The sequence below is a fragment of the Mesocryomonas lacus genome (assembly GCF_055730105.2).
In genome coordinates this window covers 167731-391769 of record NZ_JBUZWF020000003.1, presented here as the reverse complement: position 1 = coordinate 391769, position 224039 = coordinate 167731, and the positions used below count along the sequence as shown (strand labels likewise).

Genomic DNA, 224039 nt, shown 5'->3' with positions numbered 1-224039 from the left:
CCACGGCCTCGGGCCGCGCGACGTCCCCGGCCACCCCGCCGGTCAGTGCTGCAAGCGCTGCGAGCTCGCCGGGATTGCCGTCGCGGCCGATCGCGCTCTGCGCGGCCAGCGTGTCGATCCGGAAGCCGGCGTCGGCGATCCGCAAGGCCGCAGCCCGTGTCTCCTCACCGAAAGCGCCGCCGTCGGAGACCAGCAGGATGTCGCCCGCCACGACGCCGGACCGCCTGAGAAGGTCGAGCGCAAGATCCAGCGCCAGCCAGGGCCGCGATCCCTCGACCGGCACGGTCTTGGCGTCGAGACCGAAGATCGTGCGCGACAGCGCCGCGTGATCCGAGGTGAAGGGCGCGCCGATGAAGGCCTCGCCAGCATAGACAACGAGCGCCGCCTGCCGCGTGCCCGAGGCGGCCAGCGCCGCTTGCGCGGCGCTGCGGGCGTCCTCGAAACCCTTGGCGGTCGCGACCGACCGCGACAGGTCGACCACGACGACGGTGCCGTCGAGGTTGCGGAAACTCTCCGCTGCCGGCCGTTCGATCGCCGGGCCGATCAGCGCGAGGACGAGAAGCGTCGCGATAGCCGCCAGCGTCAGGTTGCGCCGTCCGCGGCCGGCGACCACCGCCCCGCGCCGGGCGAGCGCATCCATCAGCCCGGGATCGATGACCGACGACCAGCCGCCCAGCGCGGCCACCCGGCGGGTTGCGAGCCCCGCGAGCACCAGAACCACCGGCAGCGCTAGCAGGAACCAGGGCCGGAGCAGCCCGGCATGCTCGACCGCGATCATGCCGCCCTCCCCATATCCTGCCGTCCGGCACGGGTCGGTCCGCCGGCGCCGCTCCCGCCGCGGCGGTTTAGTCCGCCGCCGAGGCGCGCGAACGCAGCGAGCGACGGGCGCCGCCGGCCGAGCATCATCGCGGCCACCACGAGAAGCGCCAGCAGGCCGGGAACGGGCCAGAGGCTGGCATGGACGATGGTCGCGGGCGCAGCGCTCGGGCTGGTCTCGAGCGCGTCGATCGCGTCCATGACCGCGCGCAGCTGGTCAGTGTTGCGCACGCGGAACGTCTGCCCGCCCGCCTCGCTCGCCACCGCCGACAGCGTCGCCGTGTCGACCCCCTCGTCGCCGCGCTCGCCCTCGGCAAGGTCCAGCGGGCCCATGGCGATCGTATCCACTTTGATACCCAGTGCCTTTGCCAGCGCGGCCGCCGAATCCGGCTGCACCGTGCCGGCATTCTGCGCGCCGTCGGAGAGGAGGATCACCACCTTGGCCTTCGCGTCGCTGTCCGACAGCTTCTTCAGCGCCAGCCCGAGGCCCTCTCCGATCGCCGTCGAACGACCAGCGAGGCCGACGTCGATGCCGTCGACCACCTTCGCTACCGCCTCCACGTCGTAGCTCAGCGGCGAGGCGACGTAGGCGCGCTCGCCGAAGATCACCAGCCCCACCCGGTCTCCCGCTCGCCGCAGCACGAAGTCGCGCGCCAAGAGCTTCAGCACGTCCATCCGCCGCCGCTTGGCACCATCGAGCTCGAAGTCCGGCCGCTCCATCGAGCCCGACACGTCGAGCGAGAGGATGATGTCGCGGCCCGAAGCGGGCGCTGCCGGCACGGCCACCACCGTTCGCGGCCCGGCGATGGCCGTGACCAGCAGGATCCACAACAGCCAGGCGAGCAGCAGGCGCCGCTTTTCCGCCGAGAGCACGGCATCGCCAGCGGCAAAATCAGCCGTCAGCGTCGCCGGCACGCGCAGCGCGCCGCCTGCCTCGCCGACCGGCTTCAGCCAGCGCAGAGCGAGGAAGGGCAGCGGCAGGAGCAGGAAGGCGAGCGGAAAGGCGAAGTCGAAATTTCCCATCAGGCGCGAACCCCGCCGAAAAGGTCCTTCAGCTTCTGCCCCACCGCGTCTGCCTCGGCCCGGTCCGGCGTATCCGGCGCATAGAGGGCGATCAGCCGCCGCCCGGCGCCCGCGGTGAAGAAGTCGGTGCCGAAACGCTGGTCGAGATGGGCGGCATAGGCCTCGCCCTCAAGACGTGCTGCCGCCGCGCCATCACGCAGCGCGACGAAGCGCCGGATGAGGCGCGCCTCGGCTAGGATCGCGTCCGCCGGCGGCAGCGTCCGCGCTGCCTCGAGCTCGCTCAGAACCCGCAGCGACACCCGACGGCGTCCCTTGATCCGCCGCGGCCAGAGAAGCGCGACGAGAAGCGCCAGCAGGAGGCCAAGCGCCACCGGCAGCATGAGGTCGGCCCAGCCGAAGGCCGCCGCCGGCGGCAGATGGGCCGGGCGCAGGGCTTCCAGGATCTTCGCCGTCTCCGGCAGCTCAGCGGCGTCTGGCATCGAACCCCTCGATCAGGCCGGCCAGCGCCAACGGCTCCTCGGCCGCCGGCAGCACGATGACGCGGGCGCCGAGCCGTTCCAACTGCCGGACACGCCGGTCAAGGTCGCGCTCGGACGGCCGCCCCGAGACCTCGCCGGTCTCCCGCCGGCCGGACGGCGCGAGGTAGGGATAGCGCCCCGCCGGCATCGCCGCCTCGAAAGCGTCGGCGATGAGGAACACGTCGAGCGCCGACCGGTGCACCACGTCGCGCATCACGGCCTCGAAATCGGCACCGGGATGGTCGAGCGCGGTCGCGAGCAGCAGCGTGCCGTCATGCGGCAGCGCCCGCGACGCCGCCTCGAGGATACGGTCGAGCGGCGGATCCTCCACGGGCTTGGCATCGAGGGCTGCGGCATGCGCAGCCGACAGCCGCCCGGCCACCGCCTTCATCGCCCGGTCGCCGGCGCCCGGCCGCTGGAAGAAGGTTTCCGCAGCGGTCGCCGCAAAGACGCCGACGCGCCCGCCTTGCCCCGCCGTCCGCCAGCCGGCCAGCGCCAAAGCCTCGGCGGCCGCCACCGAACGGAACGCCCGCTGCGTGCCGAACAGCATGGACGGGCGGAGGTCGGCGACGAGCAGCACCGAGCGCTCGCGCTCGTCGCGGAAGGTGCGCACATGCAGCTTGCCGGTCCGCGCCGTCGTGTTGCGGTCGATGTGCCGGACGTCGTCGCCGTAGAGGAAGGGGCGGATGTCGTCGGTCTCGAGCCCGCGCCCGCGCCGCCGCGTGACGATGCCGCCCGGCAGCATCATGGTGCGCGCCCCTGCCCCCGCCTCGCCGGTGTCGATGAGGTGGCGCATCCACAAGAGCCGGTCGGTCGGGAGCGTGACGCCGTCGCTGATCGCCTCGTCGAGCATGTCTCGCCTCAGAGCGGCCGGACGCGGTCGAGCAGCATCTCGATCACCCCGCGCGGCGTCGCCCCGTCGGCGGTGGCGCGCCAGGTCAACAGCGTGCGGTGGGCGAGGATGTCGGGTGCGAGGTCCGCCACGTCCTCGGGCACCACGAAGTCCCGACCATAGAGATAGGCCCGGGCCTTGGCAGCCGCCGCCAGCGCCAGCGTGCCGCGCGGCGAGGCCGGGTGCTCGATGATCCGGCCGATCTCAGAATCCTTGGCGGCCTCGCGCGGCGCCGTCACCAGCCGCACGATGAAATCCTTCAGCGCCGGCGACAGGTGCACGCGCATCGCCGCATCACGAGCCGCCCGCACCTCGGCAAGGCTGAGCTTCATCGCCATCGCGCCGGAATGCGTCACTGTCTCGGCCTCGACCAGATCGAGGATCTTTCGCTCCGAGGCGGCATTCGGCAGGCCGACGACGACATGCATCAGGAAACGGTCGAGCTGCGCCTCGGGCAGCGGGAACGTGCCCTCCTGGTCGATCGGGTTCTGCGTCGCCACCACCATGAACGGGTCGGGCAGCACATGCGTCTCGCCGCCCGCCGTCACCTGGCGCTCGGCCATCGCCTCGAGCAGCGCCGACTGCACCTTCGGCGGCGCGCGGTTGATCTCGTCGACCAGCACCAGCGACGCGAAGACCGGCCCCGGCGCGAACTCGAAGCCGCCTTTGTCGGGCTGCCAGATCGGCGTTCCCGTAATGTCGGCGGGCATCAGGTCGGGCGTGCACTGGATGCGGTGCAAGGTGCTCTCCAACCCCTCGGCCAGGCGCTTGACGGCGCGCGTCTTGGCCAGCCCCGGCATGCCCTCGACCAAGAGATGCCCACCTGACAAAAGCCCGATCAACAGCCGCTCGACCAGCGCCTCGCAGCCGATCAGCCCGTCCTGCAGGCCTTCCTTCAGCTGAAAAATCCGCCCCCGGATCGCCGCGTCCGCGTCAGGCCTGCCGGCCGTCGCCGCGCCGCCCGCCATCTGGCCGGGATCCGTCAAAGGGGCACGCACCGAGGGTGAATCCACCACATCGCCTCCATCCGGGTGCCCAATCCGGACCTATGGCTTACGAAGGGATCAGCCGTAGGTCAACAGCCGGGAATGGGGATCGCGGCGAGTTGAGGGCGCGGGGGCGGTTGGAAGAGCGAGGCGCCCCATCCTCAACGGGGTTGCGACGATGGCGGATCACGCGACGGCGCGGGCGCCCGGCTTGAAGCCGTGATGGCGCGAGACGGTGACGAGGGCGAGCGCCGCGCCGACGAGGGCGAGCATGGTCCAGGGAAACGCCCCGGCGCCCCAGCGGTCGAGAAGGATGCCGCCGACAATGCCGCCCGCGGCGATCGCCGTGTTCCAGACCGTGGTGATCATCGCACTGGCGATATCGACGCCGTCTCCGGCCGCATCGGCGGAAGCCGTTTGGAGAAGCGTGGCGGCGCCGCCGAACGACAGGCCCCAGAGGATGATACCCGTGACGGCGACGGGCGCGATGTCCCCGGCGACCCCGAGGAGGAGCGTCACGCCCCCGAAAGCGGTGAGGCTGATCAGCACCAGTCCGCGCAGCATGCGGTCCACCAGGATGCCGGTGACCCAGATGCCGGCGAGCGCGGCGATCCCGAAAGCGAGCAGCAGGAGGTCCACCCGGTCCGCCAGGCCGCTGCGCGCGGCAAAGGGCGCGACATAGGTGTAGAGGATGTTGTGCGCCGTCATCCAGGCGAGGATGGTGAGGAGGATGGGCCGGATCCCCGGCGTCCTGAACACCTGCCCGACCGAAAGCCGCGCGCCGCGGGGCTGACCGGCAAAATCGGGGACCTTCCACATCACCCAGGCGACGAGGACGATGGTGGTCGCCGACATCACCAGGAAGGACGATCGCCAGCCGACTGCGGCCCCCAGGAAGGAGCCCGCGGGGACCCCGAGCGAGAGAGCGATGGGCGTTCCGACCATGGCGATCGCCAGCGCCTTGCCCTTCAGGCGATCGACGACCATCCGGCGCGCATAGCCCGCCAGAATGGCCCAGGCGAGGCCTGCGGCGACTCCGGCGATGAAGCGCGCCACCAGCGTCAGGGCATAGTCGCCGGACAGGGCGGTGACCGTGTTGAAGACGAGGAAGCCGACGATGGCGGCCAGCAGCGTCGGCTTGCGCCGCAGGCCCTGCGTCAGGAAGGTCAGGGGAATGGCGGCGATGAGAGATCCTGCCGCGTAGAGGGTGACGAGCTGTCCCGCGAGCGCCTGGGACACGTCCAGTCCCTCGGCGATCTGCGGTAGGAGACCCGCGGGCAGGGTTTCGGTGAGGATTGCGGTGAAGCCGGTCATGGCGAGCGCCAGCAGCGCTGCCATCGGCAGCCTCTCCTGTTCGGCATAGGGCTCGGGTGGGGACGTGACGGATGACATGAGGCAGAACCCTTGTGGATCGATTGATCCAGAAGTGGACGAAGGCCTCCCGCTTGTCAACGACTTCTGGAACGCTTAATTCAGAAGTCAACAATGGGAGGTTTCATGGCCCGGACCGGTCGCCCCAGAGGCTTTGATCGCGATGATGCGCTGACGAGCGCCCTGCATCTGTTCTGGCAGCATGGCTATGACGCGACCTCGCTGGACCAGCTGAAGCGGGCCATGGGAGGCATCTCGTCGGCGAGCTTCTACGCGGCGTTCGGTTCCAAGGAATTGCTCTACCGCGAAGTGCTGGCGCGCTACCTCGAAACGCACGGGCAGGTCACGGCGTCGCTAAGGGATGAGACCCTTTCGCCCCGCGCGGCGATCGAGCAGGCGCTGCGGCTCTCGGCGCGCATGCAGACGGATCCCTCGCATCCGACGGGATGCCTGATCGTCCTGTCGATGAGCGTTTCCGCTGGGGAGAGCGAGGCCCTCGGGGCGCTGTCCGCGGCCGAAAGGCTGGTGAACCGCACGGCGATCCACCGCTGCGTCGTGAGGGCGATCGCCTCCGGGGAATTGCGGGAGGAGACCGATCCCGTGGGCCTCGCGACTCTGGTCGAGGGCCTGCTCCTCGGCTTCTCGCTCCAGGCGCGCGACGGCATTGCGCCGGAGGCCCTCGACGCCGCGGTCAGCACCGTCCTCGCCGTCTGGGACGCCCAGCGGCCCGCCGCTCCCTGAGGCTCCCGCCACCGGCTGTCGACGATCGCCGCCGGCCCATCTCCCCGCCCGCCGTCATACCCCCGACAACACCCGGCGCTATTGCCCCGTCATCGCTGGATTCGAGGACATTGCCATGGGCCAGACCGCCTTCACCGCCGCCGGCACCTTCTGGCGCGGCAACATCCACACCCATTCCACCGCCTCGGACGGCGTGCTGTCGCCCGAAGCCGTCTGCCGGACCTATGCCGAGGCCGGCTACGACTTCCTCTGCCTCTCCGACCATTTTCTGGAGCGCTTCGGCTTCCCCGTGGTCGACACCACGCCGTTCCGCACGAAAACCTTCACGACCATTTTCGGCGCCGAGATCCATGCACCTCAGAACAGCCATGGCGAGATCTGGCACCTTCTCGCCTGTGGCCTGCCGCTGGACTTCGCCCCGCTTGGCGAGAATAAGGATGCCGTGGCGCTGGCCAAGCGAGCGGTGGCGGCCGGCGCCTTCCTCGGCATCGCGCATCCGCAATGGTCGCAGCTGACCATCGAGGACGGGCGGCAGATGGCCGGCATCGCCCATGCGGTGGAGATCTACAACACCGGCTGTCACCTCGAATGCGACCGGCCGGACGGCACCGCCCTCCTCGACGCGCTGCTCTCGGAAGGGTTCCGCCTCACCGGCTACGCCGCCGACGACGCGCATTTCAAGATCGACGACGCGCTCGGCGGCTGGATGATGGTGAAGGCGGAAGTGAACGAGCCGCAGGCGCTCCTCGCCGCCATCAAGGCCGGCGCCTTCTACTCCTCTCGCGGCCCTGTGATCACCGACATCGCGGTCGCCGGGAAGATGCTCTCGGTCGACTGCGAACCCGCCGCAGGCATTGCCCTCGTCGGCCGCGGTTCCCGCGCCGAATACCGCGGCGGCCCCGGCATCACCCATGCCGACCTGCCAATCGAACGCTTCGCCGGCGACTGGTGCCGCGTGGTGGTGATGGACGCGGCGGGAAAGCAGGCCTGGTCGAACCCGATCTGGCTTTAGAAACGCGCCGCTGCCGCGAATGTGATGGCCGTGCCGCGCCTGCCTGAAGGAGCCCTGCGAAGGGCATTTTGAAAGCTTCGGCTGGCGCGCCATCCGTTCGGAAAAGGCACGAAGGGTCCGCCCCCACCTTGATTTCAAAGCGTCTTTCCTCGATGGGGTGGACCTATTCAATCGCGAATGTTCTTCGGCAGAGCAGCGATCAGACGAGTGGCCAGGATGCTATCGACAAGCCTTCGAACGAACGAAATGGAAGCGGCCGGAAACGACTGGCAGACGCCAGCAAACGGGCTCCGCATCCATCAGGCCTTGCCCCGGCCGGTGCGACAGATCCAGATCTTCGGGCAGCGCTGTAGCGGAACGAATGTCCTCACCAAACTGCTCGCCGCCAACTTCGGCTGGGAGACCATCACCGATCGCTACGGCTTCAAGCATTGGTTCGTGCCGGATCAGATCCTGTTTCCGAGCGACGTCCTCGTCTGCGTCGTCGCACGTCATCCGGTCGACTGGATCCGCAGCCTCCACCGGCAGCCCTGGCACGCGCACGCCGATCTCAAGGCCATGCCCTTTTCCGACTTCATCCGCGCGGAATGGCACAGCTACTGGGATCACGAGGTCGGTGGCATCGATGAGCACCATCCGATGTACAACCGGGAAATGTTGCACGAGCGCGATCCCGCGACCGGCCGTCGGTTTGCCAATCCACTGCGCAAGCGGACTGCCAAGCTGCACGCATGGAGCGGGCTCTACGCGCGCAGCGCCAATCTGTGCCTGCTCGACCTGGCGCTCCTGACCTCGGCCCCCGACACCATCCTCTCGGTATTCGGCGATCTCCTGCAGCGCGTCCCGGCGGGAGATCTCGGCGCCCTCCAATCCTACAAGGGCAACGGGTTCAACCGCTTCGTCGAGCGGCAATACGAGCCCCTGTCGCCGGCGGATGAGGCTTTCGTGCGTTCGCAGCTCGATTCCGACGTCGAGCGGCAGTTCGGCTACGCCCTCGGCTGATCTGCCAGGACTGGCCGCCGCAAAGCTGGACCTGGGTTTTCGACAGCCGCAACGGGAGTCCAGCTTGCCCGGCAACCGCGAGTATCCGTCCACCGGCGCTGAGCTGCGACCGATGCCGCGTCGAAATTGCCGGGGTAGTGAATCGACAGCGCCTTGCCGTTGATGGTTCTCACGTCCGGAACACCAGCTCGATCCGCTCCGCCAGGAACCGCGCCCGCGACAGCTGGATCGGCGTGTCATCGGGATCGCAGTTCAGCGAATCGGTCACCAGCACCACCGCGTCGCGCGGGCAGCCGAGATGTTCGGCGTCGGCTGGGGTAACCCGCGATGCGATGACGCGAGTCTCCTGTCGGCGGTAGTCGGCGACGCCCTCGGCGGCGAGCGCCCGGGTGATCGAGCCGCTCTCGGCATAGGCCGCGACGATGCCGGGAAAGCGCTCGGCCGGAAACCAGGAGGTGGCCAGCGACATCGCCACGCCGTCGGCGACGCTCAGCGTCTCCAGCCGGTGCAGCGGGGCGCCGATCCGGACCTTCAGCGCCGCGGCGATCCGGGCATTTGCCGCCTCGCGTTTGGAGGCGATCAGCCGCCCGGCCGGCTGGCGCGATTGGCTGGTGATGTTCTCGGAGAAGCGCGTGCGGGCGCCGACGGGATAGGCGAGGCGCTCAGGCAGCCGGTCGACGAAGGTGCCGCGCCCGCGCTCGGCGCGCACCAGGCCCTCGGCCGACAACGCGGCGATCGCTCTTCGCACGGTGTGGCGGTTGACCTGGAAGCGCTCGGCCAGTTCCGCCTCCACCGGCAGCTTCTCCATCGCGCCGGCCGCATCAGTGATCATCGCGCGGATGCCGTCGGCAACGCTGCGCCAGCGCGCGATCCCCTCTTCGCCCCCGATCATGCCTCATCCTTTCTTGCGTCCGCCGACAAAACCATTCGGCGTCATTGTCCTGTCACGTCTCGGGGTGTAGATATCAGTAGATAGATATAGTTGTCTATACCAATAGACAACTGGTCGCAGAAGCAGGCGGCCGAAGACGCAGAGACAACCGAGGGCGAGATGATCGAAGAGAGCAACGCCATTCCCGAAACCGACGCGACGGCCGCCCGCCAGCGCGCCATCGGCGCCTTCGCCGCCGCCGCCACGCCGGTGCTGGCTGAAGGCTGGCAGGCCATTGGCGGCGGCATGGCGGCGCTGCCGGTGCGCGGGCCGGAGGCCGGGCTCGTCATGCTGCGCGGCCGCATCGGCGGCGGCGGCGCACCGTTCAACCTCGGCGAGGCCAGCGTCACCCGCGCGACCGTTCGCCTTCCCTCCGGCGAGGTCGGCCACGCGATGGTGCTCGGCCGCGACGCCGACAAGGCGCGCCTCGCCGCCACGCTCGATGCTGCTTGGCAGCGGCCGGACTGGCGCGCGGCGATTGAGGCCGAAATCGTCGGCCCGGTCCTCGCCGCGCAAGCCGAGGACGACCGCAAGGCCGCCGAGGAGACCCAGGCGACGCGGGTCGATTTCTTCACCGTCGTACGCGGAGACGATTGATGGGCAAGGATATGAACGGCATCGACGGGGGCTTCACCGACCCGGTCTTCGACAGCCAGGCGGTCTTCGCCGGGGTGATGCAGGCCCTGTCGCGGCCGGGCACGGCGGTCGAGCTCGGCGCGCGCGTCAAGGCGCCCGGCGCCCTCGCGCCGGCCGCCGCCAGCATCCTCGCGGCGCTCGCCGACTACGACACGCCGGTCTGGCTCGACGCCTCGCTGCGCCAAGCGCCGGACGTCGTCCAATGGATCGGCTTCCAGACCGGCGCGATCCAGGTGAAGGCGCCGGGCCAGGCGCGCTTCGCCGTCGCGAGCGCCGGCGCGGACCTTCCCAACCTCTCCGACTTCGCGCTCGGCACCGCCGACTATCCCGACCGCTCGACGACGCTGATCCTGGTGCTGGACGACCTCGCCACCGGCGCGCCGCTGACGCTCTCAGGTCCCGGCATCGAAGCCTCAGTGACGATCCGCCCGCGCGGGCTGACCCCGGCCTTCTTTGCCGACTGGGCCATCAACCAGGCGCTGTTTCCGCGCGGCATCGACGTGCTGCTCGTCGCCGGCAGCCAGGCAATCGGTTTTCCGCGCACCACCCGCATTCGGAGCGCCTGACATGTACGTCGCCGTGAAGGGTGGCGAAGCCGCCATCCAGAATGCCCACCGCCTCCTCGCCGACCGCCGCCGCGGCGCGCGCGACGTCCCCGCGCTGACGCTCGAGCAGATCGCCGGCCAGCTCGCGCTCGGCCTCGACCGGGTGATGGCCGAGGGCTCGCTCTACGACGTCGAGCTTGCCGCCATGGCGGTGCGCCAGTCGCGCGGCGACCTGATCGAGGCGATCTTCCTCCTGCGCGCCTACCGCACCACGCTGCCGCGTTTCGGCAACTCCGTGCCGGTCAATACGGGCAAGATGGCCATCGAGCGCCGGGTCTCGGCAACCTACAAGGACCTGCCGGGCGGGCAGTTGCTGGGGCCGACCTTCGACTACACCCACCGGCTGATCGATCCCGCCATGGCCGGCGACGAACCGGTCGAGACCGGGCTTCGCCGCGCGCTGTCCGGCGACGAGGGTTTTTGCCCACGTGTCACCGACCTTCTCGGCGACGAGGGGTTGATCGAGCCGGACCGACGCGCCGACGCGCCCGCGACCAATGTCAGTCCCGACGCTGGCGCCGGCGAGCACGAGAACGACACCGTTGGTCTTCGCACGACTGAAGACGCCGAGCCCGGCGACCTCACCCGCGAGCCCCTCTCTTTTCCCGCCGGCCGCGACCTCCGGCTGCAGGCACTCGCCCGCGGCGACGAGGGATTTCTCCTCTCGCTCGCCTATTCCACCCAGCGTGGCTTTGCCCGCACCCACCCCTTCGTCGGCGAGATCCGCATCGGCCTCGTCGACGTCGAGGTCGAGATGCCCGAGCTCGGCTTTCCCGTCACCATCGGCCGCGTCCGACTCACCGAATGCCAGATGGTCAACCAGTTCTCCGGCTCGGCCCAGGAGCCGCCGCAGTTCACGCGCGGCTACGGCCTGGTGTTCGGCCAGTCCGAGCGCAAGGCGATGGCGATGAGCCTCGTCGACCGCGCGCTGAGGGCCGACGAGTTCGGCGAGGAGCGCGTCGCTGTGGCGCAGGACGAGGAGTTCGTCATCGCCCATTCCGACAACGTCGCCGCCACCGGCTTCGTCGAGCACCTGAAGCTGCCGCACTACGTCGACTTCCAAGCCGAACTCGACCTCGTCCGCCGCCTGCGCGCCGAGCACACGGCGTCGGTGGTCGAGCTGAAGGACGCGGCGGAATGAGGCCCGCTTTAGTGCCCGCCGCGCCGCAAGAAATACCAGGCGGCGGCAAGGCCGATCAGGATCACCGTCAGCTCGCCGAGCACGATCCAGCCGCTCATTCCCGCTTCCTCCCCGACGCCTCCCAGCAAGGTCCGGCATCATGACCGCAGCCCTTCCCGTCTACAACTTTGCCTATCTCGACGAGCAGACGAAGCGGATGATCCGCCGGGCGATCCTGAAGGCGATCGCCATTCCCGGCTACCAGGTGCCGTTCGCCAGCCGCGAGATGCCGATGCCCTATGGCTGGGGCACCGGCGGCGTGCAGGTGACGGCGGCAATCCTCGGGCCGGACGACGTCCTGAAGGTCATCGACCAGGGCGCCGACGACACCACCAATGCCGTCTCGATCCGCGCCTTCTTCCAGAAGACCGCGGGCGTCGCCACCACGACGAAGACCGCGGAGGCGACGATCATCCAGACCCGGCACCGTGTCCCCGAGACCGCGCTGACGGAGAACCAGACACTCGTCTACCAGGTGCCGATCCCCGAGCCGCTGCGCTTCCTCGAGCCGCGCGAGACCGAGACGCGGGTGATGCACGCCCTTGAGGAATACGGCCTGATGCACGTCAAGCTCTACGAGGACATCGCCCGGCACGGTCACATCGCCACCACCTACGCCTACCCCGTCAAGGTCGAGGACCGCTACGTCATGGACCCCTCGCCGATCCCAAAATTCGACAACCCGAAGCTCCACCGCTCAGCCGCCCTGCAGCTCTTCGGCGCCGGCCGCGAGAAGCGGATCTACGCTCTGCCGCCCTTCACCGACGTCGTCAGCCTCGACTTCGAGGACCACCCTTTCGAGATCCAGCATTTTGCCAAACCCTGCGCGCTCTGCGGCGGCACCGGCGCCTATCTCGACGAGGTCATCACCGACGACCGCGGCGGGCGCATGTTCGTCTGCTCCGATACCGACCATTGCGAGACGCGCCGGGCCGAGGGGCACGTCGGCGACGGCGGGCCGAAGGGCTACGAGGAGGCGGCGGAATGAGGGCCGGATCGGTAAAGCCCGGCGCCCGCAACCGCCGATCTCCCCCCTTGAGGGGGAGATGTCCGGCAGGGCAGAGGGGGGTGAGTGCCGCATCCCCGCCGACGGGTTGGGTTACATCTTCACCGATCCTCCGCCTCGATCACTGCCAGGATGTGCCGGCAGACTCCCTCGATATCCTGCAGGACGTCGTCGTTCCAGAACCGAACAACCGTCCAGCTGGCCATCTCGAACCTCGCCGTGCGCGCGGCGTCGCGCACCACAATGGCCTCCCCTCCATGCTGCACGCCGTCGATTTCCACGATGAGGCGATGCGCGGGACAAGCGAAATCGACGATATGGCCCGCGATCGGCACCTGTCGGCGAAAGCCGAGGTTCATCAGGCGATGGGCGCGGACGGCCGTCCAGAAGCGCAGTTCGGCCTCGGTCATGGCGTGGCGCATCGTCTTGGCATGGGCACGGTGCTTCGTCGGAACGAGATGATGCGCCATGTCCCTCGCCCTGCCCGTGGGTCCGGCACCGAGCTTACACAGGTTCCCGCTGCGATCACCCCCCTCTGCCTGCCGGCATCTCCCCCTCAAGGGGGGAGATCGGCGGTGTCTTCAGCGCCGCGAAGGAGTTCCGTATGAGCGACGACACCCCCATCCTCGACGTCCGCGGCGTCACCAAGCGCTATGGCGGCAGGATCGGCTGCGAGGACGTCTCGTTCCAGGTCCATCCCGGCGAGGTGCTGGCGATCGTCGGCGAGAGCGGGTCGGGCAAGACCACGCTGCTCAACTGTATCTCCGCCCGCCTGCCGCGCACCTCGGGCGAAGTGCTCTACCGCATGCGCGACGGCGAGACGCGGGACCTCGAGGACCTCAGCGAGGCCGAGCGGCGATTCCTTGCCCGCACCGATTGGGGTTTTGTCCACCAGAACCCGGCGGATGGCCTGCGGATGCGCGTCTCGGCCGGCGCTAATGTCGGCGAGCGGTTGATGGCGGTCGGCGAGCGGCACTACGGCAACATCCGCGCGACGGCGACGGACTGGCTCGGCCGCGTCGAAATCGCCGGCGACCGGATCGACGACCAGCCGGTCGCCTTCTCCGGCGGCATGCGCCAGCGGCTGCAGATCGCCCGCAACCTCGTCACCCGCCCCCGCCTCGTGTTCATGGACGAGCCGACGGGTGGCCTCGACGTCTCGGTCCAGGCGCGCCTCCTGGATCTTCTTCGCCAGCTGGTCTTAGAGCTCGGCCTGTCGGTGGTGATCGTCACGCACGACCTCGCGGTCGCCCGCCTGCTGTCGCAGCGGATGATCGTGATGAAGGACGGCCACGTCATCGAGACCGGCCTCACCGACCGCGTCCTCGACGACCCGCAGCATCCCTATACCCAGCTGCTCGTCGCCTCGATCCCGGAGAGCTAGAATGTCCGCTCAGCCTATTCTCGTCGTCGAGAACGTCGCGAAATCCTTCACCGTGCACTTGCGCGGCGGCATCCGCTTGCCGGTGGTGGAGAACGTCTCCTTCCAGCTTGCACCCGGCGAATGCGCGGTGCTCGGCGGGCCGTCCGGGGTCGGCAAGTCGTCGATCCTGCGCATGGTCTACGGCAATTATGCCGTCGACGCCGGTCGCATCCTCGTCGGCGAGGCGGGCGAAGACCTTGCCGCCGGCGACCCGCGCCTCGTGATGCGGCTGCGGCGCGAGCGCATCGGCTATGTCAGCCAGTTCCTGCGCGCCGTGCCGCGGGTGCCGGCCGTCGACGTCGTCGCCGAGCCGCTGTTTGCGCGCGGCGTCAACGCGGAAGAGGCCCGCACCCGCGCGGCCGACCTGCTTCGCCGGTTGAACCTCCCCCGGGCCCTCTTCGACCTGCCGCCGGCGACTTTCTCGGGCGGCGAGAAGCAGCGGGTGAACATCGCCCGCGGCTTCATCACCGACCATCCGATCCTCCTCCTCGACGAGCCCACCGCCTCGCTCGACGGCGTCAACCGCGACACGGTGGCGGCGATGATCGAGGAGAAACTCGGCCTCGGCACCGCCATCCTCGGCATCTTCCACGACGAGGTGGTGCGGGCTCGGGTGGCGACGCGGGTCATCGACGTCACCGGTTTCTCCGCCCGAAAGGCCGCCTGAATGCCCCGCCTCTCCGAACACGTCCCGCTGATCCACGAGACCGCCATCGTCGAGACCACGCGCCTCGGCCGCTATGTCGAGGTCGACGAACGCTGCCGCGTCGCCGAGTCCGAGATCGGCGACTATTCCTACATGATGCGCGACTGCGGGGTCTGGGGCACCACGATCGGCAAGTTCGTCAACATCGCCGCGAGCGCCCGTCTGAACGCCACCAACCATCCGGTCGAGCGCGCGACCTTGCACCATTTCACCTACCGCGCGAACGACTATTTCGACGACGCCGAGGAGGAATTGCCGTTCTTCGCCGCCCGCCGAGCCCGCCGCGTGACCATCGGCCACGACGTCTGGATCGGGCACGGCGTCACGGTTCTGCCGGGCGTTTCCATCGGCAATGGCGCGGTGGTCGGCGCCGGGGCCGTCGTGTCGAAAGACGTCGCGCCCTACACCATCGTCGGCGGCGTTCCGGCGAAGAAAATTCGCGATCGCTTCGCCCCGGGCACCGGCGAACGCATGGACAAGCTCGCCTGGTGGGACTGGCCGCACGACCGTCTTCGGACCTGTCTCGACGATTTCCGGACCCTTGGCGCCGAAGCCTTTCTCAACCGCCACGAGCACTGATTCAGAAGGGCCTGGAACCCTTGCGGCGCAGGGCTTTCGGGCGTCACTGAACGGTCACCCTGGCGTCACGCGCAGTACATCGAAGGAGGCTAGGCCTAGCGGCAAGACAGCCGGAAGAGACCGGCGAAACGGCCAGACAGCGGATGAATTCGGACGGCGTTTCCGACCGGTTCGTCACCCGTGACGGGAGCGCAGTCCGGCCTGGTTTTCGCAAAAGGGACACCGCATGAACGCGATCCGCGTCAGCACACTCTCCAAGCGCTTCGGCAAGAAGCAGGCGCTGAAGAGCATCGATATCGAAATCTCAGCCGGCGAGATGGTGGCGCTGATCGGCGCCTCCGGCTCCGGCAAGTCGACCTTGATGCGGATCATCGCCGGGCTGGAATTTTGCGACAGCGACGGCGGCAAGATCGAGATCCTCGGCCGCACGCTGCAGCAAGGCGGCAAGCTCGATCCCAAGGCGCGGGAAATGCGACGAGAGATCGGCGTGATCTTCCAGCAGTTCAACCTCGTCGGCCGCCTGCCCGTGCTGACCAACGTCCTCACCGGCCTGCTCGGCCGCATTCCGCGCTGGCGGGGCACGCTCGGCCTGTTCAGCAAGGCGGAAAAGCTTCTCGCCCGCGATGCCCTCGGGCGCGTCGGCATTCCGGAAGTCGCCTGGCAGCGCGCCTCCACCCTTTCCGGTGGCCAGCAGCAGCGCGCCGCGATTGCCCGCACCTTGGTGCAGAAGTCGAAGATCCTCCTTGCCGACGAGCCGATCGCCTCGCTCGACCCGTCCTCCGCCCGCCGCGTGATGGACGTGATCGCCGACATCAACCGGACCGACAAGATCACCGCCGTCGTCTCGCTGCACCAGGTCGAATACGCCCGCCGCTACTGCCCGCGCACCATCGCGCTCCGGGACGGCATCGTGGTGTTCGACGGGCCCTCGCTGGCGCTGACCAACGATTTCCTGCGCGAGCTCTACGGCACCTCGTCGGAAGAGCTGATCCTGCCCGATGCGGCCGAGCCGCCACGCGAGCTGCGCCCGACCCAGGACCTCACCGCGGCCTTGCGCGCGCTCGCCTCGGCCTGACCCTTTCCACGCAGACCCAACCCGACCCACCCAGGAGCTTTCGATGAACCTCTTCGCCAAGGGCCTCGCCGCCCTCTCGCTGGCCGCCGTCTTCGCAACGCCGGTGATCGCCGAGCCGATCAATTTCGGCATCATCTCGACCGAGTCCCAGTCGAACCTCCGCCCGCTCTGGGAGCCCTTCCTCGCCGACATGGCCAAGGAGACCGGCCTCGAGATCAAGCCCTTCTTCGCCTCCGACTATGCCGGCGTCATCGAGGGCATGCGCTTCAACAAGGTGCAGGTCGCCTGGTACGGCAACAAGGCCGCGATGGAGGCGGTCGACCGCTCCGACGGCGAGGTCTTCGTGCAGACCGTCGCCGCGAACGGCGAAGCCGGCTATTACGGTCTCATCCTCGCCCCGGCCGACAGCAAGCTGAACTCTGTCGACGACCTCCTGACCTGCGACAAGTCGATGAATTTTGGCATCGGCGACCCGAACTCGACCTCGGGCTACCTCGTGCCGATGACCTTCATCTTCGCGGCCAAGGGCATTGACCCGAAGAACTGTTTCAAGAACGTCACCAACGCCAACCACGAGACCAATGCGATGGCCGTCGCCAACAAGCAAGTCGACGCCGCCGCCAACAACACCGAGAACCTCGCCAAGATCGAGATGAACCGTCCGGACGATTTCAAGAAGATCAAGGTGATCTGGAAGTCGCCGCTGATCGCCTCCGATCCGATCGTCTGGCGCAAGGACCTGTCCGCTGAGACCAAGGAGAAGCTGAAGACCTTCTTCCTCGACTACGGCACCGAGCGCTCGAAGGGCGATGCGACCGCGGAGAAGAAGACCCTCGAGGGCCTGCAGTGGGCGCCGTTCCGCGCTTCGACCGACGCCCAGCTGCTGCCGATCCGCGTGATGGAGTTCACCAAGAAGATCGCCGGCATCGAAGCCGACACGACGCTCGCCGCCGACGCCAAGAAGGCGCAGATCGACGAACTGACCGCTAAGAAGGCCAAGGTCGAGGCCGAGATCGCCAAGAACCCGCAAAGCTGAGGCTGGGTTTTTGAAACGGCACGCGGCCGGCGACGGCCGCGTGCACTGCTGCCGCCGTAGGGGACGCGCACCACGTCCCGCCAGGCGCAACGGCCACGCTGCTTCTTCTCCCCTCCGGGGAGAAGGTCGCGGCAGCGGGATGAGGGGCGTTTCGAGGCGAAGATAGTGCGTTGCGCGCTGATACGGCGCGTCTCATGAGAACGTCCGTCAACTTTTCAGAACGTCGCCCACCCTTTCAGATCGTCATCCCGGACTTGATCCGGGATCCATTCCTCTCCGCGTCAACCCCACTCCGGTGCGGAAGGGAATGTCCACCGTCCTCGACGGGGACGGCGATTTGGAATGGATCCCGGGTCAAGCCCGGGATGACGAAGCACCTAGTTCCCGCTCGTCGCGTCCGCCTGACTTACGCAAGCCCCCTCGCCATCACCGCCAGGAACCACCGCCATGTCCGACGCCGCCCACACCGCCCCCGCCAAGCCGATGATCGAGCGGAACTGGTCCGAGGCCGCCTGGGGCTACGTGATCTGGATCGCGCTCGTTGCCTTGCTCGTCTGGAGCTGGGGACCGGCCGAGATGGGGCGCTGGACCTATCTGTTCACCGATGCCGATAACATGGCGCAATACGCCTCCGGCTTCCTGTCGCCGGACTTCAAAGATTGGAACTATTACGTCCGCGAGATGATCGTCACCATCCAGATCGCCCTCTGGGGCACGGTGCTGGCGACGCTTCTCTCCATCCCCTTCGGGATCCTGTGCGCCCACAACATGGTGCCTTGGTACATCCTGCAGCCGACCCGACGGCTGATGGACGCGTTCCGGGCGATCCACGAGGTGGTGTTCGCCGTGCTGTTCGTCGTCGCCGTCGGCCTCGGTCCGTTCGCCGGCGTCATGGCGCTGTTCATCCACACCACCGGCATCCTCGCCAAACTGTTCTCCGAGGCGGTCGAGGCGATCGATCCGCGCCCGGTCGAGGCGATCCGCGCGACCGGGGCCTCGAAGCTGCAGGAGATCGTCTACGGCGTGATCCCGCAGGTGCTACCGCTGTGGATGTCGTACACGCTCTACCGCTTCGAATCGAACGTCCGCTCGGCGACGATCCTTGGCCTGATCGGCGCCGGCGGCATCGGCCAGGTGATGTTCGAATCGATCCGGGGGTTCTACTACGCGCAGGCAGCCGCCATCCTCCTGCTCGTGGTGATCAGCGTGACCTTGACCGACCTTCTCTCCCAGCAGCTGCGCAAGCGGGTGATGTAGCCCTTGCGCACTGCCATCTACTTCACGCCGCCGGCGGGTGCGCCGCTGACGCGCGCCGCCGCCCTCTGGCTCGGCCGCGACGCCTTCACCGGCGAGGCAACGCGCGAACCGGACGCCGAGATCGACCCGGTCGTCGCCGAGCCGGCGCGCTACGGCTTCCATGCGACGATGCGCGCGCCGTTCCGCATTGCCGAGGGTTTCGACCTCGCCGATGTCGACGAGCGGCTGGCACGCTTTGCCGCGTCGCGCCCGGTGGTGACGCTGCCGGAGATGGCGCTGCGCCGGCTCGGGCCGTTCTTCGCGCTGGTGCCGGCGACGCCGAGCGAGCCGCTCGCAGTGCTCGAGGCGGACCTCCTGGAAGCCTTCGACGGCCTCCGTGCGCCGCTGACCGAGGCTGAGATCGCCCGCCGCCGGCCGGACCGGCTGAGCGAACGCCAGCGCGCGCAGCTGGACCGCTGGGGCTATCCGCACGTGCTGGAGGATTTCCGCTTCCACATGACCTTGACCGGCCCGGTCGAGGCGGCGAGGATCGATGCCGTCGACGCCTTGCTGCGCGAGCGCTTCGCCGGCTTCGATGGCGCGCCGCTGGCCATCGACGGCCTCGCGGTCTTCATCGAGCCCTCCCCCGGCGACGCCTTCCGGGTGCATTCGCTTCACACCTTCGGCGGCGCCTGACCGCGCCGCGCCCGGGCTCTCCGCCGAGCGCCCCTCTTATGGCAGACCCCTCCCATGCCCCATGAAACCGTCCTGTCCAACGCCCGCATCGTCCTTGCCGATCAGGTCATCCACGGCCATGTCGTGCTGCGCGATGGGCTGATCACAGAGGTCGCCGAGGGCAACAGCGCCGTCGGCGAGGACCTCGGCGGCGAGACGCTGGTGCCGGGCTTCGTCGAGCTGCACACCGACCACATCGAAGGGCACTACCTGCCGCGGCCGAAAGTGCGCTGGAACAAGCTCGCCGCGATCCAGGCGCACGACGCGCAGATCGCCTCCTCCGGCATCACCACGGTGTTCGACGCGCTGCGCGTCGGCATGGACGAGAACGCCGACATCGGCGCCACCGACATGCGCGACATGGCCGACAGCATCGCCCGCTCCGTCACCGAGGGCCGGCTGCGGGCCGACCACTTCATCCATCTGCGCTGCGAGGTTTCGGCCGCCGACGTGATCGAGGGCTTCGAGGCGATGCTGGGCAACCCGCTGATCCGGCTAGCCTCGCTGATGGACCACGCGCCGGGGCAGCGCCAGTTCGTCAACATCGACACCTACCGCATGTACTACCAGGGCAAGATGAAGCTCACCGACGCCGAGTTCGACCGCTTCTGCCAGCGGCGGACCGAGGAGTCGGAGGCGAATGCGCCGAGAAGCCGCGACCACATCGCCGCCCGGGCCCATGAAGTCGGCATCGCCCTCGCCTCGCACGACGACGCGACGCTCGCCCATGTCGAGGAGGCCGTGAACTACGGCATCGCGCTCGCCGAGTTCCCGACAACGCTCGAGGCGGCCCGCGCCTCGCACGCCGCGGGGCTGAAGGTGCTGATGGGCGCGCCGAACGTCGTGCGCGGCGGCTCGCATTCCGGCAACATCTCAGCCGCCGAGTTGAAGGCGGCCGGGGTGCTCGACATCCTCTCCTCCGACTATGTGCCGTTCAGCCTGATGCAGGCGGTGTTCCAGCTCGGCGAGGAGAGCGACGCCGCGCTGGTCGACGCGATCCGACTGGTGACGCGCAACCCCGCCGAGGCCGTTGGCCTCGACGACCGCGGCGAGATCACCACCGGCAAGCGGGCCGACCTCGTGCGGGTGCGGGCGGTCGCGGGCGCACCGCCGGTGGTCGGCGCCGTCTACCGCGAAGGCCGGCGCGTTGCCTGATCAGCCCGGCGCCTTCATCGCCGTCGTCGGCCCGAGCGGCGCCGGCAAGGACACAATCCTCGGGCTGGCGCAGCAGTCCCTCTCGGAAGAGACCCGGCTGCGCTTCGCCCGGCGGGTGATAACCCGGGTGTCGCAGGTCGAGGCGGAGGACCACGACTGCCTCAGCGAGACCGAGTTCGTGGCGGCGGAGGCGGCGGGCGCCTTCTGCCTCACCTGGGGCGCCCATGGCCTGCGCTATGGCCTGCCGGCCGCCCTCGCCGACGATTGCATCGGCGGCACGACGGTGATCGCCAATGTCTCTCGCCGCGCCTTGGTGCCGGCGACGCTGCGCTTCGGAAATGTCCATGTCGTCGAGATCACCGCGCCGCGCGAACTCCTGGTGCAGCGCATCGCCGGGCGCGGGCGCGAGAGCGCCGAAGAGATCGAGGCGCGGCTGGCGCGGAGTGTCCAGCTGACGGTGCCAGCGTCCGCGCACGGCCCCCACCGCATCGACAATTCCGGCGCAGCCGAGGATGCCGCGGCGTCCTTCGTGGCGCTGGTGCGGCGGGTGATGGCGGGCTAATCTCAGATCATCAGGCGCGTCCCGAACGCCTCGGCGCGCCGAACTCCACTGCGGAAACCGCCGCTGCCGCCTCGACGGCGATCAGCCGCGATAGCTGGCGAATAGACTGTCGATCAACGGCGTCGCGGTCTCCAACAGGTCGAACTCACCTTCGAGCCGCAGCCATTCCGAAAACAGGCCGACCACGGCGCAGAGATAGGCGTTGGCCGCGGTCGAGGGCTGCCAGGGACGCGCCAGCTGACGCAACGCGCTGGCGCGGTCGAAGACGGCCAGGATCGTGTCCTTCATCTGGTGGTCGGCTTCGCGCCGCTTGAGCAGCGCATCCCCCATCTCGCCCACATATTCACAGCGGAATAAAATGATCGTGTAGACCCGCTGGGCGCGTGTGTCGGCTGCGAAGCTGCGCAGCGCTTCCAGCGTCGTCTCCTGAAGCAAGTCGAGACACCGGTCGGAGCGGGACATCTCCCGGCTCTGAAAGAACTCTTCCTGCGGCATGCGGACCCTGTCCTGCATGGCCTTGAACAGTTCGACCTTGTTGGCGAAGTGCCAGTAGATCGCGCCACGGGTGACGTCGGCGGCTGCGGCGATTTGGGCAAGGCTGGTCTGGCCGACGCCGCGCTCGTGGAACACGGCTTCCGCCGCGTCCAGGATCGCTGCTCGCGTTTCCATCGCTTCCTGCTTGGTTCTGCGCAACCCGAGGCTCCTTGCTTACATGCATCTATGAATGTAAGGATGCTGCATTGCAATAGGCCGCGTGCCGTATCGTCTGGACCCTTCCATGAGTTCGTTCCGTCTTCAGGCCCTCGGCACCGTCCTGGCTTCCCTCCTTGCAACTGCCGGCATCGCCGTGGCCCAGGCACCCGGTGGCGCCGCGCCGCCGCCGCCCGTGGTGAGCACCGAGACGGTCGAGGCGAAGACGTTGCCGATCTCCTATGAATATGCCGGGCGGGTCGCCGCCTCGCGCGAGGTCGAGGTGCGGGCGCGGGTCGCCGGCATCCTGCTCGACCGGACCTTCGAGGAAGGCGCGGTGGTGGCGCCTGGGCAGACCCTGTTCAAGATCGATGCGCGCGAGTTCGAGGCCCAAGTGGCGCTGGCCGAGGCGCAGCTGCGCCAGAGCCAGGCGACCCTCGGCCAGGCCCAGCGCACCGAGGACCGCCAGCGCTCGCTGACACGGAGCGGCGCGGTCTCGACCGCCCAGCTCGACGATGCGACCTCCAGCCGCGAACTGGCGGAAGCCCAGGTCTCCGCCGCGCAGGCAACACTGGAAACGGCCCGGCTGTCCTTGACCTATGCCACCGTCAACGCGCCGGCCGGCGGCATTACCAGCCTCGAGCAGGTGCCCGAGGGCAGCCTGCTCAGCGTCAACACGCTGCTGACCCGGATCAGCCAGCTCGACCCGATCTACGTCAACTTCTCGGCCGCCGACACGGAGGCGATCGCCATTCGCCGGCTGATCGAAAGCGGCGCAGCCGGCGGCGCCGCCGCCAACCTCTCGGTCGAGGTGCTGTTCGGCGATGGCAGCGTCTACGACAAGAAGGGCTCGATCGACTTTACCTCGGCCTCGATCGACGCCGAGACCGGCACCATCCTGTCGCGCGCCGTTCTCGCCAATCCCGAGAGCCAGCTGCTGCCGGGACAGTTCGTGCGGGTCAAGGTCGACGGCCTCGTCCTGCCGGATGCCATCACCATTCCAGATGCCGCGCTGATGCAAGGCGCGCAAGGCACCTTCGTCTACACCGTCGACGACAAGAGCGTCGCACAGGTCCGCCCCGTCGAGGTCGGTCGCCAGCTCGGCGACCGCATCGTCATCTCCAAGGGCCTAAAGACCGGTGACAAGGTGATCACCGTCGGCGTCATCAAGGCGCGGCCGAACGCCCCCGTCAACGTCGACAGCACGCCGGCCTCCGTCCCCGCCGCCGAGCCTGCGCCGGCCGCCGACGCGCCGACAGGCGACGCGCAGAAGCCGACCGCGACCGTCGCACCGGCCAAGACCGAGGGCTCTGCCCAATGAATTCCCGCTTCTTCGTCGACCGGCCGGTCTTTGCCGCCGTCATCTCGATCGTCATCGTGCTCGCCGGCGTCATGGGCCTGCGCGCGCTGCCGATCGAGCAGTACCCGCAGCTGGTCCCGCCGGAAGTGGTGGTGACCGCGACCTATCCCGGCGCCAGCGCCGAAACCCTCGCCCAGACCGTGTCCGCGCCGCTCGAAGAACAGATTAACGGCGTCGAGGACATGATCTACATGAAGTCGACGAACTCGTCGTCGGGTTCGGCCTCGGTGACCGTGACGTTCCAGAGCGGCACCGATCCCGACCAGGCGACGATCAACGTCAACAACCGCGTGCAGCAAGCGGTCTCCTCACTGCCGTCCGAAGTGCAGCGCCTCGGCGTCACCGTGGTCAAGCGCTCGTCGTCGATCCTCTCGGTGCTGACGATGACCTCGTCGGACGAGCGCTACGACGCGACCTACGTCTCCAACTACGCCCTTCTCTACGTGCTCGACGAGCTGAAGCGCCTGCCGGGCATCGGCGAGGCGCAGCTGTTCGGCCAGCGCGACTATTCCATGCGCATCTGGCTGCGGCCGGACCAGCTGGCGCAGTACAATTTGACGCCGACCGATGTCGCGACCGCCATCCGTGAGCAGAACGCGCAGTTCGCCGCTGGCCAGTTCGGCGCCGAGCCGAACCCGAACCCGCTCGCCTTCACCTATTCGGTGACCACCGGCGGGCGCCTGCCGGACGCCGCAGCGTTCGAAAACATCATCCTGAAGTCGGACGCCAACGCCGCATCGCTCCTCCTCAAGGACGTCGCGCGGGTCGAGCTCGGCGCCCAGGACTACGGCTTCAACGCCACCTATAACGGCCGCTCGACCGTCCCGATCGGCATCTACCTGCAGCCGGGCGCCAACGCGCTGGACACGCTGGCGGGCGTGCGCACCCGCATGGACGAGCTGACCAAGCAGTTCCCCGACGGCATCACCTACGCCATCCCCTACGACACCACGAAGTTCATCTCGGCCTCGATCGAGGAGGTGATCCACACCTTCATCGAGGCGATGGTGCTCGTCTTCATCGTCGTCTTCGTCTTCCTGCAAAGTTTCCGGGCGACGCTGATCCCGATGATCGCGGTGCCGGTGTCGATCATCGGCACTTTCGGGCTGCTCTTGGCCTTCGGCTTCTCGATCAACCTCCTCACCCTCTTCGCCCTGGTGCTGGCGATCGGCATCGTCGTCGACGACGCCATCGTGGTGCTGGAGAACGTCGAGCGGATCATGACGACGGAGAAGCTGCCGCCAAAGGAGGCGACAGCCAAGGCAATGAGCGAGGTGACGAGCCCGGTCATCGCGATCGTGCTGGTGCTCTGCGCCGTGTTCATTCCGGTCGCCTTCCTCGGCGGCCTCGCCGGCACCATGTACCGCCAGTTCGCCATCACCATCGCGGTCTCGGTGACGATCTCCGGCATCGTCGCTCTGACGCTGACCCCCGCGCTGTGCGGCCTGATCCTGCGCGAGACGCATTCAAAGCCCTGGGCGCCGTTCCGCTGGTTCAACGCGGGCTTCGACAAGGTGACCAACGGCTACGGCCACGGGGTCGCCTTCCTGATGCGCCATTCGATCATCGCGCTGGTCCTGTTCGCCGGCGTCTGCGGCGGGACCTACTACCTTTTCACCGCGCTGCCATCGTCGCTGGTGCCCGACGAGGACCAGGGCTCGAACTTTGTCGTCGCCATCCTGCCGCCGGCCGCCTCGCTGGCCCGCTCGACTGCTGCGATGGCGACCGTCAGCGAGAACCTGCGCGAGAACCCGGCCGTCGCCGACGTCGTCTCTTTCGCCGGCTTCGACCTTCTCGCCGGCACCCAGAAGACCTCGGCTGGCGTCGCCTTCGTGACGCTGAAGGACTGGGGCGAGCGCACCGATCCGGCCCAGGACGGCCGCAACCTGCCGGGCGCCTTCATCGGCGCCAATGCCGGGGTGCAGGACGCCATGGTGCTCGCCTTCAACCCGCCGCCGATCCAGGGTCTGTCGACCACCGGCGGCTTCGACCTGTACGTCCAGGACCGCACCGGCGGCGGCGCCGACAAGCTGATCGAGGCGACCAACGCGCTGGTGGCGGAAGCCGCCAAGCGGCCGGAACTTGCGGGCGTGCGCACCACCTTCACCGCCGCCGTCCCGCAGTACAAGATCGATGTCGACCGCGAGAAGGCGAAGGCGCTGGGCGTGCCGATCGAGCAGATCTTCACGACCATGCAGGCGACCTTCGGCAGCCTCTACGTCAACGACTTTACGCTGCTCGGTCGCAACTACCAGGTCAGCCTGCAGTCGGAAGCGCGCTTCCGCGAGCGGCCGGAGGACCTGAAATACACCTTCGTCCAGGCGACGTCGGGATCGATGATCCCGCTGGATTCGCTGCTCAAGGTCACCCGCATCGTCGGTCCCGACCTCATCGAGCGCTACAACGCCTTCACCGCGGCCAAGGTCAGCGGCGGCCCCGCCCCGGGCTTCTCGTCCGGACAGGCGCTGCAGGCGATGCAGGAGCTGTCGACCTCGATGCCGGAAGGCTACGAGATCGCCTGGACCGGCTCGGCCTATCAGGAGATCGAGACCAGCGGCACCGGCGCCATCGCCATCGGCTTCGGCATCTTCATGGTGTTCCTGATTCTCGCCGCGCAGTACGAGAAGTGGTCGCTGCCGATCGCCGTCATCCTGGCGGTGCCCTTCGCGATGCTGGGCGCCCTCGGCGCGATCTGGCTGCGCGGGCTCGAGAACGACGTCTACTTCCAGATCGGTCTGGTGACGCTGGTGGGCCTTGCGGCGAAGAACGCCATCCTGATCGTCGAGTTCGCGGTGCTGAAACGGGCCGAAGGCCTCAGCGCCTTCGACGCGGCGCTGGAAGGCGCGAAACTCCGCTTCCGGCCGATCGTGATGACCTCGCTCGCCTTCATCCTCGGCGTCGTGCCGCTGGCGATCTCGAGCGGTGCCGGCTCGGCCAGCCGTCACTCCATCGGCACCGGCGTGATCGGCGGCATGCTGTTCGCGACCTTCATCGCGATCTTCTTCATCCCGCTTTTCTACATGCTGCTGTCCGGCCGCGACAAAAAGCCGAAACCGACCGACACGGCCATCGAGAAGGGCCCGGCCACAGCGCCTGCCGCGTCCTGACAGGTACCCGACAGGCGCCATTTGTGTTGCAGTGCGGTATCGCGGGCTGGTCCCGGCGATACCGCCGGTTCGTATCACGGTTGCGATTCCCGGCGACTGCCGCTAGCAAGCTCGCCCAAGGTGGTGTCCCGGCCAATCGTTCAATGCGATGATGCCGCCCGGACCACGGGCCGCTCCCTCCGGAGCGCGGCGGAGAACAACGCTTGTCGGCTACACAAGAGACGATGCATCCGGCTGCGGTGCAGCACCAGACCAGCGGGTTCTGGACCTTGCTTCTCGGCTGCATCGGCGTCGTCTACGGCGACATCGGCACCAGCCCGCTCTACGCCCTGCGCGAGGCGCTGGTGCATTCCGCCTCCGACGGGCTGCTCAACTCGGAGATCGTCGGCGTCGTCTCGATGCTGCTCTGGGCGCTGACGCTGATCGTCACGATCAAATACGTGCTCTTGATCCTCAACGCCGACAACAACGGCGAAGGCGGCACGCTGTCGCTGCTGGCGCTGGCGCAGAAGGTGATGGGTCGGCGCAACTTCCTGATCATCGTCGGCATTCTCGGCGCCTCGCTGTTCTACGGCGACGCGGTGATCACCCCGGCGATCTCCGTCCTCTCCGCGGTCGAGGGCCTGAAGCTCGTCGCGCCGAGCCTCAGCGAGTGGGTGCTGCCGATCACCACGGTGATCCTGGTGGTGCTGTTCATGGTGCAGAGCCGCGGCACCGGCAAGATCGCCGCCTATTTCGGCCCGATCACCCTTGTCTGGTTCGTGGTGATGGGCATCCTCGGCATCATGAACATCGGCGACGAGCCGGCGATTCTCGCCGCGGTCAACCCGCTCAACGCCATCAGCTTCGTGATCGACCACGGCTGGATGGCACTGATCATCATCGGCTCGGTCTTCCTCGCCATCACTGGCGCCGAGGCGCTCTATGCCGACATGGGCCATTTCGGCCGCAAGCCGATCCAGCTCGCCTGGTTCTCGCTGGTCTTCCCCGCACTGGCGCTGAACTATCTCGGCCAAGGCGCGCTGATCATGGCGCGGCCTGAGACGCTGGAGAACCCCTTCTACCTCCTGGCCCCGGCCTGGGCGCTCCTGCCGCTGGTGATCCTCGCGACCATGGCCACCGTCATCGCCAGCCAGGCGGTGATCACCGGTGCCTTTTCGCTGACCCAGCAGGCGATCCAGCTCGGCTTCATCCCGCGGCTCGAGATCCGCCACACCTCCGAGGAGCAGTTCGGCCAGATCTACATCCCGAAGGTCAACTTCATCCTCTTCGTCGGCGTGATGGTCCTCGTCTGGACCTTCCAGTCCTCCGGCCGCCTCGCCAGCGCCTACGGCATCGCCGTCACCGGCAACATGGTGGTCACCTCGATCCTTGGCTTCGTCGTCTTCTGGAAGTGCTGGAAGTGGTCGCCCTGGCTGTCGGGCATCGTCGTGCTGCCGTTCATTCTCATCGAGTTCATCTTCCTCGGCTCGAACATGCTGAAGGTGCTGGACGGCGGCTATGCACCGCTCGGCCTCGCCGCCGTGCTCTCACTGATCATGTGGACCTGGATCCGCGGCACCCGCATCGCCTATTCCAAGGCACACCGCGAAAGCATTGCGCTCACCGACCTCACCCGCATGCTGGAGCGCTCCAAGCCGATGCGGGCGCGCGGCACGGCGGTGTTCCTGACGTCGGACACGACGCTTGCGCCGAGCGCACTGATGCACAACCTCAAACACAATGGCGTCATCCACGAGCGCAACATCATCATGACCATCAAGGTCGAGAACACGCCGCGGGTCGCCCTGGAGGACCGCGTGCAGATCGAAGAGGTCTCGGAACTCTTCACCCGCGTCTTCCTGACCTTCGGCTACATGGAGGAGCCGAACGTGCCGAAAGCGCTGACGCTCGCCAAGAAGAAGGGGCTGAAGTTCGAGATCATGTCGACCTCGTTCTTCCTGTCGCGGCGCGCCTTCCGGGCGACCTCGGCCAACGGCATGCCGCTCTGGCAGGACCGGCTCTACATTTCCATGGCACTCTCGGCCGCCGATACGTCCGGATTCTACTGCCTCCCGACAAACCGGGTGGTTGAGATGGGACAACAATTCACCATTTAGAGCGAGCATATCCCGGTCGACGGCGCGGGCGGCCGGGAGAAGATGATGGATGCAGCAGATCACGAACGGAAGCGACGTGCCGAGGAGGCGCCGGTGAACGCGGCAGCCCGCGACGCTTTGGCGTCGGACAGCGCTGCCGTCTTTCCCAGAGACCGGAATGCCGCAGACGGCACAGCAGACGTCGGTCCGCGAACGGCTTCGGCGATGCTCTCGGGGGAGGTCGCCGGTTCGACCGAACCTGATCCGTCGGCTTATCCCCCTTCCCCTCTTGCGGAAGCAGACTCGGCCCTAGCCGTCCCGTCGGATGCTGAAACCGTTCCGATCAAGCGGACGCTCGCGGCGATCCTCATCGCGCTGGCGGACGACACTTCGCGCGAGCGCGTCTCGGTCGCCGATCTTGTCGCCGTGATGAAGGACCGGGCCTTCGGGGCGCTGATGCTGATCTTCGCCATGCCCAACGCCTTGCCGACGCCGCCCGGCACCTCGGCCATCCTCGGCGCCCCGCTGGTCTTCCTGGCGGCGCAGCTGATGCTCGGCCGCAAGCCGTGGCTGCCGAAGATCATCGCCAACAGATCGATGGCCCGCGGCGACTTCGCCACAATGATCGGCAAGGCGGCGCCTTGGATCGCCTGGGCGGAAAAGCTGCTGAAGCCGCGCCTCGAGGGACTGGCGCTGCCGCCGGCCGAATATGTCGTCGGCGCTGTCTGCCTGCTGATGGCGACAATCCTGTTCCTGCCGATCCCACTCGGCAACATGCTGCCGGCGCTGGCGATCTGCCTCTTTTCGCTCGGCCTGCTCGAGCGGGACGGGGTCTGGGTGCTGGCGGGACTCGTGGCTTCCGTCGTTTCTTGTATCCTGGTGTCCGGCGTAGTCTTCGCCCTCGTCAAAGGCGGGCTCTTCCTGTTCTCCCAGGCCTTCGGCTGACGGACCGCCGCCAGGGCGACGTCGATCTGCCACCGACATTTCCGTTTTTGCCGAGAAAGACTGGCCGATGAACCGGCACACCTTGCCGTCAGACGGCGTGTGCGGCATGCATCGGGCCCGCCGTCTTCGGCGCTGCGAGATTGGGGAGCGCCCCTTGAGCAAGACCACTCCCCTCGGCACGAGCCATATGTTCGCCCGGCTGTCGAACATCTTCGACCTCTCGCCGGAGGACCAGGCGGCGATCGAGACGCTGCCGGTGACGGTGCGCGACTATGCCGCCGACCAGGACATCGTGCGCGACGGCGAGCGGCCGACGCATTGCTGCATCGTGCTCGATGGCTTCACCTGCCGCTACAAGGTCATCAGCGACGGTCGCCGGCAGATCCTCGCCTTCAACATTCCCGGCGATGTGCCGGACCTGCAGAGCCTGCATCTCGACGTCATGGACCACAGCCTCGCGACCGTGGTGGCGAGCCGTCTCGGCTTCGTCGCGCATTCCGACATGCGGACGCTCTGTGAGGCGCGCCCGGGGGTGGCGGCGGCGTTCTGGCGCGAGACGCTGATCGACGGGGCGGCGTTCCGCGCCTGGATCACCAATATCGGCCGGCTGTCGGCGCGCGCCCGGCTCGCCCATCTTCTCTGTGAACTGCTGCTAAGGCTCGACGCGGTCGGCCTTGCCGACGGTTTCCGCTACCGGCTGCCGCTGACCCAGGCCGAGATCGGCGATGCGCTCGGCCTCAGCGTCGTCCACGTCAACCGGCTGCTGCAGGACCTGAAGGCCGAAGGCCACATCGTCACGGAGAAGAAGACGGTGACGATCCAGAACTGGGAGACGTTCAGCGCGATCGCCCAGTTCGACCGTGACTATCTCCATCTGAAGCCGCGGGCGACATCGATCCGCTAAGCGGCCGGCGGGGGCAGGAGAACTGTGCCCAGCCAGAATTCACGGCATCCGGGCATCGGGTCTAAAGAGGACACACAGCCTCGTCCGTCGGGACAATCTTCTTGGCGGGGTCATTTCGCCCCCCCCTCGCGGATGCCTCAGGAGCCCGCCAGGGCCTTGTTTCCGGGCCGGTAGTTCTCGAGAAGAGCACTCAGCTCCGGCTCGGCCACCAGCCTTGCCGCCTCGCCGGGCGTGAACCACTGCCGCTCCCGCTCCAGGGCTTCCTTCCACCGCTTGTCGAGCGAGCGTACTTCCAGCGGAAAAACCGTCACGGTGCACCGGATCGACAATCCGTCATCCGTCAGCTTGTCGTACTGGTAGTCGCCGATCGGGCGCTTCTGCGGCTTGCCGACGACGCCAGCTTCCTCCAGCGCTTCCTGCGCGGCGGCCTGGTGCGGCCGGCGGAGCTTCATCGGCCAGCCTTTCGGGATGATCCAGCGACGGGTCGTCCGCGACGTCACGAGAAGGATGCGCAGCTCGCCATCCTTGCCGACAGCGTAAGGCAACGCGCCGTATTGAACGTTCCCTTTCTTCTGCGGCACGTGATGACTCCTTCGGCTTCCGGCGACTCGCCATGCGATCATATACTTAGCCGCATATGCCAAATGTCCGTTTACGACATTAAGCTTGCCTGGCACCTAATTTAAGGTTGCTGATTTTTGCAGCAGACGGCTCCCCGTTCTTCACGGAAAGCAAGCTCGTCACACTAATTAGGTGGATGGCTAGATATCACAAGAGCGCAAGCTGTGCGCTTTTTGCCGGTCTGCGATGCACAGAGTGCGCTTTCTCGGTTCACCACCGTCCAAACAAGGCGTTTCCGGCACGGAGCGGCCACCTGATCAAACAAAGATGATCCAGTTGCGAGAAAAAGGGATCGTCTGTGCGGGTCCGGACGCAAGCCGCGCTAGACTGGACCGAATGTCCGGCGGGCGCGCTCTACACCGACGTCGATGACATGCAGCATGGCCTGCCGCGTCGCTTCCTCGTCGCGTGAGGCGATCGCGTCGACAATTTTCAGGTGGTTGGCGGCGCATTCGGCGATCTTGTCGAGATCGGAGGCCGGCGAGCTCAGCTTGAACGAGATCGCCAACGCCGCCTCGATGAGGCTCGACACCGAGCGCATGAACGGGTTCTTCGAGACGTCGGCGATGGCGAGGTGAAACTCGAGGTCAACATTGGCGATGCTGACCCGGTCATGGCTGGGGTCCCCCAGCCGCCGGGCGATCTCGTAAAGTTTTTCGATGTCCTCCGGCGTCGCACGGCGGGCCGCCATCGCCGCGGCCGCCGGCTCGAAGGCAGCGCGCATTTCGGCGAGATCCCGCACCAGTTCCTCGTCCAGCCCCACCTCGAAGCGCCAGATCAGGATGTCGGAATCAAACAGGTTCCAGCGGTTGCGCTCCAGCACCCGCGTGCCGACGCGGGCTTTCGAGAGGATCAGGTTCTTGGCCGCCAGCGTCTTCATCGCCTCGCGCAGCACGGTGCGGGAAAAGCCAAAACGAGCGCAGAGCTCCTCGTCGCCCGGCAGGATAGAGCCTACCTCGAACACGCCGGAAACGATGTTGCGGCCGAGTTCGCCAACGACGTGCGCATGGCTGTTGCCGGGCCGTCCGCCGGTGATCGCCGTGTGCAGGAGGCCGCTCTCGCTCATCTCACAGCGCCTCCCGGCAAGGCAGCAGACTTCGGCAGGGCGCCGGCCGGCAAGGGATCGGCACGGGCGGGCACCGGCTGGCGGGCAGAGGCCCACAGCATCGCCCGCTGCAGGGCGATGAAGACGAAAAGGAGCACGCCGATGACGATCTTCGTCCACCAGCTCGAGAGCGTGCCGTCGAAGACGATGTAGGTCTGGATCAGCCCCTGGATCAAAACGCCGAGCAGCGTGCCCGCGACGAAGCCGGAGCCGCCGGTGAGCAAGGTCCCACCAATCACCACTGCAGCGATGGCGTCGAGCTCGACGCCGACGGCGGCGAGAGAGTAGCCAGCCGAGGTGTAAAGCGAGAAGACGATGCCGGAGAGACCAGCGAGAAAGCCCGACAGCGCGTAAATGCCGATCGTCGTGCGGGCGATCGGCACGCCCATCAGCTGCGCCGACTGTAAGTTGCCGCCGAGCGCGTAGACATTGGTGCCGAAGCGCGTGCGCTGGGCGATGAGCGCCCCGACGGCGAAGACCACCAGCATGGTGATGCCGACGAAGGTCAGCCGGCCGCCGCCGGGCAAGCGGATGTAGAGCTGCTGCAGCGTCTCGTAGAAGGGGTGCAGCACTGGCACGGAGTCGGTCGACAGCACAAAGGCCATGCCGCGGGCGAAGAACATGCCGGCAAGCGTGACGATGAAGGCCGGCATCTGGAGGTAGTGGATGATCGCCCCCATCAAGGCGCCGAAAGCGGTTGCGATCATCAATGCCAGAGCGAAGGCCAGCAGCGGGTGTATCGAGGTGTCGCGTAGCACGACGGCGAGGAAGACGCCGGTGAAGGCGATGACCGAGCCGATCGAGAGATCGATGCCGCCCGACAAGATGACAAAGGTCATGCCGACCGCGGCGATGCCGAGGAAGGCGTTGTCGGTGAGGAGGTTGCCGACCACCCGCGTCGACAGGATGTTCGGAAACTGCAGCGCGCAGGCGGCATAGGCGAAGACGAAGATCAGCGCCGTCGTCGCCAGCGGCAGATAGCGGGACTTCATCACGACGGCACCTGCTTCGTCTCGGCCGGCTTGCGGCGCTCGACCTTGAAATAACCGAAGAGCACGCGGCTCGCCGGCGACTGGATCACCAGGATGACGACGATGATCGCGGCCTTGATGATCAGGTTGAACTCCGGCGGGAAGCCCGACAAGAGGATGCCGGTATTGACCGACTGGATGATCAGCGCGCCGAGCAACGAGGCGATGATCGAGAAGCGGCCGCCGAACAGCGAGGTGCCGCCGATGACCACCGCAAGGATCGCGTCGAGCTCCAGCCAGAGGCCGGCATTGTTGGCGTCGGCGCCGCGGATGTCGGCGGTGGCGATGATGCCGGCGACCGCGGCGCAAAGGCCAGACGCGGCGTAGACGGCGAAGAGCAAGAGGCCGGCACTGACGCCGGCAAGGCTCGACGCCCGGCGGTTGACGCCGACGGCCTCGATCAGCAGGCCGAGCGCGGTCTTGCGCACCAAGAGCGTCACCAGCAGTGCCAGCGCCAGCGAGATCAGGACGGGGAGCGGGAAGCCGAGGAAGGCGCCGGAGCCGAGATAGATGAAGCTCGGCTCGTTGAAGGTGAGAATGACGCCCTCGGTGATTAGCTGCGCGATGCCGCGCCCCGCGACCATCAGGATGAGCGTCGCGATGATCGGCTGGATGTCGAGGAGCGCCACCAGCGCCGCGTTCCAGAGGCCGCAGACGAGGCCGACGCCGAGCGCGGCGGCGATGGTGATCGGTAGCGGATAGCCGGCGGCGACCAGCGAGGCGGCGACGGCGCCGGCAATCGCCATCACGGCGCCGACGGAGAGGTCGATGCCACGCGTGGCAATCACCAGCGTCATGCCGATCGACAGGATCGCCACCGGCGCGCCGCGGTTGAGCACGTCGATCACGCTGCCATAGAGCCGGCCGTTCTGCACGACGACGTCGAAGAAGCCGGGGAAGAGGAAGCCGTTGAGGGCGAGCACGACGGCGAGGACGACGAGCTGCGGGGCGAGGCGTTTCAGGGTGGTCATGGGTGCTCCGCGGTGGCGGGTGTCGTTGGGGCGTGGCGGCAGCTCACCCCCCTCTGGGCTGCCGCCCATCTCCCCCTCAAGGGGGGAGATCGATAGAAGCCGGCCTTTGCGCGCGTGATCTCCCCCCTTGAGGGGGAGATGCCCGGCAGGGCAGAGGGGGGTGTGCACCGCGTCGTGTCCGACATCGTCAGATCCGCCGTCATGCCGCCGCCCCCACAGGTGCCGCGATCGCCTGCATGATGCGGCCGGGCGTCACGGCCGCGCCGGTGAGCTCGGCGACGTGGACGCGGTCGGCCAGCACGACGATGCGGCGGGAATAGACGACGAGTTCTTCCAGTTCGGAGGAGATGACGAGGAGCGACATGCCGTCCGCGCAGAGGCTGTTGATCAGTCGGATGATCTCGGCATGGGCGCCAACGTCGATGCCGCGGGTCGGCTCGTCGAGGATCAGGAAACGCGGTTCGGTGGCGAGCCAGCGGGCGAGAATGACCTTCTGCTGGTTGCCGCCGGACAGGAATTTGATCGGCTGCTCCGGGCCCGAGGTGCGGATGTCGAGCGCTTTGATGTAGCGGTCGGCGAGTTCGCCTTGTTCGCGGCGCGAGAGCGGCTTTGCCCAGCCGCGGCGGGCCTGCAACGCGAGGATCAGGTTCTCGCGCACCGAGAGCTCGGCGATGATGCCGTCGGTCTTGCGCTCCTCCGGGCAGAAGCCGAAGGCGTGGCCGATGGCCTCGCGCGGCGAGGACAGCGTGACGGGCTTGCCGTCGATCTCGGCGGTGCCCGTGTCGGCGCGGTCGATGCCGAAAAGGAGGCGCGCCGTCTCGGTGCGGCCGGAGCCGAGGAGGCCGGCGACGCCCACCACCTCGCCGCGGGCGATGTCGAGGTCGAAGGGCTGGATGCTGGTGCGGCGGCCGTAGTTCCGGAAGCGGATGGCGGGCGTGCCGGTGGTCGCGCCGGAAGCGGGCGTCGTCGCGTCGTGCTCCTCGGTCAGCGCGCGGCCGAGCATCAGCTGGACGATGCCGAGCCGGTCGAGGCCGGCGACGGGATTGGTCGCAATCAGCCGGCCGTTGCGCAGCACGGTGACGGTGTCGGCGATCTCGAACACCTGGTCGAGGAAATGCGTGATGAAGACAACGGCAAGGCCCCGGGCGCGCAACCCGCGGACGACATCGAACAGCACCTTCACCTCGGCGGCGTCGAGGCTCGCCGTCGGCTCGTCGAGCACCAGCACCTTGCCGGACAGCTCGACCGCGCGGGCGATGGCGATGATCTGCTGGACGGCGACGGAATAGCGGCCGAGCGGCGCGCCGACATCGATGTCGAGGCCGTACTGGGCGAGGATTTTCCGCGACAGGCGGCGCATTTCGCCGTGGCGTGTCAGGCCGAAACGCGTCGGCTCGCGGCCGAGGAAGAGGTTCTCGGCGACGGTGAGGTTCGGCAGGAGGTTGACCTCCTGGTAGACGGTGCCGATGCCGAGATCCTGCGCGTCGGAAACGCTGCGCGGATCGATCGGCGCGCCGTCGAGGAAGACGTCGCCGGCATCGCGGCGGTAGGCGCCGGTGACGATCTTGATCAGCGTCGACTTCCCCGCCCCGTTCTCGCCGAGCAACGCATGCACCTCGCCCGCGCGGATGATAAGGTCGATGCCGGAGAGTGCGGGGATGCCAAGAAAGGATTTCGAGACGCCGGCGATGCGCAACAAGGGGATGTCTGACATGGGTCCTCGCGGAGATGGGACGCGCGTTGGCGGACAGGCGGACAGACGGCGGGCGGCACCCCCCTCTGTCCTGCCGGACATCTCCCCCTCAAGGGGGGAGATCGGCGGTGTCGACGCCAGCGATGATCGATCTCCCCCCCTTGAGGGGGAGATGGGCGGCAGCCCAGAGGGGGGTGTGCGGCACGGCGCTTCGGGGCGCCCGCCGCACAAATGCCTCCTAGTAGCCGAGACCCTTCTTGGACTCGTACACCGCCTTCGGGTCATCCGCCGGGGTGTAGAGCTTCGACTCCGTCTGGATCCACTTCGCCGGCAGAGTGCCGTCGGCCTTGAACTTCTCGATCACGTCGAAGGCGGGGCCCGCCATGTTCGGGGTCAGCTCGACGGTGGCGTTCGCCTCGCCGTCGACCATGGCCTGGAAGATGTCCGGCACGGCGTCGATCGAGACGACCTTGATGTCGGTGCCCGGCTTCAGGCCGGCTTCCTTGATCGCCTGGATGCCGCCGACGGCCATGTCGTCATTGTGCGCGTAGAGGGCGCAGATGTCCTTGCCGCCGTTGGAGGACTTGATGAAGCTCTCCATCACTTCCTTGCCCTTCGTGCGGGTGAAGTCGCCGGTCTGGCTCTTGACGATCTTGATGTTCGAGGCCGCGGCGATGCCCTCCTCGAAGCCCTTCTTGCGGTTGATGGCGGGCGAGGAGCCGGTGGTGCCTTGCAGCTCGACGACGTTGCACGGCTTGTCGCCGATGTCCTTGACCAGCCAGTCGCCGGCGACCTTGCCCTCGTGCACCTGGTCGGAGGTGACGGCGGTGAGGTAGAGCGAGTCCGGCGCGTCGATCTGGCGGTCGAGCAGAACGACAGGGATTTCGGCCTCCTGCGCTTCCTTCAGGACGGCGTCCCAGCCGGTGGCGACGACCGGCGCGATCAGGATGGCGTCGACGCCCTGAGCGATGAAGCCGCGGACGGCCTTGATCTGGTTTTCCTGCTTCTGCTGCGCATCGGCGAATTTCAGCGTGATGCCGCGCTTCTCGGCTTCCTGCTTGGTGACCGAGGTCTCGGCGGCGCGCCAGCCGGACTCCGAGCCGATCTGCGAAAAGCCGACGGTCAGGCCGGCGGCCATCGCGGTCGAGGCCATCAACGTCGCGGCCGTCAAGGTTGCGGCCACGAGCGTACCCGCCCGGAGTTTCCAGGTGTTCATGCGTGTTCCTCCCAAAACTGTTCTCTTTCGAGACCGATCCTCCAACCGGTGGCCATTGATAGTATTATATGACTTTTTACGTCCAGTGAAAAGAAATGCGACTTTGGGTGGAGGCTATGGGTTCCCTGCACGCGGGCCCCGGCGCTCTGCAAATGCCTCCGCGGCGAGGTTTTTGAGCGCCAGCGATGTTCCGTAACAAAACACCGGGATCCCGCCACAAAACGCTATCTGAAGGCCCGACTTTCGCCGCGCCCTCCGCCCAGTCTGGCTGCACCGGACGCGAAGGAGACGAGGATGAACAGGACGACATTCAGGCAAGGTCTCGGCGGCGTTGCAGGGCGCGCTTCGATCACCATCGCCGCTTCGGCGGTGCTGATGGCCGGGCTGCACTACGCTCCGCTGCGTGGCTTCTCCCCGGGCAAGATCCTGCTCGGGCACGAGAGCGAGACGGCAGCGGTCCAGAGGCCACAGCCGAACATCCGCTTCGTCGCCATTCCCGCCCGTGACGCGTTCCCGCCCGCGGCCGCGGCAGCCGCCGTGGCGCCGGCCGTCGAGAGCCCGTCGGCCGCGCTTCCCACCGAACCAGCCGCCGCCACCGTCATCCCGACGCCGCGGCCAGCCTTCGTTGCAGCGACGGTCCGGCCGAGAACGCCGGCAACGGCAACGCCGCCCACAACGCTCGCCCGGACGGCAACGCCTTCCACCGCCGTGCCGGACCGGCAGGCTGCCGTTCCTGGCGACGCCGCGACACCCTTGAGGCAGCACCGCCTGCCGGCGGACGACGCGCTGATGGCGTCGGCCGGTTCCGCGCCGGAACTCCAACGCACCGAAAACCCCGTCCCCTACCCCGCAGCACCGGAGGATCGTAGTTTTGAGCTCGCCGATCTCGTGCCGAGTGGTACCGGCGTCCTCAACGGCGTCGTCTCGGTCGGCCGGACCGTCGGCGACGGCGCGATGTTCGCGGTAAACGGCATCACCGACGGCGCGCTCGCCATCGTCGGGCACTGACGGCCTCGTCGGAACGCGCACCGAAAGACGGAGCGGGTGAGGCTGGTTGCTGTCGCGGGACCAACGTCGCGACGCTAGACGTCTCCGCCGCCGGCTGCCGCGACGGTTTACCTGCCGTGCCAGCCGTGAAACATTTCGCCGCCGCCGTTTGCGCGAATCCGGGCAAGCGGCGCGACGGACGCGCAGCGCGCGCAGGCATGGCAGAGGCGGAACATCATGAAGCTGGGTTTCATCGGCACGGGCGCGATCGTCGAGGCCATGGTCACCGGGCTGCTGACGGCCCCCTCCCCGGACCTTGCCGTCCTCCTGTCGCCGCGCAATGCCGAGACGGCGGCGCGGCTCGCCGCCCGCTTTCCCGACCAGGTCCGCGTCGCCGCCTCCAACCAAGCAGTGCTCGACGGCTGTAGCCTTGCTGTGATGGCGGTGCGCCCGCAGATTGCCGCCGACGTGCTGCCGAGCCTCAGCTTCCGGGCGGATCACCACGTTCTCAGCCTGATCGCCACCTTCTCGCTGGCGACCCTCTCCGGCATGGTCGCGCCGGCAACGCTGATCACCCGCGCGGTGCCCTTGCCCTCGATGGCGCTGGGCGCCGGACCGACGGTGCTGACCCCGCCGGATGCAACGATCAAGGCGCTGTTCGAGCGCGCTGGCGTGGCGATCGAGGTGCCGGACGAGCCGGCCTACGACGCACTCACCGCCTCCTCCGCAATCATGGCCGCGCATTTCACCGCGGGGCAGACGATCGTCGACTGGCTGGCCGGCCAGGGCATTCCCGCCGAGGACGGGCGCCGCTACATCGGCCAGGTGTTCTCCGGGCTTGCCAAGACCGCCGACCTCCACGCCGGCTTGAGCTTCCACGCGCTCTCGGTCGAACACCGGACGGTCGGCGGCATCAACGAGCAAGTCGAGCGCCACCTCGCCGAGCGTGGCGCCTATGCCGCGCTGACCGAAGCGCTCGACGGCGTGCTCGCACGGCTGCGGGGCACGCCGCGGGTGTCAACCTAACCCGGCCAGGCTTGCTCTGCGGGAGTCCGGGCGACGGGACGGATCCGCCCCCTCACCCCGCCATCTCCACCGTCTTCAGCCGAACCGTCTGGCGCAGGCCACCCTCGGGCCGGTTGGCGATGTCGATGGTGCCGCCGACCTGGTCGAGGATCTCCTTGGCGATGGCAAAGCCGAGGCCGGCGCCGGGAACGGTCTGGCGGCGGCCGGCATCGACGCGGAAGAACGGCTCGAACACGCGCTCGAGTAGGTTGTCCGGAATGCCGGGTCCAGAATCGTCGATCTCCAGCACCGTCGTCTCGCCGTTGAGGCGCAGCCGGACGCTCGCCCCTCCACCATGGGTCGCGGCGTTGTCGATGAGGTTGCGCAGCGCCCGCTTCAGCGCCAGCGGCCGGGCCTCGACGCAGGCCGGCTCGTCCGCGACCACGCTGACGCTCCGGCCGACTTCCGTCAGTTCGCGGCCGATTTCGGCCACCAGCCGGTCGAGCCGCACGCCCTCCTCGCCGGCCTGGTCGGCGACCTCCTCGCGCACAAGGCGAATGGCGCTGTCGGCGATCCGGTCGAGTTCCTCGAGATCCTTCAGCCAAGTCTCCTGCTCTTCCGGCGGCAGGAACTCCGCCCGCAGGCGCATCCGCGTCATCGGCGTGCGGAGGTCGTGGCCCGCCGCCGCGACGAGCCGCATGCGGCTGTCCATCGCCGACCGCAGCCGCGACGACAGCCGGTTCAGCGCCTGGGCGGTCGCCCGCACCTCGACCGGCCCCTTCTCGTCGATCCGCAGGAGATCGCCGTCCGGCCCGACCGAGGCGATCGCGTGCTCCAGCATCTTCAGCGGACTGACGATCTTGTTGGCGGCGAGGATCGCGACGGCGATTGAACCGATCACGACGATGGCGAGATAAGCAAAGAGCGGCGGGATCGGCGACGGCGGCAAGGTCGGGAACGCAAGGTAGATGAAGACGCCGGCCGACAGCGGCACCACGAGATAACCCGTCTCGGCGTCGCTTGGCAGACCGAGGACCACGCTGACTTCAAAGCCCGCACCGTCCTCGGCGAGCTGCCGGTTGACCCCCTCGGTCTGTTCCGCAACGATGCGCGCGGGGTCGGGCGGACCGCCGAGGGTCAGGCCAATCATCCGCGCCCGCTCGACCGAGCCGCCGAGCAGCGTCGTCGTCACCCGCGCCTCCTCGGCGAAGGCGCGGTCGAAGCTTTGGCGCAGCGGGCGGCCGATGATGTTGTAGGTGACGAGAGCGGCCAGCATCGCCACGGCGACGATAGCGACCATCAGCAGCAGGACCAGCCGGGCGCGGAGCGAGTTCACGTGTTGGCGTCCAGGCTGGCAGGGCTCACAGGGCCAGCCGGATCGATGCGCTCGACCCGGGCGGCGAACTGGTAGCCGCCGTTGCGCACGGTCTTGAACAGGCGGAAGACGCCGTTGTCGCCGAACTTGCGCCGGAGCCGGCTCATGGTGACGTCGATCGAGCGGTCGAACGGGTCAATGGCACGGCCATGCAGGAGGTCCAGCAGCACGTCGCGCGACAGGACGCGGCCCGGGCGTTCGAGGAAGATCTGCAGCAGATCGAACTCGGCCCCCGTCAGATCGACCTCGCTGCCATCGGCGGCCGAGACGCTGCGGCGCTCCGGATCGACGCCGTAGCCCTCGAACCGGTAGCCGGCAGCCGGCGGTGCGGCGGACTCGGTGCCGCCGCCGCTCCGGCGCAGCACGGCCTTGATGCGCGCCGAGAGCTCGCGCGGGTTGAAGGGCTTGCCGAGATAGTCGTCGGCGCCGAGCTCGAGGCCGACGATGCGGTCGACGTCTTCCTTCAGGGCGGTGAGGAGGATGATGGCAAGGTCCGGCCGGCGGTCGCGCAGCTCGCGGCAGATGTCGAGGCCGGAGCCGTCGGGCAGCATGACGTCGAGCACCACAAGGTCGATCTCGGCGTCGGCAAGCTTCTGCTCGCACTCTCGGCGGCTGCCGGCGAGCACGGTCTGGAAACCCTGGCCGTCGAGATACTTGCCGAGCAGGCGCCGGATTTCGAGATCGTCGTCGACGACCAGCACTTTGATCTTGGGGTCCATGGCAACGTCCTCGGCTTCACCACCCTCTATCCCGCATCGCCGGCGGAGGGGCGACCGGAAACTTGTTGCGAACTGTTTCGCCTGATTGGCTGCCGGGACAGGACTGAAGACCTTGGCCGCCGCCCTGATATCTTTCGTAACACATTGACATTGCCGGGCCATACTGCCGCCCGGCGGGACCGCTTATGTCAGGGCCACGAGATCGAGCGGAGCCGGGCCCTTGCCTGCCGCAGCACAGTTCGGCGTGTCGCCTGACCCCTCAAGGCACGCCGAAAAACGCCGGGACGTTCGCCACCGAGCGTCCCGGCACTCCTTTTCCGCGACCCTGGAAAGACCCTGATGTCGACACCCGCCGCGCTGCTGCTCGCATCCGCCCTGCTGCTTTCGCAAGGCCTTCCGGCTGCGGCACAGGGCAGCGCGGCCGCAGCCGCGCCGCCGGCACCCGCCAGCCTGACGGTGACGGTCGACCCGGTGCGGCGCGAGACGGTGGCGCAGGCGATCACCGGCACCGGGCTCGTCATCGCCTGGCAGGAATCCACGATTTCCGCGACCACCAGCGGCGTCGCGCTGACCGAGATGCTGGTGCGCGAGGGCGACCGGGTCGCCGCCGGTCAGGTGATCGCGCGCCTCGACGACGCGCTGATCCAGGCGGAGATCGCCGAGCAGCAAGCCGCCATCGAAAGCGCCGAGGCGAGCTTTGAGACCGCTGTTTCGTCCAACACGCGCGGCCAGCGTCTGTCGAAGACCGGCGCGCTGTCGGCCGAGACGGCGGAGGAGCGCGAGACGACGGTGAAGACCGCCGCCGCCACCGTCGCCAAGGCGAAGGCCGCGCTGAACACGCTTGCCGTGCAACAGGACCGCACCGTCATCCGCGCGCCGTTCGACGGGATCGTCTCGTCGCGTCCAGCAACGCTTGGCATCACCGTGCAGACCGGCACGGAAATCGCCAAGATCCAGCGCGACGGCGCACTCCGGGCCGCGATCGACGTGCCCGAGCACTATCTGCCGAAGCTGTCGGCGGGCGATGCCGCCGAGGTCTCCGGACCATCGGGAACCGCCATCCCCGGCGAGATCGCCGATATTGCCGAGACGGTGGATTCCACCACCCATCTCGGCCGGGTCGAGATCGCGCTGCCGGCAGGCTCGGGCCTGCGCGCCGGCATGTTCGTGCGCGCGACGATCTCGGCCCGCGGCGCCGAGGCGATGACCGTCGCCGACAGCGCGCTCACCTGGCGCGACGGCAAGACCGCGGTCTTCATCGTCACCGACGCCAACGCCGTCGCCATCCGGCCGGTCACCGCCAGCGAACGGCGCGACGGGCGCGTCGCCGTGACAGGCGACCTCGCCGAGGGCGAGCGCGTCGTCACCACCGGTGCCGGCTTCCTCAACGACGGCAACACGGTGCGCGTCGTCTCCGAGCAGGCCGCCGCGGGAGCCGCCCGATGAACGGCATCTCCGCCTGGTCGATCCGCAACCCGGTCCCGACCATCGTGATGTTCCTCGCGCTCGCTTTCGCCGGCTGCTGGGGCTTTACCCAGCTGCGCATCAACAACATGCCGGACATCGACTTTCCCATGGTGACGGTGACGGTGACGCAGACCGGTGCCGCGCCGACCGAGATCGAGACGCAGGTCACCGACATCGTCGAGAACGCGGTCAACACGCTGTCGAACGTCGAGAGCGTGACCTCGACGGTCAGCGAGGGCGCCTCGACGACCACCATCGAGTTCGCGCTGGGCAGCGACCTGACGCAGGCGACCGACGACGTGCGCAACGCCGTGACCTCGGTCGAGAGCGACTTGCCGCCCGCCGCCGACACGCCGCTGGTCGCCCGCGTCAACGCCGGCGACAATTCTGTGCTGACCTATGTCGTCGACGCCCCGTCGAAGAACCCCGACGATCTCTCCTGGTACATCGACAACGACATCTCGAAGGCGCTGCTGAAGGTCGACGGCGTCTCCAAGATCACCCGCTCGGGCGGCGTCAGCCGGGCGATCCTGGTCAAGCTCGACCCCGACCGGCTGACCGCCCTCGGCGTCACCGTTCAGGACATCTCGCAGGCGCTGGCCGCGCAGAATGCCAACCAGTCGGGCGGCCGCACCGTGGTCGGCCGGTCGGAGCAGTCGGTGCGCACGCTCGGCCGCGTCGACACCATTGCGGGCCTTGCCGATACGCCGATCGCGCTCGCCAACGGCAAGTCGATGCGGCTCGCCGACTTCGGCGAGATCGAGGACAGCTGGGAGGAGCCACGCAGCCGCGCCCGGCTCGACGGGCGCGAGGTGGTCGCCTTCTCCGTCTACTCCGCCAAGGGATCGAGCGAGATCGGCGTCACCCACGCCGTCCGCGACGCCATGCAGGCGATCGACGCCACCGATCCCGAGGCCAGCTTCACCGAGGTGACCTCGTCCTCGACGTTCGTCGAGGAGAGCTACGACGCCGCCATCGAGGCGCTCTGGCTCGGCGCGGTACTGGCGATCGTCGTCGTCTTCCTGTTCCTGCGCGACCTCCGCGCGACGCTGGTCGCCGCGACCGCGCTGCCGCTGTCGCTGATCCCGACCTTTGCCGTCATGGCCTGGCTCGACCTCTCGCTGAACAACATCACGCTGCTCGCGCTGTCGCTCGTCGTCGGCATCCTCGTCGACGATGCCATCGTCGAGATCGAGAACATCGTCCGCCACATGCGCGAGAGCGGCCGCACCGCCTACCAGGCGGCGATCGAGGCGGCCGACGAGATTGGCCTCGCGGTGGTCGCGACCACCATGACCATCGTCGCCGTGTTCGTGCCGGTGGCCTTCATGCCCGGCATTCCCGGCAAGCTGTTCACGAGCTTTGCGATCACCGTCTGCGTCTCCGTGCTGTTCTCGCTGCTCGTCGCGCGCACACTCACGCCCCTCCTCGGCGCCTTCTTCGTCAAGGCGAGCGATGCCAGCCACGACGACACACCGGCCTGGGTTTTTGGCTATCTCGCGGTGCTCCACCAGGCGATGCGCTTCCGCTGGCTGACGGTGCTCGCCGGCATCCTCTTTTTCGCCGGCTCGATCTTCCTCGCACTGCAGCTGCCGACCGAGTTCATGACCGCCGCCGACCGCGGCCGCTCGATCGTCTCGGTCGAGCTGCAGCCCGGCTCGACGCTCGCCGAGACCGACGCCGCGGCGATGGCGGTCTCGGCGAAGCTGAAGGCGCAGCCCGAGGTCGCCTCGGTGTTCACCGCCGTCGGCGCGACCACCGAAGGCGGCGGCGGGCCGGTGCGCGTCAGTACGGCGGCCTCGGTCACCGCCGCGACCGTTACCGCCAACCTCAAGCCGCGGGCGGAGCGCGACGTCAGCCAGCAGGCCTTCGAGAAGCGCGCCGCCCGCCTGTTCGACGATATTCCGGGCGCCCGCATGCAGTTCGGCGCCGACGGGCAATCGGGCGCGAAGGTCTCGATCACCCTCGTCGGCGCGGACAGCGCCCTCCTGGAGACGACGGCCGCCGCTCTGGCGACCGAGATGCGCGGCATCGAGGGGATCAGCAACCCGATCTCCTCGGCCGCTGCCGCCAAGCCGGAACTGGTGATCACCCCGGACAAGCAGCGCATGGCGAGCGCCGGCGTCACGTCGAGCCAGATCGCGACGCTCGTCAACGTCGCCACCATCGGCGACGCCGACCGGTCGTTGGCGAAATACAATCTCGGCGACCGGCAGATCTATGTCATCCCGACGCTGTCGGACGCGGCGCGCGGCGATCTCGCCCGTCTGAAATCGCTGATGGTCAAGGGCACGGCGGCGACCGTTCCGCTCGATGCGGTGGCGACGTTCTCCTTCGGCGCCGGGCCGACCAGCATCTCGCATGTCGACGGCGACCGGACGATCGCCGTCGAGGCCGAGCTCACCGGGCTGACGCTCGGCGAGGCGCGCGCGGCGGTGGCGGCGCTGCCGGTGATGCAGAACCTGCCGGCCGGCATTTCCGAGCGGGCCGAGGGCGATGCCAAGCGGATGGCCGAGCTGTTTTCCGGCTTCGTCATGGCGATCGCCGTCGGCATTCTCCTGATGTTCGCAACGCTGGTGCTCCTGTTCAATTCCTTCGTCCAGCCGATCACCATCCTCACCGCTTTGCCGCTCTCGATCGGCGGCGCCTTCGGCTTCCTCTACCTCACGGGGTCGACGGTGGCGGTCTCGGTGCTGATCGGCGTGCTACTGCTGATGGGCATCGCCGCGAAGAACTCGATCCTGCTGGTCGAATACGCCATCATCGCCCGGCGCGGCGGCATGGCGCGGACGCAGGCGCTGGTCGAGGCGGCGACCAAGCGAGCGCGGCCGATCGTGATGACCTCGATCGCCATGGCCGCCGGCATGGCTCCGATCGCGCTCGGCATCGGCGCCGACGCCGAAAGCCGCGCGCCGATGGCGATCGCGGTGATCGGCGGCCTCCTGTCCTCGACGGTGCTCAGCCTCGTCTACGTGCCGGTGGTCTACACGGTGATGGACGATTTCGAGCGCGTCCTCGGCCGACTCCTGTCGAAGCTGCTGCCGACGCCGGCGAAGGTGCAGCCGGCGGAGTAGCAGGGCCGGCGGCCGCGGCGGAAAGACGCGACGCAAGCGGTGGGACAGGCCACCCGGCAGCCTGACGAAAGCGTCAAAGGAATGTCAGCCGAACGGTGCGCGCGGCGCCTTTCCAGCCGTTGCGCAACGGCGCCGGCGTTCTCATCTCTTGCTCATCGGCACGCCAACGTGCCGCCCGATCAACGGTAGTGGGAGCGACAGACGATGGACAACAACGACCGCCAGGCGATCCAGGGCCTATTTTCCAAGCTCGGCGACGTCGAGCGCCAGGCCGGCCCGCGCGATGCCGAGGCCGAGCGTTTCATCGCCGACAGCCTGAACCAGCAGCCGGGCGCGCCCTACTACATGGCGCAGACCATCGTCATGCAGGACATGGCGCTCGCCAACCAGCAGAAGCGCATCGAGGAACTCGAGCGGGCGGCGCAGTCGGCAAGCCAGGCTTCGCAGGCCTCTTCCGCCCCGCAGTCCTCGGCCTTCACGCCGGCCGCCCCGGCGGCACAGGCGGCCGCAGCCCCCGAAAGCGGCGGCATGCTCTCGCGCATCTTCGGCGGCGGCGCATCGCGCTCGGTCCCCTCGGTCGGCGGTGCCCGCCCGGGTGAAGCCCGTCCCGGCGGCGCCTGGGGCAATGCCGGTGGCCAGCAGGACGCCCCGCAGACCACGCCCGCCGGCTACGCCCCGCAGGGACGCGGCTTCGGGGGCGGCATGGGCGGCGGCGGCTTCCTGGCCGGCGCGGCGCAGACCGCCATGGGCGTCGCCGGCGGCGTCCTCCTCGGCAATGCCATCGGCAACATGTTCGGCGGGCACGAGGCGAAGGCCGCAGAGCCCGCCGCCGATGCGACACCCGCGGCCGCCGATACCGCCGACGCCGACACGGCTAACAACAACACCGCGGATACGGGCCAGGACGCCGGCAACGAGCCGGAGGTGCAGAACGCCTCGGACGATGGCGGCTGGTTTGGTGGCGACGATGGCGGCAGCTTCGACGATGGCGGCTTCGACGACATCTGACCGGCATTGCCAGACCGGGGCCGTCCGCCGTAAGCCGTGGCGCAACGCCGCGCCCGCCGGGCGGCCCCATCTGGAGACTTCGCCATGGATCTCGGTCTGAACGGTCGCAACGCCATCGTCTGCGCGTCAAGCCGCGGCCTCGGCCGCGCCTGCGCCATGGAGTTGGCGCGGGCCGGCTGCCGCGTGGTGGTGAACGGACGCGACGCCGCGGTGCTGGGCGAAACCGCCGAGGCGATCCGCACTGAAACCGGCGCCGAGGTAATCGCCCTGGTCGCCGACGTCAGCACGCGGGACGGCCAGGACGCGCTGCTCGCCGCGCTTCCGCACGTCGACATCCTCGTCAACAACAATGGCGGCCCGCCGCTGCGTGACTTTCGCGAGATCGACCGGGCGGCGATGCTGGCCGGCGTCACCGCCAACATGGTGGCGCCGATCGAGCTAGTGCAGCGGGTGATCGACGGCATGGTCGAACGGAAATTTGGGCGGATCGTCAACATCACCTCCGCCTCGGTCAAGATGCCGCTCGCCGGCCTCGACCTGTCGAGCGGCGCGCGCATCGGCCTCACCGGCTTCCTCGCCGGCGTCGCTCGGACGGTGGCGCATGCCAACGTCACCATCAACTCGCTGCTGCCGGGCTCCTTCGACACGCGGCGGCTGCAGTCCGGCCAGCAGGCGGCGGCCGAGCGGACAGGTGTTAATATCGAGGTGATCCGCGACGAGTGGCGGTCGGAGATTCCGGCCAAACGCTTCGGCGACGCAGCCGAGTTCGGCACGGCCTGCGCGTTCCTCTGCTCGGCGCAGGCCGGGTATATTACCGGCCAAGCGCTGCTAATCGACGGCGGGGCCTATCCGGGGGTGCTGTAGGGAAGCGGCCTCGGAAAACCTCTGCGAAGAGCGACGTCGGACCGAACCGCCGCGACGACGACGCGCCTTCTTTCGCCCCTCCGGGGAGAAGTGCCCGGCAGGGCGATGAGGGGGCGCCACCGCGGATCGCCTCAAGCGCCGCCCCGCCGCTGCGCGCCGACCCCTCACCCGCCTCGCTGCGCTCGGCACCCTCTCCCCGTCGGGGCGAGGAAGGGCGCCATGTTCGGCAATGGAGCGCTGTTCGATCGGTTGTCCCGGGAGCGACCCGCCGCGTCGAAACACCGGCAACCCATCAGAACTTTCGTCATCCCGGTCTTGAACCGGGATCCATGCCAAGCCGTCGAACAAGCGGAGTAACGGTCGACATTCCCGAGTGTTCTGAACCGGAGGGCTATTGACGCGGAGAGGAATGGATCCCGGATCAAGTCCGGGATGACGAAGCTTTGGGTGTTGCGGCCTGTCCTTTAAGGTCGCCAGGCTTAACGCCGGGACGATGAGATTTCAGGTGTCGCGGCAGCTTTTTCGGGGCCTCTAGAGCAAGAGGGATGACGACGCGGTGGGAGCCGCGCCTTCTTTTGCAACCTTCCTACTCCGCTGCCTCCGCCACCGGCACGTAATTGAGGATCGGCCCGAGCCAGCGTTCCACCTCCGCCAACGGCATCTTCTTGCGCGCCGCATAATCCTCGACCTGGTCGCGCTCGACCTTTGCGACGCCGAAGTAGTGCGCGTCGGGGTGGGAGAGGTAGATGCCGGCGACGGAGGAGCCGGGCCACATGGCGTAGCTCTCGGTCAGCGTCACACCGATCGCCGCCTCGGCGTCGAGGAGGCCGAAAAGCGTGCGCTTTTCGGTGTGGTCGGGCTGGGCGGGGTAGCCGGGCGCCGGGCGGATGCCGCGGTAGGGCTCGCCGGCGAGCTCGTCCGGCTTGAACGTCTCGTCGGCGCCATAGCCCCAGAACTCGCGCCGGACTTTTTCGTGCATGGCTTCCGCAAAGGCTTCGGCGAAGCGGTCGGCGAGCGCCTTGACGAGGATGGAGGCGTAGTCGTCGTTGTTGCGGGCAAAGCGCTTGGAGATCTCCTCCTCCTCGATCCCTGCCGTCACCACGAAGCCGCCGACATAGTCCGCAGCGCCCGAACCCACAGGCGCGACGAAGTCGGAGAGCGCCATGTTGGGGCGGCCGTCGCGCTTGGAGAGCTGCTGGCGGAGGGTGTAGAAGGTCGCCTTCTCCGCCTCGCGCGTCTCGTCGGTGAACAGGCGGATGTCATCGCCGACCGCACCCGCCGGCCAGAAGCCCACCACGGCCTTGGGGTGGAACCACTTCTCCGCGATGATCTGCTTCAGCATGGCCTGCGCATCGGCAAAGAGGGCCCGCGCGGCCTCGCCTTGCTTCTCGTCCTCGAGGATCGCGGGATAGCGGCCCTTCAGCTCCCAGGTCTGGAAGAAGGGCGTCCAGTCGATGTAGTCGGCAAGCGCGGCAAGATCGTATTCCTCGAAGACGCGGGTGCCGAGGAAGCTCGGCTTGGGCGGAGCGTAGCCTGTCCAGTCTAGCTGCATGGCGTTCTCGCGGGCGCGCTCCAGCGGCAGGCGCTTCTTCTCGGATTCGCTGCGGGCGTGGTTGGCGGCGACCTTCACGTATTCGTCGCGGATGCCGGAGATGTAGGCGTCCTTGCCCTCGGGCGAGAGCAGGCTGGAGACGACGCCGACGGCGCGGCTGGCATCGGTGACGTATATGGTCTGGCCGGCATTGTAGCGCGGGTCGATCTTCACCGCCGTGTGGACGCGGCTGGTCGTTGCCCCGCCAATAAGGAGCGGGATGTTGAAACCCTCGCGCTCCATCTCGGCGGCGACATGCACCATCTCGTCGAGCGAGGGCGTGATCAGGCCGGAGAGGCCGATGACGTCGACATTGTGCTTCTTCGCCTCCTCGAGGATGCGCGTCGCCGGCACCATGACGCCGAGGTCGATGATCTCGTAATTGTTGCAGGCGAGGACGACGCCGACGATGTTCTTGCCGATGTCGTGCACGTCGCCCTTGACGGTCGCCATCAGCACCTTGCCGGCGGCCTGGCGCTCGGCGCCGCCATTGGCGAGCTTCTCCGCCTCCATGTGCGGAAGCAGGATCGCCACCGCCTGCTTCATCACGCGCGCCGACTTCACCACCTGCGGCAGGAACATCTTGCCGGCGCCGAAGAGGTCGCCGACGACGTTCATGCCAGCCATCAGCGGCCCTTCGATCACGTGCAGCGGGCGGGAGACGCCGAGCCGCGCCTCCTCGGTATCGACGTCAATGTATTCGGTGATGCCGTTGACCAGCGCGTGCGCCAGCCGCTTGTCGACCGGCCATTCGCGCCAGGCGAGATCCTGGACGCGGGCCTCCTTGCCGGCGGTGCCGCGATACTTCTCGGCCTGCTCCAAGAGGCGGTCGGTCGCGTTGCCCTCGCCTTTCGGCGTGCGGTTGAGGACGACGTCCTCGCAGGCTTCCCTCAGTTCTGCATCGATCGTCTCGTAGACGGCGAGCTGGCCGGCATTGACGATGCCCATGTCCATGCCCGCCTGGATGGCGTGGTAGAGGAAGACCGCATGCATCGCCTCGCGCACCGGCTCGTTGCCGCGGAACGAGAAGGAAAGGTTGGAGATGCCGCCGGAGATGTGGACATGCGGCAGCGTCTCGGTGATCCGCCGGGTCGCGCCGATGAAGTCGACGCCGTAGTTGTTGTGCTCCTCGATGCCGGTGGCCACCGCAAAGACGTTGGGATCGAAGATGATGTCCTCCGGCGGGAAGCCGATCTCCTCGGTCAGGAGCTTGTAGGCGCGGGTGCAGATCTCGACCTTGCGCGCCTCGGTATCGGCCTGCCCCTCCTCGTCGAAGGCCATGACGACGACGGCCGCGCCATAGGCGCGGACCAGTCGCGCCTGGCGCAGGAAGGCCTCCTCGCCCTCCTTCATCGAGATCGAATTGACCAGCGGCTTGCCCTGGACACATTTCAGGCCGGCCTCGATGATCGACCATTTGGAACTGTCGATCATCACGGGCACGCGGGCGATGTCCGGCTCGGCGGCGACGAGGTTGAGGAACTCGACCATCGCGCGTTCGGAGTCGATCAGGCCCTCGTCCATGTTGATGTCGATGATCTGGGCGCCGTTCTCGACCTGGTCGCGCGCGACGACGAGGGCGGCGTTGAAGTCGCCGGCGGTGATCAGCTTGCGGAATTTCGCCGAGCCGGTAACGTTGGTCCGCTCGCCGACGTTGACGAAGGGGATGTCCGAGGTCAGCGTGAACGGCTCAAGGCCGGACAGGCGCATCACCGGCACATGCTCGGGCACTGCGCGCGGCGGCTTGCCGGCGACGGCCGCGGCGATGGCGCGGATATGGTCGGGCGTCGAGCCGCAGCAGCCGCCGACGATGTTGAGGAGGCCCTCGTCGGCAAAACCCGCGATCTGCGCGGCCATCTCCTCCGGGCTCTCGTCGTACTGGCCGAACTCGTTCGGCAGGCCGGCATTCGGATAGGCGCAGACCAGCGTGTCGGCGACGCCGGAGATCTCGGCGAGGTGCTCGCGCATGGCGGCGGCACCCAGCGCGCAGTTGAGGCCGACGGTGAAGGGCCGAGCATGGCGCACCGAGTGCCAGAAGGCGGTCGGCGTCTGGCCGGACAGGGTACGACCGGACAAGTCCGTGATGGTGCCGGAGATCATCACCGGCAGGTCGACGCCCTTTTCGAGGAAAATCTCGTTGCAGGCGAAGATCGCGGCCTTGGCGTTCAAGGTGTCGAAGATCGTCTCGATCAGGATAAGGTCGGCGCCTCCGTCGATGAGGCCGCGCAGCTGCTCGCCATAGGCGAGGCGCAGCTCGTCGAAGGAAGTGGCGCGGAAACCGGGATTGTTGACGTCGGGCGAGATCGAGGCGGTGCGGTTGGTCGGCCCGAGCGCGCCGGCGACAAAGCGGCGCTTGCCATCCTCCTGTTCGGCGCGGATGCAGGCGCGCCGCACGAGGCGGGCGCCGTCGCGGTTGAGCTCATAGACCTGGTCCTCCATGCCGTAATCGGCCTGGGCGATCGAGGTTGAGGAGAAGGTGTTGGTCTCGATGATGTCGGCGCCGGCAATGGCGTAGGCGTAGTGGATCGCCTCGATCGACTTCGGCTGCGTCAGGATCAGGAGGTCGTTATTGCCTTGGAGATGGCAAGCGCAGCCCTCGAAGCGGTCGCCGCGGAAGTGGCTCTCCTCGTAGCCGAGCCCTTGGATCTGCGTGCCCATGGCCCCGTCGAGGATCAGGATGCGCTCCGACGCCGCCTTCATCAGCGCGGTCCGGGCGTCGTCGCGCGGCGCTTGGGCCGCGTCGAACAGATGATCGGTGATGTCGGTCATGGGTCACCTCGGCGCAATGCCACTTCACATAAACATATCCTTATATCACTATAAGGCCTATGGCGAGCCGTCTCGACGACGCTATCTCGCTGGCAACATTACGTCGGCGCGGCCGGGGGGAAAAGAGCGGGTGCTGGGACGGGACTTCTTCGATCGGCCGGCGGCCGTGGTGGCGGCCGACCTTATCGGTTGCACGCTGACGGTAGACGGCGTCGGCGGCGTGATCGTCGAGACCGAGGCCTATGACGGCACCGACCCCGCTTCGCACAGCGTCAACGGCATGACACCCCGCAATGCGGCGATGTTCGGTCCTCCGGGGCGCGCCTACGTCTACCGCTCCTACGGCATCCACTGGTGCCTCAATTTCGTGTGCGAGCCGGAGGGCGACGGGGCGGCGGTGCTGATCCGCGCGATCGAGCCGACGGTGGGGATCGACGAGATGCGCGCCAGGCGGCGGATGGAGGACATCCGCAAGCTAGGCGCCGGACCGGGGCGGTTGTGCCAAGCGCTGGCGGTCGACCGCGGGCATGACGGGATGGCGCTCGATGCGCCGCCTTTTGCGATCACAATGCCCGCCGCGGCGCCGCCGCTCGTCGCCGGCCCGCGCATCGGCATCACCCGCGGCGCGGAGACGGCCTGGCGTTTCGGCTGGGCGCAGTCACGCTTTCTCAGCCGCCGGTTCCAAAATTTAAGCGACGTCAAGAAATAGGCAGGAAATTGTTCCGGGAAGTTTTGCGGAGCCGCGGGCGGCAGTGCTAGGATCGCTCGATCGAAGCGTTGGAAAGCCCTGTCCCATGAAGCCGCTGCCGAATTCCATCTATGCCCGCGACGTCGAATACGTGCTGCATGCCGCCACCAATGCACGCAAGCACGAGGAGATCGGGCCGATTGTCATCGACCGCGGCGAGGGCATCCATGTCTTCGACGACCAGGGCAACAAGTATATCGAGGCGATGGCGGGCCTCTGGAGCGTCGGCGTCGGCTTCGGCGAGAAGCGGCTGGCGGATGCTGCCTACAAGCAGCTGCAGAAGCTGCCCTACTATCACTCGTTCAGCCACAAATCGAACGAGCCGGCGATCAACCTCGCCGAGCGCCTGGTGAAGATGAGCCCGGAGAAGCTCGCCAAGGTGTTCTTCACGAATTCTGGCTCGGAAGCCAACGACACCGTCGTCAAGCTGGTCTGGTACTACAACAATGCCCGCGGCAGGCCGGAGAAGAAGACCTTCATTTCCCGCGTCAACGCCTATCACGGCATCACCATGGCGTCGGCCTCGCTGACCGGCCTGCCGACCAACCACCGCGACTTCGACCTGCCGATCATTCCGGTCAAGCACGTCACCTGCCCGCATTTCTACCGCTACGGCCTTGCCGGCGAGACCGAGGCCGAGTTCACCGATCGCCTCGCGGCAGAACTTGAGCAGACGATCCTCGACGCCGGGCCGGAGACCATTGCCGCCTTCATCGGCGAGCCTTTGATGGGCGCGGGCGGCGTGCTGCCGCCGCCGGAAGGCTATTGGGCGAAGGTTCAGGGGATCTGCCGCAAGTACGACGTCCTTATCGTCGCCGACGAGGTGATCAACGGCTTTGGCCGCCTCGGCACCATGTTCGCCTGCGAGTATTACGGCATCGAGCCGGACATGCTGGTCTTGTCGAAGCAGATCACCTCGTCCTACCAGCCGCTCGCCGCGGTTCTCCTGTCGGATGAAATCTACCAGGGCATCGCCGACAACACGGCCAAGATCGGCACGCTCGGCCATGGCTACACCGCCGGCGCGCACCCGGTGGCGACGGCGGTCGGCCTCGAGAACCTCGACATCATCGAGGAGAAGGGTCTTGTCGCCAATGCCAAAGCGATGGGCGAAATCCTGCAGTCGGAGCTGCGCCGGCGTTTCACCGACCACCCGCTGGTCGGCGAGGTCCGCGGCGTCGGCCTGATCGCGGCGCTGGAGCTGGTCGCCGACAAGGCGAACAAGACCCGCTTCGACCCGGTCGGCAAGGCCGGCGGCTTCGTCTTCCAGAAGGCGCACGAGCACGGCCTGATCATCCGCGCCATCGGCGACCAGATCGCCTTTTGCCCGCCGCTGATCATTACCGAGACGGAAATCATGGACATGCTCGACCGGTTCGCCCTGACGCTGCAGGATACGGTAACGTTTCTGCGGGGCTGACGGCCACGATCCCGACGCAAGGCGACGGTAGTCCGGCGCCATCGGCCCGCACTGCGGGCCATCGGTTCGCGCTGCGGGCCATAGAGACCGGGTGCGCCTGGAGACAAGGACCTTTCGATGCAGGTGCGTGCCTGTCAGCTCGGTGCCGACATGGGCGATCCCGTCGCCCGTCTCGCCGCCATCCGGTGGATGATCATCGATGCCGCGTCGGATGGCGCCGACGTCATCGTCCTGCCCGAGCTCGCCTTGACCGGCTACGGCGCCGGCGACCCGATCCGCGACGCCGCCGGGACGATCGACGGCGAGACGGTCAGCGAGCTCAGCAAGCTGGCGGATGCGAACGGCATCACGGTGGTGACCGGCATTGCGCTCCGCGAAGGCGAGGGCGTGATCAACGCCGCGTTAATCGTCCGCCCGCGGCTGCCGCCGCTGGTCTATGCCAAGCAGCACCTCTTCGGACCCTACGAGAAAACGCTCTTCGTCGCCGGCAACCGGTCCTGCGAGGTGTTCGAGGTCGGCGGCCTGAAGGCGGCCGCGCTCGTCTGCTTCGACGTCGAGTTTCCCGAGCGGGTGCGCGAACTCGCCCAGGCCGGCGCGCAGGTGATCTTCGTGCCGACCGCCCTCCCCGCCGGCGGGTCGGGGCGGATGGTCGCGGAATACGTCGTGCCGACGCGGGCGTTCGAAAGCCAGGTCTTCATCGTCTACACCAACCATGTCGGACATGACGGCCGCTTCGTCTACCAGGGCCTCTCCTGCATCGCCGCCCCCGATGGCAGCCGAATCGTAGTGGCGCCCGACGACAAGCCGCAGCTGTTGAGCGCAACGCTCGATCCAGAGGACTTCGCCCAGAGCATCGCCGACAATCCCTACCTTGCCGAACTCGCGCTGCACCTTCGCCCCTGAAACGCCTGGAGAAAGTTGCCGGGCCCCGGCGCCCACCAGAGGCAGGACCGGTCGACAGGATGAGAGCATGAGAGAGATTTCCGGCGTGTTGTTCGACAAGGACGGCACGCTTCTCGACTTCGAGGCGACCTGGGGACCGGCGACGGCAGCGGTGCTCGGTGAACTCGCCGGCGGCGACGCCGCGTGCCTTGCCGACATGGCGGCGGCGGCCGGCTTCCTGCCGGCAACGCAGCGCTTCACCGCGACCTCGCCGATAATTGCGGGCGCGACGAGCGACTTCGCACCGCAATGGGCCGCAAGGCTGGGGTTCGCGCATGACGATGCCTTCGATGACCGCGTGAACACGCTCTACCGCAAGGCAAGTCTTGCCTCGCTCACCGGCTATGACGACAACGCCGAAGCGCTTGCCGCCCTCCAGCAGCGCGGCATCGCCATCGGCCTTGCCACCAATGACTCCGAGCAGAACGCCCGCGCGCATCTTTCCGCGCTGGGGATCGAGCAATGGTTCGGCTTCGTGGCAGGCTATGATTCAGGCCATGGCGCCAAGCCCGGCCCCGGCATGGTGACGGCCTTCGCCCGGCATGTTGGCGTCGCGCCGTCTGCGATCGCCCTGGTCGGCGACTCCACCCACGACATCGATGCCGCCCGGGCCGCCGGCGCGCTCGCCATCGGCATCGCGCGCACCGAGGCGGCTGCAGAGGCCCTCGGCACGCATGCCGATCACCGCGTGGACGATCTCAGCGCCTTGCTGGCTCTCCTCGGCACGCCGTCTGAGGACTGATCTTGGGATGCCTATGCCCGGCCAGATGTCCTGCGGGCATCACAGCTGCGGCGAAGAGTTTGCTTTTCAGCCGCGCCCGGCCCATGTGGAGGGCTCCCGACCGCACGACGGCCGCGGAAACTCCCACAGAAACCGGTTCCGTTTGCCTCTCCGCTCTTCCCTCGTAGCGCTCGGCCTGTCGGCAGCCTTGCTATTGGCGATCAGTGCCGACGCGTCCCGTGCCGGCGAGCGCGTCACGTTCGAGGATACCGGCATCGCCCGCGGCACCATCGTCATCCACACCACCGAACGCCGGCTGTTCTTGCTGCTGGGATCCGGCAAGGCGATGGCCTATCCGGTCGGCGTCGGACGGGCGGACCGGCAGTGGACGGGCCTGTCGTCGATCACCGGCAAGTATGTCCGTCCCAACTGGGCGCCGCCGGCCGCGGTGAAGCGCGACAGCCCGAACCTTCCCGACATGATCCCCGGCGGCGCGCCGAACAACCCGCTCGGCGTTGCCGCCCTGACGCTCGCCGGCGGCGAATACGCCATTCATGGTACGAACAAGCCGAACTCGGTTGGCGGATTTGTTTCCTACGGCTGCATCCGCATGACAAACGAGGACATCGTCGACCTCTACGACCGCGTCGCGTCGGCACGCCGGTGATGGTCCAGCGCTAGGGCGCTTGGCGGCGCGCCCGGATCAGAGTTCCAGGCTGCCCTCGGACGAGCGGTCGTAGAGGATCACGGTCAGCAGCGAGGGATGGACCTCCAGCGTCTCGCCATAGCTGATGAAGCCGAGCCGGCGGAACTTGTTCATGAAGAAGCTGACCCGCGAGCGGGTCGTGCCGATCATCTCGGCAAGCGTCTCCTGGCTGACCTTGGCGACCACCGCCGAGGAGTTGCCGTCAATGCCGAAGTTCGCCAGCATCATCAACGTGCGGGCCAGCCGCTTCTCGCTGGAATTGAACATCTGGTCGATCAGGCTCTCCTCCACCCGGATCGTCCGGCGCAGGAGATAGGCAACGAAGAACTCGGAAAACACCGGCTCGGTCTGAAGCAGGCGGGCGAACACGGCACGGTCAATCCGGATGAGATCGCAGTCGGTCATGCCAGCAGCGGTCGCCATCCGGTTGGGCTGACCCGCAAGACACCCCTCACCGCAAAACTCCCCGACGTTCAAGATAGCAACGACGGCATCCTTGCCTTGCTGCGAAACGACGGACAGCTTTACCTGTCCGCGCGAGATGAAAAAGATCGTGTCGGCGACCTCGCCCTGCACGAAAATTCTCTCGTTCTTTAAAAATTTTGCTGGATTCTTAGCCAGACCGGCTTGGACTAGAAAATTCTTCACATCAAAATCGTCCGGCAAAATATCTTGCACGTTACGACCTCCCGAAAATGTTAACCTAGACTCTCGGAAAATTATTTCGAGTGAGCAATTTTGCTCAGACGAATCTAAAAGGAAATTTAAAAAAGACAGGAATTACTACGTCTTGGAGCAGGGCATGCGCAGAAATTCAGTAAAAAAACTTGGTATGGCAGGATTGGTTCCACTTGCCGTGGCGGCAGGTTTTTCGAGTGTCGCGCAGGCGGAAGATCTAACGAGCTTTGCCATTCTCGCCGGATCAACGGTGACGAACACCGGTCCGAGCGTCATCACCGGCAATATCGGCCTCAGCCCCGGCACCGCCGTCACCGGCTTCTTCTCGCCGGGCATCGTCACCGCGCCCTACAGCATCTTCATCAATGACGGCGTCGCGGTGCAGGCGCAGATCGATCTTGTCGCCCAGTACACCGATCTCGCCAACCGGCCGGCGACCCGCAACCTGACCGGCCGCGACCTCGCCGGCCTGGTTCTGGCACCCGGTGTCTATTCCTACGACACCTCCGCCCAGCTGACCGGCACGCTGACGCTCGACGCCCAGAACAATCCCAATGCGGTCTTCGTGGTGAACATCGGCAGCACGCTGACCACCGGCAGCGCCTCGCGCGTCGCGCTGATCAATGGCGCGCAAGGCGCCAACGTCTTCTTCGTCGTCGGCAGCTCGGCAACGCTTGGCACCGGTTCGGTCCTGTCCGGCCAGGTCCTTGCGCTGACCAGCATCGCGCTGAACACCAGCGCCAGCATCAACTGCGGCGCGGCGCTCGCCCGCAACGGCGCCGTGACGCTCGACACCAACACGATCTCGGTCTGCACCGCGACGACGGCGCCGATCGCGCCGATCGTGTCGCCGACGACGCCCGTCGTGACCGTCCCGGCGGGAACGCCCGTCACCACCACCCCCGACGGCACGCCAGTGGTCACCTTGCCCGACGGCACCCCCGTCACCGTTCCCGCGGGCACACCCATCGTCACCGCGCCCGACGGCACACCGGTCGTCAGCACGCCGGTGGTCGTCCCCACACCCGTCGTCGTCACGCGGCGCGCTACGCGCAACGAGCTTGCCGTCGCCCGCGGCATCGACAATGCGGTCCGCCGTGGCGGCCGGCTGCCGCTGGTGTTCGCGCTCCTCACGCCCAACCAGCTGCTGGACGTGCTGGGCCAGTTGACCGGCGAGATCGGCACCTCTGTGGCACCCGCCGGCCGGGAGGCGATGAACTCGTTCCTGACCCAGATCTTCGACCGCCTCAACGGCGACCGCGGCCCGTTCGGCGATCGCCCCGGCGCCCCCGGCGGCCCTCGTGGCCCTGGCCCCGACGGCGGAAACGCACCGCCGGAGGACGATGGCCTCATCCCGGCCAACGAGCGCTTCAACAGCCAGCAGCCGACCGGACCGTCGCCGACGATCCGCGCGCTCGGCTACGGTCCTGGCGACGCCGCGCCGCTCGGCGCGATGGCGACGCTGCAGTCGCGCGAGCCGCTGCTGCCGCTGACACGGCCAGATCCCCGGCTCTGGAGCGCGTGGATTTCCGGCTATGGCGGCACGACGTCGACCGACGGCGACAACCGCATCGGCAGCCATGACCGCGACATCAACACGGCGGGCTTCGCCGGCGGTATCGATTACCTCATTGATCCCGACACGCTGGTCGGCTTCTCGATCGGCGGCTCGAACAGCCAGTTCGATCTTTCCGGCGGCAACGGCTATGGCAGCATCGATACGGTGAGTGCCGCACTCTACGGCCGCAGGAACTTCGATGCGGCCTACGTGTCGGCGGCTCTGGCGGCCAGCTACAACGACGTCTCGACCGAGCGGAGCGTCATCATCGGCGCCATCGACCGGTACAGCGCGGACTTCTCCGCCTACGACGTCGCCGCGCAGATCGAGGCGGGCTACCGGTTCGACCTGCCGGACTTGATCGCCTTGCCCGGCTCGGGTTGGGTCACGCCTTACGCCTCGCTGCAGGTGCAGACCTTCTTCACGCCCTCCTACAGCGAGACCACTTCGGCCAGCGGCGCGCTGTTCGCGCTCGACACCTCCTCCGATCAGACGACGTCCACCCGCACCGAACTCGGCGCGCGCTTCGGCCGGAGCATCGTGCTCGACGACACCGCGATGCTGGCGCTTCGGGGCCGGCTGGCCTGGGCGCACGACGAAGGCGAGGACGCTGAATCCGATGTCAGCTTCCGGGCGCTGCCAGGCTCGAAGTTCCGCGTCGAGGGCGCTGACGACAGTGGTGATGCGCTGCTCGCCTCGGCCGGGGCAGAGGTCCGCTTCACCAACGGCTTTGCCGTTGCTGGCTTCGTCGACAGCAAGCTGTCGGGGGACAGCCAGAGCTATTCCGGAACGGGACGGCTGAGCTACAGCTGGTAAATCGCCGGCAGCGAACCTTACACCGTCGGCGGCGAAGGCTGCCGGCGGCCTTCTGGCCGCATCAATCGGCGGCCATGGCCGGAGCCCGACGGGAATCGGCGTGCTCGCGCCAGATCAGCACGAGGCTGGAGGCGACGATGACCAGCGCGCCCGCCACCACCTGCAGCGTCGGCACATCGGCCCAGACGAGATAGCCGTAGAGAAAGGCCCAGACGAGGCCGGTATACTCGACCGGGGCCACCGCCGAGGCCGGCGCGAACCGGAAACCCTCGTACAGGAAATACTGGCCGAGCCCGCCGGCGAGCCCGAGCCCTGCCAGCATGGCGAGATCCGCTGCGCCCGGCGTGACCCAGACGAAGGGCAGCATGGCGAGGGTGGCGAGGACGAACAGGATGTTGCTGACGACCATCTGGTTGGTGGTCGACTCGGTGCGGCTGATCATCCGCACCAGGATGACGCTGAGCGCCCAGCAGCCAGCGGCGAACAGCGCCGACAGCGCGGGGTAGAGCACGAGATCGCCGCCCGGATCGGCCGCAAGCACCACGCCGGCGAAGCCGGCGAGGACGCAGACCCAGCGAACCGGCGTCACCTTTTCCTTGAGGATCAGCACCGACAGAACCACGACGACGATCGGCGCGGCAAAGTAGATCGTGGTGAGCTGGGCAAGACCGAGATCGCGGGCGGCTGAATAGAAGCACAGCCAGGCGACCAGCATCAGCCCGGCCCGCACCGCGAGGGCGCGCTTGTTGGGGCTGTGGGCGACGGCCCGAAGACCGGACCGGCCGCCGATGGCGAGCGCCATGGCGATGATGATGAGGCTGCGGAAGAACAGCACCTGCGGCACGGCATAGGTGGTGACGAGGAGCTTCACCAGCACGTCCTGCACCGAAAACAGGCTGTAGCCGAGGGCGCAGTAGCCGATCCCGCCGAGACGGCGGGCGGGGTCGTCTTGTATGGCGGCGGTCAAGCAAGGCTCCCTGCACCTTTCGGCGGGGGAGCCGGGCATGTCCGACCCCTTGCGTCCGATTCGGCGGGCCTCACGGCCAGCGTTCAGAGAGATGCCATTCCGATACCGGCAGGAGAAGGGGTCTTCTCGCCACGGTTGAGGCGGGCGCATGAAAAAGGCCGCCGTCATCCTCTGATGACGGCGGCCCGCATGTCGTTTCGGCGGCTTTACCGGCCGGCGATGATGCTGGCGATGACGCCGCTGGTGATGCCGACGAGGATGTAGGTGTTGTCGACCTTCACCCAGCGCTGGTTGCGGCCCGGCGCGCGCAGGCCGTAGCGCTTATAGTCGCTGACGCGGGTGCCGCCGCGCTGGTAACGGCCGCCCTGCTTCATCCAGGCCGGGCGACGCGACTGACGGACTTCCTTGCGGCTCTGACGAACCTCGCGCTTGCTGTCGCGGACGTCGCGCCGGTCCTCACGCAGCTCGCGCTTGTCCTGGCGCAGTTCCTGAACCTGCTGGCGGCTCTGGGCGGAGGCCTCGACTGCGGTCAGCACCGGCGCGGCAAAGAAGGAGAGGGCAAGGGCGACGATGAGCGATTTCTTCATGGGAGGTGGTTCCTGTGGGAGCGCCGGAAAGCTCGGCGCCGCTGTTTCGATGAGGGGACCATGGACCTCAGGAGATGAACGCGGGGTGAGGATGACATTACGATATCGTAAGTTTTGCTGACGAGTGCGGTGGAGTCGCGCATTGGTTGCCGGAGGCGGCTCACTGCCGGCTCGCCGATGCTGCGAAAGCGAGCCTCGCGGAGCCGGCAGGACAGTTTCAGGCAATGGTGTCGCGCGAAGGTTGTGCTTTCGAAGGGCATCCATGCGAGGGGGACCATGACCAGCAAGCCAGGCTCGACCGTGGTCGGCGTCGGCCGCAAGGGTGCGTGGGAGATTCTCGAGGCGCCGCCGCCTGCGCCGGTCCTGTCGCTGCCACGCCTGTCGAACGACGAGGTGGTCGCGATCTTCAGCCCGGACAGCCCGCCAATGTCGGCGATCAAGCTGGTCTGGGACAATCCGGAGAAGCTGGACCTCGAGAAAATGCGCCAGCGCCTGCAGGAACTGGCCCGCATCCTCCGCGCCAAGCCGCTCAACGACAGCATCGACGTGATGATCGCCGCCGTCGACGTCGCCATCGCGCAGATCGAACGTGATCCGGCCGGGCTGACGCTCGAACAGGCGCGCGCGCTGCGCACCGCTGCCGAACAGCTGCGCCATCTCATCGCCGGCGGCGCACCTTTCGCCAACAGCAACGGCTGACGGCAGCGGAACACAGGCGATGAGAATTGCCCCTCGCCGGCCGTGACAGAACGGCAAGCCTTTCCTCAGCCAGGGCGGCGCGAGATGCCGACCTTGCGGATGGTGAAGTTGGACTGGATGCGCGACACGCCCGGCAGCCGCGAGAGCACGTCGGTATGTATGCGCTCGTAGTCGCCAAGGCTGCGCGCCTCGACCTTCAGCAAATAGTCGGCGGACCCGGTCATCAGGTAGCATTCGAGGATCTCGCCGCATTTGCGCACGGCCGCCTCGAACTTGCGCAGAAACTCCTCGGTCTGCCGCTCCAGCGTGATCTGGATGATGATCACGGTGGCGTCCTCGGGACCCGGCAGATCGATCAACGCGGTATAGCCGCGGATGACGCCGCTGTTTTCCAGCGCACGCAGCCGGCGCAGGCAGGTCGAAGGCGACAAGCCAACGGCCTCGGCAAGCTTCGCATTGGTCATCCGCCCATCGACGCTCAGCTGGTCGAGGATCCGGCGGTCCGCTTCGTCGACGAGGGCCATGGCAGAATTCTCCAAACAGACGGTGTTTAACGCCAACGAGGCGCCAAGATTGGCAGAACCTGCGATTGTTCGGCGTGAAATGCCAGGATGGAGCCAATAGCGTAGGAGCTGGAATTCATCCAGGAGTGCGCGATGGCCGTCGACGACCAAGCTCTTGCCGAAACGGCCGGGAGCCTTGCCGGAAGCGGTGAGGATTGTCGCACCGCGGGCGGCGTTTTGCGCGTCGATGCCGATGCGGTGGCTGACAACTTCCGGCGTCTTGAGGCCAAGGTCGGTGCGGGTCGCTGTGCCGGCGTGGTGAAGGCGGACGCCTATGGTCTCGGCGTCGATGTCGTCGTGCCCGCCCTCGTCGATGCCGGTTGCCGCGACTTCTTCGTGGCGCAGCTGAACGAGGCGCTGGCAGTGCGGCAGATCCTGCCGCTGCCGGCGCGGATCTTCGTCCTCAACGGGCTGGTGCCCGGGGCGGAGGAGGCTTGCGCGGCCGCCGGCATCATCCCCGTCGCCAACCATTTCGGCCAGGTCGCCGCCTGGGCCGCCCTCAGCCGGCGTACCGGCCAGCGCCTGCCGATGGCGCTGCAGCTGGACAGCGGCATGTCGCGGCTCGGCCTGTCCTTCGACGAGGTCACGCGTCTTGCCGCCGAGCCCGGCCTGCTCGCGGCGGTCGACCTGCAACTGGTGATGAGCCACCTCGCCTGCGCCGACCAGCCGGACCATGCCGCCAGCCGCGAGCAGCTGGCCGCCTTCGATGCCGCCCGGGCGCTGCTGCCGGCGGCCCCGGCCTCGCTCGCCAACTCCGCCGGCATCTTCCTCGGCGACGAATTCCACCTCGACCTCTGCCGGCCGGGCGCGGCGCTCTACGGGATCAGCACCGGCCCCGCCTCCCCGCGCCTTCGCCCGACGGTCGCGCTCTCCGGCCGGGTCGCGCAGGTCCGGGAGATCGAGGCCGGCCGCCATGTCGGCTACGGCTACGCCTTTCATGCAACGAGACCGATGCGGCTCGCGACGATCGCGGTCGGCTATGCCGATGGCTGGCCGCGGCATCTCGGCGATGTCGGCGCGGCGTTCTGGGGCGATGCGCGGCTGCCGATCGTCGGGCGGGTGTCGATGGACAGTTTCGTCGTCGACCTCGCCGCCACTGGCAACGCGCCGCCGGTGCCGGGTGACTTCGTCGAACTGATCGGCGAACATCAGAGCGCCGACGACGTGGCCGAGGCCGCCGGCACCATCGGCTACGAGATCCTCACCCGCCTCGGACACCGTTTCCACCGCATCACCGCCTGATCCTCTCCCGGAGCGCCTGCCATGCAAGTCCTGATCCTCGGTGCCGGCGTCATCGGCGTGACCTCCGCCTACGAACTGGCGAAAGCCGGGCACGAGGTCACCGTCGTCGACCGCCAGCGGGCGCCGGCGCTGGAGACGAGCTTTGCCAATGCCGGCGAGATCTCGCCCGGCTACGCCTCGCCCTGGGCCGGGCCGGGCGTGCCGATGAAGGCGCTGAAATGGCTGTTCATGCGCCATGCACCGCTGGTGCTGCGGGCCAATCCCGACCCGAAGATGTGGCTCTGGATGGCGCAGATGCTGCGCAACTGCACGGCCGAGCGCTACGCGGTGAACAAGGGGCGCATGGTGCGCGTCGCCGAGTACAGCCGCGACCGGCTGATCGCGGTGCGCGCCGAGACGGGCATCGCCTATGACGAGCGCACGCGCGGCACGCTGCAGCTGTTCCGCACGCAAAAGCAGGTGGACGGCACCGCCGGCGACATCGCCGTGCTCCGGGACTACGGCGTGCCCTACGAGGTGCTCGACGCCGACGGCTGCATTGCCGCAGAGCCGGGCCTTGCGGGCGTGCGCTCCCTCGTTGCCGGCGGGTTGCGCCTGCCGAACGACGAGACCGGCGACTGCCACATCTTCACCCAGCGCCTCGCCGCCGAGTGCGAGCGGCTCGGCGTCACCTTCCGGTTCAACACCTCGATCGAGGCGATCGAGGCGTCCGGCGGCAGCGTGACGGGGGTGCGCACCGACAAGGGCATGATGACGGCGGACACCTACGTGCTGGCGCTCGGCAGCTATTCGCCGCTGCTGACGCGGGCGCTTGGCTTCGCGCCGCCGGTCTATCCGGTGAAGGGCTATTCGATCACCGTGCCGATCGCCGATGCTGCGACGGCGCCGGTCTCCACCATCATGGACGAGACCTTCAAGGTGGCGATCACCCGGCTTGGCGACCGGATCCGCGTCGGCGGCACGGCGGAGCTGTCGGGGTTCAACTCGGCGCTCTCGCCGGCGCGCAAGGCGACGCTGGTGCAGTCGCTGACCGACTTCTTCCCGACCGCGGGAAACGTCGAGGCCGCGACCTTCTGGACCGGCATGCGGCCGATGACGCCGGACGGCACGCCGGTGATCGGCCGCTCGCCGGTGGAGAACCTCTTCCTCAACACCGGCCACGGCACGCTCGGCTGGACCATGGCCTGCGGCTCGGCCCGGGTGCTCTCGGACATCGTCTCGCAGAAGAAGCCGGACATCCAGACCGACGATCTCGACCTGTCGCGCTACGGCTGACGCGCACGGCCCCCCTTTGGCCATACGGGACGACGGACAGATCGCTCTCCTCGCCTTGGCGGCAACGCTTCTCCAGCGTGAGATCCGGCGTGACCCGCCGTGCGATGCACAGCGCAAATATGCACGTCAAAAGACGCTGAATGCTGCGCGGCAACTTTCATTAGCAGATTATTCAAATTTGATCGTTAGCTTCCTACGTGAAGCAGCGCAACGACCGGAGACCCCGGCGGCGCAGGCATGAAGCCGATGTTTCAGACGGTTCGCCGTCATGTCCCACGTATCTCCTTACGGGACTAAACCTATGACCTCGATCAATTTTAACGTTGCCGCCACCACCGCTCTCCGTACCCTGCAGCAGACCAACAGCGCCCTCGAGACGTCGCAGAACCGCGTCGCCACCGGCCTGAAAATCGGCGAAGCCAAGGACAGCGCCGCCTACTGGTCGATCTCGACCACCCTGAAGTCCGACAACAAGTCGCTCTCGACCGTCAAGGACGCACTGAACCTCGGCGGCGCCACCGTCGACGTCGCCTACCAGGGCCTCAACAAGACCCTCGAAGTCGTCAACGAGATCAAGTCGAAGCTCACCGCCGCCACCCAGGACGGCGTCGACCGCGTTGCAATCCAGTCGGAAATCACTCAGCTGCAGAACCAGCTGAAGTCGATCGCGACCTCGTCGAGCTTCTCCGGCGAAAACTGGCTGTCGGTCAATTCCGGCGTCTCCGGCTACACCGCGCAGAAGACCGTCGTGTCCTCGATCAACCGCGACCTCGCCGGCAACTTCTCCATCGGCACCATCGACGTCGACACCAGCTCGTTCGCGCTGATCGACGGCTCGGCCAATGCCGAGGGCATCCTCGACGCCGGCAAGGTCGGCAACTCGCTCGTCGGCGGTCTGGCCTCGATGTCGGCGAAGGTTTCCGGCACAGCCACGAACGGCACGTCGACCCAGGCCGTGGCTTTTGCCTACACCGCTGGCTCGGGCGCCGGTTTCGACAAGACGGCTGAGACCTTGGCTCTGACGATCAGCGTCGACAGCTCGAACTTCGCGTTCACGATCACCGACTCCAACAGGTTCGACACGATCGGCGAACTCGCCAACGAGATCAACCAGCGTCTCGGCTCTGCCGGTACGGCGAGCGATGTCGGCGGTTTCCTGACGATCAAGAGCGCCACCACCGGTGCAACGTCGATCGTCGACGTCACCGCCGCAACTTTCACCGGCACGGGCGCGACTCTTTCGACCCTTGCTGGCGTTGCGACGAACACCGGTGTCGTCGGCACGGCGACAGCCGCGACCACGACCATGTCCGGTTCCTTCGGCACGACGCCGATCGTCCTCGACAATAATGACTCGCTCACCTTCCAGCTCGAGCTGAACGGCGCCGCGTCCAAGACCATCACGGTCAACCGCGACACCATCACGTCCGCCCTCGGCACTGCTTCCGCCGGCCGGATCACCACCGCTTCTGAATATGCTTCGGTTCTGAACAAGGCCATTCAGGGCGCTGGCTTCACGACGCTGACCGCCGACGTCGCCGGTAGCAACATCCGCCTGACCAGCACGGTTCTAGGTGCCAACTCGGACATCCGCATCAGCTCGGTGACCCCGAACAAGGGCACCAGCATCCTGAACCTCGACGTCACCAACGCCACCGACGTCGATCTCGCTAAGTACCTCAACGTCGTCAACGACGCCGCGATGTCGGTCACCACGGCCGCCTCGACCCTCGGTGCCGTCTCGGCGCGCGTCACGCTGCAGAATACCTTTGTCGACACCCTGATGGACACCATCGACAAGGGCGTCTCCGGCCTCATCGACGCCGACCTGTCGGAAGAGTCGACGAAGCTGCAGGCCCTGCAGACCAAGCAGCAGCTGGGCATCCAGGCGCTGTCGATCGCCAACTCCTCGACCCAGAACATCCTGGCGCTCTTCCGCAGCTAATCCCTGCGCGAAAGGCTCTGAGACCGCACCTCCCGACCGCTCACGCGGCCGGGGGGTGTTTTCGCTTGCGGTCCGGGCAGTGGTTCGCAGCAGCCCGGGCCTCGACAAGTCGGCCGGGAACGCTCACAGCAGCGGTACGACGCAATGCTTCCCTTGCCGCTTCCGCTCGAAGGCCTGCCGCCACGCTCGAGGCGGCGGCCCGGGAGTTTCATCCCGGAAGGTCCATGTCGGACAGCACCCTCCCCCGCATCGCCCTCCCCCGCATCGCCCGTGGCACGCCGGCTTTCTGGAAGGCCAACATCGCGCTCTTCCTCGGGGCCATGTCGGTCTTCGCTTTGCTCTACTCGGTCCAGCCGCTGCTGCCGCTGTTCAGCGAGGAGTTCGGGCTCAGCGCCGGTGCGAGCTCGCTGTCGCTCTCGGTGACGACGGCGGCACTGGCCGTGGCGCTGCTCCTCGCCAGCTGGGTCGCCGACCGGTTCGGCCGCAAAATCCTGATGGCGGCCTCGCTGGTGGCCGCGGCCCTCCTTGGCCTGCTCACGGCCGCGGCGCCGGACTGGTCGCTGGTGATCGCCGGCCGGCTGTTCACCGGCTTTGCACTCGGCGGCGTGCCGGCGGTGGCGATGGTCTATCTGTCGGAGGAGATGGAGCCGGAGGCGCTCGGCTTCAGCATGGGGCTCTATATCGGCGGCAACGCCCTTGGCGGGATGGCGGGCCGGCTGTTCGTCGGCATTCTGGCGGACCACACCTCCTGGCGGGTGGCGCTGACGGCACTGTCAGTCTTCGTCATCGCCAGCACCGTCGCCTTCTGGCTGCTGCTGCCGGCCCCCCGCCATTCCGTCAAGAACCGCTTTGGCCCAAGAACCTTCGCGCAGCTGATCACGGTGCAGTTCAAGGATTCGGCCTTGCCCTGGCTGTTCGCCGAGGCCTTCCTGATCATGGGCGCCTTCGTGACGCTTTATAACTACGCTGGCTTCCGGCTGGTCGCGCCGCCCTACGCCCTCAGCCACAGCGCGATCTCGGCGATCTTCGTGATCTACCTCATCGGCACGGCGAGCTCGACCTGGATCGGCGCGCTGGCGGGGCGGCTCGGGCGGCGCAAGGTGCTCTGGCTGATGGTGGTGGTGCTGCTCCTCGGCATCGCCATCACCTGCGCCGAACCGCTGCCCTGGATCATCATGGGCCTCGCGGTCGCGACCTTCGGCTTCTTCGGGGCGCATTCGGTGGCGAGCAGCTGGGTCGGACGGCGCGCACGGACCGGGCGAGCGCAGGCCGCAGCGCTCTATCTCCTAGGCTACTACCTCGGCTCGAGCACCATCGGCACGCTCGGCGGCTTTGCCTGGAATGCCTATGGCTGGGGCGGCGTCGTGGCGGTTGCCGGAATGTCGGCGGCAGGCGCGCTGGCCGTCTCGCTCCATCTCGCCCGGGTCATGCCGCTGGCGAAGCTGTCACCCTAACGTCGGCGCACGAAAAAGCCGCCTGGAGATGTCTCCGGCGGCTCCGCGTCTCTTTCGAGAATGTGCGACCCTCAACTCCAAACTCGCCAGTACATCCGTGGTCGGCTTGGAGCTAGAAGATCTCGGCGCATTCGACCGGTTTCCCGGGATGCCCTGCACCACCATTAGATGGATAGGCCTGTTGGCTTGCGCAAGGCTGTCCTCGCACAAATCGCACTGGGCGCGAGGCTCGGCCGTTCCTTAAATCCATCCAGGCTTTCAGCCTTTGGCGCTGCGGACGCCGTCGACCTTATCCATCTCGGCCGCACTCACGCCGCCCAGCTGGCTCTCGCGGCTCTCATCCTCCGGCCCGACTTTCACGCGTTTGCCGATAACCGGCTCCGGCGATGCCGGCGGCGTCCCCTCGATTTCACGAGACGCCTGCGCCCAGAACTCGTGCTCGCGGCCCATGGGGCGACCGGCGAGTTCCCAGAGGATATAGGCGCGATCGCGAACGGCGGCGTCGTTGTCGACAGGAGACATATCAAATTCCCACACTTGCAGAGTTCAAGTCGGCCAATAACGTTTGAGCACGCCCTTCGATCCTCGCATGTCGGCGTGCTCAGTGGATAATATTCGGACCATCGACTGTTTAGCCGGGAGAACCTTGCCATGAAAGCGCCCGATGCGATCGCCAAATGCGCGCCCGGATCAACAAGCAGAAGGAGAGATCCCCCATGCCCACCATCCGCTGGAATGACATCGGCTTTACCGAGAAGACGGGCGAGATCGCCTATAACGACATGATCCTGGCCGTCGAACCCAATCAGATCGCGCGCTGGAAAGATGATCCGGAGGGCCGCTTCGCGCTTTCCGTGCAGGCTGCAGCCGATGGTCGGAAGCGCGCGGCGCTGTCAAAGTTCTATCCTAGCCTCTGAGCTCATTCGCCCCGGCCTCCCCCGCCGAGGTAAACAAAAGCCCGCGCGAAGCGGGCTTTTGTCGTTCAGAGTCACAGCCGGTCGACGGGCCGGAGCAAGTTTAGTTCAGGCGGATCACGACCCCATTGCCGCGGTGATGGCGACGGTCGTAACGACGCTCGCGATCATAACGCGAATAGCGGCTGTGCCGACGGCCATCATAGTACCGATCGCGATAATAGCGGCGCTCGGCGCGGTGATGCCGGCGCTCCGCGCCGTGATATCTGCGCTCGGCGCGGTGATGACGACGCTCGGCCCGATCGCTGCGGTAACCGTCTCGGACCATGACTACATCCGACTGCGAAAAGCCCTGCGCCGTCGCAGGGGCGGCCGTGAAGCCGGCGGTGACGATGGCCACGGCCATCGCGACAGACTTGAATGACATACGCATGCAATCCTCCCAATGATGCCGAAGAACACGCCGGGTTTGCTAAGGTTCCCCCGAGCAGTGGGACTGGTGCACGCCGGACCCGAGGCTGTTGCCCACTGCTGCGGGATCAGCCGGCCGCGGGCGCCAAAGCGTTGCGGCAATCGTGACCCTTCGCTAGATCGGCGATAGACCCTGCAGGATCGACAGAGATAGAGCGCGCGTGTGCCTCCGTCAGGAGGGATAGCGCCTAGCGCTGTTCCTCCAGCCTTACGCGAAGACCATCGGCGAACAGCCGCAGCGCAGCCTGAACGTCGGCGAGATGCCGTTCCTCTCCCTCATAGCCCGCGCGCGGCGCCCGCTCGATCGAGGTGGCAAGGGCAATCACCTCCTCCTCCGCCTCGACGGGAAAGATTTCCCGCTGTGTCGCTCGCTCGGCATAGAGCGCTTTCAGGAGAAGATCCTGCGCCTGCGCCTGGCTCTGCAGCTTCATGATGGCGCCGGCCATGAACTTGAGGGCGGTCTCGCTGGCGGACATAACGATCTTTCCGGAAGAGGCTTGTCGGGTGCGGCCACGAACGGCCGTCGGAGGGCCTGAAATGGGCCGGCACACCGCGGGAAGCAAGCACCGATGCGGAAGCCGCGCTCCGTGCTGTGGTTGCGTCCGGCGACGCCGGTCTCCATCCTTGCGCGGAAGTGGACCTGAACCAACAAGCGAGACGGAATGATCGACGAGACCACAGCGGCCGGCCAGACCGGAGAAGCGGGCGAAGCGGACCTTGCCACCGGATCGAGCGCGCCGCGCACCGAGCACCGCAACCTCGAGCGGGCACTCGGCGCCCATGTCCGGCGACTGCGCCGGCAGAAGGACCTGTCGATCGCCGACCTGTCGGCGACCGCCGGCATCTCCAGTGGCATGCTGTCGAAGATCGAGAACGGCCAGATTTCGCCCTCGCTCTCGACACTGCAGTCGATCGCCTCGGCGCTCGCGGTGCAGATGTCGACCCTGTTCACCGAGTTCGAAGAGCAGCGCGACTGCTCCTACGTGAAGGCGAACCAAGGCGTCGTCATCGATCGCCGCGGCACCAAAGCCGGGCATGTCTATCGCCTGCTCGGACACGGGCTGCGCACCGATGTGGTGGTCGAGCCCTATCTCATCGAGCTGCACGAAGATGCGATGCCCTACACCAACTTCCAGCATGCGGGCACCGAGTTCATCTTCATGCTGACCGGACGGGTCGATTACCGGCACGGCGAGCGGACCTATGAACTTTCACCGGGCGACGCCATGCTCTTCGACTCCGCCTCCCTGCATGGACCGGAGAAGCTGATCGAGCTTCCGTCGACCTACTTGTCGATCATCGTCTACAGCCGCGAGCAGACCTAGCCGCGCCCGATGATGCACCCATTCGGCAAAGCTCGAACTGAGCAGCGCCGAAAACGCAAGAAATCCCGGCGGCTTTGCAGCCGCCGGGATCCATCAGGTTAGACGGGGGTCAGGGTGTCAGCGTGGTGCCGTCCTCAGTGCCCGGCACCGGCGGGGCCGGCGGCGCCATCCCGCCTGCAGGGGCCATCGGAGCTGGCGGTGCGGGGGGCATCGTGAGGTTCGGCAGCTTGTCGAGGATCGGCTTGGCTGCGTCGAGGCAAGCACGCAGCGCCTCGTCGCCGCACTCGATCCGGATGCCGGTATCGCGGCCCATGCGGATGTCGATACCCTTCATCATCGGCGGCGGCGCAGGCGGTCCACGGCGACCGTCGGGACGCGGGCCCTTGCCGGGAGGCGGCGGGGGCATGTCGCCTGGCATCGGTGCCATTTCGCCACCGGGAGGCGGCGGCGGAGCAGCCTGGTCCATGGGGGCATTCGCGCCGCCGGGAGCCGGGGGCGGCGCCGGCTGGGCGGCGGCAAACGATGTCAGGCCGACCGCGAAGGCGGTCGCAAGCAGGGCTTGTTTCATCATTAGTTTTAAGCCTTTAAGAGAATGAATTCCGGATTGGAGAAGAGCCGATCGGCCGTCACAGTTCCGGAACGATTGCGGAAAAAATTCTCGTCTTTGTCCGTCCGGGTGACGGCCTTGCGGCCGCCGTTCCGTCGAACCTCTGGGGAGGAAAACCGGCCGCTGGCTCAGTTGTCCTCGATGGGGCCGCCCTCGAGGGGCGCAGGATCACGCGGGCCATGCTTGTGACCGGGGCCATGGCCCGGGCCACGCGGCGGCGGAGTCAGTTCGTCGATGCGCTGGTCGGCATGGCGGATGGCATAGGCATGCAGCGACCCGTCGTCGAAGCGGCCCTGCACCGTGATGTTCTCGCCGACCTCAACGAGTTTGGCGCCCTCGCCGGCCGGACCGGTCTCGACCAAAGCGCGGGCGGCGCCGTCGGTGATGACGAACTTGTTGCCGTAGATCTCGGCGACCTTGCCCTCGATGCCGACGGCGGAAGTATCGGTGAGCGCGGCGATGGCGGTCGGGGCGAGAGCGGTGTCAAAGGATGCCTCCTGGCCGCGCACTGCGCTCCAGGCAGCGGCACCGCCGGCCGCACCGACGGCGAGGAGAACGAGGGCACTCACGCCGAGAAGCGCATTGCGCGAGCGGGAGCCGGCCAGGCGGGAGCGCTTTGCGGTCGCCTTCGTGCCGGCAGCAGTCGTGCCGTTGTGGGTGCCGGCAGGGGTCTGCGGGGTGGAGGGCTGGTCTTGGTCGGTCATGTCGTCACCTCTGTGATTGCGATGACCCTTTCTAGCGACCCCCTGCCCACGGCAGCCTGAACCGGCCCGTTCAGTTTCGGTTCAGCCCGCTCCGACAGCGCGTCTTGCGGGCGGGGCCTTTGCGGGCGATACGGCCCCGGCGTAGACTGGTGAACGGTAGATCTCGAAGGACATGACCGGCATGAAGGAACTCTGGGGGCGCGTCAGACAGCGTTATCTGTCGGTTCCGACCCTCCTTCGCCTGATCCCGATTAGCGTGGTCCTCGTCACCGGCATCGTCGCGACGGGCTGGACGCACCGCCTGCTGAACGACCAGCGGGACCTTGTCGTCCACACCCACGAGGTGATCGAGACCACCAAGGACGTCCTGATCGGACTGGACGACGCCGAGACGGGACAGCGCGGCTATCTCCTCAGCGGCGACCGGCGCTACCTGGATCCCTACGACAAGGCGCTGGAGAGGCTGACCGGCATGCGGGCGACGCTGGCGAGCCAGGTCTCCGACAATACCGACCAGGGCGCCCGGCTCACCCGCCTGGGGGTGCTGATCGACACCAAGCTCTCGGAACTGCAGGACTCGATCGCCTTGCACGACCGCGAAGGCTTCGACAGCGCCAGGGCGCGCGAGATCCAGATGATGGAACGCGCGACGATGGACCGGATTCGCCACGAGATCGGCCTGCTGACCGAAAGCGAGAAGGCGCTGCTGAAGGTGCGCGACGCCAATGTCGAGACGGACGAGAATCGCGTCCGCTGGGTAGCGATCCTCATCGCGATCGGCTCGTTCCTGACCCGTGCCGCAGTCGAAATGTACCTTACCCGCAAGGGTCTCGACGTCCGCACCGAGCCGCTCGACGGGGTATAGTCGGCAAGGGGTTTGCATTTCCGGCGCACCTTCGCTGGGACCTTGACGCGTTGCCGCCAATACCAAAAACGGTGGGCGGGCTAATAGCCAAGGTAGAATATTTAGGTTGTCCGGGCTTTCCGCAAACCCGCCGTTGGTGCTCCGGCGAGCAAACCCGCCCGTAACTTAGGAAACCGGCTGAAACGCGAAATGGCGGGCGGATATCACCCCAAGGTGCCCGGCAGCGCGAGACTGGCCGAGAAACCGCCGAGCGTCGCGCGGCCAACCGTCAGCGCGCCGCCGTAGAGCTCTGCCAGCTCGCGGGTGATCGGCAAGCCGAAGCCGTGGCCGGGCGTCAGCTCGTCGAGCCGCCGCCCCGGGCGCAGCGCCTCGGGCATTTCGTCGGGCTCAAGGCCCGGGCCGTCGTCTTCGACGAGAATGACGATAAGCGGCCCCGCGGCTTCGCAACGGACCGAGACAGATGCGCTTGCCCATTTGCAGGCATTGTCGAGGAGGTTGCCCAGCATCTCGTCGAGATCCTGTGGCTCGACGGCGGCGACGGCCGACGGCGGGATTGCCGTCTCGATCGCCAGCCGGCGTTCCGCGTGGATACGCTGTAGCACGTCGACGAGGTCCCCGACATGCGCGCCGACCGGCGTCGCGGCGCGTGCGGCACCGCCGATGGCGGCGACACGGGCCCGGGCGAGATGATGACGAATCCGCTGGTCCATCGCCTCGACAAGCGCGCTGGCCTCGCCGCCGGGATCGCGCCCGGGCGTGCGAAGCGTCATCGCGAGTTCGGCCAAAGGCGTCTTCAGCCCATGTGCCAGATTGGCGACGTGCCGGCGCGCGCGGGTGAGGCTTTCGGCGCCATCGTCGATCAGCCGGTTCAGCTCGGCCGCCAGCGGTGCCACCTCACGCGGCTGCGCTGACGGGACGTGCGCCCGCCGGCCGGAGCGCACATCTTCCAGCGACCGGCGCAGCCGCTCGAGCGGCGCGAGGCCGGTCCGGACCTGCACCACGGTCGCCAATAGAAGCACGAAACCGAGGAAGAGCATCGAGGCGAGCAATGGCAGCAGCGCGTCGCGCAGCGGATCGTAGATCGCCCGCATCGGTGCCGTCACCACAATGGTCAGTTCCTCGCCGGCGATGGTGACGGAAAAGCTCCTGACATGGAGCGAAGGAAGGCGGTCCGCCCGGTCTGGCCCGTGAGGCCGCGCGTTTGCGTCATCGTCCACGTCGTCCAGCGGCGGCGGCGGCGGCGCCGGCCCGTCGAGAGGGCGGAAATCCGAAACCGCCTCGCGGTCGGTTCGGCTGGAATCGGCGATCGGCCCACGCGGCCCCTCGACGCGCCAGGTCCATCCCGACCGTGGCCGATCGAAGGGCGGCGCGTCGAAGCGCGGCAGCATCGCGCCCGCCCCCGTCGGCGTGCCGTCGCTCGCCCGCAATGCGGCGGCGATGGCGAAGGCCTGCGCATCCAGTCGCTGGTCGATCTGGCCGACGACGAAGCGTGACAGGAGAATGCCCATCACCAGGCTGACGAGCGCGATGGCGCCGAGCGTCGAAACACCCGCCACCGCCAGCAGGCGCCCGGACAGCGAGGAGGGCAGCCGCAGCCTCATGCCGTGGGCTCGGCCAGGCGATAGCCGTGGCCGCGGACGGTCTCGATGAGGTCGGCGCCGATCTTGCGCCGCAGCCGCGCGACGATGACCTCGACAGAGTTGGAATCGACCTCGGCATCGCCGTCATAGACCCGTTCCATGAGGTCCGGCCGCGAGACGACGTGGCCCTTGCGCAGCGCCAGACACGACAGGACTCGCCATTCGAGGCCGGTCAGCCGCAGCGGCAGACCGTCGAGGTCGAAGCTGCCGAGCTGGGCATCGAAACCGAGCGGGCCGCATTCGATCCGGGTCTCGGCATGGCCGTTCGCCCGCCGCACCAGCGCGCGCAGGCGCATCACCAGTTCCTCGTTGCGGAATGGCTTCATCAGATAGTCGTCGGCGCCCGCCTTGAACCCCTCGACCTTTTCCGACCAGCCGTCGCGGGCGGTGAGGATCAGCACCGGATGACGGCGTCCCCGCTTTCGCCATTCCTTCAACACCTCGATTCCCGGCACCAGCGGCAGGCCGAGATCGAGCACCGCCACGTCATAGGCGCCGGTCTCGCCGAGATGCTGCCCGTCCTCACCATTGCCGGCGATGTCGACGGCAAAACCCTCGCGCCGCAGCATGTCGGCGAGCTTTTCCGCCAGCGAGGCGTCGTCTTCGACGAGGAGGACTTTCATGAGAGACGCGCCTTGGGGTTGAAAGCTGTGGTCAGCGGGTGAAACCAGCCGCAATGCTGTAGAACCAAAGGCGCTTACTAGGCCCGGCGGTTGAACCGAAACTGAACGAGACGGGACTGACTCGGTTGCTTGCGGTCTGAAGCAACCGCCTTCACCACCTTTAGCAGACATGGTCCGTTCGCCTGACAGTCGGCGGCGCCGAGAGGCGATCGGCCGCATGGCACCGGAATTACGCATTCGTATAGTTCCAGCAACGTGCTGCGGACCCCAACGCAGTAGAGCCTCGGCCACGGCGCCGCTCCCTTGCGTGACGACACCGGACAGGCCCGTTATTGGCAGGGATGCGCATGCTCTCCATCATCGTTCCCGCGTTCGACGAGGCCGAGAACATCGAGAGCCTGGTGACGGAGATCCTCGCCGCGGCAGAGAATGTTCCGATCACCGAGATCATCTACGTCGACGACGGCAGTACCGACGCCACCGTGGATATTCTGCGGCAGCAGCAGGCGCGCTGCCCTCACCTCCGCATCATCCGGCACGGGCGACGGATGGGCCAGTCGGCCGCCTTCCTCAGCGGAGCGCGGGCGGCGACCACCGAGCTTCTGGTGTTCATGGACGCCGATGGCCAGAACGATCCGCAGGACATCGCCAAGCTTCTGCGCGCGTTTCAGGGAAACCTGCCAGCCGCCGCCGCCGTCCTCGGCCAGCGGGTCGGACGGCGCGACGTCTGGAGCAAGCGCGTCTCGTCCAAGCTCGCCAATCGGCTGCGCCGCGCGATCCTCCACGACAACACCCGCGACACCGGGTGCAGCCTGAAGCTGATCCGGCGCGCCGACTATCTGGCGCTTCCCTATTTCGACCACATGCACCGCTTCCTGCCGGCCATGCTGATGCGCAACGGCGTCGAACTGCGCCATGTCGACGTGTCGCACCGCCCGCGCGCCCGCGGCGTCTCGAAATACGGCTTCCGCAACCGCGCCTTCGTCGGGGCGGTAGACCTCCTCGGCAGCGCCTGGCTGATCCAGCGCGGCCTTCCCCTCGACTATTCCGCGACCGAAATCGGCAAGGGCAGCCCGCTATGACCAAGGAGTATCTCTGGCTCGGCATCGGCCTTCTCGGCCAGAGCCTCTTCTTCATGCGCTTCCTGGTGCAGTGGATCGCCTCCGAGCGGCAGCGCATCAGCGTCGTGCCGCGGGCCTTCTGGTATTTCAGCCTGCTCGGCGGCACGACGCTGCTGGTCTACGCCATCCACCAGCGCGACTTCGTCTTCACCCTCGGCCAGGCGCTCGGCCTCCTGATCTACGGGCGCAACCTCTCCTTCGGGCGCAAGCCGACCGCGATGGCGGGCGACGCCGCGTGACGACGAAGACCGACCGCTTTCTGCCCTACGCCGTCCTCTTCCTGTTCTGCCTCGCCTCGCTCGCCTTCCGGCCGCTCCTGCCGCCTGACGAGACGCGCTATCTCACGGTCTCGTGGGAGATGTTCCTGTCGAGGGACTGGTTCGTCCCGACCCTCAACTTCGCGCCCTACCACCACAAGCCGCCGCTGCTGTTCTGGCTGATCAACGCCGCCTGGGCGCTGTTCGGCGTCGGGCGGCCGGCGGTGGCGGCGGTGATGTTCACCGTCGCGTCGCTGGCAATGCACCTTACCTGGCGGCTCGGCCGTGCGCTGTTCCCAGACCGGGCAGACATTGCCGCGCGCCTGCCCTGGCTGATGCTGGGCAGTGCGCCCTTCCTCATCTATGCCGGCCTGATCCTCTTCGACCTCCTCCTCACCTGCTGCATCCTTGCTGCCGTTCTCGCTTTCCTCGCCTTCGCGCGGGGGCAAGGCCTGCGCTACGCCATCCTCGCTGGCCTGTTCATCGGGCTCGGGGTGCTGGCGAAGGGACCGGTGGTGCTGATCCATCTGGCTTGGCCGGTCGGCTTCTACGCCTTCTGGCGATCGGACGGGGAAACCCTGACGACGGGCGCGTTCCTGCGCGGGGCGGGACTTGCCGTCCTCGCAAGCCTGATCCCCGTCGCCGTCTGGCTCGTTCCGGCGCTGGTGGCGACCGACGGATCCTTCGCCTATGCCCTGATCTGGGAGCAGTCGGCCGGGCGTATCTCCGGCAACATGGAGCAGTCGCACCCGCGGCCGTTCTACTTCTACCTTCTGCTGCTGCCTTTGCTCGGCATCCCCTGGATGCTCCTGCCGGATTTCTGGCGGGGTTTTGCCGCGGCGCGACGCACTCTTCGCAAACACCTCGCAAGCGGCGACCGGGACATCAGGGCGCTGCGGCTGCTGCTCGTCTGGTCGCTCGGCGTCGTCGCCACCTTCAGCCTGATCTCGGGAAAGCAGCCGCATTATCTCGTGCCGCTGCTGCCGCTGGTGGCGATCGCCCTCGCCTACGCCATGGCCAATGCCCCGCTGAAGGATATCCGCCGCGGTGCCGTGATCACCGCCGCCGTGCTCCTCGTCGCGCAAGGGGTCGCCGCCAGCCTGTTCTTCCCGAAATTCGACCTGTCAGCCGTCGCCGCCTTCATCGCCGACAGGCCGGAGGCGAGTTTTGGCTACAGCGGCACCTATTCCGGCGAGTTCGGCTATCTCGCGCGCCTGCACAGGCCGATAGAGGTGGTCGACCGCGCCGCCGCGCCCGGCTGGCTCGCCGCCCATCCCGGCGGCTTCCTCATCCACTACGACCGCCACTTGAGCCAGCCGGCGGACGGGGAGGTGCTGGCGATCCCCTACCGCGACGGACGGTTGACGATCGTCGCGGCCGGAGCGCCCTCCTCCGCCTTGCCAAGCACGAACGAGAACTGATCGCGCGCGGATTTCTTCGGCCGTCGTCCTTTGGCCGCCTTGTGCGCCCCTTCGGATGCACCACGCTCTTTGCTAAAATTCTGCTGCCGTCAGCGAACGGGTCGCGCCACGTCTTCATCACCCGGGCTGACGGTGAAGACATGGGTGAACAGGCCCCGTCGACGCTCCTCGAGCCGAGCCGCGGGCACTGCCGGCCAGAGTGCGGAAATCTCCCGCCCGCGAAAACCGGCGCGGACGCTCGCCGGCGCGTCGTTGCGCGTCACGTCGTTGGCGCCGACGACCCGCAGCATGCTCGAGGCGAGAAGCGGAAACCGCGCACGCAAAGGTTCGGTGGCGACGAAGACCGGCGCCCGCCGGGCCAGCCCGTGCAGCAGGCGAGAAAGCGGCGCATCCTCGAAATGATGCAGGAACAGATTGGTCGAGATGGCGTCGAAGGGTCCGCCCTCGGCGCCGTCGCCGCGCGGACGGTCGAGCCATTCAAAAATGTCGGCGGTGACGACCTTCAGGCGCCAGCCGAGCGCTTCAAAGCCGCGGTTGCACGCCTCGGCGACGAGGTCCTGACGGTCGAGCAGCGTCACCTCGACGCCCGGCCAGTCGCGCGCCAGCTTGCGCGCGACCCGCAGCATGAACGTGCCATCGCCCGAGCCGATCTCCAGCAGCCGTTTCGGCGGGTGCTGCACATTGGCCCGAAGGAGGCCGGCGGTGATGCCGGGCTGGCCCATCAGGATGTTCACCCGGCGAAGGTCGCCGCGCGAGGCGATGGCGCGGGGATCGTTCTCGGCGAGATGATCGAGGATCTCGTCCTCCACCTGCCGCGTCGCGAGACCCTTCTTTTCCCCGCTCATCCGACCGCCTCGAACAGCATCGTCTCGGCGGTCAGGCCCGGCCCGAAAGCCATGCCGCATCCCTTGCTGCCGGCGGACGCGCTCGCCAGCATCTTCTCCAAAACGAACATTACAGTCGCCGACGACATGTTGCCGTTGTCGCGCAGCACATTGCGGGAGGGGTCGAGCGCGGTAGCCGGCAGATCGAGGGCGCGCTCTACCGCATCCAGCACGGAGCGCCCGCCGGGATGCACGGCCCAGAGATCGATCTCGTCCGTCGGGACATCGCCGATGACCTCGGCGCGCTGATCGCCGAGCGTGCGCTGGATCGCCGTCGGAACCTGGCCCGACAGCACCATGTCGAAGCCGTCGTCGCGCACGCTCCACGTCATCAGGTCGCGGCTTTCGGCCGCGAGAAGCGCCCGGAAACTGTCGAGCCGGAAACCCGCGGGGTCGGCGCTGACAAGCGAGGCCGCGCAACCGTCGCCCCAGAGGCAGAAGGACAGGAGACGCTCGAGATCCGTGGTCTCCTTGAGATGCAGCGTGCAGAGCTCGATGTTGACGACGAGCACGCGGGCGGCAGGTTCGGACCGGACGATGTGGCGCGCCACCTTCAAGGCGTTGATCGCGGCGTAGCAGCCCATGAAGCCGATCATCGTCCGCTCGACGGAAGCGCTGAGGCCGCAGCGCGCGACGATCTCGAGATCGATGCCCGGCGCTGAGAAACCGGTGCAGCTGGTGACGACGAGGTGGGTGATGCCGGCGCGCTCCGAGGCCGGCAGCAACTTCTCCACCGCCTGCTGCGCCAGCGCCGGCGCATGCTGCTCGAAGAGGTCCATGCGCCGCCCGGTGCCCGGGAAGCTGCCGCGGGCATAGACGCCTTCCGCATCGACCGACGGGCCTTGCGGATCGTCGGTCGGAATGAGGCAGGAATAGCGGTGCTCGATGCCGCCCTTGTCGGCCATGCGCCGGAACACGGCTTGCCGGCGCGGATCGCCGTCGAGCTGAGCGGTGGCGAAATCGAGGAAATAGCGATGGACTTCATGGGCGGGAACGGCGGTCGCCGTCCGGTTCAGATAGGCGGTTTGCAAAGGCGTCTCGATCCGAATGAGTCTGCAGGGCCCAAACGTTGGAGATGACGCCCGGTCGCATGCCAATCGCTAAGTTACCGATATGTATAGCAGCGTCCACCAGGCGTTTAGAGGCATCGCCAGGCGACGGGCACGCGGCGCAGAACCGACGGCGCAATCAACGGAGGCACATACCCATCTCCCGGCAGTAAAGCGCCTTAGTTCCATCACGCTTTCGTTTGGCACTCACTGAATATCTTCCGGATTCTTTTAAGTCGGCCTTATGAATAGGGGGCTACTGGCTCTGGCCAACGGGGCGGCTGATCGCCCTTTTCCTTTATGGCGGTGGCAAAATGGCATTACGGGTCGGGCAGACACTTTACGCATTTTCTCTGGTGGTGAGTCTGGGCATCGGCGTCGCCGGCACGATCGGCGCCTATCAGCTGAACGAACTGAAAGTCGGTGGTCCCGTCTACGAACAGGTGGTCGACGGCAAGGATCTGCTCGCCGACATAATGCCGCCGCCGGCCTTCCTGATCGAAGCCTATCTCGACCTCGCCCTTAGCCATGAGGGCGCGACCTCTGTCGACGCGACCCAGGCAGAACTCGCCCGACTGAAGACGGCCTATGACGAGAGACTCGCCCATTGGCGGAACTCGGCGCTTCCCGCCGACATCAAGGCCGCGCTTGAAGAAGCGGGCCGCCCGGCCCAGCAATTCTGGTCGATGCTCGACACCGCCTACCTACCGGCAGCGCGCAGCGGGAACGCGGCGGCCGAGCAGAAGGTCTACGCCGACCTGCAAGGGCTCTACGCCGAGCACCGCAAGGGCATCGACGCGCTCGTCGCCGCGGCGGTGCAGCTGAACGGAACGCTGGAGGACGGTTCGCGGGCCCGCGCTTTCGGCGCCACCCTTTGGCAGCTGGGCTCGGTCGCGCTGGCGCTGACCGTGCTGCTTCTCGGCGTGCTCGCCCTCCGCCGCCGGGTCATCGCGCCGCTGGTGGCCGTGACGTCTGCGATGCGCGCACTCGCCGGCGGACGGCTCGAGGCCGAAATCCCCGCGACCGGCCGGGACGACGAGATCGGCGCGATGACGAATGCGCTGACGGTGTTCCGCACCGCCGAAACCGAGCGCCGGGCGCTCGCGGCACAGACCGAGACGCAGCGCGCCGAGGCAGACGCCGAGCGCGACCGGCGGGCCTTGGCCGACCAGGCGCGGACCGACGAGCTGAAGGCCTTCGTCCTCGACATCGACCAGGGCTTTGCCGCGCTGTCTTCCGGCGACTTGACCGCCCGGATGACGAAAGCCGTCGCGCCGGAATTCGAGCCGATCCGCGAGAAGTTCAACGGCACCGTCGAGACGCTCGACCAGACGATCGGCGCGGTGGTCAAGGCGTCCGGCACGATCCGCACCGGCCTGCACGAGATCTCCGTCGCCTCGAACGACCTCGCGACCCGCACCGAACAGCAAGCCGCGAGCCTCGAGGAGACGGTCGCCGCGCTCAGCGAAGTCACCGGCACCATCAACGAGACGGCTGCCGGCGCCCGCCATGCGCAGGCCGCCGCCGAAACGACGCAGAAGACCGCCGAGCGGGGCAGCGACGTCGTCGGCCGCGCCGTCATCGCCATGACCGACATCCAGAAGTCCTCCGACGAGATCGGCAAGATCATCGGCGTCATCGACGAGATCGCCTTCCAGACCAACCTCCTCGCGCTCAACGCCGGGGTCGAGGCGGCCCGGGCCGGCGAGGCAGGCCGCGGCTTTGCGGTGGTGGCGCAGGAAGTGCGCGGCCTTGCCCAGAGATCGGCCGAGGCGGCAAAGCAGATCAAGGAACTGATCTCGACCTCGAAAGGCCAGGTCGTCCAGGGCGTCTCCCTCGTCACGACCTCGGGCGAGTCGCTGTCGGAAATCATGGAACAGGTGGTGCGGATGAACGATCTCGTCTCGCAGATCGCGGCGCGCGCCGCCGAGCAGGCGGTCAGCCTGCGCGAGGTTTCGGTCGCCGCCGACCAGATGGACAAGGTGACCCAGCAGAACGCCGCCATGGTCGAGGAGACCACGGCCGCCGCGGAAAGCCTGACCAGCGAGACCGAGGAACTCGCCGGCCTCGTCGAGCGCTTCCGGACCGCCGGCGGCGGCACAAGGGCCGCCCGACCGACCGCCGTGCGCACCCCCGCCGCCCGCACCGTCACGCAGCTGCGCACCGTCGGCCAAGGCGGCGCCGCCCCGAAGCACAGCGCCGACGAATGGGCCGAGTTCTGAACCGCGACGCCCGCCCCTGATGCCGAGCCGGGCGAGCCGATAAACGGCGGGCAAGCTGATCCCTGCAGGGCGGGATGATACCCGCCGGACGGACCGGTGTCCGTCCCGCCCGGCCACCGCCAGCCGCCACGCTCCGCCGCCTTTCGCACTCCGACACCGGAATCCGGCGATCCCGCCGGCTCCCCTTGAGACCGCCTGAACTTTCCGCTACGCCACTGACAGGCGGGCCTGTAGCTCAATTGGTTAGAGCCGGCGGCTCATAACCGCTTGGTTGGGGGTTCGAGTCCCTCCGGGCCTACCAATTTTCAACGAGATCAAATTGCTAGCATACCCGGTTAGCCATCCATGTTCCGCTGATGTTCATGGTGCTTTGGCGAACCCTTCTCAGCTAAGGGAGTGGTTAGGTTCGCCTGTCGCTCGGGCATCTGGCCTACTCACCGACACGATTCGCGCAGGTGTGGTGCGGGTGGAGGATGTAATATCCTATATATTTTACAATGACTTGCATAAAAGTACGGGGAAACTAGCCCCGTTGAAACACATAAGCAATTTTGCGGCTGCCCCGCACCGAAAGTAGGGTTCGCTCAGGCGAAGCTGCATAGCGAAATGATCATAAGGGACTGTAGCGCGTTCAGGTCAGTAAGACCGTGGCAAGATACCCGAATGCAGTTGTGCCGATTGAACCCAAAGCCCAATAGAGCAATGTCCTCCGCGTTTGAAAGACCCGCTCCCCCTTCCCTATCGCTACCGTGAATCTGGGCATCAGCCAGTCTTTACATTTTTTACCAAGATACAGTATGGGCATGGATAGAGCCATCCCAGTTACGGCCATGTTAAACTTAGCCGTAATGGCCTCTGTGGGTGACAGTAAAGGCGAATGACTTACAACGAATGTTCCTAAAACATTCCACCCAATTAGACTTCCCATCGCCACAAATGTTGACGCCCACGCACCATCATATATCCGGTAAATGGGATCATATGCAGTTCGAGCAGATTTAAACTCTTGAGCAAGAGCCGCGCCAGTTCCGTGAACCTCAAGCCCCTCGCCGGTCACTTCGGCACTGAGCTTTCCTTCGTTCACAAAGTCACGGAGGTGGATACTGATGCGTCTCTTTTCTTGGGCGCCTATCTCGGACGAGGAGTAAATATGGATCCAAGTGGCTAGGTTAGACCTGAATATTGACAGGCTAAGGATTACATCTTCGCTTCGGTCTTCATAGATGGCGCCGTTATCGAAGGTGACGGAAATGCTGCAATAGCTCCCTGTGAAATCACGTGCGATCTTGACCACTTCTCGAAGCAGGAAGGCATCAACCCGAAATGCGCCTACATAATCGATCGGATGTGTATTTGTCGGCACACGCAACTCCATATTGATCGTGCCAGCTCTAGCTCCCAGCCGCCCGGAATACTAGCCAGTTAAATTTGCACCTTGTTCAGGCGGTAGCAGCACCGACGCTGTCCGGCCCTCCGGGCCTACCAGTTTCTATCGCGACTGAAGTTTTGAGCGCCGCCGGCAGAGGGTCATGCCCGCGGGCCTGGCTCGCTCCGCTGCCGGCGCGGTGGCACCGCCCAGCCCCTCCCCGATGCGCCAAGGTCTTAGAGACGCCGGAGCGCGGACCGTCCAGGATGTCGTCGGAAGGCTGATCTGCAGGAGCGTCGCAAGTTGCGGGTTGATCTCAGACGAGTATACGATCGCTGGTTCTGCGGTAGCTGAATCAGAACGTCTTGACCGCTGTAGCTTCGACACCCCTTGTGCGGCAACAGCATTAGAAGAACTCAATTCTACCGTAAAAATCATCACAAGTAGTTGAGTCGCTAAAGGAATTAATTCACTAAAAAGTATTAGACGGTTCTTTATTTTATCTCAAAATTATTCGCGTCGTTTAGTAATTTAATCTGGTTGGAATCCGCTGGAGAATTGATATATACTGCGCCGCCAGCCGTAGGGCGGCTCTTCATTCCACATGTGCGTGCCTTCAGAGTTGGCGCGGGAGACGCGGCATGCAGGTGACAGAAAATACAGCCAGCGTGGAGATGGGGTCGGTCGACCTCACTGCCTGCGATCGCGAACCCATACACCTCATCAGCGCCATCCAGCCAACCGGCTTCCTGGTTGCCGTCTCTACCGACTGGTTGATCTCGCGGGTATCGGCCAATGCGCCGCAGTTCCTGGGTCTGCCCGTCGAGCAGCTCTTGGGCTCGTCGCTCCGCGAACTGTTCGACCCGGAAGCCGTCCATACCTTGCGCAACCGGCTGGCACGGTTCAGGCACGACGATTCCGTCGAGCGCGCTTTCGGCGTGTCCTTGCTCCCGCAAGGCGACCGGTTCGACATCGCGGTCCACATGTCGAATGGCGAGGTGGTGATCGAGGCCGAGCCGAGCGAGGCCGCGGGCGAGATGAATCCCTCGGCCATGGTGCAGTCGATGCTCGGCCGGCTGAACGGCATCACCGACCTTAGCAAGCTTCTCGGCGAGGCGGCGCGGCAGGTGAAGGCGCTGACGGGGCACGACCGGGTGATGATCTACCGCTTCCATCCGGACGGCTCCGGCGAGGTGGTGGCCGAGCGGATACGCGCCGGTCTCGAGCCGTTTCTCGGGCTGCGCTATCCGGCATCGGACATTCCCCGGCAGGCCCGCGCGCTGATGGAGCGCAATCTGGTTCGCGTGGCCGCCGACATCTCGGCAGAACCGGCGGCGATCCTGCCCCGGCTGGGCGCGACCGGCGCCCCGCTCGACCTGTCCTTGAGCACGCTGCGCGCGCATTCCCCGATCCATGTCGAATACCTCAGGAACATGGGTGTCGAGGCGACGCTTACCATCTCGCTGCTGCGCCGCGGGCGGCTCTGGGGCCTCATCGCCTGTCACCATATGGCGGCACGGGCCGTCAGCTACGAACGCCGCACCACGGCCGAGCTGTTCGCCCAGTTCCTGTCCCTCTTGATCGAGAACCGCGAGCGCGACGAGATTTCCGACTACGAGCAGCGCACCCAGCGCCTGCACGAGGGGCTGATGGCGGCGATCGCGGAAAACGGCTCGACCGCCGCAAACCTTGCGGCGATGTCCGAGCGGATCAGCGAGATCGTTCCGTGCGACGGACTGGCGATCCGCATGGGCGACGAGACGGTCCTCGTCGGCCTGACACCGTCGGGCGACGAGGTCGTCGCTTTGACGCGCTTTCTCGACCAGGCCGGGGCGAGCCAGATCTTTTCCGCCAACTCGCTCGGCCTCGTGCACCCGCCCGCGGAGGCCTATGCGGAGACCGCGGCGGGCGTCCTAGCGATCCCGATCTCCCGCAACCCGCGCGACTACCTGATCTTCTTCCGCCGCGAGATTGCCCAGTCGGTGATCTGGGCCGGAGACCCGGCCAAGCCCGTCGAGGCAGGCCCCGGCGGCATGAGGCTGACGCCGCGCAAGAGCTTCGAGGCCTGGCGCGAGATCGTGCGCGGCCATTCGGCGCCCTGGACCGATCCCGAGCTGCGCGCCGCAGACGCGCTGCGGGTGACAATGCTGGAAGTCGTGCTGCGCATCACCGGCTTTGCCGAGAACGAGCGAAAGGCGGCAACGCAGCGCCAGGACCTGCTGATCGCCGAACTCAACCACCGCGTCCGCAACATTCTTGGCCTGATCCGGGGGCTGATTTCGCAGAGCAAATCCGGCGCGACGAATGTCGAGAGTTTTGCGGCGACCATCGGCGGCCGGGTTCAAGCGCTGGCCCGCGCCCATGACCAGATCACCGAAAGCGACTGGGGACCGGGATCGCTGCAGACCCTCATTGCCACCGAGGCCGCCGCCTATCTCAACGGCAATGCGCACCGGGTCCGGACGACAGGACCCGGCGTCCTGCTGCATCCGGAAGCCTTCGCCACCATGGCTCTGGTCATCCACGAGATGGTGACCAATGCCGCGAAATACGGCGCGCTGTGCGATCGGAACGGCGGTGTCGGCATCCACTGGGACGTCGATCCCCAAGGCGACCTCGTGATCGACTGGAGCGAGACGGGCGGCCCGCCCGTCCAGGCGCCGGCGAGACGCGGTTTCGGAACGACGATCATCGAGCGCTCCGTACCGCATGATCTCAACGGCAACGCGACCGTCGACTACCTGCTTCACGGGCTAAGGGCGCGCTTCGTCATTCCCTCGAAGTTCGTTCAGCCGGAAACCGAGATGACCCCGGTCCAGATCGTCGAGATCGTCCCGCCGGAGGCGTTCAGTCTTTCCGGCTGTGTTCTGCTGTTGGAGGACAGCATGATCATCGCGATGGATGCAGAGGAGATGCTGTATTCGCTCGGGGCCGAGCGGGTGCAGATCGGGAACGACGTGCGAGAGGCGCTGCGCCTCATTGCCCTTGATCCGCCTAGCTTTGCCGTGCTCGACGTCAATCTGGGAGACGAGACGAGCTTTGCGGTCGCCGACCGGTTGCGGGAGGCGGGAATCCCCTTCGTCTTCGCGACCGGTTACGGCGATGCGGCGGACCTGCCGCCGATCCACCGCGACCGCGTCGTCGTCAAGAAGCCCTATACGTCGGCATCGATCGCGGAAGGAGCCTCGAGGGCGACAGCGGGAGCGGACACGCCGAACTCGTCAGACGAGGCTGCCTCGAGCCGTCGCACAGAGGATGCGCTATCCTGAGCAGGGTGGGCAGTTGCCCCTGATCTCGGAATGCGACCGTCCTGTCACCATCCCCTAGCCGAGGATATCCCGCCGGGCGCGGGCTTTGCGCGTCGCCCGGGCGACCCGTGCGGCGACGGCCTCCTTCTGCTGAAGGCGCAAGGCTTTCAGGCGAGCGGTCTTGGCTGCGGTGGTTTCCGGGACCGGGGGCGGCGGTGTTGCGGTCTTCTCATCGTCCGGCATTGGTCTTTCCTCGAGCGGCCGCCTGTCGACCCATGGTTCGCCATAGAGGTGACGCCCGTCCCGGCGCAAGACCCGAACGCCGCGCGAGGACGCTGGCGATGGCCGGTCTCAGCCGAGCAGCATCCGGACGTGATCGTTGAGAAAGACCCCGTTCGGGTCGAGCCGGCGCCGCAGCGCGCGAAAATCGTCCGCGCGGGGGTAGAGCGCCGTCACGTCGTCGGTATCCAGAAAATGCAGCTTGCCCCAATGCGGGCGGGAGCCGAACGCGCGCAGGATCTGGTCGACGTCCTTCAGGAAGTCCCAGTAGTCGATGCCAGGCTGGCCGGAGACCGAGAGCGAGATCGAGTCACGCTCGTGGAACGGGCTCAGCCAGGCCCCGTCACCGGCGGTGAAACGGTACTCTATCGGGAAAATGCAGTTGGTGTGCCGCGTCAGCATGAGCGTGCGAACGGCGCGGACGGCGTCCTTTCCGTGCTGGACGGGGACGGCATATTCGAGTTCATGGAAGTTCGGCACGTATTCGATGGGATAGATGTCCGAGGAATAAGCGATCTTCTCGTAGCGCGACTTCATTTCCGGTCGCTCGGTCATGTCCATCACCTTCATCTCGCAGATGTCGGCGGACTTGGTCGTGGTTGACCACGGCGCCTCGGACGTGTCGTCAAGGCAGTAGAGATGGCGGCTCTCCGCAACGGGGCACCAGAAGAAGCCGAAATGCCGATGGTTGGCAGCCAGTTCATCATGCCGCGCCATGCAGGTTTCGAAATCATCGCGCCAGAGGTGTTCGTGCAGACGGTAGGCCGGCAAGGTATCGAGCGTCATCTCGGAGATCACGCCGAGCGTGCCGAGCGACACTCGCGCCGCAAGCAGCAGGTCACGGTCCGTCCCGTCGACGACGAGGATACTGCCGTCCGGCTGCACCAGGCGCAGCGCGGCGACCTGGGAGGCGAGGCAACCGAGCCGCGCGCCGGTCCCGTGCGTCCCGGTGGTGAAGGCGCCGGCCACCGCCTGCGTGTCGATGTCGCCCTGGTTGGCGAGCGACAAGCCGTGCTGCTTCAACGCCCTGCCGATATCGCCGATCCGCGTGCCCGCGGCCACCCGGACCTGGCTGCCGTCGACGCCGAGGACGCCGCTGAGGCCGGCCAGCGACAGCAGCAGGCCGCCGGTACCGACCACCGGAGTGAAGGAATGGCCGGAGCCGGCGACGCGGACGTTGAGGCCGCGCCCGGCGGCTTCGGTGACCATCTCGGCGAGCTGGTCCTCGCTCTCGGGTGCGGCCTTGTAGCGGGCGATGCAGGACTGGTTGCCCACCCAATTGCGCCAGAGACCACCCTTTTCGAAGGTCATGCAGCTCTCCCCGGTATAGCGGTCAGGCGGCGGTGAAGCCGTTGTCGACGAACAGATGCGTGCCGTTGACGAAGCTCGCCTCGTCGCTGAGCAGGAACAGCGCGGCGCTCGCCACCTCCTCCGGCCGGCACATCCGGCCCTGCGCCGCCGCGATCGCGGCATCGGACACGTCGACGCCGTAGCGCGTCAACTCCTCCACCTCGCGGCTGCCGTGCGCGGTCTGGATGAAGCCGGGGCAGACGGCGTTGCAGCGGATGTTGCGGTCACGGAACTCGACGGCGATGGCGCGGGCGAACATGTGCACCGCGCCCTTCGTCGCCCCGTAAAGCACTTCCATCGGCGTGCCGGCGACGGCGGAGATCGACGAGGTGCAGACGATGCGGCCGCCGCCCGCGGCCAGCATGCCCGGCAGAACGGCGCGCGTCATCAGGAACATCGAGCGCACGTTCACGTCCATCAGCCAGTCGTAATCCTCGTCGGTGGTCTCGAGGAACGGCTTCACGACGATCGAGCCGGCATGGTTGAAGAGAAGCGTCGGCGCGCCGAAGGCCTCGCCCGCCCGCGCCACCGCCGCCTCGACCTCGTTGCGGCGGGAGACATCGGCATGGCAGAAAATCGCTTCCCCGCCGCCAGCCCGGATGTTGTCCGCGAGTGCCTCGCCAGCCTCGCGCTGCCGGTCGACAATCGAAACCCTTGCGCCCTCGGCAGCAAACAGCGTAGCGGCCGCGCCGCCGCATCCCGTCGCGCCACCGGAGATCAGCGCGTGATAGCCTTGCAGACGTCCGGACATGTCAGCGCTCCCTATCCCGTACAGTAAACGACTTGACAAAAACTCGGCGCCTTGGCCGGCGCGCAGTTGCGCATCGCCGGCAAGATGAAGAGTGACAGGCAATTTTACGCAGCGAAAGCGGGAACCTCGACATTCGCCAATGAGTTTTGCCGCGAGAAAACCACAAAACAGCATTAGCCGGCGGACCGATACTGTAGTGCGGCTTCTTATTTAAACGGCAAACAACCCTACAGCGCCCGCTGCAAAAAGGGGCATCAGTCGATCGCTTGGCGCCTCAACCTTGTCGGCTAAAGCTTGGCCTTAGTAATTTTGCGATGCATCGGCATCATGATTCGGATCGGCAGAGATATGCTGATCCGCGGACAGGGTCGCAGCCTTCGGTATCAGGCGGCAAAGACCCAACATCCCCTGTTACGGCGCAGACATCGGATTATTTTGATTTGAGCACGAACTTTGGCGTGAAATAATTCAAGTATTGGATTGATCCGGCGTCAATCGATGATACATACGAGACATGTCCACCGGGACAACCTAGTCAAATTTTCCAGAAAGCATCCTTATGGACTACGAGATCGACAGCTCTACCAACACAGTCGAACTGGCAGCGAGTATCATTGCCGCATATGTCGCCAATAATCACGTAGCGGTTGCAGACCTACCTGCAGTGATTGCAAGCGTCTACAGCGCGTTGACGGCGATCGGCACGAGCACACCGGAGCCCGTCAAGGAAGCTGTGGCGTTGGTACCGGCCGTTCCGATCAAGAAGTCGATCACACCCGAATACATCATCTGCCTGGAAGATGGTAAGCACTTCAAGTCTATGAAGCGCCACCTTGCCACGAAGTTCGACATGAGCCCTGACGAATACCGCCGCAAGTGGGGCCTCCCGAACGATTATCCGATGGTTGCGGCCGGCTACGCCGCCAAGCGCTCGGAACTCGCCCTGAGCCTCGGCCTCGGCCGTAAGAAGACCGCCGATGTGGCGGAAGAGCCAGCGCCCGCAGCCAAGCCTGCCCGCGCAAAGAAGGCCAAGGCCCCGGACGCCGAAGCCGCCTGAGGCGACTGATCCCTGCGCCGCCGGCTGGAGCCGGCGGTTTGGGTTACGAGTGCCAAGCGACGAATGAATTGAAGTTTGGGTACCGGCGGGAGACTGCGCGCAGGCTCTCGCCTTTGGCCACAATCGCGTGACATCAGGGGCAATCCTCACTGGAGACCGCCCCATGATTCGTTCATCCCTTCTGGCCCTGACCGTACTGCCGCTCGGTCTCGCCGCCCTCCCCGCGCAGGCCGAACAGACGACGCCGCCGCGGCAGATCGTCGTCACCGGCGTCGGAGAAGCTTCGGCAAAGCCTGACATCGCCGTAACCAACCTCACGATCCTACGGGTCGGCGAGACGGCCCGCGCCGCACTGGACGACGCTAACAAGGCGATGAGCGAGGTCACCGAGGCGATCAAGAGCCTCAAGATCGAGAGCCGCGATCTGCAAACATCTGGCTTCGCAATCACCCCCCAATACCGCTACGACCAGACCCAGGACGGGACCCAAAAGCCGCCGGTTCTCGTCGGCTACGAGGTGCGCAACACGCTGTCGGTGCGGATCCGCGACATCGCCGCGGTCGGCGCCGTGCTCGACAAAGCAGTGAGCCTCGGCGTCAACCAGGGCGGCGACATCAGCTTCACCGTCTCCGATCCCGCGCCGCTGCGCACGGCGGCCCGGCAGGATGCGGTGAAGGATGCAACGGCGACGGCGACGGCGCTGGCCGAGGCAGCGGGTGTTCCGCTCGGCGCTGTCTTCTCGATCGACAGCGCGGATCAAGGCACCCCGCCGCAGCCGATGGAGATGGGCCGGATGGCTCTGGCAGCCGCGCCCATGGACAAGAGCGTGCCGGTCGAGGCGGGCGAGAATACGGTTCGCGCGACGGTGCGGATGGTGTTCGACATCGGTGCCCCCTCCGGAAACTGAACCCAAATCGCACAGCACCAAAGAGAAAAGGCCGCGTCTCTCAGGAGACGCGGCCTTTTGCTTGGACGCGGTGACTTTGAACTGTTCTCGCCAGGGGCAGAGCCCTCCCCAACGGAATGGCACCGCGACGGGAGGCCGCTCGCGATGCCCTTACCGGGACGCGGGTTAGCGGACGTTGATGACCGGGCAGCCGCGCTCCTGCGCGAACGACACGGAGATGTAACGACCGCGCTTGCGTCCGTCGACCACGACGGCCCGGCGGTTGTCGCGGACGATGCCGGCGCGGTTGATGCCCATGCGGGAGGCCTTGCGGAGCGCCTGGCGCGGCGAGCAGCCGCGCTCGTAACGGCGGTCGTCGCGGCGATCATAACGCTGCGCCAACAGGACGTTGCCACCCTGGGGAGCGATGACGGTCACGCCGGTCGGAGCAGCAAGGGCGGGCGCGGCGATGACGGCACCGCCGGAAAGCGTCGCGGCGACAAGGACGGTGCGGAAAAAGTGGCTGAACATGGTGGTTCTCCCGTTGCAATCGATCTGCCGGCCCATCGCCAGCGATGAGACGACCATCGGCTCTGGCACCTGAATGAAGCCGGAAAGCGGCGTTCATCAGCCATTCAGGCAAACCGCCAGGAGACAAACCCCGCCTGCCGGTCCGCAGGATGAGGCCGACGAGTTGCGGATGTCTCCGCGCTGACTTCGAATCGCTTCCTGAAAAGCCATCTTCAGGACGGTCTTCAGCTACCTAAATATTCGTGCCCGGCCCAAGAACGCACAGAGTGCTTCTATGTATAAGCATCTCACAATAGCAGGTTCCTATTAGTAATATTTTAGGGTGCGCTGCCGCAAAGACAGCACAAGATAGACCTTCCCAGCAGGTGACCGAGTGCCCAGCCTTGGACGACATCCCCGACAGGTGATGCGCTTCAGCTATTACGCCCTGATGATCTGCTTCATCACCGGCCTCTGCCTTTCGATGCTGGGCATGATGCATCCCGCCGGCGCCAAGGCGGCGCTGCCGGTCTCGGGCCTCTGCTTCGCGCTGGGGCTGGTCGGCCTGCTCTTGCTGCACCGCTTGCGCGCCCAGATCGTGGCGCTGTTCGTCGACGCCGAGCGCAGCAAGATCGCGCGGGACGCTTTCCTGACGGAAGATGAGATCACCGGCGCGATGACCCGGCGGGTCTTCCTGTCGGCCTCCGCGCAAGAACTGCAGCGTGTCGGGCCGGGGCGAACGTCGGCGCTGTTCGCTGTCGACATGGACTACTTGAAAACGCTGAACGACAGCCTTGGCCATACCGCAGGCGATTTCGCCTTGCGGCACCTCGCAAAAACCCTTCGCCGCAGCTTTCCGGATTCGATCGTGGGCAGGCTCGGCGGCGACGAATTCGGCGTCTTCGCGCCTGTCGCTGATGCCGCTGCCGCCGAAGCACTCTGCCGGATCTGCCTCGACGCCTTGCACCAGCCGGTCTTCTTCGACGGGCGGGCGATCACCTTGTCCGCCTCGATCGGCATCGCGCTGACGCCGCTGCACAGCGTCTTCTTCAACGAGCTGATGCAGTGTGCCGACCTCGCGCTCTACCAGGCCAAGCGCAAGGGCCGCGGCCAGGCGACGCTGTTCCACGATGACATGCTGCGCGACCGCCGCCACCACCGCTTCATCGAGCGCGAGCTGCGCGCCGCGATCCTCCTCGACGAGCTGCATCTCGTCTACCAGCCCATCACCGATCCCAGCGGCGCGGTACGCGGTTACGAGAGCCTGCTGCGCTGGAACCACCCGGTGCGCGGCGCGATCGCGCCCAGCGATTTCATTCCGGTGGCCGAGCGATCGCATGTTATCGACCTGCTCGGCGAATGGGTGTTCCGGCGTGCCCTCAGCGACGCCCGCGACTTCGGCGACCTCGGCGTCGCCGTGAACATCTCGCCTTGCCAGCTGAAACGCGACGACGTCGTCGACATGGTCGCGCGGACGCTTGCGGAGAGCGGCGTCTCGCCGTCGCGGATCACCCTCGAGGTGACGGAGTCCATGGCGATGAGCGCAAATTCAGACGTTCTGCGGCGCATCGAGGCCCTGCGGGCCCTCGGGCTGCGGATCTCGCTCGACGACTTTGGCACCGGCTATTGCGGCTTCGCCTACCTCAGAACGTTTCCGATACACACCATCAAGATCGACCGCAGCTTCATCGCCCGGCTCGGCGAAACCCTCGCCGACAACGTCCTCGTCAGCGCAATGGTCAACGTCGCCGCCGCCATGCAGCTTGGCGTGGTCGCCGAGGGCATCGAGACCGAGGCGCAGTTCGTCCTTGCCAAGGCCGCGGGCTGCACGCTTTTCCAAGGCTACTTCATCGCCCGCCCCATGCCGAAGGAAGCGCTGGTGGAGTGGCTCGCCCGGCGGGACGAGGCACCCGCCCGGGAGGTTCACACCACAGCTTCGGCCTCGATCTCCACCCTGTAGTCGCCGACGAGATTGCCGACGGCATAGAGCGTATTGGCCGGCCGGGCCTCGGCGAAGTAGCGGCCATGGACCCGCGAGACCGGCTCCCAGTCGTCGGCATCCCTCAGATAGACCCGCGTGCGCACGACATCTTCGAGGCTGCCGCCGAGGGCGGCGATGCTGGCGGCGATCTTGTCGAGGATGAAGACGGCCTGGCCCGCCGGATCGCCAGGGCAGACGACGCTGCCATCCGGAGCCGTCGCGGTGGTGCCGCTGACGAGGATGCGCTCGCCGACCCGCACCGCCCGGCTGAAGCCGCAGATTTCCTCCCAGATGCTGCCACTGTCGACGCGCAGGCGGTCCGGCCGGTTGGCGATCGGAACCGCCGTGTAGAACTTCGGCAGCGCGCCGAGATGGTGGCTGAGATCGCCGGATGCGGTGAGGAAGGGCGGCTTGCGGTACTCGTCGCCGCAGTCGCCGGGCAGCATCCGCGTCTCGGCAAACGCGGCGTCGAGCACCGCATGGTCCTCGGCGTCGAGCGCCAGGGCAAACACCGCAGCATTGTCCTCGCGGTGCTGGCGCTCGCCGAGCCGCGCACCGACGATGACGGCGGCGACCGCCTTACGGTCGAGGATCAGGCGTGTCGCGACGTTGGGGATCGAGGCGCCATGCCGATCGGCGACGGACTTCAGCGCCGCCAGCACCGACTGGAACACATCCCAGCCGCCGATCTCCTCGACGAAGCGCTTGTACTTCATCTTGCTCCAGTCGGAGAGCGCATCGGGCTCCGCGGCGCCGAGCCACCGCTCCGAGAGCAACCCGCCGGCCAGCGTGCCATAGGCGAGGAGGCGAATGCCGTTGGCGAGGCAGAACTCGCTCATGATCCCGCTCGCCCGCCGGTCGAGCACGGAGAACGACACCTGGTTGGAGACGACCGGAATGCCCTCGCCGACCAGCACGCGCAGATGGTCTATGTTGAAGTTGGTGACGCCGATGGCGCCGATCAGCCCCTCGTCGCGGAGTTTGGCGAGTTCCTTCATCGCGTCGATGTAGCCGGGGTGCTCGAAGGTCCACCAGTGGAACTGCATCAGGTCGATGCGGTCGAGCCGCATCCGGTCGAGGCTGCGCTTGACGCCTTCGCGCACCGTCTCGGCGGTCATCGGCCCCGGCGTCGGGCACCATTTGGTGAAGGCGGTCGAGACCGGGAGACCGTCGCGTCGCTGCTGCGCCAGCAGCTCGCCGGTGATCACCTCGGCGCTGCCGTAGTGATCGGCCATGTCGAACGTGTCGAAGCCGTCGGCCGCATACGCCGCCATGTCGGCGGCAGCCTTGACCGGGTCGAGCAGCGTGCCGCCCCGCTCCATGTCGGCCACCTGCCAGAGGCCGGTGACGATCCGGCTGATCTCGAGGCCGGGGGCGAGTTCGGTGCGCTGAAGGGTCATGTCTATTCCATTCCGGCGGGGCCGCGCGGCGCGCCGCTGTTGGGTCCGGGCGGGCGGCGCTGCCGTCCGTCCGGAAGGTTGGTACGATCCGGCGATCAGCCGCCGATCTTGGTCTTCAACGCGTTGACCTCGTCGGTCGAGATCTCGCCGGTGGTGGCGACAGCGCCGTCGGTGATCTTCCACAGCCGGAAAGGCCCGGTGATGTCACCGTACTGGTCGAAGGCGACCGGGCCGATGACGCCCTCGTAGCGGATCGGCTTGCCCTCGGAGAGAAGCTTCAGGCCCTTGGCGAACTCTTCCTTGCCGGCGTAGATCACCTCGCCCTTGGGGTCGACCACCTTCGCGATGGCGTCGCGAATCTCCAGCGGCTTCTCGGAGCCGGCGGCGGCGATGGCGAGGCCAAGGATCGCGCCGGCATCGTAGGAGCGGTCGGCGGCGGGGTTGCTCGCGGCGATGCCGCCGGAGAAAGCCTCGTAGTTCGCCGTGAAATACTCGGTCGACTTGGTCGGGCTGGTGCCGGACGAGGTGCCGTAGGCCTCGTTCAGATACTGCGCGCCGACGCTCTTGATGAAGTCCGGGCTGTTCATGCCGTCGTTCAAGAGGAACTTCGGGGTGCCGCCGCCGGAGATCCAGGCGCGGGCGATGGTGGCGCCGTCGACCGGCGTCGAGATGAGGTAGAGCCCGTCCGGCTCGCCCTCCATCGCGGCGGTCGCCTCCGACTGGTAGCTCGCCTGGTTCTCGTTGTAGGGCGTCGTCGAGACGATCTTGCCGCCGAGCGCCTCGTAGGCCTTTTTGAACTCGCCGAACATGTTGACGCCGAAGTCATTGTTGACGTGGACGACGGCGATTTTCTTGAAGCCCTGGTCCAGCGCATACTTCGCCGCCGCAGTGCCTTGCAGCGCATCCGAGGTGATGGTGCGGAAGAAGATGCCGCCGGTCTTGCCGTCGCGGCCGAGCGCCGTCAGCGTCGGCGAGGAGGAGGCCGGTGAGATCTGCACCACCTTGGCCGGTGCGGTCACCGAGGTGAGGATCGGGATGGTGACCGAGGAGATGATGCCGCCGATGATCGCCGGCACCTTGGCGATCTGAACGAGCTGGGTGGCGACGTCGACGGCGACGCTGCCGGTGCTCTGTGAGTCGCGGGTATCGGTGGCGAGCGTGCAGCCGCGGATGCCGCCGGCCTCGTTGAAGTCGCGGAAGGCCATCTCGACCGACTTCGCGCCGGCTTGGCCATATTCGCCGGCAGGTCCCGTCAGTTCCATCACCACGCCGACGGTGATCTTGCAATCGGCGGCAAGGGCCGGCGCCGATAAGGCGAGGCCGGCGGCGGTCGTCAGCAGCAGCAGTCTGTTCATTTCATCCCCCCGGTGACGGAAAAGCTGAGGTCCCCACGGCCTCAGGCTTTGGTGTTAAGCTCGTATTTCATGATCGAGCCGTGCCGCCCCGTGCGGTCGCGCTCGAGCGCATAGATGTCGCCCTCCGGCCCCTGCCGCTCGGCCAGCACAGCGTCGATCTCGGCGACGTCGGCGGCGGAAAGGGTCAAGCCGGAAACGGCGGCGTTGGCAGCGACATGGGCGCGGTTGCGCGCACCGACGATGATGGCGGCGACCCCAGGACGATCAAGTACATAGCGCCCGGCAACGGTCGCGATATCCGCGCCGTGCCGCGCGCCGACGCCGGCGAGCGCCCGCAGCAGGTGTTGGAACAGATCCCAACCGCCGAAATCGTCGATGATCAGCTTGTACTTGGTGAGCGAGCGGTTCTCCATCGGATGCTCCGGCTCCGCGACGCCCAGCCACCGCTCGGACAGGAAACCGCCGGCGACCGAGCCGTAGCAGAAGAGGGCAATGCCCTCGTCGCGCGCCAGCGGTACGAGATGGCTCTCCGGCCGCGCGTCGAGCACGGAATACTGCACCTGCATCGAGAACAGCGGGATGCCGGCCTCGCGCACCGCTTGGATGCGCGGCGCATCGAAATTCGTGCCGCCGACGTGCAGGATGCGCCCGTCCCGGCGGATCTCGTCGAGCCAGCCGAAGACGTCGAGCCAGAGCGGGGCGTCGTAATCCCACCAGTGGAACTGCACGAGGTCGAGCCGTTCCATGCCCAGCCGGGCGCGCGAGCGATCGACCTGCGCCTCGATGTCGCGCTTGGTGACGCGCGTCAGCAGCGACAGGTCCGGCACCATCTTCGTGTGGATGCGCACGCTTGCCAGCGCCTCGGTGCCGCGGGTTTCGGCGAGCTTCCGGCGAAAGACGCCGTAGATCTCCTCGACGCCGGTATAGATGTCGGCGCAGTCGAAGGTGGTGATCCCCGCATCAAACGCGGCGATCAGGTCGTCGACGGCCCGGTCGGTGTCGATCTCGCCGTGCCCGCCGGCGAGCTGCCAGCCGCCGCGGATGACGCGGGAGATCTCGTAGCCGGGGGCAAGGCTCAGCCGCTCGGGCGCGCTCACGTCGGCTCTCCCGACGGCAGCGGCACGGCCGTTGTCTCGCTGTGGCGGAAGCGGCGCATGCCGAGTCGGGTGATGCGCAGCCGGCTCGAACAGTGGGGGTCCGGACAGGCGATCTCGGCGTCGCTCGCCATCCAGTCATTGCCATGCAAGGCCCGCTGCTTGGCCGGCAGCAGCGGCAGCACCGCAGCGATCGAGTAGAGCGAGAAGCCCTGGCCGGCCGGCATCGACACCATCTCGCCGCGCACCTCGAAATGATCGCCGGCCCTGGCGCCGCAATACACCGCGCCGCCGGGCGGGATGATCGCCTCGACCCTCAGGTCGTAGAGCTCGAAGCTGTCGTCGCCGCCGTCGCCGGCCATTGTTTCCGTCACGCGATACGCCCTGTGAAGAAGTCCTGTGCGGCAGCGGCCGACACTGCCCGCGGGTTGCGAGACCCGGCGTTGCTGCCTAATGTGCCCGGAGTTTGATCACAGATAATCCGGCGGCACAATCATATGCAGGCCCAGATGCGCGCAGCCTGTGCGCTCTCGCTTCGGCGACCGAAAGAGGGCCGAGGCCTGTGGAAATGACGGCCTCCCCGCCCCCTCACCCAGCGCATGCCGCGGGCGTATCGCCGGCCCGCGCCGGGAGCCGCCTGTCGGCCCGCGCCGTGGTGAAGCGCTTCGGCGGGGTGGCCGCGGTCGACGGCGTCTCCTTCGATCTCGCCGCGGGCGAGATCCTCGGCCTGATCGGGCCGAACGGCGCCGGCAAGACCACGCTGTTCGACTGCCTCGCCGGCAGCCAGACCCCGACCGCCGGCACCATCTCGCTCGGCGACCGGCGGATCGACACGCTGGCCCCGCACCGGCGGATCGGCGCCGGGCTCGCCCGCACCTTCCAGATCCCCCGCCCCTTTCCCGAACTCAGCGTGCTCGACAACGTGCTGCTCGGCCGCCAGCACCAGGCCGGCGAGCGCATCCTGCCGAACTGGTTCGCGCCCGGTCGCGTCCGCCGGGAGGAACGCGAGGCGCGGGAGAAGGCCCGGGCGCTGATCGACTTCGTGACGCTGTCGCGGCTGGCGGACCAGCCAGCGCGCATGCTCTCCGGCGGCCAGCGCAAGCTCTTGGAACTGGCCCGCGTGCTGATGGCGGACCCATCGGTGATCCTCCTCGACGAGCCGGCGGCGGGCGTCAATCCGAGCCTCCTCGAGACGATCATCGAGCGCATCGCCGAGCTCAACCGCTCCGGCATGACTTTCCTCCTGATCGAGCACAACATGGACATGGTGGCGCGGCTGTGCGGCCGGGCGATCGTGATGGCCGCCGGCAAGGTGATCGCCGAGGGGACGCCCGACGCGGTGTCGCGCGACGCCGCGGTGATCGACGCCTATCTCGGCGGCGTCGCGGCATGACGATCCTCGAGATTTCCGGCCTCGTCGCCGGCTACGAGCCGGGCGTGCCGATCGTCAACGGCGCCAGCCTCAGCATCGAGAAGGGCGAGATTGTCGCCATCCTCGGGCCGAACGGTGCCGGCAAGTCGACGTTGATCAAAGCCGTCGCCGGCCTCGTCCCGATCAGCGCGGGCACCGTGCGGCTGCGCGGCGAGGACATCACCCGGCTGCCAGCGCACCAGATGGTCCGGCATGGCCTCGGCTTCGTGCCGCAGACCGAGAACGTGTTTCCCTCGATGTCGATCATCGACAATTTGAAGCTCGCTGCCGGCATCGTGCCGGCCGCCGAGCGCGCCGGTCGGATCGCCCGGGTCGAGGCGCTGTTCCCTGACCTTGCCGGCCGCCGCACACTCGCCGCCGGCCGGCTGTCGGGCGGGCAGCGGCAGATGCTCGCCGTCGCCCGCGCGCTGATCGTCGAGCCGGACGTCCTGATGCTCGACGAGCCCTCCGCCGGCTTGTCGCCGAAACTCGTCTCGCTGGTGTTCGCCAAGCTCGCCGAGATCCGCTCCGAGGGGGTGACTATCCTCCTCGTCGAGCAGAACGCCCGCGCCGCGCTCGCCATCGCCGACCGTGGCGTGATCCTCGCCGAAGGCCGCGAGCGGCACGGGGGACCCGCCGCCGCCTTGCTGGGAGATCCCGCGATCGCCGAGCTCTACCTCGGCGGCCGTCGCGCCGTGCTCGCGCCGGCCCCGTTGCCCGCGCCGATGGCGTCGCAAGGGGGCGCGGCATGAGCCTGCAATTCCTCGTCGACGGCCTCCTCACCGGCCTGATGATCGGCCTCGGCGCCATCGGCGTAACGCTGACCTACTCGATCCTGCGCTTTGCCAACTTCGCCCATGGCGAACTGATGACCTTCGGCGCCTATGCCGCCTGGAGCATCAGCTTCGCCCTCTCGGCGCTGCTGGGCGCGGCGCTGCCGCCGCTCGCGCCCTTCTCCTTCGCCTGGAGCGTGCTGGTCGCCGGCGCCCTCGCCATGGTGCTGACGGCGGGCCTTGCTGTGCTCCTCGACCTCGTCCTGTTCAAGCGGCTGCGCGAGAAGTCGACGACCATCGTCGTCGTGATGGCAAGCTTCGGCGCCTCGATCGCGCTGCGCAGCCTGATCGAATTCGCCTTCTCGTCGAGCCCGGTCTATTTCAGCCGCGACTTGCAGATCGCCACGCGCCTCGGGCTCGGGATGCGGGTGACGCCCGACCAGGGCGCGCTGATCGCCGTGACGCTGCTGCTGCTCGTCCTCGTCCACCTCTTCGTTACCCGCAGCCAGGCCGGCCGCTCGATGCGGGCCGTCGCCGAAAACCCGGCGCTGGCGAAGGTGGCGGGGATCGACGTCGACCGGGTCGTGCGCCTCACCTGGATCCTCGGCGGATCGCTCGCCGCCGCAGCCGGCACGATGACCGGCATTCTCGTCCAGATCCGTCCCTATATGGGCTTCGACCTCCTGCTGCCGCTGTTCTCGGCGGCGATCCTCGGCGGCATCGGCAGCGTGCCGGGCGCCATCCTTGGCGCGGTGATCATCGGCATTTCGGAAGCCGCGACGGTGCACTTCATCGGCGCCGAGTGGCGCGCGGCGGTGTCCTTCGTGCTCTTGATCCTGATGCTGCTGATCCGGCCGAGCGGCCTGTTCGGGGGACGCGCCTGATGCTCGCCTTTGCCGCCTATGGCGCCTTCTTCCTGACGACGGCGCTGGCCTTCGCGGTCGTCTGCATCGGGCTCAACCTGCAATGGGGCATGACCGGCCTGTTCAATGTCGGCATTGCCGGCTTCGTGGCGGTCGGCGCCTATACCTCGGCGATCCTGACGACGCCGGAGACCGCCGGCCATCTCGGCGGCTTCGCCCTGCCCATGCCGCTCGGCTGGCTCGGCGCGATGCTGGCGAGCGGGCTGATCGCGGCGGCCGTCGGCGGCATCACGCTCCGGCTGCGGTCGGACTATCTCGCCATCACCACGTTTGGGGTGGCGGTCGTCATCCACCTCGTCGCGCTGAACGCGCAGGCCCTGACCGGCGGCCCGTTCGGCATCGGCTTCATCCCACGCGGGTTCGAGAGCTTTGCCGACCGGCCGCTGCTCTTTGGCGCCGGCAACCTCGCGCTCGCCGCCATCACGACGCTTGCCGTCTATCTCGTGATGGAAAAGCTCGCGCGCAGCCCCTGGGGCCGGGTGCTGAGGGCCATCCGCGAGGACGAGACGGCCGCCGCCTCGCTCGGCAAGAGCCCGGTGCGCTACCGGCTGCAGGCCTTTGCCATCGGCGGGGCGATCATGGGGCTGGGCGGGGCGATGCAGGCGCATTTCATCGGCTTCATCGCGCCCAACAACTACTTGCCGAACTTCACCTTCCAGGTCTGGGCCATGCTGATCATCGGCGGCGCCGGCAGCAACCGCGGCGCCATCGCCGGCGCGATCCTCGTCTGGGGGATCTGGAGCCTGTCGAGCGCCGGCGTCTCGGCCTTCGTGCCGGCCGAGTACCAGGCGCGAGCGAGCGCGCTGCAGCTGGTGCTGATCGGCGTCATGCTCTGCACGATCCTTGCCGTCCGTCCGCGCGGCCTGTTCGGCGAAAAGCTGCGGCCGGCCCCCAAGGCTTAAGCTGCAGCCTGTCTCCGACGCTGATGGGCCTTCTTCCGCCTACGCCACGAGGTTCGGGGGCGTCTCGCCGCGCAGCACGGCATCGATGCCGTCAAGGGCGAGAAAACCCATGGCGTCCCGGGCGGTCGCGGTGGCGCTGCCGAGATGCGGCAGCAGCACGACGTTGTCGAGCGCGAGGTAGGCCGGGTTCACTTTCGGCTCGCCATCATAGACGTCGAGGCCCGCCGCGGTGATACGCCCCGACTTCAGCGCCGCGACGAGGGCGGCATCGTCGACCAGCGTGCCGCGCGCGGCGTTCACTACGATCGCACCCTTCGGCAGGCGCTCGATCCGCTCGGCGTTGAGCCAGCGATAGGTGTCCGGCGTCGATGGCGCGTTCAGCGAGAGCACGTCGGAGACGGCGAGCAGGCTGTCGTCGCTGTCGTGAAAGATGGCGCCGGCCTCGAGCTCGGGCGCAAGCCGCGTGCGGTTGCGGTAGTGCACCTCCATCGAGAAGCCGCGCGCCATGGCGGCGACCTCGCGGCCGATGCGGCCCATGCCGTAGATGCCGAGCCGGCGCCCCGAAATCTGCGTGCCGATCAGCTGCGTCGGCGCCCAGCCGGTCCACTCTCCGGCGCGCAGCAGGCGCTCGGCTTCGCCGGCGCGGCGGGCGGCCGCCAGAATCAGCAGCAAGGTGACTTCGGCGGTCGCGAGCGACAGCACGTCCGGCGTGTTGCAAAGGGCAATGCCCCGGGCGCGCAAGGCTTTCGCATCGACGTGATCGTAGCCGACCGAGAACGTGCCGACGACCTTGATCGTGTCGGGCAGCCGGGCGATCAGCGCGGCGTCGATCTTGTCGCCCGGCGCGCACAGGAGCGCATCGGCGCCGTCGGCCAACTGTAGCAGCGCATCGGCGCCGTAGACCGCGTCACTTTCGTTGAGAACGCCCTCATAGTCGCGTTGCCAGCGGGTTTCCACCGCCTCGGGCAGGCGGCGGGTGACGACGATTTTCGGGCGCATGCTCTGCCTTCTCAAGAGGAAGTTCCGGGTGACGGTGCCTGGACCGTTCCCCCATTTCTATACACTGGGCGGCGGCGGGAAAGCGCCAACCAGCGATTATTCCGATGCGGCATCCCTTCGCGCCTGCCGCCGGCCTGTACAAGCACCGCGGTGCAGTGCTGTCATGACCCGTCGCCGTTGCCGCGACTCCCACCCTTTGGAGCCCGCATGCAGAATGATCCCCGCTCGCACGGTCTGTGGGAGCGTACAGCGCCAAAAGCCCCGGAGACGGCACGCCTTGCCGGCGACGGCACAGCCGACGTCGTCATCATCGGCGCTGGTTATACCGGCCTTTCCGCGGCGCTGCATCTCGCCGAGGCCGGGGCGCGCGTCATCGTGCTGGAGGGCGCGGAGATCGGCTTCGGCGGGTCGGGCCGCAATGTCGGCCTCGTCAATGCGGGACTGTGGGTCATGCCGGACGACGTGCCGAAGGCGCTCGGCACGGAGCATGGCGAGCGGGTGCTCGAGCTTCTCGGGCAAGCGCCGCGGCTTGTCTTCGACCTTGTTGCCCAGCACGCCATCGCCTGCGAGCCCGAGACCAACGGCACGCTGCATTGCGGCGTCGGCGAGAAAGGCCGGACGGAACTTGCCGAGCGCGCACGGCAGTGGCAGGCCCGCGGGGCCGACGTAGAGCTTCTCGACGCGGCCCAGACCGCGTCCGTCGTCGGATCGAGCGCCTACTCGTCCGCCCTCCTCGACCGGCGCGCCGGCACGATCCAGCCGCTCGCCTATGTCCGCGGCCTCGCGGCCGCCGCGCTCGCCGCCGGCGCCGAGATCTTCACCGCAAGCCCGGTCGAGGGCTTCGATGAGAAGGGCACGGGCTGGCGGGTGAAGACGCCCGGCGGGTCGGTGTCGGCCGACTGGATCGTCGTCGCGACCAACGCCTATACCAGCGCGCCCTGGCCGGAGATCCGCGCCGAGATCGTGCATCTTCCCTATTTCAACATCGCCACCGTCCCGCTGTCGGACAATCTCAAGCGGTCGATCCTGCCGGGCCGGCAAGGCGCCTGGGATACCAAGGACGTGCTCTCCTCCTTCCGTTTCGACCGAGCGGGGCGGCTCGTCATCGGCAGCGTCGGCGCGCTGCGGGGCAGCGGCACGGCGATCCACCGGCGCTGGGCGAAGCGCAGCCTGCAGCGCCTGTTTCCGCAGATCGGCGACATCGCCTTCGAGGCCGAATGGTACGGCAAGATCGGCATGACCTCCGACTCGCTGCCGCGCTTCCACCGCCTCGCCCGCAACGTCGTCTCCTTCTCCGGCTATAACGGCCGCGGCATCGGGCCCGGCACCGCCTTCGGCAAGGTGCTGGCGAAGCACATCGGCGGCAAATGCCCCGAAGCGGCGCTGCCGCTGCCGGTGACGCCGGTGGTGCCGCAGCACCTGCGGGCCGCGCGCGAGGCCTATTACGAGGTCGGCGCGCAGATCGCACACCTCTCCTCCCGCCTCTGAACCTTCTGCCGCTTTCCGGGGCACACTGCCCAGGGAAGCGGCCGCGCACGGCGCGACATTGCCCGCGACGCGCCAGCGCCCTGCATCGGGCGAACTGGCACGGCATTTGCTCCAGTCCTCTCGAGTTGGCAGCTAGGGTTCCGGCTCTTCCCGCAGGAAGAGCGCTGGTCCGAGAGCTGCCGCTGCGGTGGGAGACATCCGCGCAGCGCACGGCGGGATAAAAACCCGGGAGACCTCACCAGCCCAGCGGACCGGCTTGCCCGGACGCGACTGCTTGTCAGGGATGCCGATGCCAAGACTCGAGACTGCGCCCCTCCTCCCTTCCGCCATGCCGCCCGGCCGCACCCCGACGGCCGTCGCGTCATTCGCCGCGCCCGCCGTCGCCGTCCCGCCGCGGGATCGTCGCGGCTGTTGCGCCGACCGCGCTCCCCTTTGCAAAACGCCAGCCTGAAGGATCACGCGATGGATCTTACGCCACAGGACCGCGCCGAAATGGACGCGCACCGCCGCCGCTACGACGCGCTGAAGGCGGCCGGAACCGGAGCATCGCCCCAAGCCTTGCCCGCGCCGACCGCCCTCGGGGCGGCGGCGATCGATCCGGCGGCGACCATCGTCACCGAGACCATTCCCGGCGGCTGGTACACGACACCGATCCTGAAGCGCGGCGAAACGCTGCGGCTGGTCGACGTCGAGGGCACCGGCGCGGCCGCGCTGCTCGCCTGGAATGCCGCCGATCCGTCGGAACGGCTGAACCACGCCGACACGCTGAAGATTCAGTGGACCGCGCGGCTGCAAAAGGGCCGCGTGATCTTCTCCGACATGGGCCGCGTGTTGCTGTCGATCGTCGAGGACACATCCGGCGCGCACGACGCGCTCATCGGCGGCTCGAACGCCGCCTCGACTCTCGCGCAGTACGGGCCCGGCGCCTTCCGCAACAGCCGCGACAACTTCATCCAGGGCGCGCTGAAGCTCGGCCTGTCGCGCCGCGACATCGCGCCTTGCATCAGCTTCTTCTCGCCGGTCTCGGTCACCGACTCGACGGGGGCCGTTGCCTGGAATGGCAGCGCGAAGACCGCCGGGGCGTTCGTCGATCTCCGCGCCGAGATGGATCTCGTCCTCGTCGTCTCGGCAGCGCCGCACCCGCTGGATCCCTCCCGCGCTTATGCGCCGGGCGCGGTCGATCTCGTCAGGTTCCGCGGGGCCGCGGTCGATTCCGCGACCGAACTTTGCCGCACCGCCTCCGCAGAAGCTGCCCGCGGTTTCGAGAACACCACCCGCTACCTCGCCGTCTGAAGGGATCGCCATGACCACGCTTTTCGACGGTTCGCCGGCGCATGCCGCCTCCCTCCCCCGGCTCGACCAGGTCGTCGCCGCCCGCGCCCCCTGGTCGGGGATCGTGCGGCGCGGCGAGACGCTGCGGCTGATCGATTCGGAGGGCCAGCAGGCGATCGATACGCTGTTCTACCGCGCCGACGACCATGCCGAGCGCTACAGCGCGCAGGACACGATCCGGACGCAAGGCGCGGCCTATCTCGGCACCGGCACCCGCCTCCTCTCCAATGAGGGCCGGGTGATGCTGACCATCACGGCCGACAGCTGCGGCCGGCACGACACCTCGGCGGGCGCCTGCTCCTGCGAGTCCAACACCGCCCGCTTCGGCCACGACACCAAGTTCCTGCACGCCTGTCGCGAGAACTTCATCCTCGAGGTCTCGCGCTACGGCATGACCAAGCGCGACGTGGTGCCGAACATCAACTTTTTCATGAACGTACCGATCTCGCCGGGCGGCGACCTCGTCATCGCCGACGGGATCTCGGAGCCGGGCGGCACGGTGGAGATGGTGGCGGCGATGGACGTCCTCTGCGTCATCTCGAACTGCCCGCAGGTCAACAATCCCTGCAACGGTTTCCACCCGACGCCGATCCGTGTTCAGATCCTGCGGGCGCCGGGGCTCTGAGCATGTTTCAGAAGGTCCTCATCGCCAACCGCGGCGAGATCGTCGGCCGCGTCGCCCGCACATTGCGGAAGATGGGCATCGCCTCGGTCGCCATCGCGTCGGAGGCCGACCGCTTCCACCGCGCCGTGCTGGAGGCCGACGAACATGTCGTCATCGGCCCGGCGTCGGCGGCGGAGAGCTATCTCCTCACCGAGCGCATCCTCGACGCTTGCCGCCGGACCGGCGCGGACGCGGTGCATCCCGGCTACGGCTTCCTGTCCGAGAATGCCGGCTTCGCCCGGGCGCTGGCCGCAGAGGGCATTGCCTTCATCGGCCCGCGGCCAGAGCATCTCGAGGCCTTCGGCCTGAAACACACCGCGCGCGCGCTGGCGGAAGCCTCCGGCGTGCCGCTGCTGCCGGGATCGGGCCTTCTCGGCGATGTCGGCACGGCCTTGGCCGCGGCTGAACTTGTGGGCTTTCCCGTGATGCTGAAATCAACCGCCGGCGGCGGCGGCATCGGCATGCAGCTTTGCTTCGATGCGGCCGAGCTGGCGGCGAAGTTCGAAGTCGTGCAGCGGATGGCGCGGCAGAGCTTTGGCGATGCCCGGGTCTATCTCGAACGCTACGTCGCCGAAGCGCGGCACATCGAGGTGCAGATCTTCGGCAATGGACGCGGCGATGTGATGGCGCTCGGCGAGCGTGACTGCTCGCTGCAGCGCCGGCACCAGAAGGTGGTGGAGGAGACGCCGGCGCCCGGCATATCCGATAAGGTGCGCCAGGCACTGGCCGACGCCGCCGTGGCGCTCGGCCGAAGCGTCTCCTACGAGTCCGCCGGCACGGTCGAGTTCGTCTACGACGTCTCGCGCGGCGACTTCGCCTTTCTCGAGGTGAACTCGCGGCTGCAGGTCGAGCACCCCGTGACTGAGGCGGTGACCGGGATCGACCTCGTCGAATGGATGATCCGCCAGGCCGCCGGCGAGGACATGCTGGCCGGGCGGCCGCAGGTCTTCCCGAGGGGTGCCGCGATCGAGGTGCGGCTCTATGCCGAGAGCGCGCTGCAGGGCTTCCGTCCGAGCGCCGGCCGGCTGACGGAGGTGGCGTTTCCGGACATGCCGGGGGTGCGGGTCGACGGCTGGATCGAGGCGGGCAGCGACGTGACGCCGTTCTACGATCCGATGCTGGCAAAACTCATCGCCAGCGGGCCCGACCGCGCCGGCGCGCTGACGACGCTGGAGGCAGCACTCGCAGCCACAAGGATCTCCGGCATCGAGACTAATCTCGGCTATCTCCGCGCCATCGTCGCCAGTGCGATGTTTGCAGATGGGGCGGTCGCCACCTCTGTGCTCGGACAGTTCCCCTACCGGCCGACGGCGGCCGAGGTGATCCTGCCGGGCGCCCAATCGAGCCTGCAGGAACTGCCGGGCCGCGCCGGCCTCTGGCATGTCGGCGTGCCGCCAAGCGGGCCGATGGACGGCGTCGCCTTCCGTCTTGCCAATCGCATCGTCGGCAATCACGAGGACGCCGCGGCGCTGGAGATGACCATCTCCGGCCCGACGCTGAAGTTCCACACCGATGCGGTGATCGCGCTGGCGGGGGCGGCCATGCCGGCCGATGTCGCTGGACGCGTCGCCCCCTATGGCGAACCGGTGTCGATCGCCGCGGGCGAGACGCTGACGCTGGGCGCCATCGCCGGGCCCGGCCAGCGGACCTATCTCGCGGTCCGCGGCGCCTTCGACGCGCCCGAGGTCTTCGGCTCCCGCGCCACTTTCGCGCTCGGCGGCTTCGGCGGCCATGCGACGGGGACGCTGACGCCCGGCGACATCCTGGCTTTCGGCAGCACGAAGCCGGTCACTGAGCCGGCGCCGCTCGACCTTCCAGCGCTCACCCATGCCTGGGATCTCGCGGTCGTCACCGGACCGCACGGCGCGCCCGACTTCTTCACCGACGCCGACATCGACACCCTCTTCACCGAGCCCTACGAGGTGCACTTCAACAGCGCCCGCACCGGCGTCCGGCTGATCGGACCCAAGCCCGAATGGGCGCGCGCGGACGGCGGCGAGGCCGGGCTGCATCCCTCTAACCTCCACGACAACGCCTATGCCATCGGCGCGATCGACTTCACCGGGGACACGCCGATCGTCCTCGGCCCCGACGGTCCGAGCCTTGGCGGCTTCGTCTGCCCGGCGGTGGTCGCGGCCGAGGACCTCTGGAAGATCGGTCAGCTGAAGCCCGGCGACCGCGTCCGCTTCCACCCGGTCGCCCGGCCGGACGATCCGATCGCAGGGCCGACGATTATCACTCGGCAGGATGCGGGCTCGCCGATCCTCGCGCGCGGGGAAGACGTCGTCTATCGCCGGCAAGGCGACGAAAACATCCTCGTCGAATACGGCGCCATGTCGCTCGACATCGGCCTGCGGCTGCGGGCGCACGGGCTGATGCAGGCGCTGCAGGAAATGCGCATGCCGGGCGTCGTCGACCTGACGCCGGGCATCCGCTCGCTGCAGGTCCACTACACCCCCGCCACGCTGTCGCGCGCAAAACTGCTCGGCGCACTGGCGGAAATCGAACAGGGCCTGCCCTCGGTCGAGGACGTCGTGGTGCCCAGCCGCATCGTCCACCTGCCGCTCTCTTGGAACGACCCGGAGATTCAGTTGGCGGCGCGAAAGTACCAGGAACTCGTGCGGCCGAACGCGCCATGGTGCCCGGACAACATCGAGTTCATCCGCCGCATCAACGGCCTCGACGACGAGGCCGCGGTGAAGCGCACGATCTTCGACGCCAGCTATCTCGTGATGGGGCTCGGCGACGTCTATCTCGGCGCGCCAGTGGCGACGCCGCTCGACCCGCGGCACCGGCTGGTGACGACGAAGTACAATCCGGCCCGGACCTGGACGCCGGAGAACGCCGTCGGCATCGGCGGCGCCTACATGTGCATCTACGGGATGGAGGGACCTGGCGGCTACCAGCTGTTCGGCCGTACGATCCAGATGTGGAACAGCTGGCGCCGCACCCCCGACTTCGAGAACCCTTGGCTTCTGCGCTTCTTCGACCAGATCCGCTTCCACCCGGTCGACGGGGCCGAGCTGGCGGAGGCACGCGCCGCCTTCCCGCACGGCGCCTATCCCATCCGCATCGAGGAGACGACCTTCCGCTACCGCAACCATCTCGCCATGCTGGCGGCGAACGATCTGGCGATCCGCGCTACCAAGACGCGCCAGCAGGAAGCGTTCGACGCCGAGCGGCAGCGGTGGAAAGAAAGCGGCATCGACGATTTCGCCGAGCCGGCCGACACTGCCGATGTCGACCACGCCGCCCTCCCCGCCGGCTGCGTCGCGCTGACGACGCATGTTCCTGGCAGCGTCTGGAAACTCACCGCCGCGCCCGGCGCGATCGTCGAGATCGGCGACACCATCGCGATCCTCGAATCGATGAAGATGGAGATCGCCATTCCCGCGCTCGCGCGCGGCAGGCTGGTCGACTACCGCGTGAAACCCGGCCGCCAGCTTCGGGCCGGCGACGTTCTGGCCGTTGTCGCGACGGTGCCGTGACGGGGCAGCCCGCCAGCCGCGGCCACTGATCGGTGCTCTGTGGCCCGCGAGGAGAGCGACATGACAACGAGAGCGAGAAGGACTTCGGCGCTCGCCCCGCAGAGCCGATGCGCGGGCGCCCGTAGATCATCAGCGGAGGATGGCGCGCAAGGTAAGCCTCGACGACGCCGTTGAGGACAATTTTCCAGGGTTAGATGCGGTTCATTCGAGCTGGATAAAATGGCACAAACAATCGAGACGAACCGTCGCAAAGGAAAGGCGCAGCCCTCTCCGCTTCGTCATCCCGGGCTTGACCCGGGATCCACTCCAAACCGGCGGGGACAGCGCCAAGGGTAGACATTCCGGAACAGGACTGCGGTTGAAACGCCGAGGAATGGATCTCGGATCAAGTCCGGGATGACGATGCGGCAAGGGCTGCGCCTCTATGATCGCCCGGCGCCCGGCGCCCCGCGTCCTGCGCTCCGCGTGCCGCCAGCGAGCGAACCGTGGGAAGCGCTGGAAACGGGGCCGCGCTCGAGGGGCAGCCGCGCGGGCTGACGCCCTCGACCTTGTGGATGCAAAGGGTCGAGCGTCCGAGTTTCTCGCGAATGATGCGGGGAGTTTCCGCCGTCCCTGCCGGTCTCCCCTTCCCGGCAAGCGTGCCCACGGCGCGTGCGTCCCTAAACAAACGCCGGCCCGCCCATTCTTGACAGGCATCGGGTTCGGCATGACCCTTCGGGCTCAACCGAGGGGGAAGCAGCATGCCCCAGTCCATTGCCCATTTGCTCGCCCAGCGCTGGTTCGCCGTCTTTGCCCGCATCGTCCTGACCTTTGCCTTCTGGGGCAGCGGCCTGTCGAAGCTCATCGACTTTCAGGGCGGCATGGCCGAGATGTCGTCCTTCGGCCTCGAACCCGCCATGGCCTTTAACATCGCCGTCATCATCGTCGAGATCGGCGGGTCGCTTCTGGTGATTCTCAATCGCTGGACATGGCTCGGTGCCGGCGCGCTCGCCGTCTTCACGGTCCTGACGATACCCCTGGTCCATCATTTCTGGACGATGCAGGGAGAGGAAGCGATGATCCATTTCTTCTTCGCCACCGAGCACGTCAGCCTGATCGGCGGCTTGATGGTGGTCTCGATCCTGTCGCGCCCGCAGACCATGGCAATGCTGGTTGGCAGCCCGCCGCGTTACGCCAAGGCCTGACCGCGCCGCCGCATGAAAAAGGGCGACCCTTGCGGGCCGCCCTTCTGAAACGTCTCGCCCGATGGAACGGGCAGCGCCGGCGTTTAGCTGTCGAGGAACGAGCGCAGCTTGCGGCTCCGGCTCGGGTGCTTCAGCTTGCGCAGCGCCTTGGCTTCGATCTGGCGGATGCGCTCGCGTGTCACCGAGAATTGCTGGCCGACTTCTTCCAGCGTGTGATCGGTGTTCATGCCGATGCCGAAGCGCATGCGCAGCACGCGCTCCTCGCGGGGCGTAAGGGAGGCGAGCACGCGCGTGGTGGTCTCGCGCAGGTTGGCCTGGATCGCCGCATCGATCGGCAGGATGGCGTTCTTGTCCTCGATGAAGTCGCCGAGATGCGAATCTTCCTCGTCGCCGACCGGGGTCTCGAGCGAGATCGGCTCCTTGGCGATCTTCAGGACCTTACGGACCTTTTCGAGCGGCATCGCGAGCTTTTCGGCCAGCTCTTCCGGAGTCGGCTCGCGGCCGATCTCGTGCAGCATTTGGCGCGAGGTGCGAACGATCTTGTTGATCGTCTCGATCATGTGCACCGGGATGCGGATCGTGCGCGCCTGGTCGGCGATCGAGCGGGTGATCGCCTGGCGGATCCACCAAGTGGCGTAGGTCGAAAACTTGTAGCCGCGGCGGTACTCGAATTTGTCGACGGCCTTCATCAGGCCGATATTGCCCTCCTGGATGAGATCCAGGAACTGCAAGCCGCGGTTGGTGTACTTCTTGGCGATGGAAATCACGAGGCGCAGGTTCGCCTCGACCATTTCCTTCTTCGCCTGACGGGCCTCGCGCTCGCCCTTCTGCACCATGTGGACGATGCGGCGGAACTCGGTGATCTCGAGGCCGGTCTCGGTCGCAAGGTTTTGGATGTCCTGCCGAAGGGTCTTAATTGAGTCCTTCTCGCTCTGGACGAACTTCAGCCAGCCCTTGCCGGCGAGGTTGGCGATGTGCCGGGTCCAGTTCGGGTCGAGCTCCGAGCCCTGATAGCTCTTCAGGAATTCCTCGCGCTTGACGCCATAGCTCTCGGCGAGGCGCAGCAGCTTGCCCTCGTTGCCGACCAGCCGCTTGTTGATGTCGTAGAGCTGGGCGACCAGGGCATCGATGCGGTTCTGGTTGAGCGACAGGCTCTTGACCGCGGTGATCAGCTCTTCCTTGAGCTTCTTGTAGCTGCGCTCCTGGGAGGGCGAGAGCGTGCCGGTCGCGGCCAGCCGGTTCTCGACCTGCTGGTCCTGCAGCTTGCGCAGACGCTTGTAGCTATCGGCGATCACGTCGAAGGTCTCGATGACCTGCGGGCGGATCTCGGCTTCCATCGCGGCGAGCGACAGCGAGTTCTCGAACTCGTCGTCGTCATCGTCGTCATCGTCGCCGCGCGGTGCGCCCGGCACCGGAACCGCTTCCGGTGCGGCATCCGCCTCGGGGATGGCGACGACCGGGAGCTTCGCCTCGGGGCCGGCATAGGTGGCCTCGAGGTCGATGACCTCGCGCAACATGATGTTGCCCTCGTTCAGCTCGTCGCGCCAGATGATGATGGCCTGGAAGGTCAGCGGGCTCTCGCAGAGCCCCGCGATCATCGTCTCGCGGCCGGCCTCGATGCGCTTGGCGATGGCGATTTCGCCCTCGCGGGACAAGAGCTCTACCGAGCCCATCTCGCGCAGGTACATGCGGACCGGATCGTCGGTACGATCGGTCGCTTCCTTCTTGGTGGTGGTGGCGACGGCGGAAGGACCGGCCTCGGCGACTTCCGTCGAGCCCTCTTCCTTCTCTTCCTTCTCCTCGGCGTCGTCGCTCTCTTCTTCCTCGACGACGTTGATGCCCATGTCGTTCAACATGGCCATCGTGTCCTCGATCTGCTCCGAGGTCACGTCTTCGGCGGTGAGCACCGAGTTCAGCTTGTCCATGGTCACAAAGCCGCGCTTCTTGGCGGCCTTGATCATCTTTTTGACGGCATCATCGGACAGGTCGAGCAGAGGGCCGTCCGGCGTCTCCGGACGCTCTTCGACGACCGCTTCGCTTTCTTTGACCTTAGTTGCCATGCGTCTTCTCTCCAGTTCGCGTGCCGTGCCCGCAAAGGTCGCTCCGGATCGCACGACTGCGCTCCCGTACCTTGCCTTAGGGGCCGACCGTAAACGTTCGCTTAACCCTACCGACAGGCAACCCTCAAATGTCTCGGGAAACCTGTTCACGCCCTGGTTAAAAGGCGCGTCTTCCATTCATTTCAAGCTCGAACGATGTAAAACCGTTACAAACCAGTCGTCTAGGCGGGCAGCTGGGCTGGAAATCCGGCATTTCAATGCCGACCCGCCTGCAAAACCACAGATTTTCCCCTGGTATGACAGGCCCCATAGCGCTTTTCGAATCAAATTGCGATTCTTTAGTAGGCCTTTGTCGCGCGACCCGACAGGATGCCGAAACCGTCGATCAGAGCCTCCGTGCCGCTGAGGGTGTCAATTTCCCGCTTCACCTCGACGACGTGGGCGTAGGCCGTCTCAGACGGCTGACGTCCCAGTGCTTCTTCTGCGCTGCGGAGCTCCTTATTTAGGGAGCGGAAGCGGTGATGCAAGTGAAGCGCCTGGCGCACCGCCTCGCGCGCATCCTCGGGCGCCGCCGTCTCCAGCACTGTCCACAGGCGGAGCTCGCGCAGCCGCTGCTGGTAGGCCTCGTAGATCGTGCCAACGCCCTTCGCCGGCAAGTGCGAGAGCAGCTCCTCGCGCGAGGTCGGATGGTGCTCGGCATAAATGTCGAGCACGGCCGAGCGCAGATGGGCGAGATCGCCCGCCGGCAGTTCCAGATCCGCGAAGTAGTCGAAGGCCTCGTGGAACAAGAGCGGATGGTTGACGAAGCCAATGACGATGGTGACCTCGCGCAGCGCCGCGTCCTGCAGCCCGGCGCGCTTCATCAGGCTCGACCGGGTCAGCCGGTCGGAGACCACGGACCGGCGCATGCCGCCGCCCGGCTTGCCCGGCCCGTTCTCCCCGCCTTGCCGCTGCCCCTTGGTGAACCGCTCGCCGCCATTCCCGCCGCCTTGCCCCTTGCCCGAAGAGCCGCGCCCGGAACCGAAGAAGCTGCGCAGCCGGTCTTCGACGTCCTGCAGGTAATGCCGGCGCACGCTCTCGTCGCCGACGACGCGGGCCAGCGCCTTCAGCCGGTGCTCGAGATCGGCGCGCCGCTCGGGCGTGTCGAAGCTGCCGCCCGCGGTCTCGCGCATCCAGAGGAGATCGGCGAGCGGCCGGGCCGCCGCCAGCACCTCGCGGAAAGCCTCTGGCCCGTTCTCGCGCACGAGGTCGTCGGGGTCCTTGCCGTCCGGCAACAGCGCGAAGCGCAGGGAGCGGCCGGGCTTCAGAAGCGGCAGCGCCAGCTCTGCGGCGCGGTGCGCGGCCTTGATGCCGGCGCTATCGCCGTCGAAGCAGAGGATCGGCTCGGCGGCGTTGCGCCAGAGGAGTTCCAGCTGACGGTCGGTCAGCGCCGTGCCGAGCGGCGCCACGACGTTCTCGAAACCCGCCTGGTGGAGCGCGATGGTGTCCATGTAGCCCTCGACCACCACCAGCGTGCCGGCAGCCTTGGCGGCGCGGCGGGCGCGCGCGATGTTGAACAGCGTCGCGCCCTTGTGGAAGACGTCGGTCTCCGGGGAGTTCAGATACTTCGCCGAGATCTCGGACGACAGCGCCCGCCCGCCGAAAGCGATGATCCGCTCCTGCGCGTCGGCTATGGGAAACATCACCCGGTCGCGGAACCGGTCGTAGGAAACGGCGATGCCCTCGCCGTGCACCACCATTCCGGACGCCTCGACCTCGGCCTTGCCGACGCCGCGCCCGGAGAGGAACTCCTTCAGACGGTTGCGGCTGTCGGGGGCGTAGCCGAGGCCGAACATCTTCTGCGTCGCCGGGTTGAGGCCGCGGTCGCGCAGATAGGCGCGCGCCTTGGCGCCGTCCGCCTCCTGCAGCACGCCGGCGAAGAATTCGGCCGAAAGTTTTAGCGCGTCAAGGATGTTCGAGCGCTGCTCGTCGCGCTTTTCGGCCGCGGCGTCTCTTTCGGGCAAGGCCAGCCCCGCCTCGCCGGCCATCCGCTCGACCGCCTCGGGAAAGGACATCCCCTCGGCTTCGACGAGGAAGCGGAAATGGTCGCCCGAGACGCCGCAGCCGAAGCAGTGATAGCGGCCCTTCTGGTCCTCGCAGTGGAAGGACGGAGACTTCTCGCTGTGGAAGGGGCAGCAAGCCCAGAAGTCCCCCTTGCCGGGCTGCGACTTCTTGCGGTCCCAGGTGACGCGCCGACCGATCACGTCGGAAATCGGCACCCGGTCGCGGATATCGTCGAGGAAGCTCGGGGAGAAGCGCATGGGTCTTTCGGAAGCTTGTGAGGCGCAGCCATACCACGCCGACCGTCAACATGTGGTGTCTGCCGGGGGTTGTCACCGCGATTCACAGGCGGCAGCACTGCAAAAGCATGGCGCTCCCCGCGCGCGGACAGCTAGGTAATGCCCCTACCCTGTTTGGATCCGCCATGCTTGCAGCCCTCACCGCCATCTTCGTCTGCCAGCTTGCCGGGGAGATGATCACCGTCGGGCTCGGCCTGCCGCTGCCGGGGCCGGTCATCGGCATGGCGCTGCTCTTCCTCTTCCTGGTGGTGAAGGGCTCGGTCCCCACCGCGATCGGCAAGGCCGGCGACGGACTGCTGCAGCATCTGTCGCTGCTCTTCGTGCCGGCGGGCGCCGGGATCATGATGCATGTCGGCCGGCTCGAGGAGAACGCGCTCGGGCTGGGGGCGGCCCTCCTGTTCTCGACGCTCGCGACGATCCTCGTGACCGCGCTCGTCATGCGGGCGATGACCGGGGGACGCCGCGATGCCGACTGAAACGCTGCACGACGTCTGGGTCTACCTCGCGGCCTCGCCGCTGCTCTCGCTGACCTTGACGCTGGTGCTCTACCAGCTCGCCTTCGCCGTCTATCGCCGCTCGGGCTTCGTCGCGCTGCTGAATCCGGTGCTCCTGACGGTGATCATGGTCGTCGCGCTGCTGGAGGCGACCGATACGCCCTACCAGACCTATTTCCAGGGCGCCCAGTTCATCCATTTCCTGCTGGGGCCGGCGACCGTCGCGCTGGCGATCCCGCTCTACCGCCAGTTCGAGCGCGTTCGGCAAAATGCGCTCGCGGTGGTCGCCAGCCTGCTGACGGGATCGCTCACCGCCATGGTCACCGCCGTCGGTATCGGCTGGGCTTTCGGCGTCGACCGGGTCAGCCTGATCGCGCTGGCACCAAAATCGGTCACCGCGCCGGTCGCCATGGGCATTGCCGAAAAGCTCGGCGGCGTGCCCTCGCTCACCGCCGTCTTCGTCATCGCCACCGGCATTCTCGGCGCCTCGCTCGGGCCGGTCGCGCTGGATCTCTGCGGCATCCGCAGCCCGATCGCCCGCGGCTTTGCCATGGGCACGGCGTCGCACGGCATCGGCACCGCCCGCGCCTTGCAGGAGAGCGAGATCGCCGGCGCATTCTCGGGACTCGCCATGGGGCTCAACGCCCTCGCCACCGGGATCCTGCTCCCGGTGCTCTGGTCGCTGCTGTTCTAAGAACCCTCAACACCTGGCACAGGCGATGCTGCCGGGGCGAACCGACCGGCAGCATCGACGGCGCGTGTCAGCTCAGCAGGCGCTTGACCACGCCGTTGGCCTTGCCGAAATCCATCTGCCCGGCATGGCGCTCCTTCAGCGCGGTCATCACCTTGCCCATGTCCTTCATGCCGGCGGCGCCGATGTCGGCGATCACCGCGGCGATCGCCGCCTCGGTATCGCTCTCGGCCATCTGCTGCGGCATGAAATCGGCGATGATGGCGATCTCCTCGCGCTCCTTGGCGGCAAGTTCCGGACGCGCGTTGTCCTCGTAGATCTTCGCCGACTCCTCGCGCTGCTTCGTCATCTTGCCGAGGATCTGAACGATCTCGTCCTCGCTCGCGGCGTCGCGGCCCGAGCCGCGGTTGGCGATGTCCTTGTCCTTGATCGCGGCGTTGACGAGCCGCAGCGTGCCGGTGCGGGTCTTGTCCCCGGCCTTCATCGCGTCCTTTAGGGCATTGGTGATCGTGTCGCGCATGGTGGCCTCCTCGGCTCTGTTCTTGTTCTTGGTTCTTGTTCTTGCTGCGGCCGCGGGCAAGCGCCGCCGCCTTGTCCGGCGGGCCGCAGAGCCCGGCCGGAGTGTCGCGCCCCGGCGCCTGCGGCCATGCCAGCGTGTCGGTCCGCGATGTAGAGTGACGGGGAAACCCGCGCAAGAGACTTGCAGTTCGCACGGGGAAGGTTGATATCCCGCAGGATGCACATTCTTCCTGCGCCCGACCGCGCGTGTCTGCCTGGCTTTCCCGCCCCGGCAGGGACGCCCTTCCCCGCAGGACTATACACCGAGAGGGCACCGCGATGACCGAAGGCTGGACGAAACGCAAACCGACCGCGCTGCTGGTCCTCGCCGACGGCACCGTCATCGAGGGGGACGGCCTCGGGGCGATCGGCGCGACCGAGGGCGAGGTCTGCTTCAACACCGCGCTCACCGGCTACCAGGAGATTCTGACCGATCCCTCCTACGCCAAGCAGATCGTCACCTTCACCTTCCCGCACATCGGCAATGTCGGCGCGAACGACGAGGACACCGAGGACATGGTGCCGGCGAACGCGCATGGCGCGGTCGGCTGCATCCTGCGCGCCGAGGTCTCCGAGCCCTCGAACTATCGGTCGGCCGGTCATCTGGATGCCTGGCTGAAGAAGCGCGGCGTCATAGCGCTGTCGGGCATCGACACCCGCGCTCTTACTGCCCACATCCGCGACAACGGCATGCCGAACGCGGTGATCGCCCATGATCCCGACGGCAATTTCGACGTCGAAGCGCTGAAGGCGCGGGCGAAGGCCTGGTCTGGCCTCGTCGGCCTAGACCTCGCCAAGGATGTGGCCACCGGCCAGTCCGTGGTCTGGGAGGAGAAGCCCTGGGAGTGGAACGTCGGCTATGCCAGCGAGGCAGAGCCGCGCTACACCGTCGTCGCCATCGACTACGGCACCAAGCGCAACATCCTGCGCCTGATGACCGGCCGCGGCGCGCGGGTGATCCTGATGCCGCCGACCGCGACGGTGGAAGAGGTCATGGCGCACAAGCCCGACGGCGTCTTCCTGTCCAACGGTCCTGGCGATCCGGCGGCGACCGGCGTCTACGCCGTCCCGACCATCCAGGGGCTGATCGACACCGGCGTGCCGATGTTCGGCATCTGCCTCGGCCACCAGATGCTGGCGCTGGCGCTCGGCGGCCAGACCTCCAAGATGCACCAGGGCCATCACGGCGCGAACCATCCGGTGAAGGACTTCACCACCGGCAAGGTCGAGATCGTCTCGATGAACCATGGCTTCGCGGTCGAGTCCGGTTCGCTACCGGAGACGGTCGAAGAGACGCACATCTCGCTCTTCGACCAGTCGAACTGCGGCCTCAAGGTCAAGGGCGCGCCGGTGTTCTCGGTCCAGCACCATCCCGAGGCCTCGCCCGGCCCGCAGGACTCGCACTACCTGTTCAACCGCTTCTTCGAGCTGATCGACGCGCACAAGGCAGCCTGACCGGCTCCTCAAAACCGCTGTTTACAATGAAGGCGCTCGGGTCACCCCGGGCGCCTTCAGTCTTTCATGAACCTCATCTATGCAGCCTCAGAAGCCGGCGGACGAACAGCCGCAGGCCGCAATAGAAGGTGGCGTGGCGGTGGAGATCATCGCGGTCGCGATCCCCGCCATAGGCGCTTCGGGCGAGGATGATATCGACAAGCATGGACATGCCTTTCTCAAAACGGAGAGATACGCCGGGCCCGGAACAGGCGGTCGGCGGACGGCTTCATGCGGGAATGCGAAGAGGCAATAGTGACCATAATGTGCACTTCGTGCGCCGTGTCAATGGACATAAAGGCGCACTTCGTGCATATATAGCGGAGATCGCTGAACTGGGGCTTGTCGCCCCGTCCGGCATCTGGAAAGGCCTGCGGCAGCGGCCCTCGGCTGCGCCGCGCCATGGCATGACAACAGGGCTGGGAGCTCAGATGCAAGCGGAAGATTTTCGGAGCTGGCGCAAGGCGCTTGGCTGGAAACAAAAGGACGCCGCCGAGAAGCTCGGCCTCAAGAAGCGCGTCATCCAGTATTATGAAAAGGGCGATCGGGACGGCAAGCCGGTCGAGATCCCGAAGACGGTCGAGCTCGCCTGCCTTGCCGTGACGCTCGGCTACACGTCCTATGATGGCCGGATGGCCGAGACGATTTCCCCGCCTGAGCCGATCGAACCCGCCGAAGCACCGTCGGACGAGCCGGCGGCGGTAGCGGAAACCGCGCCCGAGAAGGATGCGACCGAGAAAGCGGAAAAGCCACCGGCAAAGCCGCGGGCGAAGGCCAGGGCCACAACGGCAAAGCCCGCAGCCAAGGGCTGAGCCCGGCGCGGGAAAACCGCGGATCTTCAGCCGGCATCGGCAAGAGCGTCTGGCAGGCGGCGCCTCGGGATGCCGGCTGTCTTTCTGCCCTTTCGCTTCCGCCGTCTTTTGCCTATAAGCCGGCCTTAGCCTGAAGAATCTTCCAAGCCCCCGAGCGGTCGCGTTTTGCGCGACCGTATTTTCGCGCGGAAACTGGACGCCGAGGAAAGACCCGCCATGCCGAAACGGACAGACATTCGCTCCATCCTGATCATCGGCGCGGGGCCCATCATCATCGGTCAGGCCTGCGAGTTCGACTATTCCGGCACCCAGGCCTGCAAAGCGCTGAAGGAAGAGGGTTACCGGATCATCCTGGTCAACTCCAACCCGGCGACGATCATGACCGACCCGGACCTCGCCGACGCGACCTATATCGAGCCGATCACCCCTGAAGTCGTCGCCAAGATCATCGCCAAGGAGCGGCCGGACGCGCTGCTGCCGACGATGGGCGGCCAGACCGCGCTGAACACGGCGCTGTCGCTGCGCCGGATGGGTGTCCTCGACAAGTACAATGTCGAGATGATCGGCGCCGATGCCGACGCCATCGACATGGCCGAGGACCGCGCCCTGTTCCGCGAGGCGATGAAGCGCATCAACCTCGAGACGCCGAAGTCGCTGCTCGCCAACGCCACGGAAGCGAAGAGCGCCGACAAGAAGGCGCAGGAGGAGAAGAAGGCGCAGATCCTCTCCGGCGTCACCGACGAGGCCGAGCGCACGGCCATCCTCGCCAAGCTCGAAGCGGACTGGATCGCCGGCGAAGGCGACCGCAAGCAGCGCTACATGGGCCGCGCGCTCGCCGCTGCCGCCACGGCGCTCGAAGAGGTCGGCCTGCCCGCGATCATCCGCCCGTCCTTCACCATGGGCGGCACCGGCGGCGGCATCGCCTACAACCGCAACGAATTCTTCGAGATCGTCGAGGGCGGCCTCGACGCCTCGCCGACCACCGAAGTGCTGATCGAGGAAAGCGTCCTCGGCTGGAAGGAATACGAGATGGAGGTCGTCCGCGACAAAGCGGACAACTGCATCATCGTCTGCTCGATCGAGAACATCGACCCGATGGGCGTCCACACCGGCGATAGCATCACCGTCGCGCCCGCACTCACCTTGACCGACAAGGAATACCAGGTGATGCGCAACGCCTCGATCGCGGTGCTGCGCGAGATCGGCGTCGAGACCGGCGGCTCCAACGTCCAGTTCGCGGTGAACCCGGCGGACGGCCGCCTCGTCGTCATCGAGATGAACCCGCGCGTCTCTCGCTCCTCGGCGCTGGCCTCCAAGGCCACCGGTTTCCCGATCGCCAAGATCGCCGCGAAGCTCGCCGTCGGCTACACGCTGGACGAGCTCGACAACGACATTACCGGCGGCGCGACCCCCGCCTCGTTCGAGCCGTCGATCGACTACGTCGTCACCAAGATCCCGCGCTTCGCTTTCGAGAAATTCCCCGGCGCCGAGCCGCTGCTGACCACCGCGATGAAGTCGGTCGGCGAGGTCATGGCGATCGGCCGGACTTTCGAGGAATCGCTGCAGAAGGCGCTGCGCGGCCTCGAGACCGGCCTCACCGGCCTCGACGAGATCAAGATCCCCGGCATCGGCGAGGGCGACGACAAGAACGCCATCCGCGCCGCGCTCGGCACGCCGACGCCCGACCGCCTGCTGATGGTCGCCCAGGCACTGCGCATGGGCACGTCGGAAGAGCAGGTACACCAGTCCTGCAAGATCGATCCCTGGTTCATCGCCCGCATCAAGTCGCTGATCGACCTGGAAGCCAAGGTGCGCAAGCACGGCCTGCCGGACGACGCCGAAAACTTCCGCTTCCTGAAGTCGGTTGGCTTCTCCGACGCCCGCCTCGCCACGCTGATCGGCAAGGAAGAAGAGGACGTCTACGCCCAGCGCGCCAAGCTCGACGTGCATCCGGTGTTCAAGCGCATCGACACCTGCGCGGCCGAGTTCGCCTCGCCGACGCCCTACATGTACTCGACCTATGAGCGGCCCTTCGCCGGCGCCTTGCGCTCGGAAGCCGACGTGTCGGACGCCAAGAAGGTCGTGATCCTCGGCGGCGGTCCCAACCGCATCGGCCAGGGCATCGAGTTCGACTATTGCTGCTGCCATGCCGCCTTCGCGCTGAAGGATGCGGGCTATGAGGCGATCATGGTCAACTGCAACCCCGAGACCGTCTCGACCGACTATGACACCTCCGACCGGCTCTACTTCGAGCCGCTGACCGGCGAGGACGTGCTGGAGATCCTGCGCCTCGAGCAAAGCCGCGGCACGCTGCACGGCGTGATTGTGCAGCTCGGCGGCCAGACGCCGCTGAAGCTGGCCGAAAGCCTGGAGAAGGCCGGCATTCCGATCCTCGGCACTTCGCCCGACGCGATCGATCTCGCCGAGGACCGCGACCGCTTCCAGCATTTCCTTAACGACCTGAAGCTGCGCCAGCCGAACAACGGCATCGCCCGCTCGGTCGACGAGGCCCGCGTCATCGTCGAGCGCGTCGGCTATCCCGTCGTCATCCGCCCGTCCTACGTGCTCGGCGGCCGCGCGATGGAGATCGTGCGCAACGGACCGCAGTTCGAGCGCTACATCACCGAAGCGGTCGTCGTCTCCGGCAAGTCGCCGGTGCTCATCGACAGCTATCTGTCGGATGCTATCGAGGTCGATGTCGACTGCTTGTCGGACGGGACCACCACCTTTGTCGCCGGCATCCTGGAGCACATCGAAGAGGCCGGCATCCATTCCGGCGACAGTGCCTGCTCGCTGCCGGTGCATTCGCTGTCCGACGCGATCGTCGACGAGCTGGAGCGCCAGACCCGCGAGATGGCGATCGCGCTGAAGGTCGTCGGCCTGATGAACGTGCAGTTCGCCATCAAGGGCGAGGAGATCTACGTGCTCGAGGTCAATCCGCGGGCCTCGCGGACCGTGCCCTTCGTCGCCAAGACCATCGGCTCGCCGATCGCCAAGATCGCCTCGCGCATCATGGCCGGCGAGAGCCTCGACGACGCCTTCGCGGCTTATGGCGGCAAGCCGAACTGGCGGACGCTGAAGCACATTGCGGTCAAGGAGGCGGTCTTCCCGTTTGCGCGCTTCCCCGGCGTCGACACGCTGCTCGGGCCGGAGATGCGCTCGACCGGCGAGGTCATGGGCCTCGACACCAGCTTCGCCGTCGCCTTCGCCAAGTCGCAGCTCGGCTCCTCGATCGACCTGCCGACTGCGGGGACGGTGTTCATCTCGGTGCGCGACGGCGATAAGGAGCGGGCGCTGGCGCCGATCCGCAAGCTCTTCGGGCTCGGCTTCCGCATCGTCGCGACCGGGGGCACGCAGCGCTATCTTGTCGAGCAAGGAATCGCGGCCGAGAAGATCAACAAGGTGCTCGAAGGCCGCCCGCACATCGAGGACGCCATCCGGAACCGCCAGGTGCAGCTGGTCTTCAACACCACGGAAGGCGCCAAGGCCTTGTCGGATTCGCGTTCGCTGCGCCGCGCCGCGCTGATCCACAAGGTGCCCTACTACACCACGCTCGCCGGCATGATCGCGGCCTCCGAGGCGATTGAGGCCTTGAAGGCGGGAAGTCTTGAAGTGCGGTCCTTGCAGTCTTACTTCACCGCCGCTTGAATCGGCCGCTGCGGCCGAGGCGGGGAAACTCGCTCGGCCGGCAGGCCTTGGCGCGGCGGCTGACTGCCATACTTGTCCGTCTATAGAACGGGATGTTTGACAGGCGGCTGGGTCCGCCGCATCATTCTCCCGTGCGGCTTCGCAGGGCCGCCAATCTTGATTTGCCGCTGGTTCCGGTCGGGTTTCCGCCCGGGACCGGTTTGTTTTGTGCGCCGGGCTTCGCCCGGTCGATCGAAAAGTGATCACCGGCCCGAGGGCCGGCGGTCTGAAAGGGTGAGGGCATGGAAAAGGTCCCGATGACGAGTGCAGGCTTCGAGACGCTCAAGGAAGAGCTGCGTCGCCGCCAGCAGGAGGAACGTCCGCGTATCATCGCGGCGATTTCGGAAGCCCGCGCGCACGGCGACCTCTCGGAGAATGCCGAGTATCACGCGGCCAAGGAGTCGCAGAGCCTGAACGAGGGCCGCATCTCCGAGCTCGAGGACTTCACCGCGCGCGCCGAGGTGATCGACGTCGCCAAGCTGTCGGGCGAGAAGATCAAGTTCGGCGCGACGGTCAAGCTGATCGACGAGGATACCGAGGAAGAGAAGATCTACCAGATCGTCGGCGACCAGGAAGCCGACGTGAAGCAAGGTCGCATCTCGATTTCCTCGCCGATCGCCCGCGCCCTGATCGGCAAGGGTGAAGGCGACACGGTCGAAGTGGCGGCGCCCGGCGGCGCGCGCTCCTACGAGATCATCGAGCTGCGCTGGGGCCAGCGCTAAGGCGCGGGTCTCTCCTTCCCGGGAGATCGCCCGAGCCGGACGAGATGATTTGATGGATATCCGCGACGTCGAGGTGATTGCCCCGAACTTCAAGCGCCGCCTGTCCGGCGTCACCTCGACGATCATCCAGCTGGTGCCATTGCAGCGCCAGTCGATCGGCATCGCCACGCTCGGCCCTGGCCTGCCGGATCACCTGCCGAAGCTGCGCTGGCCGCAGCTCTTCGGCCTGTGGTCGAAGCCGGCACGCCGGCCCTTCCGCATCTGGCATGCCCGCCGCAACACCGAGATGCTCGGCGGTCTCGTGCTGCGAGATCTCCTGCGCATGCGGCTGAAGCTCGTCTTCACCTCCGCCGCCCAGCGGCGCCATACCGTGTGGACCCGCTTCCTGATCCGCCGCATGGACGCCATCATCGCCACCAGCGGCCGCAGCGCAGCCTTTCTCGAGCGGCCTGCAACGGTCATCCTGCACGGCATCGACCTCGACGCCTTCTCGCCGGTCCCGCGCGCAGCGCCCTCCCCGGCCCTGCGAAAACTCGAGGGACGGCTGGTCGTCGGCTGTTCCGGCCGGATCCGGCACCAGAAGGGCACCGACGTCTTCGTCGCCGCGATGATCGCGCTGCTGCCGCAGCAGCCCGAATGGACGGCGGTCGTCACGGGGCGAACGACGGCCGAACACGCGGACTTCGAGCGGGAACTGCGGGATAAGGTCACCAAAGCGGGACTTACTGAGCGCATTCTTTTCGTCGGCGAGGTCGATGACATCGCCGGCTGGTTCCAGCGTTTTGACCTCTACGTCGCGCCGCCCCGCAACGAGGGCTTCGGGCTGACGCCGCTGGAGGCGATGGCATCCGGAACGCCCGTCGTCGCCTCGGACGCCGGCGCATTTCGCGAGTTGATCGTCGAGGGTGTGACCGGCGCTGTCGTGCCGGTCGACGATGTCGGCGCCATGGCGGCCGCGATCGCGCCGTACCTTGCCGACAGCGCCCTGCGTCATGCAGCGGGCCTTGCAGCCCTTTCGCATGTGCAGGCCAAGTTTCCACTGTCGCGCGAGGCCGCGGAGATCGGGGCCGTCTACGAGGGGCTGTGGTCCGCCGGCAGCTGAAACTCGGCCTCGACGATGTCGACCAGCCGGTAGCGATGGCCGAGCACCCGCCGGGCGTGCTCCTCCAACAACCGGAACTGTGTCGCTGCGCGGCGGAGGTGGAACGGCAGGTTCTCCCGCGTCGCCGGCAGCCGCCCGCGCGGGACCTGGATCGACGTTGCCGTCGGGATCGGCACGGGAAGGCCACGCTCCGCCAGGAGATGCATCTGCATCGCTAGCGCCGGCTCGACCTGGAAGGAGGCGAGTGCCTTCAGGCCATGCAGGAAGGCGTCGACCGGGGCAGCCCCGCGCTCCGCCCGGAGCAGCAGTTTGCGCGCGCCCGCAGGCCAGAGCAGATAGGCGGCCGAGCCGGACTTGTCGCGCGCGACCCCGAGCACGGATAGGCCATCGCGGAGCTTGCGCCGCTCGCCGGTGAGGAAGCGCCGGCGTTCGAAATTCTCGAGGTTCAGGAGATCGACGCCGGCAAGGCCCGCCACCTGGTCGAGAAGGCTCGGCAGCCGTGGCGACAGCATCACGTCGTCCTCGAGCACCAGCACGGGGTCCACGCCATCAGCGATCTCGCGCCACAGCGCCTGGTGCGACAAGAAGCAGCCGAGCTCCGGCTTGGTCAGCGGGCGCTCCCAGGAGCGGCCAATCCTTGCCGCCGTGGCATCGGTGATCTCGGCGGCCTCGACCGCCGCCATTCGCTCGAGCCGCAACCCCAGCCGCTCGCCCTGGCGCTCCATGAACTGGCGCCGCTCAGCCGCGCGCCCAAGATTGATGAAGACGCTCCGCACCGGCGATCGCGCCCCGGCAGCATCGCCACCCGGCAGAAGCTCGGCTTCCCCTTGCGAAAGCGGCGGCGGGCTGTGGCTCGGCATGGGGCCCCATTCAGGCAGGATCAGGATCGGTCGCCTCGGTGATTGCCCTCCTCTAGCCGGGATGGCGGGGGAGCGAAACCCTTCCCGCCTTCACCGGGCGGTCGCCATCCAGCGATCTCCCGGCCGCAAGCGGACCGTCTCCTCCACCGCTTCCGCCGGCTGTCGTGTTGTCAGTGCCGGTGCCCCCGGCTATGGAAGACGCCAGCCTTGAAAGCGCCCGACCGCACGGCCATTTCAAGGCGTCCCGCCTCTCCTTGTCCGAGTTGCAGATGACCGAGCGCCACGCCCCCGTCCTGATCATCGGTTCCGGCCCCGCCGGCTACACCGCGGCGATCTACGCCGCGCGGGCGATGATGAAGCCCTTGCTCGTCGCCGGCCTGCAGGAAGGCGGTCAGCTGACCATCACCACCGACGTCGAGAACTATCCTGGCTTCGCCGACCCCATCCAAGGCCCGTGGCTGATGGAGCAGATGAAGGCGCAGGCGCTGCATGTCGGCACCGAATTCGCCAGCGACCTCATCGTCGAGGTCGATCTCGACCGTCGGCCCTTCCGGCTGCGCGGCGACAGCGGCACGGTCTACACCTGCGATTCCCTGATCATCGCGACCGGGGCCCAGGCCAAGTGGCTGGGCCTCGATTCCGAACAGCATTTCCAGGGTTTCGGCGTTTCGGCTTGTGCGACCTGCGACGGCTTCTTCTACCGCGGCAAGGATGTCGTCGTCGTCGGCGGCGGCAATACGGCGGTCGAGGAGGCGCTCTACCTCTCGCACATCGCCAGTTCGGTCACCGTCGTCCACCGCCGCGACAGTTTCCGGGCCGAGCGAATTTTGCGCGAACGGCTTGCCGCCAAGGACAATGTCAACGTCATCTGGAACGCCGAGGTCGACGAGATCCTCGGCACGACGACGCCGATGAAGTCCGTCACCGGCATCCGCCTCCGCGACCGCATCTCCGGCGCCCTGACAGAGAAGCCGACGCATGGCGTGTTCGTCGCCATCGGCCACGCCCCGGCGGTCGAACTGTTCACCGGTAAGCTGCGGCAGAAGGACTCAGGCTATCTCTGGGTCGAGCCCGGCACGACGCAGACCTCGGTACCCGGCGTGTTTGCCGCAGGCGACGTTGCCGACGACGTGTTCCGTCAGGCGGTAACCGCTGCGGGGCTCGGCTGCATGGCCGCGCTGGAAGCCGAAAAGTGGGTGGCCGCCGCGGCGATGGACGAGGAACGGCAGGCCGCCGAATAGCTCGGCATTAAACGACCACGTCGTTTAGTAGCCAGACATTAATCCTTGCGATCGAAATCAAGCTTCGCACCTCGCGTGGTTTGCTATATCGGCCGTCGGAGCGTCCTGCAGCGGGGCGCCGCACCGTAATTCCGCCTTACCTTCCTCCGATGCAATGGCGCGTCTGCGATTAGCCGAACCGCTGAGCGCAGGTCCGGGCGGGCAACCGGCCGGGCAAGGATCGAACGGCGGAGCAGCCGGTCGAAGGGGGTTTGATGAGTTCCACCGACACGTCGATCAATCCGGAGCCGTCGGCCGCAGTCCCCGCTTCGCGCCTTTCCCTTGCCGGGGAGTGGCTTTCCGCGCACCGCTCGATCCTTGGCATCGCCGCCGTCGTGGCGGTCCTGGCGATCGCCGCCTTCGCCTTGATGCGCCTGACGTCTGAAGTGCGGTACGATGACGTCATCGCGGCTTTCGATGCCACCGGCTGGCCCGCGGTGGCGCTGGCGATCGGTTTCACGCTCGTCAGCTTCGTCAGCCTTACCTTCTACGACGTCGGCGCGCTCTCCTATGTTGGCCGGAAACTCTCCTATCCCGCGGTCGCCGCGACGGCGCTCTGCGCCTATGCAGTCGGCAATACCGCCGGTTTCGGCCCGCTCTCGGGCGGCGCCATCCGCTACCGCGGCTACACCCGCCTCGGCCTGACGCCGGAGGAGATCGCCAAGGTCATCGCCTTCGTCACCGTCGCCTTCGGCCTCGGCCTTTTGACGCTGTCGGCGCTCGGCGTCCTGTTCATCGCCGGAACGGTCTCACCCTATCTCGGCCTGCCGCCACTGACGCTGCGCCTTCTGGCCGTTGTCGGTCTCCTGCCCGTCGTCGCGCTCGCGGTCATCGGCCGCGACGGCCACCCTGTACGTCTCGGCCGTTTCGGCTTCCGACTGCCCTCCCGGACGCTGGTGCTGCGCCAGTTCGCGGCGACCGTCATCGACGTCTGCGCGTCCGGCGCGGTGCTCTACGTCCTCCTCCCGCCGACCGATATCGGCTTCCCCACCTTCGTGTGCATCTACGCGGTGGCGATCGCCATCGGCGTGCTCAGCCATGTGCCGGCCGGTCTCGGCGTGTTCGAGACGGTGATCGTGGCGGCGCTGGGCAGCGCCGTCGACATCGACCGCGTGCTCGGCGCACTGGTCCTCTACCGCGTAATCTACTACCTCCTGCCGCTGCTCTGCGCGGCGGTCTTCGTCAGCCTCGCCGAACTGCGCGGCGCGCTCAGCGCCAGCATGGGCACCGAGCTCAAGCTCGCCGGCCGGCGGCTGGCCCCGCCGGTGCTGGCGACGCTGTCGCTGGTCTTCGGCCTGATGCTGATCCTCTCCAGCGTCACGCCGACGCCGACGTCAGATCTCGAGGCCCTGCAGAACGTCGTGCCGCTGTTCATCGTCGAAGGCGCGCACTTCCTGACGAGCCTTCTCGGCCTCGTCTTCCTGGTGATGGCGCGCGGCCTTGCCCAGCGGCTCGACGGAGCGTGGCTGGTGGCGCTGACGACGACGGTCGCGGCAATGTTGATGGCGCTGGTCCAAGCGGTCGCCGTGCACGAAGCGGCGCTGCTCCTGTTCTTCGCGCTGGCGCTGATCGCCACCCGCAAGGAGTTCAGCCGTCCAGCCTCGATCTTCCGCCAGGCGCTGACCGGCCCCTGGATCGCCGCAATGCTGACGATCTGCGTCAGCGCCGTGATCGTCCTTCTCTTCGTCTACCGCGATGTCGAATACGGCAACGAACTCTGGTGGCAGTTCGAGTTCACCTCCGAGGCTCCGCGCAGCCTCCGTGCCATGCTCGGCATCACCATCCTTGCCAGCGGCCTTGCCATCTGGAGCCTGGTGCGCCCGGCGATCGGGCGGATCGAAGACCCCGTCGAGGACGACATCGACCGGGCAGCGGAGATCGTGCGGCAGCAGGAGTCCGCCGACGGCAATCTGGTGCGGATGGCCGACAAGAGTGTGCTGTTCTCCAAGGACGGCCGGGCGTTCATCATGTACGCCCGCCGCAACCGCTCGCTGCTCGCCCTCTTCGATCCGATCGGGCCGCGCGACGCCTGGCCGGAACTTGTCTGGCAGTTCGTCGAGATGGCGCATGGCTGCGGCTGCCGCGGCGTCTTTTACCAGGTCTCCCCGGAAGCACTGTCGATCTATGCGGACGCAGGCATGCGCGCCTTCAAGCTCGGCGAACTCGCGATGATCGACCTCAGCAAGTTCATCCTTGCCGGTGGCAAGCGCGCCGGCCTTCGCCAGGCGAAGACCCGCGGCCAGCGCGACGGGCTGGAGTTCTCCGTCATCGAGCAGCCAGACGTTCCCGCGGCTTACGACGAACTGAAGGCCGTCTCCGACGCTTGGCTGGCACGCCACATGGCAAGCGAGAAGGCCTTCTCCCTCGGGGCGTTCGACGAGGCCTACGTCAAGGCACAGCCGGTCGCGGTGCTGCGCAAGGACGGCCATATCGTCGCCTTCGCCACCTTGATGGTGACCGACACCAAGGACGAGTCCTCGGTCGACCTGATGCGCTTCCACCCGGACGCGCCCGGCGGTTCGATGGACTTCCTGTTCGTGCTGCTGCTGGAGTACCTGAAAGAAGCCGGCTTCAAGCGGTTCAACATGGGCATGGCGCCCTTGTCGGGAATGTCCGGCAACCGGCACGCCCCGATCTGGGACCGGATCGGCACGACGCTCTTCGAGCACGGCGAAAAATATTACAACTTCAAGGGACTGCGCGCCTTCAAAGCCAAATTCCACCCGGAATGGAAGCCGCGCTACATGACGACGTCCGGCAGCCTCAGCCCCGCCCTCGCGCTGATGGACGTAACCTTGCAGATCGGCGGCGGCTTCAAGGGAGTGGTGCGCAGGTGATGTCCGTTCGTTCCAGCATGCTCGCGGCGCTCCTTGCGCTCTCGGCTCCCGCCCTGGCGCAGACCGCCCCGACAGCCCCCGTCGCCCCGGCCCCGGCACCGGCTGCAGCCGGCACCGCCGCCCCGTTCGACTATGGCATGATCCCGCCGCAGCACATCGTCATGCCGAAGGGCGAGGCGAAGGCGATGGTCGTGCTGCTGTCGGATCAGGCCGGCTGGACGCAAGCGGAGACGACGCTGGCGGATGACCTGTCGGCCAAAGGTGCCTTCGTCATCGGCATCGATCTCAAGGAATACTACCCCGCGCTGGAGAAGGACCAGGACGACTGCGTCTACATGGTCTCCGACATCGAGAGCCTCAGCCAGCAGGTCCAGCGGTCGGTCGGCGGCAGCATCTACCATCTACCGATCGTGGCGGGCCTTGGCGGCGGCGGCGCTTTGGCGCTGGCGATCGCGGCCCAGACGCCAGACGCCACCATCCAGCACACCATCGCCGTCGATCCGCAAGGCGGCATCCCGCTGGCGAAGGAGCTCTGCACCGATGCCGTGCGCCAGCAGGCCGGCGCGGTCTCGACCTATGGTCTGGCCGATGGCGACCTGCCCGACCCCGTCACCGTCATCCTGACGCCGACAGCACCGGCCGACGGGCGCGCGCATGTCGAAGCCTTGGTCAAAGAGCACGACGACATCACCGTCACCGAGAGCGACGATGCGGCGGCTGCAGCGCTCGCGGACGCGATCGACGCGGCGATGGAAACCGGCGCCTCCGACGAGCTCGGCCTGCCGCTGAGCGTGCTCGAGACCAAGCCGACGCGCGACACGATGGCGATCATCTACTCCGGGGACGGCGGCTGGCGCGACATCGACAAGGAGATCGGCCAGGCCTTCCAGGACGAGGGCATGCCGACCATCGGCGTCGACGCCCTCCGCTATTTCTGGTCGGAGCGCACGCCCAAGGAGACGGCCGCCGACCTCTCGCGGATCATCGAGTTCTACACCAAGCGCTGGGGCGTGAAGCACGTGCTCTTGGTCGGCTATTCCTTCGGCGCCGATGTCCTGCCAACCACGTACAATCTGCTGCCGGCCGCCGACAAGGCGAAGGTCGCCGAGCTCTCGCTGCTGGCCTTGTCGAAATCGGCCAACTTTCAGATCTCGGTCATGGGCTGGCTCGGGGTCGACGACGACGACGCCTCGAACGTCGCCCAGGTCGGCAAGATCGACGCCAAGCTGATCCAGTGCGTCTACGGCACGGAGGACGACGACACGATTTGCCCCGACCTCAAGGCGTCCGGCGTGGAGCTGATCCCCACCGAGGGCGGTCACCATTTCGATGGTGACTACTCCGCCATCGGCGCCAAGATCCTGGCGGGTCTCGATGCCCGGCTGAAAGCCAAGCCGTGAAGGCCGCTTCGTCGCGCCAGAGGCTTTAGAAGCGGCTTCTCTGGCTTCGGCGATCGATTATGCCCGTCGTGCCTTGATCCCCCCATCTGGATGCGGTCTACGATGGAGGGAACGGGATGCAGGACGCGCGGCTTGACCGTTGCGGTACGGCACACGTCGGCTGGACAACGAAGAGCCGAAGGCTCGATAAGGCTGGCAGGCAGGGAGAAACCAGGATGGCGCTCGACTGGGACAAGCTGCGGATTTTCCATGCCGCAGCCGAGGCCGGCTCCTTCACCCATGCCGCGGATGTTCTTAACCTCAGCCAGTCGGCGATCAGCCGACAGGTCGCCTCGCTGGAGCAGGAGATCGGCGCACCGCTGTTCCATCGCCATGCCCGCGGGCTGGTGCTGTCCGAGCAAGGCGAACTTCTATTCCAGACCGCGGCGGAGGTGCTGAAGCGGCTGGAAATGGTCCGCATGCAGCTGACCGAGACGCGGGAGAAGCCGACCGGCCGGCTGAGGGTCACGACGACCGTCGGCCTAGGCTCCGGCTGGCTCACCGAGCGCGCCAAGGAGTTCCTCGAGCTCTATCCCGAACTCGAGCTGCAGCTCGTTCTCGACAACGAGGAAATCGACCTGACCATGCGCAAGGCGGATGCGGCGATCCGCTTGCGCCAGCCGCAGCAGCCCGACCTCATCCAGCGCCGGCTGTTCACCGTGCACCTGCATGTCTATGCCGCCCCCACCTACCTCCAGCGCTTCGGTACGCCAGAGACGGTGCAGGACCTCAGCCAGCACCGGCTGATCACCTTCGGCGAACCGGCGCCGCAATACCTGCGCAACCTCAACACGCTGGAAACGGTCGGGCTGCCGGACGGCCAGTCGCGCTCGTCGATCCTGCAGATTAACAACCTCATGTCGATCAAGGCGGCAATCGAGCGCGGCATCGGCCTCGCGCTGCTGCCGGACTACATGATCGACAAGAACTCCAAGCTGGTCCAAGTGCTGCCGGAAATGGAGATGCCGACCTTCGACACCTATCTCTGCTACCCCGAGCAGCTCAGGAATTCGGCCAAGCTCAAGGTTTTTCGCGACTTCCTGATCTCGAAGGCGCGGACCTGGTCGTACTGAACCCCGACCGGTGGCGGAAACTTCCACGCACCAGTGCTTGGCAGATTGAGTGCCCATCAAACAGACAGCTCACTGAACCGCCTATTTCCTATGCATGCGGCGCATGGCAGGCATGTCATTTTGCCAGTGGTCGCGGCGGGCAGGACTGGTAGCCTCATCTCATCGAACGCGGGAAGGCACCTCCTCCCACCGGACCGCTTCGAGCGTCTCCTCCCAAGGATCTGCCAGCAGATCCTTTTTTAAGCCGGGCTCTCGCGAACCCGGCTTTTTCTTTGGCGGCGTTTTCGCGCGGATGAAGCCCGGTGCCGGTGAGGCTTGCGGCCCTCAGTGCAGCCAGAGCCGTTTCAGCTGCGCCTCGTCACCGTTGAACTTGTCGCGGTCACAGCGCCCTGCTCCATCCACATCATGCGGGGCCGGCCCGACCGAGCCGTCGGTGTACTGCCACATCGTCCAGGTGTTCCAGTTCCGCGGCACGACCGGTGTCGGGCCGTACTGCGCCAGCCAGAGCCAGCACTGCGCCAGGGTGCTGTCGGTGCCGTTGCCCAGCAATTGCTTGATGTAGTGGCCGGAGTAGAGGCCGGGAAACTTCCCTTGCTTCGCCTCTATATGGGTGACGAAGGCCCTCGCCTCTTCCAGCCCCATGCTGGGCCCGGTCGGGTTCGGCTGGAAGTCGAGCACGAGGAGGGTCTTGTCGTCGGGTTCGGCGACATCGAGGAAATGCTCTGCCTGCTTCACCCCGTCGCTGCCGGTCGCGAAGTGGTAGGCACCCCAGAGGAGACCTGCTGCAACGGCACCCTTACGGTGCGCGGCGTAGGTCTGGTCGACATTGCTTTGACCCTGCGTCGCCTTGTGGAAGACGCCGACAATGCCGGCCTCTTTGATCTTGGCGAAATCCAGATGTCTGTTGTGGTGCGAGATATCGATGACGGCATTCAGGACAGTCGGCATGCTTTCCACTCCCCGTTGAACGACAGGGGAAAAATACACCAAACCGGCGGACTGCCGAAAAGGAGACTGCGTAGCCAGAACGAAAAACGGCGGCCCCTCGCGGAGCCGCCGTCTGATCTTTGAGTGGCGTGAGAGGCTTGCCGAGCCGGCCTCAGCTCTTCAGGCTAGAGCAGAAGCGCTGGATGCGCGAGCAAGCGTCCTCCAGCAGGGCCTCCGACGTCGCATAGGAGATGCGGAAGTTCGGGCCGAGGCCGAAAGCCGAACCGTGCACGACCGCGACGCCCTCGGCCTCCAGCAGCTCGGAGACGAAGTCCTCGTCGGTCTCGATCACCTTGCCGGCCGGGGTCTTCTTGCCGATCAGGCCCTTGCAGGAGGGGTAGACGTAGAAAGCGCCTTCGGGCGACGGGCATTCGATGCCGCTCGCCTGGTTCAGCATGGACACCACGAGGTCGCGGCGGCCCTCGAAGATCACCCGGTTCTTCGGGATGAAGTCCTGCGTGCCGTTCAGCGCTTCGACCGCCGCCCATTGCGCGATCGAGCAGGCGCCCGAGGTCTGCTGGCCCTGGATCATGTCCATCGCCTTGATCAGCGCCAGCGGACCCCCGGCATAGCCGATGCGCCAGCCGGTCATCGCATAGGCTTTCGACACGCCGTTGATCGTCAGGGTCCGGTCGTAAAGGCCGGGCTCGACTTCGGCAGGCGTCGTGAAGGTGAAGTCGCCGTAGACGAGGTGCTCGTACATGTCGTCGGTCATCACCCAGACATGCGGGTGGCGCATCAGAACATCGGTCAGCGCCTTGAGCTCATTGCGGGTATAGGCCGCGCCCGAGGGGTTCGACGGCGAGTTGAACAGGAACCACTTGGTCTTCGGCGTGATCGCCGCTTCCAGCGCCTCCGGCGTCACCTTGAAGTTCGCCTCGATCGTCGTCTCGATGATCACCGAGGTGCCGTTGCAGATCGCCACCATCTCGGGATAGCTGACCCAGTAGGGCGCGGGGATGATGACCTCGTCGCCCTCGTCGAGCGTCGCCATGAAGGCGTTGAACAGGATCTGCTTGCCGCCGGTGCCGACGATGGTCTGCTCGGGCTTGTAGTCGAGATTGTTCTCGCGCTTGAACTTCTTCGAGATCGCCTCGCGCAGCTGCGGGATGCCGGAGACCGGGGTGTACTTCGTCTCGCCGCGGTTGATCGCGTCGATCGCCGCCGCCTTGATGTTGTCGGGCGTGTCGAAGTCGGGCTCGCCGGCACCGAGGCCGATGACGTCGCGACCCTGGGCTTTCAGCTCGCGCGCCTTCTGCGAGACGGCAATGGTGGCGGAGGGCTTTACGCGGTCGAGGGCGGCGGCAAGAAATGCCATGGGAACGGCTCCGGCTGTCATGATTCCAAGGTCTGCAGCGGCGACCCCGCCTGCAAAAACCGGCGAACCGTAAGCGCGGCAGGGACTTGGTGCAAGCCGCGGATCAGGCATAGACCGATGAATTAAGCTGATGGGCGGCGTTGCCCATTTCAATTGGATCGGGCCCCGCTCCCGGCTCAGTCTAGCGCCTGCAGAGCGAGGAGAGCGCGATCATCGCCCTCCACGGCCTGCAGGATTTCGGCAATTGCCACCTCCGACGCTGGATTGCCGCGATGGCCGCTCTGCCCGACTACCTGCTCACGGCAGGGCTGCCGGGACCCTCCGGCAGATGATGGCGATTGCATCCGTCGGCGGCCTCCCGCAGTAGCTGATATGATCGGCATCGCGGCACATGGATTGTGGCATGACGCGTGACGGAGGGAGGCGGATTTGACGGCCAAGACAGCGCTTCGCTCGCTGCTGATCCTCCTGATGTTGCCGATTGCCGCCAGCGTTGGGTTCATGGCGATCGGCCCGGAACGGGTTTACACCTGGATTGCCGGTCCGGCAGACCAGGGCGCGGTGGATTTCGCGACGCTGCAGCGCCGCACAAGGCCGACCGACAGCCTCGCCTGTTCTCCCGCACTTTGCCGCATTAGCGTCGACCTCGCTCTGCCGATCTATGCAGATACGCCCGCCGTGCTGATGGGGCGGCTCGATAGCGTGGTGCTTGCCGACAGCGGCAATCTGGTTCGGGTCGATGACGGCACCCGCCCCGCTTACCGCCGCTACGTCGCCCGCACGGCGGCCATGCGCTTCCCCGATACGATCGACGCGGAGGCGCAGACCCTTGCCGGCGGCAGCGGCCTGATGATCTACGGCCGCTCGCAGCTCGGCACCGGCGACTGGGGCGTGAACCTTTCCCGGCAGCGCGGCTGGGCCGCCGCCCTTGCGATCATCGCCGGGCCCGTCACGGGGCCGCCGACATCCTGAACGCCGCCTGCGCTTTGCAAGCCGCCGGCTTTTCGCTACGCAGGCAGAGTAATGAGGAGACGGACGTGACCGACGAAATGCCGAAAGGCGACCTGACCATGCGCGTTCCGGCGATTTCTGCCGACGCCAATGCCGCCGGCGACGTATTCGGGGGCTGGGTGATCTCGCAGATGGACCTCGCCGCCGGCCTCAGCGGCGCCGACCGTGCGCGGGGCCGCGTCGCCACCGTCGCGGTCAATGCGCTGACCTTCAAGAAGCCGGTGAAGATCGGCGACACGCTGTCGGTCTATTCGACGATCCAGAAGGTCGGCCGCAGCTCGATCACCATCCTGATCGAGGCCTGGGCGCAGCGGCATCTGACCCGGGAACTGGTCAAGGTCACCGAGGGCATCTTCGTCATGGTTGCCCTCGACAAAGACGGCAAGCCAGTGGAAATCCCGGCGGAGTAAGTGCAGCGTCGCCGCCCCTGGCGCTTCTGATACCCCCATCACCCCGAAACACGGGGTATCACCGGCCGCTCGTCTGCCGGATCAGTCCTTCATCGCGATCGCCTGCACCTTGATCCTTGCCCCGAAAGGCAGCCTGGCGGCCTCGTAAATGGTTCGGGCGGGGCGTGGATCGAACAGCTCAGCGTAAAGAGCGTTCACGCTCGGCAAATCGTCGAGATCAGCAAAGGCGATGTCGACGTAGACGATGTCCTCCCGGGTGAAACCGGCTTCGGTAACGATCGCGAACACCAGTTCGAACGCCCGCTCCGCCTCTTCACGCGCCGTGGCCGCACGGTAGCCGTCGTCGTAGACCGACAGCTGTCCGGAGATGTGGCAGGTGTTGCCGACCACCACGGCGTTCGAGATGGGCGAGGCAGATTTGGGGACGCCGGGGACATCGACGATGAAGCGTCTGGGCATGCTCTGAACCTTTGTCCTGCAGCGGTCGTCGGCGACGGCGGGGATGGTAAGCCGGCAGCGTTTCCGGCCAGCTACTCCCGGCGGCTCAATGGGCGAGCTTCAGGGTGATGACGCCGGCAACGATTAGGGCCACACCGGCATAGCGGGCGATGGACGTCGGGTCGCCGAAAATCATCACGCCGACCGTGAACGTTCCGGCCGCCCCGATGCCGGTCCAGATCGCGTAGGCCGTTCCGATCGGGATATCGCGCTGGGCCAGCCAGAGCAGCAACCCGCTCGCCACCATGAAGACAGCGGCTATGGCGAGGCCGACACCGCGGGTCTCGGGCGTCTGGGCGATCTTCAGCCCGACCGGCCAGCCGATCTCCAGCAATCCCGCCCCTACCAGATACAACCACGCCATGACGCGCTCCTTCTCCCTGTTTTCGCCGCCGGGCCGGAAAAGCCGATCCTTTCCCGCTAGCGCTTGTCCAGTTTGAAATACGCACGTATTCTAATTTTTCAAGCACCTGTTTGAAATGGTGCGAAGGAGAAGTTCCGATGGGGCGACGTCAGACGATCGACCGGGAGAAGGTGCTCGCCGTCGCCGAAAACATCGTCGGGCAGCGGGGTGCGGCTGCCCTGACGATCGATGCAGTGGCCAAGGCTGCGGGGATCACCAAGGGCGGGGTGCAATCGTCCTTCGGCACCAAGGAGGCACTGATCGCCGCCATGCTGCGCCGCTGGATGCAGGACTATGCCAAGCGCGCCCGTGGTCTCGCCGGAGAGGATCCCTCGCTCGCGCAGCGGGTCGCCGCGCATGTCGAGGTGACGCACCGCGAAGACGAGGACACCCAGCGTCGGGCGGCCAGCCTGCTGGCACTGCTGCTGCAGACGCCGGAGCATCTCGCCGACATGCGGCAGTGGTATCAGGTGCAGGCGGCCGGACTGCACGCCGACGACCCGGCGGCACGGCGCGCACGTCTGGCTTTTCTCGCGACGGAAGGCGCCTTCTTCCTCCGGTTCTTCGGCCTGCTGCCGTTTCCGGCGACCGAATGGGAAGCGGCCTTCGCCGACATCCAGGACCTCCTGGCATCGAAGGATCCCGGCGCGTCCTGATTGTCACGCCGCTTCCCGCCAGAGCATTCGCCTGCTGGCGACCGCGTGCCGGCGGCCGGTCTACGGCGCCGGCCGCCTTGCTACTTGCACACCGCGCGGCGGCGCTGCTTGGTGTCGAGGTGCAGGTGGTCGGCATGGTCCTCGTTGTAGCCGGGTCCCAGCACCGTGCCGAAATAGCGGCAGGCGCTCTCGCGCACCTTGCGCTGGAACGCCTTCTGGCGGAACTCGAAGAAGCCCTTCCGCTCGATCTCCATGAACGAGCCGTCGGCGAACTTGAAGCCGCGCACGTCGAGGGCATCGCCGCTGGCGTGCTGGCTGATCGAGCGCGAGCCGGCGATCCGAGAGCAGCGATAGGACGAGGCGTTGATCAGCACAGTCGGACGCTGCAGCAGCTTCCACCGGGCCGCCGGCATCACCTCGTTCTTCATCCACTGCGCCACCCGCAGCGTCGCCATGCAGTTCATCGTCGCCACCGGGCGGATCGCCACCCCCGGCACAATGTCGGTGACCTTGACGGGATAGTCGATGCCGCAGCTGCGGCCGCGGCTGATCGAGCTGGCGTCGACGAATTTGACGCCGAGCTGCTGCAAGGCCCGCCGGCACATCACCTCGTTCCTGGGCATCGGCTGGTAGCCGCTCGGTGTTTCGTCTTCCAGCGCGCCGCGGCCGTCGTCGAGCATCGCGGGGCCGGGGCGGCGGGGCGGCGCGATCGCCTCCAGCGAGGCATAGCTCGGTGGCGCCCGCTTGACCCGCCGCGACGGTGGCGCTTGGCCCGGGGTGACGTCCTTCAGCCCGGCCCAGGGATCGGCCCGTGGCTCACCGGTCCCGAAGCCTGGATCCTCGTCGACCTCGATCGGCGCCCCCAGCGGCGGCAGCGCGCCCGGCTCGGCCGAGGCCTCGCGCGCTTCCCCCGCATCGAGCGCGGCACCCGCCTCGCCGTCGATCGGGGTGTAGAGCTGCACGTCGCCCGACCCGTCGTCGATAGCGAGCGCGTCGGCGGGCGTGTCCGCCTGGCGGGTTTTGGACGGGGGCGTCTCCGGCGAGAGATCGGCACTCGTGTCGGGAAGGGCTGCGGCAGGAGATGGCGGCCAGTCTGGCGCTTCCTCGGGCACTCCCGTTACTCCATCGCCGGGAGCGCCGGGAGCCGCAAGCGGCGCATAGGCCTGCGGCTGCGGACGGGACGGCACGACCGAGCGGCTCGGAACGTAGACCGGCACCTCGCCGGGACGCGGGGCTGCCGGCACGGGTCCACCCCAGACCATTTTCGGCGCGACACCGCCGGTCACGACGGGGTCGATGTCCCCGGCAATCGCGGAGGGAATGGCGTCCGCTGCCAGACCAAACGCGGCAGCGGACACCCAGATGCGCCATCCGTCTCTACGCAACATCATCGGACGGCCCTCGTGCCCGCGATACTCCAGCGGACACGGACAGGCTACGCGGTCTTGGTAAGCGAATGCTGAACGCGGCCGATCCGAGGCGCCGTTTCCGTAGCGGATTCTGTCGCGATGGCAGGACAGGATTGGCGCCATGAGGGCAAGCCGCCATACGCACGGCGGTCTCACCGCCGGAAGCCACGCAGCAAAAGGCCCGGAAATCGATGCCGATTTCCGGGCCGATAATTTGACGCGAGGTCGCTTCAGCCCAGCCGCCGACGGCGGAACGCCGGCCGAAGCTTGCCGGTCAGGCGGCCTGTTCGACAGCGTCCAGCGACGCCATGTCGATCACGAAGCGGTAGCGGACATCGTTCTTAAGCAGGCGTTCATAGGCGGTGTTGACGTCCTGGATGGCGATCATCTCGACGTCGCTGACGATCCCGTTGGCGGCGCAGAAATCGATCATCTCCTGCGTCTCCGGCATCCCACCGATCATCGATCCCGCAATGCTCTTGCGGCCGCCGATCAGGTTGAAGCCCATCAGCGGATCGAGCGCCGTCAGCGCGCCGACGAGAACCATGGTGCCGTCGACGGTCAGGAGCGCCGCATAAGGGTTGATGTCATGGCCGACGGGGATCGTGTTCAGCAGGAAGTCGAAGGTGCCGCGCGCAGCCGTCATTGCCGCCTCGTCCTTCGAGACCAGCACCGCGTCGGCGCCGAGGCGCAGCGCATCCTTGCCCTTCTCCGGCGAGGTCGTGATCATCACGACTTCGGCGCCCATCGCCTTGGCGAACTTCACGCCCATGTGGCCGAGCCCGCCGAGGCCGACGATGCCGACCTTCTGGCCGGGACCGACCTTCCAGTGCTTCAGCGGCGAATAAGTGGTGATGCCGGCGCAGAGGAGAGGCGCCACCGCCTTCAGGTCGAGGCTCTCGGGAATGCTGACCACGAAGCGCTCCTCGACGACGATCCTGTCGGAATAGCCGCCATAGGTCGGGGCGCCGCTCTCGCGCTCGCGCCCGTTATAGGTGACCGTGCATCCCTCGGCGCAATACTGCTCGAGGCCAGCCAGGCACGGTTTGCAGTGACGGCACGAATCCACCATGCAGCCGACGCCGGCGAGGTCGCCGACCTTCAGCTTGCGGACCTCGGAGCCGACCTCGGAAACGCGCCCGACGATCTCGTGACCGGGCACCATCGGGTAGATCGAGCCGCCCCAGTCGTTGCGGGCCTGGTGGAGATCGGAATGGCAGACGCCGCTGAAGAGAATGTCGATGCGAATGTCGTGCGGACCGGTATCGCGGCGCTCGAAGCTGTAGGGAGCGAGCGGCTGGTCGGCAGCGGACGCTGCAAAGCCTTGGCAGATGAACATGGCAATCCTTGATGGTTCGGCTGCTCCCAGAAAAAGGAAGACACGCCTCAACAGGCGAACTAGGCCTCACCCGACGGTGCGCAAGGCGGCGCATTGTCTCGGAGCGTCCCTCAGCCTCTTCCGCCTCGACACCGACCAAACGCCGCCTGGCTCCGCCGTCCCTCATTGCCGGATCCGCTTTCAGAAGGGCGGGCCCCGCTCGAATAACCGTTCACGTTCCGAGGGCGGCAGCAGGTCCGAACGGCGCAAGACGACATCCGGTCCATCGAACAGGCCGATGTCTCGCAGCATGTCATCGCGTGCCTCCATCAGGTCGAGCGGTCTTTCCCGCCTCGGACGCGGCTTGCGAAGGACACGCTTTGCGACTTTCCAGACGCCCACGAAAAGCCTTTTACTCCAGCCTTCCGTTATGGTGTTCGAGGGGGCGTTAGCCATGATGGTCTCCTTGACAGAGACCCATCTCACCATGCGATCGTCCCGCACTCCAATCGAAGATCGAGGATGAACCATGAGGAGGTTCGATGGCTAGAACGCTTCCGCCGCTGGCGGCCTTGCGGGTCTTTGAGGCGGCGGCACGGCACCTGAACTTCACCCGGGCCGCCGAAGAACTCGGCATGACCCAGAGTGCCGTCAGCTACCAGATCAAGGTGCTGGAGGACCGCGTCGGCTCGCCGCTGTTCGTGCGGCGAGCGCGCGACGTCGTGCTGACCGAAGCCGGGCGGGCCTTGGCACCGGCCACCAGCGACGCCTTCGACCGCATCGCCGCGGCCTTTTCCGCGGCCCGCGGCGCGAGCGAGGGTGTCCTGACCCTCAGCGTGCAACCGACCTTTGCCTCGAACTGGCTCGCCGAGCGGCTCGGTTCCTTTCAGCTGGCCCATCCCAAGCTCGCCGTCCGGCTGGACGTTTCCAACCGGCTGAGCGACCTCGTGCAGGACGATGTCGATATCGCCATCCGCTCCGGACCCGGCAGCTGGGCCGGGCTGGAGGAGCATCGCCTGCTCGCCTGCAGTTTTACTCCGATGCTGAGCCCGGCACTCGCGGAGCGCTTCGGGCCGATCTCCGGACCGTCGGACATGCTGCGGATCCCCCGCGTCTTCCCTGCCGATCCGTGGTGGGACATCTGGTTCGAGGCGGCCGGCATGGCCAACCCGCCGGCGTCGGACGACACGCCGCTCAGCGATCTCGGCACACAGAGCATCGAAGGCCGCGCCGTCATGGCCGGACAGGGCATCGGCCTTCTCATGCCGGCCTTTTTCCACGAGGAACTGGCCGCCGGCCGGCTTCTCGCGCCGTTCGACCTCCTCGCCACCAACGGCCATTCCTACTGGCTCTGCTATCCCAAGAGCCGCCGAGCTGTGCCGAAGATCCGGGCCTTCCGGGACTGGCTGCTCGCCGCGATCGCCGACAGCGTTCACACGGCATAAAGCCGCGTTGGAACATTCCGGCAACCCCTTCCCGACTCCGTTGGCTTCCCCCATATTCACGGCATGGCTCCTCCCCAGCAGAAATCCCCCCGGCGCTCGCCGATCCTCGACTTCTCCGACGCTTCCGAGCGTCTTGCGCCCGGCTTCGGCGAGGCCCCCCAGGCCGAGTTCGAGGGGGCGCCGCTCGGCGGCGCCGTCTCCGGCTGGGCCGAAGAGATCGCGCGCGCGGCCGAGGATCAGGCGGAACGCGCCGCCGACATCGACACCGTGGCGGCCGAGACCAGGCCCGCCGCACCCAAACTGCCGAAGAAGCAGAAACTGCCAGATGCCAAGGCGGGCCGCTCCGCCCGCGGCACGTCGATGGGCGGCACCACCGATCCGAAGAAACGCGCCGCCGCCGGGCTCAATCCGGTGGCCGGCATGGACATCAGCCTGGAGGACGCCTCGGCGCTGCCGGAAGGCGGCGTGACCGCCACCGTTGAGGCGCTGTCGCGGCTGATCTCCGAGGGCAACCCGCTGATCAAGAACGGCGAGGTCTGGATCCCCCACCGCCCTGCCCGGCCGGAAAAGTCGGAAGGCGGCGTGCCCTTCCGCATCCAGTCGCAGTTCGAGCCGGCCGGCGACCAGCCGACGGCCATCGCCGACCTCGTCGCCGGCATCAAGGAGAACGACCAGACGCAGGTGCTGCTCGGCGTCACCGGCTCCGGCAAGACCTTCACCGTCGCCAAGGTGATCGAGGCGACGCAGCGCCCGGCGCTGATCCTCGCGCCGAACAAGACGCTCGCCGCCCAGCTCTACGGCGAGTTCAAGAACTTTTTCCCCGACAACGCCGTCGAGTATTTCGTCTCCTACTACGACTACTACCAGCCCGAGGCCTACGTGCCGCGCTCCGATACCTTCATCGAGAAGGAGTCCTCGATCAACGAGCAGATCGACCGGATGCGCCACGCCGCCACCCGCTCGCTGCTCGAGCGCGACGACGTCATCATTGTCGCCTCGGTCTCCTGCATCTACGGTATCGGCTCGGTCGAGACCTATACGGCCATGACCTTCCAGATGGCGGTGGGCGACCGGCTCGACCAGCGCCAGCTCCTCGCCGACCTCGTGGCTCAGCAGTACAAGCGCCGCGACATGGATTTCCAGCGCGGCTCGTTCCGGGTGCGGGGCGACACGATCGAAATCTTCCCGGCGCATCTGGAAGACCGGGCCTGGCGCATCTCGCTGTTCGGCGACGAGATCGAGAGCATCCAGGAATTCGACCCGCTGTCGGGCAACAAGACCGACGACCTTCAGAGCGTGAAGATCTACGCCTCCTCGCACTACGTCACCCCTAGGCCGACGCTGCAACAGGCGGTGAAGTCGATCAAGATCGAGCTAAAGCAGCGCGTCGAGGAACTGACCAAGGCCGGCCGCCTTTTGGAGGCGCAGCGGCTGGAGCAGCGCGTCACCTTCGACGTCGAGATGATCGAGGCGACCGGCTCCTGCGCCGGCATCGAGAACTATTCGCGCTACCTCACCGGCCGCCAGCCCGGCCACCCGCCGCCGACGCTGTTCGAATACCTGCCGGACAACGCCCTCGTCTTCATCGACGAGAGCCATGTCACCATCCCGCAGATCGGCGCGATGTACCGGGGCGACTTTCGGCGCAAGGCGACGCTCGCCGAATACGGTTTCCGCTTGCCCTCCTGCATGGACAACCGGCCGCTTCGTTTCGAGGAGTGGAACGCCATGCGGCCGCAGACTGTCGCGGTCTCCGCGACACCTGGTGCGTGGGAGCTGGAGGATGCCGGCGGCGTCTTCGCCGAACAGGTCATCCGCCCGACCGGCCTCACCGATCCGCCGATCGAGATCCGCCCGGCCCGCTCCCAGGTCGACGATCTCCTTGGCGAAATCCGTTCGACGGTGGCTGCCGGCTACCGCGTGCTTGTCACCGTGCTGACGAAGCGCATGGCCGAGGATCTCACCGAATACCTGCATGAGCACGGCGTGCGCGTGCGCTACATGCACTCCGACATCGAGACGCTGGAGAGGATCGAGATCATCCGCGACCTCCGCCTCGGGGCGTTCGACGTGCTGGTCGGCATCAACCTGCTGCGCGAGGGTCTCGACATTCCCGAATGCGGGCTCGTCGCCATTCTCGACGCCGACAAGGAAGGCTTCCTGCGCTCGGAGACCTCACTGATCCAGACCATCGGCCGCGCCGCGCGCAACGTCGACGGCAAGGTGATCCTCTATGCCGACAAGGTCACCGGCTCGATGGAACGCGCGATCGCCGAGACCGACCGCCGCCGCGACAAGCAGACGGCCTACAACACCGAGCACGGCATCACCCCGGCGAGCGTGAAGGCGCAGATCGCCGACATCCTCGACTCCTACTACGAGAAGGACCACGTGCGCGTGCCCACCGGCGCGCTCGCCGCCGAGGGTGCCATGGTCGGCAGCAATCTCAAGGCGCACCTCGACCACCTGCAGAAGGAAATGCGCGACGCCGCCGCCAATCTCGACTTCGAGACCGCCGCGCGGCTGCGCGACGAGGTCAAGCGCCTGCAGGCGACGGAACTCGCCATCGGCAACGATCCGCTGGCCCGCGATCTCGACCTCGAGGGCCCGTCTTCCGGGCGCACCAAGCACGGCGGCAAGCTGAAGGGCCCGCAAGGACCGGCGCTGGCACCGGGTTCGGTCGGCACCTTCGAACGCTCGGGGCCGTCGCTGATCAAGGCGGCGAAGGCGAAAGAAGCGGCGGAAGCGGAGAAGCCCTCCTACTTCCAGAAGCCGGACCTCGACAATATGGGTCCCGGCACCGACACCGCCGTTCCACGCCGCGACGGCTTCCGCAAGAACAGCCTGGACGAGATGACCGTCGGCCGGACGGAGAAGCCGGTCCAGAAGGGCAAGCTGCCGGTGAAGCCGGTCGATCCCTCCGCGAAACTCTCGGCCGCCGCCAAGCGCCTGATCGGCACGCAAGCGGCGCCCATGCAGGACAAGCCGCGCCCGGTCGACGACGGCGGCAACCCGGACGACCTCCGCCCGATCCGCCGAGAGCGCATCGGCATCGGCAGCCACGAGGACCCGGCGCCGCGGAAGGCGGGTCGCCGCACGGGCAAAACGGGTCGGCCGGGGCGGTAAAACGTCGAACAGGCTATTGCGACGCTCAGTATCTAGCGCTTCGCGATGCAAGTTCCGTTCTTCTCCCCTTTGGGGAGAAGGTCGCGGCAGCGGGATGAGGGGTTTTCGCCGCGCCGTCCAGATAGACAGCCTCCCGCGCCGACCCTCATCGCCCTGCCGGGCACTTCTCCCCGGAGGGGAGAAGAAGGAGCCTTGGTGTTGGCTGTAGGACTTCGGACGCGGCCTAGTCGTTGCCCATTGGATTGCTTGTCGCTTCGGCACGTTCGCGCCAAGTGTCGCCGGGGCGGATCGGCTTGTTGATTTCCGAAAGGCATGCGGTCAGCGATAGCGCTGCGACGAGCAGGAGGACGGTATGCTTCATCTTGTATCTCTCATGGGGGTCTAGCTGTCGTATCGAAGACAGTGGCGGCAGGCTTTGCCCGGAACAAGGCCATCGCCTTCGAGAGTCAACGCCGCCTGCATGCGTTAAGGGTCACTTGGCACAGCTGAACAATTTAAATCAGATCGAGAGGACCGGGTTGCAGCGTGCTTGGCGAGACGCTGCTTATGATGGCTGACGCGGCGGGTAAAACGACCGACAGCGTCAGCCATCCCTGTCTTACTTAACGACCGGGACACCGGAATCGTCAGAGGTGTCCTGGTCGACGAGGTCGTCGTTGGACCCCGTGGTGCTCGGCGCGAGGGTTCCCTCACCGCCAACGCCGTTCTGCAGCCCGCCCGGCCCCTTTGGCTGGCCTGCTTCGCTATCGGCGGCCGAGTCCGCCGTCGGGTCGAGCCCGACGCCTGGAAGGCCGGGCGCAGCCGGAATACCGATCGGCGTTCCCTGCTGGGTCTCGGTCACGCCTGCCGGCAGCGCGGGATCGGAGGTCTGCGCCAGCGCAGGGCTGGCGAGGAGGACGGTGGAAACGAGTAGGAGGCTCAGGCGCATGGTACTCTCCGAAGAAGATCAGGATGGCTTCGGAGAGAGAACAGGCGAGCATCGGCTGGTGTTCCGCCGCCTCGGTGGCGAAGCTCCGGCTTGGCGTTCACATGCCAGAACATGTGCCGTCGTGTTTGCTAGCGCAAATCCCCGACGAGCCCCCGGATTCGCCGTTCCGCCGAGACCTCGTCGCCGGAGGAGGCCTTGCAGATGATGACGTTCATCGCGCCCTCTTTCATCCACAGCGCCATGGGCACCGACAGCATGCCAGAGGTGTAGCGCTTGACGACGTGGCTCTCGTCGAGAGCAAGGTGAGCCGGGGCGGTGACGGTCCAGTTGGCGGGGCTGACCCTTGGATCGCCCGAGAGCGAGGGGTCGAGGAGTACCAGCTTGCCGCCGATCCAGGCCTCGATCTCCTTCCACGGCATGCCCTTCGGCCGCAGCAGGTCCTTGGTCGGGACGACGCGTCCCTCGCCTTTTGGCGCGGTGGCATAGAGGCAGGCAAGTCCGCCCGGGGGACAGAGAGCACCGCTGCAGTCGAAGCGACGGCCGACCGCCATCGTCGCGTCCGCGGCCGGACCGGCGGTCCAGCCGGGAAACAGATCCTGCGCCGCCGCCGGCCAGATCCCGACCGCCAGCGTCACCAGCAAAGCGACAACCCTCACCCTATCCCCCATCTTTCGAAACATCCCGGCGTCATCGTCTGGCGGCAACACCGGTTGAACCGATGCTCCCGCGTTTCGCGAAGATGTAGCGGCCGAAAGTTGCGCCGCGCTGTCGCTGCAGCGCGGCAGGCAGGCCCGGATCAGACGAGATAGGGGTTGGTCAGCCGTTCCTCGCCGAGCGTGCCGCCGGGGCCATGGCCGCACATGAAGGCGACGTCGTCGCCGAGCGGCAGGACCTTGTCGCGGATCGAGGCGATCAGCGTCGCATGGTCGCCGCCGGGCAGGTCGGTGCGGCCAATGGAGCCGCGGAACAGCACGTCGCCGGCATGCACAAAGCGGGCTTCGTCGTGGAAGAAGACGACATGGCCGGGCGCGTGGCCAGGGCAATGCAGCACGGCGAAGCGATGCTCGCCAAAGGAAACGGTATCGCCGTCCTCGAGCCACCGGTCGGGGGTGGCATTGCGCATGCCGCCGCCCGCGCCGAACATCTCCGCCTGCTTCTCAATGTTTTCCAGCAGCGGCTCGTCGGCCTGGTGAGGCCCGATGATGTCGACGCCGAGCGCCGTCTTCAGCGCCATCGCGCCGCCGGCATGGTCGAGATGGCCATGCGTCAGCCAGATCGCCTCGATGGTGACGCCGAGTTGCCGGATGGCGGCGACGATCTTCTCGACGTCGCCACCGGGATCGACGACGACGCCCCGCTTCGACACTTCGTCGAAGAGAACCGCGCAGTTCTGCTGGAACGGCGTCACCGGCACGATCTGCACGGAGAGCCGGCCCGGGCCGGAGCCTGGGGTGGTGCCAGGCTCCATCGGGGTTTCGCTCATTCGGCCGCCGCGCGCTTCGGCTGCACTTCGGCAGCGTAGTCGGCGATCAGCTGCCGGCTGATGTCGCCGGGCGTGAAGGTATAGGGGCCGACCTCGGACACCGGCGTCACTTCCGCCGCCGTCCCGCAGAGGAAGCACTCGCTAAAACCTTCCATCTCCTCGGGCTGGATGTGGCGGGCGCGCACCTCGTAGCCGCGGCGCTTGGCGAGATCGATCACCGTGCGGCGGGTGATGCCGTCGAGGAAGCAGTCGGGGTCCGGGGTGTGGATCACGCCGTCCTTGACGAAGAAGACGTTGGCGCCGGTGGCCTCCGCGACATGGCCGCGCCAATCCAGCATCAGCGCGTCGGCATAGCCCTTAGCCTCGGCCGCGTGCTTGGAGATGGTGCAGATCATGTAGAGGCCGCTCGCCTTCGCCTTCGACGGCGCGGTGCGCGGGTCGGGGCGACGGTATTCGGCGAGATCGAGGCGGATGCCCTTCATCTTCTGCTCGGGGTTGAAGTAGCTCGGCCACTGCCAGATGGCGATGGCGACGTTGATCTTGTTGTTCTGCGCCGAGACGCCCATCGACTCCGAGCCGCGCCAGGCGATCGGCCGGACATAGGCGTCCTCGAAGCCTTGCCGGTGCAGCAGCTCGATACAGGCCGCGTCGATCTCGTCGGCGGTGTAGGGCACCTTGAAGCCGAGCAGCCGGCCGGACTCGATCAGCCGGTCGGTGTGCGCCCGCAGCTTGAAGATTTCGCCACCATAGGCGCGCTCGCCCTCGAAGACGGCACTGGCATAGTGCAGACCGTGGGTCAGCACGTGCACCTTGGCGTCGGCCCAAGGAACGAACTCGCCGTTGAACCAGATCTGGCCGTCCAACTGGTCGAAGGGAACTGTGCTCATGCCGCTCTCGGCGCCTCCCGGCGCCCTCCTCTCAACTCGATCGAATGCTGGTGCCTCCGCGGATTCTTTCCGCTTTCGGGCGCCTCGTCAAATGACCGATGGTCCGCATTCGGCAGAACCGCCGGCTTGCCATAGAGTGATCACGGGCGGCGTCCGGCTGCAGGCGCCTCGCGGCCCGTCGCCGCTTCCCGTCCGCCGTCGCTTCGGGTGGGAAGCCGACCTCTCACGGTCGGCCTGTTCCCACGGCGGCACATCGGTGTAACAATGGTGGGAATATACGTCAATGGTACTGACCTAATTTGATGGACGCCAGCTTGCATGACTCCCGGGCGCAGGGCGGCCCTGCCGCGCCCCTCCCTTCAGACCCCGCCCCTTCCGACATCGTGACGGAGCCCCTTGCCACGACCGGAGATCTCGACTTCCGGATCATCGAACTGTTCTTTTTCGCCTACCGCGAATTCACCGCCGATGCCGACCTCGTTCTGGAACGCTACGGTTTCGGCCGCGCCCACCACCGGGTGCTGCACTTCGTTAACCGGTCCCCCGGCATGACCATCGCGGATCTTCTCGACCTGCTGCAGATCACCAAGCAGTCGCTGTCGCGGGTGCTGCGCCAGCTGATCGATGGCGGTTTCGTCGAGCAGTTGCCAGGCGCCGAGGACCGGCGCCAGCGGCTGCTCTTTCCCACCAGCCGCGGCCGCGGCCTGACGCTGGAACTGTCGCGGGCGCAGGCCGAGCGCATCGAGGCGGCCCTGGCGGCGCGCGGCATTGCCGATGCGACGTCGGTCACCACGTTCCTGATGGAAATGGCAGGAGACCACGGGGCGACGAAGTCGTGGTTCCGCAAGCAAGGCATCGAAGGAGGACCGGCGCATGGCCGAGGTTGAAACTGCGCCGGCACAGACTGTCACGCCCTCGGCGCCCTTCCTGGACGACGACGCCCCGCACCTCCTCATCGTCGACGACGACCGCCGCATCCGCCAGCTGCTGTCGCGATTCCTGTCCGAGCGTGGCTTTAGGGTCTCCGTAGCCGCCGACGCCGCCGAGGCGCGGAAAATCCTGAAGGGGCTCGACTTCGACCTCTTGGTCGTCGACGTGATGATGCCCGGCGAGAGCGGACTCGACCTCGTGCGCGGCTTCTCGGCGATCCGCGACACGCCGATCCTGATGCTGACCGCCCGCTCCGACACCGAGCAGCGGATCGAGGGGCTGGAGGCCGGCGCCGACGACTACCTGACCAAGCCGTTCGACCCACGAGAGCTGCTTCTACGGATCAACAACATCCTGAAGCGCGGCGCGCCCGCCCCGATCGTCAAGGTCGAGAACGTGCGTTTCGGGCCTTTCACCTTCTCGCTGACGCGGCGGGAGCTGAAGCGCGGCGTCGACATGATCCGGCTGACAGAGCGCGAGCAGGACATCATGGCGCAGTTCGCCACCAAGGCCGGCGAGACCATCCAGCGGCAGGAACTGCTCGGCGACGAGACCGAGGTCGGCGAGCGCACCGTCGACGTCCAGATCAACCGCCTGCGCCGCAAAATCGAGAGTGATCCCGCCAACCCGCTTTGGCTGCAGACCGTGCGCGGCATCGGCTACCGCCTGAACGTCGATTGACCTAGGCTGGTCGCATGGCACTTCTCGACACAATCCGCACCCGCCTGCCGCAGCGCCCGTCGCTGCCACCGGCGCTGCGCAAGCTCCTGCCGCAGCGCTTTTCCCTGCCGAGCCCGTGGCGGGGGCCCTTGCGGCACGTGCCGAAGTTCGTCGGCCGCGTCATGCCGAAGGGCCTCTATCCCCGCTCGCTGATCATCATCATCGCGCCGATGGTGCTGCTGCAGTCGGTGGTGGCCTTCGTCTTCATGGAGCGGCACTGGCAGTTGGTGACGCAGCGCCTGTCGACGGCGGTGGTGCGCGACATCGCCGGCGTCATCGACGTGATCGAGACCTATCCACAGGATCCGGATTTTGCGCAGGTCACCCGTCTCGCCCGCGAGAAGCTCGACCTCAACATCGCCGTGCTGCCGCTGGAGGCCCTGCCGGCGCCGGCGCCCAAACCCTTCTTTAACATCCTCGACGGGATCCTGTCGGAGGAGATCACCGACCAGATCAACCGCCCGTTCTGGATCGACACGGTCGGGGCGTCGCGACTGGTTGAGATCCGCATCCTCCTGAAGGACCACGTGCTGCGGGTCTTCGCGCGGCGGAACTCGGCCTACGCCTCCAACACCCACATCTTCCTCCTGTGGATGGTCGGCACGTCGCTGGTGCTGATGCTGATCGCCATCCTCTTCCTGCGCAACCAGATCCGGCCGATCGAGGCGCTGGCCGAAGCCGCCGACGGCTTTGGCCGGGGCCAGCAGATGCCGACGCATTTTCGCCTGCGCGGTGCCTCCGAAGTCCGGCGGGCCTCGCTCGCCTTCGTCCAGATGCGCGACCGCATCGAGCGCCAGATCGAGCAGCGCACGCAGATGCTCAACGGCGTCAGCCATGATCTGAGAACCATTCTCACCCGCTTCCGGCTGCAGCTGGCACTGTTCGGCGAGGGCGAGGACCAGAAGGAGCTGAACGACGACATCGACGAGATGCAGCGTATGCTCGAGGGCTATCTCGCCTTCGCCAAGGGCGAACAGGGCGAGGATGTCGCCGAGTTCGACCTCGAGGCCGCTTTCGCCAAGTTCGAGGCAGAGGGCCGGCTTAAGAACCGCAAGGTCTCGACCGAAGTGATCGGCGATCCCCGCATCATGGTCCGGCCCGGCTCGTTCACGCGGCTGATCGGCAACCTCGTCCTCAACGCCATGCGGCACGCCGGCAGCGTGCGCATTCTCGCCAAGCACGAGGGGCGCTGGCTGACAGTGACGGTCGAGGACGACGGCCCCGGCATCCCGGCCGAAATGCGCGAGGAAGTCTTCAAGCCCTTCGTGCGGCTCGATACCGCCCGCAACATCGACGCCGGCGGCACCGGCCTCGGCCTCGCCATCGCCCGCGACATCGCGCGCAGCCATGGCGGCGATATTCTGCTGTCGGACAGCACGATGGGCGGGCTGAGAGCGATGATCCGGGTACCGGCTTAGGCATTGGCTGCAAGCGAGGTCAGGGCTATCGTCGAGATGTCAGCGAACCACCCGCGAACGGAGCCATCGAGATGACCAGCATTACCGCCTCGGTCGAAATAGATGCAGCCACCCGGGCCAGGATGGACATTCTGGCGGAGAAAACTGGCCGGTCGGTCAGCACCTTGACGCGCGAGGCTGTTCACCAATACCTCGATCGCAAAGAGGCGGAGATGGCGGTCCGGGCGGACGCGCTCGCGTCGTGGGTTAAGTTCAAGACCGACGGCCTGCATGTCAGCGGCGAGGAGGCGGATGCCTGGCTAGCCGCTCTGGAAAACGGTGAGGACATCGATCCGCCAGCATGCCACGTCTGATCTGGTCCCCTCAGGTGCTCAGCGACCTCTCGAAACTACACCGCTTTCTCCTCGACCATGACGAAGCGCTGGCACGACGGGCCATCAAGACCATTCGCGAAGGACTGACGCGGCTGGAAGCCAACCGGAAGCCGGGCGAAAGGCCGAAGGAATGCCGGCGGGGTTTCGGGAATGGTCCATTCCCTTCGGTCGCAGAGGATATGTCGCTCTTTACCGACAGGATACGAGGGGCGTTGTCATCCTTGCCGTTCGTCACGCCCGCGAAGCCGGCTTCATCAGAGAGGATTGAGCTCCGCGAGACCGCGGGGACCTGGCATCAGACTCAGCTCCTTCGGATATTGCTTGTGTTCAAGGACAAGACCAAGAAGAGGCTGGATCAGAACAGCCGCCCACCATTCGGCACCGTGTGCCCCGGCGCCAGCAGGACGACTTCGCCGGCCTCGTCCGGAAGCCCGAGCGTCAGCACTTCCGAGCGCATCGGGCCGATCTGGCGGGGCGGGAAGTTGACCACCGCGATCACCTGGCGCCCGACCAGCTCCTCCGGCGTGTAGTGCACGGTGATCTGCGCCGAGGACTTCTTCACGCCGATCTCGGGACCGAAATCGATCTTCAGGATGAAAGCCGGCTTGCGGGCTTTCGGAAAAGGCTCGGCCTCGAGAATCGTACCGACGCGGATGTCGACCTTGAGAAAATCGTCGTAGGCGATCTCCGGCGCCGGGGCGCCCGCGGGCTCCGTCATCTCAATCCCTCGACAGCTCGCGCGCGCGGTCGCGGGCGGCAGCGACGGCCGCGGTCATCAGCGGCCCGAGCCCGTCCGGCGCCATCAGCACCTCCAGCGCGGCCTGGGTGGTGCCATTTGGCGAGGTCACGTTGCGGCGCAGCTGGTCCGGCGCGTCGTCGGATCGGATCATCAACTCGCCGGCGCCAGCGACGGTGTGGCGGGCGAGCTTCATCGCGAGATCCGGCGTGAGCCCTGCCGCAACGCCGGCGGCTGCCAAGGTCTCCGCGAGATGGAAGACGTAGGCCGGACCGCTGCCCGATACCGCCGTCACCGCATCGATGTCCGCCTCGTCGTCCAGCCAGACGACGGGGCCGCTCGCCGACAGGAGCGCGTCGGCCTTCTCGCGCAGCGCCAGCGTCACCGCCGCATTGGCGACGGCGCCGGTGATGCCGCGACCGATAAGGGCGGGCGTGTTCGGCATGGCGCGGACGACCGGCAGGTCGCCGACAAGGCCGGCGATGAAGCCGAGCGTCTTGCCCGCGGCGACCGAGATGACCAGCGTGTCCGGCGTCAGCGCGGGCTTCAGCGCTGCGAGCGCCTCGGCCATCACCTGCGGCTTCACCGCCACCAGCACCACGTCGAAGGACCCATGGGGGACGGCTTTTTCCCAGCGAAGAGCGCCCGATGCGATCAGCGCCTGCAACGCGGTGCCCGGTGAGGGATCGACGACGAGGATATCCTCGCCGGCGATGCCATTCTCGACCCAGCCGCGCACCATGGCGCCGCCCATATTGCCGCCCCCGAGCAGCAGGATCCGGCCGAAAGCCGAGCTGAACGCCGTCATGCGTTGCCCACCGTCTCGAACATGCTGCAAGACAGAGCCTCGTCGGCGTCCTTGGAGGCCCAGACCACGAACTGGAACGCCTGATAGAAGCGCTCGCAGTTCTCGAGCGCGCAGGTCAGCAGGCGCTCGGCCTGCTGGCTGGTCGGGTCCGCGCCGCCCGACAGAAGCAGAGCGTGCCGGAACATCACCGCGCCTTCCTTCGGCCAGAGGTCGAAATGTCCGATCAGCAACTGCTCGTTGATCCGGGCGAGCAGACGAAGAACTTCGACTTGGCGATGCTCCGGCACCTTCAGATCGAAAGCGCAGCCAAGATGCAGCGCCTCGTAGCTCGGCATCCAGGAGAAGGAGACGGAATACTCCGTCCAGAGGCCGGCAACCGAGACGGCGATCTCGTCGTCGCAAGGACGTTCGAACACCCAGTCCCGGTTCGATGCGACCAGCTCGATCACGTCGACCGGATTGAACTGGCGCTCGGCCCCTTCGAAATTCATCCCCACCACCTGCACCCCGATCCCGATTCATGACGAGGGGCGATTCCGGCCGCACCGGATCGCCCCGTCGATGACGCCGGACCCGAGCGGATCCTGCGCTGGTCGGCCCACCGCAGTGCGGCGAATCAACCTTATGAATCAGTGTATAGGCCGGGATTCCGGTGTCGTAGGGGGTTAAGGGATTATTAAGGATTTTAACGAAAGACGCCGCCCGAAGGCGGCGTCATCGAAGACCTAACCGACTCCTGCCAAAGGACTTTCGAGTCCGGCGGGGTCGGGGGACAAGTTGTGGAGAGGCTGTGGATAACAGCCTGCCGCCCGTCAGGCGGCGTTGTCAGCGCCGGAGAAGGGCGACGGCATGCGCGCCTCGAGATCGGCCAGCCGCTTCTTCAGCGCCTCGTTCTCCAGCCGGGCCTTCGCCGCCATGTCGCGCACGGCCTCGAATTCTTCCCGCTGTACCAGGTCCATCTGGTTGATCAGCCGCTCGCCTTGCGTGCGAAACGCCGTCTCGACCTCGCGGCGCACGCCCTGGGCAGCGCCCGCGGCATCGGTCATCAGCCGGGCGAATTCGTCCAGCATTCGGTTCGGGCCCTTGGGGGTCATGGCGCGTCTCCGGTTCGATTGTTCCTGATCTGGAGGTAGGCGTGCGGCAGAGGCTTGGCAATGCCGCAGGCCCTTCGCGCCGCAGAGATCGCCGCGCAGCCTGCGGCGACGGGCGAGAGCGGGGATGCCTTGACCCGCGCAAGACCCGCAGCCAAGGTCGCGCCGCCTGCCGACCCGTCGTCGGCCCCGGAGTACCTTTGCCTTGAATCCTGCCTTCTCTGCGCTCGGCGTGCTCGCCTATCCCAATATCGACCCGGTCTTCCTGTCGCTCGGGCCGATCCAGTTGCGCTGGTACGGGCTGGCCTATGTCGCCGGCATCCTCTGCGGCTGGCTTTACGGGCGCGCCCTCGTCGGCAATCCGAAACTCTGGGCAAACGGCGTTGCGCCGATCACCAAGCTGCAGATCGACGACTTCATCCTCTGGATCACCGGCGGGATCATTCTCGGCGGACGCATCGGCTCGATCCTGTTCTACGATTTCCACCGCTACAGCGTCGATCCCTGGGCCATGGTGCGGATTTGGGAGGGCGGCATGTCATTCCATGGTGGCCTGATCGGCGTCGTCATCGCCATCGCCATCTTCACCTGGCGCCAGAAGATCCCGCTCTGGAGCCTGATCGACGTGACGGCGGCCTCGGTGCCTTTCGGCCTTCTGTTCGGGCGGCTCGCCAATTTCATCAATTCCGAGCTTTGGGGCGCGCCGACCAATGTCGCCTGGGCCTTCGTCTTCCCGACGGGCGGGCCGGAGCCGCGTCATCCGAGCCAACTCTACGAAGGCCTGCTCGAGGGCGTCATGCTCTGGCTGGTGCTGCGCCTGATGACCCATCACTTCAAGCTGCTGCGCAAGCCGCGCTTCGTCGGCGCCGTGTTCATCGGCGGCTACGGTCTCGCCCGCATCTTCGTCGAGTTCTTCCGGGTTCCCGACATCCAGCTCGGCTATCTCCTCGGCACGTCCTGGCTGACCATGGGCATGATCCTGTCGCTGCCGATGCTCGCCATCTCGCTCTGGGGCATGGCGACGGCGAAGGACACGGTCTACGCGCCGCCGGCAAAGGTTGCCTGACGCTATGGCGACCGCGCTGCAGGGCATCATCGCCGAGGTGATCCGGCGGGAGGGGCCGATCGGCATCGACCGCTACTGGGACCTTGCCCTCTTCCACCGCGAGCACGGCTACTACACCAGCCGCGAGCCTTTCGGCGCCGGCGGCGACTTCGTCACGGCGCCCGATGTCAGCCAGATGTTCGGCGAACTGATCAGCGCCTGGCTGGTCGCCGCCTGGAACGGGCTCGGTCGCCCCACCCCCTTCGTGCTCGCCGAGATCGGACCGGGCCGCGGGACGCTGATGGCGGACATCCTGCGCACCGTGCGCAAGATCGACATCGCCTTCCTCAAAGCGGCACGGATCGCCCTTGTCGAGACATCGGAACGCCTGCAGCGGGTGCAAGCCGAAAGGCTGGAGAGCTTCGACCTGCCGATCCGCCATGTCCGCCGGCTCGCCGATGTCGAAGCGCTGCCGCTGCTGCTCGTCGCCAACGAGCTTTTCGACGCGGTGGCGATCCGCCAGTTCGTCCGCGGCGACGGGGTCTGGCATGAGATCGTGGTTGAACTGACGGGGGCCGAAGCCCTCGGCTTCGCCTTGCGGCGGGCGCCGGACGACGTCGAATTTGGCTTCCCCCCGGGGCTGCCGTCGGCCGAGCCCGGCACGACGCTTGAAACCTCCCCGCAGCGCGACGCCATCGCCGACGCGATTGCCGCACGGCTCGCCGCGCACGGCGGCGCTGCCCTGATGATCGATTACGGCCATGCGGCGAGTGCCTATGGCAATACGCTGCAGGCGATGCGGGAACATGGCTTCGCCGACCCGCTGGAGAGCCCCGGCGAGGTCGATATCACCAGCCATGTCGACTTCCAGGCGCTGTCCTCTCGATTCGCCAAAGCCGGGCTCTGCGTGGCGCCGATCATCGGACAGGGCGATTTCCTGATCCAGCTGGGCCTCGGCGAACGCGCGGCGCAGCTCGGACGCGGCCGTGGCGAGGCCGAACAGGCGACGATCATGGCCGCGGCGCACCGACTGTGCGGCCTCGGCGAGGACGAGATGGGCGCCCTGTTCAAGGTGCTCGCCGTTGCCTCGGCCCCGTTGGTACTCCCGCCCTTTGCCGCCTGACGTCTTCCGCGCCGTCAGATTGACTTCCCCGAGAGCCTCCACCACGATCCCGCGCCATGTCAGATGATCGCCTCAAAGACGCCTCGCACCTCCTTGTATCGGACGTGGTGACGGCCCCGCCTCTTGCCGACGGCAAGGGAATTCGTCACGCCTTCTTCACCCGCCGCGGCGGGGTATCGCAGGATATCTATGCCGGCCTGAACATGGGTATCGGCTCGAAAGACGACCCCGACGCCGTGCACGAAAACCGCGCCCGCGGGGCGCATTTTCTGGGGCTGACGGGTCCCGACCTCGTGACGCCCTGGCAGGTGCACTCGGCCACCGCCATCGTCGTCAGCGAGCCGTTCAGCGGCGAGAGGGCGCAGGCGGATGCGATCGTCACCCGCACTCCCGGCATCGCCATCGGCGTCGTCACCGCCGACTGCGGCCCCATCCTCTTCGCCGATGCGGCCGCCGGTGTCGTCGGGGCTGCCCATGCAGGCTGGCGCGGGGCAGCTGGCGGCGTGCTAGAGGCGACGATTGCCGCCATGGAAGAATGCGGCGCGACCCGGGCGGGCATCACCGCCGTCCTCGGCCCGACGATCACGCAGACGAATTACGAGGTCGGCGCCGACATGGTGGATGCCGTGCTCGCCGACCATCCTGACGCCCGTGCATTCTTTGCGGAGGGCACCGCACCGGACAAGCGGCAGTTCGACCTGCCCGGTTTCATCCTCGCCAAGCTTGCGAAAGCCGGCGTTGCCGGCAGTTTCGTCGGGCACTGCACCTACGCGGAAGAAGACCTCTTCTTTTCCTTCCGGCGGACGACACATCGTGGCGAGACCGATTACGGCCGCCAGCTCGCTGCCATCGCCATCGACCGATAGGGCTCTTCCCATGCTGCACTTCTCGCGCGACGAATTCGACGCCCGCCGCGACCGACTGGTCATGGAAATGGCCGAGCGCAAGATCGACGCCCTGCTGCTGTTCGCGCAGGAATCGATGTACTGGCTGACCGGCTACGATACGTTCGGCTTCTGCTTCTTCCAGTGCCTCGTCGTGAAGGCCGACGGCGAGATGCGGCTGCTGACCCGCTCGGCCGACCTTCGGCAGGCGAAGCACACCTCGATCCTCGACAACGTCTCGGTCTGGCGCGATCGCAGCGCGGCTGATCCGGCGATCGATCTCAGGGACATGCTCGACGATATGGGGCTTCTCGGCGCCAAGATCGGCGTCGAATGGGCGACGCACGGGCTGACCGCCGCCAATGGCCGGCTGGTCGAGGCCAAGCTCGGCTCTTTCGCCGCGCTGAAGGACGCCTCCGACCTCGTCTCCAGCCTTCGCGTCCTCAAGAGCCCGGCCGAGATCGCCTATGTGCGCGAGGCCGCTACCATGGCCGACGATGCCTTCGAGGCCATGCTGCGGCTGGTCAGGCCCGGCGCGAACGAGGCGCAGCTGCTGGAAACCCTGCAAGGGTCGATCTTTGCCGCCGGCGGTGACTATCCCGCCAATCCCTTTATCATTGGCTCCGGGCCCGACGCCTTGCTGTGCCGCTACAAGGCGGGGCGACGCGCTCTCGACGCTGAGGACCAGCTGACCGTCGAATGGGCGGGCGTCAAGGCGCAATACCATGCCGCCGTGATGCGCACCGTGGTCGTGGGTGAGCCGACGGCGCGCCATCGTGAGCTTTTTGCCGCCGCAAGCGAGGCGCTGGCGGCCGTCGAGGAGGCCATGCGCCCCGGCAAGACCTTCGGCGACGTGTTCGATGCCCATGCCGGCGTGATGGAGGCGCACGATCTCGTCCGCCACCGGCTGAGCGCCTGCGGCTATTCGCTCGGCGCGCGCTACGCGCCGTCCTGGATGGAGCAGCAGATGTTCGTGTCCGGCAATGCCGAGCAGATCCAGCCGGGGATGACCCTGTTCGCCCACATGATCATCATGGATTCCGACAGCGGCACCGCCATGACCCTCGGCCGCACCTATCTCACCACCACCGAAGCGCCCGAACCGCTGTCGCGGCTGCCGATCGAAATGACTGTCGTCTCCTAGAACGCCGCGCATCCGAAAGAATGCCCGTACAACGAACTGTCCTCTCGGATCGGAAGCATCTTTTCGATGGGGTGAGCACCTCCCATCGCAGGCAGCACCGGCACCCGCAAGTCTTGCGGAGAAGGCGTTCGAGCCGTGCCGCGTCCACCGTGCAGACCAGCGATGTCGATGTTGGCTTCGGATGCTTCAGGTTTTGTTACCGAAATCTTCCTATAGCCATCCCTACCGGAACCGGACGACAAGGAAGGACGGGCATGAGATTGAACTTGGCCTGGCTCGCCATCCTGCTGGGGCCGTTTGGCCTTGCGGGCTGTTCGGCCAGCGACCCCGGCATGGGAATGACACCGCCCGGCGCGATTGCGGGCGCGAGCGCCTCCCCCGTCACCCAGGACCTCTCGCCGGCACCGGTGCAGCCAGGGCCGACATTTGCCGCTGCCCCCGCGGGCGCCACCCAGTCCGGGCCGATCCAGTTCCTGCCGCTCGTCGGTGCCCCCGAAGCGAAGGTCGCGATGCTGTCGCAGGCGCTGGGACAAGCTGCTGCCGCAAACGGCATTGCGCTGTCACCGGCGGATGGGCCCGTCGCACCGCAACGGCTGAAGGGCTATCTCTCGGTGCTGACCGAAGGGCGGGAGACCGTGGTGATCTACGTCTGGGACGTCGTCGATCCGCAGGGCGTCCGGCTCAACCGCATCCAGGGCCAGCAGCGCGTTGCAGCCAGCAGCAGCACCGATCCCTGGTCGGTCGTCGATGCGGCAGCCCTCCAGGCGATCGCCGCGACGACGATGCGTGAATTCCACAGCAGCGCGCCGACCCGTGGCTGATTTTCCGGGCGCGGCGTATTTACCGCACTGCACAGTAATTGGGGCGATATCGCCTTTTGCCCTCCTCCCTGGTTTGACTCTTCAACGGTAGTCGTTAATGAGCCGGCCCAGACAGCAGCGAATTTAACGTCCTGACGACCGCCCGCGAAACCAGCCGCTGGTGGTTTGGTCCTCATGATTGTGACAGGCAAGCGACGATGAAACTCTTTGTCGGCAATTCCAATCGTCAGCTCGCCGAAGCCATCGGCAAGTACCTGGAACTGCCCCTCGGGCAAGCCTCCGTCCGCCGCTTCGCGGACCAGGAAATCTTCGTCGAGATCCAGGAAAACGTCCGCGGCGAGGACTGTTTCATCATCCAGTCGACCTCCTACCCCGCCAACGACCACTTGATGGAACTCCTGATCATGACGGATGCGCTGAAGCGGGCTTCCGCCAAGCGCATCACAGCGGTCCTGCCGTATTTCGGCTATGCCCGTCAGGACCGGAAAGCGGGCGGACGCACGCCGATCTCGGCCAAGCTCGTCGCCAACCTGATCACCGAAGCCGGCGCCGACCGCGTCATGACGCTCGACCTGCATGCCGGGCAGATCCAGGGGTTCTTCGACATTCCGACCGACAACCTCTTCGCCATTCCGCTGATGGCGCGCGACATCAAGGAACACCAGGACCTTTCGAACACCGTCGTGGTGTCGCCGGACGTCGGCGGCGTGGTCCGCGCCCGCTCGCTGGCCAAGCGCATCGACGCCCAGCTGGCGATCGTCGACAAGCGCCGCGAGCGGCCGGGCGAGTCGGAGGTGATGAACGTTATCGGTGATGTCGCCGGACATGACTGTATTTTGATCGACGACATCATCGATTCCGGCGGCACGCTCTGCAATGCCGCGGAAGCGCTTTTGAGGATCGGCGCCAAGAGCGTGAAGGCCTACATCACGCACGGCGTCCTGTCAGGCGGAGCCGTCGCCCGCATCACCGCCTCGATGCTGGAAGAGCTGGTAATCACGGACTCCATCCAGCCCACCGCGGCCATTCGCAACGCTCCGAACATTCGCGTGGTGACGACGGCCAACCTCCTCGGCGAGGCGATTGCCCGCACCACAACGGAGCAGTCGGTTTCCTCGCTCTTCGATTGATGGAAGGCGCGAAACCGCCCATTTTGCTTGTCTGCGCACCCTTGCTGGTTGCACGGCTCACTGAGTGTCCCTAAGATAATTGCTCTGGGAGACGACGGTGAGAAATACTAATGTTGTGGACTGACAGTCAGGTTACCCTTTTGATTACCCTCTGGAATCAGGGCAAGACTTCAGCCCAGATTGCCGTACGATTTCCCTCGCTCGGTCATGATACCGTGCTCGAGAAAATCGAGCTGATGAAGCTGAAGCGCCCCGCGCGCCATGCCGTCACGGCGCCCTCAAGGCGCGTTTTCAAGTCATCTGCGGTCTCATCGCTCGGTCACTCGCCACGCTACAAGATGGCTCTGACCGGCCAAGCGAAACGACGGGTGGAGCAGCAGGTCGAAAGGATCGCCCAGGCTGATCTCGTGGCGGGCCGCGACCAGGTTGCCTACGCTCGCAAAGTCAGGCACCTGACCGCGTTGATGTCGCTCGACAGGGATCTGTTTCCTCAGATCGATGCGCGGAAGGGCGCCCGTCAGGAGCTTTCGGACAACCGCTTCTCCCGACAGTTTACCGCGGCTTAATCCATTTGCCGGCTGATGGCGGCAATGGCGGTCGGAGACGGACAGGTGATTGCCTGTCGATCGACACGCGGAGAGTTGTCAGGCCTGCATGACCGTCGTCGCCGCTTATGTCTATGCCGAGGGAAAGCGGGTTCGTTCGGTCTCCCTCGATACGACCGAGGACTTGGTCCTATCGGCTGGCGAGTTCGTCTGGATTGGCATCGTCGATCCGACCGATACAGAACTTCAGCAGCTGCAGCGGCACTTCCGCCTTCACCCGCTCGCGGTTCAGAGCGCCAACAAGGCTTATGTCCTGCCGAAGCTGGAGGTCTACGATGAAGAGTTGTTCATTGTCGCCCGCACAGCAGCGTTGAACGGACAGACCATCGCCTATGGCAAGACGGCGATCCTCGTCGGCGAGACGCACATCATCACCATGCGGTCCGGGTCGATGCGGGACCACACCGAGCTTCGGGCCCGGCTGGAAGCCTCGCCACATCTTCTGAAGCACGGCGTCGACTACGTGCTGCACGGCGTGCTCGACTTCGTGGTCGACGGCTATCTGCCGATCGTCGAGGCGATCGAAGACGATATCGCCGAAATGGAGCGGCGCGCGCTGGATGCCTTTCTCACGCGGACCGAGGTCGCGCGCATCTTTTCCCTGCGGCGCGAACTGATCCGCTTTCGCCGTATCATGGGCCCGACGGAAGAAGTGCTGAGCCGGCTCGGCCACATCGACGTCGACTGCATCGACGACGCAACGCGGCCGTATTTCCGCGACGTGCTGAACCGGGTGCGGCGTATTGCCAGCATGATCGAGGGGCTGCGGGAAATCCTGTCCTCGGTGCTGGAGGCGGCGAGCCTCCTCGAACAGCAGCGGCAAGGCGCCATCACCCGGCAACTCGCCGCTTGGGCGGCCATCCTGGCGGTTCCGACCGCCATCGCCGGGATCTACGGCATGAATTTCCAGAACATGCCCGAGCTCGCCTGGAAATACGGGTACCATCTGACCGTCGCCGTGATCGCGGGGGCGGCGGGCTATCTCTACTTCCGGTTCAAACGGTCGGGCTGGCTGTAGCGTCGAAAAGGCAGCCGCGGCCGTACCGCCGCTGGTCGCCTTGCCCCTCCCCTGCCCTTGCGCTATAGAGCGCACGTCCGCGCGGACACCCTTGGAGGCAGCGCGGAGTTAAGCGGCCTTGGCCGCTTTTCGTCGTTTCGGTCCCGTTTCGGGATACCGATCCGATAACCTCTGAATGAACACGAAGGAAACAGCCATGAGCGAGACCTACACGGTCAAGGCCGAGGCGCGCGAGAAGGTCGGCAAGGGGGCCGCCAGACATCTTCGCCGCAACGGACTAGTTCCCGCCGTCATCTACGGCGACAAGCAAGCCCCGATGCCGATCACCATTCCCTACAAGGAAACCTTCCTGAAGCTCCACGCCGGCGGCTTCAAGACGACGGTCATCACGATCGACGTTGGGGGTCAGCAGATCCGCGTCCTGCCGAAGGACTACCAGCTCGACCCGGTCAAGGACTTCCTGACCCATGTCGACTTCCTGCGCGTCTCCAGCCGCACGGTCGTCGCGGTCGAGATCCCCGTGCACTTCGAGAACGAAGATGCGGCCCCCGGCATCAAGGCCCAGGACGGCACGCTGAACGTCGCGCACCACACCGTCTCGGTGCATTGCCCGGCCGAAGAGATCCCGGAGGCCTTCACGGTCGACCTGACCGGTCTCGAGATCGGCGACGCGATCCACGCCTCCGACCTGAAGCTGCCGAACGGCGTCACCCTCGACAACGAGGAAGACTTCGTGGTCGCGACCATCGTACCGCCGATGGCGGAAGAGGTCGACGAGGTCGAGGAAGCCCCGGAGACGGAAGTCACCGAGCAGGGCGACGAAGCCGAGACCGACGAGAAGTAATTCTCACGGCGGGCATTCTGTCTCGCAACGACGACAAGGGAGGCCGGGCGCATGCTGCTCATCGCAGGATTGGGCAATCCCGGCCCCCAATATGCCGGTCATCGGCACAATATCGGCTTCATGGCGCTCGACGCGATCCAGCGCGACCCCGCCTTCCGTCCCTGGACCAAGAAGTTCAAGGGCGAGTTCTCCGAAGGCCAGATCGGGACCGAAAAGGTCCTCCTGCTGAAGCCCCTCACCTTCATGAACGACTCCGGCGCCTCGGTCGCCGCAGCGGCCAGCTTCTACAAGCTCGAGCCCGCGCAGGTCCTCGTCATCCACGACGAGCTCGACCTTGCCCCCGCCAAGGTCCGCGTGAAGACCGGCGGCGGCAATGGCGGGCATAACGGCCTTCGCTCGATCGATGCGCATCTTGGCAGCAAGGATTACCGCCGCGTCCGCCTCGGCATCGGCCATCCCGGCTCCAAGGAGCGGGTGCACGGCCACGTCCTCTCCGACTTCCACAAGGTCGACCGCGACTGGCTGGACCCGCTGATCGACGCGGTCGCCCGCCAGGTCGGCCTGCTGGTCGAGGGCGACGATGCCCTCTTCATGAACCGCATCGCGATGGCCCTCTCCTCGGACGAGCCGCCCTCCGCGCGCGGCTCGGCCAGTGGCACCGTGGCGAAGGCCGGAACGAAGGCCGGAGCCCAGAGCCATATCCGCCAGGCGCGGCCCGCGGAGGCCCCGAATCCGCCAGCAAGCGGCGCGATGGCGGACATGCTGAAGCGGTTGTTCGGCAAGGAATAGGGCTTTCGCGCCAGAGTCTCGACGGGCGCTACCCTTTCAGTTTCGTCATCCTCGGGGCCTTGGCCCCGGGGACCCATGCCCGGACCATCGAGGATCATGCCCGCGGTCGACCGGCACCGAAGCGCAGAGGAAAAAGGTCGCGGCATGGGTCCCCGCGCTTTGCGCGAGGATGACGAACGTGAGCCGTGGGCGGCTGTCCCGCCTCCAAAAACCCTGCCAAAACCGCAGGAAACATTGACCCCCACCCGCTGACCCTGCAAACAGCAGGCCAGCCCCCAATTTCTTTCCGCGGACGCGGGAAACGAGCCAAAAGGAAGCGGAACCCATGGGTTTCAGATGCGGTATCGTCGGCCTGCCGAATGTCGGCAAGTCCACGCTGTTCAACGCGCTCACCAAGACGGCGGCGGCGCAGGCGGCCAATTATCCGTTCTGCACCATCGAGCCGAACACCGGCGATGTCGGCGTTCCCGATCCGCGCATGGCGGTCATCGCCAAGATCGGCAAGTCGGCGCAGATCGTGCCGACGCGCATCACTTTCGTCGACATCGCCGGCCTCGTGCGCGGCGCCTCGAAGGGTGAAGGCTTGGGCAACCAGTTCCTCGCCAACATCCGCGAAGTGGACGCCATCGTCCACGTGCTGCGCTGCTTCGTCGACGACGACATTACCCATGTCGAGGGCAAGATCGACCCGGTGGCGGACGCCGACACCGTCGAGACCGAGCTGATGCTGTCCGACCTCGAAAGCCTCGAGCGCCGCATCGTCGGCATCCGCAAGCGCGCCTCGACCAAGGACAAGGAGTCGCTGGCCATGCTGCCGGTGATGGAGGCGGCGCTGACCAAGCTGAACGCCGGCGAGCCGGTCCGCGTGCTCCTGAAGGGCATGCCAGCGGACGAGATGGCGATCCTGCAGGGGTTGAACCTCCTGACCTCCAAACCGGTGCTCTACGTCTGCAACGTCGCGGAAGCCGATGCCGCCACGGGCAACGCCTACTCGGAAGCCGTCGCCGAAATGGCCAAGCGTCAGGGCGCCGGCAGCGTCATCATCTCGGCGGCGATCGAATCCGAAATTGCCCAGCTGCCAGAGGCGGACGTTCCTGAATACATGGAAGCGGTCGGCCTGACGGAGCCCGGCCTCGACCGGCTGATCCGTGCCGGCTACGACCTTCTCAGCCTCATCACCTACTTCACCGTCGGGCCAAAAGAGACGCGCGCCTGGACGATCGACCGGGGCACAAAGGCGCCGCAGGCCGCCGGTGTCATCCACACCGACTTCGAGAAGGGCTTCATCCGCGCCCAGACCATCGCCTACAACGATTTTGTCGCGCTCGGCGGCGAAGTCGCGGCCAAGGAAGCCGGCAAGGCGCGCGACGAAGGCAAGGAATACGTTGTCCAGGACGGCGACATCCTGATGTTCAAGTTCAACAACTGATCCCACCCTCATTTGCGCTGTAAGTTCAGGCCCCGTCCCGTCAGGCTCCGTAAAGCCCAACCGGGGCAGGGCCTTTCTTTGGGCAGGCAATCACCGGACTGACGATCCCGTCTGCTTGGCTGACCCGACGCGGTCACCAGCCGGCACCCGCGGGCGACGACGCGATACCGACACAACGTTAGGTAACTATTATAAGCTGATCGTCATACTGGTCACACGGTGGCGCCGGTCGCCGTTCGCGCAGCGCGTGCACGCGCCCCGTCATGTCTCCGCGTGTTCCAACACGACGGAACCAGTAGGCCACGACCATGAAAATCAATCAGAAGCTGTCCCTGACCTTTGCCGCTCTCCTTGCCGTCATCGCGGTGGCCAATTCGCTGATCTATTACGGGATCGGAACATCGTCGGCAGCCCACGAAGCGAAATCGCAAAGCCTTTTGCAGACGATCCAGATCGAGAAGATGCGGGCGGCGCTGTACCGGCAGCAGAATGCCGTCGGCAACACCCTGGCGACCGGCGAGGAACGCTTCTCCAAGACCTATGCCACGGCAAAGGCCGCCTTCCTGCAGGCGGGCGACAAGTTCATGGAGATGTCGCCGACATCGGAGCAGAATAGCGGCGTGCTGCTGACCCGCGAGATCGTCAACAAATGGTGGGCCGATGCGGGTGACGCGATGATCACCCTGGGACGCGATCCGGCGACCCATGCCGCGGCGCTGCAGCTCGTCAAGCAGTTCCCCCTCGGCAAGGCCTATGACGCGATCGACGAGGTCGAGAAGCTTCAGGGTGAACGCGTGCTGGCAATGCAGGCCGAGGCCGAGCGCGGCGAGAGCGCCATGCGCGGTGTGCTTGCGATTTCCTTCGCGCTCGTCGTTCTCGTGGCCGTGGCGATGGGTGTCGTCCTCTCGCGGTCGATCGCCAAGCCTGTCGTTCGCCTCACCGGCGCGATGCGGCGCCTCGCCACCGGCGACAATGCGACCGAAGTCCCCTTCCTCGCCCGCAAGGACGAGGTCGGCGAAATGGCCGAGGCGCTCCAGACCTTCAAGGCGGCGGCTTTGGAGAAGCTGGCGATCGAGGAGGAGGCGCATGTGGCGCGGCAGGCCAAGAAGACGCAGGACGAGCGCCAGTTGGCGCTGGATGGCGCCAAGGCCGAAGACCTTCTCGCCTTCGTCCATGCCGTTGAGCATGGGTTCAACGCTCTTGCGGAAGGCGACCTGACCATCCGCATGCACCAGGCGGTGGCGCCCGAGTTCGAGCCGATCCGCGCGAAGTTCAACATCAGCGTCGAGAAGCTGGAAGACGCGATCGGCGGCGTCATCGGCGGTGTCTCCACGCTGCGCACGGGCCTCAGCGAGATCTCCGTCGCCTCCAACGACCTCGCCCATCGCACTGAGCAGCAGGCCGCCAGCCTCGAGGAGACGGTCGCGGCTCTCTCCGAGGTCACGCGCGGCGTCAACCAGACCGCGGAGGGCGCGGCACGGGCGCAGGTCGGCGCGCTCTCGGCGCAGAAGAAGGCCGAGAAGGGCGGCGAGATCGTCGGCAGCGCCGTCGAGGCCATGAGCCAGATCGAGCAGTCCTCCGACAAGATCGGCAAGATCATCGGCGTCATCGACGAGATCGCCTTCCAGACCAACCTCCTCGCCCTCAACGCGGGCGTCGAAGCCGCGCGGGCTGGCGAGGCCGGACGCGGCTTCGCCGTGGTGGCGCAGGAGGTGCGCGGCCTTGCCCAGCGCTCGGCTGAGGCCGCCAAGGAGATCAAGGAACTGATCTCGACGTCATCGGCCCAGGTCGAGCGCGGCGTCGCCCTCGTCACCGCCTCCGGCAAGTCGCTGGGCGAGATCGTCTCCGAGGTCGCCGACATGTCGAGCGTCGTCGCCGAGATCGCCCGCAGCGCCAAGGAGCAGGCGGTCAGCCTGCGCGAAGTGTCTGCCGCCGCCGACCAGATGGACAAGGTCACCCAGCAGAACGCCGCGATGGTCGAGGAGGCGACGGCTGCCGCCCAGACGCTGTCGAACGAGACCGACGACCTCGCGGCCATGGTCGAGCGGTTCCGCACCGCGACCGGGCAGGCCGCGCGGGGCCGAGGCCATGCGCCGTCCTCCGCCGGCTTCCTCCAGAGCCGCGCGGCCTGAACCGGCCTTGGCAGGACGGCGGGAGGCCCTTCTATTCTCGGTCATGTACCCTCTCCTGACGGAGAGGGTGGCAACGAGAGGAAGGCCAACCGTCCGAATGTCGATGCCTACGCAAAAGCGCACACGGCTCGGCGTTTCGCGGTCTCACGTTACCGGATCAACCTACAGCCCGAGCCGGTGCCGTCCGGGGTTCCCCTTCGTGCCGCCGGCGTCCTAGATGGTGGGCCGAGGCAGGAGGCAGGATATGCGGACATTCGAGGATTTCCCGGTAGGTGCGACCTTTGCTTTGGGCCCCTACCCCGTCAGCCGGGACGAAGTCATCGCCTTTGCCGAGGCGTTCGATCCGCAGCCCTTCCACCTCGACGACGCCGCGGCGGAGGCCAGCCTCCTCGGCGGCCTGTCGGCATCCGGCTGGCATTCCTGCGCGATGATGATGCGGATGATGGTCGACGGCTTCCTCGCCGGCTCGACCGCCCAAGGCTCGCCCGGGGTCGACTACGTCAACTGGCTGAAGCCCGTTCGGCCCGGCGACACCCTCTCGGGAACCATGACGGTGCGCGAGGCACGCGTCTCCGTCAAGCGGCCAACGCTGGGTGTCGCCAAGCTGCACAACGCCGTCCTGAACCAGAAGGGCGAAACCGTGCTGGAGACGGAATACACCGTCATGATCACGACGCGGGCGGGGCTCGGCGCATGATCTTCTGGGACGTGTTCACCATCGGCGAGGTCCATGCGCTCGGCGAGTACACCTTTACCGAGGAGGAGGTCCTGCGCTTTGCCCGCGCCTACGATCCCCAGCCGTTCCACGTCGATGCCGAGGCCGCGAAGAACTCGCTGCTCGGCGGGCTCTGCGCCTCCGGCTGGCAGACGGCCGCCGTGTTCATGAAGCTGAACGTCGCCTATACCCGCAGGCTCGCGGAGGATTTTGTCGCGGCCGGCCATCCGGCGCCGCGCACCGGCCCCTCCCCCGGCATCAAGGAGCTGCGCTGGCCCCGTCCGGTCTTCGCCGGCGATACGGTGAGCTACACGCTTGCCATCACCGGCAAGCGGGCATCGGCAAGCCGGCCAGGCTGGGGCCTGATCGAGGCCCGTACCCTCGGCACGAACCAACATGGCGAGCCGGTCATCAGCTTTCTGTCGTCCTGGTTCTGCGCCACCGACTGAAACCGCGGCAAGGCCGGCCTTTCCCGCCCTAGTGGCCAGCGTAGGCAAGCAGGCTGTGGACCTCGACGCCGAGCGCTTCGATGCGCCGGGTGCCGCCGAGTTCGGGCAGATCGATGACGAAGGCGGCACCCACGATCTCGGCACCCAGCTGCCGCAACAGCTGGATGGCTGCGTCGGCCGTGCCGCCGGTGGCGATGATGTCGTCGGCGACCAGCACGCGCTCGCCGGGCATGATGGCGTCGGCATGCATCTCGATGGCGTCGACCCCGTATTCCAGCGCGTACTCCACGCTGACGGTGGCATGGGGCAGCTTGCCCCGCTTGCGGATCGGCACGAAGCCCGCCCCGAGCACCAACGCCATCGCCCCGCCAAGGATGAAGCCCCGCGCTTCGATGCCCGCGACCTTGCCGATCCGCGCCTCCCGATACGGCTCGCAGAGACGCTCGACCGACTGGCGAAAGGCTTCGGCGTCCGAGAGCAGCGTGGTGATGTCGCGGAACTGGATGCCGGGCTTGGGATAGTCGGGAATGGTGCGGATGGCAGCCGCAAGGGGATCCGGCGTGATCGTGGCAGAGCTCATGCGATGGCGTCCTGTTGCGTCTGGCGACAGATCGACCGGCGCCCGACGGTGCTTCAATCGCGATACCCCCGCCGCGGTCAAGCGCAATCGTTCGCGCCGATCCAATGGCGGTTAGCGTACAGGGCTGTGTGGCCGGATCGTTTCCCGCAACATCTCCGTCGGAACATGCGACTGTCCGATCTCGACCATGCCGCAAAGACGCAGTGCCACATGCTTTACGCGCCCCACCTCTCGGTGCCGCTTGGCTGCCACGGGAAGGGAACTGCGATGTATCTGCGTCTGACCTATGCGAGCATCATCGTCGACGGCATCGACGGCCGCCAGGAATTCAGCGACATCACCGACCATGCCGAGATCCGCAACCGGGAATTATCAATCGGCGGCGTCCTCGCCTTCGACGGACTCCAGTTTCTGCAGATCCTCGAGGGGGACCGAAAGTCGGTCGAGGCCCTCTATGAGCGCATTGGTGCCGACCCGCGCCATCACGGTGTCGTCTGCCTTCGCACGACGCTGACCGATGTCCGGCATTTCGACTACTGGGGCATGCGCCGCCAGCCGGCGATCGAGATGCTGATGCTGTCGCAGCATCTCGCCTAGGGCGCCCTGCATCCGACAGGTTCCAGCGAATGCGCCTTGCCCTCCAGATTGCCGGTGCCTCGCTGTAGTTGAAACTCACTTCGTCTGGGGATGCCGGGTCCTACAAACGAAAAGAGGGGCCCAAAGGCCCCTCTTCCGTCAGCGATGCCGGTACGTTCAGTGCGGTGTCGAGGCCCAGACGCGGCGCTTCACCAGGAAGAGCAGCACCGAGAACACCACCAGGAAGAGCAGCACGACGAGGCCGGTCTGCTTACGGGTGACGAGGTGCGGTTCGGCGGTCCACATCAGGAAGGCCGAGACGTCCCGCGAATACTGGTCGAGCGTCTGCGGCGTCCCGTCGTCATAGGTCACCTGATCGTCCGAGATCGGCTGCGGCATGGCGAGCGCCGGACCCGCGATGAAGTGCGGGTTGTAGTAGGTCCCGTCCTGGATCGTGATCCCGGCCGGCGGCTCCTTGCCATAGCCTGTCAGCAGGCCGTGCACGTAGTCCGGACCACCCTCGGCGTACTGCGACCACGGGAAGATGTCGAGGACGAAGCGCGGGAAGCCCCGCTCGACGGCCCGTGCCTTCGCCATCAGCGACAGATCCGGCGGCGCGGCACCGTTGTTGGCGGCGGCGGCAGCCTCGTGGTTCGGATAGGGCGACGGGAAATAGTCCGACGGAATACCAGGACGCTCGACGAGCTCGCCGTCAGAGTTCGGGTTAGGATCCGTGACGGTGTATTCCGCGGCGAACGCCTTCACCTGGTCGACGTTGTAGCCGAGCTCGCCGAGATCGCGGAAGGCGACGAGGTTCATCGAATGGCAGGCCGAGCAGACCTCCTTGTAAACCTTCAGGCCGCGCTGCAGCTGCCCGATGTCCCACTTGCCGAAGGGGCCGGCGAAGGTCCAGTCCATCTCCGGCGGATGCTCGAGCGGGTAGTGCGGCGTCGCGTGCTCGCCCGCCCCTTCCGCCATCGGCGGAGCGGCACCGCCCGTGCCGGTGTCGGCGGCAGCGCCGGGCGCCGGCGACTCGGGCGACGAGGACGTCGGCTCAGCCGCAGCGCCGGCAGGCGCAGCAGCAGGTGCAGCGGCGGCAGGCGCCGCCGGTGCGGCGGTGTCCTGGGCGAAGGCTCCCGGCGCGAAGAACACGCTGGCAGCGAAGGCGGCAGTCAGAAGCTTGTTCATCTTGATCGATCCTGACGTCACCGTTCAGCCCTTCTTTTCGGGCGAAGCCACAGCACCGGGGGGCATCGAACGCCCACCATGCTTTGCCAGGATCGCATCGGTGATCGAGGCCGGGAGCTTCTTCGGGGTCTCGATGAGGCCCAGCACCGGCAAGACGATCAGGAAGTGGCCGAAATAGTAGATCGTGCCGATGAGCGCGAGGGTCGGATAGACACCTTCCGCCGGACGCGAGCCGAGCCAGCCGAGGATCACGGCGTTCACCGCGAAGATCCAAAAGAAGATCTTGTACATCGGGCGGTAGGAGGTCGACCGGACGCGGCTGGTATCGAGCCAAGGCACGAAGAACAACACGATGATCGAGCCGAACATCACGAGCACGCCGCCGAGCTTGGAGTCGATCGGACCGATGTCGAAGGTGATGGCGCGGAGCATGGCGTAGAACGGCAGGAAGTACCATTCCGGCACGATGTGCGCGGGCGTCTTCAGCGAGTCGGCCTGAATGTAGTTGTCGGGATGGCCCATGTAGTTGGGCAGGAAGAAGACGAAGTAGACGAACACCGCGAGGAACACGGCCATCGCGAGGCCGTCCTTGATGGTGGCGTGCGGGGTGAACGGCACGGTGTCCTTCGAGGTCTTGATCTCGACGCCGGTCGGGTTGGTCTGGCCGGTCACATGCAGCGCCCAGACGTGCAGGATGACGACGCCGGCGATCATGAACGGCAGCAGGTAGTGCAGCGAGAAGAAGCGGTTGAGCGTGGCGTTGTCGACTGCGAAGCCGCCGAGCAGCAGCTGTTGGATCGGCTGACCGATACCGGGGAAGGCGGTGAAGAAGCCGGTGATGACCGTCGCACCCCAGAAGCTCATCTGCCCCCAGGGCAGGACGTAGCCCATGAAGGCAGTGGCCATCATCAGGAGGAAGATGATCACGCCAAGGATCCACAGAACCTCACGCGGCTGCTTGTAGGAGCCGTAATAGAGGCCGCGGAAGATGTGGATGTAGACGGCGATGAAGAAGAACGAGGCGCCGTTGGCGTGCATGTAGCGCAGCATCCAGCCCCAGTTCACGTCGCGCACGATCTTCTCGACCGACACGAAGGCGAGGCCTGAATTGGCGGCGTAGTGCATCGCCAGGACGACGCCCGTCAGGATCTGAAGGCCGAGGAAAAGCGCCAGGATGCCGCCGAAGGCATAGGCGTAGTTGAGATTGCGCGGCACCGGGAAGGCGACGAAGGAATCGTACATAAGACGCGGCAGCGGAAGCCGCGCGTCTAGCCAGCGCATGACGCCGTTTTCCGGCACGTAGGAAGAATGACCACTCATTGAAACGTTCCCCCCAGATCAGCCGATGCGCACGGTCGTGTCGGATATGAATGCAAATGGCGGAATCGCCATGTTCTCCGGCGCCGGGCCCGAGCGGATGCGACCCGCCGTGTCGTAAGTCGAGCCGTGGCACGGGCAGAACCAGCCGTCGTAAGAACCGGACTGGCCGAGCGGAATGCAGCCGAGATGGGTGCACACGCCGACCATCACCAGCCACTGCTCCTTGCCGGCGGCGGCGCGGTTGGCGTCGCTGGCATCGGCATCGGAGGGAAGGTTGGCATTGCGCGAGACCGGATCCTTGAGATCGGCCATCGTGACGTTCTTGCCGTCCTCGACCTCCTTGGCGGTGCGCTGGCGAATGAACACCGGCTTGCCGCGCCACTTGGCAGTGATCGACTGGCCCTCGGCCACCTGGCTGACATCGACCTCGATCTCGGCGAGCGCCAGCGTTCCGGCGTCCGGGTTCATCTGGTCGATGAAGGGCCAGACGGCGAGCCCGGCGCCCACGACGCCGACGGCGCCGGTCGCGATATAGAGAAAGTCCCGCCGGGTCGGTGCGGTTGTATCGTTAGCGCTCACGAACGGGGGCTCCTTCATCGAATTCGTCAGTCCCTGGACGGCTTACTGGGAGAATTCTCGTCTCGTCCACGCCCGATTCTGCCGGTTTCAGCGGTCAAAATCACGCCATGGTTTTGGAGGCGTTCTAGGCAGAAGGACTGGCCTTGTCCAGACGGGAAGCCCGTTGAACGGCAACGTGTCGCGGTTTCGCCGTGCATTCGTCGAAACTTCGCTCGAATGTTGCGCCAGAGACGCGGATCGGGCGCGCCGTTCAGCCGATCTCGGCCTTTACTGCGCCGCCTCGCTGTCGAGGAAGCCCCCGGACTGCCGCGCCCAGAGATCGGCATAGAGGCCGCCGCTGCGGATCAGTTCCTCGTGCGTCCCCTCCTGCACGATCCGCCCCTCGTCGAGGACGATTAACCGGTCCAGCGCGGCGATGGTCGACAGCCGGTGGGCGATGGCGATGACCGTCTTGCCCTCCATCATGGCCGAAAGATTCTCCTGGATCGCCGCCTCGACCTCCGAGTCCAGCGCCGACGTCGCCTCATCCAGCACCAGGATCGGCGCGTTCTTCAGGAGAACGCGGGCAATCGCAATGCGCTGGCGCTGGCCGCCAGACAGCTTGATGCCGCGCTCGCCGACATGGGCGTCGTAGCCGGCGCGGCCAGCCGGATCGCGCAGGCCCGGAATGAAGCCCTCGGCATTCGCCCGTGCCGCCGCCGACAGCACCTCGTCCTCGTCGGCATCGGGCCGGCCATAGGCAATGTTGTCGCGGATCGAGCGGTGAAGCAGCGAGGTATCCTGCGTCACGACGCCGATGTGTTCGCGCAAGGAGGCCTGCGTCACGCCGGCAATGTCGACGCCGTCGATGAGGATGCGGCCGTCCTCGACGTCGTAGAGCCGCAGCAAAAGGTTGACGAGCGTCGTCTTGCCCGCCCCCGAACGGCCGACCAGCCCGACCTTCTCGCCGGCAGCGATGGTCAGCGAAAGCTGATCGATGACGCCGGAACCCTTGCCATAGTGGAAGACGACGTCGTCGAAGCGGATCTCGCCGCGGGGCACCGCCAGATCCCCCGCATCCGGCCGGTCGACGAGGCCCGGCAGCTTGGTGACGGTCGCGACCGCGTCCTGGATGGTGCCGTAGTTGCGCACCAGACCGTTGATGTTGAACATCATCCAGCCCGACATCTGGTTGAGCCGCAGCACCAGCCCGAGCGCGGTGGCAACGCCGCCCGCGCTGACGCTGCCGGCCTGCCAGGCAAGGACGGCGAGCGTTCCGATGGCGGTCATCATTACACCGTTCAGCACGGCGACGGCGGTGCGCACAGAGGTCAGCGCGCGCGTCAACCGGCGTACCGAGCCGAGGAACAGGCGGAAGCCGTCCTTGACGAAAGCATCCTCGTTGCGGGCGCTGTCGAAGAGTTTGACGGAGAGGATGTTTGTGAAGCTGTCGACCACCCGGCCCGAGACCACCGAACGGGCGTCAGCGGTCGCGCGGCCGTAGCGGCGGATCTTCGGCAGGAGGGTGCGCACGATCCAGACATAGCCGAGCGACCAGAACACCAGCACCACCGCCATCCACGGGTCGAGCGCACCGAGGATGGTGACGGACAGGATGACGAAGGTGACGAAGGACCAGAAGGTCTGCAGCGTGGTGATGATGAAGTCGCCAGTCGCCTCGCCGACCTGCTGGACCTTCTGGGCGATGCGGCCTGCGAAATCGTTCTGGAAGAACGTGTAGGGCTGCTCCATCAGGCGCCGATAGGCTTGCCACCTGACGCGGTTGTAGAAGCTCGGCGAAATCACCTGCTCTTCCAGCACCGACGCGACGAAGAGGATCAGCGAGCGGCCGATGAGCGTGATGAAGGCCAGCCAGAACAGCAGCCAGCCGTGATCGGCGATGAGCGTTGCCGGCGTCGAGGTCGACAGCGCATCGATGACCCAGCCGACACCGGTATAGAGCACGGCCTCGACGCCACCGGTCAGTCCGCCGGTCACCAGCAGGCCGAGGAACGGCCACTTCGCCTGCTTGGCGAAGTGCCAGATGAAGCGGTTGGTTTCCGCCGGCAACGGCGAGAGCTGGCCGATCCGGCGCGTCTCGGCCGCATCGTCATTATCGGCGAAAGGCTCGATGACGTTCTCGAAGCGCTGCAGGAACCGGTCCATCATCGAGACGCCGACGCCTCCTTTGCCGCGTCGCTGCCGACGTCGATGAAGCCGCCGACCTGCCGGTTCCACAGCTGGGAATAGAGCCCGCCCGTCGCCAACAGCTCGGTATGGCTGCCCTCCTCGACGATCCGGCCCTGGTCGAGCACGATCAGCCGGTCGAGCGCGGCGATGGTGGACAGGCGGTGGGCGACGGCGATGACGGTCTTGCCCTCCATCAGCTTGTAGAGATTCTCGGCGATCGCGGCCTCGACCTCGGAGTCCAGCGCCGAGGTCGCCTCGTCGAGAAGCAGGATCGGCGCGTCCTTCAGCATGACGCGGGCGATGGCGATGCGCTGGCGCTGGCCGCCGGACAGCTTGACGCCGCGCTCGCCGACCTCCGCGTCTAGCCCATGACGCCCGTCGATGTCGGACAGGCGCTCGATGAAGCCGACAGCTTCCGCCCGCTCTATCGCCCGGCGCACATCGGCTTCGCTTGCGTCCGGCCGGCCGTAAAGGATGTTCTCGCGGATCGAGCGGTGCAGCAGCGAGGTATCTTGCGTCACCATGCCGATCTGGCTGCGGAGCGATGCCTGCGTCACGCCGGCAATGTCCTGACCGTCGATGAGGATGCGGCCGGTCGGCAGGTCGTAGAAACGCAGCATCAGGTTGAGCAGCGTCGTCTTGCCCGCGCCCGAACGGCCGACGAGGCCGATCTTCTCGCCCGGCCGGATGGTCAAGGTGAAGCCGTCGACGACGGGCCCGGCCTGGCGATGCGGCTTGTCCGAGCCATAGTGGAAGCTGACATTCTCGAACCGCACCTCGCCGCGGTCGACCACGAGCGGCTTGGCCGCCGACCTGTCCTCCAGCGCCACGGGCAAGGTGAAGGTCGAGATGCCGTCGCGGATGGTGCCGATGTTCTCGAAAAGCGCCGAGACCTCCCACATGATCCACTGCGACATGCCGTTGAGGCGCAGCACCAGTCCGACGCCGACCGCGATGGCGCCGACCGAAATGAACTCGCCAAGCCAGAGCCAGATGCCGAGCCCGCCGACGCCGAGCAGCAGCATGGAGTTGAGGAGGTAAAGGCAGGTGAAGAAGGCGTTGATCAGCCGGGCCTGGCCGTAGGCGGTGCCGAGAAAGCCGGTCATCGAATCACGGGCGTGGTCGGCCTCGCGCCGGGTGTGAGCAAACAGCTTCACGGTGCCGATGTTGGCGTAGGCATCGACGATGCGGCCAGTCATCTCGGCGCGGGCGTTCGCCTGGCTCATCGCCACGGTCATCAGCCGCGGAATGAAGTAGCGCAGCATCAAGATGTAGAGAACCAGCCAGGTGGCGAAGGGGATCACCAGGACCAGGTCGGCACTGGCAATGAGGAAGACGATGCCGGTGAAATAAACGGCGACGTAGAGCAACACGTCGATCGACTTGACGATCGTCTCGCGCAGCGCGATCGCCGTCTGCATCAGCTTGGTCGAGATGCGGCCGGCGAACTCGTCCTGGAAGAAACCGAGCGACTGGTCGAGCAGCCAGTTGTGCACGATCCAGCGAAACCGCATCGGGAAATTGCCAAACATCGCTTGGAAGCCGACGAGGGATTCGAGGAACACGAGGCCCGGCAAGGCGATCGCGATGATGAAGGCCATGCAGGCAAGCTTCCAGCCCTGGTCGGCGAGGAACGTTTCGCGGGAGGTGGCCGACAGCCAGTCGACGATCTGGCCGAGGAAGCCGAACAGCGACACCTCGATGATCGAGACGATCGACGTCAGCACCGCCAGCGCCAGCAGGAGCGGCCAGACCGGGCGGGCATAGTGCCAGATGAAGCGCGGCAGGCTGGAGGGCGGATTGCCCATTCGCTCGGGCGGGAACGGATCGACGAGCCGCTCGAAGAAAGAGAACATGCGGAAATTTCCTGATCGGCACGGACGGGGGCGCAAGGCACGCCCGTGATCGGGGGCTGTCGGGCCGGGCTAGGCTGCTGATATAGGAGCGCGTCCGCCGACGTCACCGAAAACCGTCATCACGTCGGCAATACTTCCCCATTGGATCCGCATGGCCCTGACGCTCGCCCTCTACCAACCCGACATTGCCGGCAATACCGGCGCCGTCCTCCGGCTCGGCGCCTGCCTCGGCGTCGACGTGTCGATCATCGAGCCGACCGGCTTCGACATGTCCGACCGCGCCCTGAAGCGCTCCGGCATGGACTATCTCTCGATGGTGTCGCTCACCCGCCACGTCGATTTCAAGGCGTTCGAGCGCTGGCGGGCCGAGACCGGGCGGCGGCTGGTGCTGTTCACCACCGCCGGCGCCGCGTCCTACACCGACATCGCCTACCTCCCCGACGACATCCTCATGTTCGGCCGCGAGAGCGCCGGCGTGCCGGAAGCGGTGCACGGCGTCGCCGACCTCCGCGCCACGATCCCGATGGTCCCCGGTGCGCGCTCCCTCAATCTCGCGGTCTCGGCGGGCATGGCGGCCGGCGAGGCCTTGCGGCAGGTGCGGATGGGCTCGCACGGCGTGACATAAAACTGTTAGCCGACGGGGCTAGTGAGGTCCCGTCGGAAGCCGCGAGTCGCGCTCCGCGCCATCTTCGGGAGGCTTCCGCATGCCAAGACCTCAGGCGATCGACCTTGCGCAAGATCTCAGCCCTCGGCTCGGCACCAGCGCGGTTATCGACCGGCGGCCGGCGGCGAAGATCCGCACGGCGGTGCACCGGGCGCGAGCCTGGTCGAAGGAGGGCCTCCTCGAGCGCGCCTTCACCACGCTGTTCAGTGGGCTCGTCTACCCGCAGATCTGGGAAGACCCAGTGGTCGATCTTGCCGCGCTCGAGCTCGGGCCGGACAAGCGGATGATCACCATCGCCTCCGGCGGCTGCAACGTGATCTCCTACCTCACCGCCGATCCCCGGGAGATCATCGCCGTCGATCTCAACGCCCACCACGTGGCGCTGACCCGGCTGAAGCTGGCCGGCGCCAAGCATTTTCCAAACTACGCCACCTATTTCCGCTTCTTCGGACGGGCGAACGACAGCGCGAACATCCAAGCCTACCGCAGCTTCCTGCGCGACAGGCTCGACCCCGTCACCGCCGCCTACTGGAACCACCGCGACCTGATGGGCCGGCCGCGTGTGCGGCTGTTTGCCGAGAACATCTACCGGCACGGCGTGCTCGGCCGCTTCATCAAGCTCGGCCATGTCGGCGCGCGGCTCTCGGGGGTCAAACTCCAGCCGCTGACCGAAATGCGCGGTCTCGCCGAGCAGCAGGCCTATTTCGATGAGGTGATTGCACCGCTGTTCGAGAAGAAGTCGGTGCGCTGGCTGACCTCGCTGAAGGCGTCCCTCTTCGGCCTCGGCATCCCGCCGGCGCAATACGATGCGCTGGCCGGCGGCGACGAAATGGCGGACGTGTTGAAGCAGCGGCTGGAAAAGCTGATCTGCGGCTTCCGGATCGAGGACAACTACTTCACGCATCAGGCGCTCGGCCGCGCCTATGCCGCCGGCGATGCCGGCCCGCTGCCACTCTACCTCCAGAGCGCGCATTTCGATGCCATCGCCGCCCGCACCGACCGCGTCTCGGTCGTCCGGCAGTCCTTTACCGAGCGGCTGGCGGAGGAACCGGCCGAAAGCCTCGACGGCTACGTTCTTCTCGACGCGCAGGACTGGATGACGGATGTGCAGCTGAATGCGCTCTGGCGCGAGATCCTGCGCACCGCGAGACCCGGTGCGCGGGTGATCTTCCGCACCGCCGGCGAGCCGAGCATCCTGCCCGGCCGGGTGGACGACGCGATCCTCTCGCGTTGGGACTATCGCCGCGACGAGTCCGAAGCCTACTGCCGGGCCGACCGCTCGGCGATCTACGGCGGTTTCCACCTCTACGTCCGCCAGGCATGAGCCGCGTCGCCGGCGGCCATTCCGCGCTGATGGATGCGGTCTACCGCCGGCAGCGGCACATCTACGATGCCACCCGCAAGTATTACCTCCTCGGCCGCGACCGGCTGATCGAAGAGCTGGCGCCGCCGGCGGGCGGCACGGCGCTCGAGGTCGGCTGCGGCACCGGCCGCAACCTGATCCTCGCCGCACGCCGATATCCGGCGGCGCGGTTCCACGGCATCGACATCTCCGAGGCGATGCTGGCGACGGCCCGGGCGAATGTCGCGCGGGCCGGCCTCAGCGACAGGATCACCCTCGCGCAAGGCGACGCAACGGCGTTCGATCCCACGGCGCTGTTCGGGCGGCAGGCGTTCGACCGGGTCTTCATCTCCTACGCCTTGTCGATGATCCCGGAGTGGCCGGCCGCCATCACCGCCGCTGTCGCCGCGACCGGCGATGGCGGGCGCCTGCATGTGGTCGATTTCGGCCAGCAGGAGCGCTTGCCGCCGGCGGCCCGCCGGATCCTCCAGGCCTGGCTGCGGCAATTTCACGTGACGCCTCGGCCGGATCTTTTGGAAGTGCTTCGGGATGCAGCGACGGTTGTCGGAGCGGATCTCGTCCAGGCCCCGGTTTTCCGCGGCTACGCCTGGCTTTTCACCCTTCGCCGCTGAGATGACTGTCGCACGGGCACCCGAGAAGTGTCTGAGCTGCGAGGGGCAGACGCAGGGCCCAAGCCGGTCCGCAAATCTAATCGGCGGTCGGCAGGCGGCGCATGGTGAACTCGACCTCGTCGCCGGGCAGCAAGCGCCAGCTCTCGACCGAGGTCCAGTAGGCGGCCTTGGGATAGCGGTCGAACCATTCGCGCGCCTTGGTCCGGGCCGCATCGCGCGGCAGCGTGTAGGTCTCGCGAACGAAGCTGCCCGTGCCGGATGCCTGGCGGCGCCGGTTCTCTTGGAGCTGTCGGGCAAGGCCATCCAGCGGCGGGCGGGGAAAGCTCATGGCGCGCATTCACTCATTACACGTCTACGGCAGAAGAATAGCGCTGGCGCCGGAATATTGCGAATCGAAATCGGTGGCTGCGGCCTCCCCGCTCGGCTCGGCGGTCTTCCGCCCGCCGGCGCTTCCTGTTAGGCGCTTGGGTCGGTAAATTCGACGGGATGCCGGCCGCACAGCGGACAAGGCAGAGGCCGGTTCGAGACGCTTGAGGAACAGACGATGGAACGTCCCCAGTTGCCGGAAGGCCTGCCCGAGAACATCGAGGCCAAGAAGCAAGCCGCGCGCGAATGGTTCGAGACGCTGCGGGACAAGATCTGCGAGGGCTTCGAGGCGCTCGAGGACGCCTTCGTGCCCGAGGGCGAGACGGCCGGGCGTTTCGTTCGGACGCCCTGGGCCCGCAAGGAAGACGGCGGCGGCGGCGTAATGTCGATGATGCATGGCTCCCTCTTCGAAAAGGTCGGCGTCCACACCTCGACGGTGCATGGCGAGTTCTCGCCGGAGTTCCGCAGCCAGATCCCCGGCGCTGAGGAGGACCCAAGCTTCTGGGCCTCCGGCATCTCGCTGATCGCCCACATGCGCAATCCCAATGTGCCGGCGGTGCACATGAACACCCGCATGGTCGTCACCTCCAGCCAGTGGTTTGGCGGCGGCGCCGACCTGACACCGACGCTGGACCGCCGGCGGACGCAGGAGGACCCGGATACGCGCGCCTTCCACAAGGCAATGCAGTTCGTCTGCGACCGGCACAACGGCGTCGCCGACTATCCCACCTACAAACAGTGGTGCGACGAATACTTCTTCCTGCCGCACCGCAACGAGGCCCGTGGCGTCGGTGGCATCTTCTACGACTGGCTGCATTCGTCGGAAGAGAAGGGTGGCTGGGATGCCGACTTCGCCTTCACGCGTGATGTCGGCAAGGCCTTCCTCGTCGCCTACTCGCACATCGTCAAACAGAATGCCGGACTGCCGTATACCGAGGAAGACCGCGACGAGCAGCTGGTCCGCCGCGGGCGCTATGTCGAGTACAACCTGCTCTATGACCGGGGCACGACCTTCGGGCTGAAAACTGGCGGTAACGTCGATTCCATCCTCTCCTCAATGCCGCCCCTGGTGAAGTGGCCCTGACCCAATCGTTAGTCGCGACCGAAGTTTAACGTCGGATATAACCCCGACTTCACGCGCCGCCGGCTGGCTTCAATCGATTTTATGCCGGCGGGCCGAATTGACACGCCTCTGGTGCGGACGGATAACTAAAATTACTTCGGCGCCTTCTAAGTCCGAGTATTTCTAGTTATTTCCTCGCATCAGGATCTCTCCATGTCAGCGATATCTTGCCCTGTCTGCAGCGGCACTGCTGCAGATCTTTACGACACTCCGGATGCCGGGATTTGTTGCAGTTGCGAAGACTGCGGCAGCTTCGTCATCTCCGAAGCCAGCGCCATCTCGCTCGGGCGATACAGCGGACCGATGCGCCGGGGCCTGCTGAGCGCCGCGATCCAGCGCACGCCGGTCGGCGCCTTGCCGATCATCTCTCACGTCGACTGACGCTACCCCTCACTCCGGCGCGCAAGGTCTTGAACGCAAAGGCTTAGCCCACGTTGAAGCGCCATGCCTTCGACGCGGGCGCCAGCGACACCAAGCGTTCATGGCGTTCGGCGTTCTCGAACGCATCTTCTCAGCATGGCCCTGCGCTGAAACCGCCGAAATTTCGGTTTGACCAAAAGCATATTCCGCTTAGCTTCAGGCTTAAATAATCTTTTTAGACTTATCCCGTCCAATGCCTTCTTTTCATGGGGTTGCTTAGGGGCGCCGCAATTAGTTCTTGTCTATGGCTGGAACAATTGCGTATGCCATGGCTTCTAGGCATGGCACGTTGCCGAGCCTATGGGAGGAAACGCAATGTACGAACTGAATTGCGCTGGTGTAATTCCAGGGTGCGAGCGGATCATTCGGGCCGAGAGCCCCGCCGAAGTTATCCGTCGCGCTGTCATGCAAGCCCGCCAGCTGGGCGTCGACCGGATCACACCGTCGATGATGGACAGCTTCCGCGCCGGGACACAGGAACTGCGGAACTGAACACCCGATCCTGCGAGCAAGCCTGATCACAGTGCAAGGCGGGCCGAAAGGCCCGCTTTTTTTGTTTCCGCGCCAGGGTCCTCGTCTTTTGGAACTTGCCCGCGGCTAGGTTTTCAACTGTCCGAGCAGCTTCTCGCGAGAGAGCATGAAGCCGCTTTCCACCCAGGCAAGCTTCAGGGCCTGCAAAGCGGCGCCCAGTTCCTTGCCGGGGGTCATGCCCAAAGCCTGCAAATCGGCGCCGCTCACCGGAAAAGCCGGTGGGTCGAAGCTTTCTGCCGTCTTCAGAAGGCGCGCATAGCTAGACGTTGCACCCGCCGCATCGAGCCCCTTGGCAGCCGAAACGGCCAGTTGCTGACGCAGCCGGTCGACGACCCCGCCCCGCTCCGCGAAGTAGAGTTTGAGTCGGAACGCGGTCTCCGTCTGATCGCCGGGAATGGGTCCCGTCTCGGCAAAGGCGTTGAGTCGGTCGCGGTCGATGTTGGAGAGCTTCAGCCTCGCCGACAGCTCGGCAAGGCGTGGCGCATCCGGCGGAACGATGCATTCCAGCCGCAGCAGCGGGTCGGCGGGCCAGCCGTTCAGCTGTTCCGCCGCCATGAGCCCGTGAATGCCGTCGATCCCCCAGCGTTCGCTCTCCGGCAGGATCAAGGTGAGGACGCCCGTCTGGCGCATCCAGAGCAAGGCGCGGGACGGGTCGGGGGCGGAAAGCAGCTTGCGCAACTCGCCCCAGACGCGTTCGGCAGAGAGTTGCGCGAGGCCTCCCTTCAGGCGCGTCGACGCCCGCAGGCCGTCGCTGTCCGGCCGTCCCTCGCCATACCAGGCGAAGAAGCGGAAGAAGCGCAGGATGCGCAGATAGTCCTCCTCGATCCGCGCGGCGGCATCGCCGATGAACCGCAGCGTCTGGCGCTCGATATCGGCGAGACCACCGACGAGATCGACGACCTCTCCGTCGGCGTCGCAGTAGAGCGCGTTGATCGTAAAGTCGCGCCGCTCGGCGTCGGCCTGCCAGTCGCGGCCGAAAGCGACGACGGCGTGCCGGCCATTGGTCTCGACGTCGCGGCGCAGCGTGGTGACCTCGAAGGGCCGGCGGTTGGCGATCACCGTCACCGTGCCATGCTCGATGCCGGTCGGCACCGTCTTGAAACCGGCCGCAGCGGCACGCGCGATGGTCACCGCGGGCACGCAGGTCGTCGCGATGTCGATGTCGGAGACCGCCTTGCCGAGGATGGTGTTGCGGATGGCGCCGCCGACGACCCGCGCCAGCTCCTCCTCGCCACCGGCATCACCCGGACCGGAGAGCGCTGCGAGCAAGCGTTGCAGGTCGGCGTCGCGGAGCCAATCGGCGTCGATCCGTGTCATGCGTAGAGCCTTTCGTAGAGCGTCCGGATGATGCCGGCGGTGACGCCCCAGATGCGGCGATCGCCGAAGGGCATCACGTAGTAGTGCCGTTCCCGGCCCTGCCAGACCCGGCTTTCGCTGAAATGGTTGGCCGCGTCCATCAGGAAATCCAGCGGCACCTCGAAGACGTCGGCCACCTCCTCCGGGTTGGGCGTCAGCGTGAAGCCGGGCCGAACGAGGGCGAGAACCGGGGTGATCCTGAAGCCGGTGCTGGTGGAATAGTGCGGCAGCCGGCCGAGCGGCTCGACGAAACCAGCCTCGAGCCCAATCTCCTCGAAGCTTTCCCGCAACGCCGCCGCCTCCGGCGAGGCATCGCCGGGATCGATCGAGCCACCGGGAAAGGCGATCTGGCCGGCGTGCTGGCGCAGCGTGCTGGCCCGCATCGTCAGGATGACGCCGGCCGAATGCCCGCGATCGACGATCGGCACCAGGACAGCCGCTGCCCGCGCGGAGCGGGTCTCCGCGAGTTGCTGGATGTCCGGATTGAGGACGTGGTCGCCGGCTTCAACCTCCGTCTCACCGCCGCGGAGAACCCGCGCGCGAAAGTCGGCAGCCGTGAAGCCCGAAGCGGACGACCCGCTGGTCATTCCAGAATGCCTGCCGGCAGCACGAAGCGGGCGCCGCCCGAGCGGATAAAGCCGACGCCGTCGTCGCCGTCGTCGCCGGTTTCCACGCAGTCGGCGAGATCGAAGGCGAGCGCGCGCGTCAGCTTCGCCTCCAGCCGGCCGCGAACGAGGACGTAGGGCGTAAAGCCGCCCCCGCTGTCGACGGCGAACCGCAACGGATTGGCCGGGCCAGCTGCGACGATATCGCCCACATTGGTGCGGAGGGAGATCACCGGCTCCTCGCCCTCGGCGTCGCGGCTCATCTCAACGGCGATGAACGGCGCGTCCTCGACGGTGATCGACAGCTTCTCGACCGGCGTCACCAGGTGGGTCGTTCCGTCCGCATCCTTGCGCAGGACGCTCGAGAACAGGCGCACCAGCGCCGGCCGGCCGATCGGGGAACCCTGGTGGGTCCAGGAACCGTCGGCCCGAATCGCCATCTCGCTGTCGCCGCAGTGCGCGGGGTGCCAGGTCTCCACCGGCGGCGCGCCCTTGCCGGCGCGCTCCGCCCGTGCGACCAGCGCGGCAAGGCCCGGCGACACGCTGTTGTGATGGTCGGCGATCTCGGCTCTCCCGTGCTGTCGCAGCTTTACGCGAATGTGGTGGCGCCGCGACGCCGGTTCCATGTCTTATTTTGGCCGGGCTTCCCGGTCACGAGATAGTTGCGTCCTGGCGGCTTGCCAGGATAACGCCCAGCAGATTTCATGGGTCAGCGGCCACACCGGCCGGCACCCTCTTCGCGGCCCATGCCAGCCGTCTGCCAGACAGTGGAGTTCTCCATGACGATGCATGCGCCCCAGGATTCGGTACTCGACGCGGACGGCATCGTCGCCTTGGCCGAACATGCTCTCGCCGACATCGCCCGGGTGAAGGAATCGGTCGGACGCGTCATCTTCGGCCAGGAGAGCGTCGTCGAGCAGACGATCATCGCGATCCTCGCCGGTGGCCATGCCCTCCTGGTCGGCGTTCCCGGCCTCGCCAAGACCAAGCTCGTCGACACGCTCGGCGTCTCGCTCGGGCTCGACGCGCGCCGCATCCAGTTCACGCCCGACCTGATGCCGTCCGACATCGTCGGCTCGGAGGTGATGGACCAGGACGAGGGCGGCCGCCGGTCCTTCCGCTTCCTGCGCGGCCCGGTCTTCGCGCAACTGCTGATGGCCGACGAGATCAACCGCGCCTCGCCGCGCACCCAGTCGGCGCTGCTGCAGTCCATGCAGGAATACCACGTCACCGTCGCGGGCGTGCGCCACGACCTGCCGGCGCCGTTCCACGTGCTGGCGACGCAGAACCCGCTGGAGCAGGAGGGCACCTATCCCCTGCCCGAGGCGCAGCTCGACCGCTTCCTGATGCAGGTCGACGTGCTCTATCCCGACATCGATGCCGAGCGCCGGATCCTCACCGCCACGACCGGCGCGATGGAGGACAAGGCGATCCCGGTGCTGACGGCCGAGCGCCTGCGGGAGATCCAGCTCCTGGTGCGGCGCATGCCGGTCCCCGAGAGCGTGGTGGAAGCGATCCTCCACTTGGTGCGGTCCGCCCGTCCCGGCCACGGCAACAAGGAGGCCGACGCCCATATCGCCTGGGGCCCCGGCCCCCGCGCCAGCCAGGCGCTGATGACCTGCGTGCGCGCCCGCGCGCTCTACGAAGGGCGCCTCGCGCCCTCGGTGGACGACGTGATGGCGCTGGCGGAGCCGATCCTGCAGCACCGCATGGCGCTGAACTTTTCGGCCCGCGCCGAGGGGATGACGGTGCGCGACGTCGTCGCCGCCCTAAAGCGCGACGCAGCGAAGGGCTAAGCGATTGACCATCGGCCAGACGGTCGACCTCACCGGTTCCGCCGATGCGCTGACGCGCGCCCGCCAGCGGGCGGCCCTGATGCCCGACCTCCTGGTCGAGGCACGGCGCGTTGTCGCCACCGTCATCGCCGGCTGGCATGGCCGCCGCCGCCGCGGCATCGGCGAGAACTTTTGGCAGTTCCGGCCCTTCGTCGAAGGCGAGCAGGTGTCGCGCATCGACTGGCGCCGCTCGGCCCGAGACGACAGCCTCTACCTTCGCGACCAAGAATGGGAGGCGGCGCAGACCGTCTGGCTTTGGGCCGACCCCTCCCCGTCCATGCTCTACCGCTCCGATGCCGCCGCGGTATCGAAGGAGTCGCGCGCGCTCGTTCTGGTGCTGGCGCTGGCCGACCTTCTCTCCGGCTCGGGCGAGCGGATCGGCTATCCCGGTGTGATCGACCCGATCTCGGCCCGGAACGGCGCCGAGCGGATTGCCGCAGCGCTCGTCAGCGATCGTCCCGCCGGCTTTCCGCCGGACGACCGGCTGAAACGCTTCAGCGAGGTCGTACTCGTCAGCGATTTTCTTGATCCACTTGAAGAACTGCTCGGGCAGATCGACCGCATCGCCCGGCGCGGCATCCGCGGGCACCTCGTCGCCATCGCTGATCCCGCCGAGGAGACCTTTCCCTATGCTGGTCGCACCGAGTTCCGCGACCCCGAGACCGGCGCAAAGCTCACCGCCGGCCGGGCAGAACTGTTGCGCGCGGACTATGAGCGGCTCTACCGAGCGCGGCGCGAGACGATCGGCGAGCACTGCCGCCGGCTTGGCTGGAGCTTCATCCCGCATAGGACGGACCGGCTGGCCTCCGAGGCTCTGGTCGCGGTGCACAGCCGGCTGAGCGGCATGCCGCAGGCCGTGGCCAAGCGCGGGGTCCCGGCATGATCGGCGGTCTAAGCTTCGGCGCGCCGCTGGTGCTGTTCGGCCTCCTGGCGCTGCCGGTGATCTGGTGGCTCCTGAAGCTGACCCCGCCCCGGCCGCAGACCGAACCCTTTCCGCCGCTAAAAATCCTCGCCGAGGTTCTGAAGCACCAGGAAACGCCGGCGAAGAGCCCGTGGTGGCTGACGCTGCTGCGGCTGCTGCTGGCCGCGCTGATCATTCTGGCGCTGGCAGCGCCCGTGCTGAACCCGCGCGAAGGCCTCCTGTCCGGCAGTGGCCCGCTCGCCGTGATGATCGACAATGGCTGGGCGAGCGGCGCCAACTGGGAAGCCCAGCGCGATGCCGCCGAGGCCCTCGTGCAGGACGCCGCGAATGCCGGCCGCCCCGTTTCGCTCGCCTTCACGGCCGACGGCCCGACCGACGATGCGACGCCCGTCGAGGCCGCCACCGCGCTCGAGCGCATCGCGGCCGCCACGCCCCGTCCGATCCCGACCGACCGTCCCGCCGCCGTCGCCCGCCTGACGACAGCCCTCGCCGGCAACCCGCCGGGCTCGGTCGCGCTCCTCAGCGATGGCATCGACAGCGACGGCGCCCCCGCCGCACTGACCGCGCTCGGTAGCCTCGGCGCCGGACAGACGATCTACTACCGCCCGGAAATCGCGGGTCTCGTCGGCCTGACGCGGACCGAGAACGCCACCGACGCGCTGGTGATCCAAGGCGTGCGGCCCGAAGCTGGCGCTGCCGCCTCGTTCGCGCTGCGGGCCGTCGATGCGCAAGGACGTGCGATCGGCACCGCCGCCTTGGCCTTCGCCGCCGATGCCACCACCGGCGAAGCGCGCTTCACCATTCCCGTTGAGCTGCGCAACGACATCGCCCGCCTCGAGCTCGACGGCGCGACGACGGCCGGCTCGGTGCGGCTCGTCGACGACAGTTTCCGGCGGCGCCGTGTCGGCCTCGTGTCCGGAGAGGCGGCCGACGCCGCGCAACCGCTGCTGTCGCCGCTCTACTACATCAGCCGGGCCCTCGAGCCCTTCGCTGACGTGGTCCGCGCGGACAGTGCCGATCTCGGCACCGCCATCCCCGCGATGATCGCCCGTAAGCCTTCCGTTATCGTTCTTGCCGACATCGGCGTCATGCCCGCGGCAGCGCGGACGGCGCTGACCGAGTTCGTCAACAAGGGCGGCTTCCTGCTGCGCTTTGCCGGCCCTCGGCTGGCGGCGACCACCGGCGAAGATACGCTGGTGCCGGTGCGGCTGCGCAGCGGCGAGCGTCAGCTTGGCGGCGCCCTGTCCTGGGCGCAGCCGCAGAAGATCGCGCCGCTGACGCCGACGAGCCCGCTGGCCGGCATCGCCATCGGCGAGGACGTCACCGTCTCCCGCCAGATCCTCGCCGAGCCCTCCGTCGACCTGGCCGACCGCACCTGGGCGAGCCTTGCCGACGGCACGCCGCTGATCACCGCCGGCCCGGTGGGCGCCGGCACGATCGTGCTGTTCCACGTCACCGCCGAGGCGACCTGGTCGAACCTGCCGATCTCCGGCGCCTTCGTCGACATGCTCCGCCGCATCGTCACGCTGTCGCGCTCCACCGGCCCGGCAGCAGTCGGCGGCACGCCGGGCGAGGCCACCACAGCTGCGCAGAGCCTTCCACCCTACAGGTTGATGGACGCACAGGGGCGGCTCGCCGCGCCTGGCCCCGACGCCGAGCCGTTGACCATCGCCGCGGACGCGACACCTTCCGTTTCGCGCCGCAACCCGCCGGGCCTCTACGGCACCGAGGAAGGATACGCCGCCTTGAACCTTCTCGCGCCCGACGCCGTGCTGCGGCCGCTGGCGGAAAGCGACTTCGGCGTGCCGCTGGTGCAGCGCGGCTATGCCCGTGCCGACACGCTCGATCTGACCCCCTGGCTTCTGGCCGCCGCTCTCGCGCTGTTTGCCGTGGATGCGTTGGCTCTCTTGTGGCTGAACGGTGTCATCTCACGGCTCGGCCGATGGGGCGCCAGACGGCGGGGCACGGTTGCGCCCGCGATCGCGGTGCTTGCTTTCGGCCTCGCCTTGGGTCTTGGCGGCACCGGCAAGGTCGTCGCACAGGAACAGAATGCCCCACCGGCCGCGCGCTCCGCTGACGATGCCGAGCGTGCGAAAGCCGCGATCGCTGCGACCGAGACGACACACCTTGCCTATGTCGAGACGGGTGACGGCAGCGCCGACGAGATCTCACGCCGCGGCCTCGACGGACTGTCGCAGTTCATCGCCGCCAAGACTGCGCTGGAGCCGGGGCCGGCCGTCGGCGTCGACATCGCCCGCGACGAACTCGCCTTCTATCCCATCCTCTACTGGCCGATCGATGCAGCGGCGGCCATGCCGGACGCGGCCGCCGTCAGCCGGGTCGACGCCTACATGAAGCAAGGCGGCACAGTGCTCTTCGACGTGAAGGACGACGATCTCTCGTCGCTGACCTCCACCACCGTATCGCCCGGACAGCGCCGCCTGCGCAACATCCTTGCGGATCTCGATATCCCGCCGCTGGAGCCGGTCCCTTCGGACCATGTCCTAACGAAATCCTTCTACATCATGGACGCGTTTCCCGGCCGGCATTCGGGCGGTGAACTCTGGGTCGAGGCGTTGGTGCGCGATCCCAACGCGGAAAGCCGTCCGGCGAACGCCGGTGACGGCGTCTCGTCGATCATGATCACGTCCAACGACATGGCCAGCGCCTGGGCGGTCGATGATGCCGGGCTGTTTCTGTATCCAACCGATTCCAGCGATGCGTCGCAGCGCGAATATGCCTACCGGGCCGGCGTCAACATCGTGATGTATGTCCTCACCGGCAACTACAAGGCCGACCAGGTGCACGTGCCGGCTCTCCTCGAGAGGCTCGGCCAATGACCTGGTCCATCGACTTCGCGCCCTTCTTCTCCTGGACGGTGCTGGCCATTCTCGCGGTCCCGGCGCTGCTGCTGGCGCTCGCGCTCGTCTTCGCAAAATTGCGCGGCTCGCTCCTGCGCGTCGTCGCCATCGCGGCGCTGATGCTGGCGCTGCTGAACCCGGTCGTGCTGCGAGAGGAGCGCGACCCGCTAAAGAGCGTCGTCGCGCTTGTGGTCGACGACAGCCAGAGCCAGACCATCGGCCAGCGAACCGCCGAGACGACGGCTGCGGTCAAGTCCCTGCAAGAGAGCCTGTCGCGCTTCCCCGAATTTGAGGTCCGGACCGTCAACGCCAAATCCGGGGCCGCCAATGCCGACGACGCGACCACCGCACTGTTCGGCGCGCTCGGATCGGCGCTCTCGGACGTCGCGCCGACTCGGGTCGCCGGCGCCATCATGGTCACCGACGGGCAGATCCACGACATCCCCGCCGCGGCCAGCGCGCTCGGCTTCGATGCCCCGGTGCACGGGCTCGTCACCGGCCGGCCGGACGAGTTCGACCGCCGCATCGAGATCACCACCAGCCCACGCTTCGGCATCGTCGAGCAGGACCAGAAGCTTGCCTACCGCGTCATCGAGGACGGACCGCGGGCATCGGCCACGCCGGTCGAAGTCCGCGTCTTCCTTAACGGCGATCTGATCGGCCGACAGCAGGCGCGGCCGGGCACTTTGGAAAGCTATGACTTCAAACTGCCGCGCGCCGGCAAGAACATCGTCGAGCTCTCGGTCGCCCGCGATCCCGACGAGATCACGCCGATCAACAACCGTGCCATTGCTGTGGTCGACGGCATCCGCGAAAACCTTCGGGTGCTGCTCGTCTCCGGTGAGCCGCACGCCGGCGAGCGGACCTGGCGCAATCTCCTGAAATCCGACGCCTCGGTCGATCTCGTCCACTTCACCATCCTGCGCCCCCCGGAGAAGCAGGACGGCACGCCGATCGACGAACTGTCGCTGATCGCCTTCCCGACGCGCGAGCTGTTCGTCGAGAAGATAGACGATTTCGACCTCATCATCTTCGACCGCTACCAGCAGCGCGGCGTGCTGCCGGCGCTCTACTTCGACTACATCTCGCAATACGTGCAGAACGGCGGCGCGATGCTAATCGCTTCCGGCCCGGAATATGCCGGCGACGACTCGGTCGCTTCGACCTCGCTGGCCTCGATTCTGCCGGCGCTGCCGACCGGCGAGATCGACGAGGTGCCGTTCCGCCCGGCTCTGTCCGACCTCGGCAAAAAGCACCCGGTGACGCGCGACTTGCCGGGCTCCGACCAGACTCCGCCGGCTTGGAGCGAGTGGTTCCGCTCGATCGGCGTCGGCGAGCCGCGCGGCGAGACCGTGATGACCGGCCCCGACAACAAGCCGCTGCTGGTGCTGGAGCGCGCCGGCGAAGGCCGGGTCGCGCTGCTCCTGTCGGACCAGGGCTGGCTCTGGTCACGCGGCTTCGAGGGCGGCGGTCCGCACGTCGCGCTGTTCCGCCGGCTGGCGCACTGGCTGATGAAGGAACCGGAGCTCGACGAGGAAGCGCTGAACGCCGAGGCACGCGGCACGGACCTCATCATCACCCGCCAGACGATCGGCGATGATCCCGGCCCCGCGACGGTCGTGACGCCGTCCGGCAAGGCGGAGCAGGTCCCGCTGACGCGGATCGGCGAGGGCCAGTGGCAAGGGTCGCTGAAGACGGAGGAGCTCGGTCTCTTCCAGGCGGCGAATGGCGAGCTGCGGACGCTGGCGAATGTCGGCCCGGTCAACCCGCGCGAATACCGCGAGGCGGTGTCGACGACAGCCAAACTCCAGCCCATCGCCGACGCGACCCGCGGCAGCGTCCGCCGCATCGCCGCGGACGGCACCGTCGCCGTGCCGCGGATCGTGCCGGTCAGCGGCCGGGCGGATGCGGAGGGGCGCGACTGGATCGGGCTGAAGACGACCGACGAGACCGTGCTGCGCGGTGTCGAGCGGACACCGCTGTTTGCCGGTTTCCTTGGTCTGGCGGTTCTTCTCCTCGCGATCTCCGCAACTTGGTTCCGCGAGGGTCGCTGACCCCCGGCACATTGGAGTGCGCTGCGGTTAGCCGCGCGCCCGGACCACGCCGGACAAATTTTCCAGGGCACCCTCGACGAGCGGCAGGCCGAGGATGCGCGTCCGGTCCACCGGGCCCGGCATGATGACGGACCCGACCGGCAGCGGACGGTAGCCGATCGGCATGTAATAGGCGCGGTCGCCGACCAGCATGATGACGCGCTCGCCCGCCATCAGCGCCGTGGTCTCCGCCGTCGCCATCAGCCGCCGGCCGATGCCTTTTCCCTTGAAACTTGGACGTACCGCCAGCGGACCGAGCATCAGGCACGGGGCTTCGCCGATACGGATCGGCGTCAGCCGTACCGATCCGATGACCACGCCGTCGAGCAAGGCCACGAAGGACAGGCGCCGATCATGCGGCGCCATTTCCCGTACCCTTTCGGCGGCGCGGACAAAGCGACCGGGACCGAAAGCCTCGTCGGCAATGGCATCGATGACGGCATCATGCTCGGCGGTTTCGGGGAGATAGACGACGTCGAAGAGAAGGGAGGACATGCAGCTTCCGGGGACGGGCGCAGCCTGTCTCATGGACATCCGCGCGGGTATGGCTGTGACGGGTTTCGACCTAGAATGTCGTTCGTCGTCGCAGCATCACCGCCATGTTCGTCTTCTCCAACGGCTTGGTGCCGGTTGAGGCGGGTTGTTATAGCGCGGGGAGCCGGACGGCAAGCGGCGATGGCGCAGACCATTCTCGATGGCTGGGTCCATGGCGGTCGCTCGCCCTTCGGCCCACCCGCCTTACATCCCCGAATATCATTCCAAGGGGACAAGCAATGGGACTTCTGGTCGACGGCGTCTGGCAGGACAAGTGGTACGAGACCAAGGACGGCGCGTTCCAGCGAACGACGACGAAGTTTCGAGACTGGATCACACCCGACGGTGCGCCGGGGCCGGACGGGCAGAAGGCATATCCGGCAGAAGCCGGGCGGTATCATCTCTATGTCTCGCTCGCCTGTCCCTGGGCGCACCGAACGCTGATCGTCCGCCGGCTGAAGGGTCTGGAAGACGTGATCTCGCTCTCTGTCGTCGACTTTCTGATGGCGGAGAACGGTTGGGAGTTCTCCGACAGGGCCGGCACCATTCCCGACACCGTCCTCGGCAAGACGAAGCTCTACGAGGTCTATACGGCGGCCGAGCCGCAGTTCAGCGGGCGGGTGACCGTTCCCGTGCTCTGGGACAAGAAGACGGGGACGATCGTCAACAACGAGTCTGCCGAGATCATCCGCATCTTTAACTCCGGCTTCGGCGACCTGGCCGATACCGCGGTCGACCTGTCGCCCGCAGCGCTGCGGAGCGAGATCGATGCAGTGAATGAGGCGGTCTACGACGCCGTCAACAACGGCGTCTACAAATGCGGCTTCGCCACCACGCAGGAAGCCTACGAGCAGCCGTTCCATGCACTGTTCGCCATGCTCGATCAGCTCGAGGAGCGTCTGTCCTCGCAACGCTTCCTCACCGGCAGCGCGATGACCGAGGCGGACATCCGCCTGTTCACGACGCTCATCCGCTTCGACGCGGTCTATCACGGGCACTTCAAGTGCAACGCCCGGCAGATCCGGAACTATCCCAACCTCTTCGGCACCATGCTCGATGTCTACCAGACCAAGGGCATCGCCGAGACCGTCGATTTCGAGCACATCAAGGGGCACTACTACCAGAGCCATACGACGATCAATCCGACCCAGATCGTCCCGCTTGGACCCGAACAGGATCTCTGGCAGCCGCATGGGCGGGAGCGACTTTCCCGCGGCTGATGGCTACCAGAGCGGATCCCGCGGGCCGCCTTCAAGTTCCGCGAGACGCCGGCGGGTCGACGCGGTCGTTCCCTCCGGCAGAGCGTTCAGGGAAAAGAAACCGCTCTCGGCGATCTCACGGTCGGGCGCTTTCGGTGCGGTCTGCCGCACCGAGTGGCAGACGTAGAACAGGACGTGGTCGCGGCGGGAGGCACGTCGGTTAAAATAGATGCCGACGAGGTCCGGCGTTTCCAGAAGTTCCAGATTGCCCTCCTCGCGCAGTTCTCGGTGCAGCGCCTGCTCCACCGTTTCGCCAGCATCCACCCCGCCGCCCGGCAGATACCAGCCGGGGACATAGGTATGGCGCACCAAGAAGACGCGGCCCTCCCTGTCGAAGGCAGCGCAGCGCATGCCGAGCGTCATCGGTCGCATCAGCACGTGGGCGAAATGGAAAATCCGGGTGCGAAGCCGCGTCATCAGCACTATCGGAAGCCTCCGCCGCTCTTTCCCTTTAAGACAGAGCAGCTAGATGGAGGCATATGTTCACCCTTGCGCATCTTTCAGATATCCATCTCGGCCCGCTTCCGGAGCTCTCGTTTCGCGAGCTCGCATCCAAGCGCGTTACCGGCTACGTCAACTGGCACCGCAACCGGCGGAGGGTGATGTTCGGCGATACCCTGGTCTCGCTGGTCAACGACCTGAAGGCCCAGAAGCCGGATCATGTGGCCGTCACCGGCGATCTCGTCAACCTCGCCACCAAGACCGAGATCGTCGGCGCCGGCCTCTGGCTGCAGGATTTTGGACCGGCCCGCGACATCTCCGTCATTCCCGGCAACCACGACGCCTATGTGCCGGGCGCGCTGAAGCGGGCTTGCACGGAGTGGCACGACTATATGGTCGGCGACACGCCGCAGCGGTCGATCGGCGGAATGTTTCCCTATGTGAGGATGCGCGGCAACGTCGCGATCTTCGGCGTCTCCAGCGCCGAGGCGACCGCGCCGTTCTTTGCAACCGGTACGTTCAAGCGGCGTCAGGCGCTGGCACTGGCCGAAATGCTGGGCGCCTGCCGCACCACCGGTCATTTCTGCGTCATCATGATCCACCATCCACCGATCTCGGGCGCGGCGTCCTGGCACAAGCGGCTAATCGGCAAGCAGTTCTTCTGGAAGGTCATCCGCGAAGTCGGCGCCGACCTCGTGCTGCACGGCCACACCCATCTCGACACGCTGAACTGGATTGCCGGGACAGATGGCCTGGTTCCTGTCGTCGGCGTGCCGTCGGCCAGCCAGAACGCCGGCAGCGAGAAGCCGGCCGCCCGTTACAACCTCTTCGACATCGACGGCGAACCGGGTGCCTGGACCCTCGTCCAGCGCGAACGCGGCCTCTACAAGGACGGCAGCGGCATCGGCTGGATCCGTCAGCGGCAGTTGATGGGCAATGGTGAGGCGATCGACGTGGCCCCGTCCGCAGATGCGCCCGCGGCGATGCCGAATCTGCCGGCAGCGCAATAGCAGGCAAGACTGAGGTTGCGGTGCGACGCAGGGTGGCGATAGTCAGGCCGTCTGTTTCCTGCGGTAGTCATCCCCATGCGCGCTCCCCCTGCCCCGGCGATCACCGCCGGCCTGCTCGCGGCCTTCGTCGGCTTCACCTCTTCCTTCTCGGTCATCCTCCAAGGCCTCTCCGCGATGGGCGCGACGCGAGCCGAGGCGGCCTCCGGTCTGATGGCGCTGTCGATCGCGATGGGCGTCTGCGCCGTCGGGGTCAGTCTTTGGACGAGGATGCCGGTTTCGATCGCATGGTCGACGCCGGGCGCGGCGCTTCTGGCGACCTCTGGCCTGCCGGAAGGCGGGTTTCCGGTGGCCGTCGGGGCCTTTGTCGTGGCGGCGGGGCTGGTGATCGCGTCCGGTGTCTTCCGTCCCCTCGGCCGCCTGATCGCGGCGATCCCGGGCTCGCTCGCCAATGCCATGCTCGCCGGCATCCTCTTCTCGCTGTGCCTTGCACCGGTGAAGGCGATCGCCGCAGATCCTGCGGGCGGCCTTGCGATCGCGGTGACGTGGCTGGTGATGGCGCGGGTCAAGCGTCTCCTCGCCGTCCCCGCGGCGGCGATGGTCGCCATCGCGGTGATCCTCCTGAAAGCGCCCGCCGGCGGCATGGAGCTCGGGCACATGCTGCCCTCCCCCGTCCTGGTGATGCCGGCGTTCACGTTCGCAAGCCTCATCGGCATTGCCTTGCCGCTGTTCCTGGTGACGATGGCCTCGCAGAACATTCCAGGCCTCGCGATCCTCAAGGTGAACGGCTACACGCCGCGGGCCGGGTCCCTGTTTGCCGCGACCGGCGTCTTCAGCCTCGCGGCGGCCCCTTTCGGCGGGCACGCGGTGAACCTTGCCGCCATCACTGCAGCGATCTGCGCCAGCGACGAGGCGGGACCGGACCCACGGCGGCGCTACTGGTCGGGCGTTGTCTCCGGCGTCGCCTATGTCGGCTTCGGGCTCATCGCCGGCGTGGTCACCGCCTTCGCCAGCCTGTCGCCGCTGCTGATCCAGGCCGTGGCGGGACTTGCCCTGATCGGCGCCTTCTCCAGCGCCGTCCACGCGGCGATGGCGCGGCTCGACGAGCGGGAGGCGGCGACGCTGACGTTTCTCGTGACCGCATCCGGCATCGCGTTCTTCGGCATCAGCGCTCCGTTCTGGGGCCTCATCGCCGGCGCCGGCGTGCTGACGGCCGCTCGGTGGAGAACGGCGCATCCTGCCGCCAGCTTGCCGGCAGAGAATGCCAAGCCGCCGCGCTGATCCACTAATTCTAGCGCGGAACCAGTCCGCGATAGGCGGCCAGCGCGTAGAGAATGCCAGCGCCGATCACGATACCGATCATCATCCAGCCAATCGCCAGAGGGATTGTCGAGGGGTGCTTATGGACGGCGGCAACAGGCCGGATCGGCTCGGCGGCGGCCGTGTCCGCCGTGCCCGAGCGCACAGCCGCGCGCTGCCCCAGCCCATCGCTGTCGGCCAGAGCCTTCTCCCGCTCGACGATGCGTTCGGCGATGTAATCGGTGACGCGGTCGGCGATCACCGCCGTTTCGAGCGATTCGGCGAGCGTCAGGCGACCGAGCCGGGTCTCGCGGACGAAGCGGTAGGTGCGGCGGTCGCGCGCCATGCTCACATGGGCCGTCACGTCGATCCAGAACCGCGGCTGCTGGCCGCCCGATATGGAAAAATCGAAACGGTCGTCGCCGGCCGGCACCTCGTCGATGACGCCAGCCAGTTCCTCGGCGAAGATCTCGAGCCGTGCCCGATCGGCCTCGCGAATGTCGACGGTGACATCGCTGCGATGGGCAGCGGCAATTTTGGCCGCGCGGACGGCGTCGGCGAGCCGACGCGTGCCCATCAGGGAAGAGACGTTGTCCTTTCCTTCGCCCATCGCCGTTTCAGGACCCCGTTTCAGACTTGTCGTCTCCTCGACCTTAAATGTCTTGTGTGCAATTGCAACGCGCTGCCGCGATACCGGACCTATCGCCGGGACAACCGGGACACCGCCGAAATCCGGTCGGGATCGACGACGAGGTGCAGAAGCGCCGGCCCGTCGCTGGCGAGCGCTGCCTCGAAAGCGGCGGCGAAATTCGCGTCGCAGTCGACCTTTTCCGCAAAGGCACCGTAACTTCTGGCCAGCGCGGCGAAGTCCGGATTTTGCAGCGCCGTTGCGGAGATGCGGCCCGGATAGTGCTTCTCCTGGTGCATCCGGATCGTGCCGTACTGGCTGTTGTCGACGATGAGGACGATCACCGCGGCGCCGGCCTGGCAGGCGGTACCGAACTCCTGGCTGGTCATCTGGAAACACCCGTCACCGGCAAGGCAGACCACCTTGCGTGCGGGATGGCGCAGCTTGGCGGCGATTGCGGCCGGCAAGCCGTAGCCCATCGAGCCCGAGGTCGGCGCCAGCTGCGAGGCGCGGTCGGTGAAACGGTGGAAGCGGTGCAGCCAGCCGGCATAGTTGCCGGCGCCGTTGGTGATCGTGCTCGCCGCCGGCAGGTGCGTCTCGAGATGCGCCATCACCGCGTCCATGTCGACGAAACAAGTTGTTTCGTCAGCGAAACCAGAGGTTTCGTCGGCGAGATGCTTTGTAGCCGGCGTCGCCGGAGGCTTCGGCGTCGACCAGTCGAGATATTCCTGGTGCATGGCCTCGGCTTCGCCTGACCAGGCGACGGTCGCCGGCGGCACCAGTTGCGCGGCCTTGCGGGCGAAGGAGATGGGATCGGCATGGATGCCGAGCGTCGGCTGGTAGAGGCGGCCTATGCCGTCCGGCAGAATGTGCACCAGCCGCTGCCTTGGCGACGGCACGTCGAACAGCGTATAGCCCTGGCTCGGCATCTCGCCCAGCCGCGCGCCGAGCGCGATGACGAGGTCGGAAGCGGCGATCCGGTCGCGCAGTTTCGGCGAGGGCGCGATGCCGAGGTCGCCGGCATAGTTCGGGTGACGGCTGGGGAAGAGCGACTGACGGCGGAACGAGCAGGCGACCGGCAGGTGCCAGGCCTCTGCAAACGCCGCGATATCGGCGATCGCCCCGTCGGTCCAGCGAGAGCCGCCGAGAAGAAGGATCGGCGCGGCGGCGGTCTCCAGCAACGACCAGAGGCTCTCGAGCTTGCTCTCCGCCGGCACGATGTCGATCGTCTCGACCCTTGCGGGAACCAGCTCCTCGGCCTTTCCGGACAGCGTGTTTTCCGGCAGCGCGACGATCACCGGCCCGGGCGAGCCGTCGAGCGCGATCCGGAAGGCTTCCGCGACGAGGTCCGGCAGCTCGTCCGGCGTCGCCGCCTCGAACACCGCCTTCGCCATCCCGCCGAAGAGGGCGGGATAGTCGAGTTCCTGGAACGCGCCACGGCCACGAAACTTCACCGGCACCTGGCCGATGAAGAGGATCATCGGCGTCAGGTCATGGGCGGCGACGTGGACGCCCGACGCGGAATTGGTCGCGCCGGGCCCGCGGGTGACGAAGGCGATGCCGGGCCGGCCGGTGAGCTTGCCATCGGCCTCGGCCATCATCGCCGCGCCGCCCTCCTGGCGGCAGACGACGGTTTCGATCCGGCTGTCCACCAGCGCATCGAGCACCGGGAGATAGCTCTCGCCGGGCACGCAGAACACGCGGTCGACGCCCTGCGCTTCGAGCGCCTTGACCAGGAGGACGCCGCCGCTCTGCATCAGTTCGCCCCGAGGATGCGGTTTGCCGCCGAGACGATCGCCTCCAGCGACGCCGTCACAATGTTCTTGTTGATGCCGGCACCGAACAGTTTCCCGCCGGCATGCTCGATCTCCATGTAGGTGATCGCGCTGGCATTCGAACCATGCTGGAGCGAGTGCTCGGAGTAATCCGCGACGGACATCTCAAGCCCAAGATGGCGCGCCAGCGCATCGACGAAGCCGTCGATCGGGCCGGTACCGCGCCCGGTGATGGTGACCTCGGCGCCGTTGTCGAGGATCGTCGCCTCGATCATCCGCTCGCCGCGGTGCTCGGGATTGGGCACCGTATGATGGTCGACGAACTTGAGCCGGCCCCCCGGCTGCTCGACATAGCGCTCGATGAAGCGGTCGTAGATCGCCTTGACCGGCAGTTCCTTGCCGCCCTCGTCGGTAATGCGCTGGACGTCCTCGCGGAACTCCACCTGCAGCGCGCGCGGAAGGTTGAGGCCGTAGTCGGCCTGCAGCACGTAGGCGATGCCGCCCTTCCCGGACTGCGAGTTGATGCGGATGATCGCCTCGTAGGAACGGCCGACATCCTGCGGGTCGATCGGCAGATACGGCACTTCCCAGAGCGCCTTATTGGAGGCGCGGCTCGCCTTCATGCCCTTGTTGATCGCGTCCTGATGCGAGCCGGAGAAGGCGGTGTAGACGAGCTCGCCGACGTAAGGGTGGCGCTCGGCGATGGCGAGCTGGTTGCAGTACTCGTAGACGTCCTTCATCCGGTTGACGTCGGACACGTCGAGCTGCGGATCGACGCCCTGGGTGAACATGTTCAGCGCCAGCGTGACGATGTCGACATTGCCGGTGCGCTCGCCATTGCCGAAGAGCGTGCCCTCGACGCGGTCGGCGCCGGCGAGCAGGCCGAGCTCGGTCGCGGCGATCGCGGTGCCGCGGTCGTTGTGGGGGTGCAGCGAGATGATGAGGTTCTCGCGGTTGTCGAGGTTGCGGCACATCCATTCGATCTGGTCGGCATAGACGTTCGGCATCGACATCTCGACCGTCGCCGGCAGATTGATGATGAGCTTGTTGTCGGGCGTCGGCCGGACGATCTCGATCACCGCGTTGGAGATCTCCAGCGCGAAGTCGAGCTCGGTGCCGGTAAAACTCTCCGGCGAATATTCGAAGCGATAGCCGCCGCCGGCCTTGGCCGCCATGTCGGTGATCATCTTGGCCGCATCGGTGGCGATCTCGCGCACCCCGGCGCGGTCCTTCTGGAACACGACGCGGCGCTGAAGTTCGCTGGTCGAGTTGTAGAAGTGGACGATCGGGTGGTTCGCGCCCTCGAGCGACTCGAACGTGCGGGTGATCAGCTCCGGCCGGCACTGCACCAGCACCTGCAAGGACACGTCGTCCTCGATGCCGCCCTGTTCGACACACCAGCGGATGAAGTCGAAGTCGGTCTGCGAGGCCGAGGGGAAACCGATCTCGATCTCCTTGAACCGCATCCACTTCAAAAGCTGGAAGAAGCGCTCCTTCTTCTCCTGACCCATCGGGTCGACGAGCGCCTGGTTGCCGTCGCGAAGGTCGACAGAGCACCAGATCGGCGGCGTCTCGATGCGCTTTGACGGCCAGGTCCGGTCGGACAGGTCAAGCTGCGGATAGGGCTGGTACTTCTCGGCGGCCTTGCCCATCACAGGCGATGGCGGCGCGGCGCCGGTGGCAGGGGCTGTCTGAGCCGGCCGGCTGCCGGTGATTCCACGCTCGGGCATGGTGGCTGAAATGGACATCGCTTAAGACCTTCGTCGCTCGCCCGGACGCGCGGGTCCTTCGACCTACGGCAGCGTTAACCGGGAATGGTGAACCCTATGGAAGCGGAAGGGGGCATGGCGCAGACGCGACCGGCTCGACCGCCGGACGCCCCCAATCAACGGGTCCGACGATCGCTTCTAAGCGGAAGGAGCAGCAGGCGCGCACGCAGGACCACTCCACCCGTCGCAAGCGACAGGGACAGGATCATCAGGAGGGTCGGGGCGATGCTCATGAAGTGAGGTTAGCCGAATTCGGGAGAACTGCAAGAGGCGCCTCCGACATCATCGCGCCCCTGTTGTCGACGCCGTTCGCCGGCGCCGTGCGGCCCCCTCAGACCACGGGCACGCCGGTCTGCTTGATCTCGCCCTCGGGCTCGACGTGGATCTGCACATGCGCATTGTCGAACTTATCCTGCAGGGCATCCTCGATGCGGTCGCAGATCTCGTGCGCGTCCCCGACGGTCATCGCTTCCGGCACCACCATGTGGAATTCGATGAACAGCGCGCGCCCGGCGATGCGCGTCTTCAGATCATGCACCTCGAGCGCCCCTTCACCGTGGACGGAGATGAGCGAGCGCACCTGCTCCTCGTCGGCCGGCTCCATCGCCTGATCCATGAGGCCGCTGAGCGAGGTGGTGACGACGTGCCAGCCCTCGCGCAGAATGTTGACGGCGACGAGGGCGGCCATGATCGGGTCGAGCAGCGCCCAGCCGGTGACCGAGGCGACGCCGAGGCCGGCGAGCACCCCGATCGACGTGACGACGTCGGCCATGATGTGGCGACCGTCCGCGGCCAGGGCCGGCGAACGACGGGCCCGGCCAGCGCGGATCAGGAACTGCGCCCAGGCGAGATTCATGACGGTGGCGACACCATTAATGGCGATGCCGACCATCGGCGCCTCAAGGGTACGCGGCGTCTCGAACGCGTTCCACGCCTCGCGCAGGATCAGGAGCGCGGCGACGATGATCAGTGCGCCCTCGACCACGGCGGAGAAATACTCGGCCTTGGTGTGTCCGAAAGGATGGTCGCTGTCGGCCGGCGTGAAGCTGACGCTGACCGCCCAGAACGCGATGATGCCGGCGACGACGTTGACGATCGATTCCAGCGCGTCGGAGTACAGCGCCACCGATCCAGTGACGTGATAGGCGTAGTACTTGATGCCGAGCACCAAGAGCGCGACGCCGATCGTCGCCGTCGCGATGCGCTTGACCAGGACAGCGTCCGGGTGGACGCCGGTTGTCGAAATCGTCTTGGACATCAGGCAGCTTTCACGCGGGCGCGGCGCGGCAGATGCGCGACGATGTTCTCGATCATCCGCATGCCGGCGGCACCGCCGAGGCTCATGATGCTCTCGGGGTGGAACTGCACGGCGGCCACCGGCTCGGAGCGGTGCTCGAACGCCATGACGACGCCGTCCTCGGTCTCGGCCGTGACCTCGAACTCCTTCGGCAGCCGTACCGGATCGGCGAAGATCGAGTGGTAACGACCGACCGTCACCTCCTGGCCGAGCCCGGAGAAAATGATGCCGGGCTTCTGCACGCGAATGCGCGACGGCTTGCCGTGCACCGGCACATGCAGCGTGCGCAGCGTGCCACCATAGGCCTCGGCCAGCGCCTGCAGGCCGAGGCAGACGCCGAAGATCGGCAGATTGCGCTGGCGTGCCGAGGCGATGGTGCCGGCACAGTCGAAGTCGACAGGCTTGCCGGGGCCCGGCGACAGCACCACGAGATCGGGCATGACGCTGTCGAAGATCGCCTGCGGCACCGGCGTGCGAACGGTGGTGACTTCCGCACCGGTCTGTCGGAAGTAGTTGGCGAGGGTGTGGACGAAGGAATCCTCGTGGTCGACGAGGAGGATCTTGACGCCCTCCCCGACCTTGGCGCCCGAGCGCTCGCCGGCGACGCTGTTGGGCAAGCCGGCGTCGCGGATCGCCGAGATCAGCGCCGACGCCTTCAGCTCGGTCTCCGCCTCTTCTTCCTCGGGGTTCGAATCGTAGAGCAGCGTCGCGCCGGCCCGCACTTCGGCGATGCCGTCCTGCAGGCGGATGGTGCGCAGCGTCAAGCCGGTGTTCATGTCGCCGTTGAAGTGCATCATGCCGACGGCGCCGCCGTACCAGGCGCGCGGGCTCTTCTCGTGCGCCTCGATGAAGCGCATCGCCCAGAGTTTCGGCGCCCCCGTCACCGTCACCGCCCAGGCATGGCTGAGGAAGGCGTCGAAGGCGTCCATGCCCTCGCGCAGCCGGCCCTCGATATGGTCGACGGTGTGGATCAGCCGCGAATACATCTCGATCTGCCGGCGGCCGATGACGCGCACCGAGCCGGGCTCGCAGACGCGGCTCTTGTCGTTGCGGTCGACGTCCGAGCACATGGTGAGCTCGGATTCGTCCTTCTTGGAGTTCAGCAGCTTCAGGATCTGCTCGGAGTCCGAGATCGCGTCGTCGCCGCGCTTGATGGTGCCGGAGATCGGGCAGGTCTCGACCCGGCGGCCGTTGACCCGCACGAACATTTCCGGCGAGGCGCCGATCAGGAACTCGTTCTCGCCGAGGTTAATAAAGAACGAGTAGGGCGACGGGTTGATCGCCTTCAGCCGGCGCGAGATCGCCGAAGGCGGGTTCTCGCAGCGCTCGAAGAAGGTCTGGCCGGGCACCACCTCGAACAGGTCGCCGCGGATGAACTTCTCCTTCGCCGACCGCACCAAAGCGGCATACTCGCCCGGCTTGTGGTCGCCGCGCGGCGGAATGCGGTCGGACGGTGTGAACGGCGCCTCCGGACCACCGCCCTCGAGACCCTCGGTCGAGATCCCGTCCTTCTCGAAGCTGTAGCGATCGACATAGGCCTTGGCGGCGTAGTGATCGACCATCAGGATCTCGTCCGGCAGATAAAGGACGACATCGCGGCGATTGTCGGCGCGCGTCAGGGATTCGGCGACGGGATCGAACTGGAAGGCGAGATCGTAGCCGAAAGCACCGTAAAGCCCGAGATCGGCATTCTCCTCGGACTTGAACAGGCCGACGACCGAGCGGAGGACGGAGAACACCGTCGGCATGCGCGAGCGTTCCTCCTCGGTGAAGGCCCGGTCCGGAAGCTTCACCCGCAGGTCGATGCGATCAGCGGAGACCGTCTGCTCGGCGATGTCCTCATGGCCTGCCAGTGCCCCGGCGACGAAACCCAGCAACGCCTCGCCGCGCGGGTTCAGCGCCTCGATCGCCATCTGGCGGCCGGCCGAGGTCACCATCAGCGGCGGGTCGACAATCGCCGTATCCCACCGGGTGTAGCGACCGGGATACTCGTAATTGGACGAAAACACCGCGCCCCGCCGGGTGTCGAGACGATCGACGAAGGGCTCGATCGCGCCGGCGTAGGGCACCACTTCGCGCCGCCGGGTCACGGCAACGCCGCCGAGGGTGTGATAGCGCTCGGCGCCGTCGGAGAGTATCTCGAGCGTCATACCTGTCTCCCGAACCTTCGAGCATCCTGCGCCGCTTGGGTCGCACCGAATGCACCGCCAAAATGCTGGGGCCCTCGAACACGGCGGCGGCTAATAAAAAAGGCCGCCGGATGAACCAGGGCGACCTTTGTCTTCGAACGCGTGCGAAAACGCCTAGGGGCCGCCGATCAGGGAGCCTGCCACCAGAGCCGATTGTGCGCGACGTTCTTCATGCGGAAAGCGTTAGCGCGGGACGGCCAAAAGGGCAATCGGATTCAGGCGTCGGGGACGCCGGTGACGGCGAAGTCATCCCCGCACACCACAGGCGCTGCGGGCAAAGCCCGCAGCGCGCTGACAGCCGGCCGACTGTCGGCTCAGAAAAGGCCCTGAATCAGGCCCTCGTCGTCGAGGAGGATCCGCTCGGCAGCCGGACTGCGCGGCAAGCCCGGCATGGTCATTATCTCACCGCAGATCGCAACGACGAAGCCGGCACCCGCCGCCAGCCGGACCTCCCTAACATGCACGACATGCCCTTCCGGCGCCCCCCGCAAAGCGGGGTCGGTGGAGAAGGAATACTGTGTCTTCGCCATGCAGACCGGCAGATGGCCGAAACCCTTCTGCTCGAAGTCGGCGAGTTGCTGCACCACCGCCTTGTCCATGGTCACGGCGGTGCCGCGGTAGATGCGCTTGACGATGGTCTCCACCTTCTCGGACAGTCCCATCGCATCGGGATAGAGCGGCGCAAAATCGGCGCTGCCGGAATCGGCGAGCGCCGCCACCTTTTCCGCCAGCTCGAGGATTCCGTCCGAGCCGTGCGCCCAATGCTTGCAGACGATCGCCTCGGCACCGAGGCCGGCAACGTACTGCTGAAGCGCCTCGGTCTCGGCCTGCGTGTCGCCCGAGAAATGGTTGATGGCGACCAGCACGGGCACGTTGAAGAGACCGATGTTCTCGATGTGCCGTCCGAGATTGGCGCAGCCTCGCACCACGGCCGCCACGTCCTCGGCGCCGAGATCCTCCTTGGCGACGCCGCCGTTCATCTTCATCGACCGGACGGTCGCGACGAGGACACAGGCTGAGGGCTTCAGGCCCGCCTTCCGGCACTTGATGTCGAAAAACTTTTCCGCCCCAAGATCTGCGCCAAAACCGGCCTCGGTCACGACGTAATCGGCAAGCTTCAGCGCAGCGGTGGTGGCAACGACCGAGTTGCAGCCGTGGGCGATGTTGGCGAAGGGTCCGCCGTGGACGAAGGCCGGGTTGTTCTCCAGCGTCTGGACAAGGTTCGGCTGCATCGCATCCCGCAGCAGCACCGCCATAGCGCCGTCCGCCTTCACGTCGCGGGCAAAGACCGCGCTCTTGTCGGCGCGGTAGGCGACGATGATGTCGCCGAGCCGGCGCTCGAGATCGTCGAGGTCACGGGCGAGGCAAAGGATCGCCATCACTTCCGAGGCGACCGTGATGTCGAAACCGGACTCCCGGGGATAGCCGTTCGGAACGCCGCCGAGCGAGGTCACGACCTGCCGCAGCGAGCGATCGTTCATGTCGAGCACCCGGCGCCAGACGACGCGGCGGGTATCGATCTTCAGCTCGTTGCCCCAGTAGATGTGGTTGTCGAGGAGCGCCGCCAGAAGGTTGTGGGCCGAGGTGATGGCGTGGAAGTCACCGGTGAAGTGGAGGTTCATGTCCTCCATCGGGATGATCTGCGCATAGCCACCGCCGGCGGCGCCGCCCTTCACGCCAAAACAGGGACCGAGCGAGGCCTCGCGGATGCAGACCATGGCCTTCCTGCCAATCCTGTTCAACCCGTCGCCCAGCCCGACCGTGGTCGTGGTCTTGCCCTCGCCCGCCGGCGTCGGGTTGACGGCGGTGACGAGGATCAACTTGCCGTCCGGCCTCTCCGACAGCGAGCGCAGGAAACCTGCCGTGACCTTCGCCTTGTCATGCCCGTACGGGACGAGGTGCTCCTCGTCGATGCCGAGCTTGGCGGCGATCTCCCGAATTGGCCGCTTGTCGGCAGCGCGTGCGATCTCGATGTCCGACTTGACGACAACCATTTCCCGCATTCCCATTCGTGCTCGTTTTCTTGGGGAAACGCGAAAAATCGATTCCCGAATCTGAGCATATGTCGGCGGTCGGTCGCCGCCAACCTCGGCTGCGCAGAACACAAAAAAGCCCGGGCATGGGGCCCGGGCTTTCAATTGGCATGCCTGCGTATGCGGATCGTCTGGCATGGGGAGGACACGCCTCTGACCCGGCATCATCTTCAGGGAGGACCGCGCTGCCGCCGGCTGACCGGGAGGAAGCCGCCGGTGGCTTGCCGATGCGTCCCTGAAGCGACGATCATGACGACCATCGCTGGATCGAAGCTGACGTGATGTCTTACTCGATACAGCCACCCAACGTGCCGATTGACAGCATGGTTCCAGCGCCGAGTATCGCGACCCTCTAGGCCTCCATCGCGATCAGGCTGGCATTGCCGCCGGCGGCCGCCGTGTTGGTCGAGATCACTTGTTCGCGGGCAAACCGCGCGACGTAGTTCGGTCCGCCGGCCTTCGGTCCCGTGCCGGAAAGACCCGAGCCGCCAAAAGGCTGCGACCCCACCACGGCGCCGATCATGTTGCGGTTCACGTAGATGTTGCCGACCGTCAGCCGTTCGGTGACGGCACGGATCGTCTCGTCGATGCGGCTGTGGACGCCAAGCGTCAGGCCAAAGCCGGTCGCCTCGATGGCGTCGCAGACCTTGCCGAGCTCGCCGGCCTTCCATCTGATGATGTGGAGGATTGGCCCGAACACCTCGCGGTCGAGCGCCTCCGACCGGTCGATCTCGACGATGTGCGGCGCGACCCAGTGCCCGTCCGCCGGGAGACCCGCCGGCAGCGTGCCGGCGAAACGGATGCGCTGGGTCTTCTTCATACGGGCGAGATGCTCTTCCAGCATCGCCTTCTGCTCGGCGTCGATCACCGGGCCGACATCGGTGGCGACATCGCGCGGATCGCCCACGGTGAGTTCGGCGGCGGCGCCGGCAATCATGTCGGTCATCCGCTCGGCGACATCCTCCTGCACGAACAGAAGCCGCAGCGCCGAGCAGCGCTGTCCGGCGGAGCGAAAAGCGGAGGTGACGACGTCGTCGGCCACCTGCTCGGGCAAAGCCGTCGCATCCACGATGAGGGCGTTGATACCGCCGGTCTCGGCCACCAGCGGCGCGATCGGGCCGTTGCGGGCGGCGAGCGCCCGGTTGATCAGGTGCGCCGTCTCGGTCGAGCCGGTGAAGGCAACGGCCGCGGTGGCCGGGTGCGACACCAGCGCCGCGCCGGTGGCGCCATCGCCGGGCGCGAGGTGCAGGACCGCGTCGCCGAAGCCCGCCTCACGCAGGATGTCGACAGCGAGGCCGGCGATCAGCGGGGTCTGCTCGGCGGGCTTTGCCACGACGACATTGCCCGCGGCCAAGGCGGCCGCGACCTGGCCGATGAAGATCGCCAGCGGGAAGTTCCAGGGCGAGATCGCCACCACGACACCGCGCGAGCGATAGCGCAGCCGGTTCTCCTCGCCGGTCGGACCCGGCAAAGGCACCGGGGCCGAGAACAGCCGCTCGGCCTCGTCGGCATAGAAGCGGCAGAAGTCGACCGCCTCGCGGATTTCGGCAAGGCCATCGTCGACCGTCTTGCCGGCCTCGCTGGCGAGCAGCGCCATCAGCACGCCCCGACGCTGTTCCATCAGGTCGGCAGCCTTGCGCAGGCTGGCGGCCCGCTTTGCCGCTGGCACCTGCTCCGCCTCGGCAACGGCACGGCGGGCGGCGTTCATCAGGAGGACCGCCGCCTCGGCCGAGAGCGGGTGGCTGACGCCGACGAGATGACCGTCGACCGGCGAACGGATCGCCGCACCCGACGCGGAGGCGGAATGGTCGAAATCGCTGCGGGTCTCGATGGCCTTGTCGTGCGCCTTGTCGCGGTCGGCGATGAAGGCGTCGAGCGCCTTGCGGTCGCCGAACTCGACGCCGCCCGAATTGTGCCGGCCGCCGAAGAGGTCCTTCGGCAGGCCGATCTTCGCGTTGCGGCCGGGCCCGACCTTCAGCATGTCGCGCGGCCGCTCGATCAGGCTCTCGATCGGAACGTCCTTGTCGCCGACTTTGGCGACGAAGGAGGAATTGGCGCCGTTCTCCAGAAGGCGGCGGACGAGATAGGCGAGGAGATCGCGGTAGCCGCCGACCGGCGCATAGATGCGGCATGCCAGCGTCTCGCCGAACTCAGCGCGCACCGCCTCGTAGAGCGCCTCGCCCATGCCGTGCAGGCGCTGGAACTCGAAACCGGTCGGCTCGCGACCGGCCATTTCCAGGATGGTCGCAACCGTCAGCGCGTTGTGGGTAGCGAACTGCGGATAGAGCCGCTCGCGCCGGTCGAGCAGCGCCTTGGCGGCGACGAGGTAGGAAAGGTCGGTCGCCGGCTTGCGGGTGTAGACGGGGTAGCCGTCGACGCCCTTCTCCTGCGCATGCTTGATCTCGGTGTCCCAGTAGGCGCCCTTCACGAGCCGCACCATCATCCGGATGCCCGCCTCGGCGGCCAGCGCGTCGATGTGGTCGATCACCGCAAGCGTCCGCTTCTGATAGGCCTGGATGGCGAGGCCGAACCCGTCCCAGCCGCTGAAGTCGGCGCTGCGCACGACCGCGTCGATGACGTCGAGCGACAGTTCCAGCCGGTCGGCCTCCTCGGCATCGACGGTGAAATTAAGCTGGAAACTTTTCGCCCGCATCGCGAGGTCGGCGAGCTTCGGCACGAGTTCCGCCATGACCCGCTCGTGCTTCACCGACTGGTAGCGCGGGTGGAGCGCCGAGAGCTTGACGGAGATGCCCGGCCGGTCCGGCAGCGCCTTGTTGCCGGCCTTGCGGCCGATCGCCTCGATCGCGTCGGCATAGGACTTGAAATAGCGATCGGCATCGGCCTGCGTGCGGGCGCCCTCGCCGAGCATGTCGTAGGAGTGGCGATAGCCTTTCTTCTCGAGGCTGCGCGCCCGTTCCAGCGCATCCTCGATGTTCTCGCCGAGAACGAAGTGCCGGCCGAGGAAGCGCATGGCCTGGCGCGTCGCGGTCCGCACCGCCGGGGCGCCGACGCGCTTGACCAGCGAGGAGAGGACGCCGGTCGGCGTCTCGCCGGGGCGGATGATGCGGGCGGAAATGCCGAGCGCCCAAGCGGAGGCAGCCGTCAGCATGCGGTCCTCGCCGCCCTCGCGCGATACCCAGTCGCCGGCGCCGATCTTGTCCTCGATCAGCCGGTCCTGCGTCTTGGCGTCCGGCACGCGCAGCAAGGCCTCGGCCAGCACCATGAGCGCCAGGCCCTCGCGGCTCGACAGCCCGAACTCGCGCAAGAAGTCCTCGACGCCGCCGATGCCGCCGGCCTTGCCGCGGATGTTCTCGATGAAGCGACGCGCGGTCGTGTCGACCGAGGCCTCATCATGCGTCCAGCGCGAGGCACTGGCCAGAAGGCTGGCCACCGCGGCATCATCATCGGGCGCGAAGGGAGCGGAGAACGGGCGAAGGGCAGTGACGGACATGGATGACCCCGAGGGTTGCGACATCAGCAACATTATCAGCGGTACGCGGTGCCGATCTCGCCAATCTCGCCGGGTTTTTCCGTGACTTTCACGGCCGATGGCGTCAAAACCATCCTTGATGACCGAAATCGACGCCAAAGACCGCAAGATCCTTGCTGCCCTCCAGGCCGACGGCCGGCTGACCAATCTGGAACTGGCCGAACGCGCGCATCTCTCGCCGACCGCGACGTCGGAGCGGGTGAAGCGGCTGACGCGCGACGGCTACATCCTCGGCTACACCGCGATACTCTGCCCAGAGAAACTCGGCCGCGGCATGATCGTCTTCGTCGAGGTGAAACTGGAGCGGACCACGGACGACGTCTTCACCGCCTTTTCCGCCGCCGCCAAGGCGAATGGCGACATCATGGAGTGCCACATGGTGGCCGGCGGCTTCGACTATCTCCTGAAGGCGCGCGTGAAAGACATGACGGCCTACCGGGCCTTCTTGTCGGACGCCCTGCTGACGCTGCCGGGGATCCGCGAGACCCACACCTATGCGGTGATGGAAGAGATCAAGAATTCAACGACGATCACGCTGTGATCGAAGAAATTGCGCCGCACCGCGTCGCGTTCTGACATTCGCCGGGAAAGGCCCCGGCAGCTAATCCCTGGTGGACCGAGTGTTCCCCAAACCTTGCGTCCCGCCGAGGCGTCCGCGATAGTCGGGCTCAGAGATCAAGCATCCGCCCGGGCCTTCGCCCCGAGGGCGACACTGGAAGGATCTGCATCCATGCGCGCTCCCCATACCCTCGCCGCCCTCGCACTGGCCTTGTCGGTGGCCGGGCCGGCTTTCGCTGCCGAGCCCGAGGCGTGCAAGACCGTGCGCTTCTCCGACGTCGGCTGGACCGACATCACCGCGACAACCGCCGTGACCACCGAGATCCTCAAGGGCCTCGGCTATACGCCGGACACCAAGGTTCTGTCGGTTCCCGTCACCTTCGCCTCGATGAAGAACAAGGACATCGACGTCTTCCTTGGCAACTGGATGCCGTCGATGGCCGCCGACGTGAAACCCTATATCGACGACAAGACGGTCGACAGCGTGAAGGCCAACCTCACGGGCGCGAAGTACACGCTGGCGGTGCCGCAGTACCTTTACGACGAGGGCCTCAAGACCTTCGCCGATATCGCCAAGTTCTCCGACAAGCTGGACGGCAAGATCTACGGCATCGAGCCGGGCAATGACGGCAACCGGCTGATCCTCGACATGATCTCGAAGGATGCCTTCGGCCTCGGCAAGTTCGAGCTAGTGGAATCCTCCGAACAGGGCATGCTGAGCCAGGTGGCACGCGCCACCAAGTCGGAGAAGCCGGTGGTGTTCCTCGGCTGGGCGCCGCACCCCATGAACAAGAACTTCAAGCTCGCTTACCTTCCGGGTGGTGACGACTTCTTCGGCCCCGACCTCGGCGGCGCAACGATCTACACCACCACCCGGGCCGGCTACTCCGCCGAATGCCCGAACGTCGGCAAGCTGCTCGCCAACCTCACCTTCTCGCTCGACATGGAGAACGCCGTGATGGGCGCGATCCTCGACGACAAGCAGGATCCAGCCGATGCGGCCAAGGCCTGGCTGAAGGCCAATCCGGATGCGGTGACGAGCTGGCTCGGCGGCGTGACCACGGTCGACGGCAAGGACGGGCTGCCGGCCGTGACGGCGGCCCTCGGCTCCTGAGAGCAGCACGCACCGCGGCGAAAGCCCGGCCATCGCCGCACGACAACGGAGGGCAGAGCCCTTCCCCTTCCTGCCAGGAGGCCCGACGCAAGCCGGGCCAAGGCCTTCTACAAGAGAGTGACGTTGACCCGTGGAATGGATTGAAGGCCACCGCCTGCCGATCGGCAGCTACGCCGCAGCTTTCGTCGACTGGCTGACGGACAATTTCACCGGGGTCTTCGACGCCATCCAGGTTGGCCTCGAGGCCTTCATCGACGCCATCCTCTACGTCCTGCAGACACCGCATCCCTTCGCGGTGATCGCGGCTTTCGGTGTCATCGCCTATGCCATGCGCCGCTCGGTGCCGATCGTCCTTTTCACGATCCTTGGCTTCCTGCTCATCGTCAATCTCGGCTACTGGAAGGAAACTACCGAGACGCTAGCGCTGGTCATCGCCTCGACCTCCGTCTGCATGATCATCGGCATACCCGTTGGTATCGCGGCTGCCCGCCGACCCTGGCTTTATGCTGCACTGCGGCCCGTGCTCGACCTCATGCAGACCATCCCGACCTTCGTCTACCTCATCCCCGCCCTCATCCTGTTCGGACTCGGCATGGTGCCTGGCCTCGTGGCGACGGTGATCTTCGCCTTGCCCTCGCCGATCCGGCTGACCCGGCTCGGCATCGCTTCGACGCCACTGCAGCTGATCGAGGCCGGCGACGCCTTCGGCGCGACGCCGTTCCAGCGGCTGATGAAGGTGGAGATCCCCTATGCCGCGCCGCAGATCATGGCCGGCCTGACGCAGACCATCATGCTGTCGCTGTCGATGGTGGTGATCGCCGCCCTCGTCGGCGCGCCGGGCCTCGGCGTGCCCGTCCTGCGGGCGCTGAACTCGATCAACATCGCCCAGGGCTTCGAGGCGGGTCTTGCGATCGTGCTCCTCGCCATCATCCTCGACCGCTTCTTCCGCGTCGACGAAGGAGGCCGCCGGTGAGCTCGATCGACCATTCCCCGCTTACGCCTACGACGGCAAGGCCCATCGTCTCATTCCAGAACGTCTCCATCGTCTTCGGCAAGAAGGCCGAGGCCGCCTTGCCGCTGGTCGATGCGGGCGCGACGCGCCAGGCGATCAACGAGCAGCTCGGCGTCATCCTCGGCGTCGCCGATGCCAGCCTCGACATCGCCGAAGGCGAGATCGCCGTGCTGATGGGCCTCTCCGGCTCGGGCAAGTCGACGCTGATCCGCGCCGTCAACGGCCTCGCGCCGATCACCCGCGGACGCGTGGTCGTCGACACCGGCCGTGGCCCGGTCGATCCGAAGGACTGCGGCGGCAAGCGCCTGCGCGAACTGCGCCGGCACGAGGTGGCGATGGTGTTCCAGCAGTTCGCGCTGCTGCCCTGGCGCTCGGTTGCCGAGAATGTCGGCCTCGGCCTCGAGCTCGCCGGCTGCGGCAAGATTGAGCGGCGCGACCGGGTGATGCGCCAGCTGGAGCTTGTCGGCCTTAGCGACCGCGCCCATTCGCTGGTCGGCCAGCTCTCCGGCGGCATGCAGCAGCGCGTCGGCCTCGCCCGCGCCTTCGCCACCGACGCGCCGATCCTCCTGATGGACGAGCCTTTCTCGGCGCTCGACCCGCTGATCCGCACCCGTCTGCAGGACGAGCTCCTGGAGATCCAGGCCCGGTTGAAGAAGACCATCATCTTCGTCAGCCATGACCTCGACGAAGCGTTCAAGCTTGGCAACCGCATCGCCATCATGGAAGGCGGACGCATCATCCAGGTCGGCACGGCGCAGGACATCGTGATGCGGCCGGCGAACGACTACGTCGCCGCTTTCGTCACCCACATGAACCCGCTGAATGTGCTGACGGCCGGCGACGTCATGGTGCCGCTCGACCGGACGGCCGGCGGCCTCGACGCCCGCATTGCCGGCTCGGCGCATAGCCACACGCCCTTGCGCAAGGTGATGGAGGTCGTTTCCGAGGGCGGCGGCGAGGTCATGGTGTCGGAACAGGGCCGCATCATCGGCCGCATCGGAGCGCAGGAAATCATCACCGCACTCGGCCGGCATCAGAAGCGGAATTAGGCGACGGCAAAGCTGGTTCTTCTCCCCACCGGGGAGAAGTGGCCGGCAGGCAGATGAGGGGACGCCGGCGCCATGGTGCCGCGGACGGCAGATACAGCAAATCTGATGTCCGGCATCTGCGCAGCCCCTCATCCCGCTGCCGCGACCTTCTCCCCGGAAGGGAGAGGAAACCAGCGTCGCCGCCGGCGATCTCAGGCCGCCGCGGCCGCCTTCTTCGCCGCTACCCGCTTGCGGATGCTGTCGACATCGGTGATCGGCGTCGCGGCGAACAGCGTGCGGGTATATTCATGCTGGGGGTCGGCGAAGACGCGCGCCTTGGGCCCGTGCTCGACCACCTCGCCGTAGTACATCACCATCACCTCATCGGCGATGAAGCGGACGACCGACAGGTCATGGCTGATGAAGACGTAGGTCAGGCCGAACTCCTGCTGCAGGTCAGCGAGAAGGTTCAGGATCTGCGCTTGGACGGAGAGATCCAACGCCGAGACCGGCTCGTCGAGCACGAGGATGCTGGGGTTCAGCATCAGGGCGCGGGCGATGGCGATGCGCTGGCGCTGGCCGCCGGAGAACATGTGGGGGTAGCGGTTGTAGTGCTCGGGGCCGAGCCCGACCTTTACCAGCATCTGCATGGCGAGTTCCCGCCGTTCTGCTGCCGTGTGCTGGGTGTTCAGCACCAGCGGCTCGGTCAGCACGTCGCCGACCTTCTGGCGCGGGTTCAGCGAAGAATAAGGGTTCTGGAAAACGATCTGCACCTTGCGGCGGAGATCGGCTCCCGGCTTGGAAGTGCCGATATTGACGGGAAGGCCGTCGATCAGCAGATCGCCTGCGGTCTGCGCATCGATCAGCGCCAGGATCCGCGCGAGGGTCGACTTGCCGCAGCCGCTCTCCCCCACGATCGCCAGCGTCTTGCCCTTCTCGACCGAAAAGCTGACGCCCTTGACCGCGTGTACCTTCTTCACCGGCTTGAACAGGCCGGCGGGCACTTCGTAGTCGCGCTTCAGGTTGCGCGCCTCGATCACGATGCTCATGCGCTTGCTCCCGCAGCGGTTTCGGCCAGGACGAAGTCGGACACCGTCGGCAGCCGCGAGCCCGTGGCATTTTCCGGCAAGGCCGACAGCAGAGCCCGGGTGTAGCTGCTCTTCGGCGCGGTGAAGAGCGACAGCACGTCGGCCTCCTCCATCTTCTTGCCCTTGTACTGGACGATGACGCGGTCCGCCGTCTCGGCGATGACGCCCATGTCATGAGTGATCATGATCAGCGCCATGCCGTGTTTCTGCTGGAGGTCGAGCAGGAGATCGAGGATCTGCTTCTGGATGGTGACGTCGAGCGCCGTCGTCGGCTCGTCGGCAATCAGGAGCTTCGGCCCGCAGGCGATGGCGATGGCGATCATCACCCGCTGGCACTGGCCACCCGACATCTGGTGCGGAAAGCTCTTCAGCTTCTCCTCGGCATCGCGGATGCCCACGAGGTTCAGCAACTCGATCGCCCGCGCCCGCGCTGCCTTGCCGCCGAGACCGAGATGCTGGTTCAGCACTTCCTCGATCTGGAAGCCGACATTAAAGCACGGATTGAGGCTGGCGATCGGCTCCTGGAAGATCATCGCGATATCGCGGCCGATGATCTCGCGCCGTTGCTTGCCGGTCATCGTCAGCATGTCGCGACCTTCGAAGGTCATCTCGTCGGCGGTGACGGTGGCCGTGCCAGGCAGAAGCCCCATGACGCCGAGCATCGCGACGGACTTGCCGGAGCCGGACTCGCCGACGATGCCGAGCACCTCGCCGACATCGACGGACAGATCGATGCCGTCGACGGCCCTGAACGGGCCCGACGCGGTGTCGAAGGTGACGGTGAGATTGCGAAGGGAGAGAAGGGACATGCGTTACCTAGCGGTCTGGTTGGTCTGTCGAAGCGAGCAACGGAACGGACCGGGACGGCCGGACCGGATCAACTCCGCTTCAGCTTCGGATCGAGCGCGTCGCGCAGGCCGTCGCCGATCAGGTTGATCGCGAGAACCGTGATCAGGATGGCGAGACCGGGGAAGGTGACGACCCACCAGGCCCGCAGCACGAATTCGCGGGCCTCCGCCAGCATGGTGCCCCATTCCGGCGTCGGCGGCTGGGCGCCCATGCCGAGGAAGCCGAGCGCTGCCGCGTCGAGGATGGCGTTGGAGAAGGACAACGTCGACTGGACGATCAGCGGACCGAGGCAGTTCGGCAGGATCGTCTTGAACATCAGCCGCAGCGGCCCTGCCCCGACGACGCGCGCCGCCGTGACGTATTCCCGCTGCTTCTCGGCCATGACCGAGGCGCGCGCCAGCCGCACGAAATGCGGCTGCAGCACGAGGGCGATGGCGATCATCGCGTTGACCAGGCCGGGTCCGAGCACCGCAACGAGCACGAGGGCCAAGAGCAGCGACGGGAAGGCGAGGATGATGTCCATCACGCGCATGATGACAGTGTCGACCCAGCCGCGGACATAGCCAGCGATCAGGCCGAGCACGACGCCCGTCGACACCGCGATCGAGACCACGAAGACGCCGACGAACAGCGAGAAGCGCGCGCCGTGGATCAGCCGGGACAGGACGTCGCGGCCGACGGCGTCGGTGCCGAGCGGAAAGGCGATGCGACCGCCCTCCTGCCAGAACGGCGGGATCAGCAGCGCGGTGCGGTCCTGAAGCGTCGGGCTGTGCGGCGCGATCAGCGGCGCGAACACCGCCGCGAACACGATCAGCGCGAACACCACGAGGCCGACGACGGCCCCCTTGTTGACCGAGAAATAGAACCAGAACTCGGAAAACTGCTGCGCCCGCATGCTGCGCGGCTTGGCGGTCGGAATATCGGTGCCGACGCCCTCGGCGGCCTTCTGTGCGTCGATGCTCATGAGTTGCGAACCCGCGGGTTGATGAGGCCGTAGGTGAGATCGACCAAAAGATTGACGACCATGATGATGACAGCGACGAACAGAAGGCCGCCCTGCACCACCGGATAGTCGCGCTTGAACACGGAATCGACCATCCACTTGCCGATGCCGGGCCAGGAGAAGATCGTCTCGGTGAGAATGGCGCCGGCGAGCAGCACGCCGACCTGCAGGCCGATCGTGGTGATCACCGGGATCAGCGCGTTGCGCAGCGCGTGGATGCCGACCACCCGGAAGCGCGACAGGCCCTTGGCGCGGGCGGTGCGGACATAGTCCTCGCCCAGCACTTCCAGCATGGCCGAACGGGTCTGGCGGGCGATGACGGCGAGCGGGATCGTGCCGAGCACGATGGCCGGCAGGACGAGGTGGCTCAGCGCCGATTTGAAGGCTCCGGACTGTCCCGACAACAGGCTGTCGATCAGCATGAAGCCGGTGACCGGCGGGAAGAAGTACATCAGCGAGATGCGGCCCGACACCGGCGTCCACTGCAGATAGCCGGAGAAGAAGATGATGAGGAGAAGCCCCCACCAGAAGATCGGCATGGAATAGCCGACGAGCGCCGTTCCCATGATCGACTGGTCGAACCAGGTGCCGCGCTTGATCGCCGCGAAGACACCGGCGGGAATGCCGATGACCACGGCAAACAGCATGGCGACCAGCGAGAGTTCGATCGTCGCCGGAAACAGCGCCATGAACTCCCGCAGCACCGGCTGCTTGGTGGTGATCGAATTGCCGAAATCGCCCCGGAGGATGTCCCAGAAATAGATCAGGTACTGGGTGTAGAGCGGCTTGTCATAGCCGAACTGCACGACAAGCTGCTGGTACCGTTCCGGCGAAAGGCCGCGCTCACCGGCCAGCGCGATGATCGGATCGCCGGGCAGGAGCCGAATGAAGAAGAAGGAGACAAGCGTGACCCCGATGAAGGTCGGGATCAGGAGGCCGATCCGCTTGAGAAGAAATCCGAACATGGAAAGTGCCCTTGACGCCTGCCGCATCCGGGAGACGCCCCGTGCAACAGACCAAAAAAGATGAGCGCCGCCGGACCAGCCGGCGGCGCTCTTTATAGCCTCAGATCAGTCTACTCGTCGATGTCGACGCCGTCGAAGCGGTGCGAGCCGAGCGGATCCATCAGGTAGCCCTTGACCTTCGTGGACATCGGCAGGCTGACGAGCGAATGCGCGATCGTCGCCCAAGGGGCCTGGTCCTTGAAGATCGTCTGCGCCTCGGCATAGAGCTTGCTGCGCTCGGCCTGGTCGGAGATCGTGGCGGCCTTCTTGATCAGCGCGTCATAATCCTTGTTGCACCAGGCAGCCTTGTTGCCGCTGCCAATGCCGTCGCAGCCGAGCAGGATGGCGAGGAAGTTGTCCGGATCGCCATTGTCACCGGTCCAGCCCGCAAGGACCGCGCCGTCGTGCTTCGGATCGCCCGCGAGCTTCAGGTACTGCGTCCAGTCGTAGGTCACGATCTCGACCTCGACGCCGACCTTGGCGAAATCGGCCTGGATCAGCTCGGCCATGCGGCGGGCGTTCGGGTTGTACGGACGCGCCACCGGCATCGCCCAGACCTTCATCTTCAGTCCGCTGACGCCGGCCTCGTCGAGCATCTTCTTGGCCGCGTCCGGATCGTACTTATCGTCGACGATCTTCTCGTTGTAGGACCACATGGTCGGCGGGATCGGGTTCTTCGCAACCTGGCCGATGCCGGGATAAACGGCCTCGAGGATGGCGTCCTTGTTGATCGCCATGTTGAGCGCGCGGCGGACCTCAGCCTTGTCGAACGGCGGCTGCGAGGCGTTGTAGGCGAGGTAGCCGACGTTGAGGCCGGCCTGCTCCATCATCGTCACCGACGAGTCGCTCTTCAACGCCGGGATGTCAGCAGGGTTCGGGTAACCGGCAACGTGGCACTCGCCGGCCTTCAGGCGCTGCAGGCGAACCGAGGCATCCTGGGTGATCGCGAAAACCAGATCGTCGATCGGCTGCTTGCCACCCCAATATTCTGGATTGGCCTTGTAGCGGATGACCGCGTCCTGCTGGTAGGCGACGAAGGCGAAGGGACCGGTGCCGAGCGGCTGCTGGTTCAGCTTCTCTGGGGTGCCGTCCGCGAGCAGCTTGTCGGCGTACTCCTTCGACATGACCGAGGCGAAGTCCATCGCGAGGTTCGCGATCATCGGCGCGTTGGGGGTCGTCAGGGTCAGCTTGACCGTCAGATCGTCGACCTTCTCGAACGACTTGACGAGCGTCGGCATCGACATGTCGTTGTAGTAGCCCCAGGTGGTGTCGCCCGCATATGAGAAGTACGGGTTGGCCTTGTCGCTCTGGCGGTTGAAGGTGAAGAGCACGTCATCGGCATTGAAGTCGCGGGTCGGCGTGAAGAAGTCCGTGGTCTGGAACTTGACGCCCGGACGCAGCTTGAACGTGTAGACGAGGCCGTCCTCGGAGACTTCCCAGCTTTCAGCAAGACCCGGCACGACCTCGGTGGTGCCGCGCTTGAATTCGACCAGGCGGTTGTAGACCGGCTTCGACGACGCATCGAAGGTCGTGCCGGCCGTGTACAGCGCGGGATCGAAACCTTCCGGCGAACCTTCCGAGCAATAGACCAGCGACTTGGCGGAAGCAGCCGAACCGAGCGTCAGGGCAAGCGCCGTCGCAGCCAGAAGCGTCGTTACAATTTTCATTCGCGATCTCCGTTGTATTGAAAGCCGAATCTGCGCTCGCATGGGACTGGCCTTGGCATGCTCGCATGACGGCGCATCCCATAGCGTCAGCTAATTCGATGCAAGCTTAATTTTTCATCATTCACTCAAAAACGATCCTGGGCGCCGGTATTTTACGCGATGCCACGGAATCCATTGCGCTTAGTGTATTGGCAGCTATCGACTTGAAGATCGCAGCGTGTGGTCCATCTGGCTCTGCCGCCACCACGGGACGGCCCGCATCGGACGTCTCGCGGATCCGCATGTGCAGCGGAACCTCGCCGAGGAACGGCACGCCAAGCCGCGTGGCCTCGGCGTGCGCGCCGCCATGGCCGAAGATGTCCGAACGCTCCCCGCAGGAGGGGCAGAGGAAATAGCTCATGTTCTCGACGATGCCGAGCACGGGCACGTCGACCTTGCGGAACATGGCAAGGCCCTTGCGGGCATCGAGCAGAGCGAGATCCTGCGGCGTCGAGACAATGACGGCGCCAGCCAGCGGCACCTGCTGCGCCATCGTCAGCTGCGCATCGCCGGTGCCGGGCGGCATGTCGACGACGAGCAGGTCGAGCTTGCCCCACTCGACCTCCCGCAGCATCTGCGTCAGCGCGGACATCACCATCGGACCGCGCCAGATCATCGGCACCTCCTCGTCGACGAGAAGGCCCATCGACATCGCCTTCAGCCCGTAAGCCTCGATCGGAATGATGATGCGGCCATTGCTCTTCGGCTTCTCCCGGATGTCGAGCAGCCGCGGTATCGACGGACCGTAGACGTCGGCGTCGAGGATGCCGACTTTCAGCCCGAGGGCCGCAAAACCGAGTGCCAGGTTGACCGCCGTGGTCGACTTGCCGACGCCGCCCTTGCCCGACGCCACGGCGATGATGCGGTCGATGCCGGGAACGCCGGGCTTTGCGGTGTTCGTGCGGGGGGCCGGGGCCGCGGGCGTCGCGGGACGGGGCCCGGCCGGGGCATGGGAATGGGCATGTCCGTGCGAATGGCTGTGCGCATGCCCCGCCGGGGCGGCCGGTGCAGGCCTCGGTGGGACAGCGGAGCCGCTACCCGCGGTCTTCTCCGCGGTCAGCGCCACCATCCCCGACCGCACGCCTTCAACGGCCGTCAGCCTGCGTTCGATGTCCTGGCGGAAAGGCTCGAAACGCGGAGCCTCCTCCGCGGGCACCGACAGCGAGAAGAAGGCCTTGCCGTCGGCGATGAAAATATCGGAGACCATGCCGCGGGAAACGACATCCCCCTTGCCGTCGGGCGCGTCCAGGCCTTTCAGCAAAGCGATGATCTGATCCTTGATGATGGCACTCATGTGAACCTTTCCAGGGTCGCTGTCGGCATTTCATCCAGCCCATACCGATGATGCCCTGCTTCCGCAAACCAGGAACGTTCCCGTCTTCGGCATTGACTTGAAATCCAATGGCAAATCCCGCCGGTTGCCTGCCGCTGTAAGACGTCGTGTTCGGCCAGGGAGTAACACTCCTGCAGTTACCAGAGGGTCGCACGATGGTGGACGCTGCTGGATGCGTCGATCGCCTGTTCGTTGGTGTAGCATCGGCCCAAAGCGAAGAACGGAGCTGATGATGGACCGATTGAAGAAGGATCCCTGGCGGGGTGTCGACGACGAGACCCGCGCTCTGGCGCGCCGGCTCGTTCGAACTGCCCGCTTTGCGGCGATTGCCACTCTTCACCCGGAGACCGGTTGGCCACAGGCAACCCGTGTCGCTGTTGCAGTCGACGCGTCCGGTAACCCGATCGTCCTGATCTCCAACCTTGCGCCGCACACCCCTGCCCTGAAGGCCGATCCCCGTTGCGGCGTGCTCCTGGGCGAGCCCGGAGACGGCGACCCGCTGGCGCATCCGCGCATCTCGCTCGCCGGAACCGCCCATTTCATCGCGCTTGCGAGCCCGGAGGAAAAGGCATTGAAGGCGCGCTTCCTGGCGCGCCACCCAGAGGCCGCGGCCTACAGCGATCTCGCCGATTTCCAGATCGCGCGGTTAGCCGTCGGCAGCGCTAGCCTCAACGGCGGTTTTGCGAAAGCCTACAGGATGGAGGCGGACGATGTGGTGGATCCGCCAGTCGATCCAGCGCTTCAGGCCGCGATCCTTCGCGCCCTCACGCACATGAATGCAGACCACCTCGACGCCGTCGATACCCTTGCAAGACGGAGTGGCGCGGAAACGAAGGGCTGGCATATCCTGTCGGGCGACGCCCGCGGCTTCGAGATCGGATATCGCGACGATATAAGACGCATCGAGTTCCGGCAGAGGATCACCGCCGGCGACCAGTTACACCGTGCCTATCTCGACCTCTTCACCGACAGCTGAACGATTTCAGGCCGCGCAATCGGCGCGGAAACGGTTTCCAGCCCTGGTTTCCCAGATGCAAAGTCCCGGATTGTTGGCGGCTTTGCCGACCATACGATCGCCCGGCCCCGGCTGCGGCTCGGGAACCTTGCCGGGCGTGTACGGCGTGACCGCGGCACCGCTGACACCGAACACGGCGCCGAAGACAGGCGACTCCTTGCTGAAACTGCTACACGCGGACAACCCGAGAAGCCCACACATGGCAACAGCAACCGTTTTCAGCATTTCAACATCCTAAACCTGAGAAGACTGGCTAAAACTAAGAAAACTGGCAGCTCAAACGAAAAAAGCACCGCCCGTGAAGGCGATGCTTCTTTCAAAATTTGGCCGGCAGGCTTTACGGGCAGGCAGCCACGTAGCGCTCACCAGTGCGCTGATCGCGGTAGATGCAGTCGCCAGCCTGTGAACGGCCGATAACGTTGCCGACCACAGCGCCCGTGCCTGCACCGATAAGGCCACCAACAAGCGCACCCTTACCGCCGCCGACGCCTGCGCCGATTGCCGCACCGCCGAGACCACCGATCGCAGCGCCCGTACCGGTCGCTCGCTCTGTCTGCGAACAACCCGCGCTCACCAGCAGAAGACCGGCAACAGCCCCCATCATCATCTTTTTCATCTACGCGCCTCTACCAATTTTGTTTTCGTCCCACCCCTCAAACTCTAAAAGGGCACGGAAGTTCCATCGACGCGCATCCTGACAGAATGATTCCGCGGCAGAAGTTAGCGAGCGGCCACGATCTGGGGTGCAGCGTCAAACGTTACGATCAGATTTCCATTACGGCCAATAGTCCAGTCGACTGTGGCCGATTCCTCGAAAACTTCCTCGGAAACTTCCTTGCAAGCGCCATACACCTTCGTGTCGGCGGTATCGCTGAGACGCATCTGCAACGATAAGTTTTGCGAGCACTCGGCCTGATCTTCGTATGCAGCAACAGGGACAGGGATTTCCTTGCAAACCGACGCATCGGCATTGCAGCCTACCAGCAACATGAATGCAGCGATATGTTCCATCGGTCCGTCTCCTTCGGGAAGAAGAACATTCCGCTGGGGCAACGGTTCCAGTTCGCGTTAAGCCAATATTCACACTTCAGTGAACTGAACGGCCGGCAATTGTAGTCGCGCCTACGCATTATCGCAGGCAAGTGGCGCGACCGGTAGTGCTTTCGGCGCTACTCGGGACTGTTGATCTCGAATTGTGATTCCGGAATCAACAATGTGTAGTGCAGCCCGTCGGCCCGGTAATCCAATGCAGCCTGACCGCCCACTGAATTAGGAACGATGCGCTCGAGCGTCGACGTTCCGAACCGCGTATCATTGTCGCTGCGAACGCGTGGACCACCTGTCTCGCGCCACATCAGCCGAAGATTTCGCTCCCCGTCCTGATCGACGAACTCAGACGAAATCGCAACCTTGCCGCCGGGGCTGGAGAGCGAGCCATAAGAAGCAGCATTGACGGCGAGTTCGTGCAGAGCGAGGCCGACATGCAAGGATGCGGTCGGCGAGAGATATACATCGACCCCGTCGAACGAGATCTGCCCCATTCCATCCGGCGCATACCGTTCGACCTGCATGACGATGAGGCTGACGAGATCTGCTCCCCGCCAATCCGCATCGGTCACGATGTCCTGGGATGAGGCAAGCGACTGTATGCGCCCTCTGAACCGAACGAGGAATTCGGGAACCGTTACCGAATGGCGGGCGGTCTGGCTGGCCAGACTTTGAATGATGGCAAGCAGGTTCTTCGAGCGGTGGGACAACTCCCGCAGAAGAATTTTGAGTGTCTCTTCGCGACGCTTCTGCTCGGTGATTTCCAGCGACGTACCGATAATGCCAACGACGACGTCATCGACCTTATCGACGTCGACACGGATATCAAACCAACGCGTAACGGAACCGGAGGTTGAGGAAAGCTCAAAACGCGCCGGTCGCTGCGACCGCAAAACCTCGTTCTTCACCAAGACGGATTTTGAGGCTGCGCCAGCGTCGAGTATGTCGTGGTCACCTTGCCCAACAACACTTTCATCTAGCCAAGAATTGGAAGCGTTAAATACCCAGAGATAAATAAGCTCGCGGCTTTGCGCGAACAGCGTCATCTCGGTATTGGCGAGAGCTTTTAAAGCCTTAGAGGCAACCATCTGCAGACGCTCAAACCTTTACGCATGCTCTTGTCCGCCTGACCCGCCCGCTCAGCGGAAAGTCAGAGTTTAGCTGGGCATGCCTGCCTGTAGCCGCTGCCTGTTCAACTTTAGAACCGTTGCGAAATCATCCGATTTCCGTTGTTCGGGTCGCTTTCCAACCCTGCTCGAACAACGCGTCCTTCTGTCCACGGTTCCTGAGATTCTGAACCGCAATACGTTAGCCAATACAAAAACACCGCCGGGGTACCGGCGGTGTTTCTTGGTCGACCAAAGGCTTAGGCAGCCGCCCGCTTTTCGGTTTCGAAAAACAATGCCTGGCTGATCAGAGCCTTCACCATGTCCGGATTAAACGGCTTCGTCACCAGGAAGGTCGGCTCCGGCCGCTCTCCCGTCAACAGCCGCTCAGGAAAGGCGGTGATGAAGATGACGGGGACACTGACCTTTGACAGGATATCGTTGACTGCATCGATCCCTGAGCTGCCGTCGGCGAGCTGGATATCTGCGAGAACCATGCCCGGCTTCTGCTGCTCGAACAATGCGAGCGCTTCCTTATGGGTCCGCGCGATACCGGTGACAGTATGGCCGAGGCTCTCGACCATCTGCTCGATGTCCATGGCGATCAGCGGCTCATCCTCGATGATCATGATCTCAGTCGAGACCTGCCGCCCGATATCAATGCTTGCTTCGTCAATCAGGCTCGAGAACTCCTGCTCGCCAACGGAGAGAATCTGTGCCGCCTCGGTCGTCGTAAATCCCTCGACGGCTACCAGCAGAAAAGCCTGACGCGGCAGCGGCGAAATCGCACGAAGATTACGCGAAGCGCTCTCCTCCCAAGCCGAAACCGGCGCGTCGTCGCGCACATTCACCTCGACCGACTGCCAGAGCGATGAGAACAGGCGGTACAGCGAAATACGCGGGCTGTCCTCGGTGCTGAAAAGGCTTGGATCGGCGATGAGGGTCTCCAGCACGGCCGCGACGTAGGCATCGCCGCTCGCCTGCGAGCCACTCAAGGCACGCGCATACCGCCGAAGATACGGAATGTGCGGCGCTATACGAGACGACATCGACATGAAAACATTCTCCAACGCCGAACGACCGGCAAAACATGTTCGGCGCCGCGACAACGCGTGCGCTCCCTTACAGTTCCGTCGAGAGGAACCTTTCCGCTGTGGCGCGGTTATGACCGATCTGCCAGCGCTCGGCCATATCAAAGATTGCTGACCCTGCCGCCGCGGCGTAAAGACTTGCG

The 224039-nt window shown here is 66.7% G+C and carries 202 protein-coding genes, 1 tRNA gene, 2 pseudogenes and 1 riboswitch (1 of these 206 running past the window's edge); of the genes and pseudogenes, 112 read left to right on the top strand and 93 right to left on the bottom strand.

The features are described from left to right. The 6 genes from ACZLZQ_RS11670 to ACZLZQ_RS11645 form a co-directional block, all read right to left on the bottom strand. Nucleotides 1–778, bottom strand: partial view of a VWA domain-containing protein gene (locus ACZLZQ_RS11670; protein WP_472949503.1) — the 5' portion only. The gene continues 137 nt to the left of window position 1, outside the view; 778 of the gene's 915 nt are visible here — the first part of the coding sequence; the start codon lies at nt 776–778; its stop codon lies beyond the left edge, outside the window. Further along, a complete protein-coding gene (locus ACZLZQ_RS11665; protein WP_472949502.1) occupies nt 775–1839 on the bottom strand; it encodes a VWA domain-containing protein in 1065 nt (354 codons plus the stop codon). Before ACZLZQ_RS11665 ends, ACZLZQ_RS11670 begins: the two co-directional genes overlap by 4 nt. Further along, the gene (locus ACZLZQ_RS11660; RefSeq protein WP_472949501.1) at nt 1839–2318 is read right to left on the bottom strand and encodes a DUF4381 domain-containing protein; all 480 of its coding nucleotides are present in this window, start codon (nt 2316–2318) and stop codon (nt 1839–1841) included. Before ACZLZQ_RS11660 ends, ACZLZQ_RS11665 begins: the two co-directional genes overlap by 1 nt. After that, nucleotides 2302–3210, bottom strand: coding sequence for a DUF58 domain-containing protein (locus ACZLZQ_RS11655; protein WP_472949500.1), 909 nt, complete (start codon nt 3208–3210; stop codon nt 2302–2304). Before ACZLZQ_RS11655 ends, ACZLZQ_RS11660 begins: the two co-directional genes overlap by 17 nt. 8 nt (nt 3211–3218) lie before the next feature. After that, a complete protein-coding gene (locus tag ACZLZQ_RS11650; protein ID WP_472949911.1) occupies nt 3219–4217 on the bottom strand; it encodes an AAA family ATPase in 999 nt (332 codons plus the stop codon). Nucleotides 4218–4421: 204 nt separating this feature from the next. Then, nucleotides 4422–5627, bottom strand: a complete 1206-nt coding sequence (locus ACZLZQ_RS11645) for an MFS transporter (protein ID WP_472949499.1) — start codon at nt 5625–5627, stop codon at nt 4422–4424. Nucleotides 5628–5732: 105 nt separating this feature from the next. Here ACZLZQ_RS11645 and ACZLZQ_RS11640 point away from each other — a divergent pair, with 105 nt between their 5' ends. From ACZLZQ_RS11640 to ACZLZQ_RS11630, 3 genes are all read left to right on the top strand, one after another. Continuing rightward, nucleotides 5733–6347, top strand: coding sequence for a TetR/AcrR family transcriptional regulator (locus ACZLZQ_RS11640; protein WP_472949498.1), 615 nt, complete (start codon nt 5733–5735; stop codon nt 6345–6347). Between the two features lie 115 nt (nt 6348–6462). Continuing rightward, nucleotides 6463–7359: a CehA/McbA family metallohydrolase domain-containing protein gene (locus ACZLZQ_RS11635; protein ID WP_472949497.1), complete on the top strand. Its 897-nt coding sequence runs from the start codon at nt 6463–6465 to the stop codon at nt 7357–7359. 246 nt (nt 7360–7605) lie between these two features. Next, nucleotides 7606–8361 (top strand): hypothetical protein, encoded by a 756-nt coding sequence (locus ACZLZQ_RS11630; protein ID WP_472949496.1) that lies wholly within the window; start codon nt 7606–7608, stop codon nt 8359–8361. A 169-nt stretch (nt 8362–8530) separates the two neighbouring features. Here the strand turns inward: ACZLZQ_RS11630 and phnF are convergent, their stop codons facing one another. After that, nucleotides 8531–9253 (bottom strand): phosphonate metabolism transcriptional regulator PhnF, encoded by a 723-nt coding sequence (phnF, locus tag ACZLZQ_RS11625; RefSeq protein ID WP_472949495.1) that lies wholly within the window; start codon nt 9251–9253, stop codon nt 8531–8533. Between the two features lie 159 nt (nt 9254–9412). On the opposite strand from phnF, the gene phnG reads away from it, so the two are divergent. The 4 genes from phnG to ACZLZQ_RS11605 all read left to right on the top strand — a co-directional run bounded on the left by phnG (nt 9413) and on the right by ACZLZQ_RS11605 (nt 12701). After that, complete coding sequence (gene phnG, locus ACZLZQ_RS11620; RefSeq protein ID WP_472933137.1) at nt 9413–9889, top strand: phosphonate C-P lyase system protein PhnG; 477 nt, start codon at nt 9413–9415, stop codon at nt 9887–9889. After that, nucleotides 9889–10494 carry a phosphonate C-P lyase system protein PhnH gene (gene phnH / locus ACZLZQ_RS11615; RefSeq protein ID WP_472949494.1) on the top strand — a complete coding sequence of 202 codons (606 nt, stop codon included), beginning with the start codon at nt 9889–9891 and terminating at the stop codon, nt 10492–10494. Before phnG ends, phnH begins: the two co-directional genes overlap by 1 nt. A gap of 1 nt (nt 10495) precedes the next feature. Beyond that, complete coding sequence (locus ACZLZQ_RS11610) at nt 10496–11674, top strand: carbon-phosphorus lyase complex subunit (RefSeq protein WP_472949493.1); 1179 nt, start codon at nt 10496–10498, stop codon at nt 11672–11674. A 139-nt stretch (nt 11675–11813) separates the two neighbouring features. Then, nucleotides 11814–12701 carry an alpha-D-ribose 1-methylphosphonate 5-phosphate C-P-lyase PhnJ gene (locus ACZLZQ_RS11605; RefSeq protein WP_472932759.1) on the top strand — a complete coding sequence of 296 codons (888 nt, stop codon included), beginning with the start codon at nt 11814–11816 and terminating at the stop codon, nt 12699–12701. A 119-nt stretch (nt 12702–12820) separates the two neighbouring features. On the opposite strand, the gene ACZLZQ_RS11600 is transcribed toward ACZLZQ_RS11605, so the two are convergent. After that, the gene (locus ACZLZQ_RS11600; RefSeq protein WP_472949492.1) at nt 12821–13129 is read right to left on the bottom strand and encodes an endonuclease domain-containing protein; all 309 of its coding nucleotides are present in this window, start codon (nt 13127–13129) and stop codon (nt 12821–12823) included. A 194-nt stretch (nt 13130–13323) separates the two neighbouring features. Between ACZLZQ_RS11600 and phnK the strand changes: the two genes are divergently transcribed. From phnK to phnN, 9 genes are all read left to right on the top strand, one after another. Further along, nucleotides 13324–14103 (top strand): phosphonate C-P lyase system protein PhnK, encoded by a 780-nt coding sequence (phnK, locus tag ACZLZQ_RS11595; RefSeq protein ID WP_472949491.1) that lies wholly within the window; start codon nt 13324–13326, stop codon nt 14101–14103. 1 nt (nt 14104) lies between these two features. After that, nucleotides 14105–14809 (top strand): phosphonate C-P lyase system protein PhnL, encoded by a 705-nt coding sequence (phnL, locus tag ACZLZQ_RS11590; protein WP_472949490.1) that lies wholly within the window; start codon nt 14105–14107, stop codon nt 14807–14809. Continuing rightward, a complete protein-coding gene (locus tag ACZLZQ_RS11585) occupies nt 14810–15427 on the top strand; it encodes a DapH/DapD/GlmU-related protein (protein ID WP_472949489.1) in 618 nt (205 codons plus the stop codon). 226 nt (nt 15428–15653) lie between these two features. Next, nucleotides 15654–16502 carry a phosphonate ABC transporter ATP-binding protein gene (gene phnC / locus ACZLZQ_RS11580; RefSeq protein WP_472932765.1) on the top strand — a complete coding sequence of 283 codons (849 nt, stop codon included), beginning with the start codon at nt 15654–15656 and terminating at the stop codon, nt 16500–16502. 43 nt (nt 16503–16545) lie between these two features. After that, nucleotides 16546–17538 (top strand): phosphonate ABC transporter substrate-binding protein, encoded by a 993-nt coding sequence (gene phnD, locus ACZLZQ_RS11575; RefSeq protein ID WP_472932767.1) that lies wholly within the window; start codon nt 16546–16548, stop codon nt 17536–17538. A 447-nt stretch (nt 17539–17985) separates the two neighbouring features. After that, the gene (gene phnE, locus ACZLZQ_RS11570; RefSeq protein ID WP_472949488.1) at nt 17986–18795 is read left to right on the top strand and encodes a phosphonate ABC transporter, permease protein PhnE; all 810 of its coding nucleotides are present in this window, start codon (nt 17986–17988) and stop codon (nt 18793–18795) included. Nucleotides 18796–18798: 3 nt separating this feature from the next. Next, nucleotides 18799–19470 carry a DUF1045 domain-containing protein gene (locus tag ACZLZQ_RS11565; RefSeq protein ID WP_472949487.1) on the top strand — a complete coding sequence of 224 codons (672 nt, stop codon included), beginning with the start codon at nt 18799–18801 and terminating at the stop codon, nt 19468–19470. Nucleotides 19471–19524: 54 nt separating this feature from the next. Next, complete coding sequence (locus tag ACZLZQ_RS11560) at nt 19525–20664, top strand: alpha-D-ribose 1-methylphosphonate 5-triphosphate diphosphatase (protein WP_472949486.1); 1140 nt, start codon at nt 19525–19527, stop codon at nt 20662–20664. Beyond that, nucleotides 20657–21226, top strand: coding sequence for a phosphonate metabolism protein/1,5-bisphosphokinase (PRPP-forming) PhnN (gene phnN / locus ACZLZQ_RS11555; protein ID WP_472949485.1), 570 nt, complete (start codon nt 20657–20659; stop codon nt 21224–21226). Before ACZLZQ_RS11560 ends, phnN begins: the two co-directional genes overlap by 8 nt. 81 nt (nt 21227–21307) lie before the next feature. Here phnN and ACZLZQ_RS11550 read toward each other — a convergent pair whose 3' ends face one another. Further along, complete coding sequence (locus ACZLZQ_RS11550) at nt 21308–21895, bottom strand: TetR family transcriptional regulator (RefSeq protein ID WP_472949484.1); 588 nt, start codon at nt 21893–21895, stop codon at nt 21308–21310. Between the two features lie 109 nt (nt 21896–22004). On the opposite strand from ACZLZQ_RS11550, the gene ACZLZQ_RS11545 reads away from it, so the two are divergent. The 5 genes from ACZLZQ_RS11545 to ACZLZQ_RS11525 all read left to right on the top strand — a co-directional run bounded on the left by ACZLZQ_RS11545 (nt 22005) and on the right by ACZLZQ_RS11525 (nt 30310). After that, entirely contained in the window at nt 22005–23237 is a 1233-nt protein-coding gene (locus ACZLZQ_RS11545; protein ID WP_472949483.1) for an efflux RND transporter periplasmic adaptor subunit, read from the top strand. Then, nucleotides 23234–26383, top strand: a complete 3150-nt coding sequence (locus ACZLZQ_RS11540) for an efflux RND transporter permease subunit (protein ID WP_472949482.1) — start codon at nt 23234–23236, stop codon at nt 26381–26383. The genes ACZLZQ_RS11545 and ACZLZQ_RS11540 overlap by 4 nt, the downstream gene beginning before the upstream one ends. A gap of 203 nt (nt 26384–26586) precedes the next feature. Then, nucleotides 26587–28482: a potassium transporter Kup gene (locus ACZLZQ_RS11535; protein ID WP_472949481.1), complete on the top strand. Its 1896-nt coding sequence runs from the start codon at nt 26587–26589 to the stop codon at nt 28480–28482. A gap of 204 nt (nt 28483–28686) precedes the next feature. Next, nucleotides 28687–29406 carry an exopolysaccharide biosynthesis protein gene (locus ACZLZQ_RS11530; protein ID WP_472949910.1) on the top strand — a complete coding sequence of 240 codons (720 nt, stop codon included), beginning with the start codon at nt 28687–28689 and terminating at the stop codon, nt 29404–29406. Between the two features lie 154 nt (nt 29407–29560). Next, a complete protein-coding gene (locus ACZLZQ_RS11525; RefSeq protein ID WP_472949480.1) occupies nt 29561–30310 on the top strand; it encodes a Crp/Fnr family transcriptional regulator in 750 nt (249 codons plus the stop codon). Between the two features lie 137 nt (nt 30311–30447). On the opposite strand, the gene ACZLZQ_RS11520 is transcribed toward ACZLZQ_RS11525, so the two are convergent. The 6 genes from ACZLZQ_RS11520 to ytfQ all read right to left on the bottom strand — a co-directional run bounded on the left by ACZLZQ_RS11520 (nt 30448) and on the right by ytfQ (nt 36947). After that, entirely contained in the window at nt 30448–30891 is a 444-nt protein-coding gene (locus ACZLZQ_RS11520) for an NUDIX hydrolase (RefSeq protein ID WP_472932781.1), read from the bottom strand. 362 nt (nt 30892–31253) lie between these two features. After that, entirely contained in the window at nt 31254–31997 is a 744-nt protein-coding gene (locus ACZLZQ_RS11515; RefSeq protein WP_472949479.1) for a FadR/GntR family transcriptional regulator, read from the bottom strand. Then, a complete protein-coding gene (gene yjfF, locus ACZLZQ_RS11510; RefSeq protein ID WP_472949478.1) occupies nt 31994–33028 on the bottom strand; it encodes a galactofuranose ABC transporter, permease protein YjfF in 1035 nt (344 codons plus the stop codon). Before yjfF ends, ACZLZQ_RS11515 begins: the two co-directional genes overlap by 4 nt. Further along, complete coding sequence (locus ACZLZQ_RS11505; protein WP_472949477.1) at nt 33028–34038, bottom strand: ABC transporter permease; 1011 nt, start codon at nt 34036–34038, stop codon at nt 33028–33030. The genes yjfF and ACZLZQ_RS11505 overlap by 1 nt, the downstream gene beginning before the upstream one ends. 199 nt (nt 34039–34237) lie before the next feature. Continuing rightward, complete coding sequence (locus ACZLZQ_RS11500) at nt 34238–35752, bottom strand: sugar ABC transporter ATP-binding protein (protein ID WP_472949476.1); 1515 nt, start codon at nt 35750–35752, stop codon at nt 34238–34240. Nucleotides 35753–35969: 217 nt separating this feature from the next. After that, the gene (gene ytfQ, locus ACZLZQ_RS11495; RefSeq protein WP_472932790.1) at nt 35970–36947 is read right to left on the bottom strand and encodes a galactofuranose ABC transporter, galactofuranose-binding protein YtfQ; all 978 of its coding nucleotides are present in this window, start codon (nt 36945–36947) and stop codon (nt 35970–35972) included. A gap of 294 nt (nt 36948–37241) precedes the next feature. Here ytfQ and ACZLZQ_RS11490 point away from each other — a divergent pair, with 294 nt between their 5' ends. Together ACZLZQ_RS11490 and ACZLZQ_RS11485 are read left to right on the top strand one after the other, a co-directional pair. After that, nucleotides 37242–37955, top strand: a complete 714-nt coding sequence (locus ACZLZQ_RS11490) for a hypothetical protein (RefSeq protein WP_472949475.1) — start codon at nt 37242–37244, stop codon at nt 37953–37955. A gap of 216 nt (nt 37956–38171) precedes the next feature. Continuing rightward, nucleotides 38172–38960, top strand: a complete 789-nt coding sequence (locus ACZLZQ_RS11485; RefSeq protein ID WP_472949474.1) for a pyrroline-5-carboxylate reductase — start codon at nt 38172–38174, stop codon at nt 38958–38960. A 52-nt stretch (nt 38961–39012) separates the two neighbouring features. Here the strand turns inward: ACZLZQ_RS11485 and ACZLZQ_RS11480 are convergent, their stop codons facing one another. Beyond that, nucleotides 39013–40275, bottom strand: a complete 1263-nt coding sequence (locus ACZLZQ_RS11480) for an ATP-binding protein (protein ID WP_472932796.1) — start codon at nt 40273–40275, stop codon at nt 39013–39015. After that, nucleotides 40272–41033, bottom strand: a complete 762-nt coding sequence (locus tag ACZLZQ_RS11475; protein ID WP_472932798.1) for a response regulator transcription factor — start codon at nt 41031–41033, stop codon at nt 40272–40274. The genes ACZLZQ_RS11480 and ACZLZQ_RS11475 overlap by 4 nt, the downstream gene beginning before the upstream one ends. 339 nt (nt 41034–41372) lie before the next feature. Here ACZLZQ_RS11475 and ACZLZQ_RS11470 point away from each other — a divergent pair, with 339 nt between their 5' ends. The 4 genes from ACZLZQ_RS11470 to ACZLZQ_RS11455 all read left to right on the top strand — a co-directional run bounded on the left by ACZLZQ_RS11470 (nt 41373) and on the right by ACZLZQ_RS11455 (nt 47446). Beyond that, nucleotides 41373–42479, top strand: coding sequence for an efflux RND transporter periplasmic adaptor subunit (locus ACZLZQ_RS11470; RefSeq protein WP_472949473.1), 1107 nt, complete (start codon nt 41373–41375; stop codon nt 42477–42479). Beyond that, nucleotides 42476–45574: an efflux RND transporter permease subunit gene (locus ACZLZQ_RS11465; RefSeq protein ID WP_472949472.1), complete on the top strand. Its 3099-nt coding sequence runs from the start codon at nt 42476–42478 to the stop codon at nt 45572–45574. Before ACZLZQ_RS11470 ends, ACZLZQ_RS11465 begins: the two co-directional genes overlap by 4 nt. Before the next feature lie 204 nt (nt 45575–45778). After that, nucleotides 45779–46582: a DUF2076 domain-containing protein gene (locus tag ACZLZQ_RS11460; protein WP_472949471.1), complete on the top strand. Its 804-nt coding sequence runs from the start codon at nt 45779–45781 to the stop codon at nt 46580–46582. An 84-nt stretch (nt 46583–46666) separates the two neighbouring features. Beyond that, nucleotides 46667–47446: an SDR family oxidoreductase gene (locus ACZLZQ_RS11455; protein ID WP_472949470.1), complete on the top strand. Its 780-nt coding sequence runs from the start codon at nt 46667–46669 to the stop codon at nt 47444–47446. Nucleotides 47447–48032: 586 nt separating this feature from the next. Here ACZLZQ_RS11455 and metH read toward each other — a convergent pair. Then, nucleotides 48033–51806, bottom strand: a complete 3774-nt coding sequence (gene metH, locus ACZLZQ_RS11450) for a methionine synthase (RefSeq protein ID WP_472949469.1) — start codon at nt 51804–51806, stop codon at nt 48033–48035. A 133-nt stretch (nt 51807–51939) separates the two neighbouring features. Between metH and ACZLZQ_RS11445 the strand changes: the two genes are divergently transcribed. From ACZLZQ_RS11445 to ACZLZQ_RS11425, 5 genes and pseudogenes are all read left to right on the top strand, one after another. Further along, nucleotides 51940–52515 (top strand): DNA-3-methyladenine glycosylase, encoded by a 576-nt coding sequence (locus tag ACZLZQ_RS11445; RefSeq protein WP_472949909.1) that lies wholly within the window; start codon nt 51940–51942, stop codon nt 52513–52515. A gap of 85 nt (nt 52516–52600) precedes the next feature. Next, on the top strand, nt 52601–53974 hold the full coding sequence (locus ACZLZQ_RS11440) for an aspartate aminotransferase family protein (protein ID WP_472949468.1): 1374 nt from the start codon (nt 52601–52603) through the stop codon (nt 53972–53974). A 117-nt stretch (nt 53975–54091) separates the two neighbouring features. Further along, a complete protein-coding gene (locus tag ACZLZQ_RS11435; protein WP_472949467.1) occupies nt 54092–54877 on the top strand; it encodes a nitrilase-related carbon-nitrogen hydrolase in 786 nt (261 codons plus the stop codon). A gap of 67 nt (nt 54878–54944) precedes the next feature. After that, complete coding sequence (locus ACZLZQ_RS11430; RefSeq protein ID WP_472949466.1) at nt 54945–55658, top strand: HAD family hydrolase; 714 nt, start codon at nt 54945–54947, stop codon at nt 55656–55658. A 199-nt stretch (nt 55659–55857) separates the two neighbouring features. Beyond that, nucleotides 55858–56318: pseudogene (locus ACZLZQ_RS11425) on the top strand (L,D-transpeptidase). Nucleotides 56319–56340: 22 nt separating this feature from the next. Here the strand turns inward: ACZLZQ_RS11425 and ACZLZQ_RS11420 are convergent. After that, the gene (locus tag ACZLZQ_RS11420; RefSeq protein ID WP_472932820.1) at nt 56341–57021 is read right to left on the bottom strand and encodes a Crp/Fnr family transcriptional regulator; all 681 of its coding nucleotides are present in this window, start codon (nt 57019–57021) and stop codon (nt 56341–56343) included. A 124-nt stretch (nt 57022–57145) separates the two neighbouring features. Here ACZLZQ_RS11420 and ACZLZQ_RS11415 point away from each other — a divergent pair, with 124 nt between their 5' ends. Continuing rightward, complete coding sequence (locus ACZLZQ_RS11415) at nt 57146–59395, top strand: ice-binding family protein (RefSeq protein WP_472949465.1); 2250 nt, start codon at nt 57146–57148, stop codon at nt 59393–59395. A gap of 61 nt (nt 59396–59456) precedes the next feature. Here the strand turns inward: ACZLZQ_RS11415 and ACZLZQ_RS11410 are convergent, their stop codons facing one another. Continuing rightward, on the bottom strand, nt 59457–60362 hold the full coding sequence (locus ACZLZQ_RS11410) for a DMT family transporter (protein ID WP_472949464.1): 906 nt from the start codon (nt 60360–60362) through the stop codon (nt 59457–59459). A 206-nt stretch (nt 60363–60568) separates the two neighbouring features. Continuing rightward, nucleotides 60569–60949 (bottom strand): RcnB family protein, encoded by a 381-nt coding sequence (locus ACZLZQ_RS11405; RefSeq protein ID WP_472949463.1) that lies wholly within the window; start codon nt 60947–60949, stop codon nt 60569–60571. Nucleotides 60950–61225: 276 nt separating this feature from the next. On the opposite strand from ACZLZQ_RS11405, the gene ACZLZQ_RS11400 reads away from it, so the two are divergent. Then, entirely contained in the window at nt 61226–61648 is a 423-nt protein-coding gene (locus ACZLZQ_RS11400; RefSeq protein ID WP_472949462.1) for a hypothetical protein, read from the top strand. 65 nt (nt 61649–61713) lie between these two features. On the opposite strand, the gene ACZLZQ_RS11395 is transcribed toward ACZLZQ_RS11400, so the two are convergent. After that, nucleotides 61714–62172, bottom strand: coding sequence for an Lrp/AsnC family transcriptional regulator (locus tag ACZLZQ_RS11395; RefSeq protein WP_472949461.1), 459 nt, complete (start codon nt 62170–62172; stop codon nt 61714–61716). A gap of 132 nt (nt 62173–62304) precedes the next feature. Between ACZLZQ_RS11395 and alr the strand changes: the two genes are divergently transcribed. From alr to ACZLZQ_RS11375, 4 genes are all read left to right on the top strand, one after another. Continuing rightward, the gene (gene alr, locus ACZLZQ_RS11390; protein WP_472949460.1) at nt 62305–63453 is read left to right on the top strand and encodes an alanine racemase; all 1149 of its coding nucleotides are present in this window, start codon (nt 62305–62307) and stop codon (nt 63451–63453) included. Between the two features lie 21 nt (nt 63454–63474). Next, complete coding sequence (locus ACZLZQ_RS11385) at nt 63475–64728, top strand: D-amino acid dehydrogenase (RefSeq protein WP_472949459.1); 1254 nt, start codon at nt 63475–63477, stop codon at nt 64726–64728. A 301-nt stretch (nt 64729–65029) separates the two neighbouring features. Beyond that, nucleotides 65030–66673 (top strand): flagellin N-terminal helical domain-containing protein, encoded by a 1644-nt coding sequence (locus ACZLZQ_RS11380; protein ID WP_472932830.1) that lies wholly within the window; start codon nt 65030–65032, stop codon nt 66671–66673. A gap of 224 nt (nt 66674–66897) precedes the next feature. Beyond that, a complete protein-coding gene (locus ACZLZQ_RS11375) occupies nt 66898–68127 on the top strand; it encodes an MFS transporter (protein WP_472949458.1) in 1230 nt (409 codons plus the stop codon). Between the two features lie 258 nt (nt 68128–68385). Here the strand turns inward: ACZLZQ_RS11375 and ACZLZQ_RS11370 are convergent, their stop codons facing one another. Next, nucleotides 68386–68649, bottom strand: a complete 264-nt coding sequence (locus ACZLZQ_RS11370) for a DUF2934 domain-containing protein (protein ID WP_472949457.1) — start codon at nt 68647–68649, stop codon at nt 68386–68388. 194 nt (nt 68650–68843) lie between these two features. On the opposite strand from ACZLZQ_RS11370, the gene ACZLZQ_RS11365 reads away from it, so the two are divergent. Beyond that, nucleotides 68844–69044 (top strand): hypothetical protein, encoded by a 201-nt coding sequence (locus ACZLZQ_RS11365; RefSeq protein WP_472932835.1) that lies wholly within the window; start codon nt 68844–68846, stop codon nt 69042–69044. 100 nt (nt 69045–69144) lie between these two features. On the opposite strand, the gene ACZLZQ_RS11360 is transcribed toward ACZLZQ_RS11365, so the two are convergent. After that, on the bottom strand, nt 69145–69474 hold the full coding sequence (locus ACZLZQ_RS11360) for a hypothetical protein (protein WP_472949456.1): 330 nt from the start codon (nt 69472–69474) through the stop codon (nt 69145–69147). 226 nt (nt 69475–69700) lie between these two features. Next, the gene (locus ACZLZQ_RS11355; RefSeq protein ID WP_472932839.1) at nt 69701–69988 is read right to left on the bottom strand and encodes a hypothetical protein; all 288 of its coding nucleotides are present in this window, start codon (nt 69986–69988) and stop codon (nt 69701–69703) included. Nucleotides 69989–70174: 186 nt separating this feature from the next. On the opposite strand from ACZLZQ_RS11355, the gene ACZLZQ_RS11350 reads away from it, so the two are divergent. After that, nucleotides 70175–70837 (top strand): helix-turn-helix domain-containing protein, encoded by a 663-nt coding sequence (locus ACZLZQ_RS11350; protein ID WP_472949455.1) that lies wholly within the window; start codon nt 70175–70177, stop codon nt 70835–70837. Nucleotides 70838–70946: 109 nt separating this feature from the next. Here ACZLZQ_RS11350 and ACZLZQ_RS11345 read toward each other — a convergent pair whose 3' ends face one another. Both ACZLZQ_RS11345 and ACZLZQ_RS11340 read right to left on the bottom strand, forming a co-directional pair. After that, nucleotides 70947–71405 (bottom strand): hypothetical protein, encoded by a 459-nt coding sequence (locus ACZLZQ_RS11345; protein WP_472949454.1) that lies wholly within the window; start codon nt 71403–71405, stop codon nt 70947–70949. A gap of 167 nt (nt 71406–71572) precedes the next feature. Beyond that, nucleotides 71573–72148, bottom strand: a complete 576-nt coding sequence (locus tag ACZLZQ_RS11340; RefSeq protein WP_472932845.1) for a hypothetical protein — start codon at nt 72146–72148, stop codon at nt 71573–71575. Between the two features lie 181 nt (nt 72149–72329). Here ACZLZQ_RS11340 and ACZLZQ_RS11335 point away from each other — a divergent pair, with 181 nt between their 5' ends. Further along, on the top strand, nt 72330–73013 hold the full coding sequence (locus ACZLZQ_RS11335) for a CHASE3 domain-containing protein (protein WP_472949453.1): 684 nt from the start codon (nt 72330–72332) through the stop codon (nt 73011–73013). A 203-nt stretch (nt 73014–73216) separates the two neighbouring features. Here the strand turns inward: ACZLZQ_RS11335 and ACZLZQ_RS11330 are convergent, their stop codons facing one another. After that, entirely contained in the window at nt 73217–74614 is a 1398-nt protein-coding gene (locus ACZLZQ_RS11330) for a sensor histidine kinase (protein ID WP_472949452.1), read from the bottom strand. Then, nucleotides 74611–75276, bottom strand: coding sequence for a response regulator (locus tag ACZLZQ_RS11325; protein ID WP_472949451.1), 666 nt, complete (start codon nt 75274–75276; stop codon nt 74611–74613). Before ACZLZQ_RS11325 ends, ACZLZQ_RS11330 begins: the two co-directional genes overlap by 4 nt. Before the next feature lie 347 nt (nt 75277–75623). Here ACZLZQ_RS11325 and ACZLZQ_RS11320 point away from each other — a divergent pair, with 347 nt between their 5' ends. From ACZLZQ_RS11320 to ACZLZQ_RS11310, 3 genes are read left to right on the top strand one after another with little or no spacing between them, the layout of a single operon-like run. Beyond that, nucleotides 75624–76358, top strand: a complete 735-nt coding sequence (locus tag ACZLZQ_RS11320) for a glycosyltransferase family 2 protein (RefSeq protein WP_472949450.1) — start codon at nt 75624–75626, stop codon at nt 76356–76358. Then, nucleotides 76355–76636, top strand: coding sequence for a lipid-A-disaccharide synthase N-terminal domain-containing protein (locus ACZLZQ_RS11315; RefSeq protein WP_472949449.1), 282 nt, complete (start codon nt 76355–76357; stop codon nt 76634–76636). The genes ACZLZQ_RS11320 and ACZLZQ_RS11315 overlap by 4 nt, the downstream gene beginning before the upstream one ends. Further along, nucleotides 76633–78075, top strand: coding sequence for an ArnT family glycosyltransferase (locus tag ACZLZQ_RS11310; protein WP_472949448.1), 1443 nt, complete (start codon nt 76633–76635; stop codon nt 78073–78075). The genes ACZLZQ_RS11315 and ACZLZQ_RS11310 overlap by 4 nt, the downstream gene beginning before the upstream one ends. An 89-nt stretch (nt 78076–78164) precedes the next feature. On the opposite strand, the gene ACZLZQ_RS11305 is transcribed toward ACZLZQ_RS11310, so the two are convergent. Next, nucleotides 78165–78920 carry a methyltransferase domain-containing protein gene (locus tag ACZLZQ_RS11305; RefSeq protein WP_472949447.1) on the bottom strand — a complete coding sequence of 252 codons (756 nt, stop codon included), beginning with the start codon at nt 78918–78920 and terminating at the stop codon, nt 78165–78167. Beyond that, a complete protein-coding gene (locus ACZLZQ_RS11300; RefSeq protein WP_472949446.1) occupies nt 78917–79990 on the bottom strand; it encodes a type III polyketide synthase in 1074 nt (357 codons plus the stop codon). Before ACZLZQ_RS11300 ends, ACZLZQ_RS11305 begins: the two co-directional genes overlap by 4 nt. Before the next feature lie 374 nt (nt 79991–80364). On the opposite strand from ACZLZQ_RS11300, the gene ACZLZQ_RS11295 reads away from it, so the two are divergent. Both ACZLZQ_RS11295 and ACZLZQ_RS11290 read left to right on the top strand, forming a co-directional pair. Further along, nucleotides 80365–82230 carry a methyl-accepting chemotaxis protein gene (locus ACZLZQ_RS11295; RefSeq protein WP_472949445.1) on the top strand — a complete coding sequence of 622 codons (1866 nt, stop codon included), beginning with the start codon at nt 80365–80367 and terminating at the stop codon, nt 82228–82230. Nucleotides 82231–82454: 224 nt separating this feature from the next. Next, nucleotides 82455–82531 (top strand) — tRNA-Ile (locus ACZLZQ_RS11290). Nucleotides 82532–82861: 330 nt separating this feature from the next. Here the strand turns inward: ACZLZQ_RS11290 and ACZLZQ_RS11285 are convergent. After that, nucleotides 82862–83593: a hypothetical protein gene (locus ACZLZQ_RS11285; protein WP_472949444.1), complete on the bottom strand. Its 732-nt coding sequence runs from the start codon at nt 83591–83593 to the stop codon at nt 82862–82864. 644 nt (nt 83594–84237) lie between these two features. On the opposite strand from ACZLZQ_RS11285, the gene ACZLZQ_RS11280 reads away from it, so the two are divergent. After that, nucleotides 84238–86865 carry an HWE histidine kinase domain-containing protein gene (locus ACZLZQ_RS11280; RefSeq protein ID WP_472949443.1) on the top strand — a complete coding sequence of 876 codons (2628 nt, stop codon included), beginning with the start codon at nt 84238–84240 and terminating at the stop codon, nt 86863–86865. A 54-nt stretch (nt 86866–86919) separates the two neighbouring features. On the opposite strand, the gene ACZLZQ_RS11275 is transcribed toward ACZLZQ_RS11280, so the two are convergent. The 3 genes from ACZLZQ_RS11275 to ACZLZQ_RS11265 form a co-directional block, all read right to left on the bottom strand. Then, nucleotides 86920–87087: a hypothetical protein gene (locus ACZLZQ_RS11275; RefSeq protein WP_472949442.1), complete on the bottom strand. Its 168-nt coding sequence runs from the start codon at nt 87085–87087 to the stop codon at nt 86920–86922. Between the two features lie 108 nt (nt 87088–87195). Continuing rightward, entirely contained in the window at nt 87196–88434 is a 1239-nt protein-coding gene (locus ACZLZQ_RS11270; protein WP_472949441.1) for a D-arabinono-1,4-lactone oxidase, read from the bottom strand. 22 nt (nt 88435–88456) lie between these two features. Continuing rightward, a complete protein-coding gene (locus tag ACZLZQ_RS11265) occupies nt 88457–89224 on the bottom strand; it encodes an SDR family NAD(P)-dependent oxidoreductase (RefSeq protein WP_472949440.1) in 768 nt (255 codons plus the stop codon). 559 nt (nt 89225–89783) lie between these two features. Between ACZLZQ_RS11265 and ACZLZQ_RS11260 the strand changes: the two genes are divergently transcribed. Next, the gene (locus ACZLZQ_RS11260) at nt 89784–90281 is read left to right on the top strand and encodes a Ros/MucR family transcriptional regulator (RefSeq protein WP_472932873.1); all 498 of its coding nucleotides are present in this window, start codon (nt 89784–89786) and stop codon (nt 90279–90281) included. Between the two features lie 163 nt (nt 90282–90444). Continuing rightward, a complete protein-coding gene (locus ACZLZQ_RS11255) occupies nt 90445–91188 on the top strand; it encodes an SIMPL domain-containing protein (protein ID WP_472949439.1) in 744 nt (247 codons plus the stop codon). A 165-nt stretch (nt 91189–91353) separates the two neighbouring features. On the opposite strand, the gene ACZLZQ_RS11250 is transcribed toward ACZLZQ_RS11255, so the two are convergent. After that, on the bottom strand, nt 91354–91698 hold the full coding sequence (locus ACZLZQ_RS11250; RefSeq protein WP_472949438.1) for a hypothetical protein: 345 nt from the start codon (nt 91696–91698) through the stop codon (nt 91354–91356). A 406-nt stretch (nt 91699–92104) separates the two neighbouring features. Between ACZLZQ_RS11250 and ACZLZQ_RS11245 the strand changes: the two genes are divergently transcribed. After that, on the top strand, nt 92105–93637 hold the full coding sequence (locus tag ACZLZQ_RS11245) for a putative bifunctional diguanylate cyclase/phosphodiesterase (RefSeq protein WP_472949437.1): 1533 nt from the start codon (nt 92105–92107) through the stop codon (nt 93635–93637). On the opposite strand, the gene ACZLZQ_RS11240 is transcribed toward ACZLZQ_RS11245, so the two are convergent. From ACZLZQ_RS11240 to ACZLZQ_RS11225, 4 genes are all read right to left on the bottom strand, one after another. Next, nucleotides 93601–95058 (bottom strand): aldo/keto reductase, encoded by a 1458-nt coding sequence (locus ACZLZQ_RS11240; RefSeq protein ID WP_472949436.1) that lies wholly within the window; start codon nt 95056–95058, stop codon nt 93601–93603. The genes ACZLZQ_RS11245 and ACZLZQ_RS11240 overlap by 37 nt on opposite strands. Nucleotides 95059–95153: 95 nt before the next feature. Continuing rightward, nucleotides 95154–96413, bottom strand: coding sequence for an ABC transporter substrate-binding protein (locus ACZLZQ_RS11235; RefSeq protein ID WP_472949435.1), 1260 nt, complete (start codon nt 96411–96413; stop codon nt 95154–95156). A 41-nt stretch (nt 96414–96454) separates the two neighbouring features. Next, nucleotides 96455–97510 carry an aldo/keto reductase gene (locus ACZLZQ_RS11230; protein ID WP_472949434.1) on the bottom strand — a complete coding sequence of 352 codons (1056 nt, stop codon included), beginning with the start codon at nt 97508–97510 and terminating at the stop codon, nt 96455–96457. Next, a complete protein-coding gene (locus ACZLZQ_RS11225) occupies nt 97507–97869 on the bottom strand; it encodes a TIGR04076 family protein (RefSeq protein WP_472949908.1) in 363 nt (120 codons plus the stop codon). The genes ACZLZQ_RS11230 and ACZLZQ_RS11225 overlap by 4 nt, the downstream gene beginning before the upstream one ends. A gap of 206 nt (nt 97870–98075) precedes the next feature. On the opposite strand from ACZLZQ_RS11225, the gene ACZLZQ_RS11220 reads away from it, so the two are divergent. The 4 genes from ACZLZQ_RS11220 to ACZLZQ_RS11205 are packed head-to-tail and all read left to right on the top strand — an operon-like array spanning nt 98076 to nt 101516. Further along, entirely contained in the window at nt 98076–98900 is an 825-nt protein-coding gene (locus ACZLZQ_RS11220) for an ABC transporter ATP-binding protein (protein WP_472949433.1), read from the top strand. Beyond that, a complete protein-coding gene (locus ACZLZQ_RS11215) occupies nt 98897–99670 on the top strand; it encodes an ABC transporter ATP-binding protein (protein ID WP_472949432.1) in 774 nt (257 codons plus the stop codon). The genes ACZLZQ_RS11220 and ACZLZQ_RS11215 overlap by 4 nt, the downstream gene beginning before the upstream one ends. Continuing rightward, complete coding sequence (locus tag ACZLZQ_RS11210) at nt 99667–100575, top strand: branched-chain amino acid ABC transporter permease (RefSeq protein WP_472949431.1); 909 nt, start codon at nt 99667–99669, stop codon at nt 100573–100575. Before ACZLZQ_RS11215 ends, ACZLZQ_RS11210 begins: the two co-directional genes overlap by 4 nt. After that, nucleotides 100575–101516 (top strand): branched-chain amino acid ABC transporter permease, encoded by a 942-nt coding sequence (locus tag ACZLZQ_RS11205; protein WP_472949430.1) that lies wholly within the window; start codon nt 100575–100577, stop codon nt 101514–101516. Before ACZLZQ_RS11210 ends, ACZLZQ_RS11205 begins: the two co-directional genes overlap by 1 nt. A gap of 39 nt (nt 101517–101555) precedes the next feature. Here the strand turns inward: ACZLZQ_RS11205 and ACZLZQ_RS11200 are convergent, their stop codons facing one another. Then, nucleotides 101556–102515 (bottom strand): 2-hydroxyacid dehydrogenase, encoded by a 960-nt coding sequence (locus ACZLZQ_RS11200; protein WP_472949429.1) that lies wholly within the window; start codon nt 102513–102515, stop codon nt 101556–101558. A gap of 207 nt (nt 102516–102722) precedes the next feature. On the opposite strand from ACZLZQ_RS11200, the gene ACZLZQ_RS11195 reads away from it, so the two are divergent. From ACZLZQ_RS11195 to ACZLZQ_RS11175, 5 genes are all read left to right on the top strand, one after another. Then, entirely contained in the window at nt 102723–104003 is a 1281-nt protein-coding gene (locus tag ACZLZQ_RS11195; RefSeq protein WP_472949428.1) for an NAD(P)/FAD-dependent oxidoreductase, read from the top strand. Nucleotides 104004–104124: 121 nt separating this feature from the next. Further along, nucleotides 104125–104237: riboswitch (guanidine-I (ykkC/yxkD leader) on the top strand. Nucleotides 104238–104465: 228 nt separating this feature from the next. Then, nucleotides 104466–105296 carry an urea amidolyase associated protein UAAP1 gene (locus ACZLZQ_RS11190; protein WP_472949427.1) on the top strand — a complete coding sequence of 277 codons (831 nt, stop codon included), beginning with the start codon at nt 104466–104468 and terminating at the stop codon, nt 105294–105296. Between the two features lie 10 nt (nt 105297–105306). After that, nucleotides 105307–105960, top strand: coding sequence for an urea amidolyase associated protein UAAP2 (locus tag ACZLZQ_RS11185; RefSeq protein ID WP_472949426.1), 654 nt, complete (start codon nt 105307–105309; stop codon nt 105958–105960). Nucleotides 105961–105962: 2 nt separating this feature from the next. Further along, on the top strand, nt 105963–109487 hold the full coding sequence (gene uca / locus ACZLZQ_RS11180; protein ID WP_472949425.1) for an urea carboxylase: 3525 nt from the start codon (nt 105963–105965) through the stop codon (nt 109485–109487). Nucleotides 109488–110227: 740 nt separating this feature from the next. Then, entirely contained in the window at nt 110228–110671 is a 444-nt protein-coding gene (locus ACZLZQ_RS11175; RefSeq protein ID WP_472949424.1) for a DoxX family protein, read from the top strand. 83 nt (nt 110672–110754) lie between these two features. On the opposite strand, the gene rpoD is transcribed toward ACZLZQ_RS11175, so the two are convergent. Both rpoD and dnaG read right to left on the bottom strand, forming a co-directional pair. Continuing rightward, nucleotides 110755–112731 (bottom strand): RNA polymerase sigma factor RpoD, encoded by a 1977-nt coding sequence (rpoD, locus tag ACZLZQ_RS11170; protein WP_472932907.1) that lies wholly within the window; start codon nt 112729–112731, stop codon nt 110755–110757. Nucleotides 112732–113069: 338 nt separating this feature from the next. Then, nucleotides 113070–115031: a DNA primase gene (dnaG, locus tag ACZLZQ_RS11165; RefSeq protein ID WP_472949423.1), complete on the bottom strand. Its 1962-nt coding sequence runs from the start codon at nt 115029–115031 to the stop codon at nt 113070–113072. A 164-nt stretch (nt 115032–115195) separates the two neighbouring features. On the opposite strand from dnaG, the gene ACZLZQ_RS11160 reads away from it, so the two are divergent. Continuing rightward, nucleotides 115196–115546, top strand: a complete 351-nt coding sequence (locus ACZLZQ_RS11160; protein ID WP_472949422.1) for a CidA/LrgA family protein — start codon at nt 115196–115198, stop codon at nt 115544–115546. Further along, nucleotides 115536–116258: an LrgB family protein gene (locus ACZLZQ_RS11155; RefSeq protein ID WP_472949421.1), complete on the top strand. Its 723-nt coding sequence runs from the start codon at nt 115536–115538 to the stop codon at nt 116256–116258. Before ACZLZQ_RS11160 ends, ACZLZQ_RS11155 begins: the two co-directional genes overlap by 11 nt. 67 nt (nt 116259–116325) lie before the next feature. On the opposite strand, the gene ACZLZQ_RS11150 is transcribed toward ACZLZQ_RS11155, so the two are convergent. Continuing rightward, on the bottom strand, nt 116326–116775 hold the full coding sequence (locus ACZLZQ_RS11150; protein ID WP_472949420.1) for a GatB/YqeY domain-containing protein: 450 nt from the start codon (nt 116773–116775) through the stop codon (nt 116326–116328). A 317-nt stretch (nt 116776–117092) separates the two neighbouring features. Here ACZLZQ_RS11150 and carA point away from each other — a divergent pair, with 317 nt between their 5' ends. Beyond that, nucleotides 117093–118268, top strand: coding sequence for a glutamine-hydrolyzing carbamoyl-phosphate synthase small subunit (gene carA, locus ACZLZQ_RS11145; RefSeq protein WP_472932918.1), 1176 nt, complete (start codon nt 117093–117095; stop codon nt 118266–118268). A gap of 73 nt (nt 118269–118341) precedes the next feature. Here the strand turns inward: carA and ACZLZQ_RS11140 are convergent, their stop codons facing one another. Beyond that, nucleotides 118342–118473 (bottom strand): hypothetical protein, encoded by a 132-nt coding sequence (locus ACZLZQ_RS11140; protein ID WP_472949419.1) that lies wholly within the window; start codon nt 118471–118473, stop codon nt 118342–118344. Here ACZLZQ_RS11140 and ACZLZQ_RS11135 point away from each other — a divergent pair. The 4 genes from ACZLZQ_RS11135 (at nt 118472) to ACZLZQ_RS11120 (ending at nt 124630) form a co-directional block, all read left to right on the top strand. After that, on the top strand, nt 118472–119119 hold the full coding sequence (locus tag ACZLZQ_RS11135) for a helix-turn-helix domain-containing protein (RefSeq protein ID WP_472949418.1): 648 nt from the start codon (nt 118472–118474) through the stop codon (nt 119117–119119). The two genes, ACZLZQ_RS11140 and ACZLZQ_RS11135, sit on opposite strands and share 2 nt — an antisense overlap. 216 nt (nt 119120–119335) lie before the next feature. Next, nucleotides 119336–122767 (top strand): carbamoyl-phosphate synthase large subunit, encoded by a 3432-nt coding sequence (gene carB, locus ACZLZQ_RS11130; protein WP_472949417.1) that lies wholly within the window; start codon nt 119336–119338, stop codon nt 122765–122767. Between the two features lie 281 nt (nt 122768–123048). Beyond that, nucleotides 123049–123528: a transcription elongation factor GreA gene (greA, locus tag ACZLZQ_RS11125; protein ID WP_472932926.1), complete on the top strand. Its 480-nt coding sequence runs from the start codon at nt 123049–123051 to the stop codon at nt 123526–123528. Between the two features lie 49 nt (nt 123529–123577). Further along, nucleotides 123578–124630 carry a glycosyltransferase family 4 protein gene (locus tag ACZLZQ_RS11120; RefSeq protein WP_472949416.1) on the top strand — a complete coding sequence of 351 codons (1053 nt, stop codon included), beginning with the start codon at nt 123578–123580 and terminating at the stop codon, nt 124628–124630. On the opposite strand, the gene ACZLZQ_RS11115 is transcribed toward ACZLZQ_RS11120, so the two are convergent. Beyond that, nucleotides 124600–125490, bottom strand: a complete 891-nt coding sequence (locus tag ACZLZQ_RS11115; RefSeq protein WP_472949415.1) for a glycosyltransferase family 25 protein — start codon at nt 125488–125490, stop codon at nt 124600–124602. The genes ACZLZQ_RS11120 and ACZLZQ_RS11115 overlap by 31 nt on opposite strands. A 269-nt stretch (nt 125491–125759) precedes the next feature. On the opposite strand from ACZLZQ_RS11115, the gene trxB reads away from it, so the two are divergent. From trxB to ACZLZQ_RS11095, 4 genes are all read left to right on the top strand, one after another. Continuing rightward, the gene (trxB, locus tag ACZLZQ_RS11110; protein ID WP_472932932.1) at nt 125760–126731 is read left to right on the top strand and encodes a thioredoxin-disulfide reductase; all 972 of its coding nucleotides are present in this window, start codon (nt 125760–125762) and stop codon (nt 126729–126731) included. 254 nt (nt 126732–126985) lie between these two features. Next, nucleotides 126986–129607, top strand: coding sequence for a bifunctional lysylphosphatidylglycerol flippase/synthetase MprF (gene mprF / locus ACZLZQ_RS11105; protein ID WP_472949414.1), 2622 nt, complete (start codon nt 126986–126988; stop codon nt 129605–129607). Then, nucleotides 129607–131007: a virulence factor family protein gene (locus ACZLZQ_RS11100; RefSeq protein WP_472949413.1), complete on the top strand. Its 1401-nt coding sequence runs from the start codon at nt 129607–129609 to the stop codon at nt 131005–131007. The genes mprF and ACZLZQ_RS11100 overlap by 1 nt, the downstream gene beginning before the upstream one ends. Nucleotides 131008–131222: 215 nt before the next feature. Then, nucleotides 131223–132119, top strand: a complete 897-nt coding sequence (locus ACZLZQ_RS11095) for a LysR family transcriptional regulator (RefSeq protein WP_472932937.1) — start codon at nt 131223–131225, stop codon at nt 132117–132119. Nucleotides 132120–132443: 324 nt separating this feature from the next. Here the strand turns inward: ACZLZQ_RS11095 and ACZLZQ_RS11090 are convergent, their stop codons facing one another. Further along, complete coding sequence (locus tag ACZLZQ_RS11090) at nt 132444–133067, bottom strand: glycoside hydrolase family 25 protein (protein WP_472949412.1); 624 nt, start codon at nt 133065–133067, stop codon at nt 132444–132446. A 151-nt stretch (nt 133068–133218) separates the two neighbouring features. After that, nucleotides 133219–134424 carry a pyridoxal phosphate-dependent aminotransferase gene (locus ACZLZQ_RS11085; protein WP_472949411.1) on the bottom strand — a complete coding sequence of 402 codons (1206 nt, stop codon included), beginning with the start codon at nt 134422–134424 and terminating at the stop codon, nt 133219–133221. Nucleotides 134425–134853: 429 nt separating this feature from the next. Between ACZLZQ_RS11085 and ACZLZQ_RS11080 the strand changes: the two genes are divergently transcribed. Together ACZLZQ_RS11080 and ACZLZQ_RS11075 are read left to right on the top strand one after the other, a co-directional pair. Continuing rightward, the gene (locus ACZLZQ_RS11080; protein WP_472949410.1) at nt 134854–135396 is read left to right on the top strand and encodes a hypothetical protein; all 543 of its coding nucleotides are present in this window, start codon (nt 134854–134856) and stop codon (nt 135394–135396) included. Nucleotides 135397–135473: 77 nt separating this feature from the next. Beyond that, nucleotides 135474–135845, top strand: a complete 372-nt coding sequence (locus tag ACZLZQ_RS11075; protein WP_472949907.1) for an acyl-CoA thioesterase — start codon at nt 135474–135476, stop codon at nt 135843–135845. A gap of 81 nt (nt 135846–135926) precedes the next feature. Here ACZLZQ_RS11075 and ACZLZQ_RS11070 read toward each other — a convergent pair whose 3' ends face one another. Continuing rightward, nucleotides 135927–136304, bottom strand: a complete 378-nt coding sequence (locus tag ACZLZQ_RS11070; protein WP_472949409.1) for a RidA family protein — start codon at nt 136302–136304, stop codon at nt 135927–135929. A gap of 85 nt (nt 136305–136389) precedes the next feature. Next, nucleotides 136390–136707, bottom strand: coding sequence for a DMT family transporter (locus ACZLZQ_RS11065; RefSeq protein WP_472949408.1), 318 nt, complete (start codon nt 136705–136707; stop codon nt 136390–136392). A 137-nt stretch (nt 136708–136844) separates the two neighbouring features. Here ACZLZQ_RS11065 and ACZLZQ_RS11060 point away from each other — a divergent pair, with 137 nt between their 5' ends. Next, a complete protein-coding gene (locus ACZLZQ_RS11060) occupies nt 136845–137402 on the top strand; it encodes a TetR/AcrR family transcriptional regulator (protein WP_472949407.1) in 558 nt (185 codons plus the stop codon). 80 nt (nt 137403–137482) lie between these two features. On the opposite strand, the gene ACZLZQ_RS11055 is transcribed toward ACZLZQ_RS11060, so the two are convergent. From ACZLZQ_RS11055 to ACZLZQ_RS11045, 3 genes are all read right to left on the bottom strand, one after another. Next, nucleotides 137483–138793, bottom strand: coding sequence for an extensin-like domain-containing protein (locus tag ACZLZQ_RS11055; protein ID WP_472949406.1), 1311 nt, complete (start codon nt 138791–138793; stop codon nt 137483–137485). 292 nt (nt 138794–139085) lie between these two features. Continuing rightward, entirely contained in the window at nt 139086–140150 is a 1065-nt protein-coding gene (locus ACZLZQ_RS11050) for an NAD(P)-dependent alcohol dehydrogenase (RefSeq protein ID WP_472949405.1), read from the bottom strand. 180 nt (nt 140151–140330) lie between these two features. Continuing rightward, entirely contained in the window at nt 140331–140585 is a 255-nt protein-coding gene (locus ACZLZQ_RS11045) for a hypothetical protein (protein WP_472949404.1), read from the bottom strand. 86 nt (nt 140586–140671) lie between these two features. Here ACZLZQ_RS11045 and ACZLZQ_RS11040 point away from each other — a divergent pair, with 86 nt between their 5' ends. Together ACZLZQ_RS11040 and uvrB are read left to right on the top strand one after the other, a co-directional pair. Continuing rightward, a complete protein-coding gene (locus ACZLZQ_RS11040; RefSeq protein ID WP_472949403.1) occupies nt 140672–141574 on the top strand; it encodes a LysR substrate-binding domain-containing protein in 903 nt (300 codons plus the stop codon). A 300-nt stretch (nt 141575–141874) separates the two neighbouring features. After that, the gene (gene uvrB, locus ACZLZQ_RS11035) at nt 141875–144700 is read left to right on the top strand and encodes an excinuclease ABC subunit UvrB (RefSeq protein WP_472949906.1); all 2826 of its coding nucleotides are present in this window, start codon (nt 141875–141877) and stop codon (nt 144698–144700) included. Between the two features lie 223 nt (nt 144701–144923). Here the strand turns inward: uvrB and ACZLZQ_RS11030 are convergent, their stop codons facing one another. From ACZLZQ_RS11030 to ACZLZQ_RS11010, 5 genes are all read right to left on the bottom strand, one after another. Further along, on the bottom strand, nt 144924–145061 hold the full coding sequence (locus ACZLZQ_RS11030; protein WP_472932958.1) for a hypothetical protein: 138 nt from the start codon (nt 145059–145061) through the stop codon (nt 144924–144926). 237 nt (nt 145062–145298) lie between these two features. After that, nucleotides 145299–145628, bottom strand: a complete 330-nt coding sequence (locus tag ACZLZQ_RS11025) for a hypothetical protein (RefSeq protein ID WP_472949402.1) — start codon at nt 145626–145628, stop codon at nt 145299–145301. A gap of 128 nt (nt 145629–145756) precedes the next feature. Then, entirely contained in the window at nt 145757–146284 is a 528-nt protein-coding gene (locus ACZLZQ_RS11020; RefSeq protein WP_472949401.1) for a hypothetical protein, read from the bottom strand. A gap of 140 nt (nt 146285–146424) precedes the next feature. Next, nucleotides 146425–147111: an MBL fold metallo-hydrolase gene (locus ACZLZQ_RS11015; RefSeq protein ID WP_472949400.1), complete on the bottom strand. Its 687-nt coding sequence runs from the start codon at nt 147109–147111 to the stop codon at nt 146425–146427. Then, on the bottom strand, nt 147108–147998 hold the full coding sequence (locus tag ACZLZQ_RS11010; RefSeq protein WP_472949399.1) for a branched-chain amino acid aminotransferase: 891 nt from the start codon (nt 147996–147998) through the stop codon (nt 147108–147110). Before ACZLZQ_RS11010 ends, ACZLZQ_RS11015 begins: the two co-directional genes overlap by 4 nt. A gap of 383 nt (nt 147999–148381) precedes the next feature. Here ACZLZQ_RS11010 and ACZLZQ_RS11005 point away from each other — a divergent pair, with 383 nt between their 5' ends. The 5 genes and pseudogenes from ACZLZQ_RS11005 (at nt 148382) to ACZLZQ_RS10985 (ending at nt 151708) form a co-directional block, all read left to right on the top strand. Then, entirely contained in the window at nt 148382–148885 is a 504-nt protein-coding gene (locus tag ACZLZQ_RS11005) for a MarR family winged helix-turn-helix transcriptional regulator (RefSeq protein ID WP_472932965.1), read from the top strand. Continuing rightward, nucleotides 148872–149609, top strand: a complete 738-nt coding sequence (locus ACZLZQ_RS11000) for a response regulator (protein WP_472932966.1) — start codon at nt 148872–148874, stop codon at nt 149607–149609. Before ACZLZQ_RS11005 ends, ACZLZQ_RS11000 begins: the two co-directional genes overlap by 14 nt. 161 nt (nt 149610–149770) lie before the next feature. Continuing rightward, on the top strand, nt 149771–151066 hold the full coding sequence (locus ACZLZQ_RS10995) for an ATP-binding protein (protein WP_472949905.1): 1296 nt from the start codon (nt 149771–149773) through the stop codon (nt 151064–151066). A 71-nt stretch (nt 151067–151137) separates the two neighbouring features. Continuing rightward, nucleotides 151138–151419, top strand: a complete 282-nt coding sequence (locus ACZLZQ_RS10990; RefSeq protein WP_472949398.1) for a CopG family ribbon-helix-helix protein — start codon at nt 151138–151140, stop codon at nt 151417–151419. Then, nucleotides 151407–151708: pseudogene (locus ACZLZQ_RS10985) on the top strand (type II toxin-antitoxin system RelE/ParE family toxin). The gene ACZLZQ_RS10990 and the pseudogene ACZLZQ_RS10985 overlap by 13 nt, the downstream one beginning before the upstream one ends. 87 nt (nt 151709–151795) lie before the next feature. Here the strand turns inward: ACZLZQ_RS10985 and ACZLZQ_RS10980 are convergent. From ACZLZQ_RS10980 to ACZLZQ_RS10965, 4 genes are all read right to left on the bottom strand, one after another. Continuing rightward, nucleotides 151796–152158 (bottom strand): tRNA-binding protein, encoded by a 363-nt coding sequence (locus ACZLZQ_RS10980; RefSeq protein ID WP_472949397.1) that lies wholly within the window; start codon nt 152156–152158, stop codon nt 151796–151798. A gap of 1 nt (nt 152159) precedes the next feature. Continuing rightward, a complete protein-coding gene (gene proC / locus ACZLZQ_RS10975; RefSeq protein WP_472949396.1) occupies nt 152160–152984 on the bottom strand; it encodes a pyrroline-5-carboxylate reductase in 825 nt (274 codons plus the stop codon). Beyond that, nucleotides 152981–153475 (bottom strand): type III secretion system chaperone family protein, encoded by a 495-nt coding sequence (locus ACZLZQ_RS10970; protein WP_472932972.1) that lies wholly within the window; start codon nt 153473–153475, stop codon nt 152981–152983. Before ACZLZQ_RS10970 ends, proC begins: the two co-directional genes overlap by 4 nt. Nucleotides 153476–153796: 321 nt before the next feature. Beyond that, nucleotides 153797–154078, bottom strand: a complete 282-nt coding sequence (locus tag ACZLZQ_RS10965; RefSeq protein WP_472949395.1) for an accessory factor UbiK family protein — start codon at nt 154076–154078, stop codon at nt 153797–153799. A gap of 202 nt (nt 154079–154280) precedes the next feature. Here ACZLZQ_RS10965 and lgt point away from each other — a divergent pair, with 202 nt between their 5' ends. The 14 genes from lgt to ACZLZQ_RS10895 all read left to right on the top strand — a co-directional run bounded on the left by lgt (nt 154281) and on the right by ACZLZQ_RS10895 (nt 168203). Then, nucleotides 154281–155141: a prolipoprotein diacylglyceryl transferase gene (lgt, locus tag ACZLZQ_RS10960; RefSeq protein WP_472949394.1), complete on the top strand. Its 861-nt coding sequence runs from the start codon at nt 154281–154283 to the stop codon at nt 155139–155141. Between the two features lie 4 nt (nt 155142–155145). Then, complete coding sequence (locus tag ACZLZQ_RS10955; protein ID WP_472949393.1) at nt 155146–156243, top strand: class I SAM-dependent methyltransferase; 1098 nt, start codon at nt 155146–155148, stop codon at nt 156241–156243. A 56-nt stretch (nt 156244–156299) separates the two neighbouring features. After that, nucleotides 156300–157109, top strand: coding sequence for a peptidoglycan editing factor PgeF (gene pgeF / locus ACZLZQ_RS10950; protein WP_472949392.1), 810 nt, complete (start codon nt 156300–156302; stop codon nt 157107–157109). A gap of 10 nt (nt 157110–157119) precedes the next feature. Next, the gene (locus ACZLZQ_RS10945) at nt 157120–158271 is read left to right on the top strand and encodes a M24 family metallopeptidase (protein ID WP_472949391.1); all 1152 of its coding nucleotides are present in this window, start codon (nt 157120–157122) and stop codon (nt 158269–158271) included. A gap of 254 nt (nt 158272–158525) precedes the next feature. After that, nucleotides 158526–159092, top strand: a complete 567-nt coding sequence (locus ACZLZQ_RS10940) for a hypothetical protein (RefSeq protein ID WP_472932982.1) — start codon at nt 158526–158528, stop codon at nt 159090–159092. Nucleotides 159093–159289: 197 nt separating this feature from the next. Then, nucleotides 159290–160222: a ribose-phosphate pyrophosphokinase gene (locus tag ACZLZQ_RS10935; RefSeq protein WP_472932984.1), complete on the top strand. Its 933-nt coding sequence runs from the start codon at nt 159290–159292 to the stop codon at nt 160220–160222. A gap of 110 nt (nt 160223–160332) precedes the next feature. Beyond that, on the top strand, nt 160333–160788 hold the full coding sequence (locus tag ACZLZQ_RS10930; RefSeq protein ID WP_472932986.1) for a hypothetical protein: 456 nt from the start codon (nt 160333–160335) through the stop codon (nt 160786–160788). Between the two features lie 88 nt (nt 160789–160876). Next, nucleotides 160877–161845, top strand: coding sequence for a magnesium/cobalt transporter CorA (corA, locus tag ACZLZQ_RS10925; RefSeq protein WP_472949390.1), 969 nt, complete (start codon nt 160877–160879; stop codon nt 161843–161845). 196 nt (nt 161846–162041) lie between these two features. Further along, entirely contained in the window at nt 162042–162689 is a 648-nt protein-coding gene (locus ACZLZQ_RS10920) for a 50S ribosomal protein L25/general stress protein Ctc (protein WP_472949389.1), read from the top strand. A gap of 51 nt (nt 162690–162740) precedes the next feature. Continuing rightward, nucleotides 162741–163478: an aminoacyl-tRNA hydrolase gene (gene pth / locus ACZLZQ_RS10915; RefSeq protein WP_472949388.1), complete on the top strand. Its 738-nt coding sequence runs from the start codon at nt 162741–162743 to the stop codon at nt 163476–163478. Between the two features lie 325 nt (nt 163479–163803). After that, entirely contained in the window at nt 163804–164907 is a 1104-nt protein-coding gene (ychF, locus tag ACZLZQ_RS10910) for a redox-regulated ATPase YchF (RefSeq protein ID WP_472949387.1), read from the top strand. A 308-nt stretch (nt 164908–165215) separates the two neighbouring features. Further along, nucleotides 165216–167039: a methyl-accepting chemotaxis protein gene (locus ACZLZQ_RS10905; RefSeq protein WP_472949386.1), complete on the top strand. Its 1824-nt coding sequence runs from the start codon at nt 165216–165218 to the stop codon at nt 167037–167039. 244 nt (nt 167040–167283) lie between these two features. Beyond that, nucleotides 167284–167736: a MaoC family dehydratase gene (locus ACZLZQ_RS10900; RefSeq protein WP_472949385.1), complete on the top strand. Its 453-nt coding sequence runs from the start codon at nt 167284–167286 to the stop codon at nt 167734–167736. Further along, nucleotides 167733–168203, top strand: coding sequence for a MaoC family dehydratase (locus ACZLZQ_RS10895; RefSeq protein ID WP_472949384.1), 471 nt, complete (start codon nt 167733–167735; stop codon nt 168201–168203). Before ACZLZQ_RS10900 ends, ACZLZQ_RS10895 begins: the two co-directional genes overlap by 4 nt. Before the next feature lie 28 nt (nt 168204–168231). Here ACZLZQ_RS10895 and ACZLZQ_RS10890 read toward each other — a convergent pair whose 3' ends face one another. After that, the gene (locus tag ACZLZQ_RS10890) at nt 168232–168783 is read right to left on the bottom strand and encodes an adenine phosphoribosyltransferase (RefSeq protein ID WP_472949383.1); all 552 of its coding nucleotides are present in this window, start codon (nt 168781–168783) and stop codon (nt 168232–168234) included. A gap of 267 nt (nt 168784–169050) precedes the next feature. Between ACZLZQ_RS10890 and ACZLZQ_RS10885 the strand changes: the two genes are divergently transcribed. Next, entirely contained in the window at nt 169051–169380 is a 330-nt protein-coding gene (locus ACZLZQ_RS10885) for a BLUF domain-containing protein (protein ID WP_472949382.1), read from the top strand. A 156-nt stretch (nt 169381–169536) separates the two neighbouring features. On the opposite strand, the gene ACZLZQ_RS10880 is transcribed toward ACZLZQ_RS10885, so the two are convergent. The 5 genes from ACZLZQ_RS10880 to ACZLZQ_RS10860 all read right to left on the bottom strand — a co-directional run bounded on the left by ACZLZQ_RS10880 (nt 169537) and on the right by ACZLZQ_RS10860 (nt 176471). Next, nucleotides 169537–170337 carry a cytochrome c1 gene (locus tag ACZLZQ_RS10880; protein ID WP_472949904.1) on the bottom strand — a complete coding sequence of 267 codons (801 nt, stop codon included), beginning with the start codon at nt 170335–170337 and terminating at the stop codon, nt 169537–169539. Between the two features lie 234 nt (nt 170338–170571). Further along, nucleotides 170572–171867, bottom strand: coding sequence for a cytochrome b (locus ACZLZQ_RS10875; RefSeq protein WP_472949381.1), 1296 nt, complete (start codon nt 171865–171867; stop codon nt 170572–170574). A gap of 18 nt (nt 171868–171885) precedes the next feature. Then, nucleotides 171886–172446 carry a ubiquinol-cytochrome c reductase iron-sulfur subunit gene (petA, locus tag ACZLZQ_RS10870; protein ID WP_472933008.1) on the bottom strand — a complete coding sequence of 187 codons (561 nt, stop codon included), beginning with the start codon at nt 172444–172446 and terminating at the stop codon, nt 171886–171888. Between the two features lie 267 nt (nt 172447–172713). Beyond that, nucleotides 172714–174594 (bottom strand): ABC transporter ATP-binding protein, encoded by a 1881-nt coding sequence (locus ACZLZQ_RS10865; RefSeq protein ID WP_472949380.1) that lies wholly within the window; start codon nt 174592–174594, stop codon nt 172714–172716. Further along, the gene (locus tag ACZLZQ_RS10860; RefSeq protein WP_472949379.1) at nt 174591–176471 is read right to left on the bottom strand and encodes an ABC transporter ATP-binding protein; all 1881 of its coding nucleotides are present in this window, start codon (nt 176469–176471) and stop codon (nt 174591–174593) included. Before ACZLZQ_RS10860 ends, ACZLZQ_RS10865 begins: the two co-directional genes overlap by 4 nt. Nucleotides 176472–176622: 151 nt before the next feature. Between ACZLZQ_RS10860 and ACZLZQ_RS10855 the strand changes: the two genes are divergently transcribed. The 3 genes from ACZLZQ_RS10855 (at nt 176623) to ACZLZQ_RS10845 (ending at nt 179109) form a co-directional block, all read left to right on the top strand. Continuing rightward, nucleotides 176623–177096, top strand: a complete 474-nt coding sequence (locus tag ACZLZQ_RS10855; RefSeq protein ID WP_472949378.1) for a tRNA (cytidine(34)-2'-O)-methyltransferase — start codon at nt 176623–176625, stop codon at nt 177094–177096. 79 nt (nt 177097–177175) lie between these two features. Continuing rightward, nucleotides 177176–178459, top strand: coding sequence for a BtaA family protein (locus tag ACZLZQ_RS10850; protein ID WP_472949377.1), 1284 nt, complete (start codon nt 177176–177178; stop codon nt 178457–178459). Further along, the gene (locus ACZLZQ_RS10845) at nt 178456–179109 is read left to right on the top strand and encodes a class I SAM-dependent methyltransferase (RefSeq protein WP_472949376.1); all 654 of its coding nucleotides are present in this window, start codon (nt 178456–178458) and stop codon (nt 179107–179109) included. Before ACZLZQ_RS10850 ends, ACZLZQ_RS10845 begins: the two co-directional genes overlap by 4 nt. Before the next feature lie 76 nt (nt 179110–179185). Here ACZLZQ_RS10845 and ACZLZQ_RS10840 read toward each other — a convergent pair whose 3' ends face one another. Continuing rightward, on the bottom strand, nt 179186–179437 hold the full coding sequence (locus tag ACZLZQ_RS10840) for a hypothetical protein (protein WP_472933020.1): 252 nt from the start codon (nt 179435–179437) through the stop codon (nt 179186–179188). Between the two features lie 216 nt (nt 179438–179653). Here ACZLZQ_RS10840 and hemF point away from each other — a divergent pair, with 216 nt between their 5' ends. Next, on the top strand, nt 179654–180559 hold the full coding sequence (gene hemF / locus ACZLZQ_RS10835; RefSeq protein ID WP_472933022.1) for an oxygen-dependent coproporphyrinogen oxidase: 906 nt from the start codon (nt 179654–179656) through the stop codon (nt 180557–180559). A 239-nt stretch (nt 180560–180798) separates the two neighbouring features. Here hemF and ACZLZQ_RS10830 read toward each other — a convergent pair whose 3' ends face one another. Then, nucleotides 180799–180963, bottom strand: coding sequence for a hypothetical protein (locus tag ACZLZQ_RS10830; RefSeq protein ID WP_472949375.1), 165 nt, complete (start codon nt 180961–180963; stop codon nt 180799–180801). A 370-nt stretch (nt 180964–181333) separates the two neighbouring features. Here ACZLZQ_RS10830 and ACZLZQ_RS10825 point away from each other — a divergent pair, with 370 nt between their 5' ends. After that, nucleotides 181334–181510, top strand: coding sequence for a DUF1059 domain-containing protein (locus ACZLZQ_RS10825; protein ID WP_472933026.1), 177 nt, complete (start codon nt 181334–181336; stop codon nt 181508–181510). 105 nt (nt 181511–181615) lie between these two features. Here the strand turns inward: ACZLZQ_RS10825 and ACZLZQ_RS10820 are convergent, their stop codons facing one another. Genes ACZLZQ_RS10820 through ACZLZQ_RS10810 form a run of 3 tightly spaced genes read right to left on the bottom strand, consistent with a single transcriptional unit; the run spans nt 181616 to nt 184136 of the window. Next, nucleotides 181616–182866, bottom strand: coding sequence for a CCA tRNA nucleotidyltransferase (locus ACZLZQ_RS10820; protein WP_472949374.1), 1251 nt, complete (start codon nt 182864–182866; stop codon nt 181616–181618). Continuing rightward, entirely contained in the window at nt 182863–183492 is a 630-nt protein-coding gene (locus tag ACZLZQ_RS10815) for a CoA pyrophosphatase (protein ID WP_472949373.1), read from the bottom strand. The genes ACZLZQ_RS10820 and ACZLZQ_RS10815 overlap by 4 nt, the downstream gene beginning before the upstream one ends. Beyond that, the gene (locus tag ACZLZQ_RS10810) at nt 183489–184136 is read right to left on the bottom strand and encodes a DUF1285 domain-containing protein (RefSeq protein WP_472949372.1); all 648 of its coding nucleotides are present in this window, start codon (nt 184134–184136) and stop codon (nt 183489–183491) included. Before ACZLZQ_RS10810 ends, ACZLZQ_RS10815 begins: the two co-directional genes overlap by 4 nt. 159 nt (nt 184137–184295) lie before the next feature. On the opposite strand from ACZLZQ_RS10810, the gene ACZLZQ_RS10805 reads away from it, so the two are divergent. From ACZLZQ_RS10805 to ACZLZQ_RS10790, 4 genes are read left to right on the top strand one after another with little or no spacing between them, the layout of a single operon-like run. Next, a complete protein-coding gene (locus tag ACZLZQ_RS10805; RefSeq protein WP_472933151.1) occupies nt 184296–185306 on the top strand; it encodes an AAA family ATPase in 1011 nt (336 codons plus the stop codon). Between the two features lie 4 nt (nt 185307–185310). Beyond that, entirely contained in the window at nt 185311–186228 is a 918-nt protein-coding gene (locus ACZLZQ_RS10800; RefSeq protein ID WP_472949371.1) for a DUF58 domain-containing protein, read from the top strand. Further along, complete coding sequence (locus ACZLZQ_RS10795) at nt 186225–189107, top strand: DUF4159 domain-containing protein (protein ID WP_472949370.1); 2883 nt, start codon at nt 186225–186227, stop codon at nt 189105–189107. The genes ACZLZQ_RS10800 and ACZLZQ_RS10795 overlap by 4 nt, the downstream gene beginning before the upstream one ends. Further along, nucleotides 189104–191182, top strand: a complete 2079-nt coding sequence (locus ACZLZQ_RS10790) for a hypothetical protein (RefSeq protein WP_472949369.1) — start codon at nt 189104–189106, stop codon at nt 191180–191182. Before ACZLZQ_RS10795 ends, ACZLZQ_RS10790 begins: the two co-directional genes overlap by 4 nt. A 27-nt stretch (nt 191183–191209) precedes the next feature. Here the strand turns inward: ACZLZQ_RS10790 and ACZLZQ_RS10785 are convergent, their stop codons facing one another. After that, a complete protein-coding gene (locus ACZLZQ_RS10785) occupies nt 191210–191716 on the bottom strand; it encodes a GNAT family N-acetyltransferase (protein ID WP_472933040.1) in 507 nt (168 codons plus the stop codon). A 278-nt stretch (nt 191717–191994) separates the two neighbouring features. Between ACZLZQ_RS10785 and ACZLZQ_RS10780 the strand changes: the two genes are divergently transcribed. Next, nucleotides 191995–192975, top strand: a complete 981-nt coding sequence (locus tag ACZLZQ_RS10780; protein WP_472949368.1) for a glutathione S-transferase family protein — start codon at nt 191995–191997, stop codon at nt 192973–192975. Nucleotides 192976–192978: 3 nt separating this feature from the next. On the opposite strand, the gene ACZLZQ_RS10775 is transcribed toward ACZLZQ_RS10780, so the two are convergent. After that, nucleotides 192979–193431 carry an NUDIX domain-containing protein gene (locus tag ACZLZQ_RS10775; protein ID WP_472949367.1) on the bottom strand — a complete coding sequence of 151 codons (453 nt, stop codon included), beginning with the start codon at nt 193429–193431 and terminating at the stop codon, nt 192979–192981. Nucleotides 193432–193493: 62 nt separating this feature from the next. On the opposite strand from ACZLZQ_RS10775, the gene ACZLZQ_RS10770 reads away from it, so the two are divergent. Both ACZLZQ_RS10770 and ACZLZQ_RS10765 read left to right on the top strand, forming a co-directional pair. Beyond that, on the top strand, nt 193494–194465 hold the full coding sequence (locus ACZLZQ_RS10770) for a metallophosphoesterase family protein (RefSeq protein WP_472949366.1): 972 nt from the start codon (nt 193494–193496) through the stop codon (nt 194463–194465). Nucleotides 194466–194540: 75 nt separating this feature from the next. Continuing rightward, complete coding sequence (locus tag ACZLZQ_RS10765) at nt 194541–195743, top strand: benzoate/H(+) symporter BenE family transporter (RefSeq protein WP_472949365.1); 1203 nt, start codon at nt 194541–194543, stop codon at nt 195741–195743. Between the two features lie 10 nt (nt 195744–195753). Here ACZLZQ_RS10765 and ACZLZQ_RS10760 read toward each other — a convergent pair whose 3' ends face one another. The 7 genes from ACZLZQ_RS10760 to putA all read right to left on the bottom strand — a co-directional run bounded on the left by ACZLZQ_RS10760 (nt 195754) and on the right by putA (nt 208903). Continuing rightward, nucleotides 195754–196371, bottom strand: a complete 618-nt coding sequence (locus ACZLZQ_RS10760; protein WP_472949364.1) for a hypothetical protein — start codon at nt 196369–196371, stop codon at nt 195754–195756. A gap of 89 nt (nt 196372–196460) precedes the next feature. Continuing rightward, a complete protein-coding gene (locus ACZLZQ_RS10755; protein WP_472949363.1) occupies nt 196461–198146 on the bottom strand; it encodes a thiamine pyrophosphate-binding protein in 1686 nt (561 codons plus the stop codon). Next, entirely contained in the window at nt 198146–199816 is a 1671-nt protein-coding gene (gene leuA / locus ACZLZQ_RS10750; protein WP_472949903.1) for a 2-isopropylmalate synthase, read from the bottom strand. Before leuA ends, ACZLZQ_RS10755 begins: the two co-directional genes overlap by 1 nt. A 448-nt stretch (nt 199817–200264) precedes the next feature. Further along, the gene (locus ACZLZQ_RS10745; protein WP_472949362.1) at nt 200265–201191 is read right to left on the bottom strand and encodes a cation diffusion facilitator family transporter; all 927 of its coding nucleotides are present in this window, start codon (nt 201189–201191) and stop codon (nt 200265–200267) included. Beyond that, a complete protein-coding gene (locus ACZLZQ_RS10740) occupies nt 201191–203380 on the bottom strand; it encodes an anthranilate synthase (protein ID WP_472949361.1) in 2190 nt (729 codons plus the stop codon). The genes ACZLZQ_RS10745 and ACZLZQ_RS10740 overlap by 1 nt, the downstream gene beginning before the upstream one ends. A 353-nt stretch (nt 203381–203733) precedes the next feature. Next, a complete protein-coding gene (locus tag ACZLZQ_RS10735; protein ID WP_472949360.1) occupies nt 203734–205413 on the bottom strand; it encodes a formate--tetrahydrofolate ligase in 1680 nt (559 codons plus the stop codon). A gap of 391 nt (nt 205414–205804) precedes the next feature. Continuing rightward, nucleotides 205805–208903, bottom strand: a complete 3099-nt coding sequence (gene putA, locus ACZLZQ_RS10730; RefSeq protein WP_472949359.1) for a bifunctional proline dehydrogenase/L-glutamate gamma-semialdehyde dehydrogenase PutA — start codon at nt 208901–208903, stop codon at nt 205805–205807. Nucleotides 208904–209021: 118 nt separating this feature from the next. Here putA and ACZLZQ_RS10725 point away from each other — a divergent pair, with 118 nt between their 5' ends. The 4 genes from ACZLZQ_RS10725 (at nt 209022) to choV (ending at nt 212675) form a co-directional block, all read left to right on the top strand. After that, a complete protein-coding gene (locus ACZLZQ_RS10725) occupies nt 209022–209483 on the top strand; it encodes an Lrp/AsnC ligand binding domain-containing protein (protein WP_472933062.1) in 462 nt (153 codons plus the stop codon). A gap of 189 nt (nt 209484–209672) precedes the next feature. Further along, nucleotides 209673–210614, top strand: coding sequence for a choline ABC transporter substrate-binding protein (locus ACZLZQ_RS10720; RefSeq protein ID WP_472933064.1), 942 nt, complete (start codon nt 209673–209675; stop codon nt 210612–210614). Between the two features lie 130 nt (nt 210615–210744). Then, nucleotides 210745–211587 carry a choline ABC transporter permease subunit gene (gene choW / locus ACZLZQ_RS10715; RefSeq protein ID WP_472949358.1) on the top strand — a complete coding sequence of 281 codons (843 nt, stop codon included), beginning with the start codon at nt 210745–210747 and terminating at the stop codon, nt 211585–211587. 5 nt (nt 211588–211592) lie between these two features. Further along, nucleotides 211593–212675 (top strand): choline ABC transporter ATP-binding protein, encoded by a 1083-nt coding sequence (gene choV / locus ACZLZQ_RS10710; RefSeq protein ID WP_472949902.1) that lies wholly within the window; start codon nt 211593–211595, stop codon nt 212673–212675. A gap of 191 nt (nt 212676–212866) precedes the next feature. On the opposite strand, the gene ACZLZQ_RS10705 is transcribed toward choV, so the two are convergent. The 6 genes from ACZLZQ_RS10705 to ACZLZQ_RS10680 all read right to left on the bottom strand — a co-directional run bounded on the left by ACZLZQ_RS10705 (nt 212867) and on the right by ACZLZQ_RS10680 (nt 219598). Beyond that, nucleotides 212867–213703: a dipeptide ABC transporter ATP-binding protein gene (locus ACZLZQ_RS10705; RefSeq protein WP_472949357.1), complete on the bottom strand. Its 837-nt coding sequence runs from the start codon at nt 213701–213703 to the stop codon at nt 212867–212869. Next, nucleotides 213700–214551 carry an ABC transporter ATP-binding protein gene (locus ACZLZQ_RS10700; protein WP_472949356.1) on the bottom strand — a complete coding sequence of 284 codons (852 nt, stop codon included), beginning with the start codon at nt 214549–214551 and terminating at the stop codon, nt 213700–213702. Before ACZLZQ_RS10700 ends, ACZLZQ_RS10705 begins: the two co-directional genes overlap by 4 nt. A 68-nt stretch (nt 214552–214619) precedes the next feature. Next, nucleotides 214620–215486 (bottom strand): ABC transporter permease subunit, encoded by an 867-nt coding sequence (locus tag ACZLZQ_RS10695; protein WP_472933157.1) that lies wholly within the window; start codon nt 215484–215486, stop codon nt 214620–214622. Between the two features lie 65 nt (nt 215487–215551). Continuing rightward, nucleotides 215552–216559 carry an ABC transporter permease subunit gene (locus ACZLZQ_RS10690; RefSeq protein ID WP_472933074.1) on the bottom strand — a complete coding sequence of 336 codons (1008 nt, stop codon included), beginning with the start codon at nt 216557–216559 and terminating at the stop codon, nt 215552–215554. A 110-nt stretch (nt 216560–216669) separates the two neighbouring features. After that, nucleotides 216670–218265 carry an ABC transporter substrate-binding protein gene (locus ACZLZQ_RS10685; protein ID WP_472933076.1) on the bottom strand — a complete coding sequence of 532 codons (1596 nt, stop codon included), beginning with the start codon at nt 218263–218265 and terminating at the stop codon, nt 216670–216672. A 121-nt stretch (nt 218266–218386) separates the two neighbouring features. Further along, complete coding sequence (locus ACZLZQ_RS10680; protein WP_472949355.1) at nt 218387–219598, bottom strand: Mrp/NBP35 family ATP-binding protein; 1212 nt, start codon at nt 219596–219598, stop codon at nt 218387–218389. 271 nt (nt 219599–219869) lie between these two features. Here ACZLZQ_RS10680 and ACZLZQ_RS10675 point away from each other — a divergent pair, with 271 nt between their 5' ends. Beyond that, the gene (locus ACZLZQ_RS10675) at nt 219870–220613 is read left to right on the top strand and encodes a HugZ family pyridoxamine 5'-phosphate oxidase (RefSeq protein ID WP_472949354.1); all 744 of its coding nucleotides are present in this window, start codon (nt 219870–219872) and stop codon (nt 220611–220613) included. Nucleotides 220614–220619: 6 nt separating this feature from the next. Here the strand turns inward: ACZLZQ_RS10675 and ACZLZQ_RS10670 are convergent, their stop codons facing one another. The 5 genes from ACZLZQ_RS10670 to ACZLZQ_RS10650 all read right to left on the bottom strand — a co-directional run bounded on the left by ACZLZQ_RS10670 (nt 220620) and on the right by ACZLZQ_RS10650 (nt 223860). Further along, nucleotides 220620–220877, bottom strand: a complete 258-nt coding sequence (locus ACZLZQ_RS10670) for a hypothetical protein (RefSeq protein ID WP_472949353.1) — start codon at nt 220875–220877, stop codon at nt 220620–220622. A gap of 112 nt (nt 220878–220989) precedes the next feature. After that, the gene (locus tag ACZLZQ_RS10665) at nt 220990–221268 is read right to left on the bottom strand and encodes a YMGG-like glycine zipper-containing protein (RefSeq protein WP_472936808.1); all 279 of its coding nucleotides are present in this window, start codon (nt 221266–221268) and stop codon (nt 220990–220992) included. Nucleotides 221269–221372: 104 nt separating this feature from the next. Further along, nucleotides 221373–221663: a hypothetical protein gene (locus tag ACZLZQ_RS10660; RefSeq protein WP_472949352.1), complete on the bottom strand. Its 291-nt coding sequence runs from the start codon at nt 221661–221663 to the stop codon at nt 221373–221375. 158 nt (nt 221664–221821) lie between these two features. After that, nucleotides 221822–222787 (bottom strand): sensor histidine kinase, encoded by a 966-nt coding sequence (locus ACZLZQ_RS10655; RefSeq protein ID WP_472949351.1) that lies wholly within the window; start codon nt 222785–222787, stop codon nt 221822–221824. Between the two features lie 278 nt (nt 222788–223065). After that, nucleotides 223066–223860 (bottom strand): response regulator, encoded by a 795-nt coding sequence (locus ACZLZQ_RS10650; protein WP_472933091.1) that lies wholly within the window; start codon nt 223858–223860, stop codon nt 223066–223068. Nucleotides 223861–224039: the final 179 nt, after the last annotated feature.

Bases quoted from the DNA above. Each gene is read 5' to 3' on its own strand.
- ACZLZQ_RS11405 (WP_472949463.1), bottom strand. From the start codon at position 60,949: ATGAAGAAATCGCTCATCGTCGCCCTTGCCCTCTCCTTCTTTGCCGCG.
- ACZLZQ_RS11225 (WP_472949908.1), bottom strand. From the start codon at position 97,869: ATGGCCGGCGACGGCGGCGACGACAGCTTCGAGCTCTACGACCTGAGG.
- ACZLZQ_RS11340 (WP_472932845.1), bottom strand. From the start codon at position 72,148: ATGACCGACCAAGACCAGCCCTCCACCCCGCAGACCCCTGCCGGCACC.
- ACZLZQ_RS11655 (WP_472949500.1), bottom strand. From the start codon at position 3,210: ATGCTCGACGAGGCGATCAGCGACGGCGTCACGCTCCCGACCGACCGG.
- ACZLZQ_RS10890 (WP_472949383.1), bottom strand. From the start codon at position 168,783: ATGAGCTCTGCCACGATCACGCCGGATCCCCTTGCGGCTGCCATCCGC.
- phnL (WP_472949490.1), top strand. From the start codon at position 14,105: ATGTCCGCTCAGCCTATTCTCGTCGTCGAGAACGTCGCGAAATCCTTC.
- dnaG (WP_472949423.1), bottom strand. From the start codon at position 115,031: ATGCGCTTCTCCCCGAGCTTCCTCGACGATATCCGCGACCGGGTGCCG.
- ACZLZQ_RS10815 (WP_472949373.1), bottom strand. From the start codon at position 183,492: ATGACCAGCGGGTCGTCCGCTTCGGGCTTCACGGCTGCCGACTTTCGC.
- ACZLZQ_RS10665 (WP_472936808.1), bottom strand. From the start codon at position 221,268: ATGAAAAAGATGATGATGGGGGCTGTTGCCGGTCTTCTGCTGGTGAGC.
- ACZLZQ_RS11470 (WP_472949473.1), top strand. From the start codon at position 41,373: ATGTCGACACCCGCCGCGCTGCTGCTCGCATCCGCCCTGCTGCTTTCG.
- ACZLZQ_RS11455 (WP_472949470.1), top strand. From the start codon at position 46,667: ATGGATCTCGGTCTGAACGGTCGCAACGCCATCGTCTGCGCGTCAAGC.
- ACZLZQ_RS11605 (WP_472932759.1), top strand. From the start codon at position 11,814: ATGACCGCAGCCCTTCCCGTCTACAACTTTGCCTATCTCGACGAGCAG.
- ACZLZQ_RS11380 (WP_472932830.1), top strand. From the start codon at position 65,030: ATGACCTCGATCAATTTTAACGTTGCCGCCACCACCGCTCTCCGTACC.
- ACZLZQ_RS11435 (WP_472949467.1), top strand. From the start codon at position 54,092: ATGCAGGTGCGTGCCTGTCAGCTCGGTGCCGACATGGGCGATCCCGTC.
- ACZLZQ_RS11640 (WP_472949498.1), top strand. From the start codon at position 5,733: ATGGCCCGGACCGGTCGCCCCAGAGGCTTTGATCGCGATGATGCGCTG.
- ACZLZQ_RS10830 (WP_472949375.1), bottom strand. From the start codon at position 180,963: ATGATCGGCAAGGCGCCGACCGGCGTGCGCTGGATCGCGGCGCTCAGC.
- ACZLZQ_RS11195 (WP_472949428.1), top strand. From the start codon at position 102,723: ATGCAGAATGATCCCCGCTCGCACGGTCTGTGGGAGCGTACAGCGCCA.
- ACZLZQ_RS11530 (WP_472949910.1), top strand. From the start codon at position 28,687: ATGCTCTCGGGGGAGGTCGCCGGTTCGACCGAACCTGATCCGTCGGCT.
- ACZLZQ_RS11095 (WP_472932937.1), top strand. From the start codon at position 131,223: ATGGCGCTCGACTGGGACAAGCTGCGGATTTTCCATGCCGCAGCCGAG.
- phnK (WP_472949491.1), top strand. From the start codon at position 13,324: ATGAGCGACGACACCCCCATCCTCGACGTCCGCGGCGTCACCAAGCGC.
- ACZLZQ_RS11135 (WP_472949418.1), top strand. From the start codon at position 118,472: ATGGACATGCCTTTCTCAAAACGGAGAGATACGCCGGGCCCGGAACAG.
- alr (WP_472949460.1), top strand. From the start codon at position 62,305: ATGGCCGTCGACGACCAAGCTCTTGCCGAAACGGCCGGGAGCCTTGCC.
- ACZLZQ_RS10850 (WP_472949377.1), top strand. From the start codon at position 177,176: ATGCCAAGACCTCAGGCGATCGACCTTGCGCAAGATCTCAGCCCTCGG.
- ACZLZQ_RS11175 (WP_472949424.1), top strand. From the start codon at position 110,228: ATGCCCCAGTCCATTGCCCATTTGCTCGCCCAGCGCTGGTTCGCCGTC.
- ACZLZQ_RS11000 (WP_472932966.1), top strand. From the start codon at position 148,872: ATGGCCGAGGTTGAAACTGCGCCGGCACAGACTGTCACGCCCTCGGCG.
- ACZLZQ_RS11545 (WP_472949483.1), top strand. From the start codon at position 22,005: ATGAGTTCGTTCCGTCTTCAGGCCCTCGGCACCGTCCTGGCTTCCCTC.
- carB (WP_472949417.1), top strand. From the start codon at position 119,336: ATGCCGAAACGGACAGACATTCGCTCCATCCTGATCATCGGCGCGGGG.
- ACZLZQ_RS11050 (WP_472949405.1), bottom strand. From the start codon at position 140,150: ATGTTCATCTGCCAAGGCTTTGCAGCGTCCGCTGCCGACCAGCCGCTC.
- ACZLZQ_RS10790 (WP_472949369.1), top strand. From the start codon at position 189,104: ATGACCTGGTCCATCGACTTCGCGCCCTTCTTCTCCTGGACGGTGCTG.
- ACZLZQ_RS10945 (WP_472949391.1), top strand. From the start codon at position 157,120: ATGCTGCACTTCTCGCGCGACGAATTCGACGCCCGCCGCGACCGACTG.
- ACZLZQ_RS11065 (WP_472949408.1), bottom strand. From the start codon at position 136,707: ATGGCGTGGTTGTATCTGGTAGGGGCGGGATTGCTGGAGATCGGCTGG.
- ACZLZQ_RS10705 (WP_472949357.1), bottom strand. From the start codon at position 213,703: ATGAGCATCGTGATCGAGGCGCGCAACCTGAAGCGCGACTACGAAGTG.
- ACZLZQ_RS11075 (WP_472949907.1), top strand. From the start codon at position 135,474: ATGCCGAAAGGCGACCTGACCATGCGCGTTCCGGCGATTTCTGCCGAC.
- ACZLZQ_RS10770 (WP_472949366.1), top strand. From the start codon at position 193,494: ATGTTCACCCTTGCGCATCTTTCAGATATCCATCTCGGCCCGCTTCCG.
- ACZLZQ_RS11475 (WP_472932798.1), bottom strand. From the start codon at position 41,033: ATGGACCCCAAGATCAAAGTGCTGGTCGTCGACGACGATCTCGAAATC.
- ACZLZQ_RS11205 (WP_472949430.1), top strand. From the start codon at position 100,575: ATGCTCGCCTTTGCCGCCTATGGCGCCTTCTTCCTGACGACGGCGCTG.
- ACZLZQ_RS10875 (WP_472949381.1), bottom strand. From the start codon at position 171,867: ATGAGTGGTCATTCTTCCTACGTGCCGGAAAACGGCGTCATGCGCTGG.
- ACZLZQ_RS11505 (WP_472949477.1), bottom strand. From the start codon at position 34,038: ATGACCACCCTGAAACGCCTCGCCCCGCAGCTCGTCGTCCTCGCCGTC.
- ACZLZQ_RS11350 (WP_472949455.1), top strand. From the start codon at position 70,175: ATGATCGACGAGACCACAGCGGCCGGCCAGACCGGAGAAGCGGGCGAA.
- ACZLZQ_RS11645 (WP_472949499.1), bottom strand. From the start codon at position 5,627: ATGTCATCCGTCACGTCCCCACCCGAGCCCTATGCCGAACAGGAGAGG.
- ACZLZQ_RS10885 (WP_472949382.1), top strand. From the start codon at position 169,051: ATGTATCTGCGTCTGACCTATGCGAGCATCATCGTCGACGGCATCGAC.
- ACZLZQ_RS11315 (WP_472949449.1), top strand. From the start codon at position 76,355: ATGACCAAGGAGTATCTCTGGCTCGGCATCGGCCTTCTCGGCCAGAGC.
- ACZLZQ_RS10780 (WP_472949368.1), top strand. From the start codon at position 191,995: ATGGGACTTCTGGTCGACGGCGTCTGGCAGGACAAGTGGTACGAGACC.
- ACZLZQ_RS11100 (WP_472949413.1), top strand. From the start codon at position 129,607: ATGTCCGTTCGTTCCAGCATGCTCGCGGCGCTCCTTGCGCTCTCGGCT.
- ACZLZQ_RS11270 (WP_472949441.1), bottom strand. From the start codon at position 88,434: ATGACCTTCGAAAAGGGTGGTCTCTGGCGCAATTGGGTGGGCAACCAG.
- ACZLZQ_RS11280 (WP_472949443.1), top strand. From the start codon at position 84,238: ATGCAGGTGACAGAAAATACAGCCAGCGTGGAGATGGGGTCGGTCGAC.
- ACZLZQ_RS10660 (WP_472949352.1), bottom strand. From the start codon at position 221,663: ATGGAACATATCGCTGCATTCATGTTGCTGGTAGGCTGCAATGCCGAT.
- ACZLZQ_RS10655 (WP_472949351.1), bottom strand. From the start codon at position 222,787: ATGGTTGCCTCTAAGGCTTTAAAAGCTCTCGCCAATACCGAGATGACG.
- ACZLZQ_RS11550 (WP_472949484.1), bottom strand. From the start codon at position 21,895: ATGGAAACGCGAGCAGCGATCCTGGACGCGGCGGAAGCCGTGTTCCAC.
- ACZLZQ_RS10855 (WP_472949378.1), top strand. From the start codon at position 176,623: ATGGCCCTGACGCTCGCCCTCTACCAACCCGACATTGCCGGCAATACC.
- ACZLZQ_RS10735 (WP_472949360.1), bottom strand. From the start codon at position 205,413: ATGGTTGTCGTCAAGTCGGACATCGAGATCGCACGCGCTGCCGACAAG.
- trxB (WP_472932932.1), top strand. From the start codon at position 125,760: ATGACCGAGCGCCACGCCCCCGTCCTGATCATCGGTTCCGGCCCCGCC.
- greA (WP_472932926.1), top strand. From the start codon at position 123,049: ATGGAAAAGGTCCCGATGACGAGTGCAGGCTTCGAGACGCTCAAGGAA.
- ACZLZQ_RS11330 (WP_472949452.1), bottom strand. From the start codon at position 74,614: ATGAGGCTGCGGCTGCCCTCCTCGCTGTCCGGGCGCCTGCTGGCGGTG.
- ACZLZQ_RS11490 (WP_472949475.1), top strand. From the start codon at position 37,242: ATGAACAGGACGACATTCAGGCAAGGTCTCGGCGGCGTTGCAGGGCGC.
- ACZLZQ_RS11265 (WP_472949440.1), bottom strand. From the start codon at position 89,224: ATGTCCGGACGTCTGCAAGGCTATCACGCGCTGATCTCCGGTGGCGCG.
- ACZLZQ_RS11665 (WP_472949502.1), bottom strand. From the start codon at position 1,839: ATGGGAAATTTCGACTTCGCCTTTCCGCTCGCCTTCCTGCTCCTGCCG.
- ACZLZQ_RS11370 (WP_472949457.1), bottom strand. From the start codon at position 68,649: ATGTCTCCTGTCGACAACGACGCCGCCGTTCGCGATCGCGCCTATATC.
- ACZLZQ_RS10785 (WP_472933040.1), bottom strand. From the start codon at position 191,716: ATGTCCTCCCTTCTCTTCGACGTCGTCTATCTCCCCGAAACCGCCGAG.
- ACZLZQ_RS11540 (WP_472949482.1), top strand. From the start codon at position 23,234: ATGAATTCCCGCTTCTTCGTCGACCGGCCGGTCTTTGCCGCCGTCATC.
- ACZLZQ_RS10970 (WP_472932972.1), bottom strand. From the start codon at position 153,475: ATGAATTTCGAAGGGGCCGAGCGCCAGTTCAATCCGGTCGACGTGATC.
- ACZLZQ_RS11365 (WP_472932835.1), top strand. From the start codon at position 68,844: ATGCCCACCATCCGCTGGAATGACATCGGCTTTACCGAGAAGACGGGC.
- ACZLZQ_RS11395 (WP_472949461.1), bottom strand. From the start codon at position 62,172: ATGGCCCTCGTCGACGAAGCGGACCGCCGGATCCTCGACCAGCTGAGC.
- ACZLZQ_RS10980 (WP_472949397.1), bottom strand. From the start codon at position 152,158: ATGACGGAGCCCGCGGGCGCCCCGGCGCCGGAGATCGCCTACGACGAT.
- ACZLZQ_RS11070 (WP_472949409.1), bottom strand. From the start codon at position 136,304: ATGCCCAGACGCTTCATCGTCGATGTCCCCGGCGTCCCCAAATCTGCC.
- ACZLZQ_RS11600 (WP_472949492.1), bottom strand. From the start codon at position 13,129: ATGACCGAGGCCGAACTGCGCTTCTGGACGGCCGTCCGCGCCCATCGC.
- ACZLZQ_RS11190 (WP_472949427.1), top strand. From the start codon at position 104,466: ATGGATCTTACGCCACAGGACCGCGCCGAAATGGACGCGCACCGCCGC.
- ACZLZQ_RS10895 (WP_472949384.1), top strand. From the start codon at position 167,733: ATGATCTTCTGGGACGTGTTCACCATCGGCGAGGTCCATGCGCTCGGC.
- ACZLZQ_RS10685 (WP_472933076.1), bottom strand. From the start codon at position 218,265: ATGAAAATTGTAACGACGCTTCTGGCTGCGACGGCGCTTGCCCTGACG.
- corA (WP_472949390.1), top strand. From the start codon at position 160,877: ATGACCGTCGTCGCCGCTTATGTCTATGCCGAGGGAAAGCGGGTTCGT.
- ACZLZQ_RS11325 (WP_472949451.1), bottom strand. From the start codon at position 75,276: ATGAAAGTCCTCCTCGTCGAAGACGACGCCTCGCTGGCGGAAAAGCTC.
- ACZLZQ_RS11585 (WP_472949489.1), top strand. From the start codon at position 14,810: ATGCCCCGCCTCTCCGAACACGTCCCGCTGATCCACGAGACCGCCATC.
- ACZLZQ_RS10995 (WP_472949905.1), top strand. From the start codon at position 149,771: ATGCCGAAGGGCCTCTATCCCCGCTCGCTGATCATCATCATCGCGCCG.
- ACZLZQ_RS10690 (WP_472933074.1), bottom strand. From the start codon at position 216,559: ATGTTCGGATTTCTTCTCAAGCGGATCGGCCTCCTGATCCCGACCTTC.
- ACZLZQ_RS10920 (WP_472949389.1), top strand. From the start codon at position 162,042: ATGAGCGAGACCTACACGGTCAAGGCCGAGGCGCGCGAGAAGGTCGGC.
- ACZLZQ_RS10725 (WP_472933062.1), top strand. From the start codon at position 209,022: ATGACCGAAATCGACGCCAAAGACCGCAAGATCCTTGCTGCCCTCCAG.
- ACZLZQ_RS11030 (WP_472932958.1), bottom strand. From the start codon at position 145,061: ATGAAGCATACCGTCCTCCTGCTCGTCGCAGCGCTATCGCTGACCGCA.
- phnF (WP_472949495.1), bottom strand. From the start codon at position 9,253: ATGATCGGGGGCGAAGAGGGGATCGCGCGCTGGCGCAGCGTTGCCGAC.
- ACZLZQ_RS11320 (WP_472949450.1), top strand. From the start codon at position 75,624: ATGCTCTCCATCATCGTTCCCGCGTTCGACGAGGCCGAGAACATCGAG.
- uca (WP_472949425.1), top strand. From the start codon at position 105,963: ATGTTTCAGAAGGTCCTCATCGCCAACCGCGGCGAGATCGTCGGCCGC.
- ACZLZQ_RS11360 (WP_472949456.1), bottom strand. From the start codon at position 69,474: ATGCGTATGTCATTCAAGTCTGTCGCGATGGCCGTGGCCATCGTCACC.
- ACZLZQ_RS11460 (WP_472949471.1), top strand. From the start codon at position 45,779: ATGGACAACAACGACCGCCAGGCGATCCAGGGCCTATTTTCCAAGCTC.
- proC (WP_472949396.1), bottom strand. From the start codon at position 152,984: ATGACGGCGTTCAGCTCGGCTTTCGGCCGGATCCTGCTGCTCGGGGGC.
- ACZLZQ_RS10755 (WP_472949363.1), bottom strand. From the start codon at position 198,146: ATGCAGAGCGGCGGCGTCCTCCTGGTCAAGGCGCTCGAAGCGCAGGGC.
- ACZLZQ_RS10650 (WP_472933091.1), bottom strand. From the start codon at position 223,860: ATGTCGATGTCGTCTCGTATAGCGCCGCACATTCCGTATCTTCGGCGG.
- ACZLZQ_RS11245 (WP_472949437.1), top strand. From the start codon at position 92,105: ATGCGCTTCAGCTATTACGCCCTGATGATCTGCTTCATCACCGGCCTC.
- phnD (WP_472932767.1), top strand. From the start codon at position 16,546: ATGAACCTCTTCGCCAAGGGCCTCGCCGCCCTCTCGCTGGCCGCCGTC.
- ACZLZQ_RS10905 (WP_472949386.1), top strand. From the start codon at position 165,216: ATGAAAATCAATCAGAAGCTGTCCCTGACCTTTGCCGCTCTCCTTGCC.
- ACZLZQ_RS11220 (WP_472949433.1), top strand. From the start codon at position 98,076: ATGACGGCCTCCCCGCCCCCTCACCCAGCGCATGCCGCGGGCGTATCG.
- ACZLZQ_RS10825 (WP_472933026.1), top strand. From the start codon at position 181,334: ATGTACGAACTGAATTGCGCTGGTGTAATTCCAGGGTGCGAGCGGATC.
- ACZLZQ_RS10760 (WP_472949364.1), bottom strand. From the start codon at position 196,371: ATGGGCGAAGGAAAGGACAACGTCTCTTCCCTGATGGGCACGCGTCGG.
- ACZLZQ_RS10840 (WP_472933020.1), bottom strand. From the start codon at position 179,437: ATGAGCTTTCCCCGCCCGCCGCTGGATGGCCTTGCCCGACAGCTCCAA.
- ACZLZQ_RS11150 (WP_472949420.1), bottom strand. From the start codon at position 116,775: ATGCGCGACACGATCACCAATGCCCTAAAGGACGCGATGAAGGCCGGG.
- ACZLZQ_RS11275 (WP_472949442.1), bottom strand. From the start codon at position 87,087: ATGCCGGACGATGAGAAGACCGCAACACCGCCGCCCCCGGTCCCGGAA.
- ACZLZQ_RS11060 (WP_472949407.1), top strand. From the start codon at position 136,845: ATGGGGCGACGTCAGACGATCGACCGGGAGAAGGTGCTCGCCGTCGCC.
- mprF (WP_472949414.1), top strand. From the start codon at position 126,986: ATGAGTTCCACCGACACGTCGATCAATCCGGAGCCGTCGGCCGCAGTC.
- ACZLZQ_RS10775 (WP_472949367.1), bottom strand. From the start codon at position 193,431: ATGACGCGGCTTCGCACCCGGATTTTCCATTTCGCCCACGTGCTGATG.
- pgeF (WP_472949392.1), top strand. From the start codon at position 156,300: ATGTCAGATGATCGCCTCAAAGACGCCTCGCACCTCCTTGTATCGGAC.
- yjfF (WP_472949478.1), bottom strand. From the start codon at position 33,028: ATGAAGTCCCGCTATCTGCCGCTGGCGACGACGGCGCTGATCTTCGTC.
- phnG (WP_472933137.1), top strand. From the start codon at position 9,413: ATGATCGAAGAGAGCAACGCCATTCCCGAAACCGACGCGACGGCCGCC.
- phnH (WP_472949494.1), top strand. From the start codon at position 9,889: ATGGGCAAGGATATGAACGGCATCGACGGGGGCTTCACCGACCCGGTC.
- ACZLZQ_RS11235 (WP_472949435.1), bottom strand. From the start codon at position 96,413: ATGAACAGACTGCTGCTGCTGACGACCGCCGCCGGCCTCGCCTTATCG.
- ACZLZQ_RS10765 (WP_472949365.1), top strand. From the start codon at position 194,541: ATGCGCGCTCCCCCTGCCCCGGCGATCACCGCCGGCCTGCTCGCGGCC.
- ACZLZQ_RS10900 (WP_472949385.1), top strand. From the start codon at position 167,284: ATGCGGACATTCGAGGATTTCCCGGTAGGTGCGACCTTTGCTTTGGGC.
- ychF (WP_472949387.1), top strand. From the start codon at position 163,804: ATGGGTTTCAGATGCGGTATCGTCGGCCTGCCGAATGTCGGCAAGTCC.
- ACZLZQ_RS10860 (WP_472949379.1), bottom strand. From the start codon at position 176,471: ATGTTCTCTTTCTTCGAGCGGCTCGTCGATCCGTTCCCGCCCGAGCGA.
- ACZLZQ_RS11155 (WP_472949421.1), top strand. From the start codon at position 115,536: ATGCCGACTGAAACGCTGCACGACGTCTGGGTCTACCTCGCGGCCTCG.
- ACZLZQ_RS11085 (WP_472949411.1), bottom strand. From the start codon at position 134,424: ATGGCATTTCTTGCCGCCGCCCTCGACCGCGTAAAGCCCTCCGCCACC.
- ACZLZQ_RS11610 (WP_472949493.1), top strand. From the start codon at position 10,496: ATGTACGTCGCCGTGAAGGGTGGCGAAGCCGCCATCCAGAATGCCCAC.
- metH (WP_472949469.1), bottom strand. From the start codon at position 51,806: ATGACCGACATCACCGATCATCTGTTCGACGCGGCCCAAGCGCCGCGC.
- ACZLZQ_RS10990 (WP_472949398.1), top strand. From the start codon at position 151,138: ATGACCAGCATTACCGCCTCGGTCGAAATAGATGCAGCCACCCGGGCC.
- ACZLZQ_RS11650 (WP_472949911.1), bottom strand. From the start codon at position 4,217: ATGGCGGGCGGCGCGGCGACGGCCGGCAGGCCTGACGCGGACGCGGCG.
- ACZLZQ_RS10845 (WP_472949376.1), top strand. From the start codon at position 178,456: ATGAGCCGCGTCGCCGGCGGCCATTCCGCGCTGATGGATGCGGTCTAC.
- ACZLZQ_RS11485 (WP_472949474.1), top strand. From the start codon at position 38,172: ATGAAGCTGGGTTTCATCGGCACGGGCGCGATCGTCGAGGCCATGGTC.
- phnC (WP_472932765.1), top strand. From the start codon at position 15,654: ATGAACGCGATCCGCGTCAGCACACTCTCCAAGCGCTTCGGCAAGAAG.
- ACZLZQ_RS10795 (WP_472949370.1), top strand. From the start codon at position 186,225: ATGATCGGCGGTCTAAGCTTCGGCGCGCCGCTGGTGCTGTTCGGCCTC.
- ACZLZQ_RS11385 (WP_472949459.1), top strand. From the start codon at position 63,475: ATGCAAGTCCTGATCCTCGGTGCCGGCGTCATCGGCGTGACCTCCGCC.
- ACZLZQ_RS11305 (WP_472949447.1), bottom strand. From the start codon at position 78,920: ATGAGCGGGGAAAAGAAGGGTCTCGCGACGCGGCAGGTGGAGGACGAG.
- ACZLZQ_RS11210 (WP_472949431.1), top strand. From the start codon at position 99,667: ATGAGCCTGCAATTCCTCGTCGACGGCCTCCTCACCGGCCTGATGATC.
- pth (WP_472949388.1), top strand. From the start codon at position 162,741: ATGCTGCTCATCGCAGGATTGGGCAATCCCGGCCCCCAATATGCCGGT.
- ACZLZQ_RS10880 (WP_472949904.1), bottom strand. From the start codon at position 170,337: ATGGCGGAAGGGGCGGGCGAGCACGCGACGCCGCACTACCCGCTCGAG.
- ACZLZQ_RS11465 (WP_472949472.1), top strand. From the start codon at position 42,476: ATGAACGGCATCTCCGCCTGGTCGATCCGCAACCCGGTCCCGACCATC.
- ACZLZQ_RS11635 (WP_472949497.1), top strand. From the start codon at position 6,463: ATGGGCCAGACCGCCTTCACCGCCGCCGGCACCTTCTGGCGCGGCAAC.
- ACZLZQ_RS11560 (WP_472949486.1), top strand. From the start codon at position 19,525: ATGCCCCATGAAACCGTCCTGTCCAACGCCCGCATCGTCCTTGCCGAT.
- ACZLZQ_RS10695 (WP_472933157.1), bottom strand. From the start codon at position 215,486: ATGCGGGCGCAGCAGTTTTCCGAGTTCTGGTTCTATTTCTCGGTCAAC.
- ACZLZQ_RS11215 (WP_472949432.1), top strand. From the start codon at position 98,897: ATGACGATCCTCGAGATTTCCGGCCTCGTCGCCGGCTACGAGCCGGGC.
- rpoD (WP_472932907.1), bottom strand. From the start codon at position 112,731: ATGGCAACTAAGGTCAAAGAAAGCGAAGCGGTCGTCGAAGAGCGTCCG.
- ACZLZQ_RS10740 (WP_472949361.1), bottom strand. From the start codon at position 203,380: ATGACGCTCGAGATACTCTCCGACGGCGCCGAGCGCTATCACACCCTC.
- ACZLZQ_RS10810 (WP_472949372.1), bottom strand. From the start codon at position 184,136: ATGGAACCGGCGTCGCGGCGCCACCACATTCGCGTAAAGCTGCGACAG.
- ACZLZQ_RS11630 (WP_472949496.1), top strand. From the start codon at position 7,606: ATGGAAGCGGCCGGAAACGACTGGCAGACGCCAGCAAACGGGCTCCGC.
- ACZLZQ_RS10820 (WP_472949374.1), bottom strand. From the start codon at position 182,866: ATGACACGGATCGACGCCGATTGGCTCCGCGACGCCGACCTGCAACGC.
- ACZLZQ_RS11250 (WP_472949438.1), bottom strand. From the start codon at position 91,698: ATGTTCAGCCACTTTTTCCGCACCGTCCTTGTCGCCGCGACGCTTTCC.
- putA (WP_472949359.1), bottom strand. From the start codon at position 208,903: ATGTCCGTCACTGCCCTTCGCCCGTTCTCCGCTCCCTTCGCGCCCGAT.
- ACZLZQ_RS11140 (WP_472949419.1), bottom strand. From the start codon at position 118,473: ATGCTTGTCGATATCATCCTCGCCCGAAGCGCCTATGGCGGGGATCGC.
- ACZLZQ_RS11400 (WP_472949462.1), top strand. From the start codon at position 61,226: ATGACCAGCAAGCCAGGCTCGACCGTGGTCGGCGTCGGCCGCAAGGGT.
- ACZLZQ_RS11260 (WP_472932873.1), top strand. From the start codon at position 89,784: ATGGACTACGAGATCGACAGCTCTACCAACACAGTCGAACTGGCAGCG.
- ACZLZQ_RS11375 (WP_472949458.1), top strand. From the start codon at position 66,898: ATGTCGGACAGCACCCTCCCCCGCATCGCCCTCCCCCGCATCGCCCGT.
- ACZLZQ_RS11430 (WP_472949466.1), top strand. From the start codon at position 54,945: ATGAGAGAGATTTCCGGCGTGTTGTTCGACAAGGACGGCACGCTTCTC.
- ACZLZQ_RS10670 (WP_472949353.1), bottom strand. From the start codon at position 220,877: ATGCTGAAAACGGTTGCTGTTGCCATGTGTGGGCTTCTCGGGTTGTCC.
- ACZLZQ_RS11355 (WP_472932839.1), bottom strand. From the start codon at position 69,988: ATGTCCGCCAGCGAGACCGCCCTCAAGTTCATGGCCGGCGCCATCATG.
- ACZLZQ_RS11040 (WP_472949403.1), top strand. From the start codon at position 140,672: ATGGCTAGAACGCTTCCGCCGCTGGCGGCCTTGCGGGTCTTTGAGGCG.
- ACZLZQ_RS11440 (WP_472949468.1), top strand. From the start codon at position 52,601: ATGAAGCCGCTGCCGAATTCCATCTATGCCCGCGACGTCGAATACGTG.
- ytfQ (WP_472932790.1), bottom strand. From the start codon at position 36,947: ATGAACACCTGGAAACTCCGGGCGGGTACGCTCGTGGCCGCAACCTTG.
- ACZLZQ_RS10675 (WP_472949354.1), top strand. From the start codon at position 219,870: ATGGACCGATTGAAGAAGGATCCCTGGCGGGGTGTCGACGACGAGACC.
- ACZLZQ_RS11015 (WP_472949400.1), bottom strand. From the start codon at position 147,111: ATGAGCGAAACCCCGATGGAGCCTGGCACCACCCCAGGCTCCGGCCCG.
- ACZLZQ_RS10700 (WP_472949356.1), bottom strand. From the start codon at position 214,551: ATGTCCCTTCTCTCCCTTCGCAATCTCACCGTCACCTTCGACACCGCG.
- ACZLZQ_RS11160 (WP_472949422.1), top strand. From the start codon at position 115,196: ATGCTTGCAGCCCTCACCGCCATCTTCGTCTGCCAGCTTGCCGGGGAG.
- ACZLZQ_RS10955 (WP_472949393.1), top strand. From the start codon at position 155,146: ATGGCGACCGCGCTGCAGGGCATCATCGCCGAGGTGATCCGGCGGGAG.
- ACZLZQ_RS11025 (WP_472949402.1), bottom strand. From the start codon at position 145,628: ATGCGCCTGAGCCTCCTACTCGTTTCCACCGTCCTCCTCGCCAGCCCT.
- ACZLZQ_RS10935 (WP_472932984.1), top strand. From the start codon at position 159,290: ATGAAACTCTTTGTCGGCAATTCCAATCGTCAGCTCGCCGAAGCCATC.
- ACZLZQ_RS10745 (WP_472949362.1), bottom strand. From the start codon at position 201,191: ATGTCCAAGACGATTTCGACAACCGGCGTCCACCCGGACGCTGTCCTG.
- ACZLZQ_RS11090 (WP_472949412.1), bottom strand. From the start codon at position 133,067: ATGCCGACTGTCCTGAATGCCGTCATCGATATCTCGCACCACAACAGA.
- ACZLZQ_RS10965 (WP_472949395.1), bottom strand. From the start codon at position 154,078: ATGACCCCCAAGGGCCCGAACCGAATGCTGGACGAATTCGCCCGGCTG.
- ACZLZQ_RS11255 (WP_472949439.1), top strand. From the start codon at position 90,445: ATGATTCGTTCATCCCTTCTGGCCCTGACCGTACTGCCGCTCGGTCTC.
- ACZLZQ_RS11115 (WP_472949415.1), bottom strand. From the start codon at position 125,490: ATGCCGAGCCACAGCCCGCCGCCGCTTTCGCAAGGGGAAGCCGAGCTT.
- carA (WP_472932918.1), top strand. From the start codon at position 117,093: ATGACCGAAGGCTGGACGAAACGCAAACCGACCGCGCTGCTGGTCCTC.
- ACZLZQ_RS11055 (WP_472949406.1), bottom strand. From the start codon at position 138,793: ATGATGTTGCGTAGAGACGGATGGCGCATCTGGGTGTCCGCTGCCGCG.
- ACZLZQ_RS11415 (WP_472949465.1), top strand. From the start codon at position 57,146: ATGCGCAGAAATTCAGTAAAAAAACTTGGTATGGCAGGATTGGTTCCA.
- ACZLZQ_RS10865 (WP_472949380.1), bottom strand. From the start codon at position 174,594: ATGATGGACCGGTTCCTGCAGCGCTTCGAGAACGTCATCGAGCCTTTC.
- ACZLZQ_RS11010 (WP_472949399.1), bottom strand. From the start codon at position 147,998: ATGAGCACAGTTCCCTTCGACCAGTTGGACGGCCAGATCTGGTTCAAC.
- ACZLZQ_RS10930 (WP_472932986.1), top strand. From the start codon at position 160,333: ATGTTGTGGACTGACAGTCAGGTTACCCTTTTGATTACCCTCTGGAAT.
- phnE (WP_472949488.1), top strand. From the start codon at position 17,986: ATGTCCGACGCCGCCCACACCGCCCCCGCCAAGCCGATGATCGAGCGG.
- ACZLZQ_RS11045 (WP_472949404.1), bottom strand. From the start codon at position 140,585: ATGGCTAACGCCCCCTCGAACACCATAACGGAAGGCTGGAGTAAAAGG.
- ACZLZQ_RS11345 (WP_472949454.1), bottom strand. From the start codon at position 71,405: ATGAAACAAGCCCTGCTTGCGACCGCCTTCGCGGTCGGCCTGACATCG.
- ACZLZQ_RS10940 (WP_472932982.1), top strand. From the start codon at position 158,526: ATGAGATTGAACTTGGCCTGGCTCGCCATCCTGCTGGGGCCGTTTGGC.
- ACZLZQ_RS11185 (WP_472949426.1), top strand. From the start codon at position 105,307: ATGACCACGCTTTTCGACGGTTCGCCGGCGCATGCCGCCTCCCTCCCC.
- ACZLZQ_RS10680 (WP_472949355.1), bottom strand. From the start codon at position 219,598: ATGAGTGCCATCATCAAGGATCAGATCATCGCTTTGCTGAAAGGCCTG.
- leuA (WP_472949903.1), bottom strand. From the start codon at position 199,816: ATGGGCAAGGCCGCCGAGAAGTACCAGCCCTATCCGCAGCTTGACCTG.
- ACZLZQ_RS11240 (WP_472949436.1), bottom strand. From the start codon at position 95,058: ATGACCCTTCAGCGCACCGAACTCGCCCCCGGCCTCGAGATCAGCCGG.
- ACZLZQ_RS10805 (WP_472933151.1), top strand. From the start codon at position 184,296: ATGCATGCGCCCCAGGATTCGGTACTCGACGCGGACGGCATCGTCGCC.
- ACZLZQ_RS11500 (WP_472949476.1), bottom strand. From the start codon at position 35,752: ATGTCAGACATCCCCTTGTTGCGCATCGCCGGCGTCTCGAAATCCTTT.
- hemF (WP_472933022.1), top strand. From the start codon at position 179,654: ATGGAACGTCCCCAGTTGCCGGAAGGCCTGCCCGAGAACATCGAGGCC.
- ACZLZQ_RS11515 (WP_472949479.1), bottom strand. From the start codon at position 31,997: ATGAGCGAGAGCGGCCTCCTGCACACGGCGATCACCGGCGGACGGCCC.
- ACZLZQ_RS11335 (WP_472949453.1), top strand. From the start codon at position 72,330: ATGAAGGAACTCTGGGGGCGCGTCAGACAGCGTTATCTGTCGGTTCCG.
- ACZLZQ_RS11660 (WP_472949501.1), bottom strand. From the start codon at position 2,318: ATGCCAGACGCCGCTGAGCTGCCGGAGACGGCGAAGATCCTGGAAGCC.
- ACZLZQ_RS10720 (WP_472933064.1), top strand. From the start codon at position 209,673: ATGCGCGCTCCCCATACCCTCGCCGCCCTCGCACTGGCCTTGTCGGTG.
- ACZLZQ_RS11200 (WP_472949429.1), bottom strand. From the start codon at position 102,515: ATGCGCCCGAAAATCGTCGTCACCCGCCGCCTGCCCGAGGCGGTGGAA.